Raw genomic sequence first — 227,138 nt, forward strand, 5'->3', positions numbered from 1 at the left:
TCTTGCCACCCAGATGGCATTCAGTCTCTGGCGCAGCCATCGCCACTCGCTGCAGCTGGCGCGCTACGATGACCACTACGTGCTGCGCATCCAGCAGAATCTGACCTTTATGCACAATCCGCATCTGCTGGCCCTGCTGGCGAAGATTCCGGAAAAGAGCGTGGTGATCGTCGAGCACGACAGCGTCGGCTATCTCGACCCGGACGTGCGGGCGGTGCTGGATGATTTTGCCGAGAACGCCCCGCAGCGCGGCATCCGCCTTAATCAGTGGCCGCTGGCCAGCCGCTGACCTTAACGGGCGGCTGGTCCGCCCGCTTCGCGACCCCTCCGATTGCCAAGCGCCTGGGAATACCATGCTCTACACTTTCTGGGTTATCACGCCAACCCCAAGGAAATGAACATGACCATCATTAAAAGCTACGCCGCCAAAGAAGCGGGCGCCGATCTGTCGCTGTGGGAATACGATGCCGGCGAGCTACAGCCGGAAGATGTCGAAGTTGAAGTGGAATACTGCGGGATCTGCCATTCAGACCTGTCGATGATCGACAACGAATGGGGGATGTCGAGCTACCCGCTGGTGGCCGGTCACGAGGTGATTGGCCGGGTGGCGGCGCTGGGCAGCGCGGCGCAGGATAAAGGGCTGAAGATTGGCCAGAAGGTCGGCATCGGCTGGACGGCGCGCAGCTGCGGCCATTGCGACGCCTGCATCAGCGGCAACCAGATCAACTGTCTGGAAGGCTCGGTGCCGACCATTCTCAACCGCGGCGGCTTCGCCAATAAGCTGCGCGCCGACTGGCAGTGGGTGATCCCCCTGCCGGAGAGCATCGATCTGGCGTCCGCCGGCCCGATGCTGTGCGGCGGCATCACCGTCTTTAAACCGCTGCTGACCCACCACGTCACCGCCACCAGCCGCGTCGGGGTGATCGGCATCGGCGGCCTCGGCCATATCGCCATTAAGCTGCTGCGGGCGATGGGCGCGGAAGTGACCGCCTTCAGCTCCAACCCGGCCAAAGAGCAGGAAGTGCTGGCGATGGGCGCCGATCGCGTGGTCAACAGCCGCGATCCGGAAGCCTTAAAAGCGCTGGCCGGTCAGTTCGACCTGATCATCAACACCGTGGCGGTGGACCTCGACTGGCAGCCGTACTTCGAAGCCCTGGCTTACGGCGGCAACTTCCATACCGTCGGCGCGGTGATGAAGCCGTTCCCGGTGCCGGCCTTTACCCTGATCGGCGGCGACCGCAGCATCTCCGGCTCGGCGACCGGTAATCCGTCCGAACTGCGCACGCTGATGAAGTTTGCCGGGCGCAGCAAAGTGGCTCCGACCACCGAGCTGTTCCCGATGTCGCAAATTAACGAAGCGCTGAAGCACGTTCGCGAAGGCAAAGCCCGCTACCGCGCGGTGCTGAAAGCCGACTTCTGATGATTCTCTCCCGCCGGGCGGCCCGCTCGCCCGGCGTTTTCCCCGTTGCTTCATCAAACCGTCATCTCCCCGCCATGCCTCTGTAGTCATTGCTTCCCACAATCCGGGCTTCGATAAATGGCTGAACGAGATGCGCGTCACCATGAGAAAGACCTGGCTTCCCTGGCTGATCCTGTCGCCTTCCCTGCTGTTTTTACTGCTGTTTACCTGGTTCCCGCTGGGGCGTTCGGTGTATGACAGCCTGTTTGATACCCGCATGGCCAGCGACGGCGCGCAGTACGTCGGGCTGGATAACTTCTCCCGCCTGTTTGCCGACGGCGTTTTCTGGCAGTCGCTGGTCAATAATCTGCTCTATATCCTGCTGACGGTAGTGCCCGGGGTGACCCTCGCCCTGCTGCTGGCGGTGGCGCTGAGCGAGAACCATCGCGTCAACCGCTGGCTGCGCACCGCCTTTTTCTTCCCGATGATTATCCCGATGGTCAGCGCCGCCGCGCTGTGGCTGTTTATCTTTATGCCCGGCCTCGGCCTGCTCGACCACTATCTGGCGAAGCTGTTCGGGCCGATGAACAACAACTGGCTGGGACGCAGCAACAGCGCGCTGCTGGCCCTGGCGCTGATCGGCGTGTGGAAGTTCGCCGGCTACTACATGCTGTTTTTCCTCGCCGGGCTGCAGAGCATTCCGGCCTCGACGCGGGAAGCGGCGCTGATGGAGGGGGCTACCCGCACGCAGGTCTTTTTTAAGGTCACGCTACCGCTGCTGCGCCCGACCCTGAGCTTTGTGATCACCACCGCGCTGATCTACTCCATCACCCAGATAGACCACGTGGCGGTGATGACCCGCGGCGGGCCGGACAACGCCACCACCGTGCTGCTCTATTACATCCAGAATCTCGCCTGGGATACCCACGACCTCGGTAAAGCCTCCGCCGCCACCTTCCTCACCCTGGCCGGGCTGTTCGCCTTCTCGCTGATTAACCTGAAACTGCTGGAGAAAGGAGCCCACTATGAGCGCTGAAATCTCGCCGCTGCTGGTCCGCACGCCCGCCGCCGCCCGTCCGCTGTGGCTGCGCCTGCGCCGCTCGTCGCCCTTTACGCTCACAGTATTAATGTGCTGCCTGGCGCTGCTGTGGGTCAGCCCGTTTATCTGGATGCTGGCGACCTCGTTCAGCGCCACCACCTTCGGCGACGATATGGCGTCGCTGCTGCCCCGCCTGCCGCTGACTCTCGATAACTTCCGCGACGCCTGGAACAGCGCCGACTGGCTGAGCCTGTACGCCAACACCCTTATCTTCACCTTCGGCACCTTCTTCGTGCAGCTGTTGACCATCACCACCGCCGGCTACGTCTTCGCCTGCCACGAGTTTCGCGGCAAGCAGACGCTGTTTCTCCTGTTCCTGGTGCAGCTGATGATCATGCCGGTGGTGATGATGGTGCCGAACATGCTGACCCTGAAAACCTTCGGCCTGCTCAACACCCTCACCGGGGTGATGATGCCCTACTTCACCTCGGCGTTCGGCGTGTTCCTGATGCGTCAGGCGTTCCTCGCCATTCCGAAAGAGCTGGAGGAGGCGGCGCTGATGGAGGGCTGCCGCTGGTGGCAGGTGCTGTTCCGCGTACTGCTGCCGATGTCCTGGCCGTCGGTGCTGGCCTTCGCCACCGTCAGCATTACCTACCACTGGAACGAGTACCTGTGGCCGCTGATGATGCTCAACGATCCCGATAAGCAGGTGCTGACCGTCGGGCTGGTCTCTTTCGCCATGGGCGCCGAATCCGGCGGCCAGTGGGGCACCATCGGCGCCGGGACGCTGATGGTCTGCCTGCCGCTGATGCTGGCGTTCATCCTTTTTCAGAAACAGTTCCTGCGGAGCTTCGGCTTCTCCGGGATCAAATAAGGAGTGATTCATGCTGTTAGCGCACATTTCCGATACCCATTTCCGCAGCCGCGGCGAGAAGCTGTACGGCTTTATCGACGTCAATGCCGCCAACGCCGACGTGGTCTCCCAGCTTAACGCGCTGCGCGAGCGCCCGGACGCGGTGGTGGTGAGCGGGGATATCGTCAACTGCGGCCGCCCGGAGGAGTATCAGGTGGCCCGCCAGATCCTCGGCAGCCTGAACTATCCGCTGTATCTGATCCCCGGCAACCACGACGACAAAGCCCATTTTCTCGAGCATCTTCATCCGCTGTGCCCGCAGCTGGGCAACGATCCGCAAAATATGCGCTATGCGGTGGATGACTTCGCCACCCGCCTGCTGTTTATCGACTCCAGTCATGCCGGCACGTCAAAAGGCTGGCTGACCGACGAGACCATCAGCTGGCTGGAGGCGCAACTGTTCGAGGGCGGCGACAAACCGGCAACGATCTTTATGCACCACCCGCCGCTGCCGCTGGGCAATGCGCAGATGGACCCGATCGCCTGCGAAAACGGCCACCGTCTGCTGGCGCTGGTGGAGCGTTTTCCGTCGCTGACGCGCATCTTCTGCGGCCACAACCACAGCCTGACCATGACCCAGTATCGCCAGGCGCTGATCTCCACCATTCCCGGCACCGTCCATCAGGTGCCGTACTGCCACGAAGACACCCGGCCCTATTACGACCTCTCCCCGGCCTCGTGCCTGATGCACCGTCAGGTCGGTGAGCAGTGGGTGAGCTACCAGCACTCGCTGGCCCACTACGCCGGGCCGTGGCTGTACGACGAAAACATCAGTTGCCCAACGGAAGAGCGCTAACCGCCATGCTCAGTCTGCAAAACATCAGTAAACGTTTCGACGGCAAACCGGCGCTCAGCGCCCTGTCGCTGGATATTCACGAAGGCGAATTCGTGGTGCTGGTCGGCCCGTCGGGCTGCGGGAAAAGCACCCTGCTGCGCCTGCTCGCCGGGCTGGAGCCGGTCAGCGAAGGACAAATCTGGCTGCATGATGAGAACATCACCGCCACCACGCCGCGCGAGCGCAACTTCGCGATGATCTTCCAGAACTATGCCCTGTTCCCCCATCTGTCGGTGCGCGACAACATCACCTTCGGCATGAAGGTGCGCAAGGAAGAGAAAAGCAGCTGGCAGCCGCGGGTGGACAAAGTGGCGCAGATGCTGCAGCTGGAGGCGCTGCTCGACCGCAAACCGGCGAAGCTCTCCGGCGGCCAGCGCCAGCGGGTGGCGATGGCCCGGGCGATTGTGCGCAATCCGCGGCTGTTCCTGATGGACGAGCCGCTCTCCAACCTCGACGCCCGCCTGCGCAGCGAAGTGCGCGACAGCATTATGGCGCTCCACCAGCAGCTGAAAACCAGCACCATCTATGTGACCCACGATCAGACCGAGGCGATGTCGATGGCCGACCGCATCGTGGTGATGAACGGCGGCCACGTGCAGCAGGTAGGACGGCCAGAATATCTGTATGCCAACCCGGCCAATCTGTTCGTGGCCGGATTTATCGGTTCACCGGCAATGAATCTGCTATCGCTCCCCTGCGTTGACGGCAACGTTCAGCTTGGCGAACAACGCCATCCGCTGCCGCCGCGCCACCGGGATCAGACCCGCGTCTGGCTGGGCGTTCGCCCGGAACATATTACCGACCGCGTGGAGGAGGGCCATCTGCGCCTGCCGGCCACCGTTCTGCAACGAGAACTGATGGGGGCCGATTACCTGCTCCACGTCAGCACCCCGATCGGCACCCTGCGCTTTAGCCGCCGCCACCGCGGCACGGTGCCGGAGAAAGGCGAGTCGCTACAGATCGGCTTCTCGCCTGCCGATGTGCATCTTTTTCATGCTGAGACCCAGCATAATTTATTGATGGAGTGTAATCATGTTTAAACCTTTTACGCTAGTCGCGGTTGGCCTCAGCCTTGCCCTGAGCGGCGCGGCGCTGGCAAAAGAGAAAATAGACTTCATGTTCCCGGCGCCGGTGGACGGCAAGCTGACCATGGAGATGACCCGCGTCATTAAGCAATTCAACGACTCGCAGCAGGATGTCGAAGTGCGCGGGATCTTCACCGGCAACTACGACACCACCAAGATCAAAGCCGAATCGGCGCAGAAGGCCGGCCAGCCGCCGGCGCTGGTGATCATGTCCGCCAACTTCACCACCGATCTGGCGCTGAAAGATGAGATCCTGCCGATGGACGAGCTGTTTAAATATGGCGATCAAAAGGCCGGCGATTTTCTGCAAAAGGAATTCTGGCCCGCGATGCATAAGAACGCCCAGGTGATGGGCACCACCTATGCGATCCCGTTCCATAACTCGACGCCGATCCTCTACTACAACAAGACGATGTTCGATCAAGCCGGGATCAAACAGCCGCCCCAGACCTGGGCCGAGCTGCTGGCTGATGCCAAAAAGCTGACCGACGAGAGCAAAGGCCAGTGGGGGATCATGCTGCCGTCGACCAACGACGACTACGGCGGCTGGATCTTCTCGGCACTGGTGCGCGCCAACGGCGGGAAATACTTTAACGAAGACTATCCGGGCGAGGTCTATTACAACTCGCCGACCGCCATCGGCGCCCTGCGCTTCTGGCAGGATCTGATCTACAAGGACAAGGTGATGCCGTCCGGGGTCTTGAACTCGAAGCAGATCAGCGCCGCGTTCTTCTCCGGCAAGCTCGGGATGGCGATGCTCAGCACCGGCGCGCTGGGCTTTATGCGCGAGAACAGCAAAGACTTTGAGCTTGGGGTAGCGATGCTGCCGGCCAAAGAGCAGCGTGCGGTGCCGATCGGCGGCGCCAGCCTGGTGAGCTTTAAAGGCATCAACGAGGCGCAGAAGAAAGCGGCGTATCAGTTCCTGACCTATCTGGTGAGCCCCGAGGTGAACGGCGCGTGGAGCCGCTTCACCGGCTACTTCTCGCCGCGCAAGGCGTCATACGATACGCCGGAGATGAAGGCCTATCTGCAGCAGGATCCGCGGGCGGCGATCGCCCTTGAGCAGCTGAAGTACGCCCATCCATGGTACTCCACCTGGGAGACCGTGGCGGTGCGTAAGGCGATGGAGAACCAGCTGGCGGCGGTGGTCAATGATGCCAAAGTGACGCCGGAAGCGGCGGTGCAGGCGGCGCAGAAGGAAGCCGACGCGCTGATGAAACCGTATGTGGACAAGACCGCGCTGGCGGAAGTGAAGTGACGCTTTACCCGTCATCGTCATCCTCACCCCGGCCCTCTCCCTGAGGGAGAGGGAACTGTCCGGCGCTGTGGTTAAGCCCTGGGTCCGGTTGAGAAAGGAAAAAAGCAGGCCATACCCGGTATGGCCTGAAAATGTCACAACGATTAGATCCCTGCCGTTTCGCGAATATATTTGCGCGCTTTGACGGCGTATTCGAAAGGATTGGCCAGAGCAGGATCCTGCTCGGCTTCCACTACCATCCAGCCTTTATAGCCAAAGTCGTCCAGCAGCTTGAACACCGGACGGAAATCGATCACCCCGTCGCCCGGGACGGTGAAGGTGCCTTTTTTCACGCCGTCGAGGAACGACAGGCCGTCGCGGCGCACCTGGTCGATCACCGGCGGGCGGACGTCTTTCAGGTGGACGTGGTTGATGCGCGGCAGATACTTTTTGAGGATCGCCAGCATCGGCGCTTCGCCGCCTTCGGAATACCAGGCGTGGCCGGTGTCGAACAGCAGGAAGACGCGCTCGTCCACCAGCGACATAAATTTGTCGATTTCCGCGGTGGTCTGAATGCCGGTGCCCATGTGGTGATGCAGACAGACCTGCATTCCCTTCTCCGCCGCCAGGCGGCCGAGGGTGTTGTAGCCTTCCGCCACCCGCTGCCACTCTTCGTCGCTGAAGCACGGCTTCGCATCGCCGAGGATCGGTTTATCCAGCCCCTGGATGCTGCCGCTCTGCTCGGAGCAGCCAATCACTTTCGCGCCCATCGCATGAAGGAAGTTCATGTGATTGACGAATTCATCAATGGTTTTTTCCCGCTGGCCGTTGGCGAAAAAGGTGCTGAACCAGGCGTTGCAGATCTGAATGCCGCGGATATCCAGCATCGGCTTGAGAACCGCCGGGTCGCGCGGATATTTGCTGCCGACTTCGCTGCCGGTAAAGCCGGCCAGCGCCATTTCGCTGACGATCTGCTGGAAGGTGTTTTCGCTGCCGAGCTCCGGCATATCATCGTTAGTCCAGCCGATTGGGGCGATAGCCAGTTTGACGTTATCTTTGTTCATAGTAGGGCTCCTGCCGCTGCGCCTTAGCGGCGCAGCAATTCACGTTCAATAAGTTCACGGGTTTCCACTGCCTGGTATTTCATTTTTTCCGGGTAGCCAAACAGCGAGGTGGCGACAATCGGCTCCCCGCCGACCTTGAAGGTCTGCTCGGCGAATTTCATTTCGCGCAGGGTGCGGAACAGCGCGTCGAAATCCACATCCCCTTCCCCGACGCCTACGTGCTGGTGCACCACGGCATCCACGCCCGGCGGGTTAACGATATAGCGGCAATGTTTCGTATGGTTGCGGGTATCCGCAATCAGGACATGGGAGAGATCGCTCCCGGCATAGCGCAGCATGCTCGCCACGTCGCCGACGCCTTTGTCGTAGAAAAAGGTGTGCGGCACGCTGTAGACGTACTTCACGTTATCGCTGCGGAACGACTTCACGATATCGACGGTTTCATTGTTCTCTTCGCAGAAATCCCAGGGATGCGCCTGGATCTCCACGCGGATGCCTTCCCGCTCAAAAATCGGCAACAGCTCTTCCATTGAGCGATAGAACATTTCATCGCAGATCTCAGGCTGATTCGGATCGCCGGAGAACTCGGTGTTGATCACCTGAACGCCCATCTCTACCGCAATTTCCACCAGCCGTTTCCAGTTTTTCACCGCCGCCTGACGGCGCAGTTCGTCCGGACCGGACCAGCGGTAGACGCAGATAAACGACGACAGCTCAAGGCCGGTATCGCGCAGCGCCTGCTTGTACTCCGCCATGATCTCCCGGCTGGCGCGCGGGTGCTTGTAGAACGGGTTAATCTGCGGGTGCGGCGACTGTTCAATGTACTTGTAGCCCCACTCCGCTACCTGATGGACCATGCGGGTGATCCCGAGGTCCTTAATGACATCCACATCAAAGGCAATTTTCATCGTCGTTACCTGTGCAAAGAAGTTCCGTCAGCAAAACGCGCTTAACGTTTGTAGAATGCCGGGCACTCAGGCAGCGTCACCTCAACCGGCTCGCTGGTTCCCTGCGCTTTAATGCAGGCGTCCGCCGCCACCGACGCCGCGTAGCCGTCCCAGGCCGACGGGCCGTGCAGCTGGCCGGCTTTGACGTCGTTGATAAAGGCCTGCAGCTCGACGTCGTAGGCTTTGATAAAGCGGTCTTTCCAGTCGGTGAGAATGGCGGTCGACAGGCTGGCGGACTTGCGCATCTGGACGGCAGACGGCTCCGGCAGACGGGCAATCCCGGTTTCGCCGACCACTTCGCACTGGATGTCATACCCGTACTGGCAGTTCACGAACACTTCGACGTCGATCAGAGTGCCTTTTTTGGTTTCAAAGGAGACGATCTGCGGATCTTTCAGGCGCGCATGGGTGTGCGAGGTGGAGCGCGGGAAGCGCACCTGCACGGAACGGTAGTCATCGTTCAGCAGCCAGCGCAGCACGTCCAGCTCGTGGATCAGGGTGTTGGTGATCGCCATATCGGTGGTGTAGTTCTCGCCGACCGACTGGTTGCGGTGGGCGCAGCGCAGCATCAGCGGTGCGCCGATATCGCCATCGTCGATCACTTTTTTCAGCGCCAGATAGCCTTCGTCGTACGGGCGCATAAAGCCAACCTGCACCAGACGACGGCCGGCCTTCATTTCGGCATCGACGATGCGGCGGCAGCCTTCCGCAGACATCGCCAGCGGTTTTTCGCAGAATACCGGCTTACCGGCGGCGATGGCGGCCAGGGTGTACTCTTCGTGGGTCGGGTCCCAGGAGGTGACCAGGATGGCATCGACATCGCTGGCGTTAATCACGTCGTGACCGTCGGCGTAGACTTCCGCCTGCACGCCCGGCAGCGCGACCGCCGCGCGGGCGTTGTCGGCATTGATATCAGACACCGCCACAACGGTGGCGCCCTGCAGAACCTGGGTGCAGCGACGGATGTGTTCTTTACCGATAGCGCCAGCGCCGATGACACCTAATTTGAGCGACATAATGGTTTTCTCCGTAAGTCTGTAGGATTCAGAGTGGATGTTCGTCTTAGTAATCACGCGCCTGGGCGCGCTTTTCATTAATCATTTGCGCCACCTTGCGGATCCGTTCAGAGAGCGCCGTCTGGGCGACCCCAACGTTCCACCAGCTGCCGTATTTGTGCACCATGGTCTTCGGCAGCACTTTAATATCAATCAGAGTGCTGACCGTTTCGCGACGGGCGGCGTCCAGCGCGTGGCGCAGTTCGTCCAGGGTTGTGACGCGCCAGGTTTTGCAGCCGTAGCCGGCGGCGATGGTGGCGAAGTCCACCGGCACCAGGCCGCCCTGCAGCTGGCCGGTTTCCGGCTGACGGTAGCGGAACTCGGTGCCGAAGCTGTCCATCCCGTGCTCCATCTGCAGGTTGTTGATGCAGCCGTTGGCCATGTTGTCGAACAGCACGACGTTGATCTTCGCCCGCTCCTGCAGGGAGGTGACCAGCTCAGAGTGCAGCATCATGAACGAGCCATCGCCGACCAGGGAGTAGACTTCGCTCTGCGGCTGCGCCAGCTTCACGCCCAGCGCGGCGTTGACTTCATATCCCATGCAGGAGTAGCCGTACTCCACGTGGTAGGTGTTTTCCGCGCGGTTGCGCCAGACGCGCTGCAGATCGCCTGGCAGGCTGCCCGCCGCCGCGACGATCACCGCCTCGGCCGGCAGCGTTTCATTCAGTACCCCAAGGACGCTGCTCTGGGTCAGGGTGGAGTCGGTGATCTGGCGGAACTCGCGATACACCGATTCACGATCGAGATGATCGTCGATCTCCGGCACAAAGGATTTCTCCTGCCACACCGCCTGGTAGACGCGCTGGGTCTCTTTTAACTGACGGCTCTGCACGCTCTCGATCTGCGCGCCCCAGCCGGCCTGCCAGCCGCTGTCCGCCAGCGCCGCGTCGAGAGCGGTCATCGCTTCCCGGGCGTCCGCCAGCATGGCAATGCCGTCCAGCTTCCAGGCGTCGAAGTTGCTGACGTTAATATTCAGGAAACGCACCTCCGGGTGCTGGAAAATCCATTTCGAGGCGGTGGTAAAATCGCTGAAGCGGGTGCCGACGCCGATCACCAGGTCGGCCTCTTTCGCCAGCAGGTTCGCCGCCAGGCAGCCCGTCTCGCCGACGCCGCCGACGTTCAGGGGGTGAGACGAGACCACCGTCCCCTTCCCGGCCTGGGTTTCGGCGAAGGGCACCCCGTAGCGCTCGGCGAAACGGGACAGCGCTTCGCCCGCGCCGGAGTATTTCACCCCGCCGCCGCAGACGATCAGCGGTTTACGGCTGGCTTTGATGGCCGCCACGGCGTCCGCCAGCTGCGCGGCGCTGGCCGGGCGCCGGTCGAGACGGTGCACGCGGCGCGCAAAGAAGGATTCCGGGTAATCCCAGGCTTCGCCCTGCACATCCTGCGGCAGGCACAGCGTCACCGCGCCGGTTTCCGCCGGGTCGGTCAGGACGCGCATGGCGTTGATGCAGGCGCTCATCAGCTGTTCCGGGCGGGTAATGCGGTCCCAGTATTTGCTGACTGCGCGGAAGGCGTCATTGGTGCTGATGCTGAGATCGTAGCTCTGTTCAATCTGCTGGAGCACCGGATCCGGCTGGCGGGTGGCGAAGACATCGCCCGGCAGCAGCAGCAGCGGAATGCGGTTGGCGCTGGCGGTGCCGGCGGCGGTGATCATGTTGGCCGCCCCTGGACCGATGGAGGAGGTGCAGGCGATAATCTGCCGGCGCAGGGCCTGGCGGGCAAAACCGGTGGCCGCGTGGGCCATCCCCTGCTCGTTGCGCCCCTGATAGACGCGCATATCGCCGCTGTCCTGCTCCAGCGCCTGCCCCAGCCCCAGGACGTTGCCATGGCCGAAAATCGCGAAAATGCCTTTCACGAACTTCAGCTCTACGCCATCCACTTCCAGGTACTGGTTATCGAGGAACTTCACCAGCGCCTGCGCCGTTGTCAGTCTCAGTTTGCCCATGATGCACAATCCTTATTGTTCAGTATTTGTGTGTGGCGTCGCGCCGATGCCGCCGGGGCCGTCGTTCACGTCACTGGAATACCTGTGGATTATAGGCAAACATTTTTTTCATTAAATACAAATACAGAAGAAATATTTCATTTTGCGAGAAGGATCAAACTCTCTACCCATTTCATACGTTTCACTTACATTCCAGACACGTTTTCGGGCCCTTTTTTGCCGCACCAGACGGCAATATCCCCTTAAAAATCATAGGTAAATGGATGCCATTTGGCGTTTCATTTTCCCCCGGGTCGACAGAGGGGGCGATCCGCGCTCGCGCGAGGCTCAGTGCGGCAGAGTGGTAGATCCCTCACACTTTTGGTTTTTTAATTTCGAACGAGTTTGCAAATGAAATATTTATTTCTCAAACTAAGGGTAACCAATAACCCTCAGGCTGTTCACGGAGTCGACGTCGGGATCCCGACCCTTCCAGGCAGCAGACACCAAAAAGGAAATCCTAGCTATGAATGCAGCAGTAAAGCGGCTCGACGTCATCTGTATAGGTCGGGTGGCCGTCGACCTCTATGCCCAGCAGATTGGTTCGCGGCTAGAAGACGTTGCCAGTTTCGCGAAATATCTGGGCGGCTCCTCCGGCAACGTGGCCTTTGGCACCGCGATTCAGGGGCTGAAATCGGCCATGCTGGCGCGCGTTGGCGATGAACACAACGGCCGTTTCCTGCGCGAAACGCTCAACCGCGCCGGGGTGGATACCGAGTATCTGATTACCGACAAATCTCGCCTGACCGCGCTGGTGATGCTGGGGATTAAGGATCAGGAGACCTTCCCCCTGATTTTCTACCGCGATAACTGCGCCGATATGGCCTTAACGCCTGACGACATTAGCGAGGAGTATATTGCCTCCTCCCGGGCGCTGGCGGTGACTGGCACCCACCTGTCGCACGCCAACACCCGCGCCGCGGTGCTGAAGGCGCTGGAGTACGCCCGCCGTCACGGCCTGCGTACCGCTCTGGATATCGATTACCGTCCGGTGCTGTGGGGGCTCACCTCGCTCGGCGATGGCGAAACCCGTTTCATTGAGTCCGGACCGGTCACCAGCCAGCTGCAGGAAGTGCTGCATCTGTTCGATTTGGTGGTGGGAACCGAAGAAGAGTTTCATATTGCCGGGGGCAGCACCGATACCCTGACCGCGCTGAAAAATGTGCGCAATGCCACCAAAGCCACTCTCGTCTGCAAGCGCGGGCCGATGGGCTGCGTGGTGCTGGAAGGCGACATCCCGGACAGCTGGGACCAGGTGCCGCTACAGCAGGGCGTGCGCGTGGAGGTTCTCAACGTGCTGGGCGCCGGGGATGCCTTTATGTCGGGTCTGCTGCGCGGCTGGCTCAACGACGAAGGCTGGGAGCAGGCTTGCCGTTACGCCAACGCCTGCGGGGCGCTGGTGGTCTCCCGCCACGGCTGCGCGCCGGCGATGCCGACCAAAGTCGAACTTGATGACTACCTGCAGCGCGCCGAATCGGTGCCGCGCCCGGACGTCGACGAGCGCCTCAACCACCTGCACCGGGTCACCAGCCGCCGTCAACAGTGGCCGGAGCTGTGCATTTTCGCCTTCGACCATCGCAAACAGCTGGCCGACCTGGCGCGGGAGACCGGGCGCGACGAAGCCTGCATTCCGCAGCTCAAACTGCTGTTGTTGGCCGCGGCCGAAGCGGCGGCGCAGGAGGCAGGTCTCGATCAGCGCAGCGGCATTCTGGCCGACGGCACCTACGGCCAGCGTGCGCTCAACGCCATTACCGGCAAGGGCTGGTGGATCGGGCGCCCTATCGAACTGCCCAGCTCGCGACCGCTGCGTCTGGAGCATGGCAACATCGGCTCGCAGCTGATCGACTGGCCGCTGGAGCATGTCGTCAAATGCCTGGTCTTCTATCACCCGGACGACCCGGCGGCGCTGCGTGCAGAGCAGGACGCCCTGCTGCTCGAGGTCTGGCAGGCCTGTAACAAGTCAGGCCATGAACTGCTGCTGGAGGTGATCCTGCCGGAAAATGGCCCGGACAAAGACGAGCGCCATTACCACACTATGCTGGAACACTTTTATCAGCTGGGGATCAAACCGGACTGGTGGAAGCTGCCGCCGCTCTCCAGCGCCAGCTGGCAGCAGATCACCGCCCTTATCGAGCGCGAAGATCCGTGGAGCCGCGGGATCCTGATCCTCGGGCTTGACGCCCCTTCCGACAAACTGCGCGCCGGTTTCGCCGAGGCGGCCGCACACCCGATGATCAAAGGTTTCGCCGTCGGGCGCACCATCTTTGGCCAGCCGTCGCGGCGCTGGATGCAGGGTGAGCTCAGCGATGAGGCCCTGATAGAGGAAGTGAAACGCAACTACCTGACGCTCATTGGCTACTGGCGCGAAGCCCGCCGCTGATCCCCCGACGCCCGTCTCCGTCACCTTGCGGAGCGGGCGTTTTTCTGTTTCTTCGTGAAATGAATCGCGTATTTCGTCGCAATAAATGAAAAATTCGCTTCATTTGGTACACTGGAAGCCATATTCCTTCCATTTTCTCAGAGCGCACTCTATGGCCAATAACCCAACACAGCTGACCATCCTGCAGGATGAAATCAGGCGTCGCTACGATACGTTAAGCAAACGCCTGAAACAGGTCGCCCGCTATATCCTTGATAACAGCAATAGCGTGGCTTTCGATACCGTGGCCTCCATTGCGCAACAGGCGGATGTTCCCCCTTCCACGTTGATTCGTTTTGCCAACGCCTTCGGCTTCAGCGGCTTTAACGAAATGAAACAGATGTTCAAGCAACATTTGATGGAAGAGACCGCCAACTATACCGAGCGCGCCCGTCTGTTCCGCCAGACCACCAGCGATGAGTCCAGCCCGCCGGAAACGCCGACGGAAATCCTCAATATGTTCACGATGGTGAACAACCAGGCGTTGCAGCAGCTGGCGATGCAGACCTCCAGCGATGATCTGGAGCGCGCAGTGGCCCTGCTGGGCGAGGCGGAAAATATTTACGTCATTGGTCTGCGCCGGTCGTTTAGCGTCGCCTCCTATCTGACCTATGCGCTGCGTCACCTCGATCGCAAAGCCTTTCTGATCGACGGCCTCGGCGGCATGTTCACCGAGCAGCTGAGCCTGGTCGGTCCGAAAGACGTGGTAGTGGCGGTGAGCTTCTCGCCGTACGCGCGGGAAGTGGTCGAGCTGGTGGAGCTGGGCGCGCAGCGCAAAGCGCGGCAGATCGCCATTACCGACAGCCAGGTCAGCCCGCTGGCGGCCTTCAGCGATGTCTGCTTTGTGGTGCGTGAAGCGCAGGTGGATGGCTTCCGTTCGCAGGTTGCTTCCCTGTGTCTGGCCCAGACGCTGGCGGTCTCGCTGGCGCTGAACAGCAGCCAGGAGTCCGAGGCCAAGCAGAAGGCGTGAGATAGGCTGCCTGGCGTTTGTTACTCGGCGGCGCAGTATAGGCTTACGGAAGGATGCCGTAGGCCGGATAAGGCGAAGCCGCCATCCGGCACAAAGGCAGGTATGGCGCCGGAGGTGTCCTGCCCGGCGGCGCTGCGCTTGCCGGGCCTGGTGTATAGGGACTTACGGGAGGATCCCGTAGGCCGGATAAGGCGAAGCCGCCATCCGGCACAAAGGCGAGTATGGCACCGGTGGTGCCCTCCCCGGCGGCGCTGCGCTTGCCGGGCCTGGGGTATATGTGCCTGCGGGGTGCCGGAGATAATGTTATTGGTATGCAACTCTATTAATCCGGGTAAAGCGTTTGTCGCATGTGATTTCAGCGCACATTGCGCTCCCGGTTAATCTTCTGCGTTATGCCTGGCATGGCGCAGGGAGCGCACAGGGGGCGGCCAGTCGCCGCCGCCCCCTGTACCCCCGGGCTCCGGCCAGCAAAATCGCCGCTACGCGGTCCCTTCGACTTATCCCTGCAGGCTTCGGGTCGGGCCGAGGCAGCGTCCGTGCAAAACACGGCCCTCAGCCCGCATCCATGCGGGCTGCCCCGGCCTTCCGGGAACGTCTCAGCGATTTTGAGGCCGTCAGCACCGGCAGTTTCAGCAACAATGGTGAATAAATTAACGGCAGGTCGCATGAACCGTATGCCGGGCAAGGCGTGAGCCGCCGCCCGGCATAAAAGCAGCGCCGTGCCTGTGGTCATCGCCCGGCGGCGCTGCGCTTGCCGGGCCTACGGTATAGGAGCTTACGGGAGGATCCCGTAGGCCGGATAAGCGTAGCGCCATCCGGCACAAAAACGGGTACGGTGTCTGCGGTGTCCTGCCCGGCGGCGCTGCGCTTGCCGGGCCGACGGTATAGGGGCTTACGGGATCCTCCCGTAGGCCGGATAAGGCGAAGCCGCCATCCGGCACAAAGGCGGGTATGGCGCCGGAGGTGCCCTGCCCGGCGGCGCTGCGCTTGCCGGGCCTGGGGTATAGGACCTTACGGGAGGATCCCGTAGGCCGGATAAGCGTAGCGCCATCCGGCACAAAGGTGGGTATGGCCCCGGGGATGTCCTCCCCGGCGGCGCTGCGCTTGCCGGGCCTGGGGTATATGGGCCTGCGGGGTGCCGGAGATAATGTTATTGGTATGCAACTCTATTAATCCGGGAAAAGCGTTTGTCGCATGTGATTTCAGCGCACATTGCGCTCCCGGTTAATCGTCTACGTTATGCCTGGCATGGCGCAGGGAGCGCACAGGGGGCGGCCAGTCGCCGCCGCCCCCTGTACCCCCGGGCTCCGGCCAGCAAAATCGCCGCTACGCGGTCCCTTCGACTTATCCCTGCAGGCTTCGGGTCGGGCCGAGGCAGCGTCCGTGCAAAACACGGCCCTCAGCCCGCATCCATGCGGGCTGCCCCGGCCTTCCGGGAACGTCTCAGCGATTTTGAGGCCGTCAGCACCGGCAGTTTCAGCAACAATGGTGAATAAATTAACGGCAGGTCGCACGAACCGTATGCCGGGCAAGGCGTGAGCCGCCGCCCGGCATAAAAGCAGCACCGTGCCTGTGGTCATCGCCCGGCGGCGCTGCGCTTGCCGGGCCTACGGTATAGGAGCTTACGGGAGGCTCCCGTAGGCCGGATAAGGCGAAGCCGCCATCCGGCACAAAGGCAGGTATGGCGCCGGAGGTGTCCTGCCCGGCGGCGCTGCGCTTGCCGGGCCTGGGGTATATGGGCCTGCGGGGTGCCGGATATAATGTTATTGGTATGCAACTCTATTAATCCGGGTAAAGCGTTTGTCGCATGTGATTTCAGCGCACATTGCGCTCCCGGTTAATCGTCTGCGTTATGCCTGGCATGGCGCAGGGAGCGCACAGGGGGCGGCCAGTCGCCGCCGCCCCCTGTACCCCCGGGCTCCGGCCAGCAAAATCGCCGCTACGCGGTCCCTTCGACTTATCCCTGCAGGCTTCGGGTCGGGCCGAGGCAGCGTCCGTGCAAAACACGGCCCTCAGCCCGCATCCATGCGGGCTGCCCCGGCCTTCCGGGAACGTCTCAGCGATTTTGAGGCCGTCAGCACCGGCAGTTTCAGCAACAATGGTGAATAAATTAACGGCAGGTCGCATGAACCGTATGCCGGGCAAGGCATGAGCCGCCGCCCGGCATAAAAGCAGCACCGTGCCTGCGGTCATCGCCCGGCGGCGCTGCGCTTGCCGGGCCTACGGTATAGGAGCTTACGGGAGGATGCCGTAGGCCGGATAAGCGTAGCGCCATCCGGCACAAAAACGGGTACGGTGTCTGCGGTGTCCTGCCCGGCGGCGCTGCGCTTGCCGGGCCTGGGGTATAGGAGCTTATGGGAGGCTCCCGTAGGCCGGATAAGCGTAGCGCCATCCGGCACAAAGGCGGGTATGGCGCCGGAGGTTCCTTCCCGGCGGCGCTGCGCTTGCCGGGTCGGGAGTGGGATTCCGCGGAGCGTTTCGCGAAAAAACATCTGCCGCCCTCAAACAGGAAGGCCGGTTAGCATCGCTAACCGGCCTTCTTTATCCGCTTCTGCACCGCACGTCAGTCGTGGCGCGGGTACTCCGGCGTGTTGATCCAGGCGTGGTCATCTTCCCAGGTGAACAGCCATTTCCGGTCCGGCCCGGCCATCACGTTCAGATAGTAGCTATCGTAACCGGCAATCGCTGCCACCGGATGGTAACCGCGCGGCACCATCACCACATCGTGGTTGTAGGGCGCCATACAGGCGTCCAGGCTGCGGTCGTCGGTGTAGACCCGCTGGAAGGCAAAGCCCTGCGGCGGATCGAAGCGGTGATAGTAGGTTTCTTCCAGCTGCGTCTCTTTGCCCGGCTGGGCGGTATCATGTTTATGCGACGGCCACGAACTGGTGGCCCCCTCGTCGGTGTAGACTTCCACCACCAGCAGGCAGTCCGCCTCGGCGCTGTCCGGCAGAATATTATGCACCCGACGCTGGTTGCGCCCTTTCCCACGGTGCTCTACCCCGACGTCTTCCGGCCGAATGAGGCGTGCCGGGAAGCTGCCTTTGCCCGGCGCGCTGCATACCGCCAGCTCCAGATCGGAATCGGCAGTCACCTCGACTTTATCCTGCGGCGGGATGTAGACCGACCACGGCGGGGTGCGTTCAAACGGCGACATCCGTTTACCGAGATTCGGGAAATCGGCATGTTGCGTTTTCACCGACGCCAGCCCGGCGACCAGCACCAGGCACAGCTCGCGATCGCCGCTCTCCAGCGTCACGGTCTGCCCTTTTTTCAACATCCAGACATCAAAGCCGATATAGCGCCAACCGGCGCTTTGCGGCGTAATATGCTGGATCTGTCCCTCTTTTCGCGATTTAGCCAGTAACGACATGGCGCTCTCCTTCGCCGATTAACCTAACGTCGGCATGCTGAATTCAGATACGGTCTGCTGCCCTGCCGGCCAGCGTACGGTGGCGGTCTTCATACGCGTGTAGAAGCGCACGCCGTCCGGCCCATGGACGTTCAACGCGCCAAACACCGAGCGCTTCCAGCCGCCGAAGCTGTGGAACGCCATCGGCACCGGGACCGGCACGTTCACCCCGACCATCCCCGCCTGCACGTCGTGGACGAATTCACGCGCGGTGTGGCCGTTGCTGGTGAAAACGGCGCTGCCGTTGCCAAACTCGTGGCTGTTGACCAGCTCAAGGGCGCTGTCATAGTCCGCCGCGCGCACAATCCCCAGCACCGGGCCAAAGATCTCTTCGCGCCAGATGGTCATCTCCGGGGTGACGTGATCGAAAAGGGTGCCGCCGACATAGTAGCCCGCGTCGTAACCCGGCACGCGCAGTTTGCGGCCATCGACCACCAGTTTTGCCCCTTCGCTTTCGCCTTTATCAATATAGCCGAGCACTTTTTTCTGGTGGGTATCAGACACCACCGGTCCCATCTCGTTCTCTTCCTGGCCGCGCATGCAGCCCGGGCCTACTTTCAGCGCTTCCACCAGCGGCTTCAGGCGGGCGATCAGTTTGTCGGCGGTTTCATCTCCCACCGCCACCACCACCGGCAGCGCCATGCAGCGCTCGCCTGCGGAGCCAAAAGCGCCGCCCATAATGGCGTTAACGGTAGCGTCGAGATCGGCATCCGGCATCACAATCGCGTGGTTTTTGGCGGCGCCGAAGGCCTGCACTCGCTTGCCGTGGGCGCTGGCGGTCTTATAGATATACTCCGCCACGCCGGAGGAGCCGACGAAGCTCACCGCCGCAATACGCGGATCAGTGTACAGCTGCTCAGCATCTTCATTGCTGCAGTGCACGACGTTAAACACGCCGTCCGGCAGACCAGCCTCTTTCAACAGCTCTGCCAGACGCACAGCGGCCGTCGGCGCCAGCGCGGGCGGCTTGAGGACGAAACTGTTGCCGCAGGCCAGCGCCAGCGGGAACATCCACATCGGCACCATCGCCGGGAAGTTGAACGGGGTGATCCCTGCCACCACGCCCAGGGGCTGCATCAACGAGTAGCTGTCGACGCCGGTGCCGACGTCAGAGGAGTATTCGCCTTTAATCAGGTGCGGGATCCCGCAGGCGAATTCGACCACTTCCATACCGCGGGTCAGCTCGCCCAGCGCATCCGACCACACCTTACCGTGCTCGCTGACGATGATCCCCGCCAGCTCTTCCACGTGCTGCTCCAGCAACATTTTGAAGTTGAACAGCACGCGGGCGCGGCGCAGCGGCGTGGTACGGGACCAGCTGTCAAACGCATCGCGAGCAACCTGAATCGCCTCGGAGACTTCCTGCGCGGTTGACACCGTGACTTCGCGCACCGCTTTGCCCGTCGCCGGGTCATACACCGGCATCGTTTCGTTGCTGCTGCTGATAACGGTTTTCCCGCCAATAAAGTTTCCTGTGATCGTCATGTTCTCGCCTCATAGTGAAGGGGGCCAGCGCACACCGGCCCGTCGCTGATTCTGCTGTGCTATAACCGTAGTAAAATGAAATTTATATTTCAACATTGTTGTGAAATGAAATTTCATTTTGGTGATAACAGTCGCATTTTGCGCTAACCGGTCGCCTGTGCGCTTCCCGCATCGCGCCTCGTTGCCCTCGACGCCAGGCTTCCCGCCGCTGTCGCGCCGGTAGTCGGTGCCGGTGATATTTTGCGAGACAGCTCAAACATTCATCATTTCCATTCTTGCTAATTTTGGAATAAACGTTTTGACTGTTAGCCAATTGAACGAACCTACCCCTCTTCCGTCAGGAGTGTCCTATGGCCATCGCAATGCAACGTTTTTGTATTAACCGCAAAATCGCGCCAGCGCTCAGCATTGAAGCGTTTTTCCGTCTGGTGAACCGTCTGGGCCTGAATAAGGTCGAGCTGCGCAACGATTTACCCAGTGGAAAAGTGACCGACGATCTGAGCCATCAGCAGGTGCGCGAGCTGGCGGCGCGCTACCACATCGAGATCCTGACGATTAACGCGGTCTACCCCTTTAACCGTCGTAGCGAAGAGGTGCGGCAGTTGACCGAATCGCTGCTGAAAGAGGCCCAGGCCATCGGCGCCAAATCGCTGGTGCTCTGTCCGCTCAACGACGGCAGCGAGGTGCCGGCCAGCGAAACCCTGGGCGCCCTGCGCGACCTGGCGCCGCTGTTCGCCTTCTATGGCATCCACGGCCTGGTGGAGCCGCTGGGCTTCCCGCAAAGCTCGCTGCGTTCTGCACATCAGGCGCAGACGCTGATCCACGACGCCCGCGTGCCGTTTAAGCTGCTGCTCGACACCTTCCATCACCATCTTTACCCGCAGGCGGCGGACGAGTTCAGCCAGGTGGAGGTGGCGGATATCGGGCTGGTGCACCTTTCAGGAGTGGACGATAGCCGTCCGCGCGAGCAGCTCACCGATGCCGAGCGCATCATGCTAACCCCGAAGGATCGTCTCGGCACCTGCGAGCAGGTTAAAGCGCTGGAAGCCCGCGGCTATCAGGGGGTGTACGCTTTTGAGCCCTTCGCCCCCGAGCTGGCGCAATGGAGCGAAGCGGATATCGAGCGCGAAATTGAGCAGAGCATCGCGCTCATCCAGCGCCACTGCGCCTGAGACCCTCACGGTACAGCGTGCGCGGCGCGTGACGATTTTCCCAACGCCGGACGACGAGGTTGCCTATAATCGTCGCAGGATAAATGGAGGAATCGACCATGAGCTCACCCCTGTTGATTGCGCGCACGCTGGATAACGCGCTCTATTTACTGCCCGCGATGGCCAACCGCCATGGGCTTATCACCGGTGCGACCGGCACCGGTAAAACCGTCACCCTGCAGAAGCTGGCTGAGTCGTTCTCGGAGATTGGCGTGCCGGTATTTATGGCCGACGTCAAGGGCGACCTGACCGGCATTGCCGCCGCGGGGCAGAGCTCAGAGAAACTGCAGGCGCGGCTGGAGAAGATCGGCGTCAGCGACTGGGAGCCGCATGCCAACCCGGTGGTGCTCTGGGATATCTTTGGCGAGAAGGGCCACCCGGTGCGGGCGACGGTTTCCGATCTCGGCCCCCTGCTGCTGGCGCGCCTGCTCAATCTCAACGAGGTGCAGAGCGGCGTACTGAACATTATTTTCCGCATCGCGGACGACCGCGGCCTGCTGCTGCTCGACTTCAAAGACCTCCGCGCCATCACCCAGTTTATCGGCGATAACGCCAAGTCTTTCCAGAACCAGTACGGCAATATTAACAGCGCCTCGATCGGCGCCATCCAGCGCGGGCTGTTGACCCTGGAGCAACAGGGCGCCGAGCACTTCTTCGGCGAGCCGATGCTGGATATTGCCGACTGGATGCGCGTCGATGCCAGCGGTAAAGGGGTGATCAATATCCTTAGCGCCGAAAAGCTCTACCAGATGCCGAAGCTGTACGCCGCCAGCCTGCTGTGGATGCTCTCCGAGCTCTACGAGCGCCTGCCGGAAGCCGGCGACCTCGATAAACCGAAGCTGGTGTTCTTCTTCGATGAGGCGCATCTGCTGTTCAACGACGCGCCGCAGGTGCTGCTGGATAAAATTGAACAGGTGATCCGCCTTATCCGCTCCAAGGGCGTCGGCGTCTACTTTGTCTCGCAGAACCCGGCGGATATTCCCGACGCCGTGCTCGGCCAGCTGGGCAACCGCGTGCAGCATGCCCTGCGCGCCTTTACGCCGAAGGACCAGAAGGCGGTGAAAACCGCCGCCCAGACCATGCGCGCCAACCCGGCCTTCAGTACCGAGCAGGCGATCCAGGAGCTGGGCACCGGCGAGGCGCTGATCTCCTTCCTCGATGAGAAAGGCAGCCCGTCGGTGGTCGAGCGGGCGATGGTTATCGCCCCCTGTTCGCGAATGGGGCCGGTCAGCGATGACGAGCGCAATGGTCTGCTGAACCACTCTCCGCTGTACGGTAAGTATGAGGAGGAGGTGGACCGCGAGTCGGCTTTCGAAATGCTGCAGCAAGGGGTGCAGGTCGCCACCGGGCAGCAGTCGGCTCCGCCGGCGAAGGGCCAGCAGAACGGCGATGACGACGGGCTGCTTGGCGGCCTGAAAGATATCCTGTTCGGCAGCACCGGCCCGCGGGGCGGTAAACGCGACGGTATCGTGCAGACCGCAGCGAAAAGCGCGGTTCGCCAGGTCACCAATCAGATCGTCCGCGGCATGCTGGGCAGCCTGCTGGGCGGACGCAAGCGCTAAAAAAAAGCCCCCTCATCGCTGAGGGGGCTTACGTTTCAGGCTTACCCGCTAGGCCTTGCGCATCATCAGCCAGAGGCTTATCAGGAAGAAGCTGGCGCTCGGCAACAGCGCGCCGATGATCGGCGGTATGCCGTAGACCAGGGTCAGCGGGCCGAAAATCTGGTCGAGGACATAGAAGATAAAGCCGAAGCTAATCCCCGTCACCACCCGCACGCCCATCGGCACGCTACGCAGCGGGCCAAAGATAAACGACAGCGCCATCAGCATCATCACCGCCACCGACAGCGGCTGGAAGATTTTGCTCCACATATTGAGCTGGTAGCGTCCCGGATCCTGGCCGCTGGACTTGAGGTATTTCACATAGTTGTGCAGCCCGCTGATCGACAGCGCATCCGGATCCAGGGCAACCACGCCCAGTTTGTCCGGCGTCAGGTTGGTTTTCCAGGTGCCGCTCACCATCTGCGACCCGGTCACCTGCTTTGGATCGGTCAGGTCGGATTCATCCACCTGCGACAGACGCCACACTTTATTTTCGCTATCGAATTTTGCCGAAGCGGCATAGCGCACCGACTGTAAACGACGCTCCGGGTTGAAGGCATAGATGCTGACGCCCCCCAGCTCATCGTTGCCTTTTACGCGTTCGATATAGACAAAGTTGTGGCCATCTTTCGCCCACAGCCCCTGCTGGGTTGAGAGCAGCGAGCCGCCGTACATCTGCTGGGCACGGTAGTTGCGCGCCATCTGTTCGCCCTGCGGCGCCACCCACTCGCCGATGGCCATGGTCAGCAGCACCAGCGGGATCGCGGTTTTCATTACCGCCAGCGCTACCTGCAGCCGGGTGAAACCGGATGCCTGCATCACCACCAGTTCGCTGCGCTGGGCCAGCATCCCCAGCCCCAGCAGCGCGCCAAGCAGCGCCGCCATTGGGAAGAAGATCTGGATGTCCTTCGGCACGCTGAGGATGGTGTAGAGACCAGCGCCCAGCGCATCGTAGCTGCCCTGCCCGGACTTTTTCAGCTGATCGACAAACTTGATAATGCCGGAGAGCGACACCAGCATGAACAGGGTCATCATGATGGTGTTGAAAATCGTCTTACCGATATAACGGTCAAGTACGCCAAACGCCTGCATCAGGCCGCTCCTTTATTAAAACGGGCGCGGAAGCGGCGCATCGGCACCGTGTCCCACAGGTTTAACAGCACCGCCAGCGCAAAATAGAGCAGGTTAATCGCCCACATCCAGATAGCCGGGTCCATTTTGCCTTTGCCGCCGTTCGACTTAATCGACGTTTGCAGCAGGAAGAACACCAGGTAAAGCAGCATCGCCGGCAGCATCGACAGCACGCGGCCCTGACGCGGGTTCACCACGCTGAGCGGCACCACCATCAGCGCCATAATGAAGACGGTCGCCACCAGCGTGAAGCGCCAGTGCAGTTCGGCGCGCGCGCGGTCGGTGTGGGTTTTCCACAAGGTGCGCATATCCATCTGTTCGGTGTCGTCCGGATCGGCGCTCACCGCCTGGTGGCCGATAATAGCCTGATAGTTATTGAAGTCGGTAATGCGGAAGTCGCGCAGCATCGCGGTGCCTTCAAAGCGGGTGCCCTTGTTGAGGGTCACCACCTGCGAGCCGTCTTTCTGCTGCGACAGCTCGCCGGAATCCGCCACTACCACCGAGGGGCGCGCATTGCCTTTCGGACGCAGCTGGGCAAGGAAGACGTCATGGAAGCGGTTGCCGTTGACGCTTTCGATAAACATCACCGCGTTACCATCGCTGGCCTGCTGGAACTGGCCCTGGGCCAGCGCCGCCATACCGGGGTTAGCTTTAGCTTCGGCCAGCACCTCGTCCTGATGGCGCGACGACCACGGCCCCGCCCACATAACGTTGACCGCCGCCACCGCGCCAGTGAACAGCGCAAGGATCATCGCCGCCTTGATCAGCACGGCTTTGCTCAGGCCGCAGGCGTGCATCACCGTAATTTCACTTTCGGTGTACAGCTTGCCGAGGGTCATCAGCAGGCCAAGGAACAGACTTAACGGCAGGATAAGCTGCGCCATCTCCGGGATGCCGAGCCCCAACAGCGAGAGCACCAGATTGGTTGGGATATCGCCATCCACCGCGGCGCCGAGGATCCTGACTAATTTCTGACAAAAGAAAATCAGTAACAGGATGAATAGGATCGCCAACTGGCTTTTCAGCGTCTCACGAACCAGATATCTTATGATTATCACTATAAATACGCCCGTAAAAACCCGTTTTAGTGCAGGAAAATTGCTTGTTTCATGGCTTAAACGTCATTTATTCTCTTTGGTCGTCGAAAACGTCGCTAAGATTAAATGACTCATCGGTTCTGCATGTCAGGATCTTTTCTGACGAACCCAGGCCTTAATAACGTTAAGATTAACACGAAGTCACCGCAACAGCGGATATGAGTTACGAAAGCTTGCAATTATATACTCAATGGATTTCGAGTTGTAAGAAGGCAGCAGGGCTGTGGCCCCTGGCGCGCACAATGTGCCACGTCAGGGTAAGCAGGCGCAGCCGGCGCATCTGCAACTTGAAAGGCGACGAGTATAGCCGTAGCCACCACTGTTGTCTTTAAGATTCAGGAGCATAGTGCATGGAGTTCAGTGTAAAAAGCGGTAGCCCGGAGAAGCAGCGGAGCGCCTGTATCGTGGTCGGCGTCTTTGAACCACGTCGCCTCTCCCCCATCGCCGAACAACTCGATAAAATCAGCGACGGCTACATCAGCGCCCTGCTGCGTCGCGGCGAGCTGGAAGGCAAACCTGGCCAGACGTTATTGCTGCACCATGTGCCAAACATTCTGTCTGAGCGCATTCTGCTGATTGGCTGCGGCAAAGAGCGCGAGCTGGATGAGCGTCAGTATAAGCAGGTCATCCAGAAAACCATCAATACCCTGAATGATACCGGCTCAATGGAAGCCGTCTGCTTCCTGACCGAGCTGCACGTCAAAGGCCGTAACAACTACTGGAAAGTTCGCCAGGCGGTTGAAACCGCCAAAGAGACGCTGTACAGCTTCGACCAGCTGAAGACCAACAAAAGCGAGCCGCGTCGCCCGCTGCGTAAAATGGTCTTTAACGTGCCGACCCGTCGCGAGCTGACCAGCGGCGAACGCGCCATTCAGCATGGCCTGGCGATTGCCGCCGGCATCAAAGCGGCAAAAGATCTTGGCAATATGCCGCCGAACATCTGTAACGCCGCCTATCTGGCCTCTCAGGCGCGTCAGCTGGCCGATACCTACAGCAAAAACGTCATCACCCGGGTGATCGGCGAACAGCAGATGCGCGAGCTGGGGATGAACGCCTACCTCGCCGTCGGCAATGGGTCGCAGAACGAGTCGCTGATGTCGGTCATCGAATATAAAGGTAACCCGGCTGAGGACGCGCGCCCTATCGTGCTGGTCGGTAAAGGCCTGACCTTCGACTCTGGCGGTATCTCCATCAAGCCTGCCGAAGGCATGGACGAGATGAAGTACGACATGTGCGGCGCGGCGGCGGTGTACGGCGTGATGCGGATGGTTGCCGAACTGCAGCTGCCGCTGAATGTCATCGGCGTGCTGGCGGGCTGTGAGAACATGCCTGGCGGCCGCGCCTATCGTCCGGGTGACGTCCTGACCACTATGTCCGGCCAGACGGTGGAAGTGCTGAACACCGACGCCGAAGGCCGCCTGGTGCTGTGCGACGTCCTGACCTACGTTGAGCGCTTCGAGCCGGAAGCGGTTATCGACGTGGCGACGCTGACCGGGGCCTGCGTGATTGCCCTCGGCCATCACATCACCGGCCTGATGTCGAACCATAACCCGCTGGCCCATGAGCTAATCGGCGCCTCCGAACTGGCGGGCGACCGCGCATGGCGTTTGCCGCTGGCCGACGAGTTCCAGGATCAGCTGGAGTCCAATTTTGCCGATATGGCGAACATTGGCGGCCGTCCTGGCGGCGCGATCACCGCCGGCTGTTTCCTGTCGCGCTTCACCCGCAAGTACAACTGGGCGCACCTCGACATCGCCGGTACCGCCTGGCGTTCCGGTAAGGCCAAAGGCGCGACCGGTCGTCCGGTGGCGCTGCTGTCGCAGTTCCTGCTCAATCGTGCGGGTTTTAACGGCGAAGAGTGATGTGATATGCCGGGTGGCGGCGATGCCTTACCCGGCCTACAAACGGCAGCACACTGTAGGCCGGGTAAGCGTAGCGCCGCCCGGCTTTGCATTTAAATCCACAACAAGAAGCCCCATATATGAAAAACGCAACGTTCTATCTTCTGGACAATGACGCCACCGTCGACGGCCTGAGCGCCGTCGAGCAGCTGGTGTGTGACATTGCCGCAGAACGTTGGCGCAACGGCAAGCGCGTCCTAATCGCCTGCGAAGATGAACAGCAGGCGATTCGCCTCGACGAGGCGCTGTGGTCGCGGCCGCCGGAGAGCTTTGTGCCGCATAATCTGGCGGGCGAAGGCCCGAGAGGCGGCGCGCCGGTAGAGATTGCCTGGCCGCAAAAGCGCAACAGCAGCCCGCGGGATATTCTTATCAGCCTGCGGCTAAACTTTGCAGATTTTGCCACCGCTTTCACAGAAGTGATAGACTTTGTCCCTTACGAAGACAATCTGAAACAACTGGCGCGCGAACGCTATAAGGCGTACCGCATGGCTGGTTTCAACCTGAACACGGCAACCTGGAAATAATGGAAAAGACATACAACCCACAAGATATCGAACAGCCGCTTTACGAGCACTGGGAAAAGCAGGGCTATTTCAAACCGAATGGTGATGAAAGCCAGGAGAGCTTCTGCATCATGATCCCGCCGCCGAACGTCACCGGCAGTTTGCATATGGGTCATGCCTTCCAGCAAACCATCATGGATACCATGATTCGCTACCAGCGCATGCAGGGCAAAAACACCCTGTGGCAGGCCGGTACCGACCACGCAGGTATCGCTACCCAGATGGTGGTTGAGCGTAAGATTGCCGCTGAAGAAGGGAAAACCCGCCACGACTACGGCCGCGACGCCTTTATCGACAAAATCTGGCAGTGGAAAGCGGAATCCGGCGGCACCATTACCCGTCAGATGCGCCGTCTCGGCAACTCCGTGGACTGGGAGCGCGAGCGCTTCACCATGGACGAGGGGCTTTCCAATGCCGTGAAAGAAGTCTTTGTTCGCCTGTACAAAGAAGACCTGATCTACCGCGGCAAACGCCTGGTTAACTGGGACCCGAAACTGCGCACCGCCATTTCCGACCTCGAAGTGGAAAACCGCGAATCGAAAGGTTCCATGTGGCACATCCGCTACCCGCTGGCCGATGGCGCGAAAACCGCTGACGGTAAAGATTACCTGGTGGTCGCCACCACCCGTCCGGAAACCCTGCTGGGCGATACCGGCGTGGCCGTTAACCCGGAAGATCCGCGCTACAAAGATCTGATTGGCAAATTCGTGGTGCTGCCGCTGGTTAACCGCCGCATCCCGATCGTGGGCGACGAGCACGCCGACATGGAAAAAGGCACCGGCTGCGTGAAGATCACCCCGGCGCACGACTTTAACGACTACGAAGTGGGTCGTCGTCACCAGCTGCCGATGATCAACATCCTTACCTTTGACGGCGACATTCGCGAAAGCGCGGAAGTCTACGACACCAAAGGCAATGAATCCGACGTCTACTCCAGCGAGATCCCGGCGGAGTTCCAGAAACTGGAACGCTTCGCGGCGCGTAAAGCCGTTGTTGCGGCAGTTGACGCCCTCGGCCTGCTGGAAGAGATCAAACCGCACGACCTGACCGTCCCTTACGGCGATCGCGGCGGCGTGGTGATCGAGCCGATGCTGACCGACCAGTGGTACGTGCGCGCGGACGTGCTGGCCAAGCCAGCAGTCGAAGCCGTTGAAAACGGTGATATTCAGTTCGTGCCGAAGCAGTACGAAAATATGTACTTCTCCTGGATGCGCGATATTCAGGACTGGTGTATCTCCCGTCAGCTGTGGTGGGGTCACCGCATCCCGGCATGGTATGACAACGACGGCAACGTCTACGTAGGCCGTAGCGAAGACGAAGTGCGTCAGGAAAACAACCTGAGCGCCGACGTTGCCCTGCGTCAGGATGAAGACGTTCTCGATACCTGGTTCTCCTCCGCGCTGTGGACCTTCTCCACCCTCGGCTGGCCGGAAAACACCGACGCCCTGCGTCAGTTCCACCCGACCAGCGTGATGGTGTCCGGCTTCGACATCATCTTCTTCTGGATCGCCCGCATGATCATGATGACCATGCACTTCATCAAAGATGAAAATGGCAAGCCGCAGGTACCGTTTAAGACCGTCTACATGACCGGTCTGATCCGCGATGACGAAGGCCAGAAGATGTCCAAGTCCAAGGGTAACGTCATTGACCCGCTGGATATGGTTGACGGTATCACCCTGCCGGAGCTGCTGGAAAAACGTACCGGCAACATGATGCAGCCGCAGCTGGCGGATAAAATCCGCAAGCGTACCGAGAAACAGTTCCCGAACGGCATCGAGCCGCACGGCACCGACGCCCTGCGCTTCACCCTGGCGGCGCTGGCCTCTACCGGCCGCGACATCAACTGGGATATGAAGCGTCTGGAAGGTTACCGTAACTTCTGTAACAAGCTGTGGAACGCCAGCCGCTTCGTGCTGATGAACACCGAAGATCAGGATTGCGGCTTCAACGGCGGCGAAATGGTGCTCTCCCTGGCCGACCGCTGGATCATCGCGGAATTCAACCACACCGTGAAAGCGTATCGCGAAGCGCTGGATAACTTCCGCTTCGATATTGCCGCCGGCATCCTGTACGAGTTCACCTGGAACCAGTTCTGCGACTGGTACCTGGAGCTGACCAAGCCGGTTATGAACGGTGGCAACGAAGCGGAGCTGCGCGGGACTCGCCATACTCTGGTCACCGTGCTGGAAGGTCTGCTGCGCCTGGCGCATCCGATCATTCCATTCATTACCGAGACCATCTGGCAGCGCGTGAAAGCGATCTGCGGGATCACCGCCGACACCATCATGCTGCAGCCGTTCCCGCAGTACGATGCTTCTCAGGTGGATGACGCGGCGCTGGCCGACACCGAATGGCTGAAGCAGGCGATCGTCGCCGTGCGTAACATCCGTGCGGAAATGAACATCGCTCCGGGCAAACCGCTGGAACTGCTACTGCGCGGCTGCAGCAAAGATGCCGAGCGTCGTGTGAACGACAACCGCAGCTTCCTGCTGAACCTGGCGCGTCTGGAAAGCATTACCGTGCTGCCTGCCGATGATAAAGGTCCGGTCTCGGTGACCAAGATTGTCGACGGCGCCGAGCTGCTGATCCCGATGGCGGGCCTCATCAATAAAGAAGATGAGCTGGCGCGTCTGGCGAAAGAAGTGGCCAAAATCGAAGGTGAAATTGGCCGCATCGAGAGCAAGCTGGCCAACGAAGGCTTTGTCGCCCGCGCGCCGGAAGCAGTGATCGCTAAAGAGCGCGAGAAGCTGGAAGGCTACGCGGAAGCGAAAGCGAAGCTGATTGAGCAGCAGGCGGTGATCGCCGCGCTGTGATCCTCCCGCCCCTTGCCACCCGGCAAGGGGCGTTTTTTATGAAACATCCTCGCTTGCGCTTTCCCCTGTCGCGATGTTATTAACATCATCATTCGTCTTTTTTGGGTAATGAGTCATTGTATGAATACGAGCGTCCCCGCGGCGACGTTGCTGCGTCGCATTACGGCGGCAGACAATGCCGCCATCGCCAGGGTCATCCGCCAGGTCTCGGCTGAATATGGCCTGACCGCCGATAAAGGCTATACGGTCGCCGACCCGAATCTCGATGAGCTGTATGAGCTGTACAGCCAGCCGGGCTCCGCCTACTGGGTGGTGGAGCAAGAGGGGGAAGTGGTTGGCGGCGGCGGCGTCGCGCCGCTCGCCTGCAGCGAGCCGGATATCTGCGAGCTGCAGAAAATGTATTTTATGACCAGCGCCCGCGGCCAGGGGCTGGCGAAGAAGCTGGCGCTGCTGGCGCTGGACTACGCCCGCGAACAAGGGTTTAAGCGCTGCTATCTGGAAACCACCGCCTTCCTGACGGAGGCGATCGGCTTATATGAACATCTCGGCTTCGAGCACATTGACGGACCGCTGGGCTGCACCGGCCACGTTGACTGTGAAGTGCGGATGCTGAAAACGCTGTAGCGCCTCGATATCGCAGGCGTCCCCGGTAGCGCTACGCTTACCGGGGCTACACGGCTAAGCGTAGCGCGAGCCGGGGTATGTCCCGGATGGCACCGCTGGCACCTTACCCGTGCTCGCGGTGCCGTTTTTTTGTCGGGTGGCGGCTAACGCCTTACCCGACCTACGGCCCGTACCATTGCGAGCTGAAGCTCTCAACGCTATCTCTCCCCATGGCTACTGAAACTGCCGGTGTTAGTGACTACAGGGCCCGAATATCGTGGGTTACGCCGCTACCGGCACACCGCTGTGAAAGCGGAACTCGGCCTCCGGACGGAGGATCAGCGCCGCTTCCGCCTCGCCGAGCTGGCGCACCCGCTCGCTGATATCTTCTCCGGCAATCTTCTGCGCCAGATCCAGATAGTCCTGATAGTGACGCGCCTCGGAGCGCAGCAGCGACAGGTAGAACTTTTGCAGATCGTCGTCCAGCCACGGCGCCAGGGCGGCAAAGCGTTCGCAAGAGCGGGCCTCGATATAGGCGCCGCAGATCAGCTTATCGATCAGCATCACCGGCTCATGCGAGCGCACTTCGCGCCGCAGGCCGCGGGCATAGTTGCTGGCGGTGATTTTGACGTAGGGGATATCGCGCGCCAGCATCATCTCCCGCACCTGCCAGAAATGATGCAGTTCCTCTTTAATCAACAAAATCATGCTGTCCAGCAGCTGGCGGCCCCACGGGTCGTCGGTCTGCGGCATGGCGCTTTTGTTGATCCGTTTATGCAGGGTGACAAAATCCGGCTCCGGCCCCCGGCGGTAGGTGAAGTCTTCGTACGGCTTCAGGCAGGCCAACAGTTCGTCGGCGTCAGCTTTATCCGCGACGTAGCGACGCACCAGCAGCATGGCGTTCTGCGCCGCTTTCAGCTCGCACACCATATGGTCGGTTAGCAGCAGCGGCAGGTTTTCCGGCTTGCGGGCTTCGTCAATCCACGCCTGCGGCGTCGGGCAGTGCAGGAAGCTGATAATCGGGGAAAGAATCTGCGGGTAATCCATGAAAGTTCCTTGCTATACGGCGGCAGGCGCCGCCGTATCCATCTACGACATTTGCGACTTAGTGGCGAACACCATCGTCGTCTTCATCGACATACTCTTCGTCATCGTCGTCGCCGTCTTCACCGTTCGGGTCCTCATAATAGGTGCCCCAACCGTCATACTCGACGTCATATTTTTCTGCCAGCGTCATCAGCTGTTCCACCTGGGCATCGATCAGGTCTGCGTTCAGCGCGCATTCGCTCAGAATATCGCAGCAGATGACCATGTCACCCTCTTCCACTTCCAGCTCTTCGGGCTCGGTCACTTCGTAGCCCAGCTTGAACGCTTCAACCGCCACTTTCTCCAGGGTTTCGAAATCGTCTGCAGAGAGGTGATGCTCAATCGTGTACAGTGCGTCCGGATCGCTGCCATCTTCCAGCAGCTCTTCGATAATCAGACGCGTCTCTTCACGCTGTTCTTCCAGGTGTTCCGGGTTTGCCATGGCTCGTTCCTCATAATGTGCGGCAGTTATCCCTATTGTCACATACCGCCGTCATTGCCTCCACTTCTCAGTGAAAGATTTCGATCACAGACTTGCAAATGAATATTCATACATATAAATTGAATTTTAATTCAATTAGTGGCCTATACCAGGTGAGGGAACCATGTCTGCGTTTTACCAGAAGCATTTTTTAAAGTTACTCGATTTTACGCCTGCAGAAATCACCGCCCTGCTCGAGCTGGCGGCAAAGCTGAAAGCCGATAAGAAAAACGGTATCGAAGTCCAGAAACTGGCAGGAAAAAACATCGCGCTCATCTTCGAAAAAGACTCAACCCGTACACGATGCTCTTTCGAAGTTGCCGCATACGATCAAGGCGCCCGCGTGACCTATCTGGGGCCCAGCGGTAGCCAGATTGGCCATAAAGAGTCGATCAAGGACACCGCCCGCGTGCTCGGACGGATGTACGACGGCATTCAGTACCGCGGCCACGGCCAGGAAGTGGTAGAGACCCTGGCGCAATACGCCGGCGTGCCGGTGTGGAACGGCCTCACCAACGAGTTCCACCCCACCCAGCTGCTGGCGGACCTGCTGACCATGAAAGAGCATCTGCCGGGCAAAGCCTTTAACCAGATGACGCTGGTCTACGCCGGCGACGCGCGCAACAACATGGGCAATTCGATGCTGGAAGCCGCCGCCTTGACCGGTCTGGATCTGCGCCTGGTGGCGCCATCGGCCTGCTGGCCGGAGGCCGCGCTGGTGGAGACCTGCACCGCGCTGGCCAAACAGCAGGGCGGCAACATCACCCTGACGGAAGATATCGCCGCGGGGGTGAAAGGCGCCGATTTTATCTATACCGACGTCTGGGTCTCAATGGGCGAGGCGAAGGAAAAATGGGCCGAACGTATCGCCCTGCTGCGCGACTATCAGGTTAACAGCGCGATGCTGGCGCTCACCGGCAACCCGCAGGTCAAGTTCCTCCACTGCCTGCCGGCGTTCCACGACGATCAGACCACGCTGGGCAAACAGATGGCTGCCGATTACGGCCTGCACGGCGGCATGGAGGTGACTGACGAGGTGTTTGAGTCGGCGGCGAGCGTGGTCTTCGACCAGGCGGAAAACCGGATGCACACCATCAAAGCGGTGATGGTGGCGACGCTTTCACGCTGAAATCAGAAACTAAACGTGTAACGCTCGGCGACGATATACTGTTCTCCATAATGAATAGGCTGATGCTGGCTATCCAGAATTAGCGTTTTCATCAGGAATAACGGTTCGCCGGGCGGTTGCTTCAGCAGCGGTGCGCTGTCAGAATCCGCACGCACCATTTCTACTGTCGTTTCACCCGCATAGGTAGGCACGATCGCATATTTTTCACGCAATAGCTGATACAGCGACCCGCTAAGATCCTCCTGCTGTAAAAAACCTAATCGTTTCAGAGAGTAGTAATTATTCTCTAACATTAACGGCGCATCGCCAGCGATCCTAAGGCGTTGGATATAAAGCACGGAATCATCGCTCTCAAGCTCAAGAAGCTGACGCGCATTACGATAGTCCCGCAGAATCTCACGACGAGTCACTACGCTATGGGTTGGTAGATGATTAGCATCGCATGCGGCAGTAAAGCTAAGTAAGTGAACAACTTTACGCTCAATTTTAGGCAGACAGACAAAAGTCCCCTTCCCCTGCTTTTTTACCAAATAGCCTTCGGCTACCAGCTCTTTCACTGCGTTGCGCACTGTAATACGGCTGATATTGTAGAGTTCGCTGAGCTCAATCTCGGTGGGGATTTTCTCTCCTTCAGCGAGTTTCCCGGAAGAAATATCGCTGAGGATTTTATCTTTTAGCTGCCTGTATAACGGTACGGAAGTATTCTGTTGCAGTCCAAAATTCGACATAAAAGAGGTACCAGCACGGCCATTAATGCGAAGCAGGATTATAATCGAAGCGCGCACATCAAACTACGACGGCGCGCATATCCTTCAGACCCAGGCCGAAATCGCAGCAAAAGCAGCGCTAACTATCCACAGCACCGGAAACAGCGGCGCAATGGCCTTTAACCACTGACCAAACCCAATGCGCGCAATAGACAACCCAGCCAGCAATACACCGCCGGTAGGAGAGACCAGGTTCGTCAGGCCATTGCCAAATTGATAAGCCATCACCATCGCCTCTTTATTGATACCAACCAAATCGCCTAACGGCGCCAGCACGGGCATAGTGAGCGCGGCCTCGCCCGAAGATGAGGGCACAAAAAAAGTGATGACGTTATGCCCTAATAGCATCAGAGTGGTAAACGCATACTGCGGCAACCCTTCCAGCATTTCAGACAAACCAAATAGCAACGTATCGATAATTCGTCCGTTCTCCGCCACCACCAGAATACCGCGCGCAAGACCTATGACTACGGCGGCGTAGACAAACTCTTTGCACCCTTCGACAAAGCTGTCGGCCATCCCGCTAATACCCATGCGCCCGACGATCCCGGAAAACAGCCCCAGAGCCAGGAACACAGAGCCGATCTCAACCATGTACCAGCCACGCGTGATTAGCCCCCATGAGATGACGGCCAGCGCCAGCACAAAGGCGATGATAATTACCCGATCGGCGATGGAAAAATGGACCGACGTATCCTGTATCGACAAAAACTGCTCGCGGTTGCGACAATCATTTTCATATACCGGCGACTTTTGCGGAGTGCGTTTAACACGGTGCGCGTACCACATGGTGTAAGCAATCGCCAGTAGCGTGAAGACCAGCCATGCAATAGCACGTAGCCAAAGCTGCGGATTTCCCTGAATACCCGCTACGCCCTGGGCAATGAGTACAGAGAACGGATTGGTCATTGCGCCAACGTAGCCAATCTGGGTTCCCAGAAAAAGAATCAGGATCGCAGTCATTGAGTCATAACCCAGCGCGAACATCAGGGAGATAAAGATCGCATACAGGGGAATCACCTCCTCGCTCATACCAAAAGTCGCGCCTCCCAGGCTAAACAAGGTCATTGCGATAGGGATAACCAAAATTCCTTTACCTGCCAGGCGTTCAGCCAGCGCCACCAGACCCCGCTCAATTGCGCCAGTACGTAAAATAATGCCAAAAGCGCCACCAACAATGAGCACAAACGCCACTACGTCGGCGGCCTTGATAATCCCCTCCATCGGCGCGGCCAGTACGGCGGCAATACCCTGACGTAAATCGCCCTCGCTGCTGACTTTGTCCAGCAGATGATAAGACCCTGGGATCACTAATGTTTTCGTTTCACCGCCGGGTAAGGTCACTGAGTGATAATCAAAACTGCCGCTGGGAATACACCATGTCAGCAGCGCTACTAATATAATAATGAAGAAAATCAGAGCGTAGCAGTGTGGCATCGCCCACTTTATTTTTGCAATACGCATAATCCGCCTCGATAAGATGTTTATATTATGTTTGCCGTCTTTCGGCATTTTTAGAGTTACAGAAGGTCATGGGTAATACGGCCATCCACCAGGGTCAGTACAACGGTAGAAGTCCGTAACTCATCATTCGGGCAGCTCAACAAATTACGGTCAAAAACCGCGATATCCGCGCGTTTTCCCGGCTCAAGGCTACCGGTCATCTCTTCCATGCCGTGGTGTCGAGCACTATTCAGCGTCCATGCCGTTAAGAGCTGTTGTCGGGTCATTCCGCGTTCGCGGTACCAGCCATTCACGGGTGAACCATCAGGGAACTGACGACTGCAGGCGGCATACATCGAGTCAGGAACAGAAGGAATAAACAGAGGCAGATCGGTGCCAATAGTCACCGTCACGCCAGCCCCAAATAGTGCGGCATAATCGTAGAATTGCGCTTCGCGCTCTTCCCCATAGCGTTCGCGCATATAGGCCCCTGCTTCGCAGGGGTTAAGGAGCAGAATTTGTGCATAAACTTCGGCAAAAAGGCCGAGCTCAGCCATTCTGGGAATATCGTTTGGATGCGGACATTCCAGATCGCTCAGAGAATGTCTAACCACGCTCTGCGGGTGACGCTTACGGCATTCGGCAAAAATATCAATACAGCGGCGAATTGCGGCATCGCCCTCCGCATTCATACAGCAGTTGAATCCACGAGCATCAGCCAACAAAACCTGCTGGCGCAGGGCATTATAATCAACGGGTCGTTCATTGTTCGTGCCGGGACGATCGGCATAGGGGTAAATCATATCGCCGGTATGATCGGCAATAACGCCATCGACCATAAATTTAAAGCCATGAAACCGCAGCCATGGCGAATGAAAGCGGCGTCGGGCCTGTTCACCGAAAGCAAGATCGACAGGCGCAGATACGGGCTGAGAAACAATGCTTACTCTCAGCAATAGCGCATCCTCTTTTTCCAGTTCATCCCAGGCATTCATCAACTGCGGCGCATCGTTGAAACAAACGTCTTTTATTGCCGTGATTCCCTGCCCGGCAAGTCGGGCCATAAATGCCCGCATTTCTTTTTTTAACTGTGCGGTATCAGACAGCATCTCATCCAATAATGCGATTCTCGCCTCCGCGCTGCACTCTTCAGCGGTAAAGCCATAAAGCTCCACGGCGGCACGGTTCATCCAGCAATAGCTTTTGTCATCGTTAATGGCGACAACCGGTCTCTGCGGGAAAGCGTCATCCAATAGTCTGGCATCAGGCACCGCTCCCCAACGGGCAGCAGACCAGCCCCAGCCATAGAGGCTTTTCTCCTCAGGGAGAAGTTTTTCTGCATCCTGTAATAGTTCAAGGGCATGATTACTATCGCGGGCGGCATGGAGATCGACGCCACGCTGCATGCTCATATAGCCGGTAAAAAACGTGTGATTATCGCAAAATCCGGGACAAATCAGGCGATCGCCAAGTTCGATAAAGCGAGTTCTTTCACCTCTCCAGGTTTGAATATCTTCCCCATTCGCTATCATCGCCGCGATAGCGCCGTTTTTAATGACTACATATCCGCTAAATAGCTCATTTCTGGCAGCAGTAAAAATAGCATCAGAACGTAAAATCAAATCAGCAGCATCACTATGCATAATTCTTTCCTCACGGAAAAAGCGCAGGAATCCCCCTTTCCGCCCGGCTAGCGGACGGAAATCAGTACGGAAAAATGAGAGATGGCGTTATAGGTTAGTAGTGAGTCCCGTAGCCAAATGCCCCTTCTTTCAGGCAAATTTGTGCCGAGAAAGCTGCTGCTTTTTGCAGGCTATTGGTAATCGCTTCGCGCTTGTTACCCGTAGGTTGGGCCAGAAAATGGCAAATGAAAGCGGTAATAAAAGCATCACCTGCCCCCATTGTATCGACGGGAGTGACGTAATCGGGTGCCTGCTGATACCAATCCTGCCCGTCAAATAAAATCGCGCCTTCATCTCCACGCGTCGCGCAGACAATGCGACTTCCGCTGGCCTGCGCTTGTTGCACAATTTCACGTGTTTGCGCCAGGCTGTAGTCGGCGCATGAGAAGAAGGCGAAGTCGACGTAACGGCACAGCGGCAGCGCCTGCTCCAGTACAAAGTCATCTGAAAAATCGAAAGAGACAGGAATGTTGAGCTCGCGTAACTGAGGTAAGTGCGTCTCCATATAGCTATAACAGCCGCTATGGATCAGATCAAACTCACGCAGGTATTGCTCATGCTGAAAAATAAAATCCATCGAAGTTGTCTTGCGAATACCCCCGGCGTTCGAACCAAGAAATATCCGTTCTCCCTCTTCGATTTTCAGCTGTGCGCAGCCATTCTCTCCTGCCACCTGCAGACAGTGTGGCCACTTGACGCCAACTTTATCCAGCACCTGCATAACGTGTTCCGCAGCGGCATCATTACCAAAAATCCCCAGATAGGCCGCATTGTGCCCCAGCATGGCCGCATAAGCGGCAAAGTTCAGCGCATTTCCACCGGGATACATAGTCTGAGTATGAACATATTTATCGACGACGTTATCGCCAATTCCAATCACATTCATCATAATTCCCCTTAGTATTCCACCAGCCCCATATAGCGGCGGGTATCCAATGGATGCTGGCGAATGTCGGCAAGCGCAGAACGATATTCACACATGATGCTGTAAAACAGTACCGGGTTGAAAAACTCCACGACTGACGGAGGAAGAACCCCGATGCCCAGTTCTTTAGCATCAACGACTTCCACTTTTTCTGCATACTTGGTGAGGAAGGCCAAAGCTCGCTCATCCATCGCCCGCGTACGGCCTTCGTTCATCAATAAAATAAACGGCGTCTCTTTATTCGTAACTTCAAAAGGTCCGTGGAAGTACTCACCGGAGTGAATAGGTGCGGCATGTAGCCATTGCATTTCCATTAGTGAGCAGATAGCAAAACCATAAGCATGGCCATAAGAAGCTCCGCTGGAGAGGATATAGAAGAGCTTTTCATCTTGATATTTTTGGGCAAAACGCTGGCAGCGATCCGCAACCTGCTGACGGCCATGAGCAATGACGCCATTAATTTGGGTCATTCCCTGTTGGAAATCAGCGTAATTATTGAAACCTTCCACCTGCTGCAACGTATCAACGCACAGGTTGAGGATAATCGCCATCGGATTATCGACCACATTGGTATCGTTACCCCAGGCATAGAGAATGTTGTGACTGGCGTATTCGATCAACTGTGCCTGAGCGTTGTGAGTCAGCGTAATAGTATGCGCTTGATGCTGTTGAGCAAGCTTAGCCGCAGCGACGGATTCCGGCGTGTTGCCCCCGTGCGAACAGACGATAACCAGCGAATTCTCCCCTAACGTTTTCGGCGTCGCGTAGACAAACTCATTGGCGGTATACATGCCGACATGAAGCTTCGTCGCCTCGCTATCCAGGAAGTACTTAGCCGGATACATATCCACTAATGACCCGCCGCAGGCAACAAGGAACACTTGGCGGATTCCGCCTTTGTCTTCTATCTCTTTAGCAACGGCATTAATTATTTCTTTAGTATTCATACAGTAAGAACTCCAGATCTCATTATTGATTGTTCAAATTAGCGGAAACAACATTAATACGTTATATAACGTATTAATGAGATCGCCATCAAAATTTGCACAATGCGCTCGGTATGAGCGTTTGGCTGAAGCAGCAAATGAGAGGGAATAAGAAGTAAAAAAGCGGGAATAGCCAGGAAAAACAAAGAATAGCAATTGTCACAATATGACAATTGCTAGCTCTGGGTAAAAAAGCTCGTCAACTAAACCATCAGCATCTTCACCACCGCTTTGCGCACCTTCGCCGGGGCGCCAACGGCGCACAGCGGTTTATGCACTTCGCCGGGATAAAACACCACAAAGTCCCCTTCGTTGAGGATCACCGTTTTCTCCTGCTGGCCTTCGGCAAGAAAAGCGATGTCTTTCTCCGCCAGCCAGTCGGTCTGCGGCTCTCCTGGCGGCAAGGTGCTGAAGGTCATCCCCTCGCTGCCGCGGAGCACAATCTGGATATCGAGATAGCGAGCATGGTATTCCGCGCGGCGCGCGGCCTGCGGCTCGGTGGTGTCTTCAGAAATCAGATAAAACAGGTTGTCGCCGTCGATAGCGTGTTTACCCAGCGGCGTCGCCTCGCTGACCTGAGCGATAACGTGTTCGATAGCCTCGCGCAGCGCGGCAGGCAGCCATGGCTGCAGATGGTGGATATTGCCAATAATCATTGCTTACCTCAAATATAAAACAGCATTTCATTTTATCGTGTTATACCCCCATCGCGGCTGCCATACCAGTACAGTTTCACGCTTCTTTGCGCTGGCGCACTTTTCGACAGGCAAACGATTACCTGTTTGTGAATGAATCGCTTGATCGTCATAACGGTCTGCGTATAATGCCAGTCGTTTTGCCGGGAGGAAGCATGGCCAATTGCGTACGACATTCTGTCTTAGCGCGTCTCAATGCAGACGCTGGCCTGCCGTTTTTCTTTCCGTTGCTCATTGGATTCCCGAAGCCCCTTATTTAAGGGGCTTTTTTTTTGCCCAGGCGTCAGGAGATAAGCATGGCTAACCCGCTATATCAAAAACATATCATTTCCATAAACGATCTCAGCCGCGAAGACCTCGAACTGGTGCTGGCGACGGCGGCAAAGCTGAAAGCCAATCCACAACCCGAGCTGCTGAAGCATAAGGTTATCGCCAGCTGTTTCTTTGAAGCCTCGACCCGCACCCGCCTCTCTTTTGAAACCTCGATGCACCGCCTGGGCGCCAGCGTGGTCGGCTTTTCCGACAGCGCCAACACCTCACTGGGCAAAAAAGGGGAAACGCTGGCGGATACCATCTCCGTCATCAGCACCTACGTCGACGCCATCGTGATGCGTCATCCGCAGGAGGGCGCCGCGCGCCTGGCGACCGAATTCTCCGGCGGCGTGCCGGTACTGAACGCCGGCGACGGCGCTAACCAGCACCCGACCCAAACCCTGCTCGACCTGTTCACCATTCAGGAGACCCAGGGCCGCCTCGAAAACCTCAACGTGGCGATGGTCGGCGATCTGAAGTATGGCCGTACCGTCCACTCCCTGACCCAGGCGCTGGCCAAATTCAACGGCAACCGCTTCTACTTCATCGCCCCGGACGCGCTGGCCATGCCGCAGTACATCCTCGATATGCTCGATGAAAAAGGCATCGCCTGGAGCCTGCATAGCGCCATCGACGACGTGATGGCGGAAGTGGATATTCTGTACATGACCCGCGTGCAGAAAGAGCGTCTGGATCCGTCGGAATACGCCAACGTCAAAGCGCAGTTCGTCCTGCGCGCCGCCGACCTCGAAGGGGCGCGCGCCAACATGAAAGTGCTGCACCCGCTGCCGCGCATTGATGAAATCACCACCGATGTCGATAAAACACCGCACGCCTGGTACTTCCAGCAGGCCGGTAACGGCATCTTCGCCCGCCAGGCGTTACTGGCACTGGTACTGAATAGCGAGCTGGCACTGTAAGGGGGAATGAGAGATGACACACGACAATAAACTGCAGGTAGAAGCGATCAAACGCGGCACCGTGATTGACCATATCCCGGCGCAGGTCGGCTTTAAGCTGCTCACCCTGTTCAAACTGACCGAAACCGACCAGCGCATCACCATCGGCCTGAACCTGCCCTCCGGCGAAATGGGCCGCAAGGATTTGATTAAAATCGAGAACACCTTCCTGACCGACGAGCAGGTTAACCAGCTGTCGCTGTACGCCCCGCAGGCGACGGTAAACCGCATTGATGATTACGAAGTGGTGGGCAAATCCCGCCCGAGCCTGCCGGATCGTATCGACAGCGTGCTGGTCTGTCCGAACAGCAACTGTATCAGCCACGCCGAACCGGTTTCTTCCAGTTTTGCAGTGAAAAAACGCGCTGATGACATCGCACTCAAATGCAAATACTGCGAAAAAGAGTTTTCTCATTATGTGGTGCTGGCCAACTAAATGCGGTTGGTATTGGTGGTAGGCCTCCCTATAATGGCTACCACCCTACGCTTCGTCCTTCAGGCGGCGTCTGCGCCGGCGATACAGCGCTTACCGCCTGGCGGCAACCTGAATGATTTTGCGTAACATTACTCAGTTCATCTGGAGATAACATGAGCAAAACTATTGCGACGGAAAATGCACCAGCGGCGATTGGCCCCTACGTTCAGGGCGTTGACCTCGGCAGCATGATCATCACCTCTGGCCAGATCCCGGTCGACCCGAAAACCGGCAGCGTCCCGGAAGACGTGTCCGCGCAGGCGCGCCAGTCGCTGAACAACGTGAAAGCGATCGTTGAAGCCGCTGGCCTCACCGTCGGCGATATCGTCAAGACCACCGTATTCGTCAAAGATCTCAACGATTTCGCTACCGTTAACGCCACCTACGAAGCGTTCTTCACCGAGCATAACGCCACCTTCCCGGCGCGCTCCTGCGTTGAAGTCGCACGTCTGCCGAAAGACGTGAAGATCGAGATCGAAGCCATCGCCGTGCGTCGCTGATCGCTCTCGTCGGCATGAAAAAAGGCAGCCAGTGGCTGCCTTTTTTACGTGGGTCATCCGAAAACGCGTCCCTCACTGCCAGCCGTAGCGGCGGCTGTAGAAGCCCTTCACGGCCTGGGTCAGCACCATATAGCCCGCCAGGATCGCCACCAGCCATGGGAAGTAGCTCAGCGGCAGGGCCTGCAGCTGCAGGTAGCTAGCCAGCGGCGAGAACGGCAGCGCGATACCCACCGCCATCACCACCAGGGTCATGGCGAACAGCGGCCAGGCGGCCCGGCTCTGAACGAACGGAATGCGCCGGGTGCGGATCATGTGCACAATCAGCGTTTGCGACAGCAGCCCTTCGATAAACCAGCCGGACTGGAACAGGGTCTGCATCTCCACGGTATTGGCGTGGAACACCCACCACATCAGGCCGAAGGTGAGGATATCGAAAATCGAGCTGATCGGTCCAAAGAAGACCATAAAGCGCCCGAGATCGGCCGGGTTCCAGCGCTGCGGCTTGCGGATCTGCTCATCATCGACGTTATCAAACGGGATCGCCACCTGGGAGACATCGTACAGCAGGTTCTGAATCAACAGGTGCAGCGGCAGCATCGGCAGAAACGGCAGGAAGGCGCTGGCCACCAGCACGCTGAAAACGTTGCCGAAGTTGGAGCTGGCGGTCATTTTGATGTACTTGAGCATGTTGGCGAAGGTGCGGCGGCCTTCGATTACCCCCTCCTCCAGTACCATCAGGCTCTTCTCCAGCAGAATGATATCCGCCGCCTCGCGGGCGATATCCACCGCGCCGTCGACCGAGATGCCGATATCCGCCGCGCGCAGCGCCGGGGCGTCGTTGATGCCGTCGCCCATAAAGCCCACCACGTGACCTTCACGCTTGAGCAGCGTCACGATACGCTCTTTATGCAGCGGCGCCAGGCGGGCGAACAGCGTGGTGCGTTTGGCCAGCGCCGCCAGTTCGTCGTCGCTCATGGCTTCGATCTGGCTGCCAATCACCACTTCGCCAGCATCCAGTCCCACTTCATGGCACACCTTCGCCGCCACCAGCTCGCTGTCGCCGGTGAGGATCTTCACCGTGATGCCGCTGGCCTTCAGCGCCTTCAGCGCCGGGGCGGTGGTCTCTTTCGGCGGATCGAGGAAGGCGATGTAACCTTCAAGGATCAGGTCCGACTCATCGGCGCGCTGGTAGTCGCCTTCGCGGGCCGGCAGGTATTTAGTCGCCACCGCCACCACCCGCAGCCCCTGCCGGTTGAGGGTATCGGTCACCCGGCGAATGCGGCGCAGCATGGTGTCGTCCAGCGGTACGATATCGCCGTTGTAGCGCACCTGGGTCGAGACGTTGAGGATCTCCTGCAGCGCCCCTTTGCAGATCAGCTGATGCGCGGCGTCATCCTCCTTCACCACCACCGACATGCGGCGGCGTTCGAAGTCGAAGGGTATCTCATCCACCTTCTGCCAGCGTTCCGCCAGCCCGCGGGCGGCATCCAGCTCAACGCCCTCCAGCACCGCGGTGTCGAGCAGGTTTTTCAGGCCGGTCTGGTAGTGGCTGTTAAGCCAGGCGGCATGCAGTACCCGCTCGCAGACCTTGCCGGAGACGTCGGTATGGTTCTCCAGCACAATCTTATCCTGGGTCAGGGTGCCGGTTTTATCAGTGCAGAGGATGTCCATCGCGCCGAAATTCTGAATGGCGTCGAGGTGCTTCACGATGACCTTTTGCTTCGACAGCTTCACCGCCCCGCGCGCCAGCGTCGAAGTGACGATCATCGGCAGCATCTCCGGCGTCAAGCCGACCGCCACCGACAGCGCGAATAGCGCCGCCTCCCACCAGTCGCCTTTGGTGTAGCCATTGATCAGCAGCACCACCGGGGCCATCACCAGCATAAAGCGGATCAGCAGCATGCTGACCCGGCTGATGCCTTTCTGAAAGGCGTTCGGCTCGCTCTCCTGTTCACTGACGCGGCCGGCCAGCTGGCCAAACCAGGTGCGGCCGCCGGTGGCGAAGACGATGGCCTGCGCCGAGCCGCTCACCACGTTGGTGCCCATAAAGCACAGGGTGTCGCACTCCAGCGGGTTTTGCTGCAGCGGATCGCGGCTGCGGGCCACTTTCTCCACCGGCAGCGATTCGCCGGTCAGCGAGGCCTGGGCGACGAATAAATCCCGTGCCTGCAGGATACGCAGGTCCGCCGGGATCATATCCCCCGCCGACAACCGGATAATGTCGCCCGGCACCAGCTGGTCGATAGGCAGCTCCAGCCAGCGGCTCTCCCCCTGCTCGTTCACCACCCGCAGCACGGTGGCGGTGTTGCTCACCATCGCCTTCAGCGCATCCGCCGCTTTGGTCGAGCGCGCCTCCTGGATGAAATTGAGCAATGTCGAGATCCCCACCATCAGGGCGATAACCCCGGCGGCGAACAGATCCTCGGTGGAATAGGAGACGATGCCGAGCACGGTCAGCAGCAGGTTGAGCGGGTTGCGATAGCAGGTCCACAGATGCACCCACCACGGGGAGGGCTTCTGCGCCGGGATCTGGTTGTCACCATGTTTGAGGATTTTCGCCGCCACTTCGCCTTCATTGAGCCCTTCAGGGTGGCTGTCAAAGGCGCGCCAGATCTCCTGGTCGTCCATCGCCGCCACGTTCAGGCAATGCTGACCAAGCGATTCAGGAATGGGGCCACTCGCCAGATGGCGGGCGTCCGGCAGCGGATCGCGCTGGACTAAACGACGTGGCAGATGGCGGCTAAGCTGCGCGAACAGCTGCCGGGTATAATTTTTCAGCATAAACAGTCCCTCCGCGCTCGCCAAAGCGAACGCAGCGTTGCCGACGGGCGTAGCAAAACCTACCTGTCAGGCATGTTATTTTTATGGCAGGGACATCAAGGACGTCACTGCTTTACGCTTTCCGGTAAAGCAGTGTTAAACAGGCTTACCGGAAAGAAAGGTTGCTCCATCGAGGATGAGGAGTGGGATCGGGGTCCATAACTATCTCCGGTAAGTGAATATAAACGGCGCGAATTATAGCGCCCTCGCTGAGGATTGTGTGGCAATAATGGCGATGATAAACCCGCGCAACTAAACCGAACGTAAACCAGACTTTGCTCATTGCGGTTTGGTTGAGTAGCATTAGGCTCACTTCTACCATCCCTGACGAGAATTCCGCATGCAGAACCGGCTGACCATCAAAGATATCGCGCGCTTAAGCGGCGTAGGGAAATCGACGGTATCCCGCGTCCTTAACAACGAGAGCGGGGTCAGCGAACGGACCCGCGAGCGCGTCGAAGCGGTGATGCAGCAGCACGGTTTCTCGCCCTCCCGTTCCGCCCGCGCCATGCGCGGCCAGAGCGATAAAGTGGTGGCGATTATCGTCACCCGTCTCGATTCGCTGTCGGAAAACCTTGCCGTGCAGACCATGCTGCCCGCCTTTTATGAGCAGGGTTACGATCCGATTATGATGGAGAGCCAGTTCTCCCCGGCGTTGGTGGAGGAGCATCTCGGCATGCTCGCCCGGCGCAATATTGACGGCGTGGTGCTGTTCGGTTTTACCGGCATCGACGAAGCGATGCTCGCCCCCTGGCGCGACACCCTGGTGCTGATGGCCCGCGACGCTCCCGGCTTCGCCTCGGTGTGCTATGACGACGAGGGGGCCATCACGCTGCTGATGCAGCGGCTCTACGATCGCGGACACCGCCACATCAGTTTTCTTGGCGTACCGCACAGCGACGTCACCACCGGCGAACGCCGCCATCTGGCCTACCTCGCCTTCTGTAAAAAGCATCGTCTGACGCCCACCGCCGCCCTGCCGGGGCTGGGCATGAAGCAGGGATATGACACCGTCGCCAGCGTGCTGATGGCTGAAACCAGCGCCCTGGTCTGCGCGACGGATACCCTCGCCCTCGGCGCCAGCAAGTACCTCCAGCAGCAGGGTCGCGATGCGCTGCAGCTCGCCAGCGTCGGCAGCACGCCGCTGATGAAGTTTCTCCACCCGGAAATCTTGACCGTCGATCCGGGCTATGCCGAGTCCGGACGCCGGGCCGCCCGGCAGTTGATCGAGCAGATCGCCGGCAGCGTCGATCCCCGCCAGATCGTGATTCCCGCCGCCCTCAATTAATCTCGCTCGGGCGATTTATGTGATCGTCGCCGGGTTTCGGGAACGTTCCCATTTTGCAAATTAAGCGGAACGGTTAGGATGCCCTCAAGGTAAAAACGGCATCTCTCCCCTCTGTTTTTGAGGCTTCATCATGAGCAAAGTAAACCAGCAGGACATCGATAAACTGATCGAACTGGTGGGCGGGCGCGGTAACATCGCCACCGTCAGCCACTGTATTACCCGTTTGCGCTTTGTGCTGAACGACCCGGCCATCGCCAGACCAAAAGAAATTGAGCAGCTGCGCATGGTGAAGGGATGCTTCACTAACGCCGGCCAGTTCCAGGTGGTCATCGGCACCGAGGTGGGCGATTACTACAAGGCCCTGCTGGCGACCACCGGCCAGACCTCCGCCGACAAAGAGCAGGTCAAGCAGGCCGCGCGGCAAAATATGAAGTGGCATGAACAGTTAATCTCGCACTTCGCCGAGATCTTCTTTCCCCTGCTGCCGGCCCTGATCAGCGGCGGTCTGATCCTCGGTTTCCGCAACGTTATCGGCGACCTGCCCATGAGCAATGGCCAGACGCTGGCCCAGATGCACCCGTCGCTGAAAACCATCTATGACTTCCTGTGGCTGATTGGCGAGGCGATCTTCTTCTATCTGCCGGTGGGGATCTGCTGGTCAGCGGTGAAGAAGATGGGCGGCACGCCGATCCTCGGGATCGTCCTTGGCGTCACCCTCGTCTCCCCGCAGCTGATGAACGCCTATCTCCTCGGCCAGCAGGTGCCGGAGGTGTGGAACTTCGGCCTGTTTACCATTGCCAAAGTCGGCTACCAGGCGCAGGTGATCCCGGCCCTGCTGGCTGGCCTGGCCTTAGGCTTTATCGAGACGCGCCTCAAGCGCATCGTGCCTGACTACCTCTACCTGGTGATTGTCCCGGTCTGCTCGCTGATCCTCGCGGTGTTCCTTGCCCATGCGGTTATCGGTCCGTTCGGCCGCCTGATCGGCGACGGCGTGGCCTTCGCGGTACGCCATCTGTTAACCGGCAGCTTCGCGCCGATCGGCGCCGCGCTGTTCGGCTTCCTCTACGCGCCGCTGGTGATTACCGGTGTCCACCAGACCACCCTCGCTATCGATATGCAGATGATCCAGAGCATGGGCGGTACCCCGGTGTGGCCGCTGATTGCGCTGTCGAATATTGCCCAGGCGTCGGCGGTGGTCGGCATCATCATCGCCAGCCGCAAGCAGAATGAACGTGAAATCTCGGTACCGGCGGCGATCTCCGCCTATCTCGGGGTCACCGAGCCAGCGATGTACGGTATCAACCTGAAATACCGCTTCCCGATGCTGTGCGCAATGATTGGCTCTGGCCTCGCCGGCCTGCTGTGCGGCCTGAACGGCGTGCTGGCGAACGGCATCGGCGTCGGCGGCCTGCCGGGGATCCTCTCCATCCAGCCTACCTACTGGCAGGTGTACGCCATGGCGATGGCTATCGCGGTGGTGGTGCCGATTATCCTCACCAGCGTGGTGTATCAGCGCAAGTACCGTCAGGGCACCTTGCAGATTGTCTAACTTCTTCTTTCGGGGCGCCTTTGGCGCCCCTCGTTGCAGCAGGAAAGTACTATGAATCATCTCCCCCACTGGTGGCAAAACGGCGTTATTTATCAAATCTATCCGAAGAGTTTTCAGGATACCACCGGCAGCGGTACCGGCGACCTGCGCGGCGTCACCGCCCGCCTCGACTATCTGCAAAAGCTTGGGGTCGACGCCATCTGGCTGACGCCGTTCTACGTCTCACCGCAGGTGGATAACGGCTACGACGTGGCGAACTACACCGCCATCGATCCCTCCTACGGCACAATGGCCGACTTTGACGCCCTGGTGGCGGAGGCGAAGGCTCGCGGCATCCGTATCGTGCTGGATATGGTGCTGAACCACACGTCGACCGAACATGAATGGTTCCGTCAGTCGCTGAATAAGGAGAGTCCCTACCGCCAGTTCTATATCTGGCGCGATGGCGAACCGGACGCCCTGCCGAACAACTGGCGCTCCAAATTTGGCGGTAACGCCTGGCAGTGGCACGCCGACAGCGGGCAGTATTATCTGCACCTGTTCGCCATTGAGCAGGCGGATCTCAACTGGGAGAATCCGGCGGTGCGCGCCGAGCTGAAAAAGGTCTGCGAATTCTGGGCTGACCGCGGCGTCGACGGTCTGCGCCTCGACGTGGTCAACCTGATCTCAAAAGACCAGACCTTTCCCTGCGATCTGGACGGGGATGGCCGCCGCTTCTATACCGACGGCCCGCGGGTGCATGAGTTCCTGCAGGAGATGAGCCGCGATGTCTTCACCCCGCGTAACCTGATGACCGTCGGCGAGATGTCCTCCACCTCGCTGGAGCACTGCCAGCAGTACGCCGCGCTGGACGGCCGCGAGCTGTCGATGACCTTTAACTTCCACCACTTAAAGGTCGATTATCCCGGCGGAGAGAAATGGACCCTCGCCCGCCCGGACTATGTGGCGCTGAAGGCGCTGTTCCGCCACTGGCAGCGGGGAATGCACAATCGGGCGTGGAACGCGCTGTTCTGGTGTAACCACGATCAGCCGCGCATCGTGTCGCGCTTTGGCGACGAAGGCGAGTACCGGGTGACGGCGGCGAAGATGCTGGCGATGGTGCTGCACGGCATGCAGGGCACGCCCTATATCTACCAGGGCGAAGAGATCGGCATGACCAATCCGCACTTCAGCAGCATCAGCGATTACCGTGACGTCGAAAGCCACAATATGTTTATCGAACGTGCGGCGCAGGGGCAAAGCCCGGACGAACTGCTGGCGATCCTCGCCAGCAAGTCGCGCGACAACAGCCGCACGCCGATGCCGTGGCACGCCGGCGAGAACGGTGGCTTCAGCGACGGTGAGCCGTGGATCGGCCTTGGCGATAATTACCAGGAGATCAACGTCGAGGCGGCGCTGGCGGACCCCGATTCGGTGTTTTATACCTATCAGCAGCTGATTACGCTGCGTAAAACCCTGCCGCTACTGACCTGGGGTGATTACGAGGATCTGCTGCCGGAGCATCCGTCGCTGTGGTGCTATCGTCGTCAGTGGCAGGGGCAAACGCTGGTAGTCGCCGCTAACCTGAGCCGCGAGCTGCAGGCCTGGCAGCCCGCTGAGGCCCCGGGCGAGTGGAAGATGATCATCAGCAACTATGCCGAGACCACCCCGCGCCCGACCGGGCTGACGCTGCGGCCGTTCGAAGCGATATGGTGGCTGCAGGGATAACGCTTTTCCCCGGTGGCGCAACGCTCACCGGGGCTACGATTCGTCAGGCTGGAAGTTATGCGCGGTCGGCATCAGCAATCGCAGCGCTCGCTTGTGGTTGCGCCGAGGCGTGCTCTTCTTTTGCCTTTAGCCGATCCCAGGCGCGGAAGAACGGATAGTAGACCACCAGCGAAATCGCTAAATTCACCACCTGCAGCACCGTGCCGGAGATATGCCCTCCGGTCGCCAGATAGCCGCTGATGAAGATCGGCGTGGTGAACGGCAGCGCGATTCCGGCGGGCGGCGCCACCAGCCCGGTCGCCATCGCGGTATAGGACACGATCACCAGCAGCACCGGCGTTAAAATAAACGGCAGGAAAAAGTACGGGTTCATCACCAGCGGGATGCCAAACACCATCGGCTCGCTGATGTTAAACAATGCCCCGGGCGCGGCAATTTTCCCCAGCTGCTTCATCTGCTGGCTACGGCTACGCAGCAACATAAAAATCACCAGCCCCAGCAGCGCGCCGGTACCCCCGGGGGCAATCCACAGATCGTAAAACTGCTGAGTAATGATATGCGGGATCGGCTGACCGTTCTGGAAGGCCGTCAGGTTCTCGGACATATTCGACAGCCATACCGGCTGGATAAACACCAGTACGATCGCGTCGCCGTGCAGGCCCAGGGTCCACAAAATACCAATCAAAATGACTGAAATAATCATGCCCGGCAGCGTACCGCCGACGTGGTGCATCGGAATACCAATCAGGGTGGCGATCATACTGTTGATATCGCCGAACGGCGAGGCCTCGACCGCCAGGCGCAGCGCCAGCACCACCGCCAGCACGCAGAAGCCGGGGATCAGGGCAAGGAATGATTTCGCCACTGCCGGCGGCACGCCGTCCGGCATGCGGATAACGAGATTGCGGCTGGCGACCAAACGATAAATCTCCGTCGACAGCAGCGAAATGACAATGGCGACAAACAGCCCCTGGCTGCCGACCATGCTCACCGGGATCACCCCTTTAATCACCTCCGCCGCGCCGTGTACCGGCGTAAACAGCGTGTTCTGCGGGATCGTCATCATGAAGGCCACCAGCGACATCGCCCCAGCGCTCAGCGGATCGAGAGTGCGATACTTCTCCGCCAGCCGGTAGGCGATGCCGAAGCTGGAAATCAGCGCCATAATGTCGTAGGTCGCTTTCACCGGGTACAGCATTTTATCGCGCCAGACCTCGCCAAACAGGCCGCTCATCATGTCGGCATAGCCGGGGATCGGCAGGTAGGCGAAAATCAGGAAGAATGAGCCAATCAACATAAACGGCATATTGAGAATGATGCCGTCGCGCACCGACAGGACGTGCTTTTGCCCGGCGATTCTCAGCGCCACCGGCATGACGTAACGTTCAATCCAGCTTGTATTCGACATGGTGTGCTCCCGAGGGGAAATAGCGGTCAGTTAAATTGCGTCAGCCATTGACGGTTGATGGTTAATACTTCATCCAGCAGCGCCTGGGCATCGGTGACGTTACCGACCAGCGGGTTGGCCACCAGCGCCAGCAGTGCGCTTTCGCGACAGCCGTGTACCGCGGCTTCAATCGTCAACCGCTCGAAGGCTTTCACCTGCTGGGTCAGGCCGTTCATCGCCGGCGGCAGCGGGCCGAACGCCAGCGGCCGCGCCCCTTGCGCATCAATAATGCTGTTGGTTTCCACCACCGCATCATCATCCAGGCCATGAATCGCGCCGTTGTTGCGGGTATTCACCACCATCTCCGCGCCCAGGTTGTTGTAGATCGCGTTGATAAGCTCGACGGCCACCTCCGAGTAGTAGGCGCCGCCGCGAAAGCTCAGTTGCTCCGGTTTTTCTTCCAGCTGCGGGTCGGCGTACAGCGCAAACAGCTCCTGCTCGACTTTCATCACCTGTTCGGCGCGGGTGCCCTTGGTTTTCGCCGCGGCGATCTCTTCCGCCAGCATCGCCGGCGTCAGCCAAAAATAGCGATGATAGGGGCACGGAATCGCCTTCAGCGCGCGCAGGAATTCCGCCGGCCACGGCAGCTCTTTAATGTTGTTCATCGACAGCGCCTTACCGTCGCACAGCATGTCGATCACCTTGCCGGTGACATCCTCGCGCCCCTGTAGCACCTTATGCACCCAAACCATATGGTTGAGCCCGGCAAAGCGCAGTTTTACTTCGGACTCCTGGGCGCCCAGCATCCCGACGATCATGTGCTGCATGTTGATCGGCACGTTGCACAGGCCGATGATCTTCGCCGTGCTGTAGCGGCTGACCGCCTCGGTGACGATCCCCGCCGGATTAGTAAAGTTGAGAATGAACGCTTCCGGCGCCAGCTGTTCCACTTTGCGCGCCACCTCAAGGATCACCGGGATCGTCCGCAGCGCCTTGGCAAAACCGCCGACGCCGGTGGTCTCCTGGCCCAGCAGGTGGTACTTGAGACCCAGCCGCTCATCGGCGGCGCGCGCCGCCAGCTGTCCGACCCGCAGTTGGGTCAGCACAAAGCTGGCGCCGCGGATGGCCTCATCGAGCGTAAAGTGGACGCTGACCGCCACCTGCTCCAGCCCTTTATGTTTCAGCATCCGCCGGGTCAGCGCGGCGATGATCTCCACCTTTTCCCGGCCGGATTCGACATCTACCAGCGCCAGCTCTGTGACCGGAAGCTGCTCGTAACGAACGATAATCCCTTCAATAAGCTCCGGCGTGTAGCTGCTGCCGCCGCCGATAACGGCAATTTTCAGTGCTTGCATAGTGTCCTCTTTTCGGATTTTCGGCATACAGAGCGCCGCGCGCGATCGCCAGGACCGCACGTGATGATGATGAAAAACGGGATGAGAAAATTAGTGTTCGAGCAGGGCTAGCGCTTTATCCAACACCGCAGCGCCGCGCATCATGCCGTAGTCAGCCATATCGATCACCGCCACCGCCTTGCCCTGCGGCGCGGCCAGCGCGGTTAGCCGTCCGGCTTCATATTTAACCTGCGGCCCGAGCAGGATGACGTCGGCGTGTGGCAATTCGCGTTCAAATTCCGCCACCGCCACCGCATAGATTTCCAGCGCCAGCGCACGCTGCTGGGCTTCTGCTTTCATTTTGTTCACCAGCATGCTGGTCGACATGCCTGCGGCACAACAGAGTACGATTCGTGGCATTGCGCTTCCCCTTTACGTGTTATCGCTTCAGCCCTCAGGGCCTGGACGACTATATTGTTAATATTGTGTGATAGTGAAGGCTATATGAAAATAATTTTCACCGATGTGATCGAGGCTCAATTTTTGCGCATTTTTATCGCCAGGGTGTCACCCTTTACTGCTCTGACCATAGGAAATATGCGGCGTGAGTGCTATAAAGAGAGACAGTCGATAATTGAAAAATATTTTCAAATGCGGGTTTTGCCAAAGGGAACATGAGGATGGATATCGTAGGTCAGCTGCAGGAAGGAATGCGCCGCTTTAGTGCCCAGGAGTCGCGCGTCGCCACCTTTATTCTACAAAATCTAAGCTTTACCGCCAGCGCCTCTATTGACGAGCTGGCAGCCAGCGCGGGGGTCAGCCCTGCCACCATTACCCGCTTCGCCCGCTCGGTGGGCTGCGATGATATTCGTGATCTGCGTAAACAGCTGGCGCAGGCCAGCGAACGGCGCGCCAGCTGGCTTACGCCGGACAGCGCCGCCCTGCCCGTCGCCTGGCGCGACAAACTTAGCAGCCTTGGCGTTACCCTAACTCGTCAGCTCGGCCATACCGCGGAAGCGGCGGTGGAAAAGTGTAAATCGCGCCTGCTGAGCGCCCGTGCGGTACACTGCTTCGCCCTTGGCGCCCAGGACGTGACGCTGGCCGCGCTGCTCCAGCATCAGCTACTGCCCTCCGGAATCGCGATTAATCTCTGTCAGGATGCGGCGCTGATGCGGCTGACCGCCAGCACCCTCAATGACGATCATCTGCTGCTGGTGCTGGCCACTGCCGAGGCCAACCCTGTGTTGCAAAGCGCCACCTTGCAGGCGCGCACGCAGGGAGTGACCATTATTGCTCTGACGCCGGAACAGCACGCCCTTGGCGATATGGCCAGCGCCATCCTGCCGCTGCCCGCTGACCCGCAGCAGGCTCGCTATGCCCTGCTACTGCTGGTCGATCTGCTTAACGATACGTTGATTGCCTGAATATTTGCCCGTTTCATGCCTGAACGGGCTCGATTTTTGCTTATATTTTAAGCGCCTAAATTTACATTTATCGCCAGCGCCCATCATCCGTACTCTCACCTTTTTACCTTGTTCTGGGTCAATAAAATCGCAAACATCTTTGATGCAAATCACTACATATAGAACTTAAAATGCGCCTCGGCCCAACATGTTGTATTAATCGTCTATTATGTCACCATATCTTGTCGATGTCTGGCGGTGATGAGATGTGGATAAAACGGGCCGGATCCGAAGGTAAACAGCACGAGCCGTAGCGTGCAGCGCCTTCGGGATAACCTCCGCCTCTGTGGATAACCTGTTCTATATATGGAGTGATCATGACACCGCATGTGATGAAACGTGATGGCTGTAAAGTGCCGTTCAACTCAGAGCGCATTCAGGAAGCAATTCTGCGTGCAGCTAAAGCAGCGGGAGTCGATGACGCAGACTATTGCGCCACCGTCGCAGAAGTCGTTAGCCAACAAATGCAGGGCCGCGCCCAGGTCGACATCAACGAGATCCAGACCGCGGTGGAAAACCAGCTGATGTCCGGCCCCTATAAGCAGCTGGCGCGCGCCTACATTGAGTATCGCCATGACCGCGATAGCCAGCGTGAGAAGCGCGGCCGTCTCAATCAGGAGATCCGCGGCCTCGTCGAGCAGACCAACTCCGCGCTGCTCAACGAAAACGCCAATAAAGACAGTAAAGTCATCCCGACCCAGCGCGACCTGCTGGCCGGGATCGTCGCCAAGCACTACGCCCGGCAGCACCTGCTGCCCCACGATGTGGTGATGGCCCACGAGCGCGGCATGATCCACTATCATGACCTCGATTACTCGCCCTTCTTCCCGATGTTCAACTGCATGCTGATCGACCTGAAAGGCATGCTGACCCAGGGCTTTAAGATGGGCAACGCGGAGATCGAGCCGCCGAAGTCTATCTCTACCGCCACCGCGGTGACGGCGCAGATCATCGCCCAGGTCGCCAGCCATATTTACGGCGGCACCACCATCAACCGCATCGATGAAGTGCTGGCGCCGTTCGTCAGCGAAAGCTTCAAAAAGCATCGCAAAATCGCCGAAGAGTGGCAGATCCCGGATGCCGAAGGCTATGCCCGCGCCCGTACCGAAAAAGAGTGCTACGACGCCTTCCAGTCGCTGGAGTATGAGGTTAACACACTGCATACCGCCAACGGCCAGACGCCGTTCGTCACCTTCGGGTTCGGCCTTGGCACCAGCTGGGAATCGCGGCTGATCCAGCAGTCGATTCTGCGCAACCGCATTGCCGGCCTCGGTAAAAATCGCAAAACCGCGGTGTTCCCGAAACTGGTGTTCGCGATCCGCGACGGCCTGAACCATAAGTTCGGCGACCCGAACTACGACATCAAACAGCTGGCGCTGGAGTGCGCCAGCAAGCGCATGTACCCGGATATCCTCAACTACGATCAGGTGGTGAAAGTCACCGGGTCGTTTAAAACGCCGATGGGCTGTCGCAGCTTCCTCGGGGTATGGGAAAACGAGAACGGCGAGCAGGTGCATGATGGACGCAATAACCTCGGCGTGATCAGTCTCAACCTGCCGCGCATCGCCCTGGAAGCGAAAGGCGATGAAGCCGCCTTCTGGGCGCTGCTGGACGAGCGCCTGCAGCTGGCGCGTAAAGCGCTGATGACCCGTATCGCCCGCCTGGAAGGAGTGAAGGCTCGCGTGGCGCCGATCCTGTATATGGAAGGCGCCTGCGGCGTGCGGCTGAAAGCCGACGACGACGTCTCCGAGATCTTCAAAAACGGCCGCGCGTCCATTTCTCTGGGCTATATCGGTATCCATGAAACCATCAATGCGCTGTACGGCAACCAGCATATGTACGACAGCAAGGCGCTGCGTGAGAAAGGCGTGGCCATCGTCCAGCGCCTGCGCGACGCCGTCGATTTGTGGAAGGAAGAAACCGGCTACGGCTTTAGCCTGTACAGCACGCCGAGCGAAAACCTGTGCGATCGCTTCTGCCGTCTCGACACCGCCGAGTTTGGCGTGGTGGAAGGGGTAACCGACAAAGGTTACTACACCAACAGCTTCCACCTCGACGTGGAGAAGAAGGTCAACCCGTACGATAAGATCGATTTCGAAGCGCCGTACCCGCCGCTGGCCAATGGGGGGTTCATTTGCTACGGCGAGTACCCGAATATCCAGCATAACCTCAAGGCGCTGGAAGACGTGTGGGATTACAGCTATCAGCACGTGCCGTACTACGGGACCAATACGCCGATCGATGAGTGCTACGAGTGCGGTTTTACCGGCGAGTTCGAGTGCACCAGCAAGGGCTTTACCTGCCCGAAATGCGGTAACCACGACGCCGCCCGCGTTTCCGTTACCCGCCGGGTGTGCGGTTATCTCGGCAGCCCGGACGCGCGGCCGTTCAACGCCGGCAAGCAGGAAGAAGTGAAGCGCCGCGTGAAGCACCTGGGTAATGGGCAGATTGGTTAAAGACCAATGCGCTTTTCCCGGATAGCGGCGCGCAGCGCCTTATCCGGGCTACCACTACCACTGTTGTAGCCCGGCCGAGCGCAGCGACGCCAGGAAATGGCCGCACTCCTTCGTTTTCGCAAAGCAATTAACGTCAGAGCAAGGCGGCAAACGAAGGGATCCCCAGGAGCGTACATTCAGTACGTGACTGGGGTGAGCGAGCGCAGCCAAAGCGGCTATGGCGTTAATTGAGAAGCGAAAATGAATTATCACCAGTACTACCCCGTCGACATCGTCAACGGCCCCGGCACCCGCTGCACCCTGTTTGTCTCCGGCTGCGTCCACGAGTGCCCCGGCTGCTACAACAAAAGTACCTGGCGGGTGAACTCCGGTATGCCGTTTACCGCTGAGATGGCCGACCGCATCATCGCCGACCTCAACGACACCCGCATCAAACGCCAGGGGCTTTCACTCTCCGGCGGCGATCCGCTGCATCCGCAGAACGTCGCGGATATTTTAAAGCTGGTTCAGCGCGTGCGCGCCGAATGCCCCGGCAAAGATATCTGGGTCTGGACGGGCTATAAGATTGACGAACTGAACGCCGAGCAGATGGAAGTCGTGAACCTGATTAACGTGCTGGTTGACGGTAAGTTTGTGCAGGATTTGAAAGATCCGGCGCTTATCTGGCGCGGCAGCAGCAACCAGGTCGTACATCATTTGCGATAGCGTTTAGAGCCGTTTATTCGCCTGATGATAAACGGCCGCTTTCTCTCTTTTGCCAATGGCAATAACGTAAACCACCACCACACTATCTCGTACTTGATACACCAACCGATAACCTGACGCCTTAAGCTTGATTTTGTAGCAATCCGGTAAATCGCTCAGCCTGGCCGACTCAATTCGCGGATTCTGCACAATCTGCTGGAGCTTATTTTTGAACTGTTTTTTGACCGTCTCGCCAGGCTTCTGCCATTCGCGCCAGGCTCGTGGATCAAACTCCAGTTCATAGGTCATCCAGACTCACCTTAACCCCCGGCCGTGGGTTTTCCAGCCGTTCGCGAACGGTGCGTAATAACGCCGCTTCGCCATCACTGATGGTCATACTTTTCACCGGCATGCGGCCATTTTCCGCAATGTATTGAAACAGCAGGCGTACCGCCTCCGTTGGTGTCATATCGAGTTTCTCCAGCACGGCATAAGCCTCTTTTTTGAGTTTATCGTCCAGTCGAACATTGAGCGTGGCCATTATGCCTCCGGAAAGGGGAATTTTGTAATGCAGCATAGCATTACAATTGAATTACACTCGAATCTGGAAAACGCCTCTCAAAACCGGCTGACGCACTCCATCGCCACCGTTTTAAACTCATCGAAGCTGCGGGTCGCGGCGAGGCGACTCATGGCGCGCTCGCGCAGGAAAGTCACGAAAATATCGTAGATCGCCATCGCCTCTTCATACTCGCGCTTGCTGATAGCGAGCAGGAAAATGAGATGGGCGGTTTCGTCGCCCCAGGCGATGCCCTGCGGGGCGATAACGGTATAAACCACCGTCTTTTTCGCCAGCAGCCCCAGGGAGTGCGGCAGCGCAATGCCATCCCCCAGCATGGTGCTGACGATCGCTTCACGTTCCACCACCGAAGCATGAAACTCCGCATCGACAAAGCCTTCCTCCAGCAGCTGCTGGCACAGCTCGGCGAACAGCGTTTGCTGATCCATCGGCTTATCGACCACCCGGAAGTGGGCGGCATCGAAGTATTTATTCAGCATCCACGGACGGGTACGGTCCACCAGCACCAGCTTGCCGATTTGATCCAGCTGATAGTCGGTGGGGAACGGCGCGATGGTCACTACCGGCTTGTCTTTTTCGCCGATCCGCACCGTTGAGATAACGAAATCCGCCTCGATCGCGTCCCGCTGTTCGTACTCGCGCTGGGAGATGGTAGCGGCGATCTCCAGCTGCGGATATTTACGCTGCAGGATCGCCTCGATCATCCGTACCATCGCATTGCTGGTATCGCACACCAGCAGCACCTGCGGCTGACGCTGGTAGCCGATGTTGTAGTGGCGCTCCAGCCCAACGCCGATATGCAGTACCAGAAAGCCGATTTCGTTTTCGCTGATGGTGTACGGAGTATATTTCCCCCAGCTGGAGACCGCGGCCAGGGTCATATCCCAGGCCATCGGGTAGTGCTGTTTGATGTTATCCAGCAGCGGATTGGGGATCATGATCTGGTAGCGCACCCGGGTGATCATGGTTTTAATGTGGGTCAGCAGATCGGCATGCAACTGGGCGTCGTCCAGCAGGTTATAATTATACTGGCTGTTGATGTAGCGCAGGATGTAATTGACCAGCGCTTCATCATCGTCGGCGCTGATAGTTTCCGGATCGACATCCTGCACCTGACGGGCCGCGATATGCACGCATAGCCACTCTTCTTCGGCGGGCGATAAAGGTTTCCCGGCCAGCCGCTGCAGCTCGCCCGTCAGCTCGCGCGCGGCGTCGCGGACGTTCTGCGCCACATCTTCAGCGCTGAAATCGGCCAGCGGGTAGCCTTCGCTGACGCGGCGCACCACCACCGCGCCATACAGGCAGACAAAGCGCTCGCCGGCGTCGGTGAGGCGAATATGATGCCGCGTGAGCGTCTCCTGCAGCACCGGCTCCAGCAGCGCTGGCACCTCCGCCGCAAAGGCCTCGGCGCCGATCGGCGGCGCGATATCGCCTTGCTGGGTCAGCTCCCACAGCAGGTCGGTCAGGCAGGCGCGAATTGACACCTCGCTGCCGAACAGCTTCATGCCGTGGCGCGGGCGGGTTTCAAGAGTCAGCTGATAGCGCTGGAAGCGCTCGCGCACCTCAACCATGTCATTTTGCAACGTGGCGCGGCTGACGAACCACTCATCCGCCAGATCTTCCAGCTTGATAGAGAACGCCGACGTCAGGAAACGCACCAGCAGAAACGTGATGCGATCCTGGGCGGTACGCGGCACGTGCTGCGCCTTCGGCGCGGTCTCCTCCAGCGCCTGGAAACTCGTCGGATTATCTATCTTCAGCTGATAACCGCTACCGCGGTTAAGGATAAACTGCGCGCCATATTGCGCCAGCAGCGTATTCAGGGCGGTAATATCAGCGCGCACGGTACGGGTGGAAACCGACAGGCGTTGCGCCAGCTCATCCTGCGGCAGCGTTTCATTTCGCAGCAGGGTGAAGAGTTGCGCTAAGCGTTGGTTGGGAAATCGCATGTCAGTTCCTTGTAATTACGGCTCAGGGTTGGGCGGATATCACCATCTGCGATGGGCTACCGACCGGCGTATAGTCGGAGGCAAAGGTTAATTTGCCATCCTTCGGCGCCACGCTGAAGCGGGTAATATTATCGCTACGCTGGTTCATGACGTACAGCCACTGCCCCTGATTATCCAGCGTCAGGGTGCGGGGATAATCGCCACGCGTCCAGATATCTTCCTGGTGACTCAGGCTGCCGTCGGCCAGCACCGTGAAGTGGGCAATGCTGTTATGCAGGCGGTTGGCGACATATAGCTGTTTGCCATCGTTGCTCAACACAAGTCCGGCGGCAAAGCTGGTGCCTTTATAACCTTCCGGCAGCGCGGAGACAGTTTTGCCTTCACGCAGCAGGCCGCTTTGCTTATCCAGATGATAGAAGGTCAGCGTCGACGCTTCCTCGTTAATCAGCCACAGGCCGTCGCCCTGTGGCGTAAAGACGAAGTGGCGCGGGCCGGCTCCCGGCGACGAGGCGGCGATAAACGGCGGATCGTTCGGCGTTAGCTTGCCGCTGGCGCTATCCAGCCGATACTGATAGATCCGATCCAGCCCCAGATCGGTAGAGTAAACGTATTTCCCGCTGGGATCGGCGGCGATCATATGGGCATGCGGGCCGTTGTGATCGCTGATGGCGAAGCTGCCCTCGACGGCCGCCGCCGGGCGTTCGGCGCCTGCCGGGCCTTCATCCTGATGCCTGTCCACCGCCTCAGCCAGGCTACCATCTTCTTGCACCGGTAGCACGGCGATACTGCCGCTGACATAGTTAGCCACCAGCAGATGCTTACCGTCCGGCGTCAGGGAGAGATACACCGGCCCGGCGCCGCCGGAGGCGACCTGGCTGAGCGCGGTCAGCTCGCCGTTCTTTTCAATGCGCCACGCCTGCACCACGCCTTTTTCGACCTCACTGGCGGCATACAGCGTTTTGCCATCGCGCGACACGGTTAATTGCGCGACGTTCGGCAACGAGCTCACCAGCGTCTTATCGCGCAGGGCGCCGGTTTTGGCATCGACGGTAAAGCGATACAGACCTTCGCCATTGGGGTTATAGGTGCCTACCCAGGCATAGTGGGTTTGCGCGGCGCCCGCGGCGGCGGCAAACAGGGACAGTGAAGCGACAAGCAGATGACGAGCGACAGGCATAGCAACTCCTTGATGGTTCAGTGGATAAGCTGCTCCTCACCCTTTGAGGGTGAGGGACAAGGGCACTACTTAACTAACTGTTTGGTCATCTCCAGCAGCTGGCGAACATCGGCCGGGCGGGTGTTGCCGCTGGCTTTATCGATAATCGAGCTGTAAATATGCGGGATGATTTTGCTTACCCCGGCATCGAGGGCGATTTTCAGGATCTCGCTGTAGTTTTCCAGATCGATACCGCCGGTCGGCTCGAGCCAGAAATCGTGCGCGGCGCAGGCTTTGGCGACGGCTTCAAACTCGGCGCGGTGCTTCAGGCCGCCCATCGGGAAGTATTTGATGGAGCTGCCGCCCATGTCTTTCAGCAGCGCGATGGCGGTTTCCAGCGGCACAATGCCATCCGCCGCGCCGCTGCTCAGCGGGCCGGTGGAGATCTTAACCATTCCCGGCGTACCGGTGGGAGAGACCAGGCCGTTGACCACCGTCTCGTTCTGCCCGAGCAGCGCGCGGCTGGTAGCCACGCCGGTGAAGACCTGGTTGACGTGCTGCGGCTGCACCTGGCGAGAAATCTCGCTCACCATCGCCGACTGGTTTGGATCGCCTGCCCCCAGCCCGACGGAGAGCGCGTTATCAATCAGCTTCGCGTAGTCGCGCATATCGGCCACCGCGCTGGCGACGTCCGGATAGTTTTTGGAGAGCACGCCGACCAGGACGTGACCTTCCGCCGCGTCGTAAATTTCACGGGCGTTGTCTTTGCTGCCCGCCAGGACGTTCAGGCACACGCGGTCACGGTAAAAGTTTGGGGTCAGTTTCATGCTTGTTTCTCCTTATTCAGAACTTCTGCGATGCGGCGAGCGACCACCGCCAGCTGCTCCGCGTTTACGCTGCGGACATCGGCTTCGATAATGCCTTCATTCGCTTTATAGCCGCGGAAGTAGATGGCGTATTCACCCTGCTTCAGCGCGTTAACCAGATCGCCGGTCTTCACGCCGGTCGTGACTTCATCAAATTTAATTTCGGCGCGGGCGATATCGCGGCCCGCGCTGTCCCACACCACCCGCGCGGTCACGCCGTTGAGAGTATTGAGCTGTTCGATAAACGGCGTCATCTTGTCCACCATCTGCTGACCGCTCTCTTTGCTCGCCGTCAGGTAGTGTTCAATGGCGCAGGTCAGGCCGAGAATGCCCTCTTTACCCACTTTCATCGCCCGGCCAATCCCCATCGACTGGCGCTTAACCCGCTCGACGTACTGCGTTTTGCCGATCACCAGCCCGCTGGTCGGCCCTTCAATCGCTTTCGCGCCGCTGTAGATAACCAGGTCGGCGCCCATGCGGTAGTAGCACTGCAGATCTTCTTCCGCCGCCGCATCGACGATCAGCGGCAAGTTATGCTGGCGCGCCACTTCCGCGGCCTGCGCCACGTTGAGTATGCTTTTCTGCACGCAGTGGTGGGATTTGATATACAGAATTGCCGCGGTGCGCGGAGTGATCGCCGCCGCCAGCTGTTGAGCAGAACATTCGTTGGCGTAGCCCGCTTCCACCAGCTTACCGCCGCCCAACGCCACCATGGTGCCAACCGGCGCGCCGAAGTTGACGTTGTGGCCCTTCGGCAACACGATTTCGTTATTCTCAATCGGCGTAACGTGCAGGTTCTCCAGCAGCCAGTCGCTGTCTTTCACCAGCACCGCCGCTACCGACTGGGCAATCCCCGCCGACGCGCAGGAGACAACGGTCGCCCCTTCCACATCCAACAGTTTGGCGATGTACTCGCCGGTTTTATTCACCAGGTCTTTCATTTCAAAGTACTGGTTCATACCTGCCATCGCGGCTTCCACCACTTCCGGGCGCGGCGTGGAAACGCCCAGCGCCGTCATGCGGCCAGAAGTATTAATCACCTGTTTTAAATGGTATTTCTCAAAAATCGAAGGCATGTTCCGCGCTCCCTTGTTCGGTCAGATAGCCTTTGCCCGCGCGGATCGCGGCCAGCGGCACCAGAATGTTGTCAGCCTGCAGGCTCTCTTTTTCAGCATCCACCAGCAGCGTGGGCCGGTGCTCCAGGCGAAATAGCGTTAAATCGGCGTCGAAGCCCACTTCCAGCCGCCCTTTACGCGACAGGCGCAGCCCTTCTGCGGCGCTGACGGTCACGCAGTCAATCACCTGCGGCAGCGTCATGCCGATGGCGAGGAATTTCGACATCACCAGCGCCAGCGAGCGCACCGGGCCGTCGATCCGGTTGCGGCAGTAAATATCGGAGCTAATGGTGTGCGGCAGAATGCCCAGCGCAATCGCCCGCCGCGCCACCTCAAAGCTGAAGCTGGCGGTGCCATGGCCGACATCGAGACGCACGCCGCGCTGCAGAGCGCGAGTAATAGAGCTGCGCAGCTCGCCGGCAGGATTCAGAATGCGGTTCGGCTTGCCGTTATAGCAGTGGGTAATGATGTCGCCGCTGCTCAGCAGATCGGCGATTTCATCGAGGTTCGGCGGGTTATTGCCGATGTGCACCATCAGCGGCAGATCGTCGTTTTCCTGCTGAATGGCCTTGGCGCGCGCCAGCGGCGTAATGCCGTTTTCGCCCACCACGCTGCTGCTCATCCGCGCCTTCAGGCCGACGATAAAGTCGGGATGACGCTGCACCGCCTGCTTCACCGCGGCGGCGTCGATATTGGCCATATTGGCCAGCTCATTCTGCGCAATCAGCCCGACGCGGGAGATGTTGAGCAGCGCATAAACTTCCGTCGCCGCTTTACGGGTCAGTTGATAGAAGTCATCGACGTCGTCGGCGCCGGTGCTGCCGGCATCGATCACGGTGGTGACGCCGGTGGCGATGCCGACGCTATCCGGCTCATCGTGATAAATCGGTGAGTTCGGGTAGCAGTGAACGTGAGAGTCAATCCAGCCAGCGCTGACGTAAACCTTGCCGTTCAGCTCAATGGTTTTACGGGAGGGCGCGCTAATCTCGCCCAGCGCCGCGATTTTCCCGTCCTGAATGGCGATATCAGTCAGGGTATCGTCGACGAGGCGCGCGCGGCGCAGGAGTAAATCAAACATAGCTATCTCCTGATGAAAAGAGTGTACGGATGGCGGCGTACCGCCTTATCCGGCCTACAAACCGCGCTGGCTTGTAGGCCCGATAAGCGCAGCGCCATCGGGCGCTTAGCTAATCGCCACCGGGAAGATGGAACCGAGGATCATCGCCCCGAGGATGGCGCCGCCGGTGATCGGTTTCTGCCAGATGTAGAACAGCAGTGCGCCAACCAGCGAGCCAATCCCGATAGGAATCGAGGCGGTCATTGCGCTGAGGATGATCAAGGGACCGAGGAAGCGGCCGGAGGCGTTACCGGCCCCCATCATCACGTCGGCGCCGTAGGTGGAATCGCTCTGGTTGATGGTGAACTTACGCGCCAGAATGATGATGTAGCCCACCGCCAGGCCGAGGACCAGGCCGGTGACCAGCGACGCGGCGAAGTTCGCCACCGGGAAGACAAAGCCCGCGCCGAGCAGCAGCGCCGGCACGCCAAGACCGATACCGGTCTGTATCGCGCCGCCGATATCGAGGATCCCTACCAGCGACCCTTCGATGATGCGGGCGAACAGGAAGCTAGCGCCAAACGCCGCCACCGCGCCGTAAACGCCGGTATCAATCCCCGACTTCAGCATCGCCACGAAGGCTACTTCGTTAAAGGCGCCGATGCCGTACAGGTAGTACATGTGGGTCCCGGCGAAGACGCCGGAGGAGAGCAGGCCAACAAAGATCGGGAACGACCAGTCGGCATACCAAAAACCTTTATTCTGTTCCATTATCCGGCTCCCGTTACTTGCCGCTGAGTGAGTTGTGGATCATGTCCAGCCAGTTCGGCACGGTCAGATGGAAGGATTCGATCATCTTCATGTCGAAGCCACGGAAGAAGCCGCTGAGGACAAACAGCGCGACGATGGCCACCATCATCACTTTAGTCACCCGGTTCCAGCCGCTCTCTTCGACGCCTTTACCGATCAGGATCCCCAGCACCAGACCCGGTACGGCGTTACCCATAATCAGCTGCGCGGCGCCGCCGAAAATCGTCGCCCAGAAGCCTGATTTTTTACCGGCATCGATCGCCGCCAGCCAGAAGATCACCGGCATCACGGTGTTTACCAGCAGGTTTGCCGCCGGCACCAGTACCTTAACGGCGGTCACCTGCAGCGCTTCCGGTACGGACGAGGCGGTCAGGTTGAGGAAGGCGACGACAATCATGCCGATGATGCCGCAGGAGATGGCCATTTTTTTCGGATCGTGCAGCGTTTCGCCGACGTTACGATTTTTCAGCATCAGCGCCGCCGCGCCCCAGTTGGGTATAATGCGGTGGTCAACATCCTGGGTGAAGGAGCCTGCTGCAACGGAAGAGGCCCAGGCGTTAAAGAAGAAGCCAAGGCCAAAGGAGAAGTGGGAGGCCGGATCGCCCTCACAGGAATTCAGCTCGCCCAGGGTTCGAAACGCCCCCATCCCCTGCGTGGTGGGGGCATGAAACATGCGTGCCGCTCCGGCGCCCACGCCGACGCCGACCAGGCCGCCGATGATAAGCGATTTTATTAAAATTATCAGGAACATAGTCAGACCTTATGCTAACAATCAGGTTTGCGTGACGAAATCCACTTTATCGAGATCGATGGCGGTCACGTTGACGGTGACGTCCAGCTCCACGCTGTAGGTCCGTCGTTCACGGCGCAAAAAGAAGAACAGAAACGCCTCTTTTCGTACCGCTTCGCGCGCATGAACAACCGTCACGTCCTGTGGCTCAATACGCAGTAGGATGCGCGAGGATGATTTCATCACCGCAGCCTGCACATGGTTCAGGGCATCGGCGAAGGCCCGTGATTTGCTTTCGCCTTTGCCGGCAACCCTCACCGTGGTGGTGAATTGCTCTTTCATACTTATGCGCCGTATTTCTTTTTCCAGGCTTCTACCAGCCGCTCGCCCAGCTCTTCTTTATCCATAAAGCCGAAGCCCAGCACGTTGCAGCCTTCGTTGATAGCGGTGACGCCCTCATCAATAGAGCGCATACCGTATTTTGCTTTGTAGCCGTATTTGGTCTGGGCGGTGATGGCGCCGGCGCCGCCGCTGCCGCAGAAGGAGATGCCGAAGGTGGCATTTTCCGCTTTCATTATGTCGCCAAGCTTCATGTCGGCCGCAACGCCAGGGACGACCACAGCACGTGCGCCCGCTTTTTCAGCGCCTGCGGCGACTTTTTGGCCTTTACCCAGACGGTCGCCAATGACTACGGTGATTTGTTCCATGTTTTGCTCCTTACAGGTTATCTTTCGCGACTTCGAAGTGGACGGAGAGCAGCCAGGCCTCTTCATCAGGCAGGTTGCCGAACTGTGCGACCACTTCGCGGGCCAGCATCATTGAATCTTCAGAAATTTCTTCGAACAGACTGGCATCCACTTCCGGTAGCGGTTCGCCGCTGATTGACCGGTGGGCCATGGCCCGCACGTGGGAAGTCAGCATTTGCTCCTGAACGTCGTTAGGGACGATGTCGTGACGGCTTAACAGGGCGAATACCTGCTGTAACATCTTGTCAGCCAGGCGTTCGGTCTGCGCCGCCTGCTCCCCTACGTCGTTTATTACCGCTCCGTTATTCACTTGTGTTACCCCGCTGATGTCTCTGGAAATCAAGGTAGCGCCGGGGGTCAGGAGTTTGTAGCGAGTTGTTTTCCACTTCGAAGTGGAAAGGGAGGCGGCAGGGGTGATCGACCCCACATATTCACAGGGAAAAGGTAAAAACGACGGCTATGGCGTGAGATGTATCACAACAATGAGCGTGGACAAGGCGCCCGCGGCAGCGGAAAGGCCGAAAAAAGAGAGTGGAAAAATGTGATATCGGTAGGCTTTCAGGTGGGAGGCATCGGCTGATGCCTCCCGAAAAGAACGGTTAGCGGTACTTCTTATGATAGGTGTTGCGGGTGGTTTTAAACTCCTCCGCGGCGGCCTGCGCCTCTTTCACCTTGCCTTCGTTCGCCAGCTTCAGCGCACCGTCGATCTGGCCGATCAGAATATCCAGACCGTGACGGTAATCTTTCATCTCAGCGCTGTCGGCCGCTTTGCCTTCCAGCTTCGGCGGGGTCTCTTTCTGAGCATCGACCGCGGCGGTACGCATCTTATTCAGCGCCGCTTTCAGCTCGCCGGCGTCGGAGGTCTTCTGTACCACTTGCAGGTTTTCTGCCAGAGTGTCCATGTCTTCGCCCAGGTCGGCGAAGGCCGACGCTGAACCGAGCGCAAAAGCAGAGACAGCCAGCATCGCTAACAGTTTTTTACGCATTGCTCACTTCCTTTTTATTATTTAAGCAAACAGGTGTTATTGCCCGGCGATTTTCATCTCCGGCAGCAGCACAGAACCACACTGAATGTTGCTGCGCGTTTCAATATCATCGCCAATGGTCACGATATTACGCCACATTTCTTTCAGATTACCTGCAATGGTGATCTCACTGACAGGATATTGAATTTCGCCGTTTTCTACCCAGAAGCCGGATGCGCCGCGTGAGTAGTCGCCGGTGACGCCACTGACACCCTGCCCCATCAGTTCGGTAACCACAAGACCGGTGCCCATCTCTTTAAGCATCTTTGCAAAACTCAGGCCGCGGCCGTTAATGCGCCAGTTGTGGATGCCCCCGGCGTGGCCGGTGCTTTTCATCCCCAGCTTGCGCGCTGAGTAATTGGTCAGCAGCCACTGGGTCAGCACGCCGTCTTTGACGATATCGCGACGTTCGGTGCGCACGCCTTCGCTGTCGAACGGCGTGGAGGCCAGCCCTTTCAGCAGGTGCGGATGCTCTTCAATGGTCAGCCACTCCGGCAAAATTTGTTTGCCCAGCGAATCGAGCAGGAAGGTCGATTTACGGTAGACCGCGCCGCCGGCAATCGCTCCGACCAGGTGGCCAAACAACCCGGTCGCCACTTCGTTGGCGAAAATAACCGGCGCCTTCATGGTCGACAGCTTACGCGGCGCCAGGCGTGACAGGGTGCGGCGGGCGCACTCTTCCCCGACCCATTCCGGGGACTGCAGATCCTCGATCGCCCGGCCAATGGTGTAGGCGTAGTCGCGCTCCATATCGCCGTCATCTTCCGCAATGACGCAGCTGGAGAGGGAGTGGCGAGTCGAGCAGTAACTTTGCAGCATGCCGTGACTGTTACCGAACACTTTAATGCCGTAGTGGCTGTTAAAGCTGCCGCCTTCGGTGTTGGTGATGCGTTTATCGGCCTTCAGGGCCGCTTGCTCCGCGCGGGCGGCCAGTTCGATGGCGTCGTCCGGGGAGACCTCCGCCGGGTGGAACAGGTCCAGATCCGGGGCGTCAAAGGCCAGCAGATCTTTATCGGCTACGCCGGCAAACGGGTCCGGGGAGGTATAGCGGGCGATATCCAGCGCCGCCTGCACGGTGCGGGCGATAGCGTCCGGGCTAAGATCGGTGGAGGAGGCGCTGCCCTTGCGGTTCTGATGGTAAACCGTGATGCCTAATGCCCCATCGCTGTTGAATTCTACATTCTCCACTTCGCCATAGCGGGTGCTGACGCCGATGCCCGTGGTTTTGCTGACGGAAACTTCCGCACCATCAGATTTACCTGCCGCCAGTTCCAGTGCCGTGGTAACGGCTTCTTCCAGCGTCTTACGCTGCTGTGCAACTTGAGAGATGACTTTCATTGCTAATGCCATAATGTAAGAAGGAGTTAACTGAAGTCTAACAGAGAACCGTTTTTCAGTGCGCGCCTTAACTGGTAACATTAGCCTCTTTTTTTAAGGAGCCTGAGATGACAAAGCAGCCCGAAGACTGGCTCGACGACGTGCCCGGTGATGACGTTGAAGATGAAGATGATGAAATCATCTGGGTCAGTAAGAGTGAAATTAAGCGCGACGCGGAAGAACTGAAGCGTCTTGGCGCGGAACTCGTTGACCTGGGGAAAAACGCGCTGGATAAAATTCCGCTGGATACCGACCTGCGCGACGCCATCGAACTCGCCCAGCGAATCAAAAAAGAGGGTCGCCGCCGCCAGCTACAGCTTATCGGCAAGATGCTGCGCAACCGCGATGTCGATCCGATTCGTCAGGCGCTGGACAAGCTGAAAAACCGTCACAACCAGCAGGTTGCGCTGTTCCACAAGCTGGAGCAGATCCGCGATCGACTGATTGACGACGGGGATGACGCCATCGCTGAAGTGCTGAACCTGTGGCCAGATGCTGACCGTCAGCAGCTGCGTTCGCTGATTCGCAATGCGAAGAAAGAGAAAGAAGGCAACAAGCCGCCGAAATCGGCGCGCCTGATCTTCCAGTATCTGCGTGAACTGGCGGAAAACGAAGGCTAAGTCCCGCTGTTTTTGCCCGCAATAGTCTCCCGGATGGCGGCGCGCTGCGCCTTATCCGGGCTACGGTTCCCTATATCAAACGGTTACTCAACACCGTAGGCCCGCGCAAGCGCAGCGCCGCCGGGCAAGCTGTACCAGACTCCGTTCCCGTCGTTATGCCGGATGGCGGCTACGCCTTATCCGGCCTACGGAGCCCGGTATATCAAACGGTTATCCAACACCGTAGGCCCGCGCAAGCGCAGCGCCGCCGGGCAAGCTGTACCAGACTCCGTTCCTGTCATTGTGCCGGATGGCGGCTAACGCCTTATCCGGCCTACGGAGCCCTGTATATCAAACGGTTACTCAACACCGTAGGCCCGCGCAAGCGCAGCGCCGCCGGGCAAGCTGTACCAGACCCCGTTCCCGTCGTTGTGCCGGATGGCGGCTAACGCCTTATCCGGGCTACGGTTCCCTATATATCAAACGGTTACTCAACACCGTAGGCCCGCGCAAGCGCAGCGCCGCCGGGCAAGCTGTACCAGACTCCGTTCCCGTCATTGTGCCGGATGGCGGCTAACGCCTTATCCGGCCTACGGAGCCCTGTATATCAAACGGTTACGCAACACCGTAGGCCCGCGCAAGCGCAGCGCCGCCGGGCAAGCTGTACCAGACTCCGTTCCCGTCGTTATGCCGGATGGCGGCTACGCCTTATCCGGCCTACCTTCACCCCACCTCTAAGGCTTGCGCCAGCAGGGGGATTCCCGTCGCATCGCCTGAATCCCCTCATCCACACGACGATACGTTTGTTTATAGCCTGACTTATCAAGCTGAATCGTTAAAGCTAAAAACAATATAGATCACATATTCTGGTGATAAATACGTATTACATAGCAAGATAATACGACTTCCATCCCATTTATCCTCAGCAAATCGGCCGTTTTCTCACCAGGTGAGGCGCTTCACATTTTAATCACCCCCATGCCGGTAGATTTCACACGTCAATGACACAATCGATTCAGCAAAAAGGGAATAAAAATGAAAAAGACATTGGTTCTGACGACGATCGCCCTGCTGGTTTCCGGCTCGGCCGCGGCAAAAACATGGGTGCTGACGAACGCTGAAGAGGGGATGGATAAAGGAAACTGGCAGATCAACAGCGATCAGCTGAAGGTGAAAGATCATGCGTTCAGCATTGAGCAGAAAGTCCTGCACGGCGGTAAGCAGGAAGGCAGCAAAATCCTCACCATTCATAGTAAAGACGGCCTGACCATCACCCTGAGCCCGACACGCGGCATGAACTTGCTGCGTATTGAGGGTTTCGGCAGCCGGATGGGCTGGGATTCGCCGGTTAAAGAGGTCGTCAACCCGGCGTTTATCAACCTGGAAAGCCGCAATGGCCTCGGCTGGCTGGAAGGATTCAACGAGATGATGGTCCGCTGCGGCTATGAATGGACCGGCCATCCGGTGACCGCGGACGGGCAAATTTATACCCTACACGGCAAGGCGGGCAACACGCCGGCCTCTCTGGTGGAGGTGGAGGTGGCCGACAGCGCGCCGTATGAAATCCGCATCCGCGGGCTGGTGAAAGAGAGCACCTTTAAAAAAGCCGATCTGCAGACCCTGACCGAACTGCGCTACGTGCCGGGCAGCAACAGCTTCAGCTTACATGACGTCTTAACCAACCATGCCGACTATCCGCATGATTATCAGATCATCTACCACAGCAACTTCGGCACCCCGATCCTCGAAGAAGGCGCGCGTTTCCTCGCCCCGATGTCCAGCATCAGCCCGTTCAATGATTACGCTAAGAGTGGGTTAAAAACCTGGCAAACCTATCAGGGACCGACCAAAGATTTTGACGAGATGGTATTTAATATTCAGCCCCTGGCCGATGAAAATCACCAGACCCTGGCCGCCGTGGTCAACAAAGCGGGCGATAAAGGGGCCTCTATTCAGTTTGATACCCGTCAGCTGCCGGTCCTGACGCTGTGGAAAAACACCGATACCGTCAAGCAGGGCTACGTCACCGGTATCGAACCGGGGACCAGCTACGCCTATCCGGTCACCATTGAACGCAAACAAAAACGCGTGAAACAGCTGCAGCCGGGCGCCAGCGCGCAGTTTGATCTAACCTACACCCTGCTGCACGACAGCGCCCAGGTAGCCGCCGTTGAGCAGAAAATCGCTAAGATTCAGGGCGATAACAAAGTCGCGGAGAACGAGACGCCGATCGCCAAAGAGTAACAGCGCCGCCAGTCGAATGCCCGGAGCGGTACGCCGAGCCGGGCTACTCCCGCCCCATCACCTCGTGCCCGAGATCCCGGGCAAACTGCTGATACTGCCGCTCATCGATCGGCTGCGGGTAGCTCAGCACCAGCAGCTCATGATCCGCAATGCCCTGATGATAGCTCGGGTGATGATGCGCCCAGGGATTAGCATGGAACCCCATCGACTGATAAAAGCGCAGCCGTTTATGGGCGATGGCCGTGGTTAGCGGATCGATTTCCAGAATGGTCAGCGGGGCGCGCGTCAGGATCTGCGCCAGCAGCTGTTTACCATAGCCGCGGGAGCGCAGCGTGTCGTCGATCGCCAGATGTTCGATATAACCGTAGCCGGCAAACTGCCAGCAGCCGCTGAGGCCGACAAAGACGCCTTCATCGAACCATGCTTCCAGCGCGTAGCGCGGGTGGCTCAGCGCCTGACGTTTGGCCTCGCTTTCGCGCTGCTCGTGCCACGGAAAGGCGCGCGCGTAAAGCGCGTCCAGCATGGCGAAATGGGGCGAGTCGGTAGAACGTACGCTTTCGCAGGTCAGCATCACACAATTCCTGGTAGCTAAAATAAAACTGCCCTCACGCGGAGGGCAGTTACCGGAGGCGTACGCGCTTATTCAGCCGCGGCCGCTTTTTGCGCCAGCTTATCCAGCAGCTTCTGATGAATACCGCCGAAGCCGCCGTTGCTCATCACCAGGATATGGTCGCCCGGGTGGGCGGTTTTGACCACCATCTCCGCCAGGGTATCGACGTCGGCGCTCCAGTGGGCCGGCTGGACGCAGGCTTCCGCCACTTCCGCCACCTGCCACGGAATATGCTGCGGCTGCAGGAGGAACACTTCATCGGCGCGGCCGAGTGACGGCGCCAGATCGTCCTTGCAGACGCCCATTTTCATGGTGTTAGAGCGCGGCTCCAGCACGGCGAGAATGCGCGCGGTACCGCCTACTTTACCGCGCAGCGCCTGCAGCGTGGCGAGGATTGCCGTCGGATGATGGGCGAAATCGTCATACACGGTGACGCCGTTGGCTTCGCCCCGCAGCTCCAGGCGACGGCGGGCGTTGATAAAGCTGCCCAGCGCGTTCGCGGCATCCGCCGGCAGCACGCCGACGTGACGCGCCGCGGCAATCGCCATCAGGCCGTTATGCATATTATGCTCGCCGACCAGCGCCCACTTCACTTCGCCGACCTTTTCGCCGTCGAGTAAGACTTCCCACTGCGAGGCGTCGGCGTTCAGTTTTTTCGCCTGCCAGTGGCCCTGCTCGCCCACCAGCTCCTGCTCGCTCCAGCAGCCCATCGCCATCACCTGCTTCAGGTTGATGTCGTTCTCCGGCAGGATAATTTTGCCTTTGCCCGGCACGATGCGCACCAGATGGTGGAACTGTTTCTGAATCGCCTTCAGGTCATCAAAGATGTCCGCGTGGTCGAACTCAAGGTTGTTGAGGATCAGCGTCCGCGGGCAGTAGTGAACAAACTTGGAGCGCTTGTCGAAGAAGGCGCAGTCATATTCGTCGGCTTCAATGACGAAGAACGGGCTGTCGCCCAGGCGCGCGGAGACGTCGAAATTGCCCGGAACGCCGCCAATCACGAACCCCGGTTTATAGCCGCAGGCTTCAAGGATCCAGGTCGCCATGCCGGCAGTGGTGGTTTTGCCGTGGGTCCCGGCGACGGCCAGCACCCAGCGATCGCGCAGCACGAAGTCGTGCAGCCACTGCGGGCCGGACATATAGGGAATATTATTTTCCAGCACCGCTTCAACGCACGGGTTGCCGCGAGTCATGGCGTTACCGATAATCACCAGGTCCGGCCGGGGCTCCAGCTGGCTGGGGTCATAGCCCTGAATTAAATCAATCCCCTGGTTTTCCAGCAGGGTGCTCATCGGCGGATAGACGTTAGCATCCGACCCCGTTACCTCATGACCGAGGGAGCGCGCCAGCATGGCCAGCCCCCCCATAAACGTGCCACAGATTCCTAAAATATGAATGCGCATTCGTCATTTCCTTTTCTTATCCGGGGCACATTTTACCCATATCCCGGGCCCTGGCGAAATGCATTTCAGGCGAATCTGTATTTTGCTGGCGCGATTCACCTGTGCGCACTTTTTTGATTCTTTGTTAAGATTGTTGCGTTCGTTTTACTCAACATAAAAATGCAGGGAACGAGTTATGAAAACGTTAGGTGAGTTTATTGTTGAAAAGCAGCACGAGTTCTCCCACGCCACCGGTGAGCTGACTGCTTTGTTGTCAGCAATAAAGTTGGGCGCCAAGATCATCCACCGCGATATCAACAAGGCCGGTCTGGTCGATATCCTGGGTGCCAGCGGTGCTGAAAACGTTCAGGGCGAGGTTCAGCAAAAACTCGATCTGTTCGCTAATGAAAAATTAAAAGCCGCACTGCGAGCACGCGATATTGTTGCCGGGATTGCCTCTGAAGAAGAAGATGAGATTGTCGTCTTCGAAGGGTGTGAACACGCCAAATACGTGGTGCTGATGGATCCTCTGGATGGCTCCTCTAACATCGACGTTAACGTCTCTGTCGGTACGATCTTCTCTATCTACCGCCGCGTGACGCCTGTCGGCACGCCGGTGACAGAAGAAGACTTCCTGCAGCCGGGCAACAAGCAGGTGGCCGCGGGCTATGTGGTCTACGGATCGTCGACGATGCTGGTGTATACCACCGGCTGCGGCGTTCACGCCTTCACCTACGACCCGTCCCTTGGCGTCTTCTGTCTATGCCAGGAGCGCATGCGCTTCCCGGAGAAGGGCAATACCTACTCCATCAACGAAGGCAACTACATCAAATTCCCGCAGGGCGTGAAGAAGTACATTAAGTACTGTCAGGAAGAGGACAAAGCGACTCAGCGTCCTTATACCTCACGCTATATCGGCTCGCTGGTGGCGGACTTCCACCGCAACCTGCTGAAAGGCGGCATCTATCTCTATCCGAGCACCGCCAGCCACCCGGAAGGCAAGCTGCGCCTGCTGTATGAATGCAACCCGATGGCCTTCCTCGCCGAACAGGCGGGCGGTAAGGCCAGCGACGGTAAAGAGCGTATTCTGGATATTATCCCGGAAAGCCTGCATCAGCGTCGCTCCTTCTTCGTCGGCAACAACCACATGGTAGAAGACGTCGAGAACTTTATTAAAGCGTTCCCGGACGCCTAAGCGCCCTGCCCGCTCCTCCCGCGCCTGCGGGAGGAGCATTTCTTAGCGACTCCCCGCCCCGCTCACCCGCGTCACCGCCGCATTCTGCCGATTTTCCCACAGCACGGTCAGCCCACGCTGCAGCGCGATAAAGATAAACAGCAAAATGCCGATGGCGATTTTCGTCCACCATGAGCTGAGGGTGCCGTCGAAGTTGATGTAGGTCTGAATCAGTCCCTGGATCGCCACCCCGAACAGCGTTCCCAGCACGGTACCGACGCCACCGCTGAGCAGCGTACCGCCGATCACCACCGAGGCAATCGCATCCAGCTCGACGCCGACGCCCGCCAGCGCATAGCCCGCCTGGGTATAAATGGAAAAGACGATCCCGGCCAGCGTCGCCAGTCCGGTGGAGAGCATATAGATACGGATCGTGGCGCTGCGAGTCGAAATCCCCATCAGATTCGCCGACGTGGCGTTGCCGCCGATGGCATACACCTGGTTGCCAAAGCGGGTGCGATGGGCGACAAAAATACCGGCCACCACCACCAGCAGCATCAGCAGTCCCATGGCGCTGAGACGACCGCCGCCGGGAATGGTCCATGCCAGCCCGGACAGGGTGTCGTACACTGGGTGGTTAATCGGAATCGACTCCTCTGACACCAGATAGCTCACGCCGCGCAGGAAGAACATGCCGGCGAGGGTAATGATAAAGGCCGGGATCTTCAGGGCGTCAATCAGCAGCCCCATAAACGCGCCGAAGGCGCAGCCCATCACCAGCACCAGCGGAAAGGCCACCAGCGGCGAGATTCCCCAAAAGCCAATCGCTTTGGCGAGGAAGACGCCGGTAAAGGCGATCACCGACCCCACCGACAGATCGATCCCGCCGGAGAGGATCACGAAGGTCATGCCCACGGCGATGATCCCGAGGAAGGCATTATCCGTCAGGATATTGCAGATCACCCGCGTTGAGGCAAAACCGGGGAACTGGGTCAGGCAGTAGAGGTAGCCCAGCACAAACACCGCAAGGGTGATCATCAATGGTAAATTACGTTTTATCATGGCCGCGTACCCCTTTCAGTAAACCGATAAAGCGCGGCGACTGGACAATCAGTACGCACAGCACCACCACCGCTTTCACCACCTGGTTGAGCTCCGGCGGGAAGCCGGAGAGCAAAATCCCGGTGTTCATTCCCTGGATAATCAGCGCCCCCACCACCGAGAGCAGCAGGTTAAAGCGCCCGCCCATCAGCGAGGCGCCGCCGATGACCACCGCCAGAATGGCGTCCAGCTCAAGCCATAGCCCGGCGTTATTGGCATCCGCGCCGCGGATGTCCGCCGCCACGATGATCCCGGCGATCGCCGCGCAGACGCCGCTCAGGACATAGGCCAGCATCACCACGATGCGGGTATTGACGCCGGCGTTTTTCGCCGCGCGGATGTTGATCCCTACCGCCTCAATAAACATGCCCAGCGCCGTTTTACGGGTAAACAGCCAGAACAGCAGCAGCGTAGCGGCGGCGACGATCACCGGCGTCGGAAACAGCAGAAACGATCCGCTGCCGAGCCACGCCAGGGCCGGGGAATCAAAGGTGACGATCTGCCCGGCGGTGATCAACTGCGCCACCCCGCGCCCGGCCACCATCAGGATCAGCGTCGCCACAAAGGGCTGGATCTTAAGGACCGCCACGAGGATGCCGTTCCACAATCCGGCCAGCGCGCCCGCGGCCAGCGCGGCCAACAGCACCACCGGCAGGCTGTGCCCGGCGACGGTCATCGAGGCGGCCGTCGCGCCGGCAATCGCCATCACCGCCCCTACCGACAGGTCGATGCCGCCGGTGGCGATCACCAGCGTCATGCCAATCGCCAGCAGCGCCACCGGCGCGGCGCGGTTGAGAATATCGATCGGGCTGCCAAACAGGCGGCCATCCTGGAGCACCACCTGATAAAAATGGGGCGCCACCAGGCTGTCTACCAGCAGAACCAGCAGCAGGGCAATAATCTGCGGGGTGCCCTTCGGCCAGGTGAAGCGTCGCTTCTCCGGGCCGGTTTGCGAAAGAGATCGAGGCATCATGGGTTACTCCTTATGCCGCAATAGCGTTCATGATCGCCGGAACAGAGAGCTCGGCGAGCGGGATCTCCGCCACTTGTCGGCGATCGCGCAGGATAATGACCCGATCGGCGTAACCCACCAGCTCCTCCAGTTCAGAAGAGATAACCAGCAGCGCCAGGCCATCGGCGCAGAGGGTTTCAATCAGGCGAATAATTTCCGCATGGGCGCCGACGTCGATGCCGCGGGTCGGCTCATCGAGGATCAGGAACTGCGGTTTGGTCAGCAGCCAGCGGGAGAGCAGCACCTTCTGCTGGTTGCCGCCGGAGAGAAACTCGATCGGCTGCTCGGCGCTCGGGGTACGGATCCCCAGCTGGCGAATAAAGCGCTCGGCGATCTCATTCTGCTCCCGGCGGGGGATCGGCCGCAGCCAGCCGCGCTGCGCCTGCAGGGCGAGAACGATATTTTCCCGCACCGAGGCAGCGGCGATAATGCCGTCGGTTTTGCGATCTTCAGGACAGAAGCCGATCCCGAGGCAGGAAGCCTGATGCGGGGAGCGCAGGGTCTGAGGTTTGCCTTTGATCCACGCCTTCCCGCTGTCCGCCGTTTTAATGCCGAAGATCACCTCGGCGGTTTCCGTGCGTCCGGAACCCAGCAGGCCGGCGAGGCCTACAATTTCGCCCGGGCGGACCTGCAGGTCAAACGGGGCGATGGTTCCTTTTTTACCGTAGCCTTCAAACGCCGCTACCGGTTTATCGCTCAGCAGGGTACGGCCCGCCCGCTGCAGGGCATTGTGGTCCAGTTCGCGACCCAGCATCATTTTCACCAGCTCAATCTGCGGCAGCTCGCGGGTCTCGCGGCAGCCGACGAAGCTGCCGTTACGCAGCACGGTGATGCGGTCGCTGACCGCATAGACCTGGTCGAGAAAATGGGTGACGAAGATCAGGCTGACGCCGTTATCCCTGAGCTGGCGCATCAGGGTGAACAGCATCTCCACCTCCTGGGTATCGAGGCTGGCGGTGGGCTCGTCGAGGATCAGCACTTTGGCCGACAGGTCGATGGCCCGACAGATAGCGACGATCTGCTGCATCGCCACCGAAAAGCGGTTCAGCGGCTCGCGCACGTCGAGGGAAAAGCCGTAGGAGGCCATCAGCGCCGTCGCCCTGGCCTCCATCTCTTTACGTCGCAGCAGACCAAACCGCCGCGGCTCACGGCCGATGAACAGGTTATCCGCCACCGACATATTGGGCAGCAGGTTCACTTCCTGGTAGACGGTGCCGATCCCCAGCTGCTGGGCATGGGCGGTATTTTTGGGCGAAATAGCCTGGCCTTCCAGCCAGATAGTGCCGCGATCGGCATGGTAAACGCCGGTCAGCGCTTTGATCAGCGTCGATTTTCCGGCGCCGTTTTCGCCCAACAGGGCCATGATTTCGCCGCGCCGCAGGCTAAAGTTGACGTTATCCAGCGCCTTAACGCCGGGGAAGAATTTACTAAGTCCTTCGGTGCGAAGGATCTCCTGGTGTGCCTCGGCGCTCATAATCGATGTCACCTTCAAATGATGTCAGGTTACCCCGGGTCGCGCTTGGCTTCCCGGGGTTTCTGGAACGCTGCTTTTTACCCTCTCCCACCGGGGGGAGGGATGGAATGAGGGGCTCCCCACTCAGTAGCCCATATTTTTCTTCTTCTCTAACTCTTCTTTCGCCGTATCCGGCAGGTACAGCGTCGATTTGGTAATGGTCAGCTTCTCCGGCAGGGTGCCGTCTTTTTTGTATTTCTCCAGCGCATCAAACGCCGGGCCGGCCATATTTGGCGTCAGTTCGACGCTGGCGTTGGCTTCTCCGGCGATCATCGCTTTATAGATATCCGGCACGCCGTCGATGGAGCCGGTCAGAATATCTTTGCCCGGCTTCAGACCAGCTTCTTTAATGGCCTGGATGGCGCCGATGGCCATATCGTCGTTATGAGCGAACACCATGCAGATGTTTTTGCCGTTATTCTCAGCTTTGATAAAGCTCTCCATGACCTCTTTCCCTTTACTGCGGGTGAAGTCGCCGGACTGGGAGCGGATAATTTTGATATTCGACGCTTTGGCAATCGCGTCGGCGAAGCCTTTCTTACGATCGATGGCCACGCTAGCCCCAACGGTGCCCTGCAGTTCAACGACGTTACACGGCTTACCGTCGACGGTTTTCACCAGCCAGTCGCCAATCAGCTGGCCTTCCAGCACGTTGTTGGCGGTCACGGTGGTCATGTAGAGATCTTTATCTTTAACATCAATGGAACGGTCGAGGAGGAAAACCGGGATCTTGGCCTCTTTCGCCTCTTTCAGCACCGGTTCCCAGCCGGTGGCCACCACCGGCGCAATGAAGATCGCGTCGACCCCTTGAGCAATAAAGGAACGCACTGCTTTGATCTGGTTTTCCTGTTTTTGCTGACCATCAGCGATCTTCAGGGTGATACCGCGCTTGGCGGCCTCCTCTTTCGCGACGCTGGTTTCCGCCGCACGCCAGCCGGATTCAGAACCGACCTGCGAAAAACCTACGGTTAGCGGGGCAGCTATCGCCATAGACGACATAGCTGCGGAAACTGCTGTGACAAGAAGTAAGCGCTTCCACATAAGGGTATCCTCGTAGGGTTATTGTTGGTTAAAGTCTCACCTGCGGACAAACTATAGACAATCGGTGATGTAACTGAATGCGTTACATCACACTTCAAAAAAGTAAATGAGATGTTAATGCCGGCCCTACTTCCCAGCGGAGAGCCGATAAGGCTTCGCAGGGAGCGCGGCTGTTGCGGTTTATGACGTTTTTTTAAGCAGTATGATAAATCAATCACATGCAATGAAAACGGTTACATAAATTTATTCATGATGTGGCTATGTTTATGGATTTTCATGTCATTATTACGCGAAAAATTCGGAGCACTCTGCGGCGATATCGGGAAAAAGAAGCGAAGACTTTCGATGTGAGTTGGCTATAATACCGAGCACTTGTTTGCCATACATTTTAAAGGAAACAGACATGAGCTTACTCAACGTACCTGCGGGCAAAGATCTGCCGGAAGACATCTACGTCGTGATCGAAATCCCGGCGAACGCAGATCCTATCAAATACGAAGTCGACAAAGAGAGCGGTGCACTGTTCGTTGACCGTTTCATGTCCACGGCAATGTTCTATCCGTGCAACTACGGCTACATCAACCACACCCTGTCCCTGGACGGCGACCCGGTTGACGTGCTGGTCCCGACTCCGTACCCGCTGCAGCCGGGCTCCGTGATCCGCTGCCGTCCGGTTGGCGTTCTGAAGATGACCGACGAATCTGGTGAAGATGCGAAACTGGTTGCCGTACCGCACACCAAGCTGAGCAAAGAATACGATCACATCAACGATGTGAACGACCTGCCGGAACTGCTGAAAGCCCAGATCACTCATTTCTTTGAGCACTACAAAGATCTGGAAAAAGGCAAGTGGGTTAAAGTCGACGGTTGGGATAACGCGGAAGCGGCGAAAGCCGAAATCGTTGCCTCTTTCGAGCGCGCTAAGCAGAAGTAATTCTGTCTCAGGCAGGGTCATCCCCTGCCTGATTGCGGCACGGATAGCCGCGATAACACCATGGAGGGTGTCCCGTGAAAAGCGTTCGCTATTTCACCCTTAACTTTTCTGGCTTCACGACCGCCGCCTGTGAAAAACAGGGGTATCTGCGTCTTATCGCCGGCGACCATGTCTTTTATACCGATAAACGCTATTTTAACGACCCCTCGCTTTTTGACCGCCTGACGATCAATCAGCCTCTGCACCTTGGCGTCCGCCGCCTGGACAACGGCAGTTACTGGATCCACTGGCTCAGCGATGGCGAAACGCTCCTTGAGCCCAGTCAACGGGTAAAGCGCTGGGCCCGGCCGCTGCTGATTATCAGCCTGCTGACGCTCATCGTCGCTCTTATCCCGCTCGTGATGAGCACCTCAGAATGGGGAAGGTTCGGCTTCGGCATTATCGCGATACTGGCCTTCATCGCGTTGTTAACCGGCCTCTGCGAGCTACTGTTCCACCGGGCGCTAAAAATGCACCCCGCCATGCGCGATCTGTTGGCGAAGATGGCGCAGGCCCGCCGCCGCGACTTTTCCTTTTGCCAGCCGCTACCGACTACGGCGCAAACCCTCCGCCAGTCGGCGAAGCCTTTTACGCAAGCCCTGCCGGAACGCTATGCCGTCCGGACGGGAAAAATTAGCAATATCATTTTTAAGAAATGGTTCGCGGGGAACCCAACGCGGGAATACCATGGCGTTGGGATACAATGCGACACGGCGCCGCTGGCCTTCTTCTGGCAGAACGGCTTCGCCAACTTCGGCCTACATCCCTTTTTTTACCGCCGTCAACCGCCCTTTCTCGCTATCGGCGATCGGATAGTCGTCGTCTACCAACGGAAAGATAACGACGTCCAGGCGTTATACAACGTCAGCGACGGGGGCGCTTTTCTGAAAAATCATCCCTGTTATCCCGGTGATCGGCAAATGTCGCTAGTCTATAACCTGTTTTATGGCATGGTGCTGGTGATTTACCTCCTCATACTCGGCATGTCGCTAAATAACCCATACAAACCAGCCAGGGGATTTGGGTGGTTAATTCAGGATTCACTGGACATGCTGTCCCTATTATTACTCAGTTTCGGCGGGATCCTGGCGGTACTGGAGTTGATTGGCCCGACGGCCTGGTTATTGTCACACCGGGTGGCTGACTGGATGAAGATGCGCTCGGCGATGCGGCACTACCTGCAGGGAGCGGCCCGCCATACCGCGCTCGAGGAGATCATGTAATGTTCAGCACCCCAACACGACGATTATTATTCCTCGCGCTGACGACGTTGGCTTCCGCGATGTGGCTGGCGAAGGATCATCTCCCGCTCTGGTAAGGAGTGGGTCGGCAACGCGTGATACGTAAAACACCATCATTTCATCAAGGAAGGAACCTTGTGAAACAGACCCATTATTTCACCGTGAATTTTACCGGCTTCACCACTGCCGCCTCGGAAGAGCAAAGCTATTTACGCCTCATTGCAGGCGAGCATGCCTTTTATACCGATAAACGCCATTTTAAAGACCCCTCGCTTTTTGACCGTCTGAGGCTCGGCCAGCCGCTACATATCGGCACTTGCCGCCTAAAGGATGGCAGTTACTGGATCCACTGGTTAAGCGATGGCCACATTTTGCTCGAACCTTCCCGGCAGCCGCTGAGTATTAAAAAGCTTCTTCGACCTGTCGGCTTGGTCTTTTTTGTTTGCTTGATCATTCTCGCTTGTGCTCCATGGTTGGATATTTTTTTATTATTATGTTTTATCACAATGTTGGTGAATCCCTTCGGCATCTTCTCTTTTTGCTCTTGCAATTTCTCACTCAGGTTACGTGTTCTCAATGCGAAAATGCAGCGAACGAAGCAAGGCGATATTTCATTCTGTCAGCGTCTGGAAATTCTACCCGCTACTTCTGAAAGGCATCCACCATCGGCCAACAACGAGATAGCGCTGCCAAAAGAATTTGCGCTTGAAGAAGGCGTGATTCTGAATAGTTATTATCAAATATGGTTCGCTACGAGGGTAAGGCCTTATTTTATCAAAGAAGGCGCCTGTTTTCAGCTGGCGACTCGTCACTCGTTTTTTTCAGCGCGCTTGACCTGGCTGAGCGATGCCCTGAATAATCGTTGTCGCCCGCCATTTCTTGCCGATGGGGACTGGGTTATCGCCGCACGCCGGCATGGATACGATGATCTTCAGGCGTTATACAATGTCAGTGATGGCAGTGTTTATTTAAAAAATAGCCCCTTTCATCCCGGCAATCAGCAGATGGCATCAATTTATAAAATCGCGTACGGCCTCGTACTCATAGTGATGTTTTTTACGCTCACCATCAAACTGCACGACCCCATGCTTAATCTGGGCAGTTGGCCATTTTATCGTGAAATGCTTACCAGGCTGACAGGCACCCTGCTCCCGATTAACCTGCTGTTAATAGTGATGGAGTTTGTCCGTATGATTGCCCATCCCCTGTCACGTCGGGTGGCCGGTAGAGTGAAGGTACATCAGGCCATATTACGTTATGCCAGACGTCAGGGCGCCAGAATGACGCCATGGGAACTGAAGTAATAAAAAACAACGCCACCCGAAGGTGGCGCTGTCGTGGTTAATACTGGTCGCGATCCAACCAGTTGCCGTTCGCTATCAACGTACAACCCTCAACGGAACGTTGATAGACATACATCCATGCGCTGCCGTAAGGCGTCTGAATCAGGTGGCGCGCATACTCGCCCCCCTTGGTGCGCAGCGCATCCAGTTCGGCCAGCGTCGATGCATCAATACGATAAACTTCACCATGTACTGTGCCTTCGCCGGGCACCGCGCCTGGATAGTGGCCCAGGCTGTACAGCTGATAATCGTCGACACTATGAGCGCCCAGCCACTGGGCGTTGGTCATCCAGTGGCTGTTGCCTTGTTTGCGTCGTAAACTGCCGTAAACAAATATTCGCATTGCTAAAACTCAAACTGATAGAGCAAATCGAGCGCCTGGTCGATGCCAGACACCGCTTCCACATATAGCTTAGGCATCAGGCGATAACGTAAAGTCAGCGTCGCCAGGGAATCGAAGATACCGACCCCGTATTTTACCTGCAGACCCGGCAGTACATAGCCGCTGACCACCACCTGGGAAGAATCGCCTACCCCTTCGGTGTCCAACGCCAAGTTGCTTACGCCAAACGTCTCGCCGATTTTACCCACAACCTGACCACTTTGTGCAACCCCCATACCAATAAGCATTGAGGTCATCGCGGCGCTATCGCTCTGACCACTACTCAAACCCTGGCCGCGCAGCAGATAAGACAGCGCTTCCTGCTGGGACATAACCGGATCAGAGAAGATCTCCGCTTTCGGCTGATCGGCGGAGCCAGTGACGCGAACGCCGGCGATCACATCGTCTTCGGTGGCATCCGGGTTACGAATCGCTTCGATATTCAGCAACGGCTGATCCGGCGGACCGGAGAACAGCAGCTCCCCTTTGCGGACAATCAAGTCCTGACCATAGGCGTGGAAACGGCCGTCCGGAATATTAATCTGCCCGTTGAGGCCCAGCCCCTGCTTGTCCTGCGCCACTTTCAAATCACCGGTCAGACGCGCTTTCAGGCCGAAGGCTTCCAGACGAACGTTGTTGCCGACGTGAATGGTCAGGTTGCTGTTGATCGGGATGCTGGCGCTCTGCTGCTTAATCGGCTTGAGGTTTTTATCCAGCATCACTTCATCAGAGGAGACACCGACCGCGCTCTCCGGCACCTCGTTGACCACGATCCGCGCCCAGGGCACATCCACTTTGCCGTCGAGATTGAACAGGCTTGGCGTGGCGGTAAACACCACATCCGGCGATACATCGAGACGCACCATCGGCGGCACCGTGATCCGCACCCGGCTGCCTTTCGCCGCAATTTGCGCCCGCCAGTTATCGATCTGCGTCCAGTCGGCGTTACCGCTGAGGGCGATTTGCCCCTGGCGGGTGTTCACCGTCCCCTGCAGGGTCGAGCGCGTGCCGTTGAAGTTCATCGCCAGCTGGCTCGGCTGCATATCAAACGGCATAAAGTTGCCGTCGATATCCACCCCGCTCAGCTGCATCTGGCCGAACAGCTGCGGACTTTTCACATTGCCGCCCAGACGCAGACGGGCGTTGAGCCTTCCCTCTGCCTTTTCACCACGAGCGAAAATCGGGTTGATCATCGCCAGCGAGAAGTTGCTGATATTGACGTTGCCGCCGAGATTACGCCGCCCCTGCGGGTCGGTAACCTGCACTTGCCCATCCAGTTGACCATTGTTGGTCAGGCGGATAAGCCAGCCCAGCTCGGCGCGATTGTTGTGCAGGTCGGCGCTGAGGTTCAGCGTATCGAACGCCACCGGCAACGGCGCGTCGTTGACGACCTGGGTCACCTTGACGTTGCGCCCGCTGAGGGTCACTTTGCCCTGCGGCAGTCCCTCTTTGGTGGTGTCCCAGCTCACATCGGCATTACCAGTAAACACGCCGCTGGCCTGGGTCGCCTCCGGCATAAACGGCTTGAGCATCGCCAGATCGAAGCGGTTGAGATTCACCCGCGCCCGTCCGCTGGCGCCCGCGTCAATGGTTTCAGGCACGCAGAGCTCGGCGTTCGGGTTGGTCCAGCAGTGTGGCCCGATGCTGATTTTCTGCTCCAGATTGCGATAGTCCAGCGCAATGCTGCGCGTCAGCGCTACCGGCCCCACCGGCGTCTGGAAGCGGGTATCGCTCAGCGAGCCTTTCCAGCGTTCGGCCTGACGATCGAAGCTGCCTGCCAGCGCCAGCTGGCCGGAAACCGGCTCGCCCTGCACGCGCAGCCGCAGCTCATGCTGTTTCTCTGTACCTTTGGCATTGAGCTGCACCAGGCTGATATTGACCCCCGGCTGGCTGATGCGATCCACCCGCACGTCCAGGTTACCGCCAATCTGATCGGTGGATTTCACATCCCCTTTGACGTTGACCTGGGCGATGGTCAGCTCCTGCCAGCGCAGCGCCCGGGCGGTGATATCGGCCAGCAGCTGCGGCGCATCGACTGTGCCGCGCACTTTTACCAAGCCCTTCGCCGTCCCGCCGAGCCCCGGCAGCGCATTATCCAGGTGCGGCGCATCGATGGTGGCGTCGAGATTAAGATCCTTCACCCCCAGCTCGCCTTTGATATCAGCGCTGTTCGGGCCTAACGCCAGATGCAGTCCCGGGATTTTCCACTGCAGATAGCTGTTACCCTGCAGCGAGCCCGCCACATCCACTTTGTTCTGCTTCACGTTGCCGGTAATTTTCAGCTCCGGCACCGACATCTGCCAGCTGCCGCCGTACAGGCTGCCCTGGGTCTTGATCCGGCCGTTAAGCTTCGACGGCCAGTCCGGCACCTCTTTGGCGGTGTTGATGCCGTCGAGGGTCAGCTCGCCGCGCCAGCTGATCGCCTGCTGCCAGTCTAGCAGCGCCTTCAGCTCGGTTTTCCCTTCCAGGGCATTGACCGTCAGCTTGTCGAGATTGATCTGCCGTTCATTGCCTTTGGCGTTGAGGGCGATTTTCGCCGGCGGCAGCGATTGACCTTTCACCGCGGTGGAGAAGGCCAGCGCATAGTCGGTCATTTTGCCGCTGAACTTCAGCTGGACATCGTCGGCCTGAAACTGCTTCTCGCCGCTGAACGGCCAGGCGAGCTGCTTACTCTTCAGCTCCATATTGAGCGGCAGCCCTACCTCCGCCAGCTGCGCATCCGCGCGCAGCGTGGCCGCGACCGGCCCGCTTAAGTCCACTCCGACTTTGAGCGTTTTACGCACTTCGCCGCCCACCTTCAGCTGCACCTTCTCCCCTTTCATCGGGTCGACGTTCAGGGTTCCGGCGAGGGTAATGTCCACCGGCCAGTTATCCTGCAGCTGCGCGCTGCCCGAGGCGCTAACCTTGCCCTGATCGGAGTCGATATCAAGGGCGTCGAGCTTCATCTGGCCGTCAATACTGCTGACTTTCAGCAGCAGGTTATACACGGTGATATCGGTATCGCCGGTCAGGCGCAGCTGCTCGCCGCGGAACGCCTGAATATTGAGGTTCAGCGGCAGATGGACATCGGTCATCGCCGGCAGCACCGGCTGCGAGAAGAGGTCGGTCATCGTCTCGCCGAGCGGTTTTTCCTGCGGCTGCGGGTTGTCAATTTTCGGCTCAACCACCTGCTCCTGCGCCACTTTCGCCACCTTAGGCAGGGCGATCAGCAGCCCCTGCAGCGAGGTCGGCGTCAGGGTCAGATTTTTCTCCTGCCAGTTCAGGCCGGTGGAAAAGTCGCGTACGGAGACCGCGGTATCATCGATTTTGACGTTGACGTTATGCAGCGCGACGCGGCTGAGGGTGATCGGATAAGGAGTGGAGAGATTCAGCGGCCCGCTGTCCTCTTCCTCGACCGGCGCTGAGGGCGGCATCTTCTTGGTATCGACGGCGACGTAAATATCGCGCAGCGCGATGTCGTTTACGCACAGGCTGCTGTCCCACAGGCAGCGCAACCTGACGCTGAGGTGAAACTGACCGGCGGTCACCGCCACGCCGGGCTGTTCGTAGCGAACATTATCGAGGGTTAAATCACGCCAGCCACCGGTCACTTTGCCGATTTCCAGCCCCGGTACCCAGCGATCCGCCGCTTTGAACACCAGATGCAAGCCGGTGGTGGTCCCCACCAGGAACCCGACGGTGCCCAGCAGGAGCACCAACACGATTAAGACGCCGAGGCTTATCTTCTTCCATAAACTCATAATTCAGGCCCCAGACCGATGTAAAACTGTAAACCATGCTCTTCTTTGTCGCCGATCGGCCGGGCGATATCCAGCTTGATCGGCCCCACCGGCGACTGCCAGCGCACGCCCACCCCGGCGCCGGTTTTGAAATCGCTCTCGCGAATATCGCTGACCGCTTCGCCGCTATCGACAAACACGGCGCCCCACCATTTACCACTGACGTTGTACTGATACTCCAGCGAGCCGGTGGCCAGCTTCGAGGCCCCGATCAGCTTGCCGTCATCGTCCTTCGGCGAGATAGATTTGTATTTATAGCCGCGAATACTGCGATCGCCCCCGGCGAAAAAACGCAGATCTGGCGGCACCTTGTCAAAGTTGTCCGCTTCGATCCAGCCAAGGTTGCCGCGCACCACAAAGCGGTGGCGGTCATAGAGGGTACGGATCCAGACGTCCTGGGCCTGCATCACGATGAAGTTGATGTCCGAGCCCCACATGGTGTTGGAGTAGTCCACCGAGTAGCGCTGGGAATCGCCCCAGGTAGGCATCAGGCCGCCGCGGGAGCGAGTGCGGTTCACCGAGACCCCAGGATAAATCAGCATGGTGGTGTTGGTGACGTTCGCCTGGGTAAAGTGATCCAGGCTCCAGCGCAGGTTAATCGCTCGCTGCCAGCCGCTCGACATCTCCCAGAAACGCGAGACACCCAGGGTGGTAGAGTCGGCCTGGGTATCATTGAGGTCGGTACGCTTAAAACCGCCCTGCATCAGATAATACTGTTCGAGGGGGCTCTTCAGCAGTGGGACTTTATAGGTAAAGTCGAACTGCTGCTCCGGGGCGGAGAGGCTGACGCTGGAGGTCAGGCTGTGGCCATACGAGTTGACCCATGGTTTTTTCCACGTGGCTTTCACCCGCGGACCGACGTCTGTGGAATAGCCGACCCCGGTTTCCACGGTGTTCTCTTTGCGAGGCGAGACAACGCCCTGCAGAGGCAGCACCTTGGTTTTCCGCGACTTAGCAAAATCAGGCGCCACCACCACCGAACTGAACCAGCCGGTCGCCGCCAGGCGGCGGTTTAGCTCGGCCAGGTCCTGTGAGGTGTAGTAGTCGCCCTCTTTAAACGGCACGAGGTTTTGCAGGTATTCATCGCGGATTTGCGAGCCAGAGAAAGTGACGTGGCCAAAGCGATAGCGTTCGCCGCTGTCGTAATCGATATCCCAGAACGCCTGATGACGGTCGAGGGAGACCCCGAGCTGGCTCTTAAGAAACTCGCTGTCAAAGTAGCCTTTGCGCAGGGCGACGCGGGTCAGCGAGCTCTTGAAGCCGTCATAATCCCCGTGGTTGAGCACCGTCCCGATGGCCGGGCGCGTTTTCAGCAGCGCCAGGTAGTCGCTATCGGTGCGGGCGCCGCCGCGCAGAATCACCTCGGTTCCGCCAATGCGCACCGGTTCTCCCGGGGTCACTTTGGCGATCAGCACCTGACGTCCCCTTTTCGGCGGCGGACGCAAATCAAATTCAATCGTCGGCTCGTAATAACCCAGCGCTTTCAGGCCTTCGCGAATGGCGTCATCGACGCGCGCGCGAAAGCGACGATCCGGCGTGACTTCATCGCTCTGGATGGTGGAAAGCTGGGCGCGAACGTTTTTCTCCAGCTCCCCGGATAATCCCTCAACCTGCAAACGCACATTCGCTGCGCTGGCGACCCCGCTGACCAGCAAAAGGCTGGTGACACATAACTGGCGGATTTTTAGCACATTTTCTCCTGAATATCCCTGTTTCCTCTACAGGAAACACTGGCGCCGCTCCACGGCTTAACAAAACCCTAACAACATAGGGTTGAAAAAGTGGCAATAACCCAAATAATTCTTATGTATTAATCTAGACGTATTACGCGTATTTATTGTGTTAAAAGACACGCTTCGTTACAACCTTAACGACGATTTCTGTATTGAGAGGCCAACCGTGAGTCTATTTGATAAAACGCATCTTGTCGCCCAGGCGGATGCGCTGCCTGGACGCAATACCCCCATGCCAGTGGCGACGCTCCACGCAGTTAACGGCCACTCGATGACCAACGTCCCGGCGGGGATGGAAGTGGCGCTGTTCGCCATGGGCTGCTTCTGGGGAGTTGAGCGCCTGTTCTGGCAATTGCCGGGGGTTTACAGCACCGCCGCAGGTTACACTGGCGGCTATACGCCCAATCCGACCTATCGCGAAGTGTGCAGCGGCCAGACCGGTCACGCGGAAGCGGTACGCGTAGTTTATGATCCGCAGGTGATTAGCTATGAGCAGTTATTGCAGGTGTTCTGGGAAAACCACGATCCGGCGCAGGGTATGCGACAGGGTAACGACCACGGCACCCAGTACCGCTCGGCGATTTACCCGCTGACCCCGGAACAGACGGAGGCGGCAAAGGCCAGCCTCGCGCGCTTCCAGGCGGCGATGAACGACGCGCACGATACCCGTCACATCACCACCGAGATCGCCACCGCCAAACCGTTCTACTATGCCGAGGACGATCACCAGCAGTATCTGTATAAAAATCCGCACGGCTATTGCGGCATCGGCGGCATTGGCGTCTGCCTGCCGCCTCAGGCGTAATTCTGATTTCCGCCTCAACAGCGAGGCGGTCAATGAACGCTCTGGCGGCTTTACATTCCCTTACGCTATACTAGCCAGTGTGACAGCCGGTCCAGCGCCTTCGGACCGGTTTTTTATGTATTCCACATTTGAGTTATCAACTTCCCTTCCGAGGATCTGGCCTCAACGGTCAGAAAAGATATGTTAAACAGTATTTTAGTAATACTCTGTCTGATAGCCGTCAGTGCGTTTTTTTCGATATCGGAAATTTCACTGGCCGCCTCACGTAAAATCAAACTGAAACTGCTGGCCGATGAAGGCAACGTCAACGCACAGCGGGTGCTGAAGATGCAGGAGAACCCGGGCACCTTCTTTACCGTCGTGCAGATTGGCCTCAACGCCGTCGCCATTCTTGGCGGTATTGTGGGCGACGCGGCTTTCTCACCGGCGTTTCATAGCCTGCTCAGCGGGTATTTGTCGCCGGAGCTCTCCGAGCAGCTGAGCTTCATCATCTCTTTTACCCTGGTCACCAGCTTGTTCATCCTGTTTGCTGACCTGACTCCGAAACGCATCGGTATGATTGCGCCCGAAACAGTGGCCCTGCGCATCATCAACCCGATGCGCTTCTGCCTGTTAGTCTTCCGCCCGCTGGTGTGGTTGTTTAACGGCATGGCCAACATGATCTTCCGCATCTTCAAACTGCCGATGGTGCGGAAAGACGATATCACTTCCGATGATATATATGCCGTGGTCGAGGCCGGCGCGCTGGCCGGGGTGCTGCGCAAGCAGGAGCATGAGCTAATTGAGAACGTGTTCGAGCTGGAGTCCCGCACCGTTCCTTCCTCCATGACCCCGCGTGAAAGCGTCATTTGGTTTGATTTGCACGAAGACGAGCAGAGCCTGAAGAATAAAGTGGCCGAACATCCGCACTCGAAGTTCCTCGTCTGTAATGAAGATATCGACCACATTATCGGTTACGTCGATTCAAAAGATCTGCTGAACCGCGTGCTGGCGAACCAGAGCCTGGTGCTGACCGGCGGCGTACAGATCCGCAACACGTTGATCGTGCCGGACACCCTGACCCTGTCGGAAGCGCTGGAAAGCTTCAAAACCGCCGGGGAAGACTTCGCGGTGATCATGAATGAATACGCGCTGGTGGTCGGGATCATCACTCTCAACGACGTAATGACCACCCTGATGGGCGACCTCGTCGGCCAGGGGCTGGAAGAGCAGATTGTCGCCCGCGATGAAAACTCGTGGCTGATCGATGGCGGTACGCCGATTGATGACGTGATGCGCGTGCTGGATATCGACGAGTTCCCGCAGTCCGGGAATTACGAGACCATCGGCGGCTTTATGATGTTTATGCTGCGTAAAATCCCCAAACGCACCGACGCGGTGAAGTTCTCCGGCTATAAGTTTGAGGTCGTGGATATCGATAACTACCGTATCGACCAGCTGCTGGTGACCCGCATCGATAACAAGCCAACGGTGCTGGTGCCGAAGCAGGCGGAAACGGCGGAAAGCCAGAACGCCTGAGCGTAATCTTTTCTCTCTCCTAAGGGCGGATGACCATCCGCCCTTTTTTATGGCCCAAATGGTTATCCCACACTCCCACTTAACAAAATTGCTTTATCGGTGGGCTACAGCGATCCGGTCTATTTCACCCGCTTGTTTCGTAAACATAACGGCATCCCACCGGGCGAATATCGCAAACGCTATGCGGAAATGAAGGGCTAAAAACATCAACGGCTCCCATCGGGAGCCGTCTTTTACCTACTACGTACTGCTACGTGCCAGGCTATGCCATCTCAGTTTGCAGACGCAACACCTGACGATTGACTTCGGACATCACTGACAGATGCAGCTTGTCCTTGACCTTCGGGATAAGGATTTTGCCCTTATCAAATTCAAATGCGCCAACGTCCTTGATGTACAACCGTCCACGAAACAGGATCTTCACGTACTTCGCCACTTGCAGCGGATTGTAGCGTTGGAAAATTTTCATTCTTCTCTCCTGCCAGGGTTACGCTCTTGTGGTGCCACAGTTAGCCCACGTCTTGGGAGCGCAAATTTTAATGCCCTAAAACTATAGTCCAGAATCTCAGAGGGACCCAGTATGTATAAGTTTATTTACCCTTTGATGACAATAATTCAGAATTTTCGTTTCAGACATACGATGAAGTAAGTATAAGTCGCCGTTTTACGACTAATTTGTGCGTCAACACGCAAACTGGCATCCTCATTGCGGGTAATCACCGTCAATCGCACTTATGATTAAACGAGACCAAGTGGTCGGATCACCTGCATAAAAATGATTAAGGATTGCGCATGACCCTACGTAGCATACTGGCCGCCTCGTTACTGCTTCTCCCGCTGCTGGCCACAGCGCATAACTTCGTCGACGGCCAGCGCGTGGCGCCCGTTGGCGTCGCGGATCGGGGAGAGCTTATTCTGGATAAGGATAAGTTTAGCTATAAAAACTGGAATAGCGCCCAGCTGGCGGGAAAAGTGCGCGTGGTCCAGCACATCGCCGGACGCTCGTCAGCAAAAGAGAAGAATGCCAACCTGATCGAGGCGATTAAAGCGGCGGGCTTCCCGCACGATCGCTATCAGACCACCACCATTGTAAACACTGACGACGCCATCCCGGGCACCGGGATGTTTGTACGCAACAGCATTGAAAGTAATAAAAAGCTCTTCCCATGGTCGCAATTTATCGTCGACAGCAACGGCCTGGTGCGGAAGGCCTGGCAGCTGGACGAGAAGAGCTCAGCGATCGTGGTGCTGGATAAGAACGGGCGTGTGCAGTGGGCTAAAGACGGCGCCCTCACCCAACAAGAGGTGCAGCAGGTGATCGACCTGCTGCATAAATTGCTTAATAAATAGAGACCCGGAAGCCGGGGTTAAGGAAGGATTCACGCGGCGTGTAGTCGAGGGTTTTCCCCTGCCAGTCGTGAACATGCGCCCCGGCGGCCACCGCGACCGCATGGCCGGCGGCGGTGTCCCAGGTGCTGGTCGGCCCGAAGCGCGGATAGAGCTGGGCCTGACCTTCCGCCACCAGGCAGAATTTCAGCGACGAACCGATTGAGGTGGTCTGGTGTTCGCCAAGTTGCTCAAGATACTCCTGCAGCTCCGGATCGTTGCTATGGGAGCGGCTAATCACCACCAGCGGCGGACGGGCATCGCGGACCTGGATCTGCTTGCGTACGCCGCACTCTTCTTTCCAGGCTTTGCCATTTTGCGCGCTGTACATCACCTTCATCACCGGCGCATAGACAACGCCCAGCGTCGGCTTGCCGTTTTCAATCAGCGCGATATTGACGGTGAATTCGCCGTTACGCTTAATAAACTCTTTGGTGCCGTCCAGCGGGTCGACCAACCAGTAGCGCTGCCAGTGCTGGCGCACTTCCCAGGACGGCGGGTCCTCCTCGGAGAGGATCGGGGTATCCGGATCCAGCGCCTGCAGGCCGCTGACAATGACTTTATGCGCTGCGATATCCGCCGCCGTGACCGGAGAATCATCTTTCTTGCTGGCGACGTTGATCGGCTGGTTTCCATCGTAGACTTCCATGATGGCATCGCCCGCATTCCGTGCAAGCTGACATACTTGTTCTAACATTCTCCACCTCGTCTGGTTACAGTGGCGTTAACTCGTTGTTTTATTTATATCGCATCACCGCGAGTTCCGCTATCTGTGATAACGATGGCGGTTTCTCTGCCCGCTTTTCTGGCAAGATTCACATTTCTGTAAGCAACAGAATATAAATACATTTTCTTCTGTGCTATCGCTCATAAAAAAGGACGCCTCTGATGATTAAGTTTAGCGCAACGCTCCTGGCCACGCTGATCGCCGCCAGCGTCAACGCCGCGACGGTCGACCTGCGGATCATGGAAACCACCGATCTGCACAGCAATATGATGGACTTCGACTATTACAAAGATGCCGCCACGGAGAAATTCGGCCTGGTGCGTACCGCCAGCCTGATCGAACAGGCGCGGGCAGAAGTTAAAAACAGCGTGCTGGTGGATAACGGGGATGTGATCCAGGGGAGCCCGTTAGGCGACTATATGGCGGCAAAAGGGCTCAAAGAGGGCGATGTACATCCGGTGTATAAGGCGATGAACACCCTGAATTACGCCGTCGGCAACCTGGGCAACCATGAGTTCAATTACGGTCTCGACTTCCTGCACAAGGCGCTGGCCGGGGCGAAGTTCACCTACGTGAACGCCAATATCATCGATGCCAAAACCGGCAAACCGATGTTTACGCCGTACCTGATCCAGGATACCCGGGTCGTGGACAGCGACGGTCAAATCCACACCCTGCGCATCGGCTATATCGGCTTTGTGCCGCCGCAGATCATGACCTGGGATAAAGCCAATCTTAACGGCAAGGTGACGGTCAATGACATTACCGAAACCGCGCGCAAATATATCCCGGAGATGCGGGCGAAAGGGGCTGATGTGGTGGTAGTGGTCGCTCACTCCGGCCTCTCCGCCGACCCGTATCAGGCGATGGCCGAGAATTCGGTTTACTACTTAAGCCAGGTGCCCGGCGTGGACGCCATTATGTTCGGCCATGCCCACGCGGTGTTCCCGGGTAAAGACTTCGCCAACATCAAAGGCGCGGATATCGCCAAAGGGACGCTGAACGGCGTACCGGCGGTGATGCCGGGAATGTGGGGCGATCATCTCGGGGTGGTCGATCTGGTGCTAAATAACGACAGCGGTAAATGGCAGGTAACTCAGAGTAAAGCGGAAGCGCGGCCAATCTATGACGCGGTGGCGAAGAAATCACTGGCGGCCGAAGATGGCAAGCTGGTGGCGGTGCTGAAAGCCGATCATGACGCCACTCGCGAATTCGTCAGCAAGCCGATCGGCAAGTCCGCCGACAACATGTACAGCTATCTGGCGCTGGTGCAGGACGACCCGACGGTGCAGGTGGTCAACATGGCGCAGAAAGCCTACGTCGAACACTATATTCAGGGCGACCCGGATCTGGCGAAGCTGCCGGTGCTCTCCGCCGCCGCGCCGTTTAAAGTCGGCGGGCGTAAAAACGATCCGGCGAGCTTTGTCGAAGTGGAGAAAGGCCAGCTCACCTTCCGCAATGCCGCCGACCTCTATCTCTACCCCAACACCCTGGTGGTGATGAAGGTCAGCGGGAAAGAGGTTAAGGAGTGGCTGGAATGCTCTGCCGGACAGTTTAACCAGATCGATCCCGCCAGCAGCAAGCCGCAGTCGCTGATCAACTGGGACGGCTTCCGCACCTACAACTTCGACGTCATTGACGGGGTGAACTACCAGATCGACGTCACTCAGCCGGCCCGCTACGACGGCGAATGTCAGATGATCCATCCGCAGGCAGAGCGTATTAAGCACCTGACCTTCAATGGAAAACCGGTTGATCCGCAGGCTACTTTCCTGGTCGCGACCAATAACTATCGCGCTTACGGCGGCAAATTCGCCGGCACCGGTGAGAGCCATATCGCCTTCGCCTCACCGGATGAAAACCGTTCGGTGCTGGCGGCATGGATTGGCGCGCAATCGAAGAAGGAAGGCGCGATCCATCCGGCGGCGGATAACAACTGGCGTCTGGCGCCGATCCACAGCAACACGCCGTTGGATATTCGTTTTGAGACCTCGCCTGGCGACAAAGCCGCGGCGTTTATCAAAGAGAAAGCGCAGTATCCAATGCGCCAGGTGGCCACCGATGATATCGGCTTCGCCATTTATCAGCTGGATTTGAGCAAGTAATGCCTGTTCCCCGGCGGCGCTGCGCTTACCGGGGCTACAGGGAGTGATACATTTTCACTCCCCGTGGTTAGCCAGCACCGAGGGCAGATTAACCTCGATCCAGTCCGCCAGGGCGGCCACCTTCTCGCTCACCTGCAGGCCGAGCGGCGTCAGGCTATATTCAACGTGCGGGGGCACCACCGGATAAGAGACGCGGTCGATAAAACCATCCTGCTCCAGCGCCTGCAGCGACTGCGCCAGCATCTTTTCGCTGACCCCGCCCATCTTACGGCGCAGATCGCTGAAACGGTGGGTTCCCTCGCGCAGCGCCACCAGAATCAACACGCCCCAGCGGCTGGTGACATGTTTAAGCACATCGCGCGACGGGCACTGTTCCGCAAACAAATTGCCGGTGCGCAATTTCTCGCTCAGCGTCGGTTCGGCCATTTCACACTTACCTTTTTGTACGTACTTACTAAAAGTTAGTTAAGGTGGTAGCTTACCACAACTGCCAATAAATACGAAGGAGAAGACCCATGATCGCTCTTACCGGTGCCACCGGCCAGCTTGGCCACTACGTTCTGCAAGACCTGCTTAACACCGTCCCTGCCAGCCAGATTGTGGCGATTGTCCGCAACCCGGCCAAAGCCCAGGCGCTCAGCCAGCAGGGCGTGGTTGTCCGCCAGGCCGACTACAGCGACGAAGCGGCGCTGACCGCCGCGCTGCAGGGCGTGGATAAACTGCTGTTAATCTCCTCCAGCGAAGTCGGCCAGCGTGCTGTACAGCACCGCAACGTCATTAACGCCGCCAAAGCCGCCGGGGTAAAATTCATCGCCTATACCAGCCTGCTGCATGCCGACACTTCGCCGCTGGGTCTGGCCGCAGAGCATATCGAAACCGAGCAGATGCTGGCCGACTCTGGTATCGCTTACGCCCTGCTGCGTAACGGCTGGTATACCGAAAACTATCTGGCCAGCGCGCCGCCGGCGCTGGAGCATGGCGTGTTTATCGGCGCCGCCGGCGAGGGTAAAATCGCCTCCGCCACCCGCGCCGATTATGCCGCCGCTGCCGCCCGCGTTATCGCCAGTGAGGGTCATGAAGGCAAAATTTACGAACTGGCGGGTGATAACGCCTGGACGCTGAGCGACCTGGCTGCCGAGCTGAGCAAGCAAAGCGGGAAAAACGTGGTCTACCAGAACCTCAGCGAAGCCGATTTCGCCGCCGCGCTGAAAAGCGTCGGCCTGCCGGCCGGGCTTGCCGATATGCTGGCGGATTCCGATGTCGGCGCGTCGAAAGGCGGACTGTTTGACGACAGCCGCACCCTGAGTACGCTGATCGGCCGCCCGACCACCTCCCTTGCCGAGAGTGTAAAAGGCATTCTGTAACCGCCCCTCTCAGCTTTTGCGGTTGCGTCCCGGCGGTTCCTCTCCCATATTGAAGGGATAACCGTCGGGAGGCAGGCATGCAGGGCGTACCACTCCAATTTAGTGATGAAAAAGACCGCGCGCGCTTTCGCCATCTCGAACAGCTGCCCGGGGTGGAGCTTTACCACGCCCATATATCCCGCTACGCCTTTGAACCCCATACCCACGAAGCCTTCGGCATCGGCGTGATTGAGCAAGGCGCGGAGCGCTTTCGCTACCGCGGCAGTCAGCATATTGCCGCCGCAAACTCAATTGTCACCATGAATCCCGACGAGCTGCACACCGGCGAAGCGGAAACCGCCGACGGCTGGCGCTACCGGATGATTTATCTGGAGCCGGACCGTCTTGAAGCCATCACCGGGGTGCGAGACTGGTGGTTCAGCGAGGTGGTCCGCGAGGATCCTCTACGTTCCCGACAGATTGGCCAGCTGATTTATGGCCTGTGGCATAGCGACGATCCGCTGGCCCAGCAGGGACTGCTGCTCGACCTCATCGACGCCTTCCGCCCTCTGGCCCACCATGCCTCTGCGCAAGGTGAGGCCGGGCATCGCTTTGACCGCGTGCGCGACTACCTGCACGATAACTATATGCGTCCCATCACCCTCGACGAGCTGGCGCAGGTGGCGGCGCTGAGCCCGTACCACTTTCAGCGCCAGTTTAAAGCCCACTATCACGTAACGCCCCATCAGATGCTGATGGCCATCCGTCTGTGGCGCGCCAAAGCGTTCCTCACCCACGGCATGCCCGCCGCCGAAGTGGCGATAGCCGTCGGCCTCACCGACCAGTCCCACCTGACCCGCGCCTTCACCCAGCGTTACGGCATTACGCCGGTGCGCTATCAGAAGCAGGTCGCCAGGCGCTAATGCGCAATCTCATACAATATTCCTGCCCGGCCCCCTTCTACACTGCAGACAACGGTAATGACAACGGATGCAATGATGATTAGTGGTGTGTTATACGCCCTGCTGGCGGGGCTGATGTGGGGTTTAATTTTCGTCGGGCCTTTGCTGGTGCCAGAGTATCCGGCGATGCTGCAGTCGATGGGACGCTATCTGGCGCTGGGCCTGATCGCCCTGCCGCTGGCGTGGCTCGGGCGCGCGCGACTGCGCCAGTTGAGCCGGCACGACTGGTGGACCGCGCTGGGCCTGACAATGATGGGGAACCTTATCTATTACGTCTGCCTGGCCAGCGCCATTCAGCGCACCGGGGCGCCGGTTTCCACCATGATTATCGGCACGCTGCCGGTGGTACTGCCGGTGTTCGCCAATCTGCTCTACAGCCAGCGCGACGGGAAGCTGCCGTGGCGGCGCCTGTTTCCGGCGCTGATCTGCATCGCCGTGGGCCTGATCTGCGTTAACGTCGCGGAGCTGCGTCAGGGGCTGCCGAATTTTAGCCCGTGGCGCTACGGCTCCGGCATTGCGCTGGCGCTGGGATCGGTGGTCTGCTGGGCCTGGTATGCCCTGCGCAACGCCCGCTGGCTGCGGGAGAACCCGCATCAACCGCCAATGATGTGGGCTACCGCTCAGGCGCTGGTGACGCTTCCGGTTTCGCTGGCCGGCTATCTCGCCGCCTGCGCCTGGCTGCACGGTCAGCAGGCCGGGTTTCCCCTGCCCTTCGGCCCGCGTCCTGCGGTGTTTATTACGCTGATGCTGGCCATCGCGGTGCTCTGCTCATGGGTCGGCGCGCTATGCTGGAATATTGCCAGCCAGCGGCTGCCGACGGTGATCCTCGGCCCGCTTATCGTCTTCGAAACCCTGGCCGGACTGCTGTATACCTTCCTGCTGCGGCAAAGCTTACCGCCGCTGCTGACCCTGAGCGGGATCCTGCTGCTGGTGCTCGGCGTGGTCTCTGCCGTACGCGCCAGACCGGAAAAACCGATGCTGCAGCCGCTGGCGGACGAAAAAAAGTAGCCTCGCCTCCTTAAGGGGTATTCCCTCGCCAAAAAGATGCATTTAAAATACATCTTATATTCCTGATGACGAGGTAACTGCTATGGCTTTCCGTGACCAACCTTTAGGCGAGCTGGCGCTGACCATCCCGCGCGCCTCCGCCCTGTTCCGTCAATACGATATGGATTACTGCTGCGGCGGCAAACAGACCCTGGCGCGCGCCGCGTCGCGCAAAGCGCTGGATGTCGCGGTGATTGAAGCCGAGCTGGCGAAACTGGCCGAACAGCCTCTCTCCCGCGACTGGCGCGCGGCGCCCCTCGCGGAGATTATCGACCATATCATCGTTCGCTATCACGACCGGCACCGTGAACAGCTGCCGGAGCTGATCCTGCAGGCCACCAAGGTTGAACGCGTCCATGCCGATAAACCGAACGTGCCGAAAGGACTGACTAAGTACCTGACCATGCTGCATCAGGAGCTTTCCAGCCACATGATGAAAGAGGAGCAGATCCTGTTCCCGATGATCAAACAGGGAATGGGCGCCCAGGCCGGGGGGCCGATCAGCGTGATGGAAAGCGAGCATGATGAAGCGGGTGAACTGCTGGAAGTCATTAAGCACATCACCCACAACGTGACGCCGCCGCCGGAAGCCTGTACCACCTGGAAGGCGATGTATAACGGTATCAACGAGATGATCGACGATCTGATGGAACACATCAGCCTGGAAAATAATGTGCTGTTCCCGCGCGCCCTCGGCGGAAAGTAAAGAAAAAGGCGCCCGCGGGCGCCCTCGACATTGTCCGTCTTATTTGGCCACTCCGGGTGGTCTTTTTTATGACGGGCCGTTGCAAGCAACGTTAAAATTTTCGTTTATTTCGCCAGCCGTTTTTTGCCGGCAAACAGCCAGCCCGCGCCCAGCAGCACAAACCACAGCGGGGTGACCATCAGCGCTTCACGGGTATCGTCTTCCAGGGTCAACAGCACCAGCACAAAGACGAAGAAGGCCATGCACACCCAGCACATGACTTTACCCAGCGGCATCTTGTAGCTCGACTTCTCATGCAGCTGAGGGCGGTTTTTGCGATACGCCAGGTAAGAGCAAAGGATGATGGTCCAGACGAACATAAACAGGATCGCCGACACCGTGGTGATCATGGTGAAGGCGGCAATCACGCTCGGGTTGACCATCAGCATCACCACCCCGCCCAGCAGACACATGCAGGAGAAGGTTAAGCCCTTCGCCGGCACCGCACGCTTCGACAGCTTGGCGAACATCTTCGGCGCCTGACCATCCTGCGCCAGACCGAACAGCATACGGCTGGTAGAGAACACGCCGCTGTTGGCCGAGGAGGCCGCGGAGGTCAGCACCACGAAGTTGATCAGGCTCGCCGCCGCCGGCAGACCAACCAGCACGAACAGCTCAACGAACGGGCTCTTGCTCGGCACCACGGAGCTCCACGGCGTCACCGACATAATCACAATCAGCGCGAAGACGTAGAACATAATGATACGCAGCGGGATGGAGTTAATCGCCCGCGGCAGGGACTTTTCCGGGTCTTTGGTTTCGGCGGCGGTGGTACCCACCAGCTCAATCCCCACGAAGGCAAACACCGCAATCTGGAAGCCGGCGAAGAAGCCGCTCAGCCCTTTCGGGAACCAGCCGCCGTCATTCCACAGGTGGGCGAAAGAGGCTTCGACCCCGGTCGGCGATTTGAAATGCATCATCACCATTACCAGGCCGACCACGATCAGCGCCACGATGGCGACAATTTTGATCATCGCGAACCAGAACTCCATTTCGCCAAACATCTTGACGGTGGCCAGGTTCAGGCCCAGCAGCAGCAGGATCACCGCCAGCGAGGCGACCCAGTCGGAGAGTCCGGGAAACCAGAACTGCGCGTAGGCGGTGATGGCGACAACGTCCGCCATCCCGGTCACTACCCAGCAGAACCAGTAGGTCCAGCCGGTAAAGTAGCCCGCCCACGGCCCCAGCAGATCGGCCGCGAAGTCGCTAAAGGATTTATATTCGAGGTTCGACAGCAGTAATTCGCCCATGGCACGCATCACGAAAAACAGCATAAAACCGATAATCATATAAACAAAGATAATGGATGGTCCGGCAAGGCTGATGGTTTTGCCAGAACCCATAAATAACCCGGTGCCGATCGCTCCGCCAATCGCGATCAGCTGAATATGTCGGTTTGTGAGATTTCGCCGTAGCGATTGTTCAGTCGGCTCCTGCTCGACAGCAGCGACTTTAACCTGATCTACCATGTGATTTCTTCCTGTTGTACCTGTCTGTGTTGTTCAGGCTCTGATGGCCCGTCGTCTGTCATTAACCCCAGCAAGGGCTAGTCGATATTAGGTAAGAATCGGAGGGATGAATACTATGATTTAGATATAATGTTAATTTTATGTTTAAAGTGAGTGTTATATCACTCATCTAACGCGAAATAGCTCACAAAAATACACCCATACGTGATGAATGCAAAACATAATTCCAATTAATTTTTAACTTAAGGATTTTACGCTATTTTTATGGCTTCCCCTGCCGCGGGGAAGAGGAAGCCGCTGCTGTTTAGATAATGTCCAGCAGTTCAACTTCGAAGATCAGGGTGCTGAACGGAGGAATCGATGCGCCAGCGCCGCGCTCACCGTAGGCGAGGTTGTGCGGGATCGTCAGTTCCCATTTGGAACCTACCGGCATCAGAGTCAGCGCTTCAATCCAGCCGCCGATCACGCCGGTCACCGGGAATTCAGCCGGTTCACCGCGAGCAACGGAGCTGTCGAAGACGGTGCCGTCGATCAGTTTGCCAGTGTAGTGCACGCGAACGCGGTCAGTACGCGCCGGGATCGGGCCTTCGCCCTGGGTCAGTACGCGGAACTGCAGACCAGACTCGGTGCTGTTCACACCCTCTTTCTCGCGGTTTTCATCAAGGTATTTTTGGCCGTCAGCGGCCATGGCCTGAAAACGCTCGCGACGCACAGCGTCAGCACGCTCGTGGATTTCACGCAGCGCGCGGTGAACGGCTTCCACCGGCACCTGCGGCTGGTTACCTTCCAGCGCATCGGCGATACCCGCCACCAGCGCTTCCGGCAGCAGCCCCTGCAGGCCGGATTCGCTCAGCTGTTGTCCAACCTGCAAGCCGATACCGTAACTTGCCTGCGCTTCGATAGTGTCAAAAGTTGGGGTTGCCATCGTTGTTCCTTTTTGGGTGATAAACATCAAGATAAAAGCGTGCGAAAGCATAACAGCCATAGCGAAATGGGTAAAACTTTGTCGGCGGATGATGACAAATCTCAGCGAAAAAGAAACAATAGGCGGCAGCAGGTTAACTTCACTTTGTTCCGGTCATCAGGACGTTAGCCATCTATACTCATGAGCAGGATATAAATATGCGGAGCAGGAGGAAAGCCATGCCCGGGCGCTTTGAACTGACATCTACCCTGGCGAAAATCTGGCACGCCCCGGATCATTTTCGCCTCCTGGACCCGCTGCCTCCGATGCACCGCCGGGGAATTATCGCTGGCTTCCTGTTGGTTATTATCGGTATTCTGCTTCCCTCCGATGATAGCCAAAGCCCGGCGTCCACCAGCCGTGAAGCGAACCTGAACCTACAGTCGCAGTCCCAGCCGCAAGCTGGCGGCAATCAGGCCGTTCCGCTGCCGCCGATCACTAATACGCCTACCGTGAGCGACGCCGATCAGATGGCGCCGGTCGCCCCGGAGCCGATTCAGGATGAGCAGCCGGATCAGGCGCAGACGCAGCAGCCCGCCGCCTCCCAGCCTTATCAATCCTCATCACAGCAGTCCGCGCCGGGTATTGAGCAGCAATGGCGGACCTATCGCATCGAGTCAGGCAAAACCCTGGCGCAGCTGTTCCGCGATCATGGGCTGCCGGCCACTGACGTCTACGCCATGGCGCAGGTTGAAGGCGCTGGCAAGCCGCTAAGTACTTTGCAGAGCGGACAGACGGTGCAGATTCGGCAGAACGCCAACGGCGTGGTCACCGGGCTCACTATCGATACCGGCAACGGCCAGCAGGTGCTGTTTACCCGCCAGTCGAACGGCAGCTTTGTGCGTGCGCGATAGCAGAGAAGACGACAGCAAGCGTTACGCCGCCGCAAAATGAAAGGCGCTAAAAAGCAAAACGCCGGCACAAGGCCGGCGGTTTGTTGTTACCAGAACGTCAGAGGCCGATTACTCAGCAACCACGTTGATGATAACTTTAGCGAATACTTCGCTGTGAACCTGGAAGTTCACTTCGTGCTCGCCAACGTTACGCAGAACGCCGTTCGGCAGGCGAACTTCGCTCTTAGCAACTTTAACGCCTGCTGCAGTAACAGCGTCAGCGATGTCGCGAGTACCGATGGAACCGAACAGTTTACCTTCGTCGCCAGCTTTAGACGCGATGGTTACGGATTCCAGGGCGTTGATCTGCTCAGCACGAGCTTCAGCTGCTGCCAGAACGTCAGCCAGTTTGGCTTCCAGTTCAGCACGACGTGCTTCGAAGAATTCAACGTTTTTCTTGGTAGCAGGAACAGCTTTACCCTGCGGGACCAGGAAGTTACGAGCGTAGCCCGCTTTAACGTTAACCTGATCACCCAGGCTACCCAGGTTTGCTACTTTATCAAGCAGAATAACTTGCATTACCTTATCCTCTCAAAGTCGTATTAATGGACCGTGACCGATTACTGATGACGATCAGTGTACGGCAGCAGGGACAGGTAGCGAGCGCGTTTGATAGCGCGAGCCAGCTGACGCTGGTATTTTGCACGGGTACCGGTGATACGGCTCGGGACAATCTTACCGCTTTCGGTGATGTAGTTTTTCAGCGTAGCGATATCTTTATAGTCGATCTCTTGAACGCCTTCCGCGGTGAAACGGCAGAACTTGCGACGACGGAAATAACGTGCCATATGGCTAGTCTCCAGAATCTATCAATTCAATCTGCTCGGCATGCAGAACCATTTTGCTCAAGCCGTTCTTTGCCTTATGGCAAGAGATGAACCCTCGAACGGTTACTGCGCTACCGACCGTTATACTGTGAGTAATGGCCTGGTTCTCATGACCGCTAATAATAACGGGCATCTGACACCATGCCTGCCGGTGAAAACCGGCTTCCTCCTGCACTGAACGATGCTCAAGCACGAACTGGCAGTGAGGAATTCCTGACGGGCTGACCTTACGAAGTGGAGTCCTGCAAATAATGCCGGACAGCTCCAGACGGTTGGTCATCAGGATTACTCTTCAGAATCCCCAGCTTCAGAATCATCTGCGGTTTCGTTGGCGAAATCTTCGCGACGCTCACGGCGCTCGTCTTTCGCTTTAACCATCGGAGATGCTTCGGTAACAGCGTGCTTAGTACGCATTACCATGCTGCGGATAACGGCGTCGTTGAAGCGGAAGTTAGTTTCCAGCTCATCGATCGCTTCCTGCGGCGCTTCAACGTTCATCAGAACGTAGTGAGCTTTGTGCAGTTTGTTGATCGGATAAGCCAGCTGACGGCGGCCCCAGTCTTCCAGACGGTGGATCGTACCTGCTGCTGCAGTAATTGCACCAGTGTAACGTTCGATCATGCCCGGAACCTGTTCGCTCTGGTCAGGATGGACCATAAAAACGATTTCGTAATGACGCATCGAATTGCTCCTTACGGATTATTCAGCCTCCTGTCTGGGTCAGCCGCGGCCCATGGAGGCAAGGAACGTGTTAAAGGGCGGCTGAAAAATTGACGCGTCATTCTAATGGCGGCCCCTCAGGAACACAAGCGCATTTGCACAAATAATTCGCACTAAGCGCCAAGCTGGGCTAAGTGGGTGATTTAAAATTAACCAATAAAGGAAGCGGCATTTTTTTGAACAACTGCATCAGAAAAGGTCGCCATGCGATGAACGCGCAGCGATTACACTTATATCAAAGCCTAACGACCACAGGAGAGCCCCGAGTCAGCGTCAGGACTGTCAGTCAGGAGCGTAGTATATGAAACTGAAAATCATCGCCATGATGGCTGCGCTTTTCTTCAGCGCCAACGCGCTGGCAGCTATCCAAATCACCGAACGTCAGGCCCGCAACATGGACGACGTGCAGAGCCTCGGCGTTATCTATATCAATCACAATATGGCCACTGAGCACGAGGCCGAACAGGCCCTTAGCCAGATGAGCGATGCGCAGGGGGCGAAATACTTTCAGCCTATCCTGATGCACGAACCCGAAACCAACGGCCCGCTTCGCGCCAGCGCGGTGATATACCGCTAACGCCTGCCCGATTCTTCGCCTCTCCTCGCGAGGGGCGAAGCGAGGTCTGCGCCTAAACGCAATTGAGAATTATTTTACAAACCGACTTACCAGCGTCATCGCAACCTGATTTAATCAGCCACTCGCCATTTGATAATCAGGAGTGATTGATGGTTCCGCGTTTCGCCACCTTAGGCCGTATCCCCAAAGGCGTTTGGGTACTCGGCGGCGTCAGCCTGCTGATGGATGTCTCCTCCGAGATGATCCACAGCCTCTTACCGCTGTTTATGGCCACTACCCTCGGCGCCAGCGTGATAATTATCGGTCTTATCGAGGGACTGGCGGAAGCCACCGCCCTGATCCTGAAGGTCTTCTCCGGCGCAATCAGCGACTATGTCGGCAAGCGTAAAGGACTGGCGCTGCTGGGCTACGGCCTGGGCGCGCTCAGTAAGCCGCTGTTTGCCATCGCCCCTACCGCCGGGGTGGTGTTTAGCGCCCGCATGATTGACCGCGTAGGCAAAGGTATTCGCGGCGCGCCGCGCGATGCGCTGGTCGCCGATGTCACCCCGCCGGAGATCCGCGGCGCCGCCTACGGACTACGCCAGGCGCTGGATACCGTCGGCGCCTTTCTCGGCCCGCTGCTGGCGGTGCTGCTGATGTTTATCTGGGCCAACGATTTTCACGCTATTTTCTGGGTGGCGGTCATTCCCGCCGTGCTCTCCATTCTCCTGCTCGGATTCGGCCTACAGGAGCCAAAATCCGCCATCGCGCACAAACGCAGCAATCCGCTGAAGCGCGAAAACCTGAAAAAGCTCTCCGCCGCCTACTGGTGGGTGGTCGCGATCGGCAGCATTTTCACCCTCGCCCGCTTCAGCGAAGCCTTTCTGGTGCTGCGCGCCCAGCAGATGGAGATCCCGCTCTATACCATCCCGCTGGTGATGGTGGCGATGAACCTGGTCTACAGCCTCACGGCTTACCCGTTCGGTAAACTCTCAGACAGCATGAGCCACAGCAAACTGCTGCAGTGGGGGCTGCTGGTGTTGATCCTCGCCGATATCGTGCTGGCGCTCAGCAGCCACTGGAGCACGCTGCTGATCGGCGTCGCGCTGTGGGGGATTCATATGGGAATGACCCAGGGCCTGCTGGCGGCGATGGTCGCCCATACGGCGCCACCGGAGCTACGCGGCACGGCGTTCGGTATGTTTAATCTGATGAGTGGCCTGGCTCTGCTGCTGGCCAGCACCGGCGCGGGGGTACTGTGGGAAACCTTCGGCGCCGCCTCGACGTTTTACGCCGGGGCGATAATTTGCGTGGTCACGCTCATCGGCATGCGCGTGATGCCGTCGGCCTATCGTCAGGATTAAAAACGGCTCCGGGGCCAGACCAGTTGCTTCACCGTGAGGGGTGAAAGCCCCGGAGCGCGCTATCTACTTTTGCCCATAGTAGGCGTTTGGCCCATGCTTACGCTGAAAATGCTTATTCATCAGCCAGCTATCGATGGGCTGCAACTGCGGATTAATGCCGCGGGCAATCCACGCCATGCGCGCCACCTCTTCCATCACCACCGCGTTGTGTACCGCCTCGTGGGCGTCTTTGCCCCAGGCAAATGGCCCGTGCTGATAGACGACGATCCCCGGCGTATGCAGCGGATTGGCCTCACCCAGCGTTTCGATAATCACCTGCCCGGTGTTCAGCTCGTAGGCCTCGTCCACCTCCTGTGCGCTAAGCGCCCGGGTGCAGGGAATATCGCCGAAGAAGTAGTCCGCATGGGTGGTGCCGAGCGCCGGGATCGCCAGCCCCGCCTGCGCCCAGGCGGTGGCGTGCGTCGAATGGGTATGCACCACCCCGCCAAGGTCGGGATAACGGCGATAGAGCGCCAGATGGGTGGCGGTATCAGAGGAGGGACGCCAGCGCCCTTCCACCACGTGCCCCTGCAGATCAACCACCGACATGTCATCGACGGTCATTGACTCGTAGGCGATGCCGCTGGGCTTAATCACCACCAGCCCACGCTGCCGATCAATGGCGCTAACGTTACCCCAGGTAAAGGTCACCAGGCCGTAGCGCGGCAGATCCATATTGGCCTCGAACACCTGCTGTTTCAGCTGTTGCATTATGCCGCCTCCATCAGGCCCGCGCGGGCCATCCGCGCCTTCACCCAGTCACGCGCCTTCGCCACCTCCGCCAGCGGGTCAGCGCTGGTTTCGCTCCACATCTCAATCAGGTACGGGCCGCAGTAGCCGGTCTGCTTGAGCGTTTCGAAGCAGCGTTCAAAATCGACCACCCCTTCGCCGAACGGCACGTTTTTAAAGACGCCGGGCTTCGTGTCTTTGACGTGTACCGCCACGATATGCCCGCTCCCCGCCTTCAGCTCCATCTGGACGTCGTTATCCCACGCCGACAGATTGCCGATATCCGGGTAAAGCTGGAACCACGGATTATTCAGGTAATGGGCATAGCCCAGCGCTTTACTGATCGAGTTCATCAGCGGGTAGTCCATGATCTCCATCGCCAGGGTTACCTGGGCTCGGCTGGCCATCTCGACGCTCTGTTTCAGGCCGTCGCGAAAGCGGCGGCGCGTCTCATCGTTCGCCTGCTGGTAATAGACGTCGTAGCCTGCCAGCTGGATCACCCGAATCCCCACATCCTGCGCCAGGCGGATGGCTTTACGCATGATCTCCAGCCCCTGATGCCGCACCGCGTCGTCTTCACTACCCAGCGGAAAACGGCGATGGGCGCTAAGGCACATCGACGGCACCCGGACGCCGGTTTCAGCCACCGCCTTGACCAGCGCCAGACGCTGCTCCGGGCTCCAGTCCAGCCGCGCAAGGCGGGCGTCCGTTTCATCGAGAGACATCTCAACGAAATCAAAGCCCAGCGCTTTTGCAAGCTTTAGCCGCTCCAGCCAGCACTCCCCGGCGGGGAGCGCTTTTTCATAGATGCCGAGCGGAATGGATTTCGCCAACATAGTCGCTCCTTAACCCCACAGCTGGGCGATAGAGCGTTTAAACTGGCGCGCCGCTTCCACCGGCGAGGCAGCATCGCGGATGCTGCGTCCGGCAATAAAGACGTGAACAGGGATCCCGGCAAACAGCGGCAGGTCTTCCAGCGCCAGCCCGCCGGTGACGGTCACTTTGAAGCCCATATCAGACAGACGCTTAATCGCGCTGATATCCGCCTCACTCCACGCCACGCCTGCCGCCTGCGCGTCGCGGCTGCGGTGATAGACCACCTGCTGAATACCCGCCTCGCGCCACGCCTGCGCCTGCTCCCAGGTCCAGAAGCCGGTCAGCTCAATTTGCACATCGCCGTTGAACTCTTTGGCGACATCCAGCGCCCCTTTGGCGGTGTTGATATCGGCGCAGCAGATCACCGTGACCCAGTCGGCGTTGGCTTCGAAGCACATCCGCGACAGGATCTTGCCGGCATCGGCAATTTTGGCGTCCGCCAGCACGATTTTATGCGGATACAGCGCTTTCAGATCGCGCACCGCGCGTACACCTTCACCGACGCAGAGGATAGTGCCGACTTCAATGATATCTACCTCTTCGGCGATCAGACGGGTTGTTTCATAAGCGCTGGCCAGCGTTTGGTTGTCGAGGGCGACCTGTAACATAGGTAATGACATGATAGTGTTCCTTTTAAACAGCCGCCGCGGTGGCGTTTTTGATTAAATCCAGCACTTCCTGCTCGCTGCGGCAGGCGCGTAAACGGTCGAAATTGGCTTCGTCATCAAACAGGTTAACGATCTGCATGATGCCCACTTCCTGGTGGGTGGTGGCGTCAACCGCCGCCATGGTGATCAGGATGTCGACCGGGTCGTTATCTTCGTGGTTGAAAATCAGCGGTTTCTTTAGCGTGACCAGCGCAAAGCCGGTTTTTTTGACGCCCTCTTCCGGCCGCCCGTGCGGCATGGCTAATCCCGGAGCGATCACAAAATAGGGGCCGTGCTGCGCGACGCCGTCGAGGATTGCCTGGTAGTAGCGCGGCTCCACCACGTCGGCGGCCACCAGCAGATCGACGCCGATTTTCACCGCCTCCTGCCAGGTTTCCGCTTCCGCCTGCAGGCGAATGGAGTGATTCTGCGCCAGTGATTCATGGAGTTTCATGGCCGCTCCTTATTTCACGTCCTGCGGGAAATGAGCTTTAATCACCTCCAGCAGCTTTGGCCCGAAATCCGCGGGGGAAAGCATATTACGCACCCCCACCACGTGTTTATTGCCGGAGACGGTAATCTCCCCCGCGATATGGGTTGAAGCGATGATGATATCCGCGCCGTTTAGTTCGCTTTTGTATTCACCCACCGCGCAGCTGTTCACCGTGTGGTCGATATTGGATTGCGTCAGGAACTGATCCACTTTCATTTTCATGATCATAGAACTGCCTTGCCCGTTACCACACACAGCCAGAATACGTACGGTCATAATCAGAATTCCTTATTGGGCAGAGGCCTCTGCCAGTTGTTTTTCCGCGTCTTCTTCGGCGCGCAGCGCGCGGCCAGCGAAGAACATATAAGCGAGAGCAATCAGGATGATGACGGCCATAAACGCCAGCCCGATGGAGGCGAAGCCCTGCATCATCGGCGGCGCCAGAATCGACCAGTCCGCCATTCCCATCCAGGCGCTCATACCGGTGAGCTTCACCGCCCACACGCAACCGAAAATTTCAACCATGCCCATCACCAGGCAGATCTTGAGCGCCGCGCGCCAGCCGCCGAAGTGGTTGGCAAAGACGCCAATCGTCGCGTTGGAGAAGAACATCGGGATAAAGCCCGGAATAATCAGAATTGAAGAGCCAATGCCAACCAGAATGCCGACGGCAATCAGCTGGCCGATGGTGCCCCACATAAAGCCCCACACCACCGCATTCGGCGCAAAGCTATAAATCGCGGCGCAGTCAATCGCCAGCACCGCGCCGGGGATCAGGCGTTGCGAGATACCGTTGAAGGCTTCGGACAGTTCGGCGACGAACATCCGCACGCCCTGGGTAATGATGAAAATGGCCACCGCGAAGGAGAAACCGGTCTGTAGGATATAGACCGTCCAGTGGGTTTTCCCCGCCATCGCCTGCACGACGTCAATACCAAAGGAAAGCAGGATCGCGCCAAAGAAAATGGTCATGACAATCGCGGTGGAAACGATGTTGTCGTGGAAGATATTGAGCCAGCCTGGCAGCTTGAGGTCTTCCACACTCTCCTCTTTTTTCCCCAGATACGGCGCCACTTTGTAGGCAATCCACGAGGCAAACTGCTGCTGGTGACCGATGGAGAAGCCGCAGCCGTCGGTGACCAGCTGAGTCGGCTTGAACATCATGTTGGAGGTGATACCCCAGTACAGGGAGACCAGCACGGCGGTACAGATGATGGTCGTCCACATTCCGTAACCAAAGATAAAGAACGAGACGGCGATCAGCCCCGCCTGCTGAAACATGATATGGCCAGTCAGCATGATGGTGCGGATGCCGGTTATCCGGCGCAGCAGGACGTAACAGATGTTGAGCGCCAGCGCCAGCAGCACCGCATAGCCCACCCAGCTATAGGCCTCGCCCATCCGGTCGATGGTCGCCATCATCGAGGCATAGGTGTCAGAGATCGCGCCGTTGATGCCGTACACCTCTGACATTTTCGCCACCACCGGTTTAAAAGTGCTGGTGAGGATGCCGGAGCCGGCCTGTAACAGCATGAAGCCGATAATGGTTTTGATCGTGCCTTTAATAATCACGCTGACGCTTTTGCGCAGCAGGATATAGCCCAGGCAGGTGACGATACCCAGCAGCAGCGGGGCATTGGTCATCACCTGATTAAAGAAAACGGTAAAGATGTTGTAGAGGATTGCCATAACACACTCCCGATGGTGAAGGCGCTGAACGCGCCTTACGCTCAGCATTTCTCGCTGCCCACTCTAATAATCAAAAATAATCACAACAAGATTGAATTTGATTAAATGTGACGCGCGCCGCAATAATCCTCTATTTCATTGTGACTATTGCCGAGCAGTAGCGCCGAAACATAATTAAACATTTTCAAATCATATAGATAAAACAAAGCACAACCTTTATGAATGCTGGAACCCCTGAGAGGTGATGCGCATCTCTTCGTAAAATTGATGGAAAACAAGATTGCAATCTTGAAAATCCAGTGACAACATAAATCAAAACCAATCAAAATTTGATTACTATTGAAAATACGAGGAAGAGCACGATGAGTAAAGTACAGACCATCACCCGTGAATCATGGATCCTGAACACCTTTCCGGAATGGGGCAGCTGGCTGAATGAAGAGATTGAGCAGGAGCAGGTTACGCCCGGCACCTTCGCCATGTGGTGGCTCGGCTGTACCGGTATCTGGTTAAAATCCGAAGGCGGGGCTAACGTCTGCGTCGATTTCTGGTGCGGCACTGGCAAACAGAGCCACGGCAATCCGCTGATGAAAACCGGCCACCAGATGCAGCGGATGGCAGGCGTGAAAAAATTACAGCCTAACCTGCGCACCACGCCGTTCGTGCTGGATCCGTTCGCCATTCGCCAGATTGACGCGGTCCTCGCGACCCACGATCACAACGATCATATTGACGTCAACGTCGCCGCCGCCGTCATGCAGAACTGCCCGGCCGATGTGCCGTTTATCGGCCCGAAAACCTGCGTCGACCTGTGGATCGGTTGGGGCGTGCCGAAAGCGCGCTGTATCGTCATGAAACCTGGCGATGTCGTGAAGATCAAAGACATTGAGATCCATGCGCTCGATGCGTTCGATCGCACCGCGCTGATCACCCTCCCGGCGGACCAAAAAGCCGCTGGCGTACTGCCGGACGGCATGGACCAGCGCGCGGTCAACTACCTGTTTAAAACACCGGGCGGCAACCTGTACCACAGCGGCGATTCCCACTACTCCAACTACTACGCGAAGCATGGCAACGAGCATCGGATTGACGTCGCCCTCGGCTCGTATGGCGAGAACCCGCGCGGGATCACCGACAAAATGACCAGCGCCGATATCCTGCGCATGGCAGAGTCGCTCAACGCCAAAGTTGTGATCCCGTTCCACCATGATATCTGGTCAAACTTTCAGGCCGATCCGCAGGAGATCCGCGTTCTGTGGGAGATGAAAAAGGATCGTCTGAAGTACGGCTTCAAGCCGTTTATCTGGCAGGTCGGCGGCAAATTTACCTGGCCGCTGGATAAAGACAATTTCGAATATCACTACCCGCGCGGTTTCGACGATTGCTTCACCATTGAGCCGGATCTGCCTTTCAAATCCTTCCTGTAAGTCGCCGCCGGCAGGCCCTGCCTGCCGGAAATACCCCGCCGCAGGGTTAGTATTTTCACATGATTTCAAATATCATCTTTGCTGTTCACTTTTAATCGGATTCGCTCATGACGGAAGCGCAAAGGCACCAAATTCTGCTGGATCTGCTCGCCCAAACGGGGTTTGTTACCGTGGAGCAGGTGATGTCGCGGCTCGGGATCTCACCCGCTACCGCCCGACGTGATATCAACAAGCTGGATGAAAGCGGCAAACTGAAAAAGGTTCGTAATGGCGCGGAAGCCATTAGCGAACAGCGCCCCCGCTGGACGCCGATGAACATCCACCAGGCGCAAAATCTGGATGAAAAAGTGCGTATTGCACGCGCCGCTTCGCAACTGATCGCGCCGGGTGAGAGCATCGTCATTAACTGCGGCTCCACCGCCTTTCTGTTGGGTCGGGAACTGTGCGGCAAACCGGTGCAGATCATCACCAACTATCTGCCGCTGGCTAACTACCTGATCGACCAGGAGCATGACAGCGTGATTATCATGGGCGGCCAGTACAACCGCAGCCACGCCATCACCCTCAGCCCCCACGGTAGCGAGAACAGCCTCTATGCCGGACACTGGATGTTTACCAGCGGCAAAGGGCTCACCGCCGAAGGCCTCTACAAAACGGATATGTTGACCGCCATGGCCGAGCAAAAAATGCTTAACGTGGTCGGCAAACTGGCGGTGCTGGTCGACAGCAGCAAGATCGGCGAGCGCGCCGGGATGCTATTCAGCCAGGCCGGACAAATAGACGTGGTGATCACCGGCAAACAGGCCGATGCCGCGATCCTCAAACAGCTTGAGGATCAGGGCCTCAGCGTAATCCGCGTTTAAAGGTGCTGCTGAAAAAAGGCGACCGTGGTAGCCAGCGCCTCTGGCGTAATGCGATGGCGGACGCCTTTCTGCCAGACGCAGGTCAGCCTGGCGGCAAGGTCAGCCTGCCGGAGCGCCTGCTCTAGTCGAAAGGTTTCTTCCGGCGGCACCACGTCATCGGCATCGCCATGCCAGAGCAGCAGCGGTCGCCGGGCAAGGGACGCCAGCTGATGGCTGACATCCCATTCGCGGAGACTGTCAGCATCAAAGCCAGGCGAGGGAAACAGGGTTTGCGACAGGGAACGAAAATAGCCCGACCCCATCAGACAGGCGACGCTGTTCAGCTCGGGGTGATGCGTCATGATGCCCAACGCCGTCATTCCCCCCATCGAAGCGCCCGCCACCGCCAGCCGCTCCCCTTCCAGCCATCCTTCAGCGATTATCGCCTCGCGCAGCGCAGGAAACTCCCTGAAATTCTGCTGCAGAATCGGCCAGAAGCGCTGCATCCGCCCGGCCTCATCGCCCTGATAGCGCGCCCCATGCTCCGGCGCGTCCGGCATGATCACCCGGAATCCGGCCTCGGCCAGCGCCACCGCAAAGTAGCTGTAGACCAGCTTCGACGAGGTAAAGCCATGATAAAAGACGATACAGGGCAAGGGCTTATCCAGACTCTCCTGCGGACAGGCATGTAAAATTTCACCACCGCCGAGGTTGCGCATTTCTAGTGCAATCATTTATCGTCTTCCTTCTCTATCGTGGTTAGGCGTCATGGGAAAATTCATTCACCAGGCAACCCAGTTTGCTACGATTCATAATGTTGAGAACCCGGTTACGCTTTCACAACATTTTCATTCGAAAATCGCGTCAGAGATAACAGTTCGGGAACATTCCCCGGCAATCCTGTTAAGGCTACCACTACACTATCACTATCAGGAAACGAGATATGGTTATGCGCAGGTTTTCACCGTGGTTACTGGCTATCGTCCTCAGCGGGTGTAGCGCCCTGCAGGGAACGCCGGAAGCCCCGCCGCCCGCCACCGACCATCCGCAGGAGATCCAGCGCTACCAGACGGCTGGCCTGCAGAAAATGGCCACGGTAAGCGTACTGATGTACGGTTCGCCGATGGATGTCGAAGCGGCGCTGAAGGCCAAAGCAGAAGCGGCCAAAGCCGATTACTACGTCATCATCATGATCGATGACACCATGGTACCCGGCCAGTGGTATTCGCAGGCGATCCTCTATCGTCGATAACGAGGCGGCGTCTTTAAATCTGCTTTACACAGCTTTGCGTCCATTCACGTTCTCCTGTGCATAATAACGTTCGGCCAGCCACCTGGCAGGACGTTAGCAACGGACTGCCCTTGGGACTACGTGAAATGGAGCTGACGATGAAACGATCTTTTACCCTATCCAGCCTGCTGTTAACCGCTGCGACGGCCAATACGTCCGCGCAGTCAGCCGAATTCGCCAGCGCGGATTGCGTCACTGGCCTGAATGAAATCGGTCTGATCTCCGTCACTAATCTTTCCGGTAGCCAACAGGATGTAGAGCACGCCATTGCCCGCAAAGCAGACGAGCAAGGCGCCTCCTGGTATCGCATTATTCAGATGTACGAGGAACAACAGCCGGACAGCTGGCGCGTGCAGGCCATTCTCTACGCCTGAGGCGCCTGGCGCCCGCGCCCCATAGCCCGCAGCAGCAGGTCGTCGAGGGTCGGCGCGTCAAGACGTATGCCGCCGCGGGTGTCGAGCATCATCCGGCACCAGGCTTCGGCCAGCGGCGGCGAAGCATGGCGCAGCATCTGCGCCCCCGCGCCAAGACGATAGACCAGCCGGGCAATCTCTCTCCCCTGCTCTTCGGCGGGTCGTTTCAGCAGTTGCTGCAGCTGACGCCATGCGCGGTCGAGATGGCGGTTCTGTCCTTTCACCTCCGCACACTCCGCGGCCAGCAGCTCCATCGCCGCCGGCTGCTTGCTCAGCACCCGCATCACATCGAGGCACATAATATTGCCGGAGCCCTCCCAGATGCTGTTGACCGGCATCTCACGGTAGAGGCGCGGGAGTTCGCTCTCCTCGCAATAGCCGATGCCGCCCAGCACTTCCATCGCCTCGGCGACAAACGGGATACCGGCCTTACAGATGGCAAACTTGGCCGCAGGCGTAAACAGGCGCGCCCAGGCGCTTTCCCGGGCATCATCCCGACGGTCCCAGGCCCGCGCCAGGCGAAACAGAAACGCGGTCTGCCCCTCCAGACGGAGCGCCATTTGCCCCAGCAGCTGGCGCATCATCGGCTGTTCGACCAGGTTTTTGCCAAACGCCTGACGCTGTAGCGCGTGATACAGCGCCACCGAGAAGGCGCGACGCATCAGGGCATGGCTGCCCAGCGCGCAGTCAAAGCGGGTCAGGCCGCCCATCCTGAGGATCTGCCGCACGCCGTCGCCTTCGTCGCCCACCAGCCAGCCGCAGGCCTCATAAAACTCCACTTCGCTACTGGCGTTGGAGCGGTTGCCGAGCTTCTCTTTTAAGCGTTCAAGACGCACGCTGTTACGCTGCCCGTCGGGCAGCAGACGCGGCACAAAGAAGCATGAGAGCCCCGCCGGAGCCTGAGCCAGCACCAGGTGAGCATCGCTCTGCGGCACCGAGAAGAACCACTTGTGTCCCACCAGTCGGTAAAACCCTTCCGCCGTTTTCTCCGCGCGAGTGGTATTGCTCAGCACATCAGACCCCCCTTGCTTCTCGGTCATCCCCATGCCGATCAGCAGGCCGCGCTTCTGGCCGCCAGGCGCAAGGTGCGGATCGTAACGGTCGCTCAGCAGTGGCGACAGCCAGTCGCGAAAGGGCGCGGGCAGGGCGTGCTGCAGCAGGGGCGTCGCGGCGAAGGTCATGGTAATCGGACACAACGTCCCGGCCTCCACCTGGGCATGGAGCAGAAAGCGGGCGGCGCGGGCGACAAACGCGCCTTCGCGGGCATCCTCCTGCCAGGCGAGGTTATGTACCCGATTCGCGCACAGCCCCTGCATCAGCAGGTGCCAGGCGGGATGAAAGCGCACGTCGTCCAGCCGGGCGCCGGTGGCGTCATAGCGCAGCAGCTCCGGCGGATTGCTGTTGGCCAGGCGTCCCAGCTCCAGCGATTCGGCTGTCCCCAGCTGCTGGCCAATGCTGGCGAGCAGATCGCCATCCCAGCCGGCGCCTTCGCGGACCACTGCTTCACGCAGAGCGGTATCGGACAGAAACAGATTGCTGTTATTCAGCGGGGTGGGTTGATTAAAAACGGTGTGCGTTTGCCAGTGCATCGTGTCTCCCTCCATCAATGGCGATAGCCATAAGTATGGTTATCCGGAGGGATACTCGCCCGCGAGAGCGGTCACAAAAAAGCCATCCCGGAGGATGGCTTTTTTTGATTCGTCGATGGTTCAGCTTAGCTGCGCTGACGTACTGCTTCAAACAGACAGATGCCGGTAGCCACCGAGACGTTCAGCGAGGAGACGCTGCCCGCCATCGGGATGCTGATCAGCTCATCGCAGTGTTCGCGGGTCAGACGACGCATGCCTTCGCCTTCCGCGCCCATCACCAGCGCCATCGGGCCGGTCATTTTGCTCTGGAACAGCGTATGGTCGGCTTCCCCTGCGGTTCCGACGATCCAGACGTTCTCTTCCTGCAGCAGACGCATGGTGCGCGCCAGGTTGGTGACGCGGATCAGCGGGACGTTCTCCGCCGCGCCGCAGGCCACTTTCTTCGCCGTCGCATTCAACTGAGCGGAACGATCTTTTGGCACGATCACCGCATGCACGCCGGCGGCGTCAGCGCTACGCAGGCAGGCGCCGAGGTTGTGCGGATCGGTTACGCCGTCGAGGATCAGCAGGAACGGTTGATCGAGCTGCGCCAGCAGATCCGGCAGATCGTTCTCCTGATACTGACGCCCCGGCTTCACGCGGGCAATGATCCCCTGGTGCACAGCGCCTTCGCTCTTCTCATCAAGAAACTGACGGTTGGCCAGCTGAATCACCACGCCCTGCGCTTCCAGGGCATGGATCAGCGGCAGCAAGCGCTTATCCTCACGGCCTTTCAGAATATAAACTTCCTGAAAACGCTCAGGTGCGCGCTCCAGCAGTGCCTGCACCGCATGGATGCCGTAAATCATTTCACTCATTGATGTACTCGTTTTAGGTTCTGTTATCTGCCCCCTTCACCCCATCCTGCGTCAGCAGACTTCAGGGTGAAGGGAGGTCAATCACTCGGCGATCTTCTTCTTGGCCGCGCGCTTGGCTTTCGTCGCGGCGGCGATTTTCTGTGTTTTCGCCGACGGTTTTTTCGCTTTTTTCTCTTTCTTCGGTCGGGCGGTCTCTTTCTCTTTACGGAAAGCGCTGTCCGGCTCGAAGTTTACCTGCTTACCCACCTGGCGGCGACGGCCGCCCGGCTTGCCAGAGGTACTCTTTTTCGCTTTCTCACGGGCGGTCTTGCCGACATTACGCGGCGCACGCTCGCTGGAGATCAGGGTAAAGTCGATTTTCCGCTCGTCCATGTTGACCGCTTCCACACGGACTTCCACGCGGTCGCCCAGGCGATAGGTCTGGCCGCCGGACTCACCAATAAGACGCTGCCCCACCTGGTCGAAACGATAATAGTCGTTATCCAGGCTGGAAACATGCACCAGACCGTCGATAAACAGATCGTTCAGGCGGACGAAGAAGCCAAAGCCGGTCACGCTGGCGATCACGCCGGAGAAGATGTTGCCCACCTGATCCTGCATGAAGTCGCACTTCAGCCAGTCAGACACTTCGCGCGTCGCTTCGTCGGCGCGGCGCTCGGTCATCGAACAGTGCTGACCCAGCTGGAGCATCTCTTCCATGCTGTAGTGCCAGCCGCCGGTCTCGGTGCTGTTGCCTTTATGTCCCTGCTCTTTGGCCAGCAGATACTTGATAGCGCGGTGCAGCGACAGGTCCGGGTAACGACGAATCGGCGAGGTGAAGTGGGCGTATGACTGCAGCGCCAGGCCAAAGTGACCGCGGTTTTCCGGATCGTAGACCGCCTGCTTCATGGAGCGCAGGAGCATCGTCTGCAGCATTTCCGCATCCGGGCGATCGGCGATGGAGGTTAGCAGCTCTGCGTAATCACGCGGCTCCGGCTTGTTGCCGCCAGGCAGCTCCAGTCCCAGCTCAGCCAGCACGGTACGGAAGGAGGTAATCGCTTCGGTGGTTGGCTTATCATGGATACGGAACAGCGCCGGCTCCTGCGCCTTCTCAACGAAGCGCGCGGCGGAGATGTTCGCCAGGATCATGCACTCTTCAATCAGCTTATGCGCATCGTTACGCTGAGTCTGTTCGATACGCTCAATACGGCGTTCGGCATTGAAGATGAATTTAGCTTCTTCACTTTCAAATGAGATACCACCGCGCTCTTCGCGGGCGCTCTCCAGCACTTTGTAGAGGTTATGCAGCTCTTCAATGTGCTTCACCAGCGGCGCGTAGTGTTCGCGCAGTTCCTGGTCACCCTGCAGCATATGCCACACTTTGGTGTAGGTCAGGCGAGCATGTGAACTCATCACCGCTTCATAGAATTTATAACCGGTCAGACGGCCTTTTGACGAAATCGTCATCTCGCACACCATACACAGGCGATCGACCTGCGGGTTCAGCGAGCATAGACCGTTAGACAGCACTTCCGGCAGCATCGGCACTACCTGCGACGGGAAGTAGACCGAGGTGCCACGACTGCGCGCTTCCGCATCCAGCGGCGTCCCCGGGCGCACGTAGTAGCTGACGTCGGCAATGGCTACCCACAGGCGCCAGCCGCCGCCGCGTTTCTTCTCGCAGTACACCGCGTCATCGAAGTCGCGGGCATCTTCGCCGTCAATGGTAACCAGCGGCAGCGAGCGTAAATCGACGCGGCCGGCCTTCGCCTCTTCCGGCACCTGTTCTTTGAGACCGGAAACCTGTTTTTCCACCGCCGGCGGCCAGACATAAGGAATCTCATGGGTACGCAGCGCCATATCGACGGCCATGCCGGTGCCCATGTTGTCGCCCAGCACTTCGACGATTTTACCCACCGCTTTGGTGCGGCGGGTTGGTCGCTGGGTCAGCTCGACCACGACCACGTAGCCCATCCGCGCGCCCATTATCTCTTCCGGCGGGATCAGGATATCGAAGCTCAGGCGGCTGTCGTCCGGGACGACAAAGCCGACGCCAGCGTCGGTGAAGTAACGGCCAACTATCTGGCTGGTTTTCGGCACGAGGACGCGGACGATGCGCGCTTCGCGGCGGCCCTTACGGTCCGCGCCCAGCGGCTGAGCCAGCACCTGGTCGCCGTGAATACAGGTTTTCATCTGTTCTGACGACAGGTACAGATCGTCTTTGCGCCCTTCAACGCGCAGGAAACCATAGCCATCGCGGTGGCCAATAACGGTTCCTTTGAGGAGATCGAGGCGTTCCGGCAGGGCATAGCACTGGCGGCGGGTGAAGACCAGCTGACCGTCGCGCTCCATCGCGCGCAGGCGGCGGCGCAGCGCTTCGGTTTGCTCTTCGCCCTCGATATTTAACTCGATGGCCAGCTCATCGCGGCTGGCAGGCTTTTCCCGTTTAGTTAAATGTTCGAGGATAAATTCCCGGCTCGGGATAGGGTTCGCGTACTTCTCAGCTTCGCGTTCCTGGAATGGATCTTGTGACATATCGGTTCCTCCGTTGTCATCTCCGGCAGAGTGGCGTCACTCCACCAGCAATAATTTATAAAGCGGTTGATTCTTCTCAACCAAATCAGCCAGCGTATAGTTATCCAGTTCCTTGAGAAAACTCTGCGCGGCTTCAGCTAGTGCCTGTTTCAGACGACAGGCTGGTGTAATGTGGCAAAACTCGCTGCTGCAGTTGACCAGCGATAAGGGTTCAAGGTCACGCACCACGTCACCGACGCGGATCTGTCCTGCTGGTTTGCCGAGGCGAATGCCCCCGTTCTTCCCCCGCACGGCAGTCACGTAGCCCATGCGACTTAACTGATTGATTATTTTAACCATATGATTACGGGAGACGCCATAGACCTCGGTCACTTCCGAGATACTGGTCATTCGTCCTTCCGGCAGCGACGCCATATAAATCAGCGCGCGTAGTCCGTAATCGGTGAAACTCGTTAACTGCACATAAACCTCAGGGAAAAGAAAACGGGGTATGTCGAGCGACATCATTATTATTGATGATAAACCAGCCAGCGCTCAGGCCGCTAATTTATTTGAAATGGGGCGGGCGAACAGCAAAAACAAGGGCGCCCGAACGGCGCCCCTTGAGAGTGATTACGCGTCGAACGGATCGCGCAGAATCATAGTCTCGGTACGGTCTGGACCGGTAGAGATGATATCCACCGGCACGCCGGTCAGCTCTTCAATACGCTGGATGTAGTTCAGGGCTGCCTGCGGCAGGCCGCTGCGCTCTTTCACGCCGAAGGTGGTTTCGGACCAGCCCGGCATGGTTTCGTAGATAGGCTCGATACCTTCCCAGTTATCGGCAGCCAGCGGAGTGGTGGTCACTTCGCGGCCATCCGGCATACGGTAGCCAACGCAGATTTTCACTTCTTTCAGGCCGTCGAGGACGTCCAGTTTAGTCAGGCAGAAGCCGGACAGGGAGTTAATCTGCACCGCGCGACGGACTGCGACCGCATCCAGCCAGCCGGTACGACGACGGCGGCCGGTGGTGGCGCCGAATTCGTTACCCTGCTTGCAGAGGAACTCGCCAGTTTCATCAAACAGCTCGGTCGGGAACGGACCTGCACCGACGCGAGTCGAGTAAGCTTTAATGATGCCCAGTACGTAATCCACATAACGCGGGCCCAGGCCGGAGCCGGTCGCCACGCCACCTGCGGTGGTGTTAGAGGACGTAACGTACGGGTAGGTACCGTGGTCGATATCCAGCAGCGTACCCTGCGCGCCTTCGAACATCACGAAGTCGCCGCGCTGACGCGCCTGATCCAGCAGGTCGGATACGTCCACCACCATGCTGGTCAGGATGTCGGCAATCGCCATCACATCGTCCAGCACTTTCTGGTAGTCAACCGCTTCTGCTTTGTAGAAGTTCACCAGCTGGAAGTTGTGATATTCCATCACTTCTTTCAGTTTATCGGCGAAGGTTGCTTTATCGAACAGATCGCCAACGCGCAGACCGCGACGAGCGACTTTATCTTCGTAAGCCGGGCCAATGCCGCGACCGGTAGTGCCGATCGCTTTCGCGCCACGCGCTTTTTCACGCGCCACGTCCAGCGCCACGTGATAGTCAAGGATAAGCGGGCAGGCTTCAGAGAGCAGCAGACGCTCGCGAACCGGGATACCACGGTCTTCCAGGCCCTTCATCTCTTTCATCAGCGCGGCCGGAGACAGCACGACGCCGTTACCGATGATGCTGGTGACGTTTTCACGCAGAATGCCTGATGGAATAAGATGGAGAACGGTTTTTTCACCGTTGATTACGAGAGTATGGCCGGCGTTGTGACCACCCTGGTAGCGCACAACATATTTAGCCCGTTCAGTCAGGAGATCGACGATCTTCCCTTTACCTTCGTCACCCCATTGGGTGCCCAGTACGACGACGTTGTTACCCATTTTTCAAAATCACCGTTTGCTTAAAAATGGATTCTACCATCGCTTTTTCAGAGTTACAGCACTTTTTGCATCCAAAATAAGGCAAATCCGACCACTTTTTGATCAGCCAATCGATTTCCTCAACATGTAGTAGATCACAATCCCGGCAACCACAAGTCCGCCGCCAAAACGACGCAATAAATTATCCGGTAGCTGGCTCAGGCTGGCGACCATTTTGCGCCAGGCGCGCGGATAAAGCAGCGGGCCAAGCCCTTCAAGTACTAAAACCAGCGCCAGCGCCAGCCAAATGGTGGAGTTCATCGTCAACCCTAATTGAAAAGTATCATTGCCGCCCTCGCGGGCGTCTCGGCCAGCATGGTGAATTCATTCTCTCATTTCACATTGTCCCGTATTTCAGCTTCATTATGAACCGGAAAGGTGAAACAAAATTCACAACTAATTGTATTGCTGGATATTTTTTAAATTGTAACTATGCCATCGCGTACTACAACCCGGTACGTCTACTTAATCAGGAAGATTATGATGAGAGAATTAACCGCATTTGAAATCGAAAATGTGAGCGGCGCAGGCTGGTTACAGGATGGTCTGGCGGCCTTAGGCAGCAAGGTCGGCGCAGCCGCATGGACGATGGGCACTGATGCCCTGAGCATTAACCTGCCACTGCTTGGCACCCTCAATCTGGCCGACCTGGCGCCGGACCTGGGCAAAACCCTGGGCGAAAGCGTTGGGTCGACTATCGGCGGCACCATCGAAAGTGCGCTGGCAGGCCTGCCGGTGATCGGCGGCCTGCTGAACAAGCTACTCGGCAACTAATTCCCGCCCTCGCAGCATGAAAAAAGGCGCCTGTTTCAGGCGCCTTTTCGCATTATTACTTCAGGTTTACACCTTCTCCGGCTTATTTACGCGCCGAATCCGGTGAACGCATATAGCGGAAGAAATCGCTGTCCGGACTCAGGACCATCACATCCTGATTGCTCTGGAAGCTCTTCTCATAGGCACGCAGGCTACGGATAAAGGAGTAGAAGCCTGGATCCTGGCTGAACGCGTCGGCAAACAGTTTCGCTGATTCCGCATCACCTTCACCACGCAGGATACGGCCCTGGCGCTCGGCTTCCGCCAGCGTCTTGGTGACTTCATAGTCCGCAGTCGCGCGCAGTTTTTCCGCCTCTTCCTGACCCTGTGAACGATGGCGACGAGCAACCGCTTCACGCTCCGCGCGCATACGGTTATAAATCGCTTCCGACACTTCTGCCGGCAGGTTGATCTGTTTGATACGTACGTCGACAACTTCGATACCCAGCGCCGCCATACTGTTCGGGTTGATCACCTGCACTTTACCGTTGGTTTCGGCTTCCACACGCTCTGCCGCTTTAGCAATCGCGTCGTCAGCCGCCGGGGTGCTAACCTCATCTTCCGTACCGGCCGAACCCGAGTTCAGCGCATCACGCACTTCCAGGGTCAGGCGACCACGGGAGTCGGTGACGATATCTTTCACATCCAGACGACCAATTTCAGAACGCAGACGGTCAGAGAATTTACGCTTCAGCAGTACCTCGGCCTGGGAGACGTCGCCGCCGCCGGTTGCCAGGTAGTAACGGCTGAAGTCGCTGATGCGCCACTTGATATAGGAGTCGACGATCAGGTCTTTCTTCTCTTTAGTAACGAAACGGTCAGCCTGGTTGTCCATGGTCTGAATACGCGCATCCAGCATCTTCACCGATTCGATAAACGGGATCTTGAAGTGCAGGCCTGGCGCATACACCAGCGGCTTGTTTTCGTCGTCGCGCAGAACTTTACCGAAACGCAGCGTGATACCGCGCTCGCCTTCCTTTACGACAAAGACAGACATGTAGAGCACTACCAGCACGATGACAATGATCGCGATAACAGATTTACGCATCGTTATTCCCCCTGACGCTGGTAGTCGTTACGCTGCGCGTTAGCGCGGCGTTGGTCCATAATGCTACCCCCGGTTGAGCTCGAGGTTGATGAGGTGCTGGCGCTGCTTGAGCTGGATGCTGGCGGCAGGCGCAGCAGATCGCTGGCGTCACTACTATCGCTCTTTGCTGCCGGCGCAGCGGCGCCTTTCAGCATCTGATCCAGCGGCAGAACCATCAGATTGCCGTTTTTGCTGTCATTGACCAGCACTTTACGGGTGTGGCTCAGCACTTTTTCCATGGTTTCGATATACAGACGCTCGCGGGTAATTTCCGGCGCGGCTTTGTATTCCGGCAGGATCTTCGCAAAGCGAGCCACTTCACCCTGGGCTTCCAGAACGGTCTGGGTCTTATAGGCGCGTGCCTCTTCGAGGATACGCTGCGCCTGACCATTCGCCCGCGGCTGGACTTCGTTGGTATACGCTTCCGCTTCACGAATGTACTGCTGCTCGTTCTCACGCGCGGCAATGGCATCGTCAAACGCGGCCTTCACCTCTTCCGGCGGACGCGCCGTCTGGAAGTTGACGTCCAGCAGAGTGATACCCATGTTGTACGGGCGAATCGTCTCTTCCAGCTCACGCTGGGTATCGCTACGGATCACGGTACGACCTTCGGTCAGAATGCGATCCATGGTGTATTTGCCGATCACGCCGCGCAGCGCGCTGTCGGTGGCCTGACGCAGACTGTCGTCCGCGCTGGTCACGCTAAACAGATAGCGCTCCGGATCGGTGACGCGGTACTGCACGTTCATCTCAACGCGCACCACGTTTTCGTCAGAGGTCAGCATGACGCCGGAAGCCGCAAGTTCGCGCACCGACTCCACGTTCACCGCCTGAACGTTATCGATAAAGGTCGGTTTCCAGTTCAGGCCAGGCTCAACCAGATGGCTGAACTTACCAAAACGGGTGACCACGCCGCGCTCGGCCTCTTTAATGGTATAGAAACCGCTGGCCGCCCAGATAATCACTGCCGCCGCGGCAACGATGCCGACAATACGCCCGCCCATCGGTCCGCGAGGCCCCTGCGCGCTATTGCCGCCGCCCACTCCGCCCTTGCCGCCGCCGAGCCCGCCAAGTTTTTTACTTAACTTGCGGAAGATATCATCCAGATCCGGCGGCCCCTGCTCGCGACCGCCTTTATTGCCATTTCCCTCAGAGTTGCCGCCAGGTTTGCTGCTCCCCCACGGGTCGCGGTCCTGTCCGTTATTACCGGGCTGATTCCACGCCATGTATATGCTCCATATTTGTTTTTGATATCCCCACAGGGGTCAATATCTTCAGGCAAGCTGCAAGGTTAAACCACATAGTCAACAAGCGTTGGCTCTTGCTTACAGAGGCGCCGCCAGTCAACGATCGGCATGCGCACCTGCAGGCTCACGCTGCCGTCATCCTCCATCCACTCTTTTTCTATCGCCTGAAGCTGATAGAAACGGCTTCTCAGTCGCCCTTCTTTCGGCGGTAAGCGCAGCGTATGCTGGGCCACTTCACCGGAAAGACGCTCCGTTAATGCCTGAAAAAGCAGTGGTACGCCAACCCCGGTCTGGGCTGAAAGCCAGACCCGAATCGGTTTATTTTCATCGTCGCGATCGATGCGCGGTTCAAAATCGTCAAGCATGTCGATTTTGTTCATCACCAGCAGCGCCGGGATCTCATCGGCCTCAATTTCAGCGAGAACCGTATTTACCGCATCAATGTTTTCCTGCACGCGGACATCCGCCGCGTCAATCACATGCAGCAGCAGCGTCGCCTGACGCGTCTCCTGCAACGTCGCTTTAAACGCTGCTACCAGATCGTGCGGCAGGTGGCGAATAAAGCCGACGGTATCGGCCAGCACCGTTTCGCCGACGTCAGGGACGTCAATGCGGCGCAGCGTCGGGTCCAGGGTGGCGAACAGCTGGTTCGCGGCATAGACCTCGGCGGCAGTGATCTGGTTAAAGAGCGTTGATTTTCCGGCGTTGGTATAGCCCACCAGCGACACGGTAGGAATATCGGCTTTCGCACGCGACCGCCGCCCCTGCTCGCGCTGTTTCTCGACTTTTTCCAGCCGCGACAGGATCTGCATGATACGGTTACGCAATAAACGGCGGTCGGTTTCGAGCTGGGTTTCCCCCGGGCCACGCAAACCAATCCCGCCCTTCTGTCTTTCAAGGTGGGTCCAACCGCGGACAAGGCGAGTCGCCATATGGCGCAGCTGCGCCAGCTCGACCTGCAATTTCCCTTCATGGGTGCGCGCGCGCTGGGCGAAAATATCTAAAATAAGACCGGTGCGATCGATAACCCGGCATTCGCACAGGCGTTCCATGTTACGTTCTTGCGCCGGACTCAGGGCATGATCGAAGAGCACGACCGAAGCGCCGGTCGCTTTAACGGCTTCCGCAATTTCGACTGCCTTACCTTCACCAACAAAATACTTCGGGTGCGGTGCTTTACGGCTACCGGTAATCACCTGCATTGCTTCGACACCGGCGGAAGAGGCCAGAGTTTCAAACTCCTGGAGATCTTCCATATCTTTGTCTTGCGAAAAATAGATGTGTACCAGTACCGCCTGCTCACCGGCGTCATAACGGTCAAACAAGCGTAAACCCCTTATAAAATACCAGCGGGGAACGCAGAAAACCTGGCTCCCCGGCGTGGAAAAACAGCACTGGCCTTATTCGGCGTCGTCGCTGTCTTGTTGCGGCGCAGAAGAACCCTGCGCGCTACCACCGTGGTGATAGTTACTGGAACCGCCGCCAGCATTGTTGCTGTGGTGAGACACCGGGCGAGACGGGACAACAGTAGAAATTGCGTGCTTATAGACCATCTGGCTGACCGTGTTCTTCAACAGGATCACGAACTGATCGAAAGACTCAATTTGCCCTTGCAGCTTGATACCATTCACCAAATAAATAGAAACCGGAACGCGTTCCCGACGCAAAGCGTTCAGGAACGGATCTTGTAAAGATTGCCCCTTAGCCATTCTCTCTTTTCCTTATATGTATGCTTGTTTTGTACTCAGAACCTTACGATTCTCAAAAAAAATTACGCACGATACCGTTTAATTGTACACGTTCAGTTCTGGCTCGCACCAACAACCTGTAATACTTTGTTGAGCGCTTGTTCAGGTTGTTCACTGTCTAACCAGTGCACACCTTCCCAACCGCGCAGCCAGGTGACCTGACGTTTGGCTAACTGTCTCGTGGCGCAAACACCTCGATAAACCATCTCATCATACGGGATCTCGCCATTGAGATATGACCACATCTGGCGGTATCCGACACAACGGATGGAAGGCATGTCCGTATGCAAATCTCCGCGGGCAAAAAGCGCCCGTACTTCTGCTTCAAAACCTGAAGCTAACATCTGATGAAAACGCTGTTCTATGCGTTGATGGAGCAGTTCACGGCTCGCCGGGGCGATGGCGAACTGATGCACCTGATATGGCAGAGCGTCTCCTGACGTTTGCGTCAGTTCCGTTAAAGTTTTACCCGAAATGAAAAAAACTTCCAGTGCCCGGGAAAGCCTTTGCGGATCATTTGGATGAATACGCGCAGCAGCCACGGGATCGATCTCCTGTAATTGCTGATGTAACGCATTCCACCCCTGCTCTGCGGCCTGCTGCTCAATCCGCGCTCTGACCTCTGGGTCAGCCGACGGTAAGGGCGACAATCCTTCCAGCAACGCTTTGAAATACAACATCGTTCCGCCGACTAACAGCGGAATTCGCCCGGCGGCGACAATATCCGCCATCGCCGCCAGCGCATCGCGGCGAAAATCCGCCGCGGAATAGGCCTCCGCAGGATCCAAAATATCCAGCAGCCGATGCGGCGCAGCGCTAAGCTCCGCAGCATCCGGTTTGGCGGTGCCAATATCCATTCCCCGATAAATGAGGGCGGAATCAACGCTAATCAACTCTACTGGCAAAACTTTACGTAAGGCTATCGCCAGCGCGGTTTTGCCGGAGGCCGTCGGGCCCATTAAAAAAATTGCCTTGGGCAGGCTCGCCTCGGTTACATCATTCATCTTTCAGGGCATTCATCGCCGAATGGAGATCTACAGGTTGTAACAGGCCACCCGGCGGCGTTCTCACCAGCTGCGGGCAAAGACGCTCAACGTCCGCCAGCAGCGCAATCGCCTGCGCCATATTCCATGACGTCTGTTCGCTCGTCAGATTACGCGCCATCCATTGGGCGATATTGCCGACGTCGAATGCGTTTTGCTGCGCCAGGTAGCCTATCAGTTCAGGAATCAAGATTTGTAAATTTTGTTGTCTTAAGGGTAAAGGGACCGCGCGCACCGTCACGTGCAGGGCATCGGTATGCACATCGATCCCTAGCTGCGCCAGCGCCGGCTGAGCGGCGGCCAGCGCCTGCTTTTCCCCTTCCGTAACTTTTAACCGCAGCGGGATCAGCAGCGGCTGAGCACATACCGCCTCCGCTCCCGGGGTCAACTGCGCCTGGCGCAGCCAGCGCTCGGCAACGGTCAACGACAGCAGCGCCAGACCGCCCTCGCGCTCCAGCAGCGCGCAGTCGCCGCCAACAATCGTCAGCACTCTGCCAAAGCTCTGACTGTGACCGGCCAACTCTGCCGCCGCCGGAGGCTGCAACGCTGGCTTTGGCGCCGTTGGCGTGTCGAGCAGTTGACGATAAAGCGCTCCCTGCTGCTTCTGGTAACCCGGCTGCGCATGCGGCCAGCTCGCGCCGCCCGGTTTGCCGCTGGAGGCCGCAGGCTCACGCGATGGCGTGATGCTGAAGCGGGTCGCAGGTTCCCGCGCTTCCGCTGGCCGCGCAAACTGGTTGCCTCCCGCGGCGATGCGGTTCTCCGGCATCGGGCGCGGCGCCGGCGGGTCGTCTTTTTCCGCCAGCGGCGCGTCAAGCTGCTGCTGCAGTACGCTCAGTACGCCCTGGTAGATAAAGTCGTGCACCAGGCGCGACTGATGGAAACGCACCTCATGCTTGGCCGGGTGGACGTTTACATCCACCTGATGGGGATCGATCTCCAGATACAGCACAAACGCCGGTTGCTGATCGGCCCCTAACTTGTCTTCACAGGCCTGGCGGATAGCATGGTTGATCAGCCGATCGCGCATCATCCGCCCGTTAACGTAGCAATACTGAATTTCCGCCAGCGCCGGGGTGGTATGCAGCGGATCGGCGACCCAGCCGCGCAGGGTCAGATCGCCATGCTGCCACTCGATCGCCAGCGCATGTTCGAGAAAAGCGGCGCCGCAAATTGTCCCCAGCCGGCGCTCGCGCTGGCCATCCTGAGCGACGGCCCGATACTGGCGCATCACCTTGCCGTTATGGCTGAGGTTGATAGTGACGTCGAAGCGCGCCAGCGCAATGCGGCGCACCACCTCGTCAATGTGGCCGAACTCGGTCTTTTCGGTGCGCATAAATTTGCGCCGCGCCGGGGTGTTATAGAACAGATCGAGGACTTCCAGAGTGGTACCGACCGGGTGCGCCGCCGGCTTCACCGTCACCGCCTGATCGCGGCCTTCAGCATACGCCTGCCAGGCTTCCTGCTGCTCCGCCGTGCGCGAAGTCAGCGTTAAGCGCGCCACCGAACTGATACTGGCCAGCGCTTCGCCGCGAAAGCCGAGGCTGATAATGGCCTCCAGATCGTCAAGCGAGGCGATCTTGCTGGTCGCATGACGAGCCAGGGCCAGCGCCAGCTCGTCTTTTTTGATGCCGCTGCCGTTATCGCGGATGCGAATGAGCTTCGCGCCGCCGCGTTCGATATCAATGTCAATCCGCGTGGCGCCCGCATCAAGACTGTTCTCAACCAGCTCTTTCACCACCGACGCGGGCCGCTCCACCACCTCGCCGGCGGCAATCTGGTTGGCGAGCTGCGGCGGCAGAACCTGAATCGGCATCCCCTGCTCCTTAGTTAATCAACATCCCGCCCGGCGCCGCGGCGCTGGCGGTCTGCGCCGCCTCGCCGCGAGGCGCCGACTGCAGCGGATGCTGCATAAAGTAGTTGCGTAAGCCGTTATAAATCGCCTCCGCAATCTGCTCCTGGTAATCATCGCTCCCCAGCAGCCGCTCTTCGCCGTTGTTACTGATAAAGCCCGTTTCCACGAGGATCGACGGGATATCCGGCGAGCGCAGCACTCCAAGGCTGGCATGCTCCGGGCGGCGTTTGTGCAGGTTGCCAATACGCTGCAGCTGGCTCAGCACGTTGGTCGCCACATCGTAGCCGACGCGCTGGGAATGACCAAACTGCAGATCCAGCACCGCCTGGCTCAGGTAGGGGTCGGCCTGGCTGTTTGCCAGCACATCGCCCGCCCCGCCGAGCAGTTCAGACTGCTTCTCATGCTGCTCCAGCCAACCGGCCATTTCGCTGTTGGCGCGACGGTTCGAGAGCACCCACACCGAGGCGCCGGTGGCATCGCGGTTTGGCGCGGCGTCAGCATGGATAGAGACGAGGAAATTGGCGTTTTGCTTACGCGCCACGTCAGAGCGGCCCATCACCGAAATAAAGTAATCCCCGTCGCGGGTCAGCACCGGCTTAAACTGCGGATCGGCGTTCAGTAACGCCCGCAGCTTGCGCGCAATAGCGATAGTCACGTTTTTCTCTTTGGTGCCGTTCGGGCCAATCGCGCCGGGATCCTGGCCGCCGTGCCCGGCATCAATGGCGATAATGACTTTATCATCCGCCGACACCGTGCGGGCCGCCGGGCGAGTCACGGTCTGATTGTTGGTCATCGCCGGCTGAGAGGAGGTCATCACCGTCTGCCGTTCATGACCCGACGAGCTGAACGGGTTACGCCCTGACGTCGTCGTCCGGGAAGGCATCACCGGCGGCGGGTCGGCCCGTTTCACCACCACGGGCGGCGGAGGCGGCGGCGGCGGCGCGTCGGCGTTGATGGTAAAGACCACCGTGTAATTCGCCCCGTTCTGTTGCTTCACCGCCCGGGTTTTGCCATCTTCCGTCAGATCCACCAGCAGACGCAGCGTCTGCGTATCCTGCGGCGTGCCGGCGCGAATACTCTTCACCAGGTTGCTGCCGCTAAACTGCAGCGGTAGTCCCTGCAATACGCCGGTCTGCTTGATATCCAGCGCCACCAGACGTTTACCCTGTGGGGTAAAGGAGTACTCCGGCTCACCGACAAAGCTTAGGGTAATACGGGCCTGCTGGTCTCCGTTAGAGACCTGGATATCGGATAAACTCGCCGCAGTGGCGTGAAGACTCGACAGCATCAGCGCAGCGGCAAGCCAGGTGGTTATGCGATACTTCATCCCGTCATCCTTCAGGCTAAAAGGCTAAACGCGCCAGTAAAGATTCACCCCGTGAGGAGATCGCGGTAATACGCGCCTCACGCCCTTGTGCCTGGTAATCAAGGTGAATTTCAACATCCGGGTCAGGCAGGACACCTGCGCCTTGCTGCGGCCATTCCACCAGGCAGATGGCATCGTCGGCAAAATAATCACGGATCCCCATAAATTCGAGTTCCTCAGGATCCGCCAGACGGTAGAGATCGAAGTGATACACCATCAGGTTCTCGAGGGTATAGGGCTCCACCAGGGTATAAGTTGGGCTTTTGACATTGCCGCGGTGACCGAGCGCCTGCAAAAAGCCGCGGCTGAAGGTCGTTTTCCCCGCGCCTAAATCACCATACAGATAAATCACGGTGGCGCCGGTACAGGCCTGCGCGATGCGGTCGCCAAGGGCCAGCGTGGCCTGCTCATCGGGTAAAGGAATCACTCGGTTAATCATGGTCTACGTCAATCACATCCGGGTTAACAACACGCCTGAGCGTGGAAAAGAGATCGGTCGCCAGCATGCCGCGGGTGCCCTCGCGGGCGGCCAGTCGGTCGGCGGCATCACCATGAGCGACGCACCCGGCACAGGCAGCATCATACGGCGTCAGGTGCTGTCCTAACAACGCGGCGATGATGCCTGTGAGCACATCGCCCATCCCGCCGCTGGCCATCCCGGCATTGCCGGCATCGATAATGCCCATCGCCCCGCTTTCACTGGCCACTACCGTGCCCGCGCCTTTCAGCACAACCACGCCGCCATACCGTTTTACCAGACGCTGCGCAGAAAGTAAGCGATCGCTTTCAATTTCTGCCACGCTGACGTTCAGCAGACGGGCCGCTTCGCCGGGGTGCGGCGTTAGCACGCGATTGTGACGTTTATCGGGATTGAATGCCAGCAGGTTCAGCGCGTCGGCGTCCCAGACCATCGGTTTGTTAAAACTTTCCACCGTCCGCAGGGCGCTGCGTCCCCATTCGCGCTGCCCCAGGCCAGGGCCAATCGCCACCACATCAGCCCACTCCAGCGCGGCTTTCAGAGTCTGCGGCGTCAGTTCATCTACCATTAATTCCGGCCGCACGGTGACAATGGGCGCCACGTTCTCCGGGTGAGTAAGTACTCGCACCAGTCCCGCGCCGCTGCGCAGGGCCGCTTCACCGCACATACGGATAGCGCCTGCCGTGCCGCGATCGCCGCCGACAATCACCAGCTTGCCGTGATCGCCTTTATGGGAGGTGGCCCGCCGCGGCGGCAGCCAGTCGGCGAGGTGGGCGGCGCAAAACCGCGTCAGAGGAGTGCTTTGTCCGGCGAGCCAGCGTTCGAGCCCCAGCGCATGATGGTGGAGTTGCCCGACGACATCCCGCGCCTTGCCGGTCAGCAGCCCCGGCTTGAGGGCGATAAAGGTCAGCGTATGGTCGGCCTGTACCACTGCACCTGGCGTCGCGCCCGTCTGCGCATTCAGGCCGGAAGGGATATCCAGCGCCACCACCGGCGCCGGGTGGTGGTTCGCCTGGTGGATGAGCGCCGCAACGGGATCGCGCGGCGCACTGCGCAGACCGGTGCCGAGCAGGCCATCAATAATCAGTGAGATATCGTCGGGCCATGGGATGGTCGCCGCATGGATCACGCCGCCGGCGTTAAGCCACGCCTCCCGCGCCGCCTGCGCCTCTTCCGGCAGCGGGCTGTCACTCTCCACCGCCAGCAGCGTCACCCGCCGCCCCGCGGCCTGTGCCAGACGCGCAACGACATATCCGTCGCCGCCGTTGTTGCCATGTCCGCAGAGGATCAGCCAGTGCGCGCTGGCAGGATAAGCACAGCTGGCCAGCTGGAACGCCGCCTCGCCCGCGCGCTGCATGAGTTCGAACAGCGTCAGCCCCAGGCTGTCCGCCGCCTCTCGTTCGGCCAGGCGCAGCGCCTCCGCAGGCCAAATGTTGTATGGTATACTGTCAGGGTTTTTCGTCATTGTATGGTCCATCATGTCACAGCCCCTCGATCTCGTTCAGTTAGCGCAACAAATCAAACAATGGGGCACAGAGCTTGGGTTCCAGCAGGTGGGGATCGCCGATACCGACCTCAGCGCCAGTGAACCCAAACTGCAGGCATGGCTGGATAAACAATACCACGGCGAAATGGAATGGATGGCCCGTCACGGTATGATGCGCGCCCGTCCCCACGAACTGCTGCCCGGTACGTTACGCGTCATCAGCGTGCGGATGAACTATCTGCCCGCTAACGCCGCCTTTGCCCGCACCCTGAAAGATCCCACGCTGGGTTACGTCAGCCGTTATGCCCTCGGGCGTGATTATCATAAGCTGCTACGTAATCGCCTGAAAAAGCTGGGGGAGAAGATTCAGGAACAGTGTGCTTCGCTCAATTTTAGACCTTTTGTCGATTCCGCGCCTATCCTGGAACGGCCAATCGCAGAAAAAGCGGGCCTTGGCTGGACAGGTAAGCACTCACTAATCTTAAGCCGCGACGCCGGATCGTTCTTTTTCCTCGGCGAACTGCTGATTGATCTGCCCCTGCCGGTCGACAGCCCGGTTGCGGAGGAGTGTGGGCGCTGCGTCGCCTGCATGACCATCTGTCCCACCGGGGCCATCGTTGAGCCCTATACCGTCGACGCCCGGCGCTGCATCTCCTATCTCACCATTGAACTGGAAGGTGCAATCCCCGAGGAGTTCCGTCCACTAATCGGCAACCGTATTTACGGTTGTGATGATTGTCAGCTGATCTGCCCGTGGAACCGTTTCTCACAGCTCACCGATGAAGAGGATTTCAGCCCACGCAAAGCGCTGCATGCCCCGCTGCTGGTGGAGCTGTTCGCCTGGAGCGAAGCGTGGTTTCTGAAGGTGACCGAAGGGTCGGCGATTCGTCGCATTGGCCACCTGCGCTGGCTGCGTAATATCGCCGTCGCGTTGGGCAATGCGCCCTGGGATGAAGCCCATCTTCGCGCCCTGGAGAGCCGCCGGGGCGAGCACCCGCTTCTCGACGAACACATTGAGTGGGCGATTGCCCAGCAACTGAAAAAGCGGAACGCCGACGCCGTTGAAGTACAGCTGCCGAAAAAATTACGTCTGGTCAGAGTGGTAGAGAAAGGCTTGCCGCGCGACGCCTGATTCATTCACAGGCTGTGAATAAAATCTAAAACACATTGCGTTTCAAGGCGCAGACCAAGGTCAAGTGATCGGATTAACATTTTGAAATGAAATTTATTTGTTAAATTTCAATCACATACAAAGATACTATTTACAAAGCGAAGCATTTGCGCCGCCAGTGACGGAACGATAACCTGTGGATAACTCTGTTCACAGTATTTCTGAGGACCAAACGAAAATCATCCCCGGCGCTGGATTGCACTGTGGATAAATAAGAGATGGAAGAAAATTTGGAGCGGGAAACGAGACTCGAACTCGCGACCCCGACCTTGGCAAGGTCGTGCTCTACCAACTGAGCTATTCCCGCTTAATCATCGTCATTCAAGCTACCGTCTAGCAACCTGAAAACTGCGACTGGTGTGGTGTGTCTTTCAAATTTTGGAGCGGGAAACGAGACTCGAACTCGCGACCCCGACCTTGGCAAGGTCGTGCTCTACCAACTGAGCTATTCCCGCTTAATCTTCGGCTTTCGCCCCGCATCTGCGAGATGAAATCCTTTGATCAGGATGGTGCTTTCAAATTTTGGAGCGGGAAACGAGACTCGAACTCGCGACCCCGACCTTGGCAAGGTCGTGCTCTACCAACTGAGCTATTCCCGCGTTACTGCATTTTTTGCCATATTTCGATGGCGTCGTAATTTGCATTTCTGCGTCGTTACGGGAGGCGCATTATACGAGAATTCGATGCCCCTGCAACCCCCTGACGATCACTTTTTTGCGTTTTTTGTTTAAATGGACATTTTCTCGCCATCTACGCCGCTGAATTGTATAAATAAGCGTCATAACGGGCAAAATCGCTTTTTCCGCCCGGCTGAATGACGCAAAATCGCTCGCATCATACAGCGGTGGCGCGACGTATAACGAGGCCACCCCGACGCCAAACAGGGAATTAGCATGAGAAAAGTCCTCACCGTCCTGCTGCTGAGCACGCTGGCCATCGGAACCGCGTCAGCCGAGACGCTCCATTTTGGCACCACCACGGCCAATCCACCGTTTGTCACCGCCAACGGCAAAAATCAGCCCGTTGGCTTCGATATCGATCTCGCGCACGCCCTGTGCCAGCAGATGCAGGCGCAGTGCCAGTTCACGGCGCAGCGTTTCGATACCCTGATCCCGGCTTTACGCTTTAAGAAATTTGACGCGGTGATTGCCGGCATAGAAGTGATCCCGATGCGTGAGAAGCAGGTCGCCTTCAGCCGACCCTATCGCCAGGCGCTCTCCGGGGTAGTGATCGTCAACAAAGATGTCGCCCATACCTTTGCCGATCTGAAAGCTAAAAAAGTCGGCGTGGTGAAAGGCACGCTGCATCAGCGCTACCTGCGTGATAAACAGAAAGCCGTACAGGCTGTCCCTTACGACGATGTCGCCAGCGCCCTGGCCGCGCTGAAAGCCGGGCAAATAACCGGCGTCATGGGCGACTTCGCCACCCTCGACGCCTGGCAGCAGGAGAACCCTGACTACGCCATCATGGATGAACGGGCCACCGACCCGGCTTATTACGGTAAGCAGTATGCGATTGCGGTGCGCAAAGACGATCCGGAGCTGCTGAACGCCATCAACGATGCCCTGGCCGCGGTCATGGCGACACCTGACTTCCAGCAGATGCAGCAGAAGTGGTTTAAATAACGCAGAAAAGTGTACCGGGCCGCGCACAGGGCCCGGTCGCGGTTTACAGCTTAATGAAGTGTTCGCGGTAGTAAGCCAGCTCGGCGACCGACTCGCGGATATCGTCCATCGCCTGATGAGTGCCCTGCTTTTTAAAGCCGTCGAGAATTTCCGGCTTCCAGCGGCGCGCCAGCTCTTTCAGCGTGCTAACGTCCAGATAGCGATAGTGGAAATAGGCTTCCAGTTGCGGCATGTACTTAAACAGGAAGCGACGATCCTGGCCGATACTGTTGCCGCAGATCGGCGACTTGCCCGCCGGCACCCACTGCTTAAGAAACTCAATGGTCGCCAGTTCGGCATCGTGCTCGCTGACGGTGCTGGCCTTTACGCGATCCACCAGACCGCTGCCGGTATGCGTCCGCACATTCCACTCGTCCATTAATGCCAACTGAGCGTCCGACTGATGCACCGCGATGGTCGGGCCCTCAGCCAGAATGTTCAGGTTGGCATCGGTCACCAGGGTGGCGATTTCGATAATGCGATCGCGCTCCGGATCCAGCCCTGTCATCTCAAGATCGATCCAAATGAGGTTGTTTTCATTTGCACTCATGCTATTTTCCACCCTTCTCGCGTGACTATATTCATCTAAAATAGCGTGTATCATAGAGGTTTTGCCCCATCAGGGCGACCAGGAGCCAGTTCGATTGAGTAAAAATAAACTCTCCAAAGGCCAGCAGCGCCGCGTCAAAGCCAACCACCAGCGCCGTCTGAAAACCACTGCGGAGAAGGCCGACTACGATGACAACCTGTTTGGCGAAACGTCGGAAGGCATTGTCATCAGTCGCTTTGGTATGCATGCCGACGTCGAATCCGCTGACGGCAGCGTGCATCGCTGCAATATCCGCCGGACGATCCGCTCGCTGGTCACCGGCGACCGCGTGGTCTGGCGGCCGGGCAAAGACGCCGCCGACGGCGTAAGCGTCAAAGGGATCGTCGAGGCGGTGCACGATCGCGCCTCCGTCCTGACGCGTCCGGATTTTTACGACGGCGTGAAGCCTATCGCCGCTAATATCGACCAGATCGTGGTGGTTTCCGCGATCCTGCCTGAGCTGTCGCTGAATATTATCGATCGCTATCTGGTGGCCTGCGAAGCGCAGGATATCGAGCCGCTCATTGTGCTGAATAAAATCGATCTGCTGGATGATGATGGTCTGCGCTTCGTCAATGAGCAAATGGATATCTACCGCAACATCGGTTACCGCGTGCTGCTGGTTTCCAGTCGGACTCAGGACGGCCTTAAGCCGCTGGAAGCGGCCCTGACCGACCGCATCAGTATCTTCGCCGGGCAGTCCGGGGTCGGTAAATCGAGCCTGCTGAACGCCCTGCTCGGGTTGAGCGAGGATCAGATCCTCACCAATGATGTCTCGGACGTTTCCGGCTTAGGTCAACACACCACCACCGCGGCACGCCTCTACCACTTCCCGCACGGCGGCGATGTGATTGATTCACCGGGGGTACGTGAGTTCGGCCTGTGGCATCTGGAAGCGGAACAAATCACCAACGGCTTTGTCGAATTCCATGATTATTTAGGCCGTTGCAAATATCGCGACTGTAAACACGATACCGATCCTGGCTGTGCGCTTCGCGAAGCGGTAGAGAACGGCAAGATCGCCGAAAGCCGTTTTGAGAACTACCACCGCATCCTGGAAAGCATGGCGCAGGTACAGGTAAAAACGCGTAAAAACTTTTCCTCGTCCGATGACTGATCATTAAGCTGAGCATCACGTCAGGCGCTGCCGGGCAGCGATGATGACGCAGCTTACGCGGATGCCATTTGGCGAGTTTTACGTATAGAATCGTCCCCTTTTTTCAGGTCCCCGCCCGCAGGCGGGGTCAGGAACGACATATCATGGCCTGGAGGCTACTTTGTTAAACGATCTTAAACTTTCACTGCAATACATTCTGCCTAAACTGTGGCTCACCCGCCTCGCAGGCTGGGGTGCGAGCAAACGCGCAGGTTGGCTGACGAAGCTGGTCATCGATCTGTTCGTGAAATACTACAAGGTCGATATGAAAGAGGCGCAGAAGCCGGATACCGCGGCTTATCGCACCTTCAACGATTTCTTCGTGCGCCCGCTGCGCGACGACGTTCGCCCGCTGAATACCGATCCAAACGTGCTGGTGATGCCGGCCGATGGCGTGATCAGCCAGCTTGGCGCCATTGAGAACGATAAAATCCTGCAGGCTAAAGGTCATGACTACAGTCTGGAAGCCCTGCTGGCCGGCAACTATCAGATGGCCGACCTGTTCCGTAACGGCAGCTTCGCCACCACCTACCTGTCGCCGCGCGACTATCACCGCGTACATATGCCGTGCAACGGCATCCTGCGCGAAATGATCTACGTTCCTGGCGACCTGTTCTCTGTTAACCACTTGACGGCGCAGAACGTCCCGAACCTGTTCGCCCGTAACGAGCGCGTCATCTGCCTGTTTGATACTGAGTTTGGCCCGATGGCGCAAATTCTGGTGGGCGCAACTATCGTCGGCAGCATTGAGACCGTGTGGTCCGGCACCGTGACCCCGCCGCGCGAAGGCATTATTAAACGCTGGACCTGGCCCGCTGGCGACAACGAAGGCTCCATCGCCTTGCTGAAAGGCCAGGAGATGGGCCGCTTCAAACTGGGTTCCACCGTGATCAACCTGTTTGCCCCGGGCCAGGTGAAGCTGGTCGACACGCTGCAAAGCCTGTCCGTGACCAAGATCGGCCAACCGCTGGCGACAGCAGTGGAAGCGACCGCCGCCGCTGAACCCGCGCCGTTACCGGAAGAAGAGATCCGCGCCGAACACCGCGCCAGCCCGCTGGTTGACGATAAACAAGATCAAGGTTAATTCTTCAGCAAAAGGGTTATGCCGTGCGCCTGATATACACTTTCCTGTTGGCCTTGAGCCTCAGTTTCGGGGCGTACGCTGCGACAGCCCCGGATGCTAAACAGATAACCCAGGAACTGGAACAGGCGAAGGCGGCAAAGCCCGCCCAGCCTGAAACCGTTGAAGTTCTGCAGTCCGCGCTGAACGCGCTTGAGGAGCGAAAATCATCCCTCGAGCGCGCCCGTCAGTATCAGGACGTTATCGACAATTTCCCCAAACTGTTTCAAAGCCTGCGTGCCCAGCTCAATAATCTGAGCGAAGAGCCGCGCCAGGTGCCAACCGGCCTGACCGCCGATGCGCTGAACCAGGAGATCCTGCAGGTCAGCAGCCAACTGCTGGAATCGAGCCGCCAGGCGCAGCAGGAGCAGGATCGCGCGCGTGAAATCGCCGACTCCCTGAACCAGCTGCCGCAGCAGCAAACCGATGCCCGTCGTCAGCTCAATGAGGTTGAGCGCCGCATCGGCACGCAAACCGGCAACAATGCTCTCGCCCAGGCGCAAAATCTTGCCCTGCAGGCGGAATCAGCGCGTCTGAAGGCGCTGGTGGATGAACTCGACCTCGCCCAGCTCTCCGCCAACAACCGCCAGGAGCTGTCGCGCGCCCGTTCCGAGCTGGCGCAAAAACAGAGCGAGCAGCTGGATGCCTATCTGCAGGCGCTGCGCAATCTGCAAAACAGCCAGCGCCAGCGGGAGGCGGAAAAGGCGCTGGAGAGTACCGAACTGCTGGCGGAGAACAGTGAAAACCTGCCGCCGGACATCACCGCCCAGTTTAAGGTCAACCGTGAGCTCTCCCAGGCGCTGAACCAGCAGGCGCAGCGCATGGATCTGGTGGCGTCCCAGCAGCGGCAGGCGACGAATCAAACGCTGCAGGTGCGCCAGGCGTTAAACACCCTGCGCGAGCAGTCGCAGTGGCTGGGCTCCTCCAATCTGCTGGGCGAAGCCCTGCGCGCCCAGGTGGCGCGGCTGCCGGAGCGCCCTCGCCCGCAGCAGCTGGATACGGAAATGGCGCAGCTGCGCGTGCAGCGTCTGCGCTTTGAAGATTTGCTGAGTAAGCAGCCGCAGCTGCGGCAGATCCGCCAGGCCGACGGCGAACCGCTGACCAGCGAGCAGAACAAGATCCTGCAGGCGCAGCTGCGCACGCAGAACGAGCTGCTGAACTCGCTGCTGCGCGGCGGCGACACCCTGATGCTGGAGCTCACCAAGCTGAAGGTCGCCAACGGCCAGCTGGAAGACGCGCTGAAAGAGATCAACGAAGCCACCCACCGCTATCTGTTCTGGACTTCGGACGTCAGCCCCATCGGCTTCTCCTGGCCGCTGGAGATCGTCCAGGATCTGCGGCGCCTGATCTCCCTGGATACCATCAGCGAACTGGGCAAAGCCAGCGCGATGATGCTTACCAGCAAAGAGACCCTGCTGCCGCTGTTTGCCGCCCTGCTGCTGGTTGGCTTTAGCATCAGTTCGCGGCGCCATTTCACCCGCTTTCTCGAGCGCTCCAGCGCCCGGGTGGGGAAAGTCACCCAGGATCACTTCTGGCTGACGCTGCGCACGGTCTTCTGGTCGATACTGGTGGCCTCGCCGCTGCCGGTGCTGTGGATGACGCTCGGCTATGGTCTGCAGTCCGCCTGGCCGTTCCCGCTGGCGGTGGCGATTGGCGATGGAGTCACCGCGACGGTGCCTTTGCTGTGGGTGGTGATGATCTGCGCCACCTTCGCCCGGCCAAACGGGCTGTTTATCGCCCACTTCGGCTGGCCGCGTAGCCGCGTGGCGAAGGCGATGCGCTACTACCTGATGAGCATCGGGCTGATTGTGCCGCTGATTATGGCGCTGATCATGTTCGATAATCTTAACGACCGCGAATTCTCCGCTTCGCTGGGCCGCCTGTGCTTCCTGCTGATCTGCGGCGCGCTGGCGGTGGTCACCCTGAGCCTTAAGCACGCCGGTATTCCGCTCTATCTGGATAAAGAGGGGAATGGCGATAATATGGTGAACCGCCTGCTGTGGAACCTGATGCTTGGCGCCCCGCTGGTGGCCATGCTGGCGGCCGCCGTCGGCTACCTCGCCACCGCCCAGGCGCTGCTTGCGCGTCTGGAAACCTCGGTCGCCATCTGGTTCCTGCTGCTGGTGGTCTATCACATCATCCGCCGCTGGATGCTGATCCAGCGCCGCCGGCTGGCCTTCGACCGGGCCCGCCATCGTCGCGCGGAAATTCTCGCTCAGCGCGCCCGCGGCGAAGATGAGCCCGTTCACGTCAGCAGCCCGGAAGGGTCGGTGGAGACGGAGGTCAGCGAGGTCGACCTCGATGCCATCAGTACCCAGTCGCTGCGGCTTGTCCGCTCCCTGCTGATGCTGATCGCGCTGCTATCGGTCATCGTGCTGTGGTCGGAAATTCACTCGGCGTTTGGCTTCCTTGAGAATATCTCGCTGTGGGACGTGACCTCGACGGTACAAGGGGTGGAAAGCCTTGAGCCTATTACGCTTGGCGCGGTGTTGATTGCCATTCTGGTGCTGATCATCACCACTCAGCTGGTACGCAACCTGCCCGCGCTGCTGGAACTGGCGATCCTCCAGCATCTCGATTTAACGCCCGGCACCGGCTACGCCATCACCACCATCACTAAGTATCTGCTGATGCTGGTCGGCGGGCTGGTGGGCTTCTCGATGATCGGTATCGAGTGGTCGAAGCTGCAGTGGCTGGTCGCCGCGCTGGGTGTGGGTCTCGGGTTTGGCCTGCAGGAGATCTTCGCCAACTTTATCTCCGGCCTGATTATCCTGTTTGAGAAGCCGATCCGCATCGGCGATACGGTCACCATTCGCGACCTGACGGGCAGCGTCACCCGCATTAATACCCGTGCGACCACCATCAGCGACTGGGACCGAAAAGAGATTATCGTGCCGAACAAGGCGTTCATTACCGAACAGTTTATCAACTGGTCGCTGTCGGACTCGGTTACCCGCGTGGTGCTGACGGTGCCGGCGCCTGTGGACGCCGATACCGAAGAGGTGACGAAAATTCTCATCGCCGCGGCGCATCGCTGCTCGCTGGTCATCGATACCCCGGCGCCGGAGGCGTTTCTCGTCGACCTGCAGCAGGGGATCCAGATTTTCGAGCTACGTATTTTTGCCGCGGAGATGGGGCACCGCATGCCGCTGCGCCATGAGATGCATCAGCTGATCCTGGCGGGCTTCCGCGAGCATGGCATTGATATGCCGTTCCCTCCGTTCCAGATGCGTCTGGAAAGTATTGACGGCAGGCAAAGCAGTAAAACCATGACCTCGGCCGGAAAAACCAGCCGCCGTACGGCTGGTAGCCTGTAAACCATCCCCTGCCCGGCTGCACCGCCGGGCAGGTTCTTTAACTCTCCATCACCAGCGCGCCGGACGCCATGCGCCGACGGTAGCTTTCGTAGATCCCCAGCGCCAGCAGTGAGAAGAAGATCGGTCCACCCACCATCCACAGGGTGCTGTTCCAGTCCCCGCTGTCGATGACGGGTTGGATAATGGTGAAGATATTGGCGAAGGTCACCACCAGCAGCACCACGCCGGTCGCCAGCAGCGTCGACGGACGGTTTTTGAAGATCACGAACGGCCGGTCAAGATGGGTTTTCGCCTTGAAGAACGGGAAGGCGATGGTCAGGAACAGATAAGGCAAGGTCATAGAGACATTGGTCATCAGCGTCAGCTTGTTATAAAACGCGGAAGCGCTATCCCCACCGAACGATACCAGTACGATAAACACCCCGACCAGCAGACACTGCAGCCACATCGCCGCGGCGGGCATTCCGTTGACGTTAAGGCGGGTCATCACCGACGGCCAGAGCGCTTTTGGCGTGCCCTGGATAATCGCTTTCAGAGGAGAATAGCTGAGGGTGAAGAACGCGCCGGTGTAAGCGAGAAACATCGACAGGCCGGTAATACGGGCGAACCAGACCCCGGTCAGGGCTGACGCCGCAGGGGTCAGGTGCAGGGCCTGGCCCAGCGTCGCCCCGAGGCTGGTCATCAGCACATAGGTGATGTTGCCGAGGTTGGTCGAACGCGCGCCAAGCACCTGCTGCCAGTTGGCGCTCACGCCCCACAGCACAATCGCCAGCGAGTAACCGATCGAGATAACGATCGCCGCGATGATAATACCTTTGGCAAAGTTCTTTTCCGGCTTATCGGTCTTATCCACTAAGCCACCAACCGCCTCAATTCCGCCATAGGCAAAGATGGCAAATACCACAAACGACAGCATCGCCATGCCCGACTGATACCCGGGATTAGGCGAAAGGGTGAAGTTTAACGGCTGGGCGAAATGACCGCCGTTAAGCAGAAGGATCGCCCCGCTCACCAGCAGCAGCACCAGGTTAAGCCCCATCACCGCGATACCGCCGACGGCGGTAATTTTAGCGATTTTATTGATCCCTTTGACGGCAATAAAGGTCACCACGACCATCCAGCAGGCCGCCAGAATACCGACCGTCTGCGTCGGCGTCAGGCTACCCAGCGCCCAGGTCTGGGTTTTGTCCGCGCCAAACAAAAAAGTAGATAGCGGGACCCAGATCTTAGCGGCGGTACTCACCATCCACACTACGTACGAGGCAAACCACATAAAGGTACCAATGAAGGCAAAGCGCGGCCCGACGCTGTGGTTCATCCAGGAATAGATCCCGCCCTCTTCGCGACGATAAGCTGAGCCCATCTCCGCCATCATCAGCGCGAACGGGATAAAGAAAAAGAGGGCGGAAAAAAGGTAAAACGGCATCGCGCTATAGCCCATCAGATAAAACGCCGATGGGCTGTTGGCAAAGCCAAACACCGAGGTGAAGATCATCAGAATCAGCCCGATCAGGCTCATCTTCTTGAGTTGTTGATGCATAAATCTATCCAAACGTGGGCATCGCCCGACGAGCGACGCCTGGCCTCATAAAAAGAGCGCGGATAGTAGCAAAATCACGGAGGGAAATTGTGGGTATTCGGGCTAAAGCCGGGGCGAGGGTGTCAGGTCCAGAGTCGTCTTTCACCTCCCCCACCCGGCGGCGGAGGGAGGTGAAAAAGCGATCAGGCGCGGTCTACCGTAAAGGCGATCACTTCGCCGATGCTTTCAGCGCCCAGCGCCAGCATGACCACGCGGTCAACGCCCAGCGCCACGCCGGAGCAGTCCGGCAGACCCGCCTCCAGCGCCGCCAGCAGGTTGTTATCGATGGGCTGCTGCGGAAGGCCGCGCGCGGCGCGTTTGCGGTTATCCTGCTCAAACCGCAGGCGCTGTTCATGGGCGTCGGTCAGCTCGTGGAAACCGTTCGCCAGCTCAATACCTTTGTAATAGACCTCAAAGCGCTCAGCGACCCGATGATCTTCCGGGCTGATCTGCGCTAAAGAGGCCTGAGTCGCCGGGAAATGATAAATGAACGTTGGTCGATCTTTGCCGATGTGCGGCTCCACGCCCATGGTGAACAGCAGCTGCAGCAGGGTATCGCGATCTTCTTCAGTATCGGCGATATTGCTCAGATCCAGCTTCGCTGCGACTTCACGCAGCTGTGCTTTATCGGCAGAGAGCGGGTCAATTTCCAGATGGCGCTGAAACGCCTGCTGATAGGAGAGACTTTCCGCCGGTTGGCACTCCAGCACCTGCTGCAGCAGATCGTCCACCTCATTGATCAGGCGATACATGTCATAGCATGGACGATACCACTCCAGCATGGTGAATTCCGGATTGTGATGACGCCCCATCTCTTCATTACGGAAGCTGCGGCACAGCTGGAAGACCGGGCCGCAACCTGCCGCCAGCAGGCGCTTCATGTGGTATTCCGGACTGGTCATCAGGTACAGGTTAAGCCCCTGAGAATGGCCCGGGCCGACGAAACGGGTTTCGAACGGGAACAAATGAATATCCGTTACCGTCGCCTGACTCATGCAAGGCGTCTCCACCTCCAGCACGCCGCGATCGGTAAAGAAACGGCGGATTTCCGCCATCACCGCCGCGCGCTTCAACAGATTGGGAATGGGTGCGCTCGGCTGCCAGGTTGCCGTCTCGCTCATGGTACTTTCTCCGATTGCAAATTAAGGGCACGAAGTCTACTCGCAACCGGCGAGTGAAACAAATTTTGTGCAATATCCGGCAGACTACATGCCATTAATCTATCGTTAACCCTGACGCATAAATACCACTGATAAATAACCGCACATATCGATAAAAAAATCGAACACGTCAATTTTCCATACTGACCCTAAGGCTATACTCCTGTACCTATAAAGGAGCAGTGATACTTTTTCGCCAGCCCGGCGGCGAAATACACTAAAACTGGAGGAATGTCGTGCAAACTTTTCAAGCCGATCTCGCCGTAATTGGCGCCGGCGGGGCAGGCCTTCGTGCCGCTATCGCCGCCGCTCAGGCCAACCCCAACGCTAAAATCGCCCTGATTTCTAAAGTCTATCCGATGCGCAGCCATACGGTCGCTGCAGAAGGGGGGTCCGCAGCCGTTGCCCAGGATCACGATAGCTTTGAGTACCATTTTCACGACACCGTCGCGGGAGGCGACTGGCTGTGCGAGCAGGATGTCGTCGACTATTTTGTTCATCACTGCCCGACGGAAATGACCCAGCTGGAGCAGTGGGGATGCCCATGGAGCCGCCGCCCCGACGGCAGCGTCAACGTCCGGCGCTTCGGTGGCATGAAAATCGAACGCACCTGGTTTGCCGCCGACAAAACCGGCTTCCACATGCTGCATACCCTCTTCCAGACCTCCCTTCAGTTTCCCCAAATTCAGCGCTTTGACGAACATTTCGTCCTTGACCTGCTGGTCGATGACGGGCAGGCCCGCGGCCTGGTGGCGATGAATATGATGGAAGGCACCCTGGTGCAGATCCGCGCTAACGCCGTGGTGCTGGCTACCGGCGGCGCCGGGCGCGTCTACCGCTACAACACCAACGGCGGCATCGTCACCGGTGACGGGATGGGGATGGCCCTGGGCCATGGCGTGCCGCTGCGCGACATGGAATTCGTTCAGTATCACCCGACCGGCCTGCCGGGCTCCGGGATCCTGATGACCGAAGGCTGCCGCGGCGAAGGCGGGATTCTGGTCAACAAAAACGGCTACCGCTATCTGCAGGATTACGGCATGGGCCCGGAAACCCCGCTCGGCGAACCGAAGAATAAATATATGGAGCTAGGCCCACGCGACAAAGTGTCCCAGGCCTTCTGGCACGAGTGGCGGAAAGGGAACACCATCCCGACGCCGCGCGGCGACGTGGTCTACCTCGATCTCCGCCACCTCGGCGAGAAAAAACTACTGGAGCGTCTGCCGTTTATCTGTGAACTGGCGAAAGCCTACGTCGGCGTCGATCCGGTGAAAGAGCCGATCCCGGTGCGCCCGACCGCGCACTACACCATGGGCGGTATTGAAACCGATCAGCAGTGCGAAACCCGGATCAAAGGGCTGTTTGCCGTGGGCGAATGCTCGTCCGTTGGCTTACATGGCGCCAACCGTCTGGGCTCCAACTCGCTGGCCGAGCTGGTGGTCTTCGGCCGCCTGGCCGGGGAGCAGGCCATGCAGCGCGCCGCTCAGGCGGGCGAGGCAAACGGCGCCGCCCTCGATGCGCAGGCTGCCGATGTGGAGCACCGCCTGAAAGATCTCGTCAAACAGGAAGGTAACGAAAACTGGGCGAAAATTCGCGATGAAATGGGGCTGTCGATGGAGGAAGGCTGCGGCATCTACCGCACGCCGGAGCTGATGCAGAAAACGATCGACAAGCTGGCTGAACTGCAGGAGCGCTTTAAGCGCGTGCGCATTACCGATAACTCCAGCGTGTTCAATACCGATCTGCTTTACACCATTGAGCTGGGGCACGGTTTAAACGTTGCCGAATGTATGGCGCACTCGGCCATCGCCCGTAAAGAATCGCGCGGGGCGCACCAGCGTCTGGATGAAGGCTGTACCGAACGCGACGACGTCAACTTCCTCAAGCACACTCTCGCCTTCCGCGAGGCCGATGGCACTACCCGTCTGGAATATGGCGATGTGAAGATCACCACGCTGCCGCCGGCAAAACGTGTCTATGGCGCAGAAGCGGACGCGGCTGAGAAGAAGGAGACCACCCATGGCTGAGATGAAAAACCTGAAAGTCGAAGTGGTGCGCTACAATCCGGAGGTCGACACCGCACCGCACAGCGCATTCTATGACGTGCCTTACGATGAACAGACCTCGCTGCTGGACGCGCTGGGCTTCATCAAAGACAACCTGGCGCCAGACCTGAGCTACCGCTGGTCCTGCCGAATGGCAATCTGCGGTTCCTGCGGCATGATGGTCAACAAGGTGCCGAAGCTGGCCTGCAAAACCTTCCTGCGCGATTACACCAAAGGCATCAAGGTGGAGGCATTGGCCAACTTCCCGATCGAGCGCGATCTGGTGGTGGACATGACCCACTTTATCGAAAGCCTGGAAGCCATTAAGCCGTATATCATCGGCAATAACCGCACGCCTGACCAGGGGCCAAACAAGCAGACCCCGGCCCAGATGGCGAAATACCATCAGTTTTCCGGCTGCATCAACTGCGGGCTGTGCTATGCCGCCTGCCCGCAGTTCGGCCTGAACCCGGAATTTATCGGCCCGGCGGCGATCACCCTCGCCCACCGCTATAACGAAGACAGCCGCGACCACGGTAAAAAGGAACGCATGGCGCAGCTTAACGGCCAGAATGGCGTCTGGACCTGTACTTTCGTTGGCTACTGCTCGGAAGTGTGTCCGAAGCACGTCGACCCGGCGGCCGCGATCCAGCAGGGCAAGGTGGAAAGCTCGAAAGACTTTCTTATCGCCACCCTGAAACCACGCTAAGGAGCGCATTATGACGACGAAACGCAAACCCTACGTGCGACCAATGACCTCCACCTGGTGGAAAAAGCTGCCGTTTTATCGCTTCTACATGGTACGGGAAGGCACGGCGGTACCGACGGTATGGTTTAGCATTGTGCTGATTTATGGGCTGTTTGCCCTCAAGCACGGCGCCGAGAGCTGGGCGGGATATATCGGATTCCTGCAAAACCCGGTGGTGGTAATCCTCAACCTGATTACTCTGGCGGCGGCGCTGCTGCACACCAAAACCTGGTTTGAGCTGGCGCCGAAAGCCGCCAACGTCATCATCAAAGGCGAAAAAATGGGGCCAGAGCCGGTCATTAAAGGGCTCTGGGTGGTGACGGCGGTGGTCACCGTGGTGATCCTGTTTGTCGCCCTGTTCTGGTAAGGAGGCTGAGATGATTAATCCCAATCCGAAACGTTCCGATGAACCCGTATTCTGGGGGCTGTTTGGCGCAGGCGGCATGTGGGGCGCGATCGTCGCGCCGGTGATGGTGCTGCTGGTCGGCATCCTGCTGCCGCTGGGGCTCGCCCCGGCCGACGCCTTTAGCTATGAGCGTGTGCTGGCCTTTGCCCAAAGCTTTATCGGCCGCGCATTCATCTTTCTGATGATTGTCCTGCCGCTGTGGTGTGGGTTGCATCGTATTCACCACGCCATGCACGATCTGAAAATCCATGTGCCCAACGGTAAATGGGTCTTCTACGGCCTGGCGGCAATCCTCAGCGTCATCACCCTCGTTGGCGTACTATTTATCTGATCCTGCAAGAGCCCGGTCGCATTTCTGCTACCGGGCTCGCTTCATAGAAAAATCTTGCCGCCTTTTCCCTGCTGGACTCTACACTTAGCTTAAAAGCCAGCAAGGAGCATGCCATGCGTATCCTGCCGATAATCACCGCGATTGCCGTCTCGTTCCTGTCTGTCGCCTGCAGCACGCCCGCCCCGCCGCCGGGCGTCACCGTGGTCAGTCCCTTCGACGTTCAGCGCTATCTGGGTACCTGGTATGAAATCGCCCGCTTTGACCACCCTTTTGAAAGCGGGCTGGAAAAGGTCACGATCGCCTGGCACCCACGCGATGACGGTGGCCTGGACGTGGTCAATAAAGGCTATAACCCCGACCGTGGTATGTGGCAGAAAACGGACGGGGTAGCGTACTTTACCGGGGAGCCCAGCCGCGCCGCGCTGAAGATTTCCTTCTTCGGCCCTTTCTACGGCAGCTATAACGTCATTGCTCTGGATAAGGAGTATCGTTACGCGCTGGTCTGCGGCCCCGATCGCGACTATCTCTGGCTGCTGGCCCGGGCGCCGACCATCGCCCCGGAGGTCAGGCAGCAGATGCTGGACATTGCCACCCGACAGGGCTTTGATGTCGGCAAACTGGTCTGGGTCAATCAGCGCTATGATTAGTGCGCGCTGATCTTCAGGCCAATGATGCCAATCACGATACAGACAAGGCTGGCGATACGCATGGCGCTGGCGGATTCCCCTAACAGCACAATACCGGTCACGGCGGCGCCCACGGCGCCGATCCCGGTCCAGACGGCGTAGGCGGTACCTACCGGTAGGGTTTTCATCGCCCATGAGAGCAGCGCCATGCTGGCCACCATCGCCACGATGGTGATAACGCTGGGAACCAGGCGGCTAAAGCCATGGGTATATTTCAGGCCGACGGCCCACACCACTTCCAGCAGGCCAGCGATAAACAAGACTATCCAGGACATAAGGCTCCTTTGCTGGGGCCGTCCCCGGATGAGAAACGCTTACGGGTCGTCCCGTAAGGTGGATGAAAAGTCGTGGTGAGTATATCCAACGGAATGAGAGAAGTGAAGAACGGTACGGCGCTAAACCGTACCGTTGACGGCGTTTATTGCTGAGCTTTGGTTGCCGCGCCAGAGATTGCGTTGCCGCCGTCTGAAATATCCTCACCGACACCGCGCGTGGTGTTACAAGCGGTCAGTGCTGAAGAGAGGACCAAAACCGTAAAGAACGCTGCAATCGTTTTTTTCACCATAATGTCATCCTTAGTGTCAGTTTTGTTTTCATGCCCTATAAGCATAGACAAACCGTCCAAAGATGAAGGGATCTTTGCGATTTTTAAGAGAAAAGGAGTATGCGTGGAGGAGGCTGACATACCGGGAGGCAAGCGCCATTAACGAAACGGCAGGGAAATTCAGCTCACAGCGTGAGAGATAGCGTGGCCCAGGCCCTGAATATCTTCACCCACACCGCGGGCGGTATTGCAGCCAGCCAACAGTGCGCTGCTCAGAAAGAGTAACACCAGGAGTTTAACGCTGCGCTTCATGTATCGTGCTCGTTGTGCCTGTACGAAAAGAGCGGCGCAGCACGGAGGCTACGCCGGTCATCATGACGCGAAATTACTTCACGCGGGATACATATTCGCCAGAGCGAGTATCCACTTTAATCACTTCGCCGATCTGAACGAACAGCGGAACTTTAACCACCGCGCCAGTAGACAGGGTCGCCGGTTTACCGCCGGTACCCGCGGTGTCGCCTTTCAGGCCTGGATCGGTTTCAATGATTTCCAGCTCAACGAAGTTCGGCGGGGTGACCGCGATCGGCTGGCCGTTCCACAGGGTCACGATGCACTCAGCCTGATCCAGCAGCCATTTAGCGTTGTCACCGATCGCTTTCGCGTCAGCAGACAGCTGCTCGAAGGTTTCGTTGTTCATGAAGTGCCAGAACTCACCGTCGTTGTACAGGTAAGTCAGGTTCATATCGACAACGTCCGCGCCTTCTGCGGAATCGGTAGATTTGAAAGTTTTCTCAACGCGGGTACCGGTCAGCAGACGGCGCAGCTTAACGCGCGCAAACGCCTGGCCTTTACCTGGTTTAACGAATTCGCTGGCTTCTACCGCATAAGGTTCGCCATCTAACATGATTTTAAGACCAGCACGAAAATCGTTGCTATAGTAAGTCGCCATAAGGCCCTCTGAAATTGTTTAACTGGTAGCTAAGCCACAAAATGGCGCATATTGTAACCCTAAATACCCCATCCAGAGAAGATTGGATAACGCAACTTGCCAATGTTGTGACCAGTCCTGATGAACTGCTGCGTCTTTTAAATGTAGACGCTGATGAAAAACTGCTGGCCGGACGCGAGGCCAGACGCCTGTTCCCGCTGCGCGTCCCGCGCGCGTTTATCGCCCGCATGGAGAAAGGCAACCCTAACGATCCGCTGCTTCGTCAGGTACTTACCGCCGAGGAAGAGTTTATCGTCGCCCCCGGCTACTCCACCGATCCGCTGGAAGAACAGCACAGCGTGGTGCCCGGTCTGTTGCACAAATATCGCAACCGGGCCCTGCTGCTGGTGAAAGGCGGTTGTGCAGTCAATTGCCGTTATTGTTTCCGCCGCCACTTCCCTTATGCCGAAAATCAGGGCACCAGGCGCAACTGGCAGACAGCGATGGACTACATCGCGGCGCATCCGCAGCTTGATGAAATCATCTTCTCCGGCGGCGACCCGCTGATGGCAAAGGACCATGAGCTTGACTGGCTAATGACCCAGCTGGAAGCTATTCCGCACGTTAAGCGTCTGCGTATTCACAGCCGCCTGCCAATTGTGATCCCGGCGCGCATCACCGAGACGCTGGCCAGCCGCTTCCAGCGTTCGTCGCTGCAGGTGATCCTGGTTAACCACGTTAACCACGCCAATGAAATTGACGGTGAGTTTCGCGCGGCGATGGCCATGCTGCGTCAGGCGGGCGTCACGCTGCTCAACCAGAGCGTGCTGCTGCGCGGGGTGAACGACAACGCGCAAACCCTGGCCGACCTCAGCAATGCGCTGTTTGACGCCGGGGTAATGCCCTACTACTTACATGTGCTGGATCGGGTGCAGGGGGCGGCGCACTTCATGGTCAGCGATGATGAAGCCCGTGAAATCATGCGTGAACTATTGACCCTCATCTCCGGCTATATGGTGCCGAAGCTGGCGCGCGAGATTGGCGGGGAACCCAGCAAGACGCCGCTGGATTTAGGGCTGAAGCAGCGTTAATAAACTGAAGGTCTGCCAGGACGTTCTGGCAGACCTTCGGATAGGAAGATTTCGACAGACGGGTGTTAAGGTGACCAGCAAATGACTATCGCACCGCGCTATAACCCCTGGGTGCGACGAGCTACCGGTTTAGCACGACCAACACAATAATATTAATTACAATCATCACGACAATTAGCGCGATTAACCATATGGGTATTTTAAAAGTAACATGTAACCGCTCAGATACTTTTTCACCTTCTTCCGGTTTATTTGCCATCAAATCACTGCCATGATTTGATGAGTTTTCTATTAGTGGAAGATTTAAATGAGTGTCAGGTTTTTCCTTATCTTCAGAAATAAAGCCAACAACTTTATTATTCTGATAATGCGTTAATGTCACCCGGTTCATATTCTCACACTCTTCATCAGAGAGAGGAATGACCAATGTATTCGGAGCGACGCTAAAGCCTTTTTGCCGGACGGTGATAATGATATCCTCAGATAGCCCAGCTTTTACCAGCGATTTTCGCAGCAAAGAGATATTTTGATAGAACGTATTTTGCGAAACGACCACCCCCCGTGTTTCCCATACAGCCGCCAGGAACTCATCCCGTGAAATGACTTTGCCGCAATTCTGCAAAAGCAGCAGCAAGCATCTGGCGGTTGGCGCATTGAGGCTGATGCACTCCCCGTCCCCGGCAAGCGGCCGCAGCTCATTCATATTGGCATTAAATATAATCTCCTGATTAATTATACACCCATTAAATAATACTGCGTCATCCATATCCTTGCCCCACGTAACCCTATTATCCATAATAAAATCAAATGATTTCAACCAAACGATTATGTGAACACTCTTGTTTCAGATGGAAACAGGTACATTTCACATTGAAGTTCAGCCCACAGGATACCGCAGATAAAAAAACAAGCGATAGCTAACTTGCTTAATGGTCACATTTTCAGATTAAATTAATCTCAACTGGAATCCACATCTCATCAGAGAGGGGGGCAGCATTAAATTCACGGGTGCTTCATCAATAATTCACAAGCATTTTTTGCACCAGACTTTTAAATTACTCCCGCTTCTCCATGGTTCGCTATGGCAAGCGATATGGTAGCGTCGTTCAACAGGATGATTGGTCTCAGCACTATATAAAGGAAAGCTGACGCTTATTTTCAATATCAATGCGAATGCATACTCCATTCCCTTGATAACTGTTATCGATTCTACACAGGACTAAGTATCTATATATGGATTAATTAAATGAAAAAGACAATCGTAGCTGTAATGGTCGCTGCATCTGCAGTGCTGAGTGCTCAGGCAATGGCAACCAACACCGCTCAGGTAACTGTACTGGGTGAAGTCTCTGATGCAGCTAACTCTTGCGTCGTGACCCCAACCGGTACTCTGAATAGCGGTATCGTTCAGCTGATCACCGTAACCACTGCCGAAGCGAATGCAGAATCAGCGGGTACCCTGTTCAAAACTCAGGATTTCGGTTTTGACGTAAAAGACTGTGCACAGGGCAGCGCTACACCGGTTACTGGCGTAACTGTAAACGTTTCCGGTATTACTTCCAGCGACAATACCATCCTGGACAACACTGCTTCTAATGGTGCAACCGGTATTGGTATCGGTATCCAGCGCATCAGCGATTCCCATCGCGTAGCCTTCGACGGTTCCGACACTATGACCGAAAGCTACTCTGCCGCTAGCGGTACTCAGCTGAAATACACCACTGGTTATGTAAGAACCAACGCCGCGACCCCGGTAACTGAAGGTCCGGTTAAAGGTGTTGCGACCTTTACTATCGATTACACCCTCTAATTTTTTCCGAAGGGCACCGCTTTACGGCGGGCCCTTTTTCGCATTCAGAGAAAAACCATGTTCAGGACCTTATTAAATCTCACCGCATCCTGTGTATTACTCCTCAGCAGTATTGCCCACGCCGGTATTGTCATTGAATCCACCCGCTATCTTTATAAAGAAGGTGCACGGGAAATTACCGCGCAAATCGAAAATAAAGATGATATTCCCTATCTGATTAAATCTTGGGTTGAAACCCCGGCAGGGAAAGCGCCTTCTTTTATGGCTACCCCGCCGCTGTTCCGCCTTGAGGGAAAACAGCAGAATACGGTGCGTCTGTTTTCAACTGGAAACGTTAATGCCCCGACTGACCGCGAATCTTTGTACTATTTTAACGTGATGGCAATTCCTCCGGCTGATGATGAAAAAGCCAGCACCAATACCATTCAACTGGCGGTCCGCCACCGCATGCGCCTGGTCTATCGTCCCAAGACGCTTTTCGATCTATCCCCTAATACGGAAGCGAAAAAGCTCGAATGGCGTAAAGCTGGCACTAAATTAACGATCAAAAATCCGACACCGTTTTTTTACTATTTCCATAGCATTCAGATCGGTGGCAAAGAAGTGAAACCAGAAGTCAACTCGGTCGCTCCAATGACCACTAAAGAGGTGACGCTAAAAGAAAACATCAGCGCCTCCAGCATTACCTGGAAGATCGTCAATGATTATGGCGGAGCAGGGTCGCTCTATTCCTCATCGCTGTAATAAGAAATTTATTTTATCATTATAGGGATGTGTCTATGCCAAATAAGAATAATGGATTATTCAAACTATCCACTGTCTTTATCGCAATGCTTTCGGCATTGCTTTCTGGTTTGAATAATAAAGCGCAAGCACGTGACTTTTTCGATCCCTCATTCATTAGCTCATTGAATGGTAGCGATCCATCAACCACTCCCGATTTATCCATATTTCAGACTCAGAACGCGCAGGCGCCAGGGGATTATCGGGTCGATATTATGTTTAATGGCCGCTACCTGGACACCAGGACCATAAAGTTTGTCGCCAACAATCGCGCCAGCAGCGATAACCGCGAACCCGCTCTGGTTCCCTGCCTGAGTCTAAAAGCACTCGCGGAATATGGCGTAAGGATAAAAGCCTTTCCAGAGTTAGCCGAGGATCAAAACGGCTGTGCAAACTTTTCTGTCATTCCTGACACCAAAGCAGATTTTGACTTTACCGCCCAGCGCTTAAATATCTCTATTCCGCAGGCGGCCTTATCCACCACCGCACAGGGATATATTCCACCGGATCAGTTTGATGACGGCATCAACGCGTTATTGGTGAACTATCAGTTCAGCGGCTCAAACGACATGCAGGCCAATGATGAATACTACAGTCTGAATCTGCAGTCCGGCCTCAACGTTGGCCCGTGGCGCATCCGTAACCTCAGCACCTGGAATAAAAACAACAGCGGTGCCGGGGACTGGGATTCCGCCTATCTCTATATGCAGCGCAGCATCCGCTCCATCAATAGTAACCTTGTGATGGGTGAGAGTTCATCGCTCAACGGTATCTTCGACAGCGTGCCGTTTACCGGTATTCAGCTGGCCACCGATACGACGATGTTGCCGGAAAGTATGCGCGGCTATGCGCCAATTATTCGCGGTATCGCCAGAACCAATGCCCGCGTCATCATTAAACAAAACGGCTATCAGGTATACCAGACCTATGTCGCTCCCGGGGCGTTTGAAATCACCGATATGTACCCGAGCGGCGGTAGCGGCGACCTTTACGTCACAGTGGAGGAATCCGACGGATCGAAACAAGAATTTGTCGTGCCGTTCGCCACCCTGCCGGTGATGGTCCGTGAGGATCAGCTGGAATATGAGATCACATCTGGTAAATATCGCCCGTACGATGGCGGAGTCGATGAAACGCCGTTTACCCAAGCCACCGCGACCTACGGCGTCTCCAGCAGCCTGACGCTATATGGCGGCATGCAGGCGGCTTCGCGATATCAGGCGCTGTCGACAGGGCTTGGCTATAACCTTGGTGAACTGGGCGCCGCCTCGGCAGACGTCACCCAAGCCTGGTCAAAAAAGAAAGAGGATGAAAAGACTTCCGGACAGTCCTGGCGAGTTCGTTACGGGAAAAACATTGTCGAAACCGGCACCAACGTCACCATCGCCGGCTATCGCTACTCTACTCGCGGGTTTAATACGCTTTCCGAAGTACTGGATAGCTACTCTAATGACGGCAGTTATACCTCTCGTTCGCTACGCAACCGTACCAACCTGACGCTGAACCAAAGCCTGGGTAAAGGCCTCGGTAGCCTGTCGATAAGCGGATTGATTGAAGATTACTGGGATGATAAGCGTACCAACAAATCAATTAGCGTAGGATACAACGGCGGTTTCCGTAATGTGAACTACTACCTCGGCTACAGCTATAACCGCTACACCTGGAGCGGAGATAACTCTGGTAAGGATGCTCAGGACGATCAGCGCATCACTCTGACCGTAACGCTGCCACTGAGCAACTGGCTACCGGGCACTTACACCAGCTATCAATTAACTAACAGCAACCCGGGGTCTACCGATCAGTCTGTATCCATCGGTGGTAATGCGCTGGAGAACGACAGTCTGGAATGGAGCCTACATCAAGGGTACAGCAACCGCGAATACTACAGCGGCGATATGCGCGCAACCTATAACGGTGCCCGCGGTAGCGTTAATGCCGGCTATAGCTATGACAATAACAGCCAACGTATCGACTACGGCGCCAACGGCAGCATCCTTGCCCATGCCGATGGAATTACGCTGGGTCAGGATATCACCGACGCTGCCGTGCTGGTTAAAGCACCAGGGCTAGATGACGTCAGGCTGGCCAACGATAACACCATCTCCACCGACTATCGCGGCTACGCCATCGTCCCGTATGTTACGCCTTATCGTCGCACCGATATCACGCTCGACAGCACCACGCTTGGTGAAGATATGGAACTGCCAGAAACCACCAAGAGTGTTGTTCCGACGCGTGGCGCCATCGTGCGTGCAAGCTATGACGGCAATATCGGCCAGCGGGCCTTTGTGCACCTGAAAACAGCCAGTGGGCAGGATGTGCCTTATGGCGCGATGGTCCTACTCGTCGGCGACAGCAAATCGCAGCCAAGTATCGTCAGCGACGCTGGTATGGTTTATATGTCTGGCCTGCAGCAGACCGGGATCCTTAACGTCCAGTGGGGCAAAAGCGCCGCGCAGCAGTGCAATGCTTCATTTACTTTACCGACCAGGGAAGGCAAAGCGTCTGGCATCAGGCAAATCGAAACGATTTGCCGTTAGTCATTCACAGGGGAATATTTTAATGAAAAAAATAGTTATTTTAATAACGTTGCTGATGCTTGGCGGCCAAGCTGCTACCAATTGTACCTATAAAGGCAATACCAAGCGTCAAGGCTTAACGCTGACCAATATTAAAATACCAACAGATGCTTCCATTCCGGTAGGTAGCGTGTTACATACTCATAAATTTGGTACTGGCGCATATAAAACATTTACCTGTAATAAAAACACCGATGACCAATATATTATTGACGTCGGGGCTGCCGTTGTTCCTGGTGTTACCGGTGTTCAGGGTGGTCCGGTTTATGAAACGGGGATTGATGGGATTGGGTTTCAGGTCTCCGATCTGTTACGTAGTAAAAATGGTTCATTGATCGCCGCCGAGGCAGGTTCAACCTTGGTACCAATAACAAGCTCATCTGAAAATAATTACCAATTTATTACGGTATGGTTAATCAAAACTAAGACGGTGATTGATACGAGCACCAAGTCAACATCTAACCCCTCAGTTTCGTTCTCGGTAGGGAATTTAAAAACAAACCCTGTTGCCAATGACAGACTATTATACGCTGTAACCTCTATCTCTATTAAAAATATTAATTACCGCACAACATCTTGTAATATCTCCACACCACGATCGCAAATCACGCTGAATCGTATAGACAAAGGAAAATTGATGTCACTTTCCCGTGGTGCAACAACTCCGTCGGAGAAAACTATTGCCATGAATATTAGTTGCCCGAATGACTCCGTTGGCAATACTCTCATCTATTGGTTTAATCCTGTTGGAGGAATAAGCGCTTCAGGGAATGGTATTGTCGATAATATGCTTTCCGGCAGTGATGCAGCAAATAACGTGGGTATTATATTCAAACTTTCAGGTAGTCCTGTTGTTTTCTATGATACCGATAATTACAATTATAAAATAAACACTAGCAACGATCTTAACAAAACCATCAACCTAACCGCCGACTATTATCGCCAAAGTGATAACAGTAACGATGTTACGATGGGGCTTGTTAAAGGAATGATGGAAGTTGTTATTCAGGAAGAATAATAACTTTGTATTGAGGGGGTGCATAGCTTAATATCATGCATCTCCTTTGCTTTATAGTCCTCATGATGACACTATAAATGATTAATGAAATCACATAAAATTCACATAGGATGCTATTGATCTCTTCAGGTCTCTCACTTAAATTCCTCCCCGGCTTATATTAAGCCTACTTGTAATACGAAATATAATTTCATCAATAAAGGATATATTAATGAAGCAATTGACTGTTTTCGAAATGGAGGCCATCTCTGGTGGCTATTCTTGGGATTTTTCCTCCATCCAATCCAGCATCACCAGTCTCGTAAGTAATGGCGTTGAAGCAGTGGTTTCTGCTGCCACCATGGGAACTCTGGCGGCCGTCTTTGGCACCTTTGTCGGCGGTACACAGGCTGGGGCAAATGGCGGCGTCCTGGGATTTGGCCTCTTTGGTAACCTCGTCGGGATGTTTGTAGGCTTAGTCGGTGGTGCAATCCTCGGCGCAGGATGTGGTCTGGCCTGGGGATGGGACGGGACCATGGCAATTATCGAAGCTGGCGCACAAGGTTTAGTTGATGGCACCTTTGTCGTTTGGAAATAATCTACAGACTCGATAAATGTCATTATTTTATTAGATCATAACTTTACCAACAAAAGGAATTATTGCGTGAAAGAATTAACTGTATTTGAAATGGATACCATTTCCGGGGGTTATAGCTGGGATTTCTCCTCAATCCAATCAACCGTCACCAGTCTGGTAAGTAATGGTGTAGAAGCAGCTGCATCAGCCGCCCTGGGAGCTATCACATGGGGGGTCTATGGCCTGCTTTGGGGCGGTACTCAATCCGGCGCTAATGGTGGTCTTTTAGGTTTTGGTTTACTTGGTAACGCGGTTGGCGCTGTCTGGGGAACAATCATGGGAGCTATTGGCGGCGCGGTTGGCTATGCAGCTTTGGGCTGGGAGGCATCCGTGAATGAGTCCATGCAAGCCATGCTGGGCATTATCGATGGCTCCTTTGTGCCATGGAGCCACTAAGAGTTCTTAATTTTCATTTGATTATTAAGATTACTATATATTCAAAGGCTCATTTATGAGCCTTTGAATTAACCGTTGATACTGTGAACACTCATGACTAATAGTATTTATCGCAAGGAAGCGATAGCTTATAAGAAGTTGCACTGGAAAGGGAAAGCGCTATTGCTGGCTGGCTTGCCTGCATGGCTAGTTACATGTTTATCTCTTTTATTTCTCTGCGCTCTTATCTGCGCCCTTATATTCTGTAAATTTACACAACGCATTGATGTCAAAGGCGAGGTTATCACTCTCCCTCACTCCGTAAACGTTTTCTCTCCGCAACAAGGGTTTGTCGTCAATCAGTATGTTCAAATTGGAGACGTTGTCAAAAAAGGACAGACGCTTTATGAGCTTGATGTATCTAGAAATACCACAACAGGTAATGTCAGTGCAGCACAGATTGAGGTAATCAATGAAAAGATAGCCAACTCCGAAGCTATTATAAAAAAACTAACTCATAATAAAAACGAAACACTAATTGCACTGGATGCCCAGCTTAAAAATGCCAGAAACTCTCTTAACGAAACTGTACGTATGCTGGCCAATACGCAACAAGGCTTAAGCAAAATGCATGAAAACCTGTCCAGTTATGATAAATACCTTAAGGAGGGGTTAATTACAAAAGATCAATACAATTACCAACATTCGTTGTACTTTCAACAGCAAAGCGCCTATCAGTCATTGATAAGCCAAAAGATGCAACTAGAAACTCAGCTTACACAGTTAAGCAGTGATAAAGTTACTAAAGCTGCCGATTTTGATAATCAAATATCATCGCAATATAATCAGACAAATGATTATAAAAATCAACTAGTAGAATCAAACGCTAACGGAAATATTATCATTAAGGCAACAACGGAAGGACGCATTGAATCATTAGCCGTCACTAAAGGCCAAATGGTTGATAAAGGCAGTAGTCTTGCCCAAATCAAACCTATTGGTAACATCGAGTATTATCTCATACTTTGGCTACCTAACAACAGCATTCCTTATGTTAAAGTCGGCGACACAATAAATATTCGTTATGATGCATTCCCTTCCGATAAGTTCGGACAGTTCCCTGGTGAGATCATTTCTATCTCATCACTTCCTGCCTCACGACAGGAAATGTCAGAATATACCAATGTCAATGATGGCACTAATCAACAAGAACTTGCATTATATAAGGCAATTGTCAAAATAAGGGATAAAAAATTTAATTACGATGGAAAAGAACTTTCTCTTTCAAATGGATTAAAAGCACAAGCAGTGGTATTCCTTGAAGAACGCCCGCTTTATATGTGGATGTTTACACCAGTTTATAAAATTTCTCAAAGCGTGAGCGGCCCTGTCAATGACTAATGAACTATTTGAAAAGATCATCGCGAAAGTTAACTTTTCTCTCCTAAAGAAAACGCCAGTTATATTGCAATCGGAAGCCGCTGAGTGCGGCATTGCCTGTCTGGCCATGGTTTGTGGTCATTACGGCTTGGATATTGACCTGTTTAATTTCCGGCAGCGTTTTGGTAGTCCTTCACAGGGCGTGACACTGATGTCCTTAAGCAAAACAGCGGAGCATGCTGGGTTAAAAAGCCGTGCGCTGTCGTTAGACTTGGATGAAATACGCCAGCTCAAGTTGCCCTGTGTACTCCACTGGGGCATGAACCACTATGTGGTGCTGACTAAAGTTCGCAAATCCAGCTTTATCGTACACGATCCAGCGCTGGGTAAGCGTATTATCGGCATCCAGGAGATGTCCAATTATTTTACTGGCGTTGCCTTAGAGCTTTGGCCCGATCAGAACTTCCAGCAGGAAAAGGCTAAGTCCCGCCTTCGTCTGCTGGATCTAATGCGCAATATAGTAGGCTTAAAATCAGCGCTGCTGAAAATTTTTGCCTTCTCCGTGGTCGTGGAAGCCATCGGCTTACTACTCCCGATAGGTACTCAACTGGTTACCGACCATGTGATTATGGCGCACGACCAAAGCCTGCTATCAGTTATATGCATTGGCCTGGTCTTTTTTACACTATTTCGCACCTTCATCAGTATGCTCCGCGCCTGGACGTCCTTAACGCTGAATACCCTGACAAGTATCCAGTGGAAAACCACGCTTTTCGATCATCTGGCCAGTCTGCCACTATCCTTTTTTGAAAAGCGTCATTTAGGAGATATCCAGTCGCGTTTTTCCTCTTTGGATACCATTCGCTCGACGTTTACTAACAGTATCGTCAGCGGCATTATTGACTCAATCATGACCATCGGTCTGCTGATCATGCTAACTTTGTATGGTGGCTGGCTAACTTGGGTCGTAGTTGGCTTTACTTTATGCTACGCAATTATGCGTTTTGCAACTTATCGATTCTATCGTCGTGTAGCAGAAGAGCAGGTAATCAAAGGTGCTCGCTCCAGTTCGCATTTTATGGAGTCATTGTACGGTATCTCGACCATCAAGGCATTAAACTTGAAAGAACGTCGGTCCCAGCATTGGCTTAATATAAATATCGAAGCCTGCAACGCTGGAATCAAACAAACTCGTTTCGATATGCTATTTAGTGGGATCAATACCTTCATTACTGCTATCGATCAGGTCGCCGTGCTCTGGCTTGGCGCGATTATGGTTATTGATAATAATATGACCCTTGGTATGTTTATGGCGTTTAACGCCTATCGTGGTCAATTTTCACAACGCGCTTCTAGTTTGGTCGATCTTTGTATGCAACTGCGAATGCTCTCCCTACATAACGAACGTCTGTCAGAGATCGTTTTCAGCGAACCGGAACAGGAGCTTCCCACAAGAGAGGTTTTTTCTGCAGACTCGGGTGCCAAACTGGAAGTCAAAAATTTGTGCTATCAATATGATCCGTTTTCTCAGCCGATCTTTTCTAATTTAAATATAACCGTAGAACCCGGTGAGTCCGTAGCACTTGTCGGCCCTTCAGGCGTCGGTAAAACTACGTTATTAAAAGTGATGTGCGGTCTGTTGTCGCCCACCAGCGGTGATGTGTTAGCCGATAATCTCGATATCACCAAAATTGGTCTCAATAATTATCGTCTTGGTATCGCCTGCGTACTGCAAGAGGACCGCCTTTTCTCTGGGTCGCTTATCGATAATATCAGCGGCTTCGAAGATAACGCCGATATTGATTTTGTGATGGAATGCGCCAAACGCTGCAATATTCACGATGAGATCATCAAGATGCCGATGGGCTATGAAACCATAGTCGGCGAGCTAGGACTGGGAATTTCAGGTGGGCAAAAGCAGCGTATTCTGATCGCTCGCGCTCTTTATCGTAGACCAAGTATTCTTTTTATGGATGAGGCAACCAGCCATCTCGACTTAAAAAATGAGTCGGTGATAAATCAGTCTATTTCAGCATTAAGCATCACCAGGATTATTGTCGCTCACCGGCCATCGACGATTGCCTCTGCCGATCGCGTTATCGACCTGTCGCAGACAAAGACCCTCTCGCCAGCTTAAAAGGAGAAACTTATGCAAGGAACGTTTATTGGATTTAATACTGCAGGTATTACCTTTGAAGACCGCTTTCTGGCGCTGCTGTTAAAAATAAAGCAGCAAAATGGCCCCTGTCAGCAATACTATCTACAAGCGCCCATACTACTCGATCTTCTTCTCATACTTCAAAATCGTCTGCTTGTGACGTATAAGCGATTACACGAACAAGGGGAAACCTATAAAGAAGAGCTTATCGCTTATAATGAATCGCTGATCGCTAACATCCCTGCCGTAGAGATGGCGGAGATTCAGCAGCCGAATCCTGAGCGGCGTATTATGTCGATTACGCTTAAACCAGGCGAGACTGAATCGACTCTCATTCTGGTTCTCCAGAATGAGCAAATCTGCACATTATGTATTGAAGACAGGCAGGTAGAGGCATTACTCGCGGGTGTTCAACAAGCATTGAAAACAATCAATGATCAAGAGGTTTTGAAGTATTTAAGTTCAAATATGGATTTTTTAATGTGCTACACTGTCGACTTGACTACCCAGCCGAATATTGACTACCAGCAACACACTCAGGAAGACTGGAAGCTAAACCTATTTTCTCATTATCTGGGCGTGCTGTACTGCTGCGAGACAGACGAAGGCAAGAAAATTGTCTCCGGGGCGGTGGTGAAAACCAGCGCGCCGCATTTGTCGGAACTGGAAAACAACGTTGTGACGCGGATTATCGAGAAAAGCCCCAAGCTCAAGGCGATGCACGCGGAGCTGGCGCCATGCCAGATCTTCAGTACTATCATCCCTTCCCAGCCGGGAAGAATGCTCAGTCTGGAAGAATGCCTGCGTCCCCTACACGCCTTCTACCTTGAAAAGAAAGCGGAGCTTAGCGCCTGATCCTCATCTAACGACCACGCCTCTCTCTGCGCTCGCGGAGAGAGGCGTCACGCATCAGTTCGGGCACTTATAAACCTGGCCGTTCATTTCGCTGTCGGTAGGCACAAAGCTCGACAGCAGGTTTTGCGTCGGGCTGCTGACGCCGTAAATCACGTTGCCGCCCATCGCTGCCGCCTGGTTGCGCAGGGCGTTTGCCGCACCGCGCATGGAACCACCCTCATCGCCATTCTGGCCGGAGAGCCAGTTGCTCTGTTTACCCGTCGCGGTCCCTAACAGCTGACACTCTGCGCCCGGCTTCTCCTGCACGAAGCGCACATTCTGGCCGGCAGAGGTTAATTCATTGCTGGAACTGCAACCTGCCAACAGTAAGGCTGCGCCGACAATCCCTGCTAAATATTTTACCTGCATGTTATTCCCCATGATCGATGAGCTGGACGCACTGGCCCGGATGTAAATCTGTCATCCTTCAAACTGCGTCGGCATGAGCCGCGTTCATTTCCTCCCCGGTCGCGCTTGTCAGTTCACGCCCGAAACAGAGGTGCTTGCCGCTCTGATGCAGCTTAAATGATTTTTATGTATAAGCCTTATACTAAAAAGCGCGCCAAAAGAAAAACCCCCAGCCATTGCTGGCCAGGGGTTTCTGCTTTTTTATGCCGTAGAGCGCACGATTACATCATGCCGCCCATACCGCCCATGCCGCCCATACCGCCAGCAGCACCTAAGTCAGGCGCGTCGCCTTTCGGCAGGTCGGTCACCATGCACTCGGTGGTAATCATCAGGCCAGCCACGGAAGCCGCGTACTGCAGTGCAGAACGGGTGACTTTGGTTGGGTCCAGGATACCGAAGTCGATCATGTTGCCGTATTCTTCAGTTGCTGCGTTGTAACCGTAGTTACCGTCGCCAGCTTTCACGTTGTTTGCCACAACAGACGGCTCTTCACCGGCGTTGGACACGATCTGACGCAGCGGCGCTTCCATTGCGCGCAGCGCAACTTTGATACCGACGTTCTGATCTTCGTTCTGACCGGTCAGGCCAGCGAGTTTCGCCGCAACGCGAACCAGCGCTACGCCGCCGCCAGCCACCACGCCTTCTTCAACCGCAGCACGGGTTGCGTGCAGGGCGTCGTCGACGCGTGCTTTTTTCTCTTTCATTTCAACTTCGGTAGCCGCACCGACTTTGATTACTGCTACGCCGCCAGCCAGTTTAGCGACACGTTCCTGCAGTTTTTCACGATCGTAGTCGGAGGTCGCTTCTTCGATCTGCTTACGGATCTGAGCTACGCGGCCCTGGATTGCGGATTCTTCGCCAACGCCATCGATGATGGTGGTGGTGTCTTTGTTGATAACCACGCGTTTCGCCTGGCCCAGGTCTTCCAGAGTCGCTTTTTCCAGCTCCATACCGATCTCTTCAGAGATAACGGTACCGCCAGTCAGAGTAGCGATGTCCTGCAGCATAGCTTTACGACGGTCGCCGAAGCCCGGTGCTTTCACCGCAGCCACTTTAACGATGCCGCGCATGGTGTTAACCACCAGGGTCGCCAGCGCTTCGCCTTCAACGTCTTCAGCGATGATGACCAGCGGTTTGCCAGCTTTCGCTACGGCTTCCAGAACCGGCAGCATTTCGCGGATGTTGGAGATTTTTTTGTCAGCCAGCAGGATGAACGGGCTTTCCAGCTCAACGGCACCGGTGTCCGGCTTGTTGATGAAGTACGGAGACAGGTAGCCGCGGTCGAACTGCATACCTTCAACTACGTCCAGTTCGTCTTCCAGACCGGTACCGTCTTCAACGGTGATCACGCCTTCTTTACCAACTTTATCCATCGCTTCCGCGATCAGTTTACCAACGGTTTCGTCGGAGTTAGCGGAGATGGTACCTACCTGAGCGATAGCTTTGGAGTCAGAGCACGGAACGGACAGCGCTTTCAGCTCTTCTACTGCAGCCAGTACCGCTTTGTCGATACCGCGTTTCAGATCCATCGGGTTCATGCCTGCAGCAACAGCTTTCAGACCTTCGTTCACGATAGCCTGAGCCAGTACGGTTGCGGTGGTGGTGCCGTCGCCTGCTGCGTCGTTCGCTTTAGAGGCAACTTCTTTCACCATCTGCGCGCCCATGTTTTCGAACTTGTCTTCCAGTTCGATTTCACGTGCAACGGAAACACCATCTTTGGTGATGGTCGGCGCGCCGAAGGATTTGTCCAGAACCACGTTACGGCCTTTCGGGCCCAGGGTCACTTTAACTGCATCTGCCAGTACGTTTACGCCGCGCAGCATTTTTACACGAGCGTCGTTACCGAATTTTACGTCTTTTGCTGCCATTTCTTTTATTCCTCAAATTCGTTCAGGGTCGTGCGAATTAAGCTTCAACAATTGCCAGGATGTCGCTTTCGGACATGATCAGTACTTCTTCGTTGTCGATCTTTTCAGTCTTCACGCCGTAGCCATCGTTGAAAATCACGATGTCACCAACTTTAACGTCCAGCGGCTGCACGGTCCCGTTTTCCAGGATGCGGCCTTTACCGACAGCGATGATTTCGCCACGAGTTGACTTAGCTGCTGCAGAACCGGTCAGAACGATGCCGCCCGCAGATTTGGTTTCAACTTCTTTACGTTTGACGATCACACGATCATGTAACGGACGAATACTCATTGATAGCTCTCCTTCGAGAAAGTCATTATCAGTTATGGGTGACGCCGGGCCGAACGCGGTTTACCGGCTAGTGCAGAGAGAGATGGGGATGGCCATTTACGGCTTCAAGGGCAAAATTAAAAAAAATTTTTACCTTTGCGCTGGCGCACAAAAAGCGGCCATGTCAGGCAATCGGTCATAAGGAAAAGCGATTGTGATACTCTCTTTTTTTTCACTGGCGCAGGATTGAATCATGGGTGGTTTAAAACAGGAGTTAGGGCTGGGACAGGGAGTTGGGTTGCTTTCCACCTCATTGCTGGGTACCGGCGTCTTCGCCGTCCCGGCGCTGGCGGCGCTGGTCGCTGGCGATAACAGCCTGTGGGCATGGCCGCTGCTCATTCTCCTTGTTTTCCCGATTGCCATCGTCTTCGCCCTGCTGGGCCGCCATTTTCCCAGCGCGGGCGGCGTGGCCCACTTTGTCGATATGGCCTTTGGGCCACGTCTGGCCAGCGTCACCGGCTGGCTGTTTTTATCGGTTATCCCGGTCGGACTCCCCGCCGCCCTGCACATCGCCACCGGTTTTGGCCAGGCGCTGTTCGGCTGGCATGATGCGCAGCTGCTGCTGGCGGAGCTGGGCACCCTGGCCATCGTCTGGTGGGTCGGTTCGCGTGGCGCCAGCTCCAGCGCCAACCTGCAGACGTTGGTTGCCGTACTGATTGTGGCGCTGATCGTCGTAGTCTGGTGGCGCGGCGGGATAAGCCCGGCGCAGATCCCCTTCCCGGCCCCGGCGGAGATTGACCGCGGGCAGCTCTTTTCGGCGCTGTCGGTGATGTTCTGGTGCTTTGTCGGTCTGGAAGCCTTCGCGCATCTCGCCTCGGAGTTTAAACATCCCGAGCGTGATTTCCCCAGGGCGCTGATGATAGGCCTGCTGCTTGCCGGCTCGGTCTACTGGGCCTGCACCGTGCTGGTGCTGCACTTCCACGCCTTTGGCGAGGAGATGGCGGCGGCGGCGTCATTACCGAATATCGTGGTCCGTCTGTTCGGCGTCGAAGCGCTGTGGGTAGCCTGCGTCATCGGCTATCTCGCCTGTTTCGCCAGCCTCAACATCTATATTCAAAGCTTTGCCCGCCTGGTCTGGTCGCAAGCGCAGCATAAGCCACACAGCTACCTCGCAAGGCTGTCGCCACGGCAGATCCCGCGCAACGCCCTCAACGCCGTGCTGGGATCCTGCGTAGTTAGCACACTTGGCATCTATCTGCTCGATATCAATCTGGACGCGCTGATCGTTTACGCCAATGGCATTTTCATCATGATCTATCTGCTGTGCATGCTGGCGGGTTGTCGTTTGCTGCGCGGTCGCTATCGGCTATTGGCAGTGGTGGGCAGCATTCTCTGTCTGCTGCTGCTGGCGATGGTCGGCTGGAAAAGCCTGTACGCGCTGGTGATGCTGGCGGGGCTGTGGCTGTTTTTACCCAGGCGCAAGCTGGCGACGGGAAGCGTGTAGGCCTGCAAAGAAAGCGGCCCGGTCGCATCTGCTGACCGGGCCGGGGGGATGTTAATCGCGGCGATCGTCCTTATGGTCCAGACGGTCGCGCTGCTCATCTTTGCGCTGGAATTCCCCTTCGAAGGTCTCTCCGCCGCCAGTACCGGCGCTAAAGCCACCGCCCGGCATCCGGCTGAAGCGCAGGTGCGGCATCAGCTTCATCGTCAAATGCTTTTGCACCGGCGGCAGCAATAGCAGCAGGCCGAGGAAGTCGGTAAAGAACCCCGGGAGCAACAGCAGCAGACCAGCGATAATCAGCGATACGCTCTTGATCATCTCCGCCGCCGGGCTCTCGCCCGCGGCCATCTTCTGCTGCATCAGCAGGAAGTTTTTGAAGCCCTGGTTACGCACCAGCGACATCCCTACCACCGAGCTAAAGATCACCAGGATCAGGGTCATAAAGACGCCCAGCACGTGCGCAACCTGGATAAAGATCGATATCTCAATGTAAACGTAAAGAAAAAAGGCAATAAACGGAATCCAACGCACCGGCGTCTCCTTCATCAACGGGCGCTGCGTTCAGCGCCCGTAATCATCAATTTGCTGATCGCATCCCACTAACATGGGGATGCTGAGCGGCTTTTCAATCAGCGGAAAGGCTTATTTTTCTCAGGAATAAGAAAGCGGTGACCCATTTCACAGATTAATAAATCTTCTCATACCCGCAATGTAATAAGTGATCAAGCTTACTGATATTCGCTATCATCAGCATATGATCTTGGGCACCGGGCCGGTTAAGGAAATAATCGTCGGCCAGAAAATATACTGAATACTGGATATTCTGTGTGTTTGGTGAATTCATTGGCAGCTTGAAAAGAAGGTTCACATGTTAAACAACATTCGTATCGAAGAAGATCTGTTGGGCACCAGGGAAGTTCCCGCGGACGCTTACTACGGCGTTCATACTCTGCGAGCGATTGAAAACTTCTACATTAGCAACAGCAAAATCAGCGACATACCAGAATTCGTGCGCGGCATGGTCATGGTTAAGAAAGCCGCCGCGCTGGCGAACAAGGAGCTGCAGACCATTCCCAAAAGCGCGGCAAATGCGATTATCGCCGCCTGTGACGAAGTCCTGAATAACGGCAAATGCATGGACCAGTTCCCGGTCGATGTCTTCCAGGGCGGGGCCGGTACCTCCGTAAACATGAACACCAACGAAGTCCTGGCGAACATTGGCCTTGAGCTGATGGGCCACCAGAAAGGCGAATACCAGTACCTGAACCCAAACGATCACGTCAACAAATGCCAGTCCACCAACGATGCTTACCCCACCGGGTTCCGCATTGCGGTGTATGCCTCCATCCTTAAGTTAATCGATGCGATTAAACAGCTGGGCGAAGGCTTCCAGGCGAAAGCCGTGGAGTTCCAGGACATCCTCAAAATGGGCCGCACCCAGCTGCAGGACGCGGTGCCGATGACCCTCGGCCAGGAGTTCCATGCCTTCAATGTGCTGCTTAATGAAGAGACCAAAAGCATTCTGCGCACTGCGGAGCTGCTGCTGGAGGTGAACCTCGGCGCCACCGCCATTGGTACTCGCCTCAACACCCCGGACGGCTATCAACAGCTGGCGGTGCAGAAGCTGGCTGAAGTAAGCAACTTACCGGTCGTCCCGGCGGAAGATCTGATTGAAGCCACCTCGGACTGCGGAGCGTACGTTATGGTTCACAGCTCGCTGAAACGCCTGGCGGTGAAACTTTCCAAGATCTGTAACGACCTGCGCCTGCTCTCTTCCGGTCCGCGCGCGGGCCTCAACGAAATCAACCTGCCTGAGCTGCAGGCTGGCTCTTCAATCATGCCGGCGAAGGTTAACCCGGTGGTGCCGGAGGTGGTCAACCAGGTCTGCTTCAAAGTTATCGGCAACGATACCACTGTGACCATGGCCTCCGAAGCCGGTCAGCTGCAGTTGAACGTGATGGAGCCGGTAATCGGCCAGGCGATGTTCGAGTCGATTCATATCCTGACCAACGCCTGCTACAACCTGCTGGAGAAATGCGTTAACGGCATCACCGCCAATAAAGCGGTATGTGAAGGCTACGTCTACAACTCCATCGGCATCGTCACCTACCTCAACCCGTTTATCGGCCACCACAATGGCGATATCGTCGGCAAGATCTGTGCCGAAACCGGCAAGAGCGTACGGGAAGTGGTGCTGGAGCGCGGACTGCTGACGGCGGCGGAGTTGGATGATATTTTCTCTGCGCAAAACCTGATGCATCCCGCTTATAAAGCAAAGCGTTATACCGATGAAAGCGAACAGTAATCTTTCAGGTTAGTCATTCAAAGGCATGTCAGCGATGACATGCCTTTTTTGCTTTTTGGTTTTACTAAAATACAACAATTCAATATCAACTTGTTAAAAAACAAGGAAGGCATATATGTTTGGTGCAGAACTGGTTATTGTCCTGCTGGCGATTTATCTCGGCGCCCGGCTCGGCGGCATCGGTATCGGCTTTGCCGGTGGCCTTGGCGTCCTTGTCCTGACGCTTATTTTTCAAATTAAACCGGGTGCGATCCCCTTCGACGTTATTGAAATCATTATGGCGGTGATTGCCGCTATCGCCGCCATGCAGGTCGCCGGCGGGATGGATTACCTGGTCAGCCTCGCCGAACGGATGCTGCGCCGCCACCCGAAGTACATTACCTTCCTTGCCCCGCTGGTGACCTGGTTTATGACCGTGCTCGCTGGCACCGGCCATACCGCCTTCTCCACGCTGCCGGTGATCACCGAAGTTGCCAAAGAGCAAGGCATTCGTCCGTCTCGTCCACTGTCGATTGCGGTGGTGGCCTCCCAGATAGCGATCACCGCCTCGCCCATTTCCGCCGCAGTGGTCTTTTTCGCTGGTATCCTTGAACCGCTGGGCGTTAGCTATTTGACGCTGCTGGCCATCTGTATTCCGGTCACGCTGCTGGCGGTGATGCTCACCGCTATCGTCTGCAACTTCCTCGGCTGCGAACTGAAAGACGATCCGGTTTACCAGGAGCGGCTGGCCAAGGGGGAAGTCAGACTGCGCGGCAGCCAGGTATTTGAGCTGCAGCCGCACGCCAAACGTTCCGTTCTGCTGTTTTTGATCGGCATCGTGGCGGTGATGTTCTACGCCACGGCCATCAGCGATACCGTCGGCCTGATTAAGAACCCGGTGCTGCCGCGTAACGAGGCGATCGTGGTATTTATGCTGACCATCGCCACCCTGATTAGCATCACCTGTAAAATCGACACCGGCGAAGTGCTCAACGCCAGCACCTTTAAGTCCGGGATGAGCGCCTGCGTCTGCGTCCTCGGCGTCGCCTGGCTGGGAGATACCTTCGTTAAAGCGCATATCAGCGACATCCAGGCCGTGGCCGGCGATCTGCTGCACAATTACCCATGGCTGCTGGCGGTGGTACTGTTTTTCGCCGCCACGCTGCTCTACTCGCAGGCAGCCACCACCAAGGCGTTGATGCCTGCCGCGCTGCTGCTGGGCGTCAGCCCGCTGACGGCTATCGCCTCGTTTGCCGCGGTCTCGGCGCTGTTCGTTCTGCCGACCTACCCAACCCTGCTGGCGGCGGTAGAGATGGACGACACCGGCTCAACCCGCATTGGTAAATATGTCTTTAACCACGCCTTCCTGATCCCCGGCGTTATCGCTATCACGCTGTGCGTGATCCTCGGCTTTATCTTTGGCGGGATTATGCTGTAAATACCGCTGGCGGCGGGCCCACTACGGGCCCGCCTTCCGTTGCCCTCACTTTCCCCGCTCGTTACGTTAATATCCCCGCATCTTGCGTGTTATAGTGCCTCTTTTCGCTGATACGAGGTTCATGATGACTACGCCTGATGCTGTTGTTGTGCTCTGTACCGCGCCGGACGAAGCGACCGCCCAGGATCTGGCGGCAAAAGCGCTGGCGGAAAAGGTGGCAGCCTGCGCCACGCTGCTGCCGGGGGCTACCTCTCTGTATTACTGGGAAGGGAAACTCGAGCAGGAGTATGAAGTGCAGATGCTACTCAAAACTGACCTTGCCCATCAGCAGGCGCTGCTGGACTGCCTGAAGTCACACCACCCGTATCAAACCCCAGAACTGCTGGTTCTACCCGTCACGCATGGAGACAACGATTACCTCTCATGGCTTACCGCATCATTACGCTGATCCTGCTGCTGTGCAGCACATCAGCCACCGCCGGGTTATTCGACGCGCCGGGGCGCTCGAACTTCGTGCCTGCTGATCAAGCTTTCGCCTTTGACTTTCAGCAGCAACAGCATGACGTCAACCTGAGCTGGCAAATCAAGGATGGTTATTATCTTTATCGTCAACAGTTTACCTTCAGCGCCGCCGGGGCGACGATCGACGAACCGGCGCTGCCGGCGGGAGAGTGGCATGAAGATGAGTTTTACGGCAAAAGCGAGATCTTTCGCCAACGCCTGACCGTGCCGGTGACGGTGAAGGAGGCGGACAAAGAGGCTACTCTCACCGTCACCTGGCAGGGCTGCGCCGATGCCGGATTCTGTTATCCGCCGGAGACTAAAGTGATCCCGCTGAGCGCCGTGCGGGCGGCCTCAAACGACGCTCAGCCAACCGCCGCCGCGCCCGTGTCGTCGCTGAACCATCGTCCGGCCTTCAATCCGCCGCTGCCGGTTGAACCGCGCCCGATGGAGGAGAACGCCGTGCCGCAGGCGCCTGCCATGGCGCCGCCAGCAGACGTCCCCGCTCGTCTGCCCTTCACCGCCCTGTGGGCGCTGCTGATTGGCATTGGTATCGCCTTCACCCCCTGCGTGCTGCCGATGTACCCGCTGATTTCGGGCATCGTGCTGGGCGGAAAACAGCGGCTTTCCACCGCGCGCGCCCTGCTGCTGGCCTTTATTTACGTCCAGGGGATGGCCCTGACCTATACCGCGCTGGGGTTGGTGGTAGCCGCCGCCGGGCTGCAGTTCCAGGCGGCCCTGCAGCACCCATATGTCCTGGTCGGCCTGTCGGCGGTGTTTATACTGCTGGCGCTCTCCATGTTCGGCCTGTTCACGCTGCAGCTGCCGTCGTCGCTGCAGACCCGGCTGACGCTGCTCAGCAATAAGCGCCAGGGCGGCTCGCCCGGCGGGGTCTTTGCGATGGGCGCTATTGCCGGGCTGATCTGCTCCCCCTGCACTACCGCGCCGCTAAGCGCCATTCTGTTGTATATCGCCCAGAGCGGTAATCTGTGGCTGGGCGGCGGCACGCTGTACCTTTACGCGCTGGGCATGGGTCTGCCGTTGATCCTTGTGACCGTGTTTGGCAATCGCCTGCTGCCGAAAAGCGGCCCGTGGATGAGCCATGTGAAAACCGCCTTCGGGTTTGTGATCCTTGCCCTGCCCGTCTTCCTGCTGGAACGCATATTCGGCGACCAGTGGGGGTTACGGCTGTGGTCAATGCTCGGTGTCGCCTTCTTCAGCTGGGCGTTTATCACCTCGCTGGGCGCTACCCGGCCGTGGATGCGGCTGGTACAGATCATTCTGCTTGCCGCCGCGCTGGTCAGCGCGCGGCCTCTGCAGGACTGGGCGTTTGGCGCCCCGGCGGTCGAGCAGCAGGCGCACCTGGCCTTCACCCGCGTCAGCTCGGTGGCCGAGCTTGACCAGGCGCTGGCGCAGGCGAAAGGTCAACCGGTGATGCTCGATCTCTACGCCGACTGGTGCGTGGCCTGCAAAGAGTTTGAAAAATACACCTTTAGTTCACCTGACGTGCAGCAGGCGCTGAAAGGCACCGTGTTATTACAGGTTGATGTGACGAAGAACAGCCCGCAAGACGTCGCGCTGCTGAGACACCTGCAGGTGCTGGGTCTGCCGACGATCCTGTTCTTCAACGCTGAGGGTCAGGAACAGCCTGAGCGGCGAGTCACCGGCTTTATGGATGCCGCGGCATTCAGCGCCCATTTGCGCGATTGGCAAGCGTGAGCGACACTTTAGGAGGAAAGATGGAGGAGAACACCGTGCTACGTGAAGACGTCCTGGCAGAAGCCATTAAGATTCTTGAAATTGAAGGTATCGCCAACACGTCGCTGGAGATGGTCGCTGAGCGCGTGTCCTGCCCGACGAGCGACCTGAAACGCTTCTGGCCTGACCGCGAAGCGCTGCTGTACGACGCGCTTCGCTATCTGAGCCAGCAGGTGGATGCCTGGCGTCGTCAGCTCCTGCTGGACGAGACCTTAAGCGCAGAGCAAAAGCTGCTGGCACGCTATGCCGCACTCACCACCTGCGTAAGCAACCAGCGGTACCCGGGCTGCCTGTTTATCGCCGCCTGCACCTTCTACCCGGATCCTCAGCACCCCATTCACCAGCTGGCGGAACAGCAGAAGCAGGCTTCGCTGGCCTACACTCACGAGCTGCTGACTCAGCTGGAGGTGGATGACCCGGAAATGGTCGCCAAGCAGATGGAGCTGATTGTCGAGGGCTGTCTGAGCCGTCTGCTGGTCAAACGTAGCCAGACGGATGTGGATACCGCCCGGCGGCTGGCTGAAGATATTCTACGCTTCGCCCAGTGCCGTATGGGCGGCGCCTTGACCTGATTCTGATATCCTAACCGCCACGTCGCGCCTATAATTTCCCCCTCACTGATTGCTGACAGGGATTGATATGCGCGCGTTCTTCTGGGCTGCCTGGCTGGGCCTCTGCTCTACGCCCCTGCTGGCGGCTCCCCTGCAAGGTTTTTCCTTTGCACAAAAAGACTGGGAGCTCGCCTGCGATAATACCGGCGCCTGCCGGGCGGCGGGTTACGGCGTCCGCATGGGTGAGGTCAGCGTGCTGTTGACCCGCAACGCGGGCAGCGAACAGCACCTCACCGCCACGGTAACCTTTGCGCAAATCGAGCACGATATCCCCGCCGACTCCACCGCCAGCCTGCTGATCGACGACCGGGATTTTGGCGCGCTGGACGCTCTCGACGACAGCCACTTTCGCCTCGACAGCGATCAGACCACCGCCCTGCTACAGGCGTTAACGAATCAGCGCAAAATCGAATTCACCCTTAACGGCCAGCACCTGCCGCTTTCCAGCGCCGGCAGCCGCGAGGTGCTGGGTAAAATGGATGCGTTTCAGCGACGCACCGGCACCGCCGATGCGCTGCTGGATAAAGGCGATGCCGGCGACGATGCCATTTTGCCAGCCACTCCCGCCCCGGAAATTATCGCCGCCCCGGTTCTCCATAACGCGCAGCCAGTGCCGTTGAGTATGCTTCAGCGCCAGAAACTGCTGCCCATCCTGACGCCGCTGCTGAACCAGCGCTGCGACGACTGGCAGAATCAGGCCATTCCGGCGGCAGATCGCCAGATCACGCTGACCGCGCTGGATAAAACCCATTCTCTGGCGCAGGCGCTCTGCTGGCGAGCGCCCTATAACGACGGTTATGCCCTGTGGCTGGTCGATAACGCCCAGTTGAGCAAACCGCGGCTGCTCACTACCGAGGCCTCCAGCTACGCCGACGGCGCTATCGTCTTTTTGCACAAAGAACGGGGCATGGCCGACTGCGTCACCGGCGAGACGCGCGTTTGGGATGGTAAAACCTTTACCCCCAGCCTGAAGTACAGCACCGGTATGTGTCGGGAAATTACCCCGGGTGGCACTTGGATGCTGCCGACCTTTGTCAGCCAGGTGATCCCCAGGCAGCAGAAAGAGGCGGATAACCTGGCTCTGCGCACGTTGTATAACGCAGTGTTGAAAGCGCAAAAAAGCGATCCAGAATTGTCTCTGAATAAGGTCGCCGAGCAGTTTCCGTTAACCGGCCATATTACCGACTTCACGCTCACTTACGCCGACGATACGCTGATCACGACCAGTAAACCGTCCCCGGATATCAGCGATGATGAGTGGCAGGCGTTTCTGCGCTCCTCGATTAGCGCGGATTCAGAAAACGGCAAAGTCAGCTTTACCCTTATCGACCTCGACGGCGACGGCAAACGCGACCTGATTATCGACAGCTATGTGGGCGGCACCGGGCTCTTCAGCTACACCGGGGTGCTCAAGCGAGGTGATGATGATTTTGCCGCCGTCAACGGCAGCGACAGTGATAATGGTGATGATTTCGATGCCGGGGTGCCCGGCGCCCTCTTTTCCATTAATGGCCGCGGGGCTAACCAGTGGAACCACTGGGTCAAAATCAACGGCCAGGTGTATGCCCTGTGGTACAACGGCCAGTTTGGCGAAGATAACCTCTACCTGCTACGCCCGTTCAGCACCACCAGCCAGACGCCCGCGGTGACGGTTCGCTATCGCTATACGCTGAACAGCATCCGCTCCCCGGAGAAAGACCAGCCGCTGACCCCCAGCCTGAGCGACGGCGATAAAGCGGACCTGCTGCGCTCGCTGGAGGTAATGCAGGGCAGCCTGCTGAAAGACAGACCCGCCAGCGACAACGACGCGCCGATCTGCCCCATCCCGCCGGGCACCTCCGCTGACGAGGCGGATAACTACTACAGCGGCGTCGCCGTTAACTATATCTATGAGACGGTGGCCTATATTCCGGTCTGGCTGAACGGGAAGTGTTATATCGGCACCATTTTCAGCCATCATGGCGCCTATCGCCACGGCGTGGATGCGGAAATTACCCTGAGCTCGCCGCGTGAGGACGAGGAGGTCATTGGCGATTATCTCATCTCCGGACTACGCCACGTTATCGCCATTACCAGCGGCTGGAAAAGCCGCGAGGGCGATAACGGCATGCAGTGAAGTTAAGCCAAAACGCGCCTTTGAACGCAGAATTGCCGCAAAGATAAGCAATCGATAAGTAATTTAAGAAATTTGGTTGACGGGGTGGGCGGATTACGGTTTAATGCGCCCCGTTGCCCGGATAGCTCAGTCGGTAGAGCAGGGGATTGAAAATCCCCGTGTCCTTGGTTCGATTCCGAGTCCGGGCACCACTATTTAAAGAACCCGCCCAAAAGGCGGGTTTTTGCTTTTCTGCATCCGGACTCTTCATCGAACTCCGTTCGATTATTCGCCGCACAGCGGCTCACCCCTTCGGGGCCAGCGCGGCAAGCGCGCTGTTCAACGCCTGCGGCGTTAGTCCGAGTCCGGGCACCACTATTTAAAGAACCCGCCTAAAAGGCGGGTTTTTGCTTTTCTGCATCCGGACTCTTCATCGAACTCCGTTCTATCACCCGCTGCCCGGCGGCGCTGCGCTTGCGCGGGCCTACGCTGTTTGAACCAGCAGAGGACTCGTAGGCCGGATAAGGCATTTATGCCGCCATCCGGCACAACCGCAGGTACGGCGTCTGATGTGTATCACCCGGCGGCGCTGCGCTTGCGCGGGCCGGCGCTGTTTGAACCTGTGGGGGACCCGTAGGCCGGATAAGGCATTTATGCCGCCATCCGGCACAACCGCGGGTACGGTGTCTGATGTGTATCGCCCGGCGGCGCTGCGCTTGCGCGGGCCTACGCTGTTTGAACCTGTGGAGGACCCGCAGGCCGGATAAGGCGAAGCCGTCAGGCAAACGTCGTGAAGAAAGGCATTACTCGGCGGCCGTTTTCCCTTTGCCGGGCAGCCTGAATGCTTCGCCATAGGGCTTCGCAATGCCCATACGATATTGAGTCTCTTTCGCCGCCTGGTGGAGGTCGGCAAACTCCTCTTTCGGCGCCGGCGGACGTTGCGCCTTTTTCAGACACTGATTGCGATGGTGACGGATCCACTCTCGGTCCTCATCGTCCAGACAACGCTGCATCACCTCAATCCATCTGGATGCCGCCCGACGGTAGAGCCCGCATGCCTCTAATCGCTCAGCAATACTGTCCCTTATTCTCATCCACCTCGCTCCTCTGATGCTTTCACGATATCTCATGGTATTCCGACGCGTGAGTCGGAATACCATGGTAGTGTTAATTTATGACAAAACTATTCCTGTGCGGCGCAAGGAATATATTCATTATAATAATCGCTGTGCATAGCAAACCGCATTGGCGGTAAATACTTCCAAAGAGCTCCAGAATTATATGCCGAATGCCATCATCGATACCGCCGGGTATCGACGGTTGTACCTATCAATATCTATTTAATTTATTATATTTTCGTCAACAAATACCTTGCGATAACATCCATTCTCTGTACAGCGAAGCTTCATAACGAACGTTCGGTCTGCTCCAGCAGCTTATTTCGAAAGATAAATAAGCAAGCTTCATTAAAATTATCTAACCCCAACCGCTCATAAAGCGCAGTACGCTTGCGGTAAAGGCTTTTTAGTGACGTATTGAGATTGACGGCCACCTCCTCCATGGTCATCCCCGCCATGAGTAAACGTAACATTAACTGTTCAGACAAACTTAAGCGCAGATCGTCAAACCACTCTTTGGTCAGACGCTTGCTATTCATCTCCAGAAAAAGGCCAAATAATGTCGCCATATCCGCGGGTGATAATGACATGTTTAAAAACGATTTCAGGCTCAGTAAATGCTCTTCCCGATGGCGCATATCGAGGACGATACAACATATTCGCTTTCTGGATTTCGCCGCTGCCAGCACGAGATAATCGTAATGGCAAAGCGGCGAGCGGCTATCAACCAGCAGAGAGACTTCATCAACCTCATTATCTAAAATCGCTTTTCCGCTAGAATCTAACTGAATGATATCAGGAAAAAAATTCTTAACACCTTGAAAAAGATAGTAATCCTGGGTAACCAATATCATTAAAGTTGCCACAAATCGTCCCTTTAACATTTAATCAACAAATTCTCGTCAACCAGACGTTTTCCCTCCCCCTATGGAACGCTTCGCATGGCGGTGAAAATAACGAGACCTGTGATTTATCATTAGCGCGGCATCTGAATCTGGCTGTGAAAACCCTCCTTGCGTTCTGACAGGAAATAAACAGATTGATTATAAATAAAAAAAATCCACAGAAAAGATGCTTTTTTTGCTATTGAGAATTTTTGTCAGAAATCATCTTAAATATTGCCTAAAAAACTCTAACCCCAACTAAATATAAGCCACACCGCCATTTTGAAACAAAATTCCACCTGACTTTCTTTTTTATTTATATCAGTAGGTTAAAGAAATCAACTTGAACACTTCCGTTCGAATGAAGTCGATTTTACAGAATTATCTTAAAACGCAGACCATAATTTATCCATATTTATCGGTTGCCGTATCGGGTATAAATTACCCATTCATTCATCAACAGGAGATATGTTTATTAGTTTGCAATAGGTCATTCACCTGCAGTGCCAGTCAGCTAAATGGGACCATCCTCATCCTTTAACTCACCGTCAAAGGACGGTCGTGTTGTGCAATGGATTCTTGATGAACATATGGCAAATAGAAATGGAAAGATCACCTTATTCAAATACGTTATTGTTTAATCGCAACACGAAACTCTCGCTATCAATCGGCTTGCTTTTGCTCTTCCCGGCGCTGGTTCAGGGAGCGGATTCACTCTATGACCAGCAAATCTTGCAAGCGCGCCAAGGTCAGTACGCCCCCTTTCTCAGTTACCTTCAGCAGTACCAGCTGCGGCATGCCTTAACCCCTTCTCAGGTGGCGGACTGGCTGCAGGTGGCCCTCTGGGCCGGTCAGGACGATGAAGTGGTGAAAGTCTGGCGACGCTACCAGGTCTATATGCCGCTTCCCGCACGGGGCACCGCCGCCGCGGCGCAGGCCCTGCGCAACCAGAAGCAGTGGCAAACCTCGCTCACCCTCTGGCAGCAGGCACTCAGCCAGGCCCCTGGCAGCGACGACTATCGTATCGGCTATATCAAAACGCTCGCCGATGCCCGCAAGGACGGCGAGGCGCTCAGCGAAGCTCGTCGCCTGGTGGCGGAGCAGGCGAGCGTTGCGCACCTGCAGACGCTCTCCTATGTCTACCTGCGGCTGGGCAAAAGCTGGGACCAGCTGTTGGTGGACACGCAGATCCTCGATCGTGAACCGCAAAACAAAACCGCGCTGGCCAGCCTGATGGCGACCCTGACCCGCAACCGGATTGATTCCCCTGCTCTCGGCCTGGCGAATAGCGTCGAACTGACGCCTGCGGAAAAGCGTAACTTGCAGTTGAACGCCGCCGCCGAACTGGTGCGCCTTGCCGATACCCCTTCCCGCGAAGAAAAGGCGCGTTACGCGCTGGCCCGCACGGCGCTCACGCAGTATGACGCGATGATCGCCGCCTGGCACCCCGACCCACAGGCTGCGCCCGACATCATCCGGGCGCGTATTGATCGTCTGGGCGCGCTGTACGCCAGCGCCGAGTACGCGCAGGTCATCCGCGAATACCAAAGCCTGATCGCCCAGCAGCAGACCGTTCCCGACTGGGCCATCGGCTGGGTCATCTCCTCTTTTATCGCCCTTAAGCAAATTGAGCCTGCGCTGACGCTTATCCACCAGCATCCTTCGTGGCTGACAAGCCAACAGAATGAGGAACACGAGCTTTTCTACGCTCTGCTGGACACCGGTCAGTACCCGGCGGCGCAACGGTATGTTGCCCGCCTCACCAGGAATGCGCCCTACATCCGTCGTCTCTACGGCTCGCCAACGCCGCAGCCGAACGACGACTGGCTCACCGCACAGTCGCTTAACGTGCACTATTTAGCGGCTACCAACGACCTGCCGCAGGCCGAAGCCCGAATGCAGCGCCTGGCGGCGACGGCCCCTGGAAACCAGGGCCTGCAGATAGACTATGCCGCCCTTCTGCAGGAGAGAGGATTGCCACGGGCAGCCGAACGCCAGCTAAAAGCGGCGGAATCTCTGGAACCCGCCAGCCTGCAGCTGGAGCGCCAGCAGGCCTGGGTCGCCCTCGATCTGCAGGAGTGGCGGCAAATGGATCTGCTGGCTGACGACGTCGTCGCCCGCTCGCCACGGGATCTGAACACCCAGCGCCTGGCCAGAGCGCGCGAGATCCATCATCTCTCCGAGCTGCGCCTGAGCGTTGGCAAAGGGCTGCATTCCGACAACCCGGTGAGCGGCACGCACGACCTCAGTTTTGAGACGGCGATCTACAGCCCGCCGCTAGCCGACAGCTGGCGGTTGTTCGGCGGGCACCGCTTCGCTGAAGGCAATTTTGAAGAGGGGAAAGGCAGCCGTCGCCAGCTGTTTGCCGGTATTGAATGGCGTCCGCGCGACTACTGGGGCGAGCTTGAGCTCTCCAGCGTCAATTTTCACGACGAGAACAAGCCCGGCGTCCGCCTTTCCGCCGCCCATGACGTTAGCGATCGCTGGCAGCTGGGCGGCGAACTGGAGCGGATTTCGCAGCAGACGCCGCTGCGCGCGTTACGCAACGGCGTCAGCGCCAACCGCGGCGAAGGCTGGCTGCGCTGGTCTCCAAACGAACGCCGGGAGTACCGCTTCAGCGCGGCCGCCAGCCGGTTTACCGATCGCAACCGCCGCCAGGAGTACACCCTCTCCGGTAAAGAACGCCTCTGGCAAACCCCATGGTTAACGCTGGATTTGCAGCCCGGTCTGTCGGCCAGCGCCAATAGCCGCACCGACACCGCCTACTACAGTCCGGCACGGGACCTCGCCGCCACCGCGGCGCTGGCCGTCGATCACACGCTTTACCAGCGCTATGACACCGTCTGGAGCCAGCAGTTACTGGCCGGCGGCGGCAGCTACTGGCAAAAAAATCACGCCGCCGGGGCGATCACGGTGCTGGGTTACGGGCAGCGCCTGCGCTGGAACAACGTCGTCGACACCGGGCTGATGCTGAACTGGGATAAGCGCCCCTACGACGGCAAACGTGAAAACAACCTCGCCATCACTCTTGATGCAAATATACGGTTTTAAGGATGACCATGCTGAACACGACCCTGCGCAACGGCCCGATGCTTCTCATCTGGCTGTGCCTTATCTTCAGCGTGCGTGCTGAGGAAGTCCCCTTCCTCGCCCCGCAGCAGCGCCCCCAACTGGAGGCCAATCAACCCTGGCCGGCGGATCGCTTTCTGGTGCTGGCCTACCATGACGTCGAAGACGATGCCGCCGACCAGCGTTATCTTTCGGTGCGCACCAGCGCACTCAATGAGCAGATCGCCTGGCTGCTGCATAACGGCTACCATGCGATTAGCGTTCAGGACATTCTCGATGCGCATTATGGCTTAAAGTCGCTGCCGCCCAAGGCTTTTCTCCTCAGTTTTGACGATGGTTACAGCAGCTTTTACACCCGCGTATGGCCGCTGCTTAAAGCCTGGAACGTCCCGGCGCTGTGGGCACCGGTGGGCAGCTGGGTGGACACTCCCGCTGGTCAGCCCGTTAATTTTGGCGGCCTGATGACGCCGCGCGAGCGCTTCGCTACCTGGGAGATGGTGCGCGAGCTCAGCCGCTCGCCGCTGGTGGAGATCGGCGCTCACACCTGGGCCTCGCACTACGGTCTGCCGGCCAATCCGCAGGGCAGCCGCGAGCCTGCCGCCGCCAACCGCGGCTGGGATAAAACCACCGGCCGCTATGAAAGCGACGCGCAGTTTACCCGGCGAATGACAGATGACGTGCAGAAAGTGACGGCGAAAATCCATGAGGTTGCCGGGAAAACGCCGCGCGCCTGGGTGTGGCCCTACGGCGCCGCCAGCGGCAGCACCCTGACTATCGCCAAACAGCAAGGGTATCAGCTGGCGTTTACGCTGAACGACGGCCTGGGCAACGTGAAGGATCTGGACAATATTCCACGCCTGCTGATCGCCGGTAACCCGTCGCTCAAGGCCTTTGCCAGCGCCGTGACCCAGATTCAGGAAGCCGATCCTGTTCGGGTGATGCATGTGGATCTGGACTATGTCTATGACCCCAATCCCGTCCAGCAGGCAAAGAATATCGATAAGCTGGTGCAGCGCGTCTATGACATGAAAATCAGCCACGTCTTTCTGCAGGCCTTCTCCGACCCGCAGGGCGACGGCACGGTCAAGTCGCTCTATTTCCCCAACCGCTGGCTGCCGATGCGCGCCGACCTGTTTAACTTCGTCTCCTGGCAGTTGCAGACCCGCGGCAATGTGAAGGTTTATGCCTGGATGCCGGTGCTGGCCTTCGATCTTGCCTCAGATCTGCCGCGCGTTCAGCGCTGGGATCCGCAAACCGGGAAGGCGTTACTTGCCCGCCAGCCGTACGTCCGTCTGTCGCCCTGGGATCCCCGGGTTCGCCAGCAGATCACCGACATCTACGAAGATCTGGCCCGACACGCCAGCTTCAGCGGGATTCTGTTTCACGACGACGCCGTGTTGACCGATTTTGAAGACGTGAGCCCGGAGGCGGTCGCCGCCTGGCGGCAGACGGGTATGGCGCACGATGCCGCCCCGGTGCCCCAACGTCCGCAAGAGCGCCAGGCATGGATGCGTTTCAAAAGCCAAACCCTGACCCGCTTCACTCTGGATCTACGCCAGGCAGTGCAGGCCATCCGCGGCCCGCAGGTGAAAACGGCGCGTAATCTCTTCGCCCTGCCGATCCTGGAGCCGCAAAGCGAAGCCTGGTTTGCGCAGAATCTGGATGACTTCCTTGCCGCCTATGACTGGACGGTCCCCATGGCGATGCCGCTGATGGAGTCCGTGCCGATCGACGCCAGCCAGGCCTGGCTGACGCGGCTGGTGCAGGCCGTCGCCCGCCACCCGGGCGCGCTGAAGAAAACCATCTTTGAACTGCAGGCCAGAGACTGGAATCGACGCCAGCAAAACGCCATTCCCGACCAGCAGCTGGCGGACTGGATGCGTTTGCTGCGGCTGAACGGCGTCAAAAACTACGGCTACTACCCTGACGATTTTATTAACAACCAGCCTGATATCTCTCGTATCAGGCCGCAATTTTCTTCCTGGTGGTACCCTGACCATGACTGATCGCATTATCGCATTGTGCATTTTATGCCTCGTATTCGGGCTGCCGTTAGGTGTCGCAGCGGTATTTACCGGCGAGCTTATCCTCGACTTTGTCTTTTTCTGGCCGCTGTTTATGTCAGTGTTGTGGATCACCGGGGGTCTCTACTTCTGGTTTCAGCTGGAACGTCACTGGCCGTGGGGGGAGGATACCCCGCCGCCGACGCTGCCGGGCAATCCACTGATCTCGATCCTGATCCCCTGCTTTAACGAGGAGAAAAACGCCCGGGAAACCATCAGCGCAGCGCTGGCCCAGCGTTACGCCAATCTTGAAGTGATCGCGATTAACGACGGCTCTTCGGACAACACCGCCCAGGTGCTCCAGCAGCTGGCGCAGGAGGAGCCGAGGCTGCGGGTGATCCATCTGGCCGCCAATCAGGGAAAAGCGGTGGCGCTCAAAGCGGGCGCCGCCGCCGCCCGCGGCGATCTGCTGGTCTGCATCGATGGCGACGCCCTGCTGGACCGGGATACCGCGGCCTGGCTGGTCGCGCCGTTGATCCATTATCCGCACGTCGGGGCGGTCACCGGCAATCCGCGGATCCGCACCCGATCCACGCTGATCGGCCGCATTCAGGTTGGGGAGTTCTCGTCGATCATTGGGCTTATCAAACGGACGCAGCGGATCTATGGCCGGGTCTTTACCGTCTCCGGCGTAATCGCCGCCTTCCGGCGCCAGGCGCTGGCGGACGTCGGCTACTGGAGCCCGGATATGATCACTGAAGATATTGATATCAGCTGGAAGCTTCAGCTCCGCCACTGGGACATCTTTTTCGAGCCGCGAGCGCTGTGCTGGATCCTGATGCCGGAGACCCTCAAAGGGTTATGGAAGCAGCGTCTGCGCTGGGCCCAGGGCGGCGCCGAAGTCTTTCTGGTCAATCTGCGCCGCCTGTTTCACTGGCAGCATCACCGGATGTGGCCGCTGTTTCTGGAGTATGCCTGCTCCACGCTGTGGGCCTTTGCCTACGCGATCACCATTCTGCTGTTTATCCTCAGCCGCCTGATGCCGCTGCCTGACAATCTGGCGGTGCATAGCCTGTTTCCACCGGAATTCACCGGCATGCTGCTCGGCCTGATGTGCCTGCTGCAGTTCGTCGCCAGCCTGTATATCGAGCGGCGCTATGAGAAAAAGGTCGCCAAATCGCTGTTCTGGGTGATCTGGTTCCCGATGGTCTACTGGATGATCGGCCTGCTGACCACGCTGGTCGCTTTTCCGAAAGTGATGGTGAAACGTCAACGTTCCCGCGCGCGCTGGGTGAGTCCGGACCGGGGAAAAGGAAGCCTGTGATGAATGAAAATACGCTCATCTTAACCGAACATCGGGTGCTGCCCCGGCTGGTCGACGCCGGCTTAACGCTGCTGGCCTGGCTCGGTTTTCTGTTCTTTCTGTACGCCAATTTGCTGATGCAGTTCATCGCGCCGCCCTCTCCGCGCTGGGAATCGCTGATGGACTCCCTGAATACGGCGCTGGTGTATCTGCTGATTGCCGCGCTGAACGGCTGGCTGTTGATCCTCTGGTATCACTACAACCGGCGCCGCGCCCATACCCGGCGTCATACCGCGGTGCTCGCTCTGCGCGACGATGAGCTGGCGAGCAGCTTTAACGTCGCGCCGCAGATTATCTCGGAGATGAGCCGCTATAATTTGCTCACCGTTTACCACGATCAAATCGGGCAGATTATTGATTTAAAAAGCCACGCGTTACCGCCGCCGCAGGAAGAGAGCGATGACGCATGAGAGCAAGGCCGCCGTCGGCGGCCTGGACAGGTAATACGCCGGGGATTAGCCGCCGGCTTTTTTGATGGCGGCTTCCAGCGAGGCTTTGTCTGCCAGCCCCGGGAAGACGGTGATGCTGGCTTCCGTGGCGCCGGTGGTCGGCATCACGATCACGCCCGGCGTGCCGCTCAGACCAATCTCCTGCGCCAGATCGTTAATGCTCTGCAGCACCGGTTCGACGTCGGCGGCCTTCTTCGCATCAAAGCCGGCTTTCTTCGCCTGCTGCTGGATATCCGCCGTCGTCAGCTTGCCTTCGTTATGGCCGGTAGCGTAAATCCCGTTATGGTAGGCCAGATAGGCATCCGCCCCTTTCTGTTGATAGATCTGCAGGCCGGTTTTTGCCGCCTCCAGCGAGCTTTCCCAGCGGCCGCCGAAAATCGGCCACTCTTTGAAGGCGAAGCGGGTCTGCGGGTGCGCTTTAATCACCTGCTCCATCACCGGCGCCAGACGGCTGCAGTAGACGCACTGGTAGTCGAAGAATTCGATCACCGTGACTTTGCCGTTGGCCGGGCCGTAGGTCGGGGTATTTTTATCCTGGGTCAACACGGCGGCGTTCTTCAGCACCGCCTGAGTGGCCGCGCTGGCCTGCTGCTCAGCCTGAATTTGCTGCAGTTTCTGGCGCGTCAGCGGCAGAGGCCATCGCCGGCAGTAAGACAGCGCTCAGCAGGGCGACAGAGAGGTATTTCTTGTGGCCAGACATAGTGGGGATCCTTGCGATAAGTGAACGGCAGGTGAGTCTGGGTGACAAAATATCACCCTTTTTCGCCGAAGCCTTGCCCAACGGCGCCTTGATTCGTAACTTTATTTTTCAGGCTCTCTCTTTCCCGCGCGATAGCGCAGGTCTGCGCCAGTGGTCAACGCGGCCCAGGCGGAGTACCCTGCGCAGCGGTTTTTCTTGCTCTTTTTTCAGGTGGTTTCTCTCGATATGTATGCATTTCTTCAACAATGGGACATGGCAGTGATTATGCTGCAGATTGTCGCCATCGACTTACTGCTGGGTGGCGACAATGCCGTGGTGATCGCCATGGCCTGCCGCAAACTGCCGCCGCAGAAACGCACCAAAGCGATCATCATCGGTACCGTGGGCGCCATCCTGGCGCGCGTTCTGCTGCTGGCGATCGCTTTGTATCTCCTGTCGCTGCCGTGGCTGAAAATAGTCGGCGCGCTGCTCCTGCTGTGGATTGGCATCAAGCTGGTCAGGAATGAGGAAGAAGAGAGCGAGGTTAGCAGCTCTGGCAGCCTGTGGCGCACCGCGATCACCATCACCGTTGCCGATGTGATTATGTCGCTGGATAACGTACTGGCGGTAGCTGCTGCGGGGAAAGGGCACATTGCGCTGGTCGCCCTCGGCGTGGCGATCAGCATTCCGGTTATTGTCGCCGGCAGCAAGCTGGTGCTGGTCCTGCTCACCCGCTTTCCCACGGTGGTGCTGCTGGGCGGGATGCTCATCGGCTGGATTGCCGGGTCAATGCTGGTCAGCGACCCTACCATTCGCCAGCTGTTTCCCAGCGCCGGCGAGGGCACCGCGCGCCTGGCTGGCGCCGTCGGCGCGCTGCTGGTGCTATTCACCGGATGGCGCCGCCGCCCACGGCCGCAGGCGAAGGACTAATCTTATCCACGGCGCCGTCGACCCCGACGGCGTCAAGTTTCCGCCACTTTTCTTCCCCGTCAGGGCGCATTTGCCCTACGCTTTATACTGACGCCTGTTCCAGGGAATATGTAACCACCGCACTGAGCATAGATGAGAAAAAATCATGGAATTGAAGGATTATTATGCCATTCTCGGGGTGCAACCAACCGACGATCTGAAAACCATCAAGACCGCCTACCGCCGCCTGGCGCGCAAATATCACCCCGACGTCAGTAAAGAAAACGATGCCGAAGCCAAATTTAAGGATCTCGCCGAAGCCTGGGAAGTCCTGAAAGATGAGCAACGGCGCGCCGAATACGATCAGCTCTGGCAGCATCGCAACGATCCCGGCTTCGGTCGCCAGCGACAGACCCACGAGCAGAGCTACAGTCAGCAAGATTTCGACGACATCTTCTCCTCCATGTTTGGCCAGCAGGCGCATCAGCGTCGTCGTCAACACGCGGCGCGCGGCCACGATCTGGAGATCGAAGTGGCGGTGTTCCTTGAAGAGACGCTGGCCGAGCAGACGCGCACCATCAGCTATAACCTGCCGGTGTACAACGTGTTTGGCATGATCGAAAGCGAAACGCCGAAAACGCTGAATGTGAAGATCCCCGCCGGGGTAGTCGATGGTCAGCGTATCCGCCTGAAAGGCCAGGGGACGCCGGGGGAGAATGGCGGCCCGAACGGCGATCTGTGGCTGGTTATCCACATCGCCCCGCATCCGCTATTCGATATTGTCGGTCATAACCTGGAGATCGTCCTGCCGCTGGCGCCATGGGAGGCCGCGCTGGGCGCGAAAGTGACGGTGCCCACCCTGAAAGAGAGCATTCTGCTGACGGTGCCACCGGGCAGTCAGGCAGGGCAGCGACTGCGTATCAAAGGGAAAGGACTCGTGAGCAAAACCCACACCGGCGATTTGTTCGCCGTTATTAAAATAGTGATGCCGCCAAAACCAGATGAAAAAGCGCGTGAGCTCTGGCAACAATTGGCCGCCGCCGAAGCCAGCTTCGATCCGCGTAAGACATGGGGGAAAGCCTGATGGCTACAGTAACAGTGACGTTTACCATTACCGAATTGTGCCTGCGTACCGGGGTGTCGGAAGAGGAGCTGACGGAGATCGTCGGCTTAGGGATGATTGAGCCACACCAGCCGCAGGCGGACACCTGGCTGTTCGACGACAGCGCGGTGACGATCGTGCATCGCGCGGTACGCCTGCGTAACGAGCTGGAGCTGGACTGGCCGGGAATTGCGGTGGCGCTGACCCTGCTGGATGAGAACGCGCGGCTGACCCGCGAAAATCGCCTGCTGCAGCAGCGCCTGGCGCGCTTCCTCGCCCACGGATAGGGCCGACATTCCGGGTCGTGGCGTTCCGTCTTCGCGCCGGGTGGCGGCTACGCCTTACCCGGCCTACAAATGGCACTGGACCCACCATTACACTGGATCCGTAGGCCCGCGCAAGCGTATGGACTGCACCCCAAAAGTTGGACACCCAACTGAGTAAGGTGCAATTTTATGGCTAAACCAAAGTATTCCCCTGAAACAAAACTGGCTGTGGTTAATCATTATTTGTCCGGTAAAGACGGAGAACAGAGTACAGCCGACCTTTTTGGTATTGAAAGAACATCTGTCCGTCGCTGGGTCAGGGCATGGCAGTTCCACGGTGCAGAAGGCCTGACTGCAAAAAATAATCATTATTCCGATGAATTTAAACTCGTGGTCGTCCGGGCGGTTATCAGTGACCGCCTGACGATGCGTGAAGCGGCTGCCCGGTTTAATCTCTCCGCAGAAATACTTGTCCGGCGCTGGCTCGACGTGTACAACGATGCCGGAGCGGAAGGTCTTTTAAACATACAATGCGGACGGCCCGGAAAAATGACAAAGCCAAAAAATATCCCACCACTAACAGATAAAGAGCTGGAAAAACTCTCCCCCGAAGAACTCAGGGCCGAACTGCGTTATCTGCGGGCAGAGAATGCCTATCTAAAAAAGTTGAAAGCCTTGGTTCAGAGCGAAAAAAATGGCAAAAAGCCCTGATAATCAGTGAACTAAGGCATGAACACGCTCTGCGGGACCTTCTGCGGGCGGCCGGTATGTCCCGTAGCACGTGGTATTACAATATGAATGCACTGAAGCAAGGGGACAGGTATGCGGGTCTTAAAGAGAACATCAGGAAGATATACCACTATCACAAAGGTCGTTATGGCTACCGCAGGATCACGCTCGCACTGAGAAAACAGGGGCTGCGGATAAACCATAAAACAGTGCAGCGGCTGATGGCAGAACTGTCACTCCGGTCTGTGATAAGGGCGAAAAAATATCGTGCCTGGAAAGGGAGAACGGGCGAGGCCGCGCCCAATATCCTGAGCCGGAACTTCGGTGCGTCAAAAGCCAACGAAAAATGGGTAACAGATGTGACAGAGTTCCCGGTACAGGGAAAAAAGCTTTACCTGTCGTCAGTTCTCGATCTGTTTAACCGGGAGGTTATCGCCTACAGCCTGTCGGAAAGGCCGGTGATGGAGATGGTGAATACGATGCTGGACGGTGCGTTCCCGAAGCTCAGACCGGGAGATGCTCCGCTGCTGCACTCGGATCAGGGCTGGCATTACAGGATGAGGAGCTATCAGGAACGTTTAAAGGCGCATGGGATGACGCAGAGTATGTCGCGTAAAGGAAACTGCCTGGATAATGCAGTGATGGAAAACTTCTTCGGGACCCTGAAATCGGAGTGTTTTTATCTGAGGGAGTTCAGGAGTGTCAGTGCGCTAAGAAAAGCCGTAGAGGACTATATCCATTACTACAACAACGAGCGGATAAGCCTGAAATTAAAAGGCCTGAGTCCGGTAGAGTACCGAACCCAGGCTCTGAGAGCCGCTTAATATGAACCATCCAACTTTATGGGGTCAGTCCAGTAGCGCCGCCGGGCATGGCCCCAGCCAGGGAGCCGCCTGTATGCCGGGTGGCGGCTACGCCATACCCGGCATACAAACTAAGCGCAGCGCAAGCCGGGGAGTTTCCCGGGTCGCGCAAACCGGGAATAGCGCTTAATCCGGTAACGAACCGGCGAGATTACGCGCGGAGACGCTCTCGCTCACCGGCGCGGGCGGCTCCGGCGCCTTAGCCGGGGCGGCTGTTGGCGCGGCTGCCGGGGCGGGAGAGGCCGGCTGGATCTCAAGGAACGAGGCCAGCATCTTACGCAGCGTTTCCGGTTTAGTATCTTCCGCCAGCAGCGCCGCCAGCATCGACGGCAAGCGGCTATCGACTTCCCCTAACGCCAGCCCCGCCAGCAGCGCGGTACGCGACATATCGCCGCGGTCGCCACGGTGATGGGCCTCAATTTTTGCGTCCGCGAAGCGCTCGCTGGCGCTGATATCCGGGCGCAGGTAAATCAGCACTTTTCTGCGATCCAGAGTCATAGACGCTCCTTAACCAATAATTTTCAGACCACGCACCAGGGCAAACTGCGGCTCTTCAGCCACCACGAAACGATCCTCGCGCAGACCCATCCGTTCACGAATGGCGTCGGCAACCAGCGGCGCGCCGCCGCCAATGACGATCGCGTGCGAATAGCCTTTAAAGCTATCGATGGCCGTCAGGACACGCGTGGTCAGACGTTCGATACTGTTATTGATCACCTTCTTCACCTCAGAAACCGCATCCGGATCGTTGATGTTGTCGGTCAGGTATTCTTCGTCGTGGCGGTTGATGATTATCTGGTCGACGTTATAGCTGGAGGTGTCGGTATTCGCCCGGGCCAGCGCCAGCTTAACGGCGTCGGTCACCAGCGATACGCCCAGCTTCGGGTCGCCGTAAATGCGCGAAACCGAGGTCATCTGCCCGGCGACCATTGAAATATCCAGCGTGGTGCCGCCAAGGTCGATAATCAGCACCGAATGCGACGGTTTCAGCTCATCACACAGGCTAATGCCCGCCGGAATCGATTCCGGGCGCACGGTAACTTTAGTGATATTGAACACCACGCCTTTATTCAGTTTAACGTCGCGCAGCAGGCTCTTTTTCTTGCGCTCAATATTGTCGAGGCGATATTGCGCATCTTCATCATAAAATTCGGTCAGCGGCAGGGTGACCACAATTTCAACATCCTGCGGCTCAAGACCGCTGGTCAGCAGCGCATGATGGACAGCGATGGAGTTCAACGGGCTGTATTGCCAGTCAATGTTATTGGTTGGGAGCGCATCGGGGGTGATCAGGTCGAATGAGTACTTTTCATCATCCACCGTGTAGTTAAAAGGCTTCCCCGAACCGAAGGTGGCAGACCAGCCGCGTTTAAAACTGTTGGGGCTGATATGGGTGAAAGTTTCGCCATCTTGCTCCCACAGCATTTTGATATTGGTTGAACCATCATCGATAAAAATGCGCATTGCATTGCTCCATCACTGAGACAAATAAGAGAAAAATGTAAGACCCAAAAAGAGTAGCAAGAGTTAAAAAGCAGCGCAAGAGCACGAAAAAGAGACAATTCTGAGTTTTATTTGAGAACAATCGGAGAAACAAACAGTCCAGAACGCTCAAAAAGAGAAATAATTGAGATAAAATAGAGAACTAAATTTTTCTCTTTCTGTTTTTTTAAGACACTGTTTTTTGCTCAAAAAGAGAGCATCCCTCCCCTCTTTCGTCAGCGGTTTTCGCACGCTTTTTACACCTGATTGGGTACCACAATCGGCCGTTCCGGCTCGACGTCATTTTCCGGTACCCGGCGATATTTATCCAGCAGGTGAATCTGAATCCGTCGCAGCATATCGCCATTCAGTTTGTAATAACGGAAATAGAGAAACAGCGTCAGGGCAAAAAAGAGCGTCGGAAGCGCAATCATAATCGCCTGCATCCCCAGCAGCGTGTGGGGCGACTGCACAACATTCGGCACGTAACCGATGATACCCAGCACGATGGCGATAAACCAGGCCGCAAACGCCGAACCGGCTTTGACTACCAGCGTTTGAACGGAATAGGCGATGCTTTCGCAGCGGATATTCATCGTATATTCGCCATAGTCGACGGTATCGGCCACCATAATAACCTGCAGCACCCAGAACAGCGCAGTGCCGATATTCAACAGCACCCCGGCCAGCGAAATCAGCGCGATGTTGTAAACGCCGCCCAGCGCCATCAGCAACAGCACGCCGCAGCCCAGCACGGGCATGATCGAAGCACCCGCCCACAGAATGCGCCGCGACAGCCCTTTTACCAGTCGTGGGAACAGGATCAGCGTCAGCAAATTCGCCGCCCCGGCGTAGGACATGTAATACGGGAACATCTCCGCGCTGCCAATCACGTAGGTAAAGTAGTAAATCGCAAAGCCAGCGATAATGTTCGCCGCCGTGTTATAGGCCAGCGCCATGCCTAACAGGCAGGCCAGCTGATCGTTTTTATAGATCAGCGCCACCATCTGGCGCAGTGAGAGGTGGCTGGAGTCTTCGCTCACACCACTGTCGGAGGAGTAAACCTCATGCACGTTGCGCAGGGTGACGAGGGTGGAAACGACGAAGAAGGCGATCAGCACCAGAGTGAACATCTGAAAACCGAAACCGCGATCGGCGCCGCCGACGGCGTTGACGAACGGCAGCGTGACGCCGGCCGTGACAAATCCCGCCAGACTGGCGAAAAAGCGCGGGTAAGGCACCAGCTGCTCGCGTTCGCGTTTATCGAGGGTAATGGTCGGCACCAACGACCAGAACGGCACATCCATGATGGTGTAGGTGAAGCCCCACAGCAGGTAGGTTAGCCACACCCACGCCAGCAGCGCCCCGCCGCTGAAGTGGTGGGCGCTGAACAGCATATACAGCACCACCGAGTTGGTTATCGTGCCGATCAGGATCCACGGTTTGAACTTCCCCCATCGCGATCGCGTACAGTTAACGATCCATCCCATGATCGGATCGGCTATCGCATCGAGGATCCTTGCCACCAGGAACAAGGTGCCAACCACCCCGACCGATAAGCCAACAATATCGGTGTAGTAATACATCAGGTACATGTAGACGATACCGATAGCGAAATCTTTACCAAAGGCACCAAATCCGTAGCTGAGCTTTGTTGTCATTGAAATACTCATAGGGTCCAGGTCGCTGTCGCCAGCGCCTCCTTCAGCGTTTGATAGAGCGTGACAGGCACCGCCGGGTTCGTTGCCCCCGGCGGCATAAGAGGATTAACGGTGCAGCCAGGCCGGCAGCCAGTCGCCGTGGCTGGCGATCAGATCGTCCACCAGCGCGTAGATCTCTTCGATCCCCAGCACCGCGGCGGTGTGCGGATCCATCATCGTGGCGTAATAGACGTAATCGCGATTTTCGGTGAGGATCGCCTGCGTGAGCAGCGTCTGCACGTTGATATTGGTCTGCATCAGCGCCGCCAGATGCGCCGGCAGCGCGCCCACTTTGGTCGGCTGGATGCCGTTGGCGTCCACCAGGCAGGCCACTTCCACACAGCAGCCCTGAGGCAGGTTGTCGATGAGATTATCGTTGCGCACGTTGCCGTACACCACGCTTGGCTCGCCGGTCCAGATGGCGTTCATGATGGTGCTGGCATATTCGCGGGAGGGTTTCACCCCAATGCGCTCCCCGCGCTTATAGCTCTCCAGCTCCTGATGCCAGTTGGCCAGTTGCTCGACGCAGCGTTTAGGGTATTCATCCAGCGGCACTTTATAGCGAGCGAGAAGGTCATCGCGGCCCGGCTTGATAAACCATGGCGTGTATTCGGCGAAATGCTCCGAGGACTCGGTGACAAAGTAGCCCAGCTTTTTGAGCATTTCATAGCGGACGATGTTTTCGCAGCGCGGGTTGCCGTGCAGGTTCGGCTTCGGCGCCCGCCCGTCGGCGTAGGCCTGTAGCAGGTCGGGGTAGATACTGACGTAGCTGCCGTCCGCGAGCTTTTTCTCCAGCGACAGATAGAACGCCATATGGTTAATCCCCGCGCAGCGGTAGCGTAAATCCGCCGGATCGAGATCGAGGTCGCGCGCCAGTTCTTCCGCTGTGCCTTGCACCGAGTGGCACAGACCCACCTGCTTGATATGCGGGTAGCGGGCGTACATCGCCCAGGTGTTCATCGCCATCGGGTTGACGTAGTTAAGCATGGTGGCGTCCGGGCAGACCTCGCTCATATCGTCGCAGATAGCCCACAGGTGCGGGATGGTGCGCAGCGCGCGCATAATGCCTCCCGGCCCCAGCGTATCGGCAATGGTCTGCTCCAGGCCGTGGCGCTTGCAGACTGCAAAATCGGTGACGGTACAGGGCTCATAGCCGCCAATCTGGAAGGCAACGACGACAAAATCGGCGCCCTGCAGGGCGGTTTTCCGGTCGCGGTGGCAACTGATTTCGCCGTTCGCGCCCACGGAATCCATCAGCTTGCGCACCACGATATGCGACTCTTCCAGCCGGGTTTCATCGATATCCATCAGCGCGATATGCGCCGATTTCAGCGCCGGGCGCTGGAAAACATCACCGAGAATATTTTTGACGAACACCGTCGAACCGGCGCCGATAAAAGTAATTTTTGGGGCAGACATCACGCACTCTCCATCAGGTCATTGAACACTTGCAGAGTGGCACGCCGCTCCCCGCTGCGCTGCCCTGTTCCCGCCGGAGCATTCCCGAAAGCTCAGATCGGCCATTAAGCGCCACAAAATCTGAGATTTCGGGAACAGATTGAGCAAAAAGGAGAGAAAATGGGCCGATTCTTCCGCTAAGCTGTCGTCAGTTCTGGCGAAAAATGCAGCCACTCTGACAATTCAGGAATACGCTAACGATGGAACACCGCTTCACCTCTCTGCCCCCCGATCCCTTTATGTGCAGCAGCGACGAAAAGCAGAGCCGCAGCCCGCTGGCGCTCTACTCCGAGTATCAGCGTATGGATATCGAACTGCGCCCGCCGCACGCCATGCCCACCAGCCACTGGCACGGCCAGGTGGAGGTCAACGTGCCGTTCGATGGCGACGTGGAGTATTTGATTAATAACGAAGTGGTGCGCATTGAGAAAGGCTATATCACTCTGTTCTGGGCCTGTACGCCGCATCAGCTGACCCGCCCCGGCGATTGCCAGCAGATGGCGATATTCAACCTGCCGATGCATCTGTTTCTCTCATGGCCGCTGGACCGGGAGCTTATCAACCACGTCACCCATGGGATGGTGATTAAATCCCTCGCCGCGCAGCAGTTGAGCGCCTTCGAAGTACGCCGCTGGCAGCAGGAACTGAGCCACGAGAATGAACAGATACGCCAGCTGGCGATCGATGAAATCGCCCTGATGCTGAAGCGGCTGAGCCTCGCCGGCTGGCAGCCGATTCTGGTCAATAAAACCTCACGCACCCACAAGAACAGCGTCTCGCGCCACGCGCAGTTTTATGTCAGCCAGATGCTGGAGTTTATCGCTGCCCACTACGACCAGGCGCTGACCGTCAATGCCGTTGCCGAGCACGTGAAGCTCAACCCGAACTACGCGATGGGGGTCTTTCAGCGGGTGATGCAGCAGACCATGAAGCAGTACATAACCGCCATGCGTATCAATCATGTGCGGGCGCTGCTGAGCGATACCGACAAGACCATCCTGGATATTGCCCTTACCGCCGGTTTTCGCTCCAGCAGCCGCTTCTACAGCACCTTTACCCGCTACGTGGGCATGCCGCCGCAGCAGTACCGTAAACTCAGCCAGCAGCGGCGTCACGGCCTGGCCTTGCCGGAGGCATAAAAAATGCCGCCGGGGTTTCCCCAGGCGGCATGATTAGCAGTGAAAACGGTTAGTCGTTGATACGCGGATGCTGCTGCACCAGGCGCGACCGTTTTGCCTGCAGATCGGCGATCTCCTGATCGATATCTTCGATTTTTTGCTCGATGTTATCGTAGTGCTCGCCAAGGATTTCTTTCGCTTCCTGGATATCCGACGCCGCCGGGGTCGCCCCTTTCAGCGGACGGTTAGCCGTCTCTTTCATCGACAGGCCCGTCGCCATACCCACCACCGCGATAACCATCAGGTAGTACGCCGGCATCATCAGGTTTTGGGTGGTCTCCACCAGCCACGCCGCCAGGGTTGGCGTCAGACCGGCAATCAGCACCGAGATGTTAAAGGCGCTGGCCAGGGCGCTGAAGCGGATGTGCGTCGGGAACATCGCTGGCAGCGAGGAGGCCATCACCCCGATAAAGCAGTTCAGCACCACCGCCAGCAGCAGCAGGCCGGCGAAGATCAGGCTAGTCACGTTGCTGTTGATCATAATGAAGGCCGGGATCGACAGGGCAAACAGCGCCACGCTACCAATCAGGATAAACGGGCGACGGCCGAAACGGTCGCTGAGCATACCGATAACCGGCTGTACAAACAGCATCCCGACCATGATAGCGATGATGATCAGCACCCCATGATCTTCCGAGTAGTGCAGGTTATGCGACAGATAGCTCGGCATGTAGGTCAGCAGCATGTAGTAAGTCACGTTGGTGGAAATCACCAGACCGATACAGGTCAGCAGGCTACGCCAGTGCTTGGTGGCAATCTCTTTAAAAGAGACCTTCGGCCCGTCCTGCAATCCTTCACGATCGCCCTGCTCCATGGTGTCAACATGCTGCTGGAACGCCGGCGTCTCTTCCAGCGCATGGCGCAGGTAGAGACCAATGATACCTAACGGTAGCGCCAGGAAGAACGGGATACGCCAACCCCAGTCGAGAAAGTTCTGTTCACCCACCACGCTGGAGATGAGAACCACCACGCCGGCCCCCATCACAAACCCGGCGATGGAGCCAAAGTCCAGCCAGCTGCCCATAAAGCCGCGCTTGCGGTCAGGAGAGTATTCCGCGACGAAGATCGACGCCCCGGTATATTCACCGCCGACCGAGAAGCCTTGCGCCATTTTACACAGCAGCAGCAGGATCGGTGCCCAGATACCTATCGTGGCATACGACGGAATAAGGCCGATACAGAAAGTACTTATCGACATGATCACGATAGTTATCGCGAGAATTTTTTGCCGACCATATTTATCGCCCAGCATCCCGAAGAACAGGCCGCCTAACGGACGAATTAAAAATGGTACGGAGAAGGTACCCAGCGCGGCAATCATCTGCACGCTTGGGTTGGCATCGGGGAAGAAGACTTTACCTAAGGCGTAGGCCACAAAGCCGTAGACGCCAAAATCGAACCACTCCATCGCGTTGCCCAGGGAGGCCGCGGTGATCGCCTTTTTCAGTTTACCATCATCGATGATGGTCACATCCTTAAGGGTGATGGGCTTTATTTTTTTCCTTTTAAGCATATTTTTCCTCTGCTACTCCGCCTTGAGTGCACGCCTCTTCGCCGAATGGCAAGGCCATTCGCATCGTGCGTCAGGAGCGGTGAATTGCTGTGCTCCTCATTTCAAGCGTAGCAGGTTTGCCTGCACTGTCTGCTGACAGAATGTACAACCGAACCTGTTGACGCCTGCTCTGGCTACTGGTGAATAAATGGAGCGGCTCATCGTGATGCTTGATGAAATTGACCTGCTCCCCTTTTTTACCCTAACAGTGTTTATATCTGCGATCAACTTCACAGAAATTTACCGCCTCATTACAGAGTGTCGGAAAATAAATAAGTTCATTTCCTGCCGATCGCGCGGAAATTATTTCGTCGATTTTGCTCTACTTCGGGCGGTTAATTTCAGCGTTTATTCGCTTTTTCCCGGAATAATACCACGGCTACTTTTTAGCAAAAAAACACCCGACAAAAGTGGGTGATTGCGCTATAATCATACCCACTTTCGGCTATCAGCCGCTGTTTAAAGGACCAACATCCTGTTTTTCGACGACATCATGAGGAGCGTCATGCAACTGCCACACTGCCCAAAATGCGATTCGACTTACACTTATGAAGATAGCGGCATGTACATCTGCCCGGAATGTGCCCATGAGTGGAACCCTGCCGAGGTGACGAAAGAGAGCGACATTCTGATCGTTAAAGATGCCAATGGCAATTTACTGGCCGATGGCGACAGCGTTACCGTCGTGAAAGATCTGAAGGTTAAAGGCAGCTCTTCGATGCTGAAAATCGGCACCAAAGTGAAAAATATCCGTCTTGTCGAAGGCGATCACAATATTGACTGCAAAATTGACGGTTTTGGTCCGATGAAGCTCAAATCGGAATTTGTGAAAAAGAACTGATTTAATTTCGGGTAGGCGGCGCGATTATTTTTTCACATAACCGTCGCCGCTCCCGATATCCTGGTGGCCGTTTGTCACCCGGCGCATCCTGTTATTTCCCTCGCCGGCAACCGCTATTTACACTGTCGCCTGCCGTCATATTTCAGCGCCCCTTTTCGCCCTGCCGTCTGGCTCAATCGCCTGCCGGGCGACTACGCTTTACGGGTTACGGTCACTGAGGTATTCACCATGTCCTTAAGTCCCTACCTTGCCTTTGCGGGCAACTGCGCCGAGGCGATCGCCTTCTACCAGCAGACGCTGGGCGCAGAGCTGATGTTTAAAATGACCTTTGGCGAAATGCCGCCCCCGGCGCAGGAAGCGTCAGACGGCTGCCCGTCTGGCCAGAAGATGGCGGATGATGCTATCGCCCACGCCAGCCTGCGCATCAATAATGGCGAGCTGATGCTGAGCGACAGCGCCTTCGGGCCCGATGTGCATTACGCCGGCTTCACCCTCGTCCTCGATCCCAGCGATGTCGCTGAAGGCCAGCGCTGGTTCGACGCGCTGGCTGTCGGCGGGCGCATTGAGATGGCCTGGCAGGAAACCTTCTGGGCCCACGGCTTCGGCAAAGTCGTCGACCGCTTTGGCGTCCCCTGGATGATCAACGTGGTCAAACAAGGCTGACGCCCCCAGGGCGGCCCGGCCGCCCTGTCATCCGCCTGGCATCAACTCTTCATCCTTTGGTCATCGTCACTTAACCGAAATGCAACATAAACCGGTCAGGATCGGCCCACAACGCGAGGAAGCTCCTCGTCTATGCTGTGTGAGGCTTGATGACCATGCACCTGTCCAGACATCCGACCAGTTACCCCACGCGCTATCAGGAAATCGCCGCCCGACTTGAGCAGGAGCTGCGCCATCACTATCGCTGCGGCGACTATCTGCCCGCCGAGCAGCAGCTGGCGACACGCTTCGACGTTAACCGCCACACCCTGCGCCGGGCTATCGACCAGCTGGTTGAGCGCGGCTGGGTTCAGCGCCGTCAGGGCGTGGGTGTGCTGGTGCTGATGCGCCCCATCGACTACCCGCTTAACGCCCAGGCGCGCTTCAGCCAAAACCTGCTGGAACAAGGCAGCGATCCCACCAGCGAAAAGCTGCTGTCGGTGCTGCGCCCCGCCAGCGCCCATGTCGCCGAGGCCTTTGGCATCAATGAGGGCGAGAACGTGATCCACCTGCGTACCCTGCGCCGGGTCAATGGCGTCGCCCTGTGCCTGATCGACCACTACTTCGCCGACCTGCGCTTCTGGCCGGTGCTACAGACCTTCAGCCACGGCTCGCTGCACGATCTGCTACGCGATCGGCTCGACGTCGAACTGACCCGCGTACGCACCAAAATCAGCGCCCGCCGCGCGCAGGCAAAAGAGAGCAAGCTGCTGGAAATCCCCAATATGGCGCCGCTGCTCTGCGTCCGCACGCTCAATAGCCGCGAGGGCGAGTCGGTCACAGCGGAGTACTCCGTCAGCCTGACCCGCGCCGACATGATTGAATTTACCATGGAGCACTGAATGCACTTCGATACCGCCACCCGCCAGCGCTGGATGTCCGTGCTGGCCCACAGTGAACCGCAGGACCTTCTGGCGCGCATGCAGTCCCTGCAGCTGGCGCCGGAATATGAATTGATTCGCACCCCGGAAACCGGGCTGGTACAGCTCCAGGCCCGCATGGGCGGTATCGGCGACCGCTTCTTTGCCGGCGACGCCACCCTTACCCGCGCAGCGGTACGCCTGGCTGACGGTACCCTCGGTTACAGCTGGATCTTAGGCCGCGACCGCCCGCACGCTGAACGCTGCGCGGCGATCGACGCCCTGCTGCAGTCGCCCCGCCATTTTCACACCTTAATGGAAACCCTGATAACCCCGCTGGAAGCGCTACGCAGCGCGCGCATTGAAGCCCGACGCGCCGAAGTCAACGCCAGCCGGGTCGACTTCTTTACCCTGGTTCGCGGAGATAACGTATGACCTTACAACCCGCTTTTACCCTGGCTGTGCAGGATGCCCAACACAGTTTTCGTCGCCTGCTGAAAGCGATGAGCGAGCCGGGGGTGATTGTCTCCCTGCAGCAGCTTCAGCACGGCTGGCAGCCATTGAACGTGGCCTCCACCAGCCTGCTGTTGACCCTTGCCGATCATGAAACACCGGTCTGGCTCGCCAGCGCCCTGCGTAACGATCTGGTGGGACAGAATCTGCGCTTTCATACCGGCGCGCCGCTGGTGGACCAGCCGCAGCAGGCGGTCTTTGCCGTCGCCAATGACGGCATCAGCGCCGAGCAGCTCAACGTCCTTTCCGCTGGCACCGTCACCGCGCCGGAAACCGGCGTCACACTGATCGTTCAGCTTGCCAGCCTCAGCGGCGGACGCATGCTGCGCCTGACCGGGGCAGGCATTGCCGAAGAGCGAATGATCGCGCCGCAGCTGCCGGACTGCATCATCGACGAATTAACCGAACGCCCGCACCCGTTCCCGCTGGGCATCGACCTGATCCTCACCTGCGGCGAGCGCCTGCTGGCGATCCCGCGCACCACCCACGTGGAGGTGTGCTAAATGTACGTTGCCGTCAAGGGCGGCGAGAAGGCGATCCGCGCCGCTCACGCCTTACAGGAACAGAAACGACGGGGCGATGGACGGCTTCCCGAACTGAGCGTCGAACAAATAGGCGACCAGCTCAGCCTGGCGGTGGACCGGGTGATGACCGAGGGCGGGATCGCCGACCGCGAACTGGCGGCGCTGGCGCTGAAGCAGGCCAGCGGCGATAACGTCGAAGCGATCTTCCTGCTGCGCGCCTACCGCACCACCCTGCCGCGGCTGGCGGTCAGCGAACCGATTAACACTGCGGAGATGCGCCTCGAACGCCGCATCTCCGCAGTGTACAAAGATATTCCCGGCGGCCAGCTGCTGGGCCCCACTTACGACTACACCCACCGCCTGCTCGATTTTACCCTGCTGGCCAATGGCGAAGCGCCGTCTGTGCAGCAAGCCGATGGCGAAGCAGAGCCGACGCCGCACGTCTTTAGCCTGCTCACGCAGCAGGGGCTGGCGAAGACCGAGGAAGATCGCGGCACGCCGCCCGACGATATCACCCGCACCCCGCCGGTCTACCCCTGCTCGCGTTCCTCGCGCCTGCAGCAGCTGATGCGCGGCGATGAAGGCTACCTGCTGGCGCTGGCCTATTCGACCCAGCGCGGCTATGGCCGCAACCATCCGTTTGCCGGCGAGATCCGCAGCGGCTACGTGCAGGTGGAAATCGTCCCGGAAGAGCTGGGCTTTAGCGTCAATATTGGCGAGCTGCTGCTGACCGAGTGCGAGATGGTTAATGGCTTCGTCGCCCCGCAGGAGGAGCCGCCGCACTTCACCCGCGGCTACGGCCTGACCTTCGGCATGAGCGAGCGCAAAGCGATGGCCATGGCGCTGGTCGACCGTGCGCTGCAGGCGCCGGACTATGACGAAGAGATTGCCGGCCCGGCGCAGGATGAAGAGTTTGTGCTGGCCCACGCCGATAACGTCGAAGCGGCCGGCTTCGTCTCGCATCTGAAGCTACCGCACTATGTCGATTTCCAGGCCGAACTGGCGCTGCTGAAACACCTGCAACGGGAGAACGAACGTGGCTAACCCACTGACTGGCTATAACTTTGCTTACCTCGACGAGCAAACCAAGCGCATGATCCGCCGGGCTATTCTCAAAGCGGTAGCGATTCCCGGCTACCAGGTGCCGTTCGGCGGGCGCGAAATGCCAATGCCCTACGGCTGGGGCACCGGCGGCATCCAGCTGACCGCCAGCGTCATCGGTGAGAACGACGTGCTGAAGGTGATTGACCAGGGCGCGGATGACACCACCAACGCGGTGTCGATTCGTCAGTTCTTTAAGCGCGTCACCGGCGTCGCCACCACCGAGCGTACCGAAGACGCCACCCTGATCCAGACCCGCCACCGGATCCCGGAGACGCCGCTGGTGGAGGATCAGATCCTGATCTACCAGGTGCCGATCCCGGAGCCACTGCGCTTTATCGAGCCGCGTGAAACCGAAACCCGCACCATGCACGCCCTGGAAGAGTACGGCGTCATGCAGGTGAAACTGTATGAAGATATCGCCCGCTTCGGCCATATCGCCACCACCTACGCCTATCCGGTGAAGGTCAATGGCCGCTACGTGATGGACCCTTCGCCGATCCCGAAATTCGATAACCCGAAAATGCACATGATGCCGGCGCTGCAGCTGTTCGGCGCCGGGCGCGAAAAGCGGATCTACGCCGTGCCGCCCTATACCCCGGTGGAGAGTCTCGATTTCGACGACCATCCCTTTACCGTGCAGGAGTGGGATGAGCCCTGCGCCATCTGCGGCTCGCGCCACAGCTACCTCGACGAAGTGGTACTGGATGACAGCGGCCAGCGGATGTTTGTCTGCTCCGATACCGACTATTGCCGCCAGCAGAGCGAGGGGCAGAAAAAATGAACCAGCCATTACTTGCTGTGAATAACCTGACTCATCTCTACGCCCCGGATAAAGGTTTTCGCGATGTCTCCCTCGAGCTGTGGCCGGGAGAAGTGCTCGGCATCGTCGGCGAGTCCGGCTCCGGTAAAACCACCCTGCTGAAGGCAATCTCCGCCCGCCTGACGCCGCAGCAGGGCGAGGTGCTGTACCAGCAGCGCTCGCTGTACGCCATGAGCGAAGCCGAACGCCGCCGCCTGTTGCGCACCGAATGGGGCGTAGTGCATCAGCACCCGATGGACGGTCTGCGTCGCCAAGTCTCCGCCGGGGGCAACATCGGCGAACGGCTCATGGCCACCGGCGCCCGCCACTACGGCAACATTCGCGCCACCGCCGAAAAGTGGCTGCAGGAGGTGGAGATTCCCCCCTCGCGCATCGACGACCTGCCCACCACCTTCTCCGGCGGCATGCAGCAGCGTCTGCAGATCGCCCGCAATCTGGTCACCCAGCCGAAGCTGGTGTTTATGGATGAACCCACCGGCGGGCTGGATGTGTCCGTGCAGGCGCGGCTGCTAGACCTGCTGCGCGGCCTGGCGGTGGAGCTGAATCTGGCGGTGGTGATTGTTACCCACGATCTCGGCGTCGCTCGCCTGCTGGCGAACCGTCTGCTGGTGATGAAGCAGGGCCAGGTGGTGGAGAGTGGCTTAACCGACCGGGTGCTCGACGATCCGCACCATCCTTACACCCAGCTGCTGGTGTCGTCGGTGTTGCAGAATTAATGCTGTTTTGCCGGGTGGCGGTTGCGCCTTACCCGGCCCACAGGTGCGTTATTCGTAGGCCGGGTAAGCGAAGCGCCACCCGGCAACTCAACCCCGTGAGAGCTAACATGATCCGCGTTGAAAACGTCCATAAAACCTTTGTTCTGCACCAGCAGCACGGCGTGCGTCTGCCGGTGCTGGCCGACGCCTCGCTGACCGTTAACGCCGGGGAGTGCGTGGTGCTCCACGGTCACTCCGGCAGCGGCAAATCGACCCTGCTGCGTTCGCTGTACGCCAATTATCTGCCGGACAGCGGCCATATCCATATCCGCCACGGCGACGAATGGGTGGACCTGGTCACCGCCACCCCACGCAAGGTGCTGGAAGTGCGCAAAACCACCATCGGCTGGGTCAGCCAGTTTCTACGGGTGATCCCGCGCATTTCAGCGCTGGAGGTGGTGATGCAGCCGCTGCTCGATCTTGGGACGCCGCGCGAAGCGAGCGCCGCGAAAGCCGCCCAGCTCCTGACCCGCCTCAACGTTCCGGAACGCCTGTGGCACCTTGCGCCGTCCACCTTTTCCGGCGGCGAGCAGCAGCGGGTCAACATCGCCCGCGGTTTTGCGGTCGACTATCCGATCCTGCTCCTTGATGAACCCACCGCCTCACTGGATGGCAAAAACAGTGCTGCCGTGGTCAACCTGATCCACGATGCCAAAGCGCGCGGCGCGGCCATCGTGGGGATTTTCCATGACGAAGGGGTACGCCGTCAGGTCGCCGACCGACTGCACTCTATGGGAATGACAGCATGATTATCAATAACGTAAAACTGGTTCTCGACGACGAGGTGGTCCACGGTTCGCTGGAAGTCCATGACGGTCGCATCCTCGCCTTCGCCGAAAGCCAGAGCCGGCTGCCGCAGGCGCTGGATGGGGAAGGCGGCTGGCTGCTGCCGGGCCTTATCGAGCTGCATACCGATAACCTCGACAAGTTCTTTACCCCGCGGCCGAAGGTAGACTGGCCGGCCCACTCGGCGATGAGCAGCCATGACGCCATGATGGTCGCCAGCGGCATCACCACCGTGCTGGACGCCGTGGCGATTGGCGACGTGCGCGATGGCGGCGATCGTCTTGAGAATCTGGAGAAGATGGTCAATGCCGTGGAGGAGACGCAAAAGCGCGGTCTCAACCGCGCCGAACACCGCCTGCACCTGCGCTGCGAGCTGCCGCATCACACCACGCTGCCGCTGTTTGAAAAACTGATCGATCGCGAGTCGGTGAGCATGGTCTCTCTGATGGACCACTCGCCGGGCCAGCGTCAGTACGCCGATCGCAGCAAGTACCGCGATTATTATCAGGGCAAATATCATCTGACGCATGACGAAATGGACCGTTTTGAAGCCGAGCAGATGGCTCTGGCCGCCACCTGGTCGCAGCCCAATCGCCAGACCATCGCCGCCATGTGCCGCGCCCGCCGTATCGCCCTCGCCAGCCACGACGACGCCACCGAGGCGCATGTGGCCGAATCTCACCAGCTAGGGAGCGTGATCGCCGAGTTTCCCACCACGCTGGCCGCGGCGCAGGCTTCACGTCAGCACGGGATGCACGTCCTGATGGGGGCGCCGAATATCGTGCGCGGCGGTTCCCACTCCGGCAACGTCGCCGCCCACCAGCTGGCGAGCCACGGTTTGCTGGACATCCTCTCATCTGACTATTACCCCGCCAGCCTGCTGGATGCCGCTTTCCGCATCGCCGACGCCGAGGACAATGCCTTCACCCTGCCACAGGCGATCCGTCTGGTCAGTCAGCATCCGGCGCAGGCGCTGGGCCTTGACGATCGCGGCGTCATCGCCGAGGGAAAACGCGCCGACCTGGTGCTGGCGCACCGTCGCGGCGAACATATCCAGATCGACCATGTCTGGCGCCAGGGAAAGAGGGTCTTTTAATGCCAGGAAAACTGATTTGGCTGGTGGGCCCCTCCGGCTCCGGTAAAGATAGCCTGCTGGCGGCGCTGCGCCAGCGCGAGCACCCGCAGCTGCTGGTGGCCCATCGTTACATAACCCGCCCGTTTAACGCGGGCAGCGAGAATCATATCGCCCTCAGCGAACATGAGTTTTTTACCCGCGCCGAGCAGCATCTTTTTGCTCTCAGCTGGCACGCCAACAATACTTACTATGGCATTGGCGTGGAGATCGACCTCTGGCTGCACGCCGGCTTTGACGTGGTGGCCAACGGCTCCCGCGCCCACCTGGCGCTGGCCCGGGAACGTTACGGAGAGGTTCTGGTGCCGATCTGTCTCGCCGTCTCGCCGCCGGTGCTGCGCCAGCGGCTGGAGCAGCGCGGCCGGGAAAACGCGCTGGAAATCGCCCAGCGTCTGGAACGCGCCGCGCGCTATAAGCCGGACAACTGCCTGACATTGAATAACGACGGCAGTCTCCGACAATCGGTCGATGAATTTTTCCGCCTGCTGCGCAGCCACGCGGCGCGCGAAGCGGATCAACTGGTATAAACAAAAGGTGACACGATGAGCCTGACCCTCCGCTTAACCGGCACCGGCGGCGCTCAGCTGGTGCCGGTCTTCGGCTGCGACTGCGCGGCCTGCCGCCGCGCCCGCCGCGAGGAGAGCCACCGACGCCGCCCCTGTAGCGGAGTGGTCACGTTCAACAGCGCCGTGACGCTGCTTGATGCCGGACGACCGGATCTGATGGAGCATCATCCCGCCGGCAGCTTTCAACAGGTGCTGCTGACCCACTACCATCTGGATCATGTGCAGGGGCTATTTCCGCTGCGCTGGGGAGTCGGCGCGTCGATTCCGGTCTATGGCCCGCCGGATGACGCCGGCTGCGACGATCTGCTCAAACACCCCGGTCTGCTTGACTTTAGCCATACCGTCACGCCGTTTGTGATGTTTAACCTGCAGGGGCTGCGGGTGACGCCCCTACCCCTTAATCACTCGAAGCTGACCTTTGGTTATCTGCTGGAGTCGGCCCACAGCCGGCTGGCCTGGCTCTCGGATACCGCCGGGCTGCCGGACAAGACGCTGAAGTTTTTGCTCAATAACCGCCCGCAGGCGATGATCATCGACTGCAGTCATGAGCCGCGCGCGCAGACCCCGCGTAACCATAACGATCTAAACACCGTCCGCAGCCTTAACCAGGTCATTGGCTGTCCGCGGGTGATCCTCACCCATATCAGCCACCAGTTTGACGTCTGGATGATGGATAACCCGCTGCCGACAGGTTTCGAAGCGGGCTATGACGGGATGGAAATAGCGCTGGATTAAACGCTGGCCTGCGGGGGGCGATCAGTAGCTATCATCCAGCCGACGCTGGTCGCTTTCTAACTGACGACGATCGCGGTCGAGCTGACGCTGGCGTTCATCCAGCTGGCGGCGGCGCTCGTCCAGCTGGCGTTGCCGCTCGTCATACTGGCGCTGACTGTCACGGCTCTGCTGACGGCTCCCCTGATAGCGCCCGTCATCATACCGGCCATCGTCATCGTATCTGTCGTCGTCATCGGAGCGACTGCTGCCCGGGTTATAGGCGTCGTTAATGGCTTGCTGAATATTGCCGATCGCGTCATCGATAATATCGGCGCGAGCGGCCAGGCTGGTCAGCGACAGAGTGCAAAAGAGCAGTGCGGTTGCGTAACGTTTCATCGGGGCCAATCTCATCAGAGTCCTGCCGCTACCTTAATCATCCGCATGAAACCCGGGTAGCGGAGGAATCTCAAATCCTCGCGTACGCCGCGCTCAGCGCCTGCGCCAGCTGGGCGCGGGTAAACGGCTTACGCAGCCACTCAACCTCCGGCAGGGCCGGGTTCTGCGCCGGACGCAAATCCTGGCCGCTGATCAGTAGCACCGGCAGCGCCGGAAAGCGGCGTCGGGCGGTATGGATCACATCGGCGCCGCTCAGGGCGCCGGGCAGCATCAGATCGCTAATCAGCAGGGCAATATCCGGCGAGGCCTCCAGCAGCTGCAGCGCCTCTTCACCGCTGGCGGTTTCCAGCGTCAGCCAGCCCAGCTGATGCAGCTGTTCACATAGCGTCTGGCGGACATCCTCTTCATCTTCCAGCACCAGCGCCAGCCGCTCGCCCGCCGGGGGCGGCTCGTCCACCGCTGGCGCCACCTCCTTCTCAACCTCGGTCAACGCTCGCGGCAGCTGCAGCCGCACCGTCGTCCCCTGCCCCGGCGCGCTCTCCAGCGCCACCCGGCCGCCAGACTGGCGCACAAAGCCATACACCATCGACAGCCCCAGGCCGCTGCCGCTGCCGGTGGCTTTGGTGGTGAAGAACGGTTCAAACACCCGGGCTTTCACCGCCTGCGACATCCCGCTGCCATGATCGATCACCTCCAGGGCCACCATATCCTGCCGCTGGCCGCTGCTGCGGGTGACCCGCTGATTCCAGGTGCGTATTTTGATGACCCCGTCGCGCCCCGCCATGGCGTCGCGGGCGTTCATCACCAGATTGATCAGGGCATTTTCCAGCTGGCCAACGTCTATCCATGCCGGCCACGCCGGCGACTGCGCCTCAATCTCCAGGCTTAAGGTCGCCGGCAGGGAATGACGCATCAGCTCGCTGAGGTTCTCCAGTAGCGGCGCCATCGCCACCGCCTGGGGATGCAGCGCCTGCTTGCGCGAAAAGGCCAGCAGCCGCTGGGTCAGAAGCGCCCCACGCTCCGCCGCCTTCAGCGCCCTGGAGAGGCGCGGCGCATCGCGCGCATCCGGCTCCACCAGCTCAAGGCTGCCGATAATCACCGCCAGCAGGTTGTTAAAGTCATGCGCCAGACCTCCGGTCAGCTGGCCGACGGCCTTCATCTTCTGACTATGCAGCAGCGCCTCCTCCAGCTCCTGGCGCTTAATCCGATCGATCTCCATCTGGTTGGTCTTCTCTTTCAGCAGCCGGGTGGTGTGCTCCAGCGACGCCATATTGCGGGCGAAAACGTTAAAGGCCCGCGCCAGCTCCCCCAGCTCGTCGCGCCGCTGCAGGGCCGGCACCGAGACGTTCGGCTCTCCCTGAGCCAGCCGCGACATCGCCCGCGAGATGGCGGTCAGGTTCGAGCCGAGATTACGGTAGATGTACCACCCGGCGCAGCCGGTGATCGCCAGCGCCAGCAGCGCGGAAAGCAGAATAAACATACTGATGGAGCGCAGCTCCCGATGGCTCTGCGCCGCCCGCTGCTCTGAGGCTTCCGCCACCCGGGTCACGTACTGATTGATATCTTCGTTAAGCAACGCGACCAGCGCTTTGATGTGATACATGTACCAGCTGATCGTCAGGTCGCTCTCCTCCAGCTGGGCCGACAGCGGGGCCAGCGTCGCCAGTTCGCGGGTCACATCAGGGAGGACAAACGCCAGCGCGGGATCGGCGCTGCGTGTCGGCAGGGCGCCGCGCAGCTGGTCGAGTTGCAGGACGATCGACCGCGGCGTGACGGTATGGATCGCAGCCACGATCAGCCGGTCCATCTCGGCCAGCCGGCGCGGATCGATCGCCTTATCCCCGCCGCGATCGTTAAGATCGGCGAGATGGCGCAGGTTACTCTGATTCTGGTAAAGCGAACTCAGCAGCGCATTGCGCTGCAGATGGCGGCGCTGGCCGCGCTCCAGCATCTCCGCCACGCTCTGCTGCAGCGCGTTGCTGCGGCGAATAATATTGGCCACCCGCGCCTGCTCCTGCTGCGCCAGCGGGGCCGCCGCCAGCTGGGCCAGCGAGTGCTTCAGCGCCTGCTGCGTCGCCAGCAGCCGTTCCGCTTCGCTTTTGTACTCCAGAGCCCCCACCACCTGCGACAGGCGCACCGCCGCCGTGGCGACATTCGCCGTGTCCCGCGCCAGATCCATACTGCCGCGCATGTCGTTGAGAGTCTGGCGCTGCACCTGCTCCTGCAGCTGGCTGGCGTGGTGAAAGCCGAACACCGCCACGCCGCTGACCAACAGGGTGACCACGCCCATCAGCAGATTAAAGGAGAGCAGGCGGCCACGGGCGCTGGTGAAAAACGGGTGTCGGCGAGCGGTCATAACAACTCCGGTGAAGGATCGGTCGGCAGATAAGCGTGACGGTGCAGAAAATGACGCCGCGTAACTGTGATCGCGGTTAACTATTTATCACTATGACAAATATGAATGGATTCTGACATTCTGCATTTATTTTCCGGTGGTGGACTGCAGCTATTGTTCTTACAGACAGGAGCGCCGCGATGACCGCCACCCCGGTACTGGAAATGCGCCATATCGCCAAAGCTTTTGGCAAATTCTACGCGCTGAAGGGCGTCGACCTGACGGTCTGGCCCGGCGAGATCCATGCCCTGATGGGGGAGAACGGCGCCGGAAAAAGCACGCTGATGAAGATCCTCGCCGGCGCCTATACCGCCACCAGCGGCGAGATCCTGATCGACGGAAAACCGCAAACGATCCGCGGCCCCAAGGACGCGCTGGCCGCCGGGATCACGTTGATCTACCAGGAGATGCAGCTGGCGCCGAACCTGACCGTCGCGGAAAACATTTTCCTCGGCAGCGAGCTGGCGCGCGGTGGTCTGGTGCAGCGCAAAGCCATGCTCAGCCAGGCGCAGGCGGTGATCGACCGTCTCGGCGCCCAGTTCAAAGCCAGCGACCGGGTGATGACCCTGACCATCGCCGAACAACAGCAGGTGGAGATCGCCCGCGCCCTGCACCGTCAAAGCCGCATTCTGGTGATGGATGAACCCACCGCCGCCCTCTCCTCGCGGGAAACCCAGCGCCTGTTCGAGCTCATCCTGCGCCTGCGCGATGAGGGGATGGCGATCATCTATATCAGCCACCGCATGGCGGAAGTGTATGAGCTCTCCGACCGGGTCAGCGTCCTGCGCGATGGGCAGTATGTCGGCAGCCTGGTGCGCGACAAGCTCAACGCGCCGGAGCTGGTGCGCATGATGGTCGGTCGGCCGCTCAGCGATCTCTTCAATAAAGAACGGGACATTCCCCGCGGCCAGCCGCGCCTGCGGGTCGAGGATCTGACCGATGGCGGCAAGATTAAGCCCAGCAGCCTGGTGGTGCATGCCGGCGAAATCGTCGGCCTCGCCGGGCTGGTCGGCGCCGGGCGTTCCGAACTGGCGCAGCTGATCTTCGGGGTGCGCAAAGCCACCGCCGGGGTGATTGAGATCGACGGCGAGCCGGTGGTGATCCACTCGCCGCGGGAAGCCATCGACCTCGGGATCGGCTTTCTGACCGAAAACCGCAAAGAACAGGGGTTGTTTCTCGAACTGGCAGCCCAGGAAAACATCACCATGGCGACGCTGGAGCGCGACGCGACCTGGGGGATGCTCAACCGCCGGAAGGCGCAAACCATCTCCGATGACGCCATCCAGTTGCTTAACATCCGCGTGCCGCACGCCCAGGTGCGCGCCGGCGGACTGTCCGGCGGCAACCAGCAGAAGCTGTTAATTTCGCGCTGGGTGGCGATTGGCCCGCGCATTCTAATCCTCGATGAACCCACCCGCGGCGTCGACGTCGGCGCGAAAAGCGAAATTTACCGCATCATGAACGACATGGCGCGCCAGGGCGTCGCCATTCTGATGATCTCCAGCGAGCTGCCCGAAGTGGTGGGCATGAGCGACCGGGTCTATGTGATGCGCGAGGGCGTTATCGCCGGCGAGCTACAGGCCGGTGATATTAGCCAGGAAAGTATCATGACGCTGGCCACCGGCGTGACCGATTCTCACCTTAAGGCAGGGCAACTATGAGCATACCGAAAGAGACCTCCGCGCCGGTCGCGAAATCCGCTTCGGCGAAAAAAATGTTGATGGGCGACCTGATGCAGACCGTCGGCATTCTGCCGATCCTCATCCTGATCGTCGCCGTTTTCGGCTTTATCGCCCCCAACTTTTTCACGGAAAGCAATCTGCTGAATATCACCCGCCAGGCCTCGATCAACATTGTGCTGGCGGCGGGAATGACCTTCATCATCCTCACCGGCGGCATTGACCTTTCCGTCGGCTCCATCCTTGGCACCACCGCAGTGGCCGCGATGGTGGTGTCGCTGATCCCGGCGTTTGCGTTGCTGTCGATTCCGGCGGCGCTGATGCTCGGCCTGCTGCTCGGCCTGTTCAACGGCGCGCTGGTCGCCTTCGCCGGGCTGCCGCCGTTTATCGTCACCCTCGGCACCTACACGGCGCTGCGCGGCGCCGCCTATCTGCTGGCCGACGGCACCACGGTGATCAACTCCGATATCAGCTTCGAGTGGATCGGCAATGACTACCTCGGCCCGGTGCCGTGGCTGGTAGTCATCGCCCTGGCGGTGATCGCGGTGTGCTGGTTTATCCTGCGCCGCACCACCCTTGGGGTGCATATCTACGCGGTGGGCGGCAACATGCAGGCGGCGCGGCTGACCGGCATCAAAGTCTGGCTGGTGCTGCTGTTTGTCTATGGCATGAGCGGCCTGCTCTCCGGCCTTGGCGGGGTGATGAGCGCTTCGCGGCTGTACAGCGCCAACGGCAACCTCGGCGTCGGCTACGAGCTGGACGCCATCGCCGCGGTCATTCTCGGCGGCACCAGCTTCGTCGGCGGTATCGGCACCATCACCGGTACGCTGGTGGGGGCGCTAATTATCGCCACCCTCAATAACGGCATGACCCTGATGGGGGTCTCCTACTTCTGGCAACTGGTGATCAAAGGGGCGGTGATCATCATTGCGGTGCTGATCGACAAATACCGTACCCGACATCATCAAAGTGCATAACAACAACATCTTACCTGCGAGGAAAAGCGAATGCGTTTAAAACCGATAGTCACCGCGCTGTGTGCTGGCGCGCTGCTGGCCGCCTCCCCTTTTGCGTCGGCCAAAGAGCTGAAAGCGATTGGCGTGACGGTGGGCGACCTTGCCAACCCGTTCTTTGTGCAGATCACCAAAGGGGCGGAGCTGGAGGCCCGCAAACTGGCGGGGGATAACGTCAAAGTGACGCTGGTCTCCAGCGGCTACGATCTGGGCCAGCAGGTGGCGCAGATCGATAACTTTATCGCCGCCAAAGTCGATATGATCATCCTCAACGCCGCCGATTCGAAAGGCATTGGCCCGGCGGTGAAGCGGGCCAAAGAGGCCGGGATCGTGGTGGTGGCGGTTGACGTCGCCGCCGAAGGGGCCGACGCCACCATCACCTCCGATAACACCCAGGCGGGCGAGCTGGCCTGTAAATACATTAGCGACCGCCTGAACAACAAAGGCAACGTGGTGATCATCAACGGGCCGCCGGTCTCCGCCGTACAAAACCGCGTCGAAGGCTGCGAAACGGAGTTCAAAAAACACCCGGACATTAAAATCCTCTCCGCCAACCAGAACGCCAAAGGCAGCCGGGAAGGCGGCCTGGAGGTGATGACCTCCCTGCTGGCGGCCAATCCGAAGATTGACGGCGTGTTCGCGATCAACGATCCGACGGCGATTGGTGCCGATCTGGCAGCGAAACAGGCGCAGCGCAGCGAGTTCTTCATCGTCGGCGTCGACGGCAGCCCGGACGGCGAAGAGGCGCTGAAGCGTAAGAACTCGCTGTTCGTCGCCACCCCAGCGCAGGACCCACAGGTGATGGCAGCGAAGGCGGTGGAGATTGGCTACGACATCCTGCAGGGCAAACCTGCGCCGACCGCGCCGGTACTGATCCCGGTGACGATGATCGACAAAAATAACGTCAGCTCTTACAAAGGCTGGACCGTGAAATAAGCGCAACCAGGCGCACAATCGTTCCGCCGATTGTGCGCTACGCTTAACGAATATGACGGCGCGGAGTAGCGATCATGGAACGGAAAGGCATTATTGCCGCAGGCAACATGCTGGTCGATCATGTCCACCAGATCGGGCAGTGGCCGGAGCGCGGCTGGCTGGTGGAAATTGTCCATAGCGAACGCGCCACCGGCGGCGCGCCGCTGAATGTCCTGCTGACCCTGGCCAAAATGCACGCCGGGCTGCCGCTGCAGGCGGTCGGCCTGATTGGCGAGGATAACGATGGCGACTACATCACCGCCATGCTCGATCAGTACCATATCAATCGCCAGCTCGTACAGCGCACCAGCTCCGCCCCCACCTCGATGACCCAGGTGATGACCGACGCCGAAGGCCAGCGCACTTTCTTTCACTCTCCCGGCGCCAACCGCCTGCTTGATCTCCCGGCTTTTGAGCCGCTGGATGCGCCGCTGAAAATTTTCCATCTCGGCTATCTGCTGCTGCTCGAAAGCCTCGATCGCCCCGATGAAGTGTACGGCACCCGCAGCGCGCGACTGCTGGCGCAGATGCGCGAGCGAGGCTATGAGGTGTCCCTCGATCTGGTGTCGCGCAAAGGCGACCCGCGCTACCGGCCGCTGGTCCTGCCGGCGCTGAAGCATCTTGACTACCTGACCATCAATGAACTGGAAGCCAGCGAGTTTAGCGGGCTGGAGATTCGTCTACCCAACGGCGAGCCGCACGTCGCCAATATCGCCCGCGCCGCCAGCGCATTGCTTGACGCCGGCGTACGCCAGCGGGTAGTGATCCATTGTCCGGAGGGGGCATGGGGCGTCTCCCGTACCGAAGCCGGGCGCTGGGTACCGTCATGTCGGCTACCGCCGGAGGAGATTATCGGCAGCGTCGGCGCGGGGGACGCCTTCTGTGCCGGCCTGCTGTACGGCAGCCACGAACGCTGGCCGTTAACCGCCAGTCTGCAGCTGGCTCACGCCTGCGCCCGCGCCAGCCTGCAGGCCGCCAATGCGATCGACGGCGCCAAAACGCTCCCTGAGCTGCAGGCGTTTATACAATTGCAGGATGGTTAGATCGAGTAGATCCCGCTATCAGGGCGATGCCACAGGAGAACGGCGTATCATGGCGAGAAAAGGGATACGGTTTATTCAAATCACGCCTGTTTTACGCTGAGTTCAACAAGGGCGGGCCAGGTAACTAACTGCGCCACTCGGCCAGCACCTTTTCCAGTTTATCTAATGACTCAGCGCGTTTTATCGCTGGCATCTGATGAATATTGCGCAATTTCCACTGCACGGCAGGCAAATCCTGAATACGCATTTCCGGCGCTAAACGCCAGTCTGGTTCGCCTCGTTTAAATGACAGTAAAAAATCGACATCCTGTTGTGTGAAACAGGATTTTAACGCAGCAATCATCCTGTTGGGGACTGCTGTCAGTTCCTCCAGGGCTATCGTCTCAAATGTCATCCCGCTGAATTCACGGTAAAAAGGTTCAGCAATATCTTTCCAGCGAGGATTCAGCACTTCAGCCAGAGGCCGATTATGGCTCAGTAAATACACGATAAACCCATTGAAAATGGGACGGTCAAGCTCCTGCGCATCAAGAAGTAATTTCACGTCATAAAAATCTCTGGGATGCTGGCGATCCAGCGCCGCGCATAATTTTCCACCGTAGAGGTCAGGCAACGAAACCACTGGAAGGCTGGCATAGCCAAAAACGTCCTCTACCGCCCCCACCACTTCTCGCTCCTGTGGTGGATATAATGTTCCCCGGGCGACCGGTGAAACCTCTATCTTTATTTGCGCGCTATCGGTAGTAACAATGACACGCATCTCATCTGAACGATTAGCTTGTAATACAGCGCTCATACCTGCCTGTTGTTGCAGATTGGCGGCAATACGTGCAAGCGCATCCCGTATATGAGGTAAAGCGATGGCTCTGCTTTCCAGGGGCACCCAGGCGAGGTCGATATCCACCGATAATCGAGGGAAATCGCGGATAAAGAGATTGATGGCAGTGCCACCTTTCAGCGCAAATTCCCGTTCGACAGCAACATAGGGTAAAACCTGCATTAGCAGAGCAACCTGCCGATAATAAGGCGCCTGTATATCCATATTTTTTATTCCTTTTGAAAGCGTTCAGGCACTGTGATTTGGTATTGAGCATTGAACTTTCCATTTTCCACGATTTGCCGCTTGCCCGCTCCCAGATCGATTTTTTGGCTATCGATTCGTTTGAGCCAGCCATGCTCGTAAAAACTGGCGAAGAAGAGATACAAACGCTTGGCCTGCACGGACTGGCTGACGGAAAGAAGATACTCTACTTTACGAGGATTAAGATTAACCAGCCCCTGGAAAAGCTCTGCAGCGTGGTTAAATGAGAGGGTCCCCGGCACCGCGCTCAGCAACTCGTAAGCAGCCAGTTCTGGCGCACTGCCGATGAGTTTTTTCCCTTTTATATCAAGCGTTACACGGTATCTATCATCCAGCACCGGCAGTTTTTTCCCCGATATGACTATCCACTCCACACCCGGGAATTCCCTGAACCATTTCGGCAGCAGCGCTTTATTTTCCACACTAAGCCAGCACTGGTTTTGTTTTAGCTGTAGATAGTGTGAACGGCCCTGCCAGACTAAGCTACTGAGCCCCGCAACATACACCGGAGCGGCAAGCTGATTTTGCAAACATGCTAATGCATCGTTCCACTCCGGCTCACGTCCCGCACGCGCATATACGCCGTTGCCTCTTTTTTTTAACCAGCCACTTTGCGCGTATTTAAAGGACAGAGAGGGAGAGATGGCATGCTGGCTTAACCAGGACTGAAGGATCACATCTCCGGGAGCGCTGTTTTGCAGCAGCCAGTTTAATTTTGTTGCCATAGATTAACCCAGAGTGTCACTTTAATAAAAAAAGTAAACTCCCTGCGCCAAATAAAGTCAACAGCGGGTTGGCAGCAAACCCGCCCTACGCCGCCTTCTCGCTGTGGGTCACGTCGGCGGAAAAGACATAGCCCAGACCGCGCAGGGTTTTAATCAACGTCGGCTGATGCGGGTTGAGCTCAATTTTGCGCCGCAGGCGCATGATCAGCACATCGATGGTCCGGTCGAATACCTCGGTGCTTTCGTTATGGGTCAGCGCCAGCAGCTGTTCGCGATTCAATACCCGGCGCGCGTTCTGCGCCAGCGCCAGCAGCAGGCCATATTCTCCCTGGGTCAGCGGGATCGCCTGCTGCTGCGGGTTATACAGTTCACAGCGCGTGGTATCCAGCCGCCAGCCGTTAAACGTCAGGCCAGCACCGGCGCCCGACGCCTCGCCGGCCAGCGCCCCGCTGCGTCGCAGTACCGCTTTCACCCGGGCGACCACCACCCGCGAGCTGAACGGTTTGGCGATGTAATCATCGGCGCCCATCTCCAGACCCACCACCACATCAGACTCACTGCCCAGACCGGAGAGCATCACCACCGGCAGCTCAGGCCGCGTGCGCTGCAGCTGCTGGAGCACCTGCAGGCCATGGGTATCCGGCAGGATCATATCCAGTAAGACCAGCGCGATATCCGCCCGCTGCGCCACCGTCGTCAGCGCGTCGTTGCCGGTCTGGCTGACAAGCACTTCAAACGCGTGCGCGCCGAGCACATCGCTGAGCAGCTCGCCCATCGCCCTGTCATCATCCACCACTAAAATGACTGGTTTCATTTTTGCCTCTGCCCGCCGGGAATTAGTGTCAGTCTGATCGATTCTGCAAGCCTGCGCCGACAAATTCCTCTCCCGGTGACATTTTTTCAAGCGCCGTCACATCTCCAGGGTATCGACACGTCAAATCTGTCGACAGGCTGTTTTTCGTCAGCATTCCGCCCAAAAAACCCGCGTATCATCAAGGAATACCCACAATGAAAATATGGCATAGAAGATGCATAGTGACGGCGCGATAGCGCAAACGCGCCCATTGAATAACTGGAGCAAGACCGATGAAAAAAGTCGTCACGGTTTGCCCGTATTGCGCATCAGGTTGCAAAATCAACCTGGTGGTCGATAACGGCAAAATCGTTCGGGCTGAAGCGGCGCAGGGGAAAACCAACCAGGGAACCCTGTGCCTGAAGGGCTATTATGGCTGGGACTTCATTAACGATACCCAGATCCTAACGCCGCGCCTGAAAACCCCCATGATCCGCCGTCAACGCGGCGGCAAGCTGGAAGCCGTCTCCTGGGACGAGGCGCTGGATTACGTCGCCACCCGCCTCAGCGCCATTAAAGCCAAATATGGCCCGGATGCGATCCAAACCACCGGCTCCTCCCGCGGCACCGGTAATGAAACCAACTATGTGATGCAAAAATTCGCGCGCGCCGTTATTGGTACCAATAACGTCGACTGCTGCGCTCGCGTCTGACACGGCCCTTCGGTTGCAGGTCTGCACCAGTCGGTCGGTAACGGCGCCATGAGTAATGCCATCACGGAGATTGATAACACCGATCTGGTGTTTATCTTCGGTTACAACCCGGCGGATTCCCACCCTATCGTGGCGAATCACGTCATTAACGCTAAACGCAACGGGGCGAAAATTATCGTCTGCGACCCGCGCAAAATTGAAACCGCGCGCATCGCCGATATGCACATTGCGCTGAAGAACGGCTCGAACATCGCGCTGCTCAACGCCATTGGCCACGTGATTATTGAAGAGGATCTGTACGATAAATCCTTCGTCGCCAGCCGTTCCGAAGGCTTCGAGGAGTATCGCAAAATCGTTGAAGGCTATACGCCGGAGTCGGTGGAGGAGATCACTGGGGTCAGCGCCCAGGAGATCCGCGCCTGCGCCCGGATGTATGCCAGCGCCAAATCCGCCGCCATCCTGTGGGGCATGGGCGTCACCCAGTTCTACCAGGGCGTGGAGACGGTGCGGTCGCTGACCAGCCTCGCGATCCTCACCGGCAACCTCGGCAAGCCGAACGTCGGCGTCAACCCGGTACGCGGCCAGAACAACGTTCAGGGCGCCTGCGATATGGGTGCGCTACCGGATACCTATCCGGGCTATCAGTACGTCAAGTTCCCGGAGAACCGCGAAAAATTCGCCAAAGCCTGGGGCGTGGAAAGCCTGCCTGCGCATACCGGCTATCGCATCAGCGAATTGCCGCACCGCGCGGCGCACGGTGAAGTGCGGGCGGCGTACATTATGGGTGAGGATCCGCTGCAGACCGACGCCGAACTCTCGGCGGTCCGCAAAGCGTTCGACGATCTGGAACTGGTTATCGTCCAGGACATTTTCATGACCAAAACCGCCTCCGCGGCCGACGTCATCCTGCCGTCCACCTCGTGGGGCGAGCACGAAGGCGTGTATACCGCAGCGGACCGCGGCTTCCAGCGCTTCTTTAAAGCGGTGGAGCCGAAGTGGGACCTGAAAACCGACTGGCAGATCATCAGCGAAATCGCCACCCGGATGGGCTATCCGATGCATTACAATAACACCCAGGAGATCTGGGACGAGTTGCGGCATCTGTGCCCGGACTTCTACGGCGCCACCTACGAGAAAATGGGTGAGCTCGGCTATGTCATGTGGCCGTGCCGCGATGAGTCCGACGCCGATCAGGGAACGTCGTATCTGTTTAAAGAGAAGTTCGATACCCCGAACGGACTGGCGCAGTTCTTCACCTGCGACTGGGTCGCGCCGATCGATAAGCTTACCGACGAGTACCCGATGGTATTGTCGACGGTGCGCGAGGTCGGCCATTACTCGTGCCGTTCAATGACCGGTAACTGCGCGGCGCTGGCGGCGCTGGCGGATGAACCAGGCTATGCGCAAATCAACACCGCCGACGCCGAACGGCTAGGCATCGAAGATGAAGAGCTGGTATGGGTCAATTCGCGTAAGGGGCGCATCATCACCCGCGCGCAGGTCAGCGATCGGCCGAATAAAGGCGCGGTGTACATGACCTACCAGTGGTGGATCGGCGCCTGTAACGAACTGGTCTCAGAGAACCTGAGTCCGATAACCAAAACGCCGGAGTACAAGTACTGCGCGGTCAACGTTGAGCGGATTGCCGATCAGCGCGCCGCGGAACAGTACGTGATCGACGAGTACAACAAGCTGAAATCCCGCCTGCGCGAAAGCGCGATGGGTTAAGGTTCGGCGGTCTGACCCGGCTCGCGCGATGCGTTGGCCGGGTCAGGTGCAGCCGCCACCCGGCACATAAACGGCTCCGTGTCCGCAGTCTGCCGCCCGGCGGCGCTGCGCTTGCGCGGGCCTACGGTCAGGTAACGCAAATCGGCCCTACCTACCGATACCCGCCATTTTCTTCTTTTTCGCCTCCCTTTATACTGCGCGCTATGTTCCTTACTGATAATAAATACAAATGAAATACCTCTTTTTATTTCTACTGGTTTTCACCAGCGGCGCAGCGGTGGCCACCGAACCTGGCAGTCAGTATCAACAGCAGGCCGAAGCCGGCGATCGACGCGCGCAATATTACCTTGCCGATACCTGGGTCAGCTCCGGCGATTATCAAAAAGCCGAATACTGGGCGCAGAAGGCGGCCGCCCAGGGCGATGGCGATGCGCTGGCGCTGCTGGCGCAGCTCAAAATCCGTAACCCCCAACAGGCGGACTATCCGCAGGCCCGCCAGCTGGCGGAAAAAGCCGTCGAGGCCGGCAGTAAATCCGGAGAGATCGTCCTCGCGCGGGTGCTGGTCAACCGTCAGGCTGGCGCCACCGACGTAGCGCACGCCATCACGCTGCTGCAGGATGCTGCCCGGGATAGCGAAAGCGATGCGGCGGTAGATGCCCAGATGCTGCTGGGGCTGATCTACGCCAGCGGCGTACACGGCCCGGAGGATGATGTGAAAGCAAGTGAATACTTTAAAGGCAGTTCATCACTTTCCCGCACCGGCTATGCCGAATACTGGGCCGGGATGATGTTCCAGCAGGGAGAGAAAGGCTTTATCGAACCGAATAAGCAGAAGGCGCTGCACTGGCTCAACGTCAGTTGCCTGGAGGGGTTTGATACCGGCTGCGAAGAGTTTGACCGGATTAGTAAAGGATAAGAAAAAGCCCGGCGCTATCGCGCCGGGCTTTGTGTTTTATTGGGCGGTTTTATCAAACTTGCCCAGCACTTCGCGTTCATAGGCCAGCGCTTTTTTGCGATCGAACTTATGCTCCCACTTGGCGATAACCAGCACCGCCAGCGCATTACCCACCACGTTCAGCGCGGTACGCGCCATATCGAGGATACGGTCGACGCCGGCAATAAAGGCAAGCCCTTCCAGCGGGATCCCGACGCTACCCAGGGTGGCCAGCAGCACCACGAAGGAGACGCCCGGCACGCCGGCGATCCCTTTCGAGGTCACCATCAGGGTCAGCACCAGGGTAATCTCCTGCCAGATAGAGAGGTCAATACCGTACAGCTGGGCGATAAAGATCGCCGCGATGCTCTGATACAGCGTTGAACCATCGAGGTTGAAGGAGTAACCGGTCGGCACCACAAAGCTGGTGATCGACGCCGGCGCGCCGTAGGCTTCCATCTTCTCAATAATGCGCGGCAGTACGCTCTCCGAACTGGCGGTAGAATAAGCCAGAATCAGCTCATCTTTCAGGATGCGGATCAGGATCCAGATGCTCAGACCACACAGGCGCGCGACAATCCCCAGCACCACCAGCGCGAAGAACAGGATCGCAAAGTAAACCAGCAACACTAGCTTGGCCAGCGGCCACAGCGAGGCGAAACCGAAGGTGGCGACGGTTACCGAAATCAGGGCGAATACCCCGACCGGCGCATAGCGCATCACCATATGGGTGACTTTAAACATGGTCTCGGAGATAGAGCGGAAGACCGTCACCAGCGGCTCACGGTGGGTCGCCGGCAGCGAGGAGAGCCCCAGGCCAAACAGCACCGAGAAGAAGATAATCGGCAGCATATCGCCTTTCGCCATCGATGCCACGATATTGGTCGGCACCAGCGACAGGATGGTGCCCATCAGACCGTGCGCATGGCTCTGCACTTCGGCGGTGGTGTTCTGATATTTCGAAATATCAACTGCCGCCAGCTGCGACATATCAATGCCCGTCCCCGGCTGGAAGACGTTGGCCAGGGTGATACCCAGCACAATCGCCACCGTGGTGATCACTTCGAAATAGATAATGGTTTTGGCACCGATCCGCCCTAACTGTTTGGCGTCACCCACGCCGGCAATCCCGACCACCAGGGTCGAAATGACAATCGGGACCACGATCATTTTAATCAGATGGATAAAGATATCGCCCGCCGGCGTCAGCAAATTGCTAATTAACCAATCGCGACTTTCAGCGTGGTAATGCAGATAACTGCCCAGAAGGATACCCAGCACCAGGGCTAGCAAAATTTGCCAGGCCAGACTGACTTTTTTTGTTTTCTTCACTACTGACTTCCTCAATGAAAGGCACCATTCCTTTTCGTCATGGTACCCACTGCAGGGGGTATGAATTGTGTTGCGTTGCTTTGTGGGGTTATTTAACGCGCAATATCAGTATCATTTGCACGGCATGCTGCGCAAGCCTTTAAGAACAGGGCTTTCCTCTGCTTTTATGCATAAAGCAGCGAATTTCCCCCAGTTATATTGCATAAGTATTTGTAATAAAAAAATTTTCACAGCTTCCGTTTCTATAAATTCATTTGCGTAATTATTTCGCTTCAAAGTTTCATTTGATGAAATTTCACCCAGTTTAATCATTGCGTGATCTGCCCCCCAATTAACAAACAAAGCTGTCAAAACCCCTACTCTTAACGTTTGTTTGACATATATTTAACAAGTTCAAAGGAGAAAAAAAGCCATGAGCCAAATTCACAAACACCCTATTCCCGCTAATATTGCGGAACGTTGCCTGATTAACCCGGATCAGTACAAGGCGCAGTACCAACAATCCATAACCGACCCTGATACATTTTGGGGCGAGCAGGGCAAGATCCTTGACTGGATGCGGCCCTATACCCGTGTAAAGAACACCTCCTTCGCACCGGGTAATATTTCCATCAAATGGTATGAAGATGGCACCCTGAACCTCGCCGCTAACTGTCTCGACCGCCACCTCGCCGAACGCGGCGATCAAACCGCCATCATCTGGGAAGGCGACGACGCCAGCCAAAGCAAGCACATCACCTACCGTGAACTGCATGCCGACGTGTGCCGTTTCGCCAATGTGCTGCTCGACCTCGGGATTAAAAAAGGCGACGTGGTCGCTATCTATATGCCGATGGTGCCGGAAGCCGCGGTGGCGATGCTGGCCTGCGCCCGCATCGGGGCAATCCACTCGGTCATTTTCGGCGGCTTCTCGCCGGAGGCGGTGGCCGGACGCATTATCGACTCCAGCTCACGCCTGGTGATCACCGCTGACGAAGGGCTGCGCGCCGGTCGCGCCATCCCGCTGAAGAAAAACGTCGATGACGCGCTGAAAAACCCGAACGTGAAAAGCATTGAGCACGTGGTGGTCCTGAAACGCACCGGCGGCAATATCGACTGGCAGGAAGGCCGCGATCTGTGGTGGAGCGACCTGATTGCAAACGCCAGCGCCGAACACCGGCCCGTCGAAATGAACGCCGAAGATCCGCTGTTCATCCTCTATACCTCCGGCTCCACCGGTAAACCGAAAGGGGTGCTGCACACCACCGGCGGCTATCTGGTCTATGCGGCCACCACCTTTAAATACGTTTTCGACTACCATCCGGGCGATATTTATTGGTGCACCGCCGACGTGGGCTGGGTCACCGGCCATAGCTATCTGCTGTACGGCCCACTGGCCTGCGGCGCCACCACCCTGATGTTCGAAGGGGTGCCGAACTGGCCTACGCCGGCGCGCATGTGCCAGGTCGTCGATAAGCATAAGGTCAGCATTCTCTATACCGCCCCGACGGCTATTCGCGCCCTGATGGCGGAAGGCGACAAAGCTATCGAAGGCACAGACCGCTCCTCGCTGCGCATTCTTGGCTCGGTCGGCGAACCGATTAACCCGGAAGCCTGGGAGTGGTACTGGAAGAAGATCGGTAACGAGAAGTGCCCGGTGATGGACACCTGGTGGCAGACCGAAACCGGCGGCTTTATGATCACTCCGCTGCCGGGCGCGATTGAGCTGAAGGCCGGCTCCGCGACGCGTCCGTTCTTCGGTGTCCAGCCGGTGCTGGTGGATAACGAAGGCCTGCCGCTGGATGGCGCCACCGAAGGCAACCTCGCCATCGCCGACTCCTGGCCCGGCCAGGCGCGTACCCTGTTCGGCGACCATGAGCGCTTTGAGCAAACCTACTTCTCCACTTTCAAAAATATGTACTTTAGCGGCGACGGCGCGCGTCGTGATGAAGATGGCTATTACTGGATCACCGGCCGGGTGGATGACGTCCTGAACGTCTCCGGACACCGTCTGGGGACCGCCGAGATCGAATCGGCGCTGGTGTCGCACCCAAAAATCGCCGAAGCGGCGGTGGTGGGGATCCCGCATAACATCAAAGGCCAGGCCATCTATGCCTACGTGACGCTCAATCACGGCGAAGAACCGACGCCGGAGTTGTATGCCGAAGTGCGTAACTGGGTACGCAAAGAGATCGGTCCGCTGGCGACGCCGGATGTGCTGCACTGGACCGATTCGCTGCCGAAAACCCGCTCGGGCAAAATCATGCGCCGCATTCTGCGTAAGATTGCCGCAGGCGACACCAGCAACCTCGGCGATACCTCGACCCTCGCCGATCCTGGCGTCGTGGAAAAACTGCTCGAAGAGAAGCAGGCCATTACCATGCCATCGTAAGTAAGGACCGATTCCCTACACCCTCTCCCCTTCCGGGGAGAGGATAAAAATAAGTCCCTCCCCCAGGATTTCACTCGCAGGAACGCCGTCAGCAACACCTGTCCCGGCTCCGTCGCCGGAGGGGTTGCTGTCGCCAGCGTCCGCCGAGTGGATGACGAAAGGGAGACCTCTGGAGACGCTAAGATGAATGAACAACTTTGTCAGCGGATAGAAAATAGTTCGCATTTCAGGGAGTTAGTTGCATCACGGCAACGGTTTGCCGCCATTCTGTCAGTGATTATGTTAGTGATCTACGTGGGCTTTATTTTGCTTATCGCCTTTGCACCCGGCTGGCTCGGCACCCCGCTGCACGCCGGAACCAGCGTCACCCGCGGGATCCCGCTCGGCATTGGCGTGATCGTCATTTCGTTTATCCTGACCGGTATTTATGTCTGGCGAGCTAACGGTGAATTCGACCGTTTGACCAAAAGCGTTCTCAACGAGGTAAAAGCATGATCAAGAGAGTCCTGACGGCGCTCGCCGCCACGCTGCTGCCCCTCGGCGCCCACGCCGCAGACGCTATTACCGGCGCGGTACAGCGCCAGCCGACCAACTGGCAGGCGATTGTCATGTTCCTGATTTTCGTCGCCCTGACGCTGTACATCACCTACTGGGCCTCAAAACGGGTGCGTTCGCGCAGCGATTACTACACCGCCGGCGGCAATATTACCGGCTTCCAGAACGGGCTGGCGATTGCCGGCGACTTTATGTCAGCGGCGTCGTTCCTCGGTATCTCCGCGCTGGTGTATACCTCCGGCTACGATGGGCTGATCTACTCGCTGGGCTTTCTCGTCGGCTGGCCGATTATCCTGTTTCTAATTGCTGAACGTCTGCGCAATCTTGGCCGCTATACTTTTGCCGATGTCGCCTCTTACCGCCTGAAGCAGGGGCCGATCCGCACCCTCTCCGCCTGCGGTTCGCTGGTGGTGGTGGCCCTGTATCTGATTGCCCAGATGGTGGGCGCCGGCAAGCTAATCCAGCTGCTGTTCGGCCTTAATTACCATGTCGCCGTAGTGCTGGTTGGCGTGCTGATGGTGCTCTATGTCCTGTTCGGCGGCATGCTGGCGACTACCTGGGTGCAGATTATTAAAGCGGTTCTGCTGCTGTGCGGCGCCAGCTTTATGGCCTTTATGGTCATGAAGCACGTCGGCTTCAGCTTCAATAACCTGTTTACCGAGGCGATGGCGGTCCACCCGAAAGGGGCGGCGATTATGAGTCCCGGCGGACTGGTGAAAGATCCGATATCCGCGCTCTCTCTGGGTCTGGGTCTGATGTTCGGTACCGCTGGCCTGCCGCATATTCTGATGCGCTTCTTTACCGTGAGCGACGCCAAAGAAGCGCGTAAAAGCGTCTTCTACGCCACCGGTTTTATGGGCTATTTCTATATCCTGACCTTTATCATCGGCTTCGGCGCCATCATGCTGGTCGGCGCGAACCCGGCGTTTAAAGACGCGGCCGGACAGCTTATCGGCGGCAATAACATGGCGGCGGTGCACCTGGCGGATGCGGTTGGCGGCAACCTGTTCCTCGGCTTTATCTCTGCGGTAGCCTTCGCCACTATCCTGGCGGTGGTGGCGGGCCTGACCCTCGCCGGCGCGTCAGCGGTGTCGCACGACCTGTACGCCAACGTCTTCCGCAAGGGCGCGACCGAGCGTCAGGAGCTGAAGGTCTCCAAGATCACCGTGCTGATCCTTGGGGTGGTGGCCATTCTGCTGGGTATTCTGTTTGAAAATCAGAATATTGCTTTCATGGTCGGCCTGGCCTTCTCCATCGCCGCCAGCTGTAACTTCCCGATTATTCTGCTGTCGATGTACTGGTCGAAGCTGACCACCCGCGGCGCGATGGTCGGCGGCTGGCTGGGCCTGCTGACTGCGGTCATTCTGATGATCCTCGGCCCCACCATTTGGGTGCAGATCCTCGGCCATGAGAAAGCGCTGTTCCCGTATGAATATCCGGCGCTGTTCTCCATTGCCATCGCGTTCATTGGCATCTGGGTCTTCTCCGCCACCGATAACTCACCGGAAGGGATGCGCGAGCGCGAGCAGTTCCGCGCCCAGTTTATCCGTTCACAAACCGGGATCGGTATCGAACGCGGCCAGGCGCATTAATCGTCCTCTCCCTTCCCCGGCATCGTTCGGGGAAGGGATTCTCCCCCTCAGTTATAAGTAAAGGTGATCACCCCGGTGGCGTTGGCTGTCCCCGCGGTCACCGCGCTCCCCGTCCTGTAATAGTTAGTGGATAAGGCGAGCGTCTGCATGGCCGCTGCGCCTCCGGGGCTGTCGGGGTTGGTGAAATAGCTGTAGCTGGCATCCGCGCCGCTGTTGGTCACCGTCGCGCGGCTCGAAGTATAGAGGCTGATATCGGTATTTAACGGCAGTGCTTTGCCATTCAAATTTAACTGCACTCCCACGCCAGTGGCGGCATTCTGTTCCGCCGTGAGGGCCATCACCGTATTGTCAGGGTTATCCCCGCTTGCAGAAGCAGCCGCCACACGCATCGAAACGTTAGTTCCCGGCTCGCAGGAGAGGCTCAGAGACTGCCGCGCGCTACCCACCTTCGTCGCGGTATTAAACTCACTGGCATTGATGCTGCCCATGGAAAAACTGAGATTATTGCTACCGACAATACACCCCATCGGGATTAGCTGGATGCTGGTGGTGCCGCTGATGTGCAGTTGTGAAATAGCGATGGTCCCCTTTTTATCCTTGGCCGATACCGTGGCCACCGGGTCGCTGAACGATAATTGACTCTTGCTGGCGATGGCGCCGCCGGTGGCCACCAGCTGCAGCTGATACGCCGGGGTATAATGAGTCGACGCGAAAGAGTCGAAAAGACCTGTCGGCTTTCCGAGGTAATAATTCACATCACCAATATAATGCACCTGCGAGTCGGGGCTGAAATCATCGGTGTCATCGCCATATTCACCGCTGATATTGAGCCACACCTTGACGCGGATACCGATCCCCTGCACCGAGGTGGCATAGATATTATCCCCTATCAGTGCCCCGGCATTGTTCGAGGACCAGGCAAAAACCGCGTAGGTGCTCCCCTCACAGTTAAGCAATTCCGTTTGCGAGCGCGTAATCTTCCCCGAGTCATACAGTACCGTCCCTGCGGTATAGCTCCCGGCATTGACCAGGATCTTTTCCGGCAGGTTGGTCATCGAGACATCGCCATAGTTGGTTCCCGTGCAGGCCGCCCAGCTATAGACGGGACACAGTGCCAATATGAGCAATAAGATCAGTTTTTTCATACCCATCCCTGTCGAAACGTTATTTGTAGGCCACATCGAACGTGGCGGTAAACCCGACCATCCCGGACCTTACCTGGCCATAAGGCGAAAACATACGTGCCACCATATTAAAGGTATGGATATCCGCATCGTCCCCAAAGGTATAGAGATACTGGTCGCCGGGGCCAAGGGGCTGCTGGTCGGCCATGCTCTGCAGCTGCAAACCGACGCCGCTGGCACCGTTGCTGCCAGTCTGGAAGTTTTTATAGATTGAAGCGTGGGTGCTATCGAAGCTGGTGCCGCTAAACGCGATGGTCACCGCCGACGCATCGGCGGAACAGCTGGAAAAGACCAGCTTAACCGGCACGCTGGCGCCGCTCGCCCCGGCATGTCCGGAGAACGTCTGCGAGGAGACGGTGCCTAAATCGATACTGTTCGACGGCTCCACGGCCACCTCACAGGAAGGCGCTTCGATGGTGCCCGTGACGTTAAAATTGACCGTGCTGCTGCCCTCATAAGCCAGCGCCGGAAGGGAGAGCAGCAAAATGGCCACCAGGAGGCCCCTTGTGCTGCCGTCTCGCATATTCATATCAGCCCCTCTTCCATGTTGAAAACCTGCATCCATTACCGACATTCTGCCTGATAGAACAGAATATCGTCGCCAAGGGCCATGCCGGAGAAGTCATAATGAACGGTGCACTGCTCACTGCTTTTCTCCCCCCAGCGCGCTAACAGCTGGCCTTTTTTCTGCAGCCCCGTTAGATACACCTGCCCCTCATCGCCAACGATATTGCTGCGCGACGCGCTACCGTGATCATTATCGAGGGTCACCAGCGCGCCGAAAGGCACCACGCCATTGCGGGTACGCAGGGTGAGCATCGCCTTATAGCCAATTCGCGTGTCGTACTTCACTTTGACGATCGCATTGCGCGTCGGAACCACCGTTCTGGCGACGTTATCCACTTCAGCGCCAGGTATTTCCTGTTCATCCAGCGCCAGGCTGTTACGATGGTACGGACGGACGTAAGGCACCACCGCATATCCGGCGGCATCCGTCGTCACGTTTGTCTGACCGCGCACTGTCACATCGCTGACGCCAGGCGTTTCGACCAGCGCAGAACTCTCGCCCAGAAACCGTGATAGCGTGAGTCCGCCCGCATGGGCGACCATGCCCCCGCGCAGCGAATAGTTGTAGTGATTGCTGTAGCGGTCGTAGCCATAGCCGCCAGCCACATCCCCTTTCGAACCCTGGTAGTTGACGCTGAGGTTGCCGGAGGTGCTTTTATCCTGCGTGTTGTAC

General features: G+C 57.7%; 218 protein-coding genes, 4 tRNA genes and 2 pseudogenes (2 of these 224 only partly in view). 113 read left to right on the forward strand and 111 right to left on the reverse strand.

Annotated elements, in window-relative coordinates; translation table 11 throughout:
• The 7 genes from KB892_RS22680 to KB892_RS22710 all read left to right on the forward strand — a co-directional run.
• A protein-coding gene (locus tag KB892_RS22680; RefSeq protein WP_004152195.1) for a SulP family inorganic anion transporter crosses the window boundary here: on the forward strand, positions 1 to 289 show its 3' end. 1,181 nt of this gene lie to the left of the window's left edge; 289 of the gene's 1,470 nt are visible here — the last part of the coding sequence; the start codon falls outside the window, past its left edge; its stop codon occupies positions 287 to 289.
• Positions 290 to 400: 111 nt separating this feature from the next.
• On the forward strand, positions 401 to 1,420 hold the full coding sequence (gene ahr / locus KB892_RS22685) for an NADPH-dependent aldehyde reductase Ahr (RefSeq protein WP_004177639.1): 1,020 nt from the start codon (positions 401 to 403) through the stop codon (positions 1,418 to 1,420).
• Between the two features lie 130 nt (positions 1,421 to 1,550).
• A complete protein-coding gene (locus KB892_RS22690; protein ID WP_004152194.1) occupies positions 1,551 to 2,435 on the forward strand; it encodes a carbohydrate ABC transporter permease in 885 nt (294 codons plus the stop codon).
• A complete protein-coding gene (locus tag KB892_RS22695) occupies positions 2,425 to 3,312 on the forward strand; it encodes a carbohydrate ABC transporter permease (protein ID WP_002886980.1) in 888 nt (295 codons plus the stop codon). Before KB892_RS22690 ends, KB892_RS22695 begins: the two co-directional genes overlap by 11 nt.
• Before the next feature lie 10 nt (positions 3,313 to 3,322).
• Positions 3,323 to 4,147 carry a phosphodiesterase gene (locus KB892_RS22700; protein WP_002886979.1) on the forward strand — a complete coding sequence of 275 codons (825 nt, stop codon included), beginning with the start codon at positions 3,323 to 3,325 and terminating at the stop codon, positions 4,145 to 4,147.
• A gap of 5 nt (positions 4,148 to 4,152) precedes the next feature.
• Positions 4,153 to 5,226, forward strand: coding sequence for an ABC transporter ATP-binding protein (locus tag KB892_RS22705; RefSeq protein ID WP_002886975.1), 1,074 nt, complete (start codon positions 4,153 to 4,155; stop codon positions 5,224 to 5,226).
• Positions 5,219 to 6,529, forward strand: a complete 1,311-nt coding sequence (locus tag KB892_RS22710) for an ABC transporter substrate-binding protein (RefSeq protein WP_002886974.1) — start codon at positions 5,219 to 5,221, stop codon at positions 6,527 to 6,529. Before KB892_RS22705 ends, KB892_RS22710 begins: the two co-directional genes overlap by 8 nt.
• A 143-nt stretch (positions 6,530 to 6,672) precedes the next feature.
• On the opposite strand, the gene iolE is transcribed toward KB892_RS22710, so the two are convergent.
• The 4 genes from iolE to iolD are packed head-to-tail and all read right to left on the reverse strand — an operon-like array spanning position 6,673 to position 11,522.
• Positions 6,673 to 7,572 carry a myo-inosose-2 dehydratase gene (gene iolE, locus KB892_RS22715; RefSeq protein WP_002886970.1) on the reverse strand — a complete coding sequence of 300 codons (900 nt, stop codon included), beginning with the start codon at positions 7,570 to 7,572 and terminating at the stop codon, positions 6,673 to 6,675.
• A gap of 23 nt (positions 7,573 to 7,595) precedes the next feature.
• Positions 7,596 to 8,480: a sugar phosphate isomerase/epimerase family protein gene (locus KB892_RS22720; protein WP_004152193.1), complete on the reverse strand. Its 885-nt coding sequence runs from the start codon at positions 8,478 to 8,480 to the stop codon at positions 7,596 to 7,598.
• A gap of 41 nt (positions 8,481 to 8,521) precedes the next feature.
• Positions 8,522 to 9,535 (reverse strand): bifunctional inositol 2-dehydrogenase/D-chiro-inositol 1-dehydrogenase, encoded by a 1,014-nt coding sequence (locus KB892_RS22725; protein WP_004152192.1) that lies wholly within the window; start codon positions 9,533 to 9,535, stop codon positions 8,522 to 8,524.
• Positions 9,536 to 9,581: 46 nt separating this feature from the next.
• Positions 9,582 to 11,522 carry a 3D-(3,5/4)-trihydroxycyclohexane-1,2-dione acylhydrolase (decyclizing) gene (iolD, locus tag KB892_RS22730; protein WP_004152191.1) on the reverse strand — a complete coding sequence of 647 codons (1,941 nt, stop codon included), beginning with the start codon at positions 11,520 to 11,522 and terminating at the stop codon, positions 9,582 to 9,584.
• A 505-nt stretch (positions 11,523 to 12,027) separates the two neighbouring features.
• Here iolD and KB892_RS22735 point away from each other — a divergent pair.
• A complete protein-coding gene (locus tag KB892_RS22735) occupies positions 12,028 to 13,941 on the forward strand; it encodes a bifunctional 5-dehydro-2-deoxygluconokinase/5-dehydro-2-deoxyphosphogluconate aldolase (protein WP_004146797.1) in 1,914 nt (637 codons plus the stop codon).
• A gap of 151 nt (positions 13,942 to 14,092) precedes the next feature.
• Positions 14,093 to 14,950, forward strand: a complete 858-nt coding sequence (locus tag KB892_RS22740; RefSeq protein WP_004152190.1) for a MurR/RpiR family transcriptional regulator — start codon at positions 14,093 to 14,095, stop codon at positions 14,948 to 14,950.
• A 2,563-nt stretch (positions 14,951 to 17,513) separates the two neighbouring features.
• On the opposite strand, the gene iolB is transcribed toward KB892_RS22740, so the two are convergent.
• Positions 17,514 to 18,323 (reverse strand): 5-deoxy-glucuronate isomerase, encoded by an 810-nt coding sequence (gene iolB, locus KB892_RS22745; protein ID WP_002886959.1) that lies wholly within the window; start codon positions 18,321 to 18,323, stop codon positions 17,514 to 17,516.
• Between the two features lie 18 nt (positions 18,324 to 18,341).
• Positions 18,342 to 19,847, reverse strand: coding sequence for a CoA-acylating methylmalonate-semialdehyde dehydrogenase (locus KB892_RS22750; protein WP_004146794.1), 1,506 nt, complete (start codon positions 19,845 to 19,847; stop codon positions 18,342 to 18,344).
• Positions 19,848 to 20,197: 350 nt separating this feature from the next.
• On the opposite strand from KB892_RS22750, the gene KB892_RS22755 reads away from it, so the two are divergent.
• Positions 20,198 to 21,019 carry a TIM barrel protein gene (locus KB892_RS22755; protein WP_002886958.1) on the forward strand — a complete coding sequence of 274 codons (822 nt, stop codon included), beginning with the start codon at positions 20,198 to 20,200 and terminating at the stop codon, positions 21,017 to 21,019.
• Positions 21,020 to 21,117: 98 nt separating this feature from the next.
• Positions 21,118 to 22,620 carry a helicase HerA-like C-terminal domain-containing protein gene (locus KB892_RS22760; protein WP_002886957.1) on the forward strand — a complete coding sequence of 501 codons (1,503 nt, stop codon included), beginning with the start codon at positions 21,118 to 21,120 and terminating at the stop codon, positions 22,618 to 22,620.
• A 48-nt stretch (positions 22,621 to 22,668) separates the two neighbouring features.
• Here the strand turns inward: KB892_RS22760 and lptG are convergent, their stop codons facing one another.
• Positions 22,669 to 23,751: an LPS export ABC transporter permease LptG gene (lptG, locus tag KB892_RS22765; RefSeq protein ID WP_002886956.1), complete on the reverse strand. Its 1,083-nt coding sequence runs from the start codon at positions 23,749 to 23,751 to the stop codon at positions 22,669 to 22,671.
• Positions 23,751 to 24,848, reverse strand: coding sequence for an LPS export ABC transporter permease LptF (gene lptF, locus KB892_RS22770; RefSeq protein ID WP_002886955.1), 1,098 nt, complete (start codon positions 24,846 to 24,848; stop codon positions 23,751 to 23,753). The genes lptG and lptF overlap by 1 nt, the downstream gene beginning before the upstream one ends.
• A 389-nt stretch (positions 24,849 to 25,237) precedes the next feature.
• Here lptF and pepA point away from each other — a divergent pair, with 389 nt between their 5' ends.
• From pepA to KB892_RS22790, 4 genes are all read left to right on the forward strand, one after another.
• On the forward strand, positions 25,238 to 26,749 hold the full coding sequence (pepA, locus tag KB892_RS22775) for a leucyl aminopeptidase (protein WP_002886954.1): 1,512 nt from the start codon (positions 25,238 to 25,240) through the stop codon (positions 26,747 to 26,749).
• Positions 26,750 to 26,868: 119 nt separating this feature from the next.
• Complete coding sequence (gene holC / locus KB892_RS22780; protein WP_002886953.1) at positions 26,869 to 27,312, forward strand: DNA polymerase III subunit chi; 444 nt, start codon at positions 26,869 to 26,871, stop codon at positions 27,310 to 27,312.
• Positions 27,312 to 30,167 (forward strand): valine--tRNA ligase, encoded by a 2,856-nt coding sequence (locus KB892_RS22785; RefSeq protein ID WP_002886952.1) that lies wholly within the window; start codon positions 27,312 to 27,314, stop codon positions 30,165 to 30,167. The genes holC and KB892_RS22785 overlap by 1 nt, the downstream gene beginning before the upstream one ends.
• A 120-nt stretch (positions 30,168 to 30,287) precedes the next feature.
• Positions 30,288 to 30,791 carry a GNAT family N-acetyltransferase gene (locus tag KB892_RS22790; RefSeq protein WP_004152275.1) on the forward strand — a complete coding sequence of 168 codons (504 nt, stop codon included), beginning with the start codon at positions 30,288 to 30,290 and terminating at the stop codon, positions 30,789 to 30,791.
• Between the two features lie 261 nt (positions 30,792 to 31,052).
• Here the strand turns inward: KB892_RS22790 and miaE are convergent, their stop codons facing one another.
• Positions 31,053 to 31,817, reverse strand: a complete 765-nt coding sequence (miaE, locus tag KB892_RS22795) for a tRNA isopentenyl-2-thiomethyl-A-37 hydroxylase MiaE (protein ID WP_002886948.1) — start codon at positions 31,815 to 31,817, stop codon at positions 31,053 to 31,055.
• 58 nt (positions 31,818 to 31,875) lie between these two features.
• A complete protein-coding gene (gene rraB, locus KB892_RS22800; protein ID WP_002886947.1) occupies positions 31,876 to 32,298 on the reverse strand; it encodes a ribonuclease E inhibitor RraB in 423 nt (140 codons plus the stop codon).
• Positions 32,299 to 32,396: 98 nt separating this feature from the next.
• Here rraB and argL point away from each other — a divergent pair, with 98 nt between their 5' ends.
• Together argL and argF are read left to right on the forward strand one after the other, a co-directional pair.
• Positions 32,397 to 32,492 (forward strand): putative translational regulatory protein ArgL, encoded by a 96-nt coding sequence (argL, locus tag KB892_RS31695; protein ID WP_370701738.1) that lies wholly within the window; start codon positions 32,397 to 32,399, stop codon positions 32,490 to 32,492.
• Entirely contained in the window at positions 32,462 to 33,466 is a 1,005-nt protein-coding gene (gene argF, locus KB892_RS22805) for an ornithine carbamoyltransferase (RefSeq protein ID WP_002886946.1), read from the forward strand. The genes argL and argF overlap by 31 nt, the downstream gene beginning before the upstream one ends.
• 2 nt (positions 33,467 to 33,468) lie before the next feature.
• Here argF and KB892_RS22810 read toward each other — a convergent pair whose 3' ends face one another.
• From KB892_RS22810 to KB892_RS22835, 6 genes are all read right to left on the reverse strand, one after another.
• Positions 33,469 to 34,194 carry a GntR family transcriptional regulator gene (locus tag KB892_RS22810; RefSeq protein WP_002886945.1) on the reverse strand — a complete coding sequence of 242 codons (726 nt, stop codon included), beginning with the start codon at positions 34,192 to 34,194 and terminating at the stop codon, positions 33,469 to 33,471.
• Positions 34,195 to 34,278: 84 nt separating this feature from the next.
• A complete protein-coding gene (locus KB892_RS22815) occupies positions 34,279 to 35,697 on the reverse strand; it encodes a YfcC family protein (RefSeq protein WP_004152274.1) in 1,419 nt (472 codons plus the stop codon).
• A 56-nt stretch (positions 35,698 to 35,753) separates the two neighbouring features.
• Complete coding sequence (locus KB892_RS22820) at positions 35,754 to 37,319, reverse strand: amidohydrolase (protein WP_004177656.1); 1,566 nt, start codon at positions 37,317 to 37,319, stop codon at positions 35,754 to 35,756.
• A 94-nt stretch (positions 37,320 to 37,413) separates the two neighbouring features.
• A complete protein-coding gene (locus tag KB892_RS22825; RefSeq protein WP_002886941.1) occupies positions 37,414 to 38,244 on the reverse strand; it encodes a PfkB family carbohydrate kinase in 831 nt (276 codons plus the stop codon).
• Between the two features lie 11 nt (positions 38,245 to 38,255).
• On the reverse strand, positions 38,256 to 39,230 hold the full coding sequence (locus KB892_RS22830) for an SIS domain-containing protein (protein ID WP_002886940.1): 975 nt from the start codon (positions 39,228 to 39,230) through the stop codon (positions 38,256 to 38,258).
• A 242-nt stretch (positions 39,231 to 39,472) separates the two neighbouring features.
• Positions 39,473 to 39,925, reverse strand: a complete 453-nt coding sequence (locus tag KB892_RS22835; RefSeq protein WP_002886939.1) for a YhcH/YjgK/YiaL family protein — start codon at positions 39,923 to 39,925, stop codon at positions 39,473 to 39,475.
• Between the two features lie 194 nt (positions 39,926 to 40,119).
• Here KB892_RS22835 and KB892_RS22840 point away from each other — a divergent pair, with 194 nt between their 5' ends.
• The 5 genes from KB892_RS22840 to ridA all read left to right on the forward strand — a co-directional run bounded on the left by KB892_RS22840 (position 40,120) and on the right by ridA (position 42,210).
• Positions 40,120 to 40,224, forward strand: coding sequence for a pyrBI operon leader peptide (locus tag KB892_RS22840; protein WP_002886930.1), 105 nt, complete (start codon positions 40,120 to 40,122; stop codon positions 40,222 to 40,224).
• Complete coding sequence (locus KB892_RS31455; protein ID WP_227650304.1) at positions 40,199 to 40,258, forward strand: pyrBI operon leader peptide; 60 nt, start codon at positions 40,199 to 40,201, stop codon at positions 40,256 to 40,258. Before KB892_RS22840 ends, KB892_RS31455 begins: the two co-directional genes overlap by 26 nt.
• 2 nt (positions 40,259 to 40,260) lie before the next feature.
• Entirely contained in the window at positions 40,261 to 41,196 is a 936-nt protein-coding gene (gene pyrB / locus KB892_RS22845) for an aspartate carbamoyltransferase (RefSeq protein WP_002886928.1), read from the forward strand.
• Positions 41,197 to 41,209: 13 nt separating this feature from the next.
• Positions 41,210 to 41,671, forward strand: coding sequence for an aspartate carbamoyltransferase regulatory subunit (gene pyrI / locus KB892_RS22850; RefSeq protein ID WP_002886927.1), 462 nt, complete (start codon positions 41,210 to 41,212; stop codon positions 41,669 to 41,671).
• Between the two features lie 152 nt (positions 41,672 to 41,823).
• Entirely contained in the window at positions 41,824 to 42,210 is a 387-nt protein-coding gene (gene ridA, locus KB892_RS22855; RefSeq protein ID WP_002886926.1) for a 2-iminobutanoate/2-iminopropanoate deaminase, read from the forward strand.
• Positions 42,211 to 42,282: 72 nt separating this feature from the next.
• Here ridA and mgtA read toward each other — a convergent pair whose 3' ends face one another.
• Positions 42,283 to 44,991, reverse strand: coding sequence for a magnesium-translocating P-type ATPase (gene mgtA / locus KB892_RS22860; RefSeq protein WP_062955043.1), 2,709 nt, complete (start codon positions 44,989 to 44,991; stop codon positions 42,283 to 42,285).
• A gap of 145 nt (positions 44,992 to 45,136) precedes the next feature.
• On the reverse strand, positions 45,137 to 45,352 hold the full coding sequence (gene mgtL / locus KB892_RS31700; RefSeq protein ID WP_219620685.1) for a mgtA regulatory leader peptide MgtL: 216 nt from the start codon (positions 45,350 to 45,352) through the stop codon (positions 45,137 to 45,139).
• Positions 45,353 to 45,370: 18 nt separating this feature from the next.
• On the opposite strand from mgtL, the gene treR reads away from it, so the two are divergent.
• The 3 genes from treR to treC all read left to right on the forward strand — a co-directional run bounded on the left by treR (position 45,371) and on the right by treC (position 49,574).
• Positions 45,371 to 46,318, forward strand: coding sequence for a trehalose operon repressor TreR (gene treR / locus KB892_RS22865; RefSeq protein ID WP_002886919.1), 948 nt, complete (start codon positions 45,371 to 45,373; stop codon positions 46,316 to 46,318).
• A gap of 130 nt (positions 46,319 to 46,448) precedes the next feature.
• Positions 46,449 to 47,867 carry a PTS trehalose transporter subunit IIBC gene (treB, locus tag KB892_RS22870; RefSeq protein WP_002886917.1) on the forward strand — a complete coding sequence of 473 codons (1,419 nt, stop codon included), beginning with the start codon at positions 46,449 to 46,451 and terminating at the stop codon, positions 47,865 to 47,867.
• 51 nt (positions 47,868 to 47,918) lie between these two features.
• Entirely contained in the window at positions 47,919 to 49,574 is a 1,656-nt protein-coding gene (treC, locus tag KB892_RS22875) for an alpha,alpha-phosphotrehalase (protein ID WP_004152272.1), read from the forward strand.
• A 55-nt stretch (positions 49,575 to 49,629) separates the two neighbouring features.
• On the opposite strand, the gene celB is transcribed toward treC, so the two are convergent.
• From celB to KB892_RS22890, 3 genes are all read right to left on the reverse strand, one after another.
• Positions 49,630 to 50,982 carry a PTS cellobiose transporter subunit IIC gene (gene celB, locus KB892_RS22880; protein ID WP_002886913.1) on the reverse strand — a complete coding sequence of 451 codons (1,353 nt, stop codon included), beginning with the start codon at positions 50,980 to 50,982 and terminating at the stop codon, positions 49,630 to 49,632.
• Positions 50,983 to 51,008: 26 nt separating this feature from the next.
• Positions 51,009 to 52,316 (reverse strand): 6-phospho-beta-glucosidase, encoded by a 1,308-nt coding sequence (locus KB892_RS22885; protein ID WP_002886908.1) that lies wholly within the window; start codon positions 52,314 to 52,316, stop codon positions 51,009 to 51,011.
• Between the two features lie 90 nt (positions 52,317 to 52,406).
• On the reverse strand, positions 52,407 to 52,670 hold the full coding sequence (locus KB892_RS22890; RefSeq protein WP_004152271.1) for a PTS sugar transporter subunit IIB: 264 nt from the start codon (positions 52,668 to 52,670) through the stop codon (positions 52,407 to 52,409).
• A 129-nt stretch (positions 52,671 to 52,799) separates the two neighbouring features.
• On the opposite strand from KB892_RS22890, the gene KB892_RS22895 reads away from it, so the two are divergent.
• The 4 genes from KB892_RS22895 to nrdG all read left to right on the forward strand — a co-directional run bounded on the left by KB892_RS22895 (position 52,800) and on the right by nrdG (position 56,919).
• The gene (locus KB892_RS22895) at positions 52,800 to 52,973 is read left to right on the forward strand and encodes a hypothetical protein (RefSeq protein WP_002886906.1); all 174 of its coding nucleotides are present in this window, start codon (positions 52,800 to 52,802) and stop codon (positions 52,971 to 52,973) included.
• Positions 52,974 to 52,975: 2 nt separating this feature from the next.
• Positions 52,976 to 53,719, forward strand: a complete 744-nt coding sequence (locus KB892_RS22900; protein ID WP_002886905.1) for a MurR/RpiR family transcriptional regulator — start codon at positions 52,976 to 52,978, stop codon at positions 53,717 to 53,719.
• A gap of 356 nt (positions 53,720 to 54,075) precedes the next feature.
• The gene (gene nrdD, locus KB892_RS22905) at positions 54,076 to 56,214 is read left to right on the forward strand and encodes an anaerobic ribonucleoside-triphosphate reductase (protein WP_002886904.1); all 2,139 of its coding nucleotides are present in this window, start codon (positions 54,076 to 54,078) and stop codon (positions 56,212 to 56,214) included.
• A 240-nt stretch (positions 56,215 to 56,454) separates the two neighbouring features.
• A complete protein-coding gene (gene nrdG / locus KB892_RS22910) occupies positions 56,455 to 56,919 on the forward strand; it encodes an anaerobic ribonucleoside-triphosphate reductase-activating protein (RefSeq protein WP_002886903.1) in 465 nt (154 codons plus the stop codon).
• Positions 56,920 to 56,922: 3 nt separating this feature from the next.
• On the opposite strand, the gene KB892_RS22915 is transcribed toward nrdG, so the two are convergent.
• From KB892_RS22915 to KB892_RS22970, 12 genes are all read right to left on the reverse strand, one after another.
• Positions 56,923 to 57,207, reverse strand: a complete 285-nt coding sequence (locus KB892_RS22915) for a type II toxin-antitoxin system RelE family toxin (RefSeq protein ID WP_002886902.1) — start codon at positions 57,205 to 57,207, stop codon at positions 56,923 to 56,925.
• Positions 57,197 to 57,439 carry a type II toxin-antitoxin system RelB/DinJ family antitoxin gene (locus tag KB892_RS22920; RefSeq protein WP_002886901.1) on the reverse strand — a complete coding sequence of 81 codons (243 nt, stop codon included), beginning with the start codon at positions 57,437 to 57,439 and terminating at the stop codon, positions 57,197 to 57,199. The genes KB892_RS22915 and KB892_RS22920 overlap by 11 nt, the downstream gene beginning before the upstream one ends.
• Positions 57,440 to 57,516: 77 nt before the next feature.
• Complete coding sequence (locus tag KB892_RS22925) at positions 57,517 to 59,427, reverse strand: BglG family transcription antiterminator (protein ID WP_004152270.1); 1,911 nt, start codon at positions 59,425 to 59,427, stop codon at positions 57,517 to 57,519.
• Positions 59,428 to 59,449: 22 nt separating this feature from the next.
• A complete protein-coding gene (locus KB892_RS22930) occupies positions 59,450 to 60,604 on the reverse strand; it encodes a lactonase family protein (RefSeq protein WP_002886900.1) in 1,155 nt (384 codons plus the stop codon).
• 65 nt (positions 60,605 to 60,669) lie between these two features.
• Positions 60,670 to 61,410 (reverse strand): 2-dehydro-3-deoxy-phosphogluconate aldolase, encoded by a 741-nt coding sequence (dagF, locus tag KB892_RS22935; RefSeq protein WP_002886899.1) that lies wholly within the window; start codon positions 61,408 to 61,410, stop codon positions 60,670 to 60,672.
• Entirely contained in the window at positions 61,407 to 62,525 is a 1,119-nt protein-coding gene (locus KB892_RS22940) for a DgaE family pyridoxal phosphate-dependent ammonia lyase (RefSeq protein WP_062955044.1), read from the reverse strand. The genes dagF and KB892_RS22940 overlap by 4 nt, the downstream gene beginning before the upstream one ends.
• Positions 62,509 to 63,642 (reverse strand): amidohydrolase/deacetylase family metallohydrolase, encoded by a 1,134-nt coding sequence (locus KB892_RS22945; RefSeq protein ID WP_004152268.1) that lies wholly within the window; start codon positions 63,640 to 63,642, stop codon positions 62,509 to 62,511. The genes KB892_RS22940 and KB892_RS22945 overlap by 17 nt, the downstream gene beginning before the upstream one ends.
• 105 nt (positions 63,643 to 63,747) lie before the next feature.
• On the reverse strand, positions 63,748 to 64,392 hold the full coding sequence (locus KB892_RS22950; RefSeq protein ID WP_004152267.1) for a DUF4310 family protein: 645 nt from the start codon (positions 64,390 to 64,392) through the stop codon (positions 63,748 to 63,750).
• 13 nt (positions 64,393 to 64,405) lie between these two features.
• Positions 64,406 to 65,182: a DUF4311 domain-containing protein gene (locus KB892_RS22955; protein ID WP_002886897.1), complete on the reverse strand. Its 777-nt coding sequence runs from the start codon at positions 65,180 to 65,182 to the stop codon at positions 64,406 to 64,408.
• Positions 65,183 to 65,203: 21 nt separating this feature from the next.
• Positions 65,204 to 65,503 (reverse strand): DUF4312 family protein, encoded by a 300-nt coding sequence (locus tag KB892_RS22960; RefSeq protein ID WP_002886896.1) that lies wholly within the window; start codon positions 65,501 to 65,503, stop codon positions 65,204 to 65,206.
• 2 nt (positions 65,504 to 65,505) lie between these two features.
• Positions 65,506 to 65,868, reverse strand: a complete 363-nt coding sequence (locus tag KB892_RS22965) for an SFCGS family glycine-rich protein (protein ID WP_002886895.1) — start codon at positions 65,866 to 65,868, stop codon at positions 65,506 to 65,508.
• Positions 65,869 to 65,878: 10 nt separating this feature from the next.
• Complete coding sequence (locus tag KB892_RS22970) at positions 65,879 to 66,217, reverse strand: PRD domain-containing protein (protein WP_002886894.1); 339 nt, start codon at positions 66,215 to 66,217, stop codon at positions 65,879 to 65,881.
• A gap of 103 nt (positions 66,218 to 66,320) precedes the next feature.
• Here KB892_RS22970 and KB892_RS22975 point away from each other — a divergent pair, with 103 nt between their 5' ends.
• The gene (locus KB892_RS22975) at positions 66,321 to 66,452 is read left to right on the forward strand and encodes a hypothetical protein (protein ID WP_004226752.1); all 132 of its coding nucleotides are present in this window, start codon (positions 66,321 to 66,323) and stop codon (positions 66,450 to 66,452) included.
• A gap of 54 nt (positions 66,453 to 66,506) precedes the next feature.
• On the opposite strand, the gene cybC is transcribed toward KB892_RS22975, so the two are convergent.
• Positions 66,507 to 66,893, reverse strand: coding sequence for a cytochrome b562 (cybC, locus tag KB892_RS22980; protein WP_002886893.1), 387 nt, complete (start codon positions 66,891 to 66,893; stop codon positions 66,507 to 66,509).
• 36 nt (positions 66,894 to 66,929) lie between these two features.
• Positions 66,930 to 68,282, reverse strand: a complete 1,353-nt coding sequence (gene pmbA / locus KB892_RS22985) for a metalloprotease PmbA (RefSeq protein WP_004152265.1) — start codon at positions 68,280 to 68,282, stop codon at positions 66,930 to 66,932.
• 95 nt (positions 68,283 to 68,377) lie between these two features.
• Here pmbA and yjgA point away from each other — a divergent pair, with 95 nt between their 5' ends.
• Complete coding sequence (gene yjgA, locus KB892_RS22990) at positions 68,378 to 68,929, forward strand: ribosome biogenesis factor YjgA (protein WP_002886891.1); 552 nt, start codon at positions 68,378 to 68,380, stop codon at positions 68,927 to 68,929.
• A 713-nt stretch (positions 68,930 to 69,642) separates the two neighbouring features.
• Here the strand turns inward: yjgA and KB892_RS22995 are convergent.
• Positions 69,643 to 69,759 carry a hypothetical protein gene (locus KB892_RS22995; RefSeq protein WP_014342865.1) on the reverse strand — a complete coding sequence of 39 codons (117 nt, stop codon included), beginning with the start codon at positions 69,757 to 69,759 and terminating at the stop codon, positions 69,643 to 69,645.
• A 184-nt stretch (positions 69,760 to 69,943) separates the two neighbouring features.
• Between KB892_RS22995 and KB892_RS23000 the strand changes: the two genes are divergently transcribed.
• The gene (locus KB892_RS23000) at positions 69,944 to 71,152 is read left to right on the forward strand and encodes an aldose 1-epimerase family protein (protein ID WP_002886890.1); all 1,209 of its coding nucleotides are present in this window, start codon (positions 69,944 to 69,946) and stop codon (positions 71,150 to 71,152) included.
• Between the two features lie 43 nt (positions 71,153 to 71,195).
• Here the strand turns inward: KB892_RS23000 and KB892_RS23005 are convergent, their stop codons facing one another.
• Together KB892_RS23005 and mpl are read right to left on the reverse strand one after the other, a co-directional pair.
• Positions 71,196 to 71,723, reverse strand: a complete 528-nt coding sequence (locus KB892_RS23005) for a GNAT family N-acetyltransferase (protein ID WP_002886889.1) — start codon at positions 71,721 to 71,723, stop codon at positions 71,196 to 71,198.
• 68 nt (positions 71,724 to 71,791) lie between these two features.
• Positions 71,792 to 73,165 carry a UDP-N-acetylmuramate:L-alanyl-gamma-D-glutamyl-meso-diaminopimelate ligase gene (gene mpl, locus KB892_RS23010; RefSeq protein WP_002886886.1) on the reverse strand — a complete coding sequence of 458 codons (1,374 nt, stop codon included), beginning with the start codon at positions 73,163 to 73,165 and terminating at the stop codon, positions 71,792 to 71,794.
• Positions 73,166 to 73,340: 175 nt separating this feature from the next.
• On the opposite strand from mpl, the gene fbp reads away from it, so the two are divergent.
• On the forward strand, positions 73,341 to 74,339 hold the full coding sequence (gene fbp / locus KB892_RS23015; RefSeq protein ID WP_002886827.1) for a class 1 fructose-bisphosphatase: 999 nt from the start codon (positions 73,341 to 73,343) through the stop codon (positions 74,337 to 74,339).
• Positions 74,340 to 74,381: 42 nt separating this feature from the next.
• Here fbp and yjfF read toward each other — a convergent pair whose 3' ends face one another.
• The 4 genes from yjfF to ytfQ all read right to left on the reverse strand — a co-directional run bounded on the left by yjfF (position 74,382) and on the right by ytfQ (position 78,985).
• Positions 74,382 to 75,380, reverse strand: a complete 999-nt coding sequence (gene yjfF, locus KB892_RS23020; protein WP_002886825.1) for a galactofuranose ABC transporter, permease protein YjfF — start codon at positions 75,378 to 75,380, stop codon at positions 74,382 to 74,384.
• Positions 75,367 to 76,392 carry a galactofuranose ABC transporter, ATP-binding protein YtfT gene (ytfT, locus tag KB892_RS23025; protein ID WP_004152011.1) on the reverse strand — a complete coding sequence of 342 codons (1,026 nt, stop codon included), beginning with the start codon at positions 76,390 to 76,392 and terminating at the stop codon, positions 75,367 to 75,369. The genes yjfF and ytfT overlap by 14 nt, the downstream gene beginning before the upstream one ends.
• Positions 76,393 to 76,402: 10 nt before the next feature.
• Positions 76,403 to 77,905, reverse strand: a complete 1,503-nt coding sequence (gene ytfR / locus KB892_RS23030) for a galactofuranose ABC transporter, ATP-binding protein YtfR (protein ID WP_002886772.1) — start codon at positions 77,903 to 77,905, stop codon at positions 76,403 to 76,405.
• 123 nt (positions 77,906 to 78,028) lie between these two features.
• Complete coding sequence (gene ytfQ / locus KB892_RS23035; protein ID WP_002886769.1) at positions 78,029 to 78,985, reverse strand: galactofuranose ABC transporter, galactofuranose-binding protein YtfQ; 957 nt, start codon at positions 78,983 to 78,985, stop codon at positions 78,029 to 78,031.
• Positions 78,986 to 79,388: 403 nt separating this feature from the next.
• Between ytfQ and ppa the strand changes: the two genes are divergently transcribed.
• The 3 genes from ppa (at position 79,389) to KB892_RS23050 (ending at position 82,503) form a co-directional block, all read left to right on the forward strand.
• Entirely contained in the window at positions 79,389 to 79,919 is a 531-nt protein-coding gene (gene ppa, locus KB892_RS23040) for an inorganic diphosphatase (RefSeq protein ID WP_002886766.1), read from the forward strand.
• 74 nt (positions 79,920 to 79,993) lie between these two features.
• Complete coding sequence (locus KB892_RS23045; protein WP_004152012.1) at positions 79,994 to 81,181, forward strand: hypothetical protein; 1,188 nt, start codon at positions 79,994 to 79,996, stop codon at positions 81,179 to 81,181.
• Between the two features lie 155 nt (positions 81,182 to 81,336).
• Positions 81,337 to 82,503 (forward strand): hypothetical protein, encoded by a 1,167-nt coding sequence (locus KB892_RS23050; RefSeq protein ID WP_002886725.1) that lies wholly within the window; start codon positions 81,337 to 81,339, stop codon positions 82,501 to 82,503.
• Between the two features lie 37 nt (positions 82,504 to 82,540).
• Here KB892_RS23050 and KB892_RS23055 read toward each other — a convergent pair whose 3' ends face one another.
• Genes KB892_RS23055 through tamA form a run of 3 tightly spaced genes read right to left on the reverse strand, consistent with a single transcriptional unit; the run spans position 82,541 to position 88,394 of the window.
• Positions 82,541 to 82,885, reverse strand: a complete 345-nt coding sequence (locus KB892_RS23055) for a gamma-glutamylcyclotransferase family protein (protein ID WP_002886724.1) — start codon at positions 82,883 to 82,885, stop codon at positions 82,541 to 82,543.
• Positions 82,886 to 82,887: 2 nt separating this feature from the next.
• Positions 82,888 to 86,664 (reverse strand): autotransporter assembly complex protein TamB, encoded by a 3,777-nt coding sequence (tamB, locus tag KB892_RS23060; RefSeq protein WP_004152013.1) that lies wholly within the window; start codon positions 86,662 to 86,664, stop codon positions 82,888 to 82,890.
• Positions 86,661 to 88,394 carry an autotransporter assembly complex protein TamA gene (gene tamA / locus KB892_RS23065; protein WP_002886722.1) on the reverse strand — a complete coding sequence of 578 codons (1,734 nt, stop codon included), beginning with the start codon at positions 88,392 to 88,394 and terminating at the stop codon, positions 86,661 to 86,663. Before tamA ends, tamB begins: the two co-directional genes overlap by 4 nt.
• A gap of 208 nt (positions 88,395 to 88,602) precedes the next feature.
• Between tamA and msrA the strand changes: the two genes are divergently transcribed.
• The 3 genes and pseudogenes from msrA to KB892_RS23080 all read left to right on the forward strand — a co-directional run.
• Positions 88,603 to 89,241: a peptide-methionine (S)-S-oxide reductase MsrA gene (msrA, locus tag KB892_RS23070; protein WP_002886721.1), complete on the forward strand. Its 639-nt coding sequence runs from the start codon at positions 88,603 to 88,605 to the stop codon at positions 89,239 to 89,241.
• A 180-nt stretch (positions 89,242 to 89,421) separates the two neighbouring features.
• Positions 89,422 to 90,759 carry a polyamine export protein PaeA gene (locus tag KB892_RS23075; protein ID WP_002886718.1) on the forward strand — a complete coding sequence of 446 codons (1,338 nt, stop codon included), beginning with the start codon at positions 89,422 to 89,424 and terminating at the stop codon, positions 90,757 to 90,759.
• A gap of 69 nt (positions 90,760 to 90,828) precedes the next feature.
• Positions 90,829 to 90,960 (forward strand): annotated as a pseudogene (locus KB892_RS23080) (helix-turn-helix domain-containing protein); the annotation flags it as partial.
• 61 nt (positions 90,961 to 91,021) lie between these two features.
• Here KB892_RS23080 and KB892_RS23085 read toward each other — a convergent pair.
• A complete protein-coding gene (locus KB892_RS23085; protein ID WP_002886707.1) occupies positions 91,022 to 91,228 on the reverse strand; it encodes a DUF1107 domain-containing protein in 207 nt (68 codons plus the stop codon).
• Between the two features lie 323 nt (positions 91,229 to 91,551).
• On the opposite strand from KB892_RS23085, the gene KB892_RS23090 reads away from it, so the two are divergent.
• Positions 91,552 to 92,109 (forward strand): YtfJ family protein, encoded by a 558-nt coding sequence (locus KB892_RS23090; RefSeq protein ID WP_002886706.1) that lies wholly within the window; start codon positions 91,552 to 91,554, stop codon positions 92,107 to 92,109.
• On the opposite strand, the gene cysQ is transcribed toward KB892_RS23090, so the two are convergent.
• Complete coding sequence (gene cysQ / locus KB892_RS23095; protein WP_002886705.1) at positions 92,099 to 92,842, reverse strand: 3'(2'),5'-bisphosphate nucleotidase CysQ; 744 nt, start codon at positions 92,840 to 92,842, stop codon at positions 92,099 to 92,101. The genes KB892_RS23090 and cysQ overlap by 11 nt on opposite strands.
• Before the next feature lie 191 nt (positions 92,843 to 93,033).
• On the opposite strand from cysQ, the gene cpdB reads away from it, so the two are divergent.
• Positions 93,034 to 94,977: a 2',3'-cyclic-nucleotide 2'-phosphodiesterase gene (cpdB, locus tag KB892_RS23100; RefSeq protein WP_002886704.1), complete on the forward strand. Its 1,944-nt coding sequence runs from the start codon at positions 93,034 to 93,036 to the stop codon at positions 94,975 to 94,977.
• 54 nt (positions 94,978 to 95,031) lie between these two features.
• Here cpdB and KB892_RS23105 read toward each other — a convergent pair whose 3' ends face one another.
• Complete coding sequence (locus KB892_RS23105; RefSeq protein ID WP_004152015.1) at positions 95,032 to 95,403, reverse strand: winged helix-turn-helix transcriptional regulator; 372 nt, start codon at positions 95,401 to 95,403, stop codon at positions 95,032 to 95,034.
• An 89-nt stretch (positions 95,404 to 95,492) separates the two neighbouring features.
• On the opposite strand from KB892_RS23105, the gene KB892_RS23110 reads away from it, so the two are divergent.
• The 4 genes from KB892_RS23110 (at position 95,493) to ytfE (ending at position 99,035) form a co-directional block, all read left to right on the forward strand.
• Positions 95,493 to 96,341, forward strand: a complete 849-nt coding sequence (locus KB892_RS23110; RefSeq protein WP_002886702.1) for an SDR family oxidoreductase — start codon at positions 95,493 to 95,495, stop codon at positions 96,339 to 96,341.
• Between the two features lie 77 nt (positions 96,342 to 96,418).
• Positions 96,419 to 97,243, forward strand: coding sequence for an AraC family transcriptional regulator (locus tag KB892_RS23115; protein WP_002886699.1), 825 nt, complete (start codon positions 96,419 to 96,421; stop codon positions 97,241 to 97,243).
• Between the two features lie 75 nt (positions 97,244 to 97,318).
• Entirely contained in the window at positions 97,319 to 98,290 is a 972-nt protein-coding gene (locus KB892_RS23120; RefSeq protein ID WP_002886691.1) for a DMT family transporter, read from the forward strand.
• 82 nt (positions 98,291 to 98,372) lie between these two features.
• Entirely contained in the window at positions 98,373 to 99,035 is a 663-nt protein-coding gene (gene ytfE, locus KB892_RS23125) for an iron-sulfur cluster repair protein YtfE (protein ID WP_004152016.1), read from the forward strand.
• Positions 99,036 to 99,139: 104 nt separating this feature from the next.
• Here the strand turns inward: ytfE and cycA are convergent, their stop codons facing one another.
• On the reverse strand, positions 99,140 to 100,543 hold the full coding sequence (cycA, locus tag KB892_RS23130; RefSeq protein WP_002886688.1) for a D-serine/D-alanine/glycine transporter: 1,404 nt from the start codon (positions 100,541 to 100,543) through the stop codon (positions 99,140 to 99,142).
• A gap of 304 nt (positions 100,544 to 100,847) precedes the next feature.
• Positions 100,848 to 101,468: an FKBP-type peptidyl-prolyl cis-trans isomerase gene (gene fklB, locus KB892_RS23135; protein ID WP_002886687.1), complete on the reverse strand. Its 621-nt coding sequence runs from the start codon at positions 101,466 to 101,468 to the stop codon at positions 100,848 to 100,850.
• Between the two features lie 218 nt (positions 101,469 to 101,686).
• On the opposite strand from fklB, the gene KB892_RS23140 reads away from it, so the two are divergent.
• Complete coding sequence (locus tag KB892_RS23140; protein WP_002886685.1) at positions 101,687 to 102,361, forward strand: LysM-like peptidoglycan-binding domain-containing protein; 675 nt, start codon at positions 101,687 to 101,689, stop codon at positions 102,359 to 102,361.
• A gap of 108 nt (positions 102,362 to 102,469) precedes the next feature.
• Here the strand turns inward: KB892_RS23140 and rplI are convergent, their stop codons facing one another.
• From rplI to rpsF, 4 genes are read right to left on the reverse strand one after another with little or no spacing between them, the layout of a single operon-like run.
• Complete coding sequence (gene rplI / locus KB892_RS23145) at positions 102,470 to 102,919, reverse strand: 50S ribosomal protein L9 (RefSeq protein WP_002886682.1); 450 nt, start codon at positions 102,917 to 102,919, stop codon at positions 102,470 to 102,472.
• A gap of 41 nt (positions 102,920 to 102,960) precedes the next feature.
• The gene (gene rpsR / locus KB892_RS23150; RefSeq protein WP_000135199.1) at positions 102,961 to 103,188 is read right to left on the reverse strand and encodes a 30S ribosomal protein S18; all 228 of its coding nucleotides are present in this window, start codon (positions 103,186 to 103,188) and stop codon (positions 102,961 to 102,963) included.
• A gap of 4 nt (positions 103,189 to 103,192) precedes the next feature.
• Complete coding sequence (priB, locus tag KB892_RS23155) at positions 103,193 to 103,507, reverse strand: primosomal replication protein N (RefSeq protein ID WP_002885722.1); 315 nt, start codon at positions 103,505 to 103,507, stop codon at positions 103,193 to 103,195.
• Positions 103,508 to 103,512: 5 nt separating this feature from the next.
• Positions 103,513 to 103,908 carry a 30S ribosomal protein S6 gene (gene rpsF, locus KB892_RS23160; protein WP_002885691.1) on the reverse strand — a complete coding sequence of 132 codons (396 nt, stop codon included), beginning with the start codon at positions 103,906 to 103,908 and terminating at the stop codon, positions 103,513 to 103,515.
• Between the two features lie 340 nt (positions 103,909 to 104,248).
• Between rpsF and KB892_RS23165 the strand changes: the two genes are divergently transcribed.
• Together KB892_RS23165 and KB892_RS23170 are read left to right on the forward strand one after the other, a co-directional pair.
• Positions 104,249 to 104,524, forward strand: a complete 276-nt coding sequence (locus KB892_RS23165) for a YdgH/BhsA/McbA family protein (RefSeq protein ID WP_002885689.1) — start codon at positions 104,249 to 104,251, stop codon at positions 104,522 to 104,524.
• Positions 104,525 to 104,673: 149 nt separating this feature from the next.
• Positions 104,674 to 105,867, forward strand: coding sequence for an MFS transporter (locus tag KB892_RS23170; protein ID WP_004146734.1), 1,194 nt, complete (start codon positions 104,674 to 104,676; stop codon positions 105,865 to 105,867).
• Between the two features lie 63 nt (positions 105,868 to 105,930).
• On the opposite strand, the gene KB892_RS23175 is transcribed toward KB892_RS23170, so the two are convergent.
• From KB892_RS23175 to ulaA, 6 genes are read right to left on the reverse strand one after another with little or no spacing between them, the layout of a single operon-like run.
• Complete coding sequence (locus tag KB892_RS23175) at positions 105,931 to 106,617, reverse strand: L-ribulose-5-phosphate 4-epimerase (RefSeq protein WP_002885687.1); 687 nt, start codon at positions 106,615 to 106,617, stop codon at positions 105,931 to 105,933.
• Complete coding sequence (locus tag KB892_RS23180; RefSeq protein ID WP_002885686.1) at positions 106,617 to 107,471, reverse strand: L-ribulose-5-phosphate 3-epimerase; 855 nt, start codon at positions 107,469 to 107,471, stop codon at positions 106,617 to 106,619. The genes KB892_RS23175 and KB892_RS23180 overlap by 1 nt, the downstream gene beginning before the upstream one ends.
• A gap of 9 nt (positions 107,472 to 107,480) precedes the next feature.
• A complete protein-coding gene (gene ulaD, locus KB892_RS23185) occupies positions 107,481 to 108,131 on the reverse strand; it encodes a 3-keto-L-gulonate-6-phosphate decarboxylase UlaD (RefSeq protein WP_002885684.1) in 651 nt (216 codons plus the stop codon).
• A 13-nt stretch (positions 108,132 to 108,144) separates the two neighbouring features.
• The gene (ulaC, locus tag KB892_RS23190; protein WP_002885683.1) at positions 108,145 to 108,612 is read right to left on the reverse strand and encodes a PTS ascorbate transporter subunit IIA; all 468 of its coding nucleotides are present in this window, start codon (positions 108,610 to 108,612) and stop codon (positions 108,145 to 108,147) included.
• A 9-nt stretch (positions 108,613 to 108,621) separates the two neighbouring features.
• Positions 108,622 to 108,927 carry a PTS ascorbate transporter subunit IIB gene (ulaB, locus tag KB892_RS23195; RefSeq protein ID WP_002885682.1) on the reverse strand — a complete coding sequence of 102 codons (306 nt, stop codon included), beginning with the start codon at positions 108,925 to 108,927 and terminating at the stop codon, positions 108,622 to 108,624.
• A gap of 12 nt (positions 108,928 to 108,939) precedes the next feature.
• Positions 108,940 to 110,340 (reverse strand): PTS ascorbate transporter subunit IIC, encoded by a 1,401-nt coding sequence (gene ulaA, locus KB892_RS23200; protein WP_002885681.1) that lies wholly within the window; start codon positions 110,338 to 110,340, stop codon positions 108,940 to 108,942.
• Positions 110,341 to 110,702: 362 nt separating this feature from the next.
• On the opposite strand from ulaA, the gene ulaG reads away from it, so the two are divergent.
• Both ulaG and ulaR read left to right on the forward strand, forming a co-directional pair.
• A complete protein-coding gene (gene ulaG / locus KB892_RS23205; RefSeq protein WP_002885678.1) occupies positions 110,703 to 111,767 on the forward strand; it encodes an L-ascorbate 6-phosphate lactonase in 1,065 nt (354 codons plus the stop codon).
• 107 nt (positions 111,768 to 111,874) lie between these two features.
• On the forward strand, positions 111,875 to 112,630 hold the full coding sequence (ulaR, locus tag KB892_RS23210) for an HTH-type transcriptional regulator UlaR (protein ID WP_002885676.1): 756 nt from the start codon (positions 111,875 to 111,877) through the stop codon (positions 112,628 to 112,630).
• On the opposite strand, the gene yjfP is transcribed toward ulaR, so the two are convergent.
• The gene (gene yjfP / locus KB892_RS23215; RefSeq protein WP_004152017.1) at positions 112,627 to 113,343 is read right to left on the reverse strand and encodes an esterase; all 717 of its coding nucleotides are present in this window, start codon (positions 113,341 to 113,343) and stop codon (positions 112,627 to 112,629) included. The genes ulaR and yjfP overlap by 4 nt on opposite strands.
• A gap of 209 nt (positions 113,344 to 113,552) precedes the next feature.
• Between yjfP and bsmA the strand changes: the two genes are divergently transcribed.
• Positions 113,553 to 113,861 carry a biofilm peroxide resistance protein BsmA gene (bsmA, locus tag KB892_RS23220; protein WP_002885674.1) on the forward strand — a complete coding sequence of 103 codons (309 nt, stop codon included), beginning with the start codon at positions 113,553 to 113,555 and terminating at the stop codon, positions 113,859 to 113,861.
• Positions 113,862 to 113,998: 137 nt separating this feature from the next.
• On the forward strand, positions 113,999 to 114,274 hold the full coding sequence (yjfN, locus tag KB892_RS23225; RefSeq protein WP_002885673.1) for a DUF1471 family protease activator YjfN: 276 nt from the start codon (positions 113,999 to 114,001) through the stop codon (positions 114,272 to 114,274).
• Here yjfN and KB892_RS23230 read toward each other — a convergent pair.
• The 6 genes from KB892_RS23230 to KB892_RS23255 form a co-directional block, all read right to left on the reverse strand.
• On the reverse strand, positions 114,265 to 115,902 hold the full coding sequence (locus KB892_RS23230; protein ID WP_004152018.1) for an isovaleryl-CoA dehydrogenase: 1,638 nt from the start codon (positions 115,900 to 115,902) through the stop codon (positions 114,265 to 114,267). The genes yjfN and KB892_RS23230 overlap by 10 nt on opposite strands.
• A gap of 125 nt (positions 115,903 to 116,027) precedes the next feature.
• Positions 116,028 to 116,759, reverse strand: a complete 732-nt coding sequence (gene rlmB, locus KB892_RS23235; RefSeq protein ID WP_002885669.1) for a 23S rRNA (guanosine(2251)-2'-O)-methyltransferase RlmB — start codon at positions 116,757 to 116,759, stop codon at positions 116,028 to 116,030.
• An 81-nt stretch (positions 116,760 to 116,840) separates the two neighbouring features.
• Positions 116,841 to 119,273 carry a ribonuclease R gene (gene rnr, locus KB892_RS23240; RefSeq protein ID WP_002885668.1) on the reverse strand — a complete coding sequence of 811 codons (2,433 nt, stop codon included), beginning with the start codon at positions 119,271 to 119,273 and terminating at the stop codon, positions 116,841 to 116,843.
• A 36-nt stretch (positions 119,274 to 119,309) separates the two neighbouring features.
• A complete protein-coding gene (gene nsrR, locus KB892_RS23245) occupies positions 119,310 to 119,735 on the reverse strand; it encodes a nitric oxide-sensing transcriptional repressor NsrR (protein WP_002885667.1) in 426 nt (141 codons plus the stop codon).
• A gap of 150 nt (positions 119,736 to 119,885) precedes the next feature.
• Positions 119,886 to 121,184, reverse strand: coding sequence for an adenylosuccinate synthase (locus tag KB892_RS23250; protein ID WP_002885665.1), 1,299 nt, complete (start codon positions 121,182 to 121,184; stop codon positions 119,886 to 119,888).
• Between the two features lie 102 nt (positions 121,185 to 121,286).
• Positions 121,287 to 121,484, reverse strand: coding sequence for a DUF2065 domain-containing protein (locus KB892_RS23255; RefSeq protein ID WP_002885664.1), 198 nt, complete (start codon positions 121,482 to 121,484; stop codon positions 121,287 to 121,289).
• Between the two features lie 222 nt (positions 121,485 to 121,706).
• Between KB892_RS23255 and KB892_RS23260 the strand changes: the two genes are divergently transcribed.
• On the forward strand, positions 121,707 to 121,997 hold the full coding sequence (locus KB892_RS23260) for a hypothetical protein (protein ID WP_002885663.1): 291 nt from the start codon (positions 121,707 to 121,709) through the stop codon (positions 121,995 to 121,997).
• Between the two features lie 82 nt (positions 121,998 to 122,079).
• On the opposite strand, the gene hflC is transcribed toward KB892_RS23260, so the two are convergent.
• The 9 genes from hflC to nnr all read right to left on the reverse strand — a co-directional run bounded on the left by hflC (position 122,080) and on the right by nnr (position 132,322).
• Positions 122,080 to 123,084, reverse strand: a complete 1,005-nt coding sequence (hflC, locus tag KB892_RS23265) for a protease modulator HflC (RefSeq protein WP_002885662.1) — start codon at positions 123,082 to 123,084, stop codon at positions 122,080 to 122,082.
• A gap of 2 nt (positions 123,085 to 123,086) precedes the next feature.
• The gene (gene hflK / locus KB892_RS23270; protein WP_002885661.1) at positions 123,087 to 124,349 is read right to left on the reverse strand and encodes an FtsH protease activity modulator HflK; all 1,263 of its coding nucleotides are present in this window, start codon (positions 124,347 to 124,349) and stop codon (positions 123,087 to 123,089) included.
• A gap of 65 nt (positions 124,350 to 124,414) precedes the next feature.
• On the reverse strand, positions 124,415 to 125,695 hold the full coding sequence (gene hflX / locus KB892_RS23275; protein ID WP_002885660.1) for a ribosome rescue GTPase HflX: 1,281 nt from the start codon (positions 125,693 to 125,695) through the stop codon (positions 124,415 to 124,417).
• A gap of 75 nt (positions 125,696 to 125,770) precedes the next feature.
• On the reverse strand, positions 125,771 to 126,079 hold the full coding sequence (gene hfq, locus KB892_RS23280; RefSeq protein ID WP_002885659.1) for an RNA chaperone Hfq: 309 nt from the start codon (positions 126,077 to 126,079) through the stop codon (positions 125,771 to 125,773).
• 92 nt (positions 126,080 to 126,171) lie between these two features.
• Positions 126,172 to 127,122 carry a tRNA (adenosine(37)-N6)-dimethylallyltransferase MiaA gene (miaA, locus tag KB892_RS23285; RefSeq protein ID WP_002885652.1) on the reverse strand — a complete coding sequence of 317 codons (951 nt, stop codon included), beginning with the start codon at positions 127,120 to 127,122 and terminating at the stop codon, positions 126,172 to 126,174.
• Entirely contained in the window at positions 127,115 to 128,974 is a 1,860-nt protein-coding gene (gene mutL / locus KB892_RS23290) for a DNA mismatch repair endonuclease MutL (RefSeq protein ID WP_004152020.1), read from the reverse strand. The genes miaA and mutL overlap by 8 nt, the downstream gene beginning before the upstream one ends.
• A 10-nt stretch (positions 128,975 to 128,984) precedes the next feature.
• Positions 128,985 to 130,340 carry an N-acetylmuramoyl-L-alanine amidase AmiB gene (gene amiB / locus KB892_RS23295; RefSeq protein WP_004152021.1) on the reverse strand — a complete coding sequence of 452 codons (1,356 nt, stop codon included), beginning with the start codon at positions 130,338 to 130,340 and terminating at the stop codon, positions 128,985 to 128,987.
• 16 nt (positions 130,341 to 130,356) lie between these two features.
• The gene (gene tsaE / locus KB892_RS23300; RefSeq protein WP_002885589.1) at positions 130,357 to 130,818 is read right to left on the reverse strand and encodes a tRNA (adenosine(37)-N6)-threonylcarbamoyltransferase complex ATPase subunit type 1 TsaE; all 462 of its coding nucleotides are present in this window, start codon (positions 130,816 to 130,818) and stop codon (positions 130,357 to 130,359) included.
• A complete protein-coding gene (gene nnr, locus KB892_RS23305) occupies positions 130,811 to 132,322 on the reverse strand; it encodes a bifunctional ADP-dependent NAD(P)H-hydrate dehydratase/NAD(P)H-hydrate epimerase (RefSeq protein WP_004198690.1) in 1,512 nt (503 codons plus the stop codon). The genes tsaE and nnr overlap by 8 nt, the downstream gene beginning before the upstream one ends.
• A 13-nt stretch (positions 132,323 to 132,335) precedes the next feature.
• Here nnr and queG point away from each other — a divergent pair, with 13 nt between their 5' ends.
• Positions 132,336 to 133,475 carry a tRNA epoxyqueuosine(34) reductase QueG gene (gene queG / locus KB892_RS23310; protein ID WP_002885541.1) on the forward strand — a complete coding sequence of 380 codons (1,140 nt, stop codon included), beginning with the start codon at positions 132,336 to 132,338 and terminating at the stop codon, positions 133,473 to 133,475.
• A 270-nt stretch (positions 133,476 to 133,745) separates the two neighbouring features.
• Here queG and KB892_RS23315 read toward each other — a convergent pair.
• From KB892_RS23315 to KB892_RS23325, 3 genes are all read right to left on the reverse strand, one after another.
• Positions 133,746 to 133,821: transfer RNA gene (locus KB892_RS23315), tRNA-Gly, on the reverse strand.
• A gap of 72 nt (positions 133,822 to 133,893) precedes the next feature.
• A tRNA-Gly gene (locus KB892_RS23320) sits at positions 133,894 to 133,969 on the reverse strand.
• A 68-nt stretch (positions 133,970 to 134,037) separates the two neighbouring features.
• Positions 134,038 to 134,113, reverse strand: a tRNA-Gly gene (locus KB892_RS23325).
• Positions 134,114 to 134,407: 294 nt separating this feature from the next.
• On the opposite strand from KB892_RS23325, the gene KB892_RS23330 reads away from it, so the two are divergent.
• Complete coding sequence (locus KB892_RS23330) at positions 134,408 to 135,139, forward strand: transporter substrate-binding domain-containing protein (RefSeq protein ID WP_002885539.1); 732 nt, start codon at positions 134,408 to 134,410, stop codon at positions 135,137 to 135,139.
• A 43-nt stretch (positions 135,140 to 135,182) separates the two neighbouring features.
• Here KB892_RS23330 and orn read toward each other — a convergent pair whose 3' ends face one another.
• Positions 135,183 to 135,728, reverse strand: coding sequence for an oligoribonuclease (gene orn / locus KB892_RS23335; protein WP_002885538.1), 546 nt, complete (start codon positions 135,726 to 135,728; stop codon positions 135,183 to 135,185).
• A 94-nt stretch (positions 135,729 to 135,822) separates the two neighbouring features.
• Here orn and rsgA point away from each other — a divergent pair, with 94 nt between their 5' ends.
• From rsgA to mscM, 3 genes are all read left to right on the forward strand, one after another.
• Positions 135,823 to 136,884: a small ribosomal subunit biogenesis GTPase RsgA gene (gene rsgA, locus KB892_RS23340; RefSeq protein ID WP_002885537.1), complete on the forward strand. Its 1,062-nt coding sequence runs from the start codon at positions 135,823 to 135,825 to the stop codon at positions 136,882 to 136,884.
• Between the two features lie 160 nt (positions 136,885 to 137,044).
• Entirely contained in the window at positions 137,045 to 138,007 is a 963-nt protein-coding gene (asd, locus tag KB892_RS23345; RefSeq protein WP_002885536.1) for an archaetidylserine decarboxylase, read from the forward strand.
• A 23-nt stretch (positions 138,008 to 138,030) separates the two neighbouring features.
• Positions 138,031 to 141,360: a miniconductance mechanosensitive channel MscM gene (gene mscM / locus KB892_RS23350; RefSeq protein ID WP_004146716.1), complete on the forward strand. Its 3,330-nt coding sequence runs from the start codon at positions 138,031 to 138,033 to the stop codon at positions 141,358 to 141,360.
• Between the two features lie 37 nt (positions 141,361 to 141,397).
• On the opposite strand, the gene yjeM is transcribed toward mscM, so the two are convergent.
• Entirely contained in the window at positions 141,398 to 142,900 is a 1,503-nt protein-coding gene (yjeM, locus tag KB892_RS23355; protein WP_004198699.1) for a glutamate/gamma-aminobutyrate family transporter YjeM, read from the reverse strand.
• 182 nt (positions 142,901 to 143,082) lie between these two features.
• Entirely contained in the window at positions 143,083 to 144,060 is a 978-nt protein-coding gene (gene epmA, locus KB892_RS23360; RefSeq protein WP_004146714.1) for an elongation factor P--(R)-beta-lysine ligase, read from the reverse strand.
• Positions 144,061 to 144,335: 275 nt separating this feature from the next.
• On the opposite strand from epmA, the gene frdA reads away from it, so the two are divergent.
• The 5 genes from frdA to KB892_RS23385 all read left to right on the forward strand — a co-directional run bounded on the left by frdA (position 144,336) and on the right by KB892_RS23385 (position 148,276).
• A complete protein-coding gene (gene frdA / locus KB892_RS23365) occupies positions 144,336 to 146,126 on the forward strand; it encodes a fumarate reductase (quinol) flavoprotein subunit (protein ID WP_004152023.1) in 1,791 nt (596 codons plus the stop codon).
• Positions 146,119 to 146,853, forward strand: coding sequence for a fumarate reductase iron-sulfur protein (gene frdB, locus KB892_RS23370; RefSeq protein ID WP_002885531.1), 735 nt, complete (start codon positions 146,119 to 146,121; stop codon positions 146,851 to 146,853). The genes frdA and frdB overlap by 8 nt, the downstream gene beginning before the upstream one ends.
• Before the next feature lie 10 nt (positions 146,854 to 146,863).
• Positions 146,864 to 147,259, forward strand: coding sequence for a fumarate reductase subunit FrdC (gene frdC, locus KB892_RS23375; protein WP_002885530.1), 396 nt, complete (start codon positions 146,864 to 146,866; stop codon positions 147,257 to 147,259).
• 10 nt (positions 147,260 to 147,269) lie between these two features.
• Positions 147,270 to 147,629, forward strand: coding sequence for a fumarate reductase subunit FrdD (gene frdD, locus KB892_RS23380; protein WP_002885526.1), 360 nt, complete (start codon positions 147,270 to 147,272; stop codon positions 147,627 to 147,629).
• Between the two features lie 113 nt (positions 147,630 to 147,742).
• A complete protein-coding gene (locus KB892_RS23385) occupies positions 147,743 to 148,276 on the forward strand; it encodes a lipocalin family protein (RefSeq protein ID WP_002885523.1) in 534 nt (177 codons plus the stop codon).
• Here KB892_RS23385 and sugE read toward each other — a convergent pair.
• The 4 genes from sugE to efp form a co-directional block, all read right to left on the reverse strand.
• Complete coding sequence (sugE, locus tag KB892_RS23390) at positions 148,273 to 148,590, reverse strand: quaternary ammonium compound efflux SMR transporter SugE (protein ID WP_002885521.1); 318 nt, start codon at positions 148,588 to 148,590, stop codon at positions 148,273 to 148,275. The two genes, KB892_RS23385 and sugE, sit on opposite strands and share 4 nt — an antisense overlap.
• 143 nt (positions 148,591 to 148,733) lie before the next feature.
• Positions 148,734 to 148,880 (reverse strand): lipoprotein toxin entericidin B, encoded by a 147-nt coding sequence (gene ecnB, locus KB892_RS23395; RefSeq protein WP_002885518.1) that lies wholly within the window; start codon positions 148,878 to 148,880, stop codon positions 148,734 to 148,736.
• A 159-nt stretch (positions 148,881 to 149,039) separates the two neighbouring features.
• Positions 149,040 to 149,171, reverse strand: coding sequence for an entericidin A/B family lipoprotein (locus tag KB892_RS23400; protein ID WP_002885511.1), 132 nt, complete (start codon positions 149,169 to 149,171; stop codon positions 149,040 to 149,042).
• 73 nt (positions 149,172 to 149,244) lie between these two features.
• Complete coding sequence (efp, locus tag KB892_RS23405; RefSeq protein WP_002885506.1) at positions 149,245 to 149,811, reverse strand: elongation factor P; 567 nt, start codon at positions 149,809 to 149,811, stop codon at positions 149,245 to 149,247.
• A 41-nt stretch (positions 149,812 to 149,852) separates the two neighbouring features.
• Here efp and epmB point away from each other — a divergent pair, with 41 nt between their 5' ends.
• Entirely contained in the window at positions 149,853 to 150,881 is a 1,029-nt protein-coding gene (gene epmB / locus KB892_RS23410; RefSeq protein WP_002885500.1) for an EF-P beta-lysylation protein EpmB, read from the forward strand.
• Positions 150,882 to 151,002: 121 nt separating this feature from the next.
• Here epmB and KB892_RS23415 read toward each other — a convergent pair whose 3' ends face one another.
• On the reverse strand, positions 151,003 to 151,647 hold the full coding sequence (locus tag KB892_RS23415) for a winged helix-turn-helix domain-containing protein (protein ID WP_002885498.1): 645 nt from the start codon (positions 151,645 to 151,647) through the stop codon (positions 151,003 to 151,005).
• A 480-nt stretch (positions 151,648 to 152,127) separates the two neighbouring features.
• Between KB892_RS23415 and KB892_RS23420 the strand changes: the two genes are divergently transcribed.
• The 9 genes from KB892_RS23420 to yjeJ all read left to right on the forward strand — a co-directional run bounded on the left by KB892_RS23420 (position 152,128) and on the right by yjeJ (position 162,455).
• Positions 152,128 to 152,691: a fimbrial protein gene (locus KB892_RS23420; protein ID WP_004200767.1), complete on the forward strand. Its 564-nt coding sequence runs from the start codon at positions 152,128 to 152,130 to the stop codon at positions 152,689 to 152,691.
• A gap of 57 nt (positions 152,692 to 152,748) precedes the next feature.
• The gene (locus KB892_RS23425) at positions 152,749 to 153,435 is read left to right on the forward strand and encodes a fimbrial biogenesis chaperone (protein ID WP_004152418.1); all 687 of its coding nucleotides are present in this window, start codon (positions 152,749 to 152,751) and stop codon (positions 153,433 to 153,435) included.
• Between the two features lie 35 nt (positions 153,436 to 153,470).
• A complete protein-coding gene (locus KB892_RS23430) occupies positions 153,471 to 156,014 on the forward strand; it encodes a fimbria/pilus outer membrane usher protein (protein WP_004199140.1) in 2,544 nt (847 codons plus the stop codon).
• A gap of 22 nt (positions 156,015 to 156,036) precedes the next feature.
• Positions 156,037 to 157,071: a fimbrial protein gene (locus tag KB892_RS23435; protein ID WP_004220000.1), complete on the forward strand. Its 1,035-nt coding sequence runs from the start codon at positions 156,037 to 156,039 to the stop codon at positions 157,069 to 157,071.
• A 211-nt stretch (positions 157,072 to 157,282) separates the two neighbouring features.
• Positions 157,283 to 157,648, forward strand: coding sequence for a hypothetical protein (locus tag KB892_RS23440; RefSeq protein WP_002885449.1), 366 nt, complete (start codon positions 157,283 to 157,285; stop codon positions 157,646 to 157,648).
• Between the two features lie 66 nt (positions 157,649 to 157,714).
• Positions 157,715 to 158,083, forward strand: coding sequence for a hypothetical protein (locus KB892_RS23445; protein ID WP_002885447.1), 369 nt, complete (start codon positions 157,715 to 157,717; stop codon positions 158,081 to 158,083).
• 93 nt (positions 158,084 to 158,176) lie between these two features.
• On the forward strand, positions 158,177 to 159,463 hold the full coding sequence (locus KB892_RS23450) for an HlyD family secretion protein (RefSeq protein ID WP_004146704.1): 1,287 nt from the start codon (positions 158,177 to 158,179) through the stop codon (positions 159,461 to 159,463).
• On the forward strand, positions 159,456 to 161,579 hold the full coding sequence (locus tag KB892_RS23455) for a peptidase domain-containing ABC transporter (protein ID WP_002885444.1): 2,124 nt from the start codon (positions 159,456 to 159,458) through the stop codon (positions 161,577 to 161,579). The genes KB892_RS23450 and KB892_RS23455 overlap by 8 nt, the downstream gene beginning before the upstream one ends.
• A 12-nt stretch (positions 161,580 to 161,591) precedes the next feature.
• Positions 161,592 to 162,455: a YjeJ family protein gene (yjeJ, locus tag KB892_RS23460; RefSeq protein ID WP_002885443.1), complete on the forward strand. Its 864-nt coding sequence runs from the start codon at positions 161,592 to 161,594 to the stop codon at positions 162,453 to 162,455.
• A 54-nt stretch (positions 162,456 to 162,509) separates the two neighbouring features.
• Here yjeJ and KB892_RS23465 read toward each other — a convergent pair whose 3' ends face one another.
• From KB892_RS23465 to KB892_RS23475, 3 genes are all read right to left on the reverse strand, one after another.
• Positions 162,510 to 162,863 (reverse strand): DUF4156 domain-containing protein, encoded by a 354-nt coding sequence (locus KB892_RS23465; RefSeq protein ID WP_004152419.1) that lies wholly within the window; start codon positions 162,861 to 162,863, stop codon positions 162,510 to 162,512.
• Positions 162,864 to 163,123: 260 nt separating this feature from the next.
• On the reverse strand, positions 163,124 to 164,770 hold the full coding sequence (gene groL, locus KB892_RS23470; RefSeq protein ID WP_002885441.1) for a chaperonin GroEL: 1,647 nt from the start codon (positions 164,768 to 164,770) through the stop codon (positions 163,124 to 163,126).
• A 37-nt stretch (positions 164,771 to 164,807) separates the two neighbouring features.
• Entirely contained in the window at positions 164,808 to 165,101 is a 294-nt protein-coding gene (locus KB892_RS23475; protein ID WP_004152420.1) for a co-chaperone GroES, read from the reverse strand.
• 232 nt (positions 165,102 to 165,333) lie between these two features.
• Between KB892_RS23475 and yjeH the strand changes: the two genes are divergently transcribed.
• Complete coding sequence (gene yjeH / locus KB892_RS23480) at positions 165,334 to 166,584, forward strand: L-methionine/branched-chain amino acid transporter (RefSeq protein ID WP_002885426.1); 1,251 nt, start codon at positions 165,334 to 165,336, stop codon at positions 166,582 to 166,584.
• A gap of 51 nt (positions 166,585 to 166,635) precedes the next feature.
• Here the strand turns inward: yjeH and KB892_RS23485 are convergent, their stop codons facing one another.
• Entirely contained in the window at positions 166,636 to 167,112 is a 477-nt protein-coding gene (locus tag KB892_RS23485) for an FxsA family protein (protein WP_002885425.1), read from the reverse strand.
• Positions 167,113 to 167,449: 337 nt separating this feature from the next.
• On the opposite strand from KB892_RS23485, the gene aspA reads away from it, so the two are divergent.
• The 7 genes from aspA to KB892_RS23520 all read left to right on the forward strand — a co-directional run bounded on the left by aspA (position 167,450) and on the right by KB892_RS23520 (position 175,480).
• On the forward strand, positions 167,450 to 168,886 hold the full coding sequence (gene aspA / locus KB892_RS23490; RefSeq protein WP_002885424.1) for an aspartate ammonia-lyase: 1,437 nt from the start codon (positions 167,450 to 167,452) through the stop codon (positions 168,884 to 168,886).
• A gap of 115 nt (positions 168,887 to 169,001) precedes the next feature.
• A complete protein-coding gene (locus KB892_RS23495) occupies positions 169,002 to 170,303 on the forward strand; it encodes an anaerobic C4-dicarboxylate transporter (RefSeq protein ID WP_002885423.1) in 1,302 nt (433 codons plus the stop codon).
• A 124-nt stretch (positions 170,304 to 170,427) separates the two neighbouring features.
• Positions 170,428 to 170,751: a divalent cation tolerance protein CutA gene (cutA, locus tag KB892_RS23500; protein WP_002885422.1), complete on the forward strand. Its 324-nt coding sequence runs from the start codon at positions 170,428 to 170,430 to the stop codon at positions 170,749 to 170,751.
• The gene (locus KB892_RS23505) at positions 170,727 to 172,523 is read left to right on the forward strand and encodes a protein-disulfide reductase DsbD (RefSeq protein ID WP_004152424.1); all 1,797 of its coding nucleotides are present in this window, start codon (positions 170,727 to 170,729) and stop codon (positions 172,521 to 172,523) included. Before cutA ends, KB892_RS23505 begins: the two co-directional genes overlap by 25 nt.
• 35 nt (positions 172,524 to 172,558) lie before the next feature.
• Entirely contained in the window at positions 172,559 to 173,134 is a 576-nt protein-coding gene (locus tag KB892_RS23510; protein WP_004218175.1) for a transcriptional regulator, read from the forward strand.
• Between the two features lie 67 nt (positions 173,135 to 173,201).
• The gene (locus KB892_RS23515) at positions 173,202 to 175,289 is read left to right on the forward strand and encodes a DUF1176 domain-containing protein (RefSeq protein ID WP_002885407.1); all 2,088 of its coding nucleotides are present in this window, start codon (positions 173,202 to 173,204) and stop codon (positions 175,287 to 175,289) included.
• Between the two features lie 115 nt (positions 175,290 to 175,404).
• Positions 175,405 to 175,480: transfer RNA gene (locus tag KB892_RS23520), tRNA-Phe, on the forward strand.
• Between the two features lie 591 nt (positions 175,481 to 176,071).
• Here KB892_RS23520 and KB892_RS23525 read toward each other — a convergent pair.
• Positions 176,072 to 176,428: a PerC family transcriptional regulator gene (locus KB892_RS23525; RefSeq protein WP_305953346.1), complete on the reverse strand. Its 357-nt coding sequence runs from the start codon at positions 176,426 to 176,428 to the stop codon at positions 176,072 to 176,074.
• 128 nt (positions 176,429 to 176,556) lie between these two features.
• Between KB892_RS23525 and KB892_RS23530 the strand changes: the two genes are divergently transcribed.
• A complete protein-coding gene (locus KB892_RS23530; protein WP_004229880.1) occupies positions 176,557 to 176,679 on the forward strand; it encodes a hypothetical protein in 123 nt (40 codons plus the stop codon).
• Here KB892_RS23530 and KB892_RS23535 read toward each other — a convergent pair.
• Positions 176,674 to 177,240 (reverse strand): helix-turn-helix transcriptional regulator, encoded by a 567-nt coding sequence (locus KB892_RS23535; RefSeq protein WP_002885396.1) that lies wholly within the window; start codon positions 177,238 to 177,240, stop codon positions 176,674 to 176,676. The genes KB892_RS23530 and KB892_RS23535 overlap by 6 nt on opposite strands.
• A 633-nt stretch (positions 177,241 to 177,873) precedes the next feature.
• On the opposite strand from KB892_RS23535, the gene pgaA reads away from it, so the two are divergent.
• From pgaA to pgaD, 4 genes are read left to right on the forward strand one after another with little or no spacing between them, the layout of a single operon-like run.
• The gene (pgaA, locus tag KB892_RS23540; RefSeq protein ID WP_014342860.1) at positions 177,874 to 180,321 is read left to right on the forward strand and encodes a poly-beta-1,6 N-acetyl-D-glucosamine export porin PgaA; all 2,448 of its coding nucleotides are present in this window, start codon (positions 177,874 to 177,876) and stop codon (positions 180,319 to 180,321) included.
• Between the two features lie 8 nt (positions 180,322 to 180,329).
• Positions 180,330 to 182,345, forward strand: a complete 2,016-nt coding sequence (gene pgaB / locus KB892_RS23545; RefSeq protein WP_002885394.1) for a poly-beta-1,6-N-acetyl-D-glucosamine N-deacetylase PgaB — start codon at positions 180,330 to 180,332, stop codon at positions 182,343 to 182,345.
• Positions 182,338 to 183,666 (forward strand): poly-beta-1,6-N-acetyl-D-glucosamine synthase, encoded by a 1,329-nt coding sequence (gene pgaC, locus KB892_RS23550; RefSeq protein WP_002885393.1) that lies wholly within the window; start codon positions 182,338 to 182,340, stop codon positions 183,664 to 183,666. The genes pgaB and pgaC overlap by 8 nt, the downstream gene beginning before the upstream one ends.
• Positions 183,666 to 184,115: a poly-beta-1,6-N-acetyl-D-glucosamine biosynthesis protein PgaD gene (pgaD, locus tag KB892_RS23555; RefSeq protein WP_002885392.1), complete on the forward strand. Its 450-nt coding sequence runs from the start codon at positions 183,666 to 183,668 to the stop codon at positions 184,113 to 184,115. Before pgaC ends, pgaD begins: the two co-directional genes overlap by 1 nt.
• A 45-nt stretch (positions 184,116 to 184,160) precedes the next feature.
• Here the strand turns inward: pgaD and KB892_RS23560 are convergent.
• A pseudogene (locus KB892_RS23560) lies at positions 184,161 to 184,854 on the reverse strand (DsbA family protein).
• Positions 184,855 to 185,079: 225 nt separating this feature from the next.
• Here KB892_RS23560 and KB892_RS23565 point away from each other — a divergent pair.
• Entirely contained in the window at positions 185,080 to 185,763 is a 684-nt protein-coding gene (locus KB892_RS23565; RefSeq protein WP_004199298.1) for a TerC family protein, read from the forward strand.
• On the opposite strand, the gene KB892_RS23570 is transcribed toward KB892_RS23565, so the two are convergent.
• Positions 185,720 to 185,833, reverse strand: a complete 114-nt coding sequence (locus KB892_RS23570; protein ID WP_002885341.1) for a hypothetical protein — start codon at positions 185,831 to 185,833, stop codon at positions 185,720 to 185,722. The two genes, KB892_RS23565 and KB892_RS23570, sit on opposite strands and share 44 nt — an antisense overlap.
• A 75-nt stretch (positions 185,834 to 185,908) precedes the next feature.
• Here KB892_RS23570 and cbpA point away from each other — a divergent pair, with 75 nt between their 5' ends.
• The 3 genes from cbpA (at position 185,909) to KB892_RS23585 (ending at position 188,663) form a co-directional block, all read left to right on the forward strand.
• Positions 185,909 to 186,826: a curved DNA-binding protein gene (cbpA, locus tag KB892_RS23575; protein ID WP_002885338.1), complete on the forward strand. Its 918-nt coding sequence runs from the start codon at positions 185,909 to 185,911 to the stop codon at positions 186,824 to 186,826.
• Positions 186,826 to 187,131, forward strand: coding sequence for a chaperone modulator CbpM (gene cbpM / locus KB892_RS23580; RefSeq protein ID WP_002885324.1), 306 nt, complete (start codon positions 186,826 to 186,828; stop codon positions 187,129 to 187,131). The genes cbpA and cbpM overlap by 1 nt, the downstream gene beginning before the upstream one ends.
• Before the next feature lie 168 nt (positions 187,132 to 187,299).
• A protein-coding gene (locus KB892_RS23585) for an IS3-like element ISKpn1 family transposase (protein ID WP_085955125.1) occupies positions 187,300 to 188,663 on the forward strand; the annotation gives its coding sequence in 2 pieces (ribosomal slippage) (positions 187,300 to 187,768 and positions 187,768 to 188,663; 1,365 coding nt in all).
• Positions 188,664 to 188,828: 165 nt separating this feature from the next.
• Here the strand turns inward: KB892_RS23585 and KB892_RS23590 are convergent.
• From KB892_RS23590 to KB892_RS23610, 5 genes are all read right to left on the reverse strand, one after another.
• A complete protein-coding gene (locus tag KB892_RS23590) occupies positions 188,829 to 189,200 on the reverse strand; it encodes a plasmid partitioning/stability family protein (RefSeq protein WP_004151723.1) in 372 nt (123 codons plus the stop codon).
• 9 nt (positions 189,201 to 189,209) lie between these two features.
• On the reverse strand, positions 189,210 to 190,166 hold the full coding sequence (gene parM / locus KB892_RS23595) for a plasmid segregation protein ParM domain-containing protein (protein ID WP_004146678.1): 957 nt from the start codon (positions 190,164 to 190,166) through the stop codon (positions 189,210 to 189,212).
• Positions 190,167 to 190,313: 147 nt separating this feature from the next.
• On the reverse strand, positions 190,314 to 190,436 hold the full coding sequence (locus KB892_RS23600; RefSeq protein ID WP_004218082.1) for a hypothetical protein: 123 nt from the start codon (positions 190,434 to 190,436) through the stop codon (positions 190,314 to 190,316).
• A gap of 5 nt (positions 190,437 to 190,441) precedes the next feature.
• A complete protein-coding gene (melB, locus tag KB892_RS23605) occupies positions 190,442 to 191,857 on the reverse strand; it encodes a melibiose:sodium transporter MelB (protein ID WP_004218080.1) in 1,416 nt (471 codons plus the stop codon).
• A 93-nt stretch (positions 191,858 to 191,950) separates the two neighbouring features.
• On the reverse strand, positions 191,951 to 193,303 hold the full coding sequence (locus KB892_RS23610; RefSeq protein WP_004198385.1) for an alpha-glucosidase/alpha-galactosidase: 1,353 nt from the start codon (positions 193,301 to 193,303) through the stop codon (positions 191,951 to 191,953).
• Positions 193,304 to 193,542: 239 nt separating this feature from the next.
• On the opposite strand from KB892_RS23610, the gene melR reads away from it, so the two are divergent.
• A complete protein-coding gene (gene melR / locus KB892_RS23615; RefSeq protein WP_002885229.1) occupies positions 193,543 to 194,481 on the forward strand; it encodes a transcriptional regulator MelR in 939 nt (312 codons plus the stop codon).
• 49 nt (positions 194,482 to 194,530) lie between these two features.
• Here melR and proP read toward each other — a convergent pair whose 3' ends face one another.
• Entirely contained in the window at positions 194,531 to 196,033 is a 1,503-nt protein-coding gene (proP, locus tag KB892_RS23620) for a glycine betaine/L-proline transporter ProP (RefSeq protein WP_002885227.1), read from the reverse strand.
• A 187-nt stretch (positions 196,034 to 196,220) separates the two neighbouring features.
• On the opposite strand from proP, the gene KB892_RS31555 reads away from it, so the two are divergent.
• The 13 genes from KB892_RS31555 to phnP all read left to right on the forward strand — a co-directional run bounded on the left by KB892_RS31555 (position 196,221) and on the right by phnP (position 205,410).
• Positions 196,221 to 196,490 (forward strand): hypothetical protein, encoded by a 270-nt coding sequence (locus KB892_RS31555; protein WP_004151725.1) that lies wholly within the window; start codon positions 196,221 to 196,223, stop codon positions 196,488 to 196,490.
• An 87-nt stretch (positions 196,491 to 196,577) separates the two neighbouring features.
• The gene (locus KB892_RS23625; protein WP_002885223.1) at positions 196,578 to 196,913 is read left to right on the forward strand and encodes a zinc ribbon domain-containing protein YjdM; all 336 of its coding nucleotides are present in this window, start codon (positions 196,578 to 196,580) and stop codon (positions 196,911 to 196,913) included.
• A 228-nt stretch (positions 196,914 to 197,141) separates the two neighbouring features.
• Entirely contained in the window at positions 197,142 to 197,576 is a 435-nt protein-coding gene (gene yjdN / locus KB892_RS23630) for a VOC family metalloprotein YjdN (RefSeq protein ID WP_002885221.1), read from the forward strand.
• Positions 197,577 to 197,731: 155 nt separating this feature from the next.
• Positions 197,732 to 198,457: a phosphonate metabolism transcriptional regulator PhnF gene (phnF, locus tag KB892_RS23635; RefSeq protein ID WP_002885217.1), complete on the forward strand. Its 726-nt coding sequence runs from the start codon at positions 197,732 to 197,734 to the stop codon at positions 198,455 to 198,457.
• A complete protein-coding gene (gene phnG / locus KB892_RS23640) occupies positions 198,458 to 198,910 on the forward strand; it encodes a phosphonate C-P lyase system protein PhnG (protein WP_002885214.1) in 453 nt (150 codons plus the stop codon).
• On the forward strand, positions 198,907 to 199,491 hold the full coding sequence (phnH, locus tag KB892_RS23645) for a phosphonate C-P lyase system protein PhnH (RefSeq protein WP_002885207.1): 585 nt from the start codon (positions 198,907 to 198,909) through the stop codon (positions 199,489 to 199,491). Before phnG ends, phnH begins: the two co-directional genes overlap by 4 nt.
• Entirely contained in the window at positions 199,492 to 200,556 is a 1,065-nt protein-coding gene (locus tag KB892_RS23650) for a carbon-phosphorus lyase complex subunit (protein WP_002885205.1), read from the forward strand. It begins immediately after the preceding gene.
• Positions 200,549 to 201,397 (forward strand): alpha-D-ribose 1-methylphosphonate 5-phosphate C-P-lyase PhnJ, encoded by an 849-nt coding sequence (locus KB892_RS23655; protein ID WP_002885202.1) that lies wholly within the window; start codon positions 200,549 to 200,551, stop codon positions 201,395 to 201,397. The genes KB892_RS23650 and KB892_RS23655 overlap by 8 nt, the downstream gene beginning before the upstream one ends.
• Positions 201,394 to 202,152, forward strand: coding sequence for a phosphonate C-P lyase system protein PhnK (gene phnK, locus KB892_RS23660; protein WP_002885198.1), 759 nt, complete (start codon positions 201,394 to 201,396; stop codon positions 202,150 to 202,152). The genes KB892_RS23655 and phnK overlap by 4 nt, the downstream gene beginning before the upstream one ends.
• A 107-nt stretch (positions 202,153 to 202,259) precedes the next feature.
• A complete protein-coding gene (gene phnL / locus KB892_RS23665) occupies positions 202,260 to 202,940 on the forward strand; it encodes a phosphonate C-P lyase system protein PhnL (protein ID WP_002885196.1) in 681 nt (226 codons plus the stop codon).
• On the forward strand, positions 202,937 to 204,073 hold the full coding sequence (gene phnM, locus KB892_RS23670; RefSeq protein WP_004151726.1) for an alpha-D-ribose 1-methylphosphonate 5-triphosphate diphosphatase: 1,137 nt from the start codon (positions 202,937 to 202,939) through the stop codon (positions 204,071 to 204,073). Before phnL ends, phnM begins: the two co-directional genes overlap by 4 nt.
• Positions 204,073 to 204,636 (forward strand): ribose 1,5-bisphosphokinase, encoded by a 564-nt coding sequence (gene phnN / locus KB892_RS23675; RefSeq protein WP_004151727.1) that lies wholly within the window; start codon positions 204,073 to 204,075, stop codon positions 204,634 to 204,636. The genes phnM and phnN overlap by 1 nt, the downstream gene beginning before the upstream one ends.
• Positions 204,637 to 204,651: 15 nt before the next feature.
• Positions 204,652 to 205,410 (forward strand): phosphonate metabolism protein PhnP, encoded by a 759-nt coding sequence (phnP, locus tag KB892_RS23680; protein WP_004151728.1) that lies wholly within the window; start codon positions 204,652 to 204,654, stop codon positions 205,408 to 205,410.
• 21 nt (positions 205,411 to 205,431) lie between these two features.
• Here the strand turns inward: phnP and yjdP are convergent, their stop codons facing one another.
• Both yjdP and KB892_RS23690 read right to left on the reverse strand, forming a co-directional pair.
• A complete protein-coding gene (gene yjdP, locus KB892_RS23685) occupies positions 205,432 to 205,785 on the reverse strand; it encodes a DDRRRQL repeat protein YjdP (RefSeq protein ID WP_004151729.1) in 354 nt (117 codons plus the stop codon).
• Between the two features lie 70 nt (positions 205,786 to 205,855).
• Positions 205,856 to 208,141: an ATP-binding protein gene (locus KB892_RS23690; protein WP_004151730.1), complete on the reverse strand. Its 2,286-nt coding sequence runs from the start codon at positions 208,139 to 208,141 to the stop codon at positions 205,856 to 205,858.
• A 179-nt stretch (positions 208,142 to 208,320) separates the two neighbouring features.
• On the opposite strand from KB892_RS23690, the gene KB892_RS23695 reads away from it, so the two are divergent.
• The 4 genes from KB892_RS23695 (at position 208,321) to KB892_RS23710 (ending at position 212,890) form a co-directional block, all read left to right on the forward strand.
• A complete protein-coding gene (locus tag KB892_RS23695; RefSeq protein ID WP_002885173.1) occupies positions 208,321 to 209,841 on the forward strand; it encodes a sugar ABC transporter ATP-binding protein in 1,521 nt (506 codons plus the stop codon).
• Positions 209,838 to 210,836, forward strand: a complete 999-nt coding sequence (locus KB892_RS23700) for an ABC transporter permease subunit (RefSeq protein WP_002885172.1) — start codon at positions 209,838 to 209,840, stop codon at positions 210,834 to 210,836. Before KB892_RS23695 ends, KB892_RS23700 begins: the two co-directional genes overlap by 4 nt.
• A 30-nt stretch (positions 210,837 to 210,866) precedes the next feature.
• A complete protein-coding gene (locus KB892_RS23705) occupies positions 210,867 to 211,808 on the forward strand; it encodes an ABC transporter substrate-binding protein (RefSeq protein WP_002885156.1) in 942 nt (313 codons plus the stop codon).
• 74 nt (positions 211,809 to 211,882) lie between these two features.
• A complete protein-coding gene (locus KB892_RS23710) occupies positions 211,883 to 212,890 on the forward strand; it encodes a carbohydrate kinase family protein (protein ID WP_004151731.1) in 1,008 nt (335 codons plus the stop codon).
• A gap of 124 nt (positions 212,891 to 213,014) precedes the next feature.
• Here KB892_RS23710 and KB892_RS23715 read toward each other — a convergent pair whose 3' ends face one another.
• The 3 genes from KB892_RS23715 to KB892_RS23725 form a co-directional block, all read right to left on the reverse strand.
• A complete protein-coding gene (locus KB892_RS23715; protein ID WP_002885155.1) occupies positions 213,015 to 213,932 on the reverse strand; it encodes a nucleotidyl transferase AbiEii/AbiGii toxin family protein in 918 nt (305 codons plus the stop codon).
• A gap of 5 nt (positions 213,933 to 213,937) precedes the next feature.
• Entirely contained in the window at positions 213,938 to 214,696 is a 759-nt protein-coding gene (locus KB892_RS23720; protein ID WP_004151732.1) for a type IV toxin-antitoxin system AbiEi family antitoxin, read from the reverse strand.
• 85 nt (positions 214,697 to 214,781) lie between these two features.
• Positions 214,782 to 215,510 carry a response regulator transcription factor gene (locus tag KB892_RS23725; RefSeq protein ID WP_002885152.1) on the reverse strand — a complete coding sequence of 243 codons (729 nt, stop codon included), beginning with the start codon at positions 215,508 to 215,510 and terminating at the stop codon, positions 214,782 to 214,784.
• A gap of 272 nt (positions 215,511 to 215,782) precedes the next feature.
• Between KB892_RS23725 and fdhF the strand changes: the two genes are divergently transcribed.
• Together fdhF and KB892_RS23735 are read left to right on the forward strand one after the other, a co-directional pair.
• On the forward strand, positions 215,783 to 217,930 hold the full coding sequence (gene fdhF / locus KB892_RS23730) for a formate dehydrogenase subunit alpha (protein ID WP_077598858.1): 2,148 nt from the start codon (positions 215,783 to 215,785) through the stop codon (positions 217,928 to 217,930).
• A gap of 229 nt (positions 217,931 to 218,159) precedes the next feature.
• On the forward strand, positions 218,160 to 218,846 hold the full coding sequence (locus KB892_RS23735; RefSeq protein ID WP_004151733.1) for a tetratricopeptide repeat protein: 687 nt from the start codon (positions 218,160 to 218,162) through the stop codon (positions 218,844 to 218,846).
• A 36-nt stretch (positions 218,847 to 218,882) separates the two neighbouring features.
• Here the strand turns inward: KB892_RS23735 and gltP are convergent, their stop codons facing one another.
• Together gltP and KB892_RS23745 are read right to left on the reverse strand one after the other, a co-directional pair.
• Positions 218,883 to 220,196 carry a glutamate/aspartate:proton symporter GltP gene (gltP, locus tag KB892_RS23740; protein ID WP_004146659.1) on the reverse strand — a complete coding sequence of 438 codons (1,314 nt, stop codon included), beginning with the start codon at positions 220,194 to 220,196 and terminating at the stop codon, positions 218,883 to 218,885.
• A gap of 111 nt (positions 220,197 to 220,307) precedes the next feature.
• Positions 220,308 to 220,508 (reverse strand): hypothetical protein, encoded by a 201-nt coding sequence (locus KB892_RS23745; protein WP_004226113.1) that lies wholly within the window; start codon positions 220,506 to 220,508, stop codon positions 220,308 to 220,310.
• Between the two features lie 100 nt (positions 220,509 to 220,608).
• Between KB892_RS23745 and acs the strand changes: the two genes are divergently transcribed.
• The 3 genes from acs to actP all read left to right on the forward strand — a co-directional run bounded on the left by acs (position 220,609) and on the right by actP (position 224,714).
• Positions 220,609 to 222,567, forward strand: coding sequence for an acetate--CoA ligase (acs, locus tag KB892_RS23750; protein ID WP_002885145.1), 1,959 nt, complete (start codon positions 220,609 to 220,611; stop codon positions 222,565 to 222,567).
• A 183-nt stretch (positions 222,568 to 222,750) separates the two neighbouring features.
• Positions 222,751 to 223,062 carry a DUF485 domain-containing protein gene (locus tag KB892_RS23755; RefSeq protein WP_002885141.1) on the forward strand — a complete coding sequence of 104 codons (312 nt, stop codon included), beginning with the start codon at positions 222,751 to 222,753 and terminating at the stop codon, positions 223,060 to 223,062.
• Entirely contained in the window at positions 223,062 to 224,714 is a 1,653-nt protein-coding gene (gene actP / locus KB892_RS23760) for a cation/acetate symporter ActP (RefSeq protein ID WP_024623073.1), read from the forward strand. The genes KB892_RS23755 and actP overlap by 1 nt, the downstream gene beginning before the upstream one ends.
• A gap of 47 nt (positions 224,715 to 224,761) precedes the next feature.
• On the opposite strand, the gene KB892_RS23765 is transcribed toward actP, so the two are convergent.
• The 3 genes in view from KB892_RS23765 to KB892_RS23775 are tightly spaced (at most 35 nt apart) and all read right to left on the reverse strand, a layout consistent with a single transcriptional unit that may run on beyond the window.
• On the reverse strand, positions 224,762 to 225,859 hold the full coding sequence (locus KB892_RS23765; protein ID WP_002885139.1) for a type 1 fimbrial protein: 1,098 nt from the start codon (positions 225,857 to 225,859) through the stop codon (positions 224,762 to 224,764).
• A gap of 19 nt (positions 225,860 to 225,878) precedes the next feature.
• Entirely contained in the window at positions 225,879 to 226,427 is a 549-nt protein-coding gene (locus KB892_RS23770; RefSeq protein ID WP_004151734.1) for a fimbrial protein, read from the reverse strand.
• Positions 226,428 to 226,462: 35 nt separating this feature from the next.
• On the reverse strand, positions 226,463 to 227,138 hold the 3' portion of the coding sequence (locus KB892_RS23775) for a fimbria/pilus outer membrane usher protein (protein WP_004167902.1). Its footprint extends 1,904 nt past the window's final position; only the last 676 of its 2,580 coding nucleotides appear in the window; its start codon lies beyond the right edge, outside the window — the gene reads right to left on this strand; it ends in the stop codon at positions 226,463 to 226,465.

The organism is Klebsiella sp. P1927 (assembly GCF_018204675.1).
Lineage (GTDB): Bacteria > Pseudomonadota > Gammaproteobacteria > Enterobacterales > Enterobacteriaceae > Klebsiella > Klebsiella pneumoniae.

What these genes read in the sequence shown, in the direction of transcription:
- ahr (WP_004177639.1), top strand. Translation starts at nt 401, where the DNA reads ATGACCATCATTAAAAGCTACGCCGCCAAAGAAGCGGGCGCCGATCTG.
- KB892_RS22690 (WP_004152194.1), top strand. Translation starts at nt 1,551, where the DNA reads ATGCGCGTCACCATGAGAAAGACCTGGCTTCCCTGGCTGATCCTGTCG.
- KB892_RS22695 (WP_002886980.1), top strand. Translation starts at nt 2,425, where the DNA reads ATGAGCGCTGAAATCTCGCCGCTGCTGGTCCGCACGCCCGCCGCCGCC.
- KB892_RS22700 (WP_002886979.1), top strand. Translation starts at nt 3,323, where the DNA reads ATGCTGTTAGCGCACATTTCCGATACCCATTTCCGCAGCCGCGGCGAG.
- KB892_RS22705 (WP_002886975.1), top strand. Translation starts at nt 4,153, where the DNA reads ATGCTCAGTCTGCAAAACATCAGTAAACGTTTCGACGGCAAACCGGCG.
- KB892_RS22710 (WP_002886974.1), top strand. Translation starts at nt 5,219, where the DNA reads ATGTTTAAACCTTTTACGCTAGTCGCGGTTGGCCTCAGCCTTGCCCTG.
- iolE (WP_002886970.1), bottom strand. Translation starts at nt 7,572, where the DNA reads ATGAACAAAGATAACGTCAAACTGGCTATCGCCCCAATCGGCTGGACT.
- KB892_RS22720 (WP_004152193.1), bottom strand. Translation starts at nt 8,480, where the DNA reads ATGAAAATTGCCTTTGATGTGGATGTCATTAAGGACCTCGGGATCACC.
- KB892_RS22725 (WP_004152192.1), bottom strand. Translation starts at nt 9,535, where the DNA reads ATGTCGCTCAAATTAGGTGTCATCGGCGCTGGCGCTATCGGTAAAGAA.
- iolD (WP_004152191.1), bottom strand. Translation starts at nt 11,522, where the DNA reads ATGGGCAAACTGAGACTGACAACGGCGCAGGCGCTGGTGAAGTTCCTC.
- KB892_RS22735 (WP_004146797.1), top strand. Translation starts at nt 12,028, where the DNA reads ATGAATGCAGCAGTAAAGCGGCTCGACGTCATCTGTATAGGTCGGGTG.
- KB892_RS22740 (WP_004152190.1), top strand. Translation starts at nt 14,093, where the DNA reads ATGGCCAATAACCCAACACAGCTGACCATCCTGCAGGATGAAATCAGG.
- iolB (WP_002886959.1), bottom strand. Translation starts at nt 18,323, where the DNA reads ATGTCGTTACTGGCTAAATCGCGAAAAGAGGGACAGATCCAGCATATT.
- KB892_RS22750 (WP_004146794.1), bottom strand. Translation starts at nt 19,847, where the DNA reads ATGACGATCACAGGAAACTTTATTGGCGGGAAAACCGTTATCAGCAGC.
- KB892_RS22755 (WP_002886958.1), top strand. Translation starts at nt 20,198, where the DNA reads ATGGCCATCGCAATGCAACGTTTTTGTATTAACCGCAAAATCGCGCCA.
- KB892_RS22760 (WP_002886957.1), top strand. Translation starts at nt 21,118, where the DNA reads ATGAGCTCACCCCTGTTGATTGCGCGCACGCTGGATAACGCGCTCTAT.
- lptG (WP_002886956.1), bottom strand. Translation starts at nt 23,751, where the DNA reads ATGCAGGCGTTTGGCGTACTTGACCGTTATATCGGTAAGACGATTTTC.
- pepA (WP_002886954.1), top strand. Translation starts at nt 25,238, where the DNA reads ATGGAGTTCAGTGTAAAAAGCGGTAGCCCGGAGAAGCAGCGGAGCGCC.
- holC (WP_002886953.1), top strand. Translation starts at nt 26,869, where the DNA reads ATGAAAAACGCAACGTTCTATCTTCTGGACAATGACGCCACCGTCGAC.
- KB892_RS22785 (WP_002886952.1), top strand. Translation starts at nt 27,312, where the DNA reads ATGGAAAAGACATACAACCCACAAGATATCGAACAGCCGCTTTACGAG.
- KB892_RS22790 (WP_004152275.1), top strand. Translation starts at nt 30,288, where the DNA reads ATGAATACGAGCGTCCCCGCGGCGACGTTGCTGCGTCGCATTACGGCG.
- miaE (WP_002886948.1), bottom strand. Translation starts at nt 31,817, where the DNA reads ATGGATTACCCGCAGATTCTTTCCCCGATTATCAGCTTCCTGCACTGC.
- rraB (WP_002886947.1), bottom strand. Translation starts at nt 32,298, where the DNA reads ATGGCAAACCCGGAACACCTGGAAGAACAGCGTGAAGAGACGCGTCTG.
- argL (WP_370701738.1), top strand. Translation starts at nt 32,397, where the DNA reads ATGAATATTCATACATATAAATTGAATTTTAATTCAATTAGTGGCCTA.
- argF (WP_002886946.1), top strand. Translation starts at nt 32,462, where the DNA reads ATGTCTGCGTTTTACCAGAAGCATTTTTTAAAGTTACTCGATTTTACG.
- KB892_RS22810 (WP_002886945.1), bottom strand. Translation starts at nt 34,194, where the DNA reads ATGTCGAATTTTGGACTGCAACAGAATACTTCCGTACCGTTATACAGG.
- KB892_RS22815 (WP_004152274.1), bottom strand. Translation starts at nt 35,697, where the DNA reads ATGCGTATTGCAAAAATAAAGTGGGCGATGCCACACTGCTACGCTCTG.
- KB892_RS22820 (WP_004177656.1), bottom strand. Translation starts at nt 37,319, where the DNA reads ATGCATAGTGATGCTGCTGATTTGATTTTACGTTCTGATGCTATTTTT.
- KB892_RS22825 (WP_002886941.1), bottom strand. Translation starts at nt 38,244, where the DNA reads ATGAATGTGATTGGAATTGGCGATAACGTCGTCGATAAATATGTTCAT.
- KB892_RS22830 (WP_002886940.1), bottom strand. Translation starts at nt 39,230, where the DNA reads ATGAATACTAAAGAAATAATTAATGCCGTTGCTAAAGAGATAGAAGAC.
- KB892_RS22835 (WP_002886939.1), bottom strand. Translation starts at nt 39,925, where the DNA reads ATGATTATTGGCAATATCCACCATCTGCAGCCATGGCTGCCTGCCGCG.
- KB892_RS22840 (WP_002886930.1), top strand. Translation starts at nt 40,120, where the DNA reads ATGGCCAATTGCGTACGACATTCTGTCTTAGCGCGTCTCAATGCAGAC.
- pyrB (WP_002886928.1), top strand. Translation starts at nt 40,261, where the DNA reads ATGGCTAACCCGCTATATCAAAAACATATCATTTCCATAAACGATCTC.
- pyrI (WP_002886927.1), top strand. Translation starts at nt 41,210, where the DNA reads ATGACACACGACAATAAACTGCAGGTAGAAGCGATCAAACGCGGCACC.
- ridA (WP_002886926.1), top strand. Translation starts at nt 41,824, where the DNA reads ATGAGCAAAACTATTGCGACGGAAAATGCACCAGCGGCGATTGGCCCC.
- mgtA (WP_062955043.1), bottom strand. Translation starts at nt 44,991, where the DNA reads ATGCTGAAAAATTATACCCGGCAGCTGTTCGCGCAGCTTAGCCGCCAT.
- mgtL (WP_219620685.1), bottom strand. Translation starts at nt 45,352, where the DNA reads ATGGTAGAAGTGAGCCTAATGCTACTCAACCAAACCGCAATGAGCAAA.
- treR (WP_002886919.1), top strand. Translation starts at nt 45,371, where the DNA reads ATGCAGAACCGGCTGACCATCAAAGATATCGCGCGCTTAAGCGGCGTA.
- treB (WP_002886917.1), top strand. Translation starts at nt 46,449, where the DNA reads ATGAGCAAAGTAAACCAGCAGGACATCGATAAACTGATCGAACTGGTG.
- treC (WP_004152272.1), top strand. Translation starts at nt 47,919, where the DNA reads ATGAATCATCTCCCCCACTGGTGGCAAAACGGCGTTATTTATCAAATC.
- celB (WP_002886913.1), bottom strand. Translation starts at nt 50,982, where the DNA reads ATGTCGAATACAAGCTGGATTGAACGTTACGTCATGCCGGTGGCGCTG.
- KB892_RS22885 (WP_002886908.1), bottom strand. Translation starts at nt 52,316, where the DNA reads ATGCAAGCACTGAAAATTGCCGTTATCGGCGGCGGCAGCAGCTACACG.
- KB892_RS22890 (WP_004152271.1), bottom strand. Translation starts at nt 52,670, where the DNA reads ATGCTGGTGAACAAAATGAAAGCAGAAGCCCAGCAGCGTGCGCTGGCG.
- KB892_RS22895 (WP_002886906.1), top strand. Translation starts at nt 52,800, where the DNA reads ATGAAAATAATTTTCACCGATGTGATCGAGGCTCAATTTTTGCGCATT.
- KB892_RS22900 (WP_002886905.1), top strand. Translation starts at nt 52,976, where the DNA reads ATGGATATCGTAGGTCAGCTGCAGGAAGGAATGCGCCGCTTTAGTGCC.
- nrdD (WP_002886904.1), top strand. Translation starts at nt 54,076, where the DNA reads ATGACACCGCATGTGATGAAACGTGATGGCTGTAAAGTGCCGTTCAAC.
- nrdG (WP_002886903.1), top strand. Translation starts at nt 56,455, where the DNA reads ATGAATTATCACCAGTACTACCCCGTCGACATCGTCAACGGCCCCGGC.
- KB892_RS22915 (WP_002886902.1), bottom strand. Translation starts at nt 57,207, where the DNA reads ATGACCTATGAACTGGAGTTTGATCCACGAGCCTGGCGCGAATGGCAG.
- KB892_RS22920 (WP_002886901.1), bottom strand. Translation starts at nt 57,439, where the DNA reads ATGGCCACGCTCAATGTTCGACTGGACGATAAACTCAAAAAAGAGGCT.
- KB892_RS22925 (WP_004152270.1), bottom strand. Translation starts at nt 59,427, where the DNA reads ATGCGATTTCCCAACCAACGCTTAGCGCAACTCTTCACCCTGCTGCGA.
- KB892_RS22930 (WP_002886900.1), bottom strand. Translation starts at nt 60,604, where the DNA reads ATGCCTGTCGCTCGTCATCTGCTTGTCGCTTCACTGTCCCTGTTTGCC.
- dagF (WP_002886899.1), bottom strand. Translation starts at nt 61,410, where the DNA reads ATGAAACTGACCCCAAACTTTTACCGTGACCGCGTGTGCCTGAACGTC.
- KB892_RS22940 (WP_062955044.1), bottom strand. Translation starts at nt 62,525, where the DNA reads ATGCCTTCGATTTTTGAGAAATACCATTTAAAACAGGTGATTAATACT.
- KB892_RS22945 (WP_004152268.1), bottom strand. Translation starts at nt 63,642, where the DNA reads ATGTTTGATTTACTCCTGCGCCGCGCGCGCCTCGTCGACGATACCCTG.
- KB892_RS22950 (WP_004152267.1), bottom strand. Translation starts at nt 64,392, where the DNA reads ATGGAACAGAATAAAGGTTTTTGGTATGCCGACTGGTCGTTCCCGATC.
- KB892_RS22955 (WP_002886897.1), bottom strand. Translation starts at nt 65,182, where the DNA reads ATGTTCCTGATAATTTTAATAAAATCGCTTATCATCGGCGGCCTGGTC.
- KB892_RS22960 (WP_002886896.1), bottom strand. Translation starts at nt 65,503, where the DNA reads ATGAAAGAGCAATTCACCACCACGGTGAGGGTTGCCGGCAAAGGCGAA.
- KB892_RS22965 (WP_002886895.1), bottom strand. Translation starts at nt 65,868, where the DNA reads ATGGAACAAATCACCGTAGTCATTGGCGACCGTCTGGGTAAAGGCCAA.
- cybC (WP_002886893.1), bottom strand. Translation starts at nt 66,893, where the DNA reads ATGCGTAAAAAACTGTTAGCGATGCTGGCTGTCTCTGCTTTTGCGCTC.
- pmbA (WP_004152265.1), bottom strand. Translation starts at nt 68,282, where the DNA reads ATGGCATTAGCAATGAAAGTCATCTCTCAAGTTGCACAGCAGCGTAAG.
- yjgA (WP_002886891.1), top strand. Translation starts at nt 68,378, where the DNA reads ATGACAAAGCAGCCCGAAGACTGGCTCGACGACGTGCCCGGTGATGAC.
- KB892_RS23000 (WP_002886890.1), top strand. Translation starts at nt 69,944, where the DNA reads ATGAAAAAGACATTGGTTCTGACGACGATCGCCCTGCTGGTTTCCGGC.
- KB892_RS23005 (WP_002886889.1), bottom strand. Translation starts at nt 71,723, where the DNA reads ATGCTGACCTGCGAAAGCGTACGTTCTACCGACTCGCCCCATTTCGCC.
- mpl (WP_002886886.1), bottom strand. Translation starts at nt 73,165, where the DNA reads ATGCGCATTCATATTTTAGGAATCTGTGGCACGTTTATGGGGGGGCTG.
- fbp (WP_002886827.1), top strand. Translation starts at nt 73,341, where the DNA reads ATGAAAACGTTAGGTGAGTTTATTGTTGAAAAGCAGCACGAGTTCTCC.
- yjfF (WP_002886825.1), bottom strand. Translation starts at nt 75,380, where the DNA reads ATGATAAAACGTAATTTACCATTGATGATCACCCTTGCGGTGTTTGTG.
- ytfT (WP_004152011.1), bottom strand. Translation starts at nt 76,392, where the DNA reads ATGATGCCTCGATCTCTTTCGCAAACCGGCCCGGAGAAGCGACGCTTC.
- ytfR (WP_002886772.1), bottom strand. Translation starts at nt 77,905, where the DNA reads ATGAGCGCCGAGGCACACCAGGAGATCCTTCGCACCGAAGGACTTAGT.
- ytfQ (WP_002886769.1), bottom strand. Translation starts at nt 78,985, where the DNA reads ATGTGGAAGCGCTTACTTCTTGTCACAGCAGTTTCCGCAGCTATGTCG.
- ppa (WP_002886766.1), top strand. Translation starts at nt 79,389, where the DNA reads ATGAGCTTACTCAACGTACCTGCGGGCAAAGATCTGCCGGAAGACATC.
- KB892_RS23055 (WP_002886724.1), bottom strand. Translation starts at nt 82,885, where the DNA reads ATGCGAATATTTGTTTACGGCAGTTTACGACGCAAACAAGGCAACAGC.
- tamB (WP_004152013.1), bottom strand. Translation starts at nt 86,664, where the DNA reads ATGAGTTTATGGAAGAAGATAAGCCTCGGCGTCTTAATCGTGTTGGTG.
- KB892_RS23075 (WP_002886718.1), top strand. Translation starts at nt 89,422, where the DNA reads ATGTTAAACAGTATTTTAGTAATACTCTGTCTGATAGCCGTCAGTGCG.
- KB892_RS23085 (WP_002886707.1), bottom strand. Translation starts at nt 91,228, where the DNA reads ATGAAAATTTTCCAACGCTACAATCCGCTGCAAGTGGCGAAGTACGTG.
- KB892_RS23090 (WP_002886706.1), top strand. Translation starts at nt 91,552, where the DNA reads ATGACCCTACGTAGCATACTGGCCGCCTCGTTACTGCTTCTCCCGCTG.
- cysQ (WP_002886705.1), bottom strand. Translation starts at nt 92,842, where the DNA reads ATGTTAGAACAAGTATGTCAGCTTGCACGGAATGCGGGCGATGCCATC.
- cpdB (WP_002886704.1), top strand. Translation starts at nt 93,034, where the DNA reads ATGATTAAGTTTAGCGCAACGCTCCTGGCCACGCTGATCGCCGCCAGC.
- KB892_RS23105 (WP_004152015.1), bottom strand. Translation starts at nt 95,403, where the DNA reads ATGGCCGAACCGACGCTGAGCGAGAAATTGCGCACCGGCAATTTGTTT.
- KB892_RS23110 (WP_002886702.1), top strand. Translation starts at nt 95,493, where the DNA reads ATGATCGCTCTTACCGGTGCCACCGGCCAGCTTGGCCACTACGTTCTG.
- KB892_RS23115 (WP_002886699.1), top strand. Translation starts at nt 96,419, where the DNA reads ATGCAGGGCGTACCACTCCAATTTAGTGATGAAAAAGACCGCGCGCGC.
- KB892_RS23120 (WP_002886691.1), top strand. Translation starts at nt 97,319, where the DNA reads ATGATTAGTGGTGTGTTATACGCCCTGCTGGCGGGGCTGATGTGGGGT.
- ytfE (WP_004152016.1), top strand. Translation starts at nt 98,373, where the DNA reads ATGGCTTTCCGTGACCAACCTTTAGGCGAGCTGGCGCTGACCATCCCG.
- cycA (WP_002886688.1), bottom strand. Translation starts at nt 100,543, where the DNA reads ATGGTAGATCAGGTTAAAGTCGCTGCTGTCGAGCAGGAGCCGACTGAA.
- fklB (WP_002886687.1), bottom strand. Translation starts at nt 101,468, where the DNA reads ATGGCAACCCCAACTTTTGACACTATCGAAGCGCAGGCAAGTTACGGT.
- KB892_RS23140 (WP_002886685.1), top strand. Translation starts at nt 101,687, where the DNA reads ATGCCCGGGCGCTTTGAACTGACATCTACCCTGGCGAAAATCTGGCAC.
- rplI (WP_002886682.1), bottom strand. Translation starts at nt 102,919, where the DNA reads ATGCAAGTTATTCTGCTTGATAAAGTAGCAAACCTGGGTAGCCTGGGT.
- rpsR (WP_000135199.1), bottom strand. Translation starts at nt 103,188, where the DNA reads ATGGCACGTTATTTCCGTCGTCGCAAGTTCTGCCGTTTCACCGCGGAA.
- priB (WP_002885722.1), bottom strand. Translation starts at nt 103,507, where the DNA reads ATGACCAACCGTCTGGAGCTGTCCGGCATTATTTGCAGGACTCCACTT.
- rpsF (WP_002885691.1), bottom strand. Translation starts at nt 103,908, where the DNA reads ATGCGTCATTACGAAATCGTTTTTATGGTCCATCCTGACCAGAGCGAA.
- KB892_RS23165 (WP_002885689.1), top strand. Translation starts at nt 104,249, where the DNA reads ATGAAACTGAAAATCATCGCCATGATGGCTGCGCTTTTCTTCAGCGCC.
- KB892_RS23170 (WP_004146734.1), top strand. Translation starts at nt 104,674, where the DNA reads ATGGTTCCGCGTTTCGCCACCTTAGGCCGTATCCCCAAAGGCGTTTGG.
- KB892_RS23175 (WP_002885687.1), bottom strand. Translation starts at nt 106,617, where the DNA reads ATGCAACAGCTGAAACAGCAGGTGTTCGAGGCCAATATGGATCTGCCG.
- KB892_RS23180 (WP_002885686.1), bottom strand. Translation starts at nt 107,471, where the DNA reads ATGTTGGCGAAATCCATTCCGCTCGGCATCTATGAAAAAGCGCTCCCC.
- ulaD (WP_002885684.1), bottom strand. Translation starts at nt 108,131, where the DNA reads ATGTCATTACCTATGTTACAGGTCGCCCTCGACAACCAAACGCTGGCC.
- ulaC (WP_002885683.1), bottom strand. Translation starts at nt 108,612, where the DNA reads ATGAAACTCCATGAATCACTGGCGCAGAATCACTCCATTCGCCTGCAG.
- ulaB (WP_002885682.1), bottom strand. Translation starts at nt 108,927, where the DNA reads ATGACCGTACGTATTCTGGCTGTGTGTGGTAACGGGCAAGGCAGTTCT.
- ulaA (WP_002885681.1), bottom strand. Translation starts at nt 110,340, where the DNA reads ATGGCAATCCTCTACAACATCTTTACCGTTTTCTTTAATCAGGTGATG.
- ulaG (WP_002885678.1), top strand. Translation starts at nt 110,703, where the DNA reads ATGAGTAAAGTACAGACCATCACCCGTGAATCATGGATCCTGAACACC.
- ulaR (WP_002885676.1), top strand. Translation starts at nt 111,875, where the DNA reads ATGACGGAAGCGCAAAGGCACCAAATTCTGCTGGATCTGCTCGCCCAA.
- yjfP (WP_004152017.1), bottom strand. Translation starts at nt 113,343, where the DNA reads ATGATTGCACTAGAAATGCGCAACCTCGGCGGTGGTGAAATTTTACAT.
- bsmA (WP_002885674.1), top strand. Translation starts at nt 113,553, where the DNA reads ATGGTTATGCGCAGGTTTTCACCGTGGTTACTGGCTATCGTCCTCAGC.
- yjfN (WP_002885673.1), top strand. Translation starts at nt 113,999, where the DNA reads ATGAAACGATCTTTTACCCTATCCAGCCTGCTGTTAACCGCTGCGACG.
- KB892_RS23230 (WP_004152018.1), bottom strand. Translation starts at nt 115,902, where the DNA reads ATGCACTGGCAAACGCACACCGTTTTTAATCAACCCACCCCGCTGAAT.
- rlmB (WP_002885669.1), bottom strand. Translation starts at nt 116,759, where the DNA reads ATGAGTGAAATGATTTACGGCATCCATGCGGTGCAGGCACTGCTGGAG.
- rnr (WP_002885668.1), bottom strand. Translation starts at nt 119,273, where the DNA reads ATGTCACAAGATCCATTCCAGGAACGCGAAGCTGAGAAGTACGCGAAC.
- KB892_RS23250 (WP_002885665.1), bottom strand. Translation starts at nt 121,184, where the DNA reads ATGGGTAACAACGTCGTCGTACTGGGCACCCAATGGGGTGACGAAGGT.
- KB892_RS23255 (WP_002885664.1), bottom strand. Translation starts at nt 121,484, where the DNA reads ATGAACTCCACCATTTGGCTGGCGCTGGCGCTGGTTTTAGTACTTGAA.
- KB892_RS23260 (WP_002885663.1), top strand. Translation starts at nt 121,707, where the DNA reads ATGAGAGAATTAACCGCATTTGAAATCGAAAATGTGAGCGGCGCAGGC.
- hflC (WP_002885662.1), bottom strand. Translation starts at nt 123,084, where the DNA reads ATGCGTAAATCTGTTATCGCGATCATTGTCATCGTGCTGGTAGTGCTC.
- hflK (WP_002885661.1), bottom strand. Translation starts at nt 124,349, where the DNA reads ATGGCGTGGAATCAGCCCGGTAATAACGGACAGGACCGCGACCCGTGG.
- hfq (WP_002885659.1), bottom strand. Translation starts at nt 126,079, where the DNA reads ATGGCTAAGGGGCAATCTTTACAAGATCCGTTCCTGAACGCTTTGCGT.
- miaA (WP_002885652.1), bottom strand. Translation starts at nt 127,122, where the DNA reads ATGAATGATGTAACCGAGGCGAGCCTGCCCAAGGCAATTTTTTTAATG.
- mutL (WP_004152020.1), bottom strand. Translation starts at nt 128,974, where the DNA reads ATGCCGATTCAGGTTCTGCCGCCGCAGCTCGCCAACCAGATTGCCGCC.
- amiB (WP_004152021.1), bottom strand. Translation starts at nt 130,340, where the DNA reads ATGAAGTATCGCATAACCACCTGGCTTGCCGCTGCGCTGATGCTGTCG.
- tsaE (WP_002885589.1), bottom strand. Translation starts at nt 130,818, where the DNA reads ATGATTAACCGAGTGATTCCTTTACCCGATGAGCAGGCCACGCTGGCC.
- nnr (WP_004198690.1), bottom strand. Translation starts at nt 132,322, where the DNA reads ATGACGAAAAACCCTGACAGTATACCATACAACATTTGGCCTGCGGAG.
- queG (WP_002885541.1), top strand. Translation starts at nt 132,336, where the DNA reads ATGTCACAGCCCCTCGATCTCGTTCAGTTAGCGCAACAAATCAAACAA.
- KB892_RS23330 (WP_002885539.1), top strand. Translation starts at nt 134,408, where the DNA reads ATGAGAAAAGTCCTCACCGTCCTGCTGCTGAGCACGCTGGCCATCGGA.
- orn (WP_002885538.1), bottom strand. Translation starts at nt 135,728, where the DNA reads ATGAGTGCAAATGAAAACAACCTCATTTGGATCGATCTTGAGATGACA.
- yjeM (WP_004198699.1), bottom strand. Translation starts at nt 142,900, where the DNA reads ATGCATCAACAACTCAAGAAGATGAGCCTGATCGGGCTGATTCTGATG.
- epmA (WP_004146714.1), bottom strand. Translation starts at nt 144,060, where the DNA reads ATGAGCGAGACGGCAACCTGGCAGCCGAGCGCACCCATTCCCAATCTG.
- frdB (WP_002885531.1), top strand. Translation starts at nt 146,119, where the DNA reads ATGGCTGAGATGAAAAACCTGAAAGTCGAAGTGGTGCGCTACAATCCG.
- frdC (WP_002885530.1), top strand. Translation starts at nt 146,864, where the DNA reads ATGACGACGAAACGCAAACCCTACGTGCGACCAATGACCTCCACCTGG.
- frdD (WP_002885526.1), top strand. Translation starts at nt 147,270, where the DNA reads ATGATTAATCCCAATCCGAAACGTTCCGATGAACCCGTATTCTGGGGG.
- KB892_RS23385 (WP_002885523.1), top strand. Translation starts at nt 147,743, where the DNA reads ATGCGTATCCTGCCGATAATCACCGCGATTGCCGTCTCGTTCCTGTCT.
- sugE (WP_002885521.1), bottom strand. Translation starts at nt 148,590, where the DNA reads ATGTCCTGGATAGTCTTGTTTATCGCTGGCCTGCTGGAAGTGGTGTGG.
- ecnB (WP_002885518.1), bottom strand. Translation starts at nt 148,880, where the DNA reads ATGGTGAAAAAAACGATTGCAGCGTTCTTTACGGTTTTGGTCCTCTCT.
- KB892_RS23400 (WP_002885511.1), bottom strand. Translation starts at nt 149,171, where the DNA reads ATGAAGCGCAGCGTTAAACTCCTGGTGTTACTCTTTCTGAGCAGCGCA.
- efp (WP_002885506.1), bottom strand. Translation starts at nt 149,811, where the DNA reads ATGGCGACTTACTATAGCAACGATTTTCGTGCTGGTCTTAAAATCATG.
- epmB (WP_002885500.1), top strand. Translation starts at nt 149,853, where the DNA reads ATGGCGCATATTGTAACCCTAAATACCCCATCCAGAGAAGATTGGATA.
- KB892_RS23415 (WP_002885498.1), bottom strand. Translation starts at nt 151,647, where the DNA reads ATGGATGACGCAGTATTATTTAATGGGTGTATAATTAATCAGGAGATT.
- KB892_RS23420 (WP_004200767.1), top strand. Translation starts at nt 152,128, where the DNA reads ATGAAAAAGACAATCGTAGCTGTAATGGTCGCTGCATCTGCAGTGCTG.
- KB892_RS23425 (WP_004152418.1), top strand. Translation starts at nt 152,749, where the DNA reads ATGTTCAGGACCTTATTAAATCTCACCGCATCCTGTGTATTACTCCTC.
- KB892_RS23430 (WP_004199140.1), top strand. Translation starts at nt 153,471, where the DNA reads ATGCCAAATAAGAATAATGGATTATTCAAACTATCCACTGTCTTTATC.
- KB892_RS23435 (WP_004220000.1), top strand. Translation starts at nt 156,037, where the DNA reads ATGAAAAAAATAGTTATTTTAATAACGTTGCTGATGCTTGGCGGCCAA.
- KB892_RS23440 (WP_002885449.1), top strand. Translation starts at nt 157,283, where the DNA reads ATGAAGCAATTGACTGTTTTCGAAATGGAGGCCATCTCTGGTGGCTAT.
- KB892_RS23450 (WP_004146704.1), top strand. Translation starts at nt 158,177, where the DNA reads ATGACTAATAGTATTTATCGCAAGGAAGCGATAGCTTATAAGAAGTTG.
- KB892_RS23455 (WP_002885444.1), top strand. Translation starts at nt 159,456, where the DNA reads ATGACTAATGAACTATTTGAAAAGATCATCGCGAAAGTTAACTTTTCT.
- yjeJ (WP_002885443.1), top strand. Translation starts at nt 161,592, where the DNA reads ATGCAAGGAACGTTTATTGGATTTAATACTGCAGGTATTACCTTTGAA.
- KB892_RS23465 (WP_004152419.1), bottom strand. Translation starts at nt 162,863, where the DNA reads ATGCAGGTAAAATATTTAGCAGGGATTGTCGGCGCAGCCTTACTGTTG.
- groL (WP_002885441.1), bottom strand. Translation starts at nt 164,770, where the DNA reads ATGGCAGCAAAAGACGTAAAATTCGGTAACGACGCTCGTGTAAAAATG.
- KB892_RS23475 (WP_004152420.1), bottom strand. Translation starts at nt 165,101, where the DNA reads ATGAGTATTCGTCCGTTACATGATCGTGTGATCGTCAAACGTAAAGAA.
- yjeH (WP_002885426.1), top strand. Translation starts at nt 165,334, where the DNA reads ATGGGTGGTTTAAAACAGGAGTTAGGGCTGGGACAGGGAGTTGGGTTG.
- aspA (WP_002885424.1), top strand. Translation starts at nt 167,450, where the DNA reads ATGTTAAACAACATTCGTATCGAAGAAGATCTGTTGGGCACCAGGGAA.
- KB892_RS23495 (WP_002885423.1), top strand. Translation starts at nt 169,002, where the DNA reads ATGTTTGGTGCAGAACTGGTTATTGTCCTGCTGGCGATTTATCTCGGC.
- cutA (WP_002885422.1), top strand. Translation starts at nt 170,428, where the DNA reads ATGACTACGCCTGATGCTGTTGTTGTGCTCTGTACCGCGCCGGACGAA.
- KB892_RS23505 (WP_004152424.1), top strand. Translation starts at nt 170,727, where the DNA reads ATGGCTTACCGCATCATTACGCTGATCCTGCTGCTGTGCAGCACATCA.
- KB892_RS23515 (WP_002885407.1), top strand. Translation starts at nt 173,202, where the DNA reads ATGCGCGCGTTCTTCTGGGCTGCCTGGCTGGGCCTCTGCTCTACGCCC.
- KB892_RS23525 (WP_305953346.1), bottom strand. Translation starts at nt 176,428, where the DNA reads ATGGTATTCCGACTCACGCGTCGGAATACCATGAGATATCGTGAAAGC.
- KB892_RS23530 (WP_004229880.1), top strand. Translation starts at nt 176,557, where the DNA reads ATGCCATCATCGATACCGCCGGGTATCGACGGTTGTACCTATCAATAT.
- KB892_RS23535 (WP_002885396.1), bottom strand. Translation starts at nt 177,240, where the DNA reads ATGATATTGGTTACCCAGGATTACTATCTTTTTCAAGGTGTTAAGAAT.
- pgaA (WP_014342860.1), top strand. Translation starts at nt 177,874, where the DNA reads ATGGAAAGATCACCTTATTCAAATACGTTATTGTTTAATCGCAACACG.
- pgaB (WP_002885394.1), top strand. Translation starts at nt 180,330, where the DNA reads ATGCTGAACACGACCCTGCGCAACGGCCCGATGCTTCTCATCTGGCTG.
- pgaC (WP_002885393.1), top strand. Translation starts at nt 182,338, where the DNA reads ATGACTGATCGCATTATCGCATTGTGCATTTTATGCCTCGTATTCGGG.
- pgaD (WP_002885392.1), top strand. Translation starts at nt 183,666, where the DNA reads ATGAATGAAAATACGCTCATCTTAACCGAACATCGGGTGCTGCCCCGG.
- KB892_RS23565 (WP_004199298.1), top strand. Translation starts at nt 185,080, where the DNA reads ATGTATGCATTTCTTCAACAATGGGACATGGCAGTGATTATGCTGCAG.
- KB892_RS23570 (WP_002885341.1), bottom strand. Translation starts at nt 185,833, where the DNA reads ATGCGCCCTGACGGGGAAGAAAAGTGGCGGAAACTTGACGCCGTCGGG.
- cbpA (WP_002885338.1), top strand. Translation starts at nt 185,909, where the DNA reads ATGGAATTGAAGGATTATTATGCCATTCTCGGGGTGCAACCAACCGAC.
- cbpM (WP_002885324.1), top strand. Translation starts at nt 186,826, where the DNA reads ATGGCTACAGTAACAGTGACGTTTACCATTACCGAATTGTGCCTGCGT.
- KB892_RS23590 (WP_004151723.1), bottom strand. Translation starts at nt 189,200, where the DNA reads ATGACTCTGGATCGCAGAAAAGTGCTGATTTACCTGCGCCCGGATATC.
- parM (WP_004146678.1), bottom strand. Translation starts at nt 190,166, where the DNA reads ATGCGCATTTTTATCGATGATGGTTCAACCAATATCAAAATGCTGTGG.
- melB (WP_004218080.1), bottom strand. Translation starts at nt 191,857, where the DNA reads ATGAGTATTTCAATGACAACAAAGCTCAGCTACGGATTTGGTGCCTTT.
- KB892_RS23610 (WP_004198385.1), bottom strand. Translation starts at nt 193,303, where the DNA reads ATGTCTGCCCCAAAAATTACTTTTATCGGCGCCGGTTCGACGGTGTTC.
- melR (WP_002885229.1), top strand. Translation starts at nt 193,543, where the DNA reads ATGGAACACCGCTTCACCTCTCTGCCCCCCGATCCCTTTATGTGCAGC.
- proP (WP_002885227.1), bottom strand. Translation starts at nt 196,033, where the DNA reads ATGCTTAAAAGGAAAAAAATAAAGCCCATCACCCTTAAGGATGTGACC.
- KB892_RS31555 (WP_004151725.1), top strand. Translation starts at nt 196,221, where the DNA reads ATGGAGCGGCTCATCGTGATGCTTGATGAAATTGACCTGCTCCCCTTT.
- KB892_RS23625 (WP_002885223.1), top strand. Translation starts at nt 196,578, where the DNA reads ATGCAACTGCCACACTGCCCAAAATGCGATTCGACTTACACTTATGAA.
- yjdN (WP_002885221.1), top strand. Translation starts at nt 197,142, where the DNA reads ATGTCCTTAAGTCCCTACCTTGCCTTTGCGGGCAACTGCGCCGAGGCG.
- phnF (WP_002885217.1), top strand. Translation starts at nt 197,732, where the DNA reads ATGCACCTGTCCAGACATCCGACCAGTTACCCCACGCGCTATCAGGAA.
- phnG (WP_002885214.1), top strand. Translation starts at nt 198,458, where the DNA reads ATGCACTTCGATACCGCCACCCGCCAGCGCTGGATGTCCGTGCTGGCC.
- phnH (WP_002885207.1), top strand. Translation starts at nt 198,907, where the DNA reads ATGACCTTACAACCCGCTTTTACCCTGGCTGTGCAGGATGCCCAACAC.
- KB892_RS23650 (WP_002885205.1), top strand. Translation starts at nt 199,492, where the DNA reads ATGTACGTTGCCGTCAAGGGCGGCGAGAAGGCGATCCGCGCCGCTCAC.
- phnK (WP_002885198.1), top strand. Translation starts at nt 201,394, where the DNA reads ATGAACCAGCCATTACTTGCTGTGAATAACCTGACTCATCTCTACGCC.
- phnL (WP_002885196.1), top strand. Translation starts at nt 202,260, where the DNA reads ATGATCCGCGTTGAAAACGTCCATAAAACCTTTGTTCTGCACCAGCAG.
- phnM (WP_004151726.1), top strand. Translation starts at nt 202,937, where the DNA reads ATGATTATCAATAACGTAAAACTGGTTCTCGACGACGAGGTGGTCCAC.
- phnN (WP_004151727.1), top strand. Translation starts at nt 204,073, where the DNA reads ATGCCAGGAAAACTGATTTGGCTGGTGGGCCCCTCCGGCTCCGGTAAA.
- phnP (WP_004151728.1), top strand. Translation starts at nt 204,652, where the DNA reads ATGAGCCTGACCCTCCGCTTAACCGGCACCGGCGGCGCTCAGCTGGTG.
- yjdP (WP_004151729.1), bottom strand. Translation starts at nt 205,785, where the DNA reads ATGAAACGTTACGCAACCGCACTGCTCTTTTGCACTCTGTCGCTGACC.
- KB892_RS23690 (WP_004151730.1), bottom strand. Translation starts at nt 208,141, where the DNA reads ATGACCGCTCGCCGACACCCGTTTTTCACCAGCGCCCGTGGCCGCCTG.
- KB892_RS23695 (WP_002885173.1), top strand. Translation starts at nt 208,321, where the DNA reads ATGACCGCCACCCCGGTACTGGAAATGCGCCATATCGCCAAAGCTTTT.
- KB892_RS23700 (WP_002885172.1), top strand. Translation starts at nt 209,838, where the DNA reads ATGAGCATACCGAAAGAGACCTCCGCGCCGGTCGCGAAATCCGCTTCG.
- KB892_RS23705 (WP_002885156.1), top strand. Translation starts at nt 210,867, where the DNA reads ATGCGTTTAAAACCGATAGTCACCGCGCTGTGTGCTGGCGCGCTGCTG.
- KB892_RS23710 (WP_004151731.1), top strand. Translation starts at nt 211,883, where the DNA reads ATGGAACGGAAAGGCATTATTGCCGCAGGCAACATGCTGGTCGATCAT.
- KB892_RS23715 (WP_002885155.1), bottom strand. Translation starts at nt 213,932, where the DNA reads ATGGATATACAGGCGCCTTATTATCGGCAGGTTGCTCTGCTAATGCAG.
- KB892_RS23720 (WP_004151732.1), bottom strand. Translation starts at nt 214,696, where the DNA reads ATGGCAACAAAATTAAACTGGCTGCTGCAAAACAGCGCTCCCGGAGAT.
- KB892_RS23725 (WP_002885152.1), bottom strand. Translation starts at nt 215,510, where the DNA reads ATGAAACCAGTCATTTTAGTGGTGGATGATGACAGGGCGATGGGCGAG.
- KB892_RS23735 (WP_004151733.1), top strand. Translation starts at nt 218,160, where the DNA reads ATGAAATACCTCTTTTTATTTCTACTGGTTTTCACCAGCGGCGCAGCG.
- KB892_RS23745 (WP_004226113.1), bottom strand. Translation starts at nt 220,508, where the DNA reads ATGATTAAACTGGGTGAAATTTCATCAAATGAAACTTTGAAGCGAAAT.
- acs (WP_002885145.1), top strand. Translation starts at nt 220,609, where the DNA reads ATGAGCCAAATTCACAAACACCCTATTCCCGCTAATATTGCGGAACGT.
- KB892_RS23755 (WP_002885141.1), top strand. Translation starts at nt 222,751, where the DNA reads ATGAATGAACAACTTTGTCAGCGGATAGAAAATAGTTCGCATTTCAGG.
- KB892_RS23765 (WP_002885139.1), bottom strand. Translation starts at nt 225,859, where the DNA reads ATGAAAAAACTGATCTTATTGCTCATATTGGCACTGTGTCCCGTCTAT.
- KB892_RS23770 (WP_004151734.1), bottom strand. Translation starts at nt 226,427, where the DNA reads ATGAATATGCGAGACGGCAGCACAAGGGGCCTCCTGGTGGCCATTTTG.